Genomic DNA, 229,283 nt, shown 5'->3' with positions numbered 1-229,283 from the left:
GACAGTTTGTTATCTATTGCTAGACAACGTCTGTACTTGGTTTGTTTTCTGTTTTATTCAGTTTTCAAAGGTCTATTTCAGATCTCCCGCTTCTTGCGAGACAACTATTTAATTCTACCAAAACTTCATTGCTTTGTCAACGCTTTTTCGAAAAGTTTTTTTATTTTCTTTTCTATCATTCGTGACCCCGTTTTGAGTACTTTATTATCTTATCAAATCTATACCCCCGTGTCAACTCTTTTTTGAAAATAATTGAGATTTATTTTTAATCTTTTTCAATACGGTTTAAACCAGTAAATTATACAAACTTTCTTGACCTTTCAAATCTATAAATTTACTATCAAATGCTGCAAGACGTTCAATCAACTGTGCTTGATCATGCTTGCTTGCTAACAAAATACCTATCAATACTGGCCCTGTGCCTTTGTTAGCACGCTTGATATATTCAAATCGCGTAATATCATCGTGCGGGCCTAAGATATCATTAACAAATTCACGCAGGGCGCCAGGTCTTTGCGGAAAATTCACAACAAAATAGTGTTTAAGACCTTCGTAAATCAGACTTTTCTCTTCGATTTCTTGCATCCGATTGATGTCATTATTGCCACCCGAAATAATGCAAACAACTGTTTGACCTTTGATGTCATTTTTGATTAACTCCAAGGCTGCAACACTGGTCGCGCCTGCTGGTTCAACGACAATGCCTTGTTTAGAGTAGAGGTCTAAAATCGTGCTCGATATGAGACCTTCATCCGTATGCACAAGTTCATCGACATTTTCTTTGGCGATTTGGTAGGTTAATTGACCGACTTTTTGGACGGCAATGCCGTCTGCAAATTTATCAATCGTCTCAAGTTTAATCGGTGCCTTATTATCAAATGCTGCTTGCATTGACCGTGCGCCTGAGGCTTCAACACCGATGATTTTTGTTTCAGGACTCGCATGTTTAGCGTAAACTGAGACACCTGAAATCAAGCCACCACCGCCAACTGCAGCCATAAGGACATCAATTTTAAGATGTTCTTCTTGCGCTGCTTCGAAAATTTCGACCGCGACTGTCCCTTGACCCGAAATGACGTCTGGATTATCAAATGGATCGATGAATGTTTTGCTCTCACGGCGAGCATAATCACTTGCTGCGGCCGCGGACTCGTCAAATGTGTCCCCGACAAGTGCAATTTCCGCATAATCTCCGCCAAAAAATTTAACTTGTGTGATTTTTTGCTGAGGTGTGGTCGTCGGCATGAAAATCGTTGCAGAGATTTTTAATTCCTGACAGGTATACGCCACACCTTGGGCATGATTTCCCGCACTGGCACACACAACACCATTTTTTAGTTTGTCTTGTGGCAGATTATGGATGGCATAATAAGCCCCTCGTAGCTTGAACGAGCGGACTTTTTGGACATTTTCTTGTTTGAGGTAGATATTTGCGCCATATTTTTCAGACAAATAGCTATCCCGTCTCATCGGTGTTTGGATGACAACATTTTTCAACACGTCATTTGCGGCTAACACATCTTTGTAAGTGACCATATTTTAAATTCCTTCATTTTTTGAACTAATCGAAAAGAAAGCCGAGACTAGGCTCAGCTTTCTTCCAAGTTAAAAACGATAGACAGCCTTGTCTGTATTTTGGCTTAGTTATAGATTTTGAAAGCTGCATCATCATTGGCTTGCGTGAATGGCATTGCCTGACGCAATTCAGCACCCACTTTTTCAATCTCAAGATCTGCGGCTGCGGCACGAAAAGCTTTCATTTTCGGATTACCCGCTTTATAGTCTTCTACGAAATCTTTAGCAAATGCACCCGATTGAATGTCATTGAGGACTTTTTTCATGTTCGCTTTAACTTCAGCTGTGATGATTTGCGACCCTGCGACATAGTCACCGTATTCTGCTGTATTTGAAATAGATTGACGCATTTTCTTGAAACCACCCTCGTATAACAGGTCAACGATGAGTTTCAATTCATGCAGGACTTCAAAATAAGCCAATTCTGGTGCATAGCCCGCTTCTGTCAACGTTTCAAAGCCTGCCTCAATCAAGGCCGTTGTCCCGCCACAAAGTACCGCTTGTTCACCGAACAAGTCTTCTTCAGTTTCTTCTTTAAAAGTTGTTTCGAGCATCCCAACACGCGCACCACCTGCTGCACGACCCCAGTCCATAGCGATATCACGCGCATTTCCTGTCGCATCTTGATAAACTGCGAAAAGTGCTGGCACGCCAAAGCCTTCCGTATAAGTCCGGCGCACTAAATGACCTGGTCCTTTAGGCGCAAGCATGAAGACATCAACTGTTTCTGGTGCTTTGATATAACCAAAATGAATATTGAAGCCATGGCCAAAACCAATCGCTGCACCATCTTTAAGATTAGGCGCAATGTCTTTCGCATAAAGATCCGCTTGGATTTCATCTGGTGCCAAAATCATGACCACATCAGATTTTGCCACAGCTTCTGCCACTGGATAGACATCAAAACCGTCTTCTTTCGCAGCATCAAATGATTTCCCTACACGCACACCGATGATGACATTTTCGCCTGAGTCACGCAAGTTTTGGGCATGCGCATGACCTTGCGAACCATAGCCAATCACTGCGATTTGTTTGCCAGCAAGCGCCGGTGTTTTGACGTCGTTTTCATAATACATTGTTACTGCCATCGTTTTATCTTCTCCTATAAGCTGTTTAGTGTTCTATCTTTCCCCTCACCAATTAATCTTCAGCAAGCTATAAAAGATAGAAAATTCAATCAATTTCTAAATATGATATAATTTTACGATTTTTCAGACAATTTGTCAAGGGTAAATTTATAATTGCCTTTTAATCCCGTGTAAAGCCAGTCACACCTGTTCTGGCAATATTTTTAATGCCATATGGCTTGACAACCCTCAGCAGGGCTTCGATTTTATCGTAGCCACCCGTTAATTGGATAGTTACCGTCTTAGGTGCGACATCGACGACGCTCGCACGGAAAGGTTGAATCATGGCGAACAGTTCTGCTCGGATACTAGCAGGCGCTGATACCTTGACCAGAATGACCTCTCGCTCGATATGCGGGACATCTGTAATATCACGCACCCTTAAAACGTCTACTTGACGATTAAGCTGCTTAATGATTTGTTCAACTTCGTCAATACTCGCCACATCGATAATAATCGTAATCCGTGAAATATGGGGCACATCCGTATGCCCGACAGAGATACTTTCGATATTGACTTGGCGCCGCGACAAAACACCTGTAAAACGGTTGAGAACACCTGTTGAGTTATTGAGTTTGGCTGTTAACATTCTACGCATTGAATTTCACCCCCAACATTTCGTCATTGTGCCAACCTGCAGGCACCATCGGATAAACTTGTTCTTCTCTAGAAATACCAACTTCCAGAACCATTGGTACATCTTCTGTGATGACTTTTAAATCTTCGGCAATCGTTTTAGGATTTAAAAACTTGTCGTGTTTGAGACCGTAAGCCTCAGCTAGTAATTGGAAATCTGGTTCTAGATCAAAGACGGATTGACTGCGACGTTCCTCGTAGAACTTTTCTTGCCATTGACGCACCATGCCCAATGAATGATTGTTAAATAGGACGACTTTAATCGAAATATGATAACCGTTTAAAATCGCGAGTTCTTGATTGGTCATCTGGAAACCACCGTCGCCAACAAAAACGATAACTTCTTTATCTGGATTGGCTAATTTTGCCCCAATGGCTGCAGGAATGCCAAAGCCCATGGTGCCGAGCCCACCACTCGTGATGAGCTGACGATTACTCTTATAAGGGTACCATTGCGCAGCCCACATCTGGTGTTGTCCAACATCAGTAACGATAATCGCATCGCCATTTGTCAAGTCGCCGATTAACTTGATGACTTCTTGTGGCTTGTTAAAATTCGGCTCTGGTTCATAACTATAGGGCGCTTTTTGCGCATTATCCTGAACTTGGTTGAACCACTTCGAAAAATCAGTCGTAGGCGCTTCGACTTTAAGCAAAATTTCCAAGGCGCGCTTAGCATCGCCTACTACTGGCAAATCTGTTTTGACGATTTTACCAATCTCTGCTGGATCAATGTCAATATGTGCCACCGTGGCATCTTTCAAAAATAAAGCTGGATTTGAAGCCAAACGGTCATCAAATCGACTGCCAAAATTGATCAGATAATCCGTCTCAGCCAACGCCATATTGGCAGCGTAGGAGCCGTGCATGCCACCCATTCCTAAAAACAAGGGATTTTCAACAGGCATCGCACCTAAGCCAAGTAAACTAGAGACGACTGGAATTTGATATTTTTCAGCAAATTGGATTAAAGCAAGATTCCCATCTGAATAATTAACACCGCCGCCCGCTAAAATCAAGGGGCGTTTCTTTTTAGCAAGTAGTTCAACAATTTTTTTCAATTGCTTGGCATTTGGCTCGACTGTTGGGTGATAAGAGGGCAAATCAATCGTCGTGTCATTGATATAGTCGACTTCTTGGGCTGCAATATCTTTAGGCAGGTCAATCACAACTGGACCTGGTCGCCCCGTCGTCGCAATATGCACCGCCTCAGTAATCACGCGCGGAATGTCTTGCGTTTCACGAATTTGATAATTATATTTGGTAATGGGCATGGTCACACCAATAATATCCGCCTCTTGAAAAGCATCTTTACCGATACCTGGTGTCGCCACTTGACCCGTGAAAACGAGCATGGGCACCGAATCGGCATTGGCATCCGCAATACCAGTAATGGCATTCGTTGCCCCGGGACCTGACGTGACTAAGGCAACCCCCAATTTTCCTGATGATTTAGCATACCCTTCTGCTTCGTGTGTTGCCCCTTGTTCATGGCGCGCCAGAATATGCTGAATGCCCGCATAATCATAAATGGCATCATAGAGTGGCAAAACGGCACCGCCCGGATAGCCAAAAATCGTGTCAACCCCCAATTCTTTAAGGGTATCAAGGACGAGTTGTGAGCCACTTTTAGGTGTTTCAAGTTTGATTTGTTTCAATATTCGCTCTCCTTTTAAGGATTTTCATATTTCGAAATTTCTGAAAATTATGAATTATGTTTAGATTTTAACACTTTTACAGTCTTTTTTCAAGTAATTTCAAAAGAATATCATCCCTGAATACGCAACCATTTTCTATTCAAGCAACACGAAAGTCTCCTCTTAATCCCTCCAAATTTTAGAAAACATCCGCTAACGCTCTGGCCTAATCAAAACAACTGGCACGTTGACCAGTTGTTTTTTCATTTATCAAGATTAAACTGACTTAAAAGTCTGTAATACAACCGTGTGCGGCATCATCTGTCAACTTCGCAAATTTCGCTAGGACACCGCGCGTTGCTTTAGGCACTGGTTGTTGGTAAGCTGCGCGACGTTTTGCTAATTCCTCATCAGATACTTTCAGATTGATAGTATTGTTAATGGCATCAATTTCGATAATGTCATCATCTTCAACTAGCCCAATGACACCACCTTTGACGGCTTCGGGGACGATATGGCCGACGACAAACCCATGTGTCCCACCTGAGAAACGCCCATCCGTAATCAGCGCAACTGATTTCCCTAAGCCTGCCCCAATCAAAGCGGACGTTGGTTTCAGCATTTCTGGCATTCCAGGCGCTCCGACTGGCCCGATATTCTTAATTACAGCAACATCACCGGCGTGCAAACGCCCGGTCTCAATCCCTTGGATAAAGTGTTGTTCGCCGTTAAAGACCCGTGCAGTCCCCGTGAATTGCTCGCCTTCTTTACCAGAAATTTTAGCGACTGAACCACCTGATGCGAGGTTGCCATAGAGAATTTGTAGATGACCTGTAGCTTTGATTGGTTTATCAAAGGGTCTAATAATATCCTGAACGGTAAAGTCTAAATCTGCTGCATTTTCAAGATTTTCTGCCAAGGTTTTACCTGTGACGGTCATCCGATTGCCATGAATTCGGCCTTCTTTCAGGAGAAATTTAAGAACCGCTGGCAGACCACCGATACGGTGCAAATCTTCTTGCATGTACTTGCCAGAAGGCTTGAAATCGCCAATCACAGGGGTGCGATCAGAAATCGCCTGAAAATCGTCCTGTGTCAAATCAATGCCAACTGTCCGCGCCATAGCAATCAAGTGTAAAACGGCATTGGTTGAGCCACCAAGCACCATCACAACGGTGATGGCATCTTCAAAAGCCTCCCGTGTCATGATATCGCTCGGTTTAATATCCCGAGCTAGGAGCGTCTTCATGTATTCACCAACCGACGCTGCCTCTTCTTGCTTTTCGTCAGACTTGGCTGGGTTGGTTGATGAAAACGGCAGGGTCATGCCAAGTGTTTCGATGGCTGCCGCCATGGTATTTGCCGTATACATGCCACCACAAGCACCTTGGCCAGGAATGGCATTAGAAATCACGCCATGGTAATCTTCTTCAGAAATGTTATCTGTTAATTTTTCACCCAAGGCCTCAAAAGCTGAGACGATATTCAGAGACTGACCATGATACTCACCATGCTCAACCGTCCCACCATAAACCATAATCGACGGACGATCCAAGCGTGCCATGCCAATAATCGTCCCCGGCATATTTTTATCACAGCCGGGAATCCCGACAATTCCGTCATAATATTCGCCACCAGCATTGGTCTCGATAGAATCCGCAATCACTTCACGTGACACGAGCGAATAGCGCATGCCGTCCGTTCCGTTAGCAATCCCGTCAGAAACACCAATCGTGTGGAACTGTAAGCCTAAAAGGTCTCCAGTCGCATCCACTGATGCCTTGACTTTTTGTCCAAGCTGATTCAAGTGCATGTTGCAAGGATTGCCGTCCCAGTCCATTGAGACAATCCCAACTTGCGCCTTATCGAAATCTTCTTCTTTAAAGCCAATGCCATAAAACATGGCTTGTGTTGCGGGTTGTGTTGGATCTTGCGTCAGCGTTTTAGAGTATTTGTTGAGTTCAACTTCTGTTGTCGTACCGTTGTATGTGAATTTCATAAGTGCCTTCCTTGCCTGTCTAAGTTATTCGCAATCATCTTAAAAAACTTGCGTTGATTTGTAGCTTTTAACATGAGAATGGGTTCAATTCTAAAATTAAACTTAAATTTCCCCTTTTTTCAAACAAATCTATTGTTACCATTTTAACATTTTTAAACCTTACGTCAAGTAATTATCAGAAAATTTTGTCAAATAAAAACCGTGTTTGCTCACGGTCATCGGACTAAGGCATACTGTTTCGGAAGTTCCTATCTCATCATAACAGGAGATTAGGAGGTGTTTGAGCATCCAGAATTTCACACTCTCGATAGCTGAGGAGACCTAACATCGCCTTTATCTCACAATTCATATGATTGTGGCCAGCTGATACCTTAAATGTCTTTTCCATCTGCAAAAATCTCCGATATTTCTGATAATGTTTTGCCAGCTTTAAGCAAGCGCAAGGCTTTGGTGGCTGGATTTTCTTTTGTCTCGATACGCTGATAGAGTGGCGCTAGATATTTTCTTTCTCCAAACCCACGTTTATCAAGACCTATGGCTGCCAAGTCTAATAAATCTTGAGCCAATTTGGCAGCGTCTTCTACTTCCTCTGGTGATAAGTTGATTGCTGAAAATCTCCGACGAAGTTCGGGATAATCCCGACCGTAATCTTCGTAAAAAGCATGATTGGTAATTAAAGCTTCAAAGACTGGTAACGCCTGCATCAAGCCCAGGTGAAATGCAGCGACTGAAAAAGAAGCCGACATAGGTTGCGCACAGCTACTTCGACATTCAACCGTGCCACGCGCTGTGAGATTCTGATACTGATAACTTCGGTGTGCATTAAAATCATAAGGACTTGGCGTTAAGACCAGATCATTACCAGCTAAATCAAAAGCGGGAATTTCATCATGATTAAAATAATCCACCGCCTGAATGGGTTCAAAATAATAAGTATCCTGGTCAGAAGTTCGTGTAAATAAAGCCGTTTTCATCAAATAATCAAGAAATGCCGCTTCGTCAGCAAATGCTTCTGGAAAAACGCCAACATTTTCCGGAAACACCCCATGTATTGATCCCTCCCAAAAAACATCGCGTGAAATCAAAGTCTCTAATTGTCCATTCCAGAGATAAGAATTAGCAAAAAGCCATGCCTTTACTGGCTCTATAGCATTAAAAGCATTGAGCGTGGCAATCAAATTATCAGCCGTCACCTCTAACTGGACACGACTCCCTTGAATGAAAGCACAATAGTTGGCTTGGCTAACGCGAACATCTTCTCGAGCAGCTCCTAGCTTCAAATAAGCCAGCAACATCTCATAGCGCGGACTAGCGACAGGTCGATTATCATTTTTATCCCAAAAAGGATTGACACCGAGCCCCGTCAAGAGATGATGTCGTTCTTTCAAAAATGGTTGGATGACGGCGAGATAAGTTAGAAAACGCATTTCGACTTGACCGATTTTGTCTGCCTTATCAAAAGCAAATTCTAGCGTATTATAGCCCACTTCAAATAAAATCCGATCATCAGTGTCATCAGAAATCAGTTGAATAGCTTGACCATTATCATCCGTTTTCTCAATCGACAAGGGAAGTTTTTCAACCATTTCATCAAACAGAGCGACTACAACTGAAAAATCAACGGCATCACCCGTCAAATGGACAATCGGCAGTTCCAACTCAATCCCGACAAATAAATCATCCGATTGTTTCAAATTTGTAAAATAACGCTCACGCAAGAGCTCGCGTGCAATATCCAATCCTTGCTCCTTCATCTCATCACTTCATCATTTGAATTCTTTTAATCTATTCTAACATAGTTGGCGTAAATACAAGTCATTTAAGACAAAATAAAAACCACTTATCCAAAGGACAAGCGGCCTAGTTTTTTAAGACTAGACAGTAAGAGCTAGACTAAGTGCAAGCACCACCATCATAACACTCCACAAAAGATTGATGAAGACTATCGGGTCACACTGGCAAACTCTGTGTCATTTTCAAAAATAGTTTCGAAAACACTACAAAATTAGACTGACAGGTGCCCCTTACTGCTTTATTTAGTTTTTAAACTGATATCAACTATTATACAAGTTCAATAATTGCCATCGGTGCAGCATCGCCACGGCGTGGTTCAGTTTTAAGAATACGTGTATATCCACCATTACGGCCTTCATAACGTGTCGCGATGTCGCCAAACAATTTTTGAAGTGCAGTTGGGAAAGTTTCAGTTTCTTCGTTGAAATCTTTTTCAGCGATTTCATTACGTACGTAAGCAGCAGCTCGACGGCGTGCGTGAAGATCGCCACGTTTTCCGAGTGTAATCATTTTTTCAACAGTTTTACGAACTTCTTTAGCGCGAGCTTCAGTTGTTACGATGTATTCGTTGATGATCAAGTCAGTCGTCAAATCGCGAAGCATTGCTTTACGTTGATCAGATTTACGTCCAAGTTTACGGTAACCCATGATTCCTCCTATTAGATTTTAATTTAGTCTTTTTTAAGTGACAAGCCAAGGCTTTCAAGTTTATCTTTAACTTCCACTAAAGATTTACGACCCAAGTTTTTCACTTTGAGCATTTCTGGTTCACTCATATCCGCAAGATCAGCGACGGTATTAATACCAGCACGTTTCAAACAGTTGTATGAACGAACAGAAAGATCAAGTTCCTCGATGACTTTATCCAAAGCACGCTCTGGTTTGACCTCATTTTTATCAACCAATGTATCCGCAGCTTGCGCCACTTCAGACAGATTGACAAAGAGACTCAAATGGTCAGTCAAGATTTTTGCAGATAATGACAAGGCATCTTCTGCTGAGATTGTACCGTTGGTAAAGATTTCAAGTGACAATTTGTCAAAGTTATCTTTTTCACCCACACGCGCTGGTTCAACTTGGTAATTGACTTTGTTGACAGGTGTGTAAGATGAATCCACAGCGATTGTCCCGATAGGTGCGTCTGATTGTTTATTATCTTCTGCAAGGACATAACCACGGCCTGATTTCACAGTCATACGAGCGTTCACAGAGTGACCTTCCGCAAGTGTGAAGAGGTAATGATCTTTGTTGACAATCTCGATATCGCTATCTGTCAAGATATCTCCAGCTGTAACAACTGCAGGACCTGTGACGTCAAGTTCAATGATTTTTTCCGTTTCAACATATGATTTGATTGCAAGTCCTTTAATCGCAAGAATCACTTGAATCACATCTTCATGTACCCCTGGAATGGTTGTGAACTCATGGAGGACACCCTCAATTTGGATGCTTGTAACAGCAGCCCCAGGAAGTGACGATAGAAGAATACGACGCAAAGAGTTGCCAAGGGTTGTCCCATATCCACGTTCTAACGGCTCTACGACAAATTTGCCATAGGTATTAGCTTCATCAAATTTTGTAATTTTTGGTTTTTCAAACTCAATCATGTGTATATCCTTTCAGTGCAAAATGTTAGAGTAGCAACAAGCACTCTAGAAATTATACACGACGACGTTTTGGAGGACGTGCACCATTGTGGGGTACAGGCGTCACATCGCTGATTGCTGTTACGTTAAGACCTGCAGCTGCAAGTGCGCGGATCGCAGATTCGCGACCTGGTCCAGGACCTTTAACAGTAACGGCTACAGTTTTCAAACCATGTTCTTGAGCAGACTTAGCAGCAGCTTCAGATGCCATTTGAGCAGCGAAAGGAGTCGATTTTTTAGATCCTTTGAAGCCAAGAGCACCAGCAGATGACCAAGCAAGCGCGTTACCATGAACGTCTGTAATCATCACGATTGTGTTATTGAAAGTTGCATGAATGTGGACAACACCAGATTCGATATTTTTCTTGACACGACGTTTACGAGTAGGTTTAGCCAATGTTTATCTCCTTTCTTATTTTTTCTTGCCTGCGATAGATTTAGCAGGGCCTTTGCGTGTACGTGCGTTGTTCTTCGTGTTTTGACCACGAGTCGGCAATCCACGACGATGACGCATGCCACGATAGCTACCGATTTCCATGAGACGTTTGATGTTCAGGTTGACTTCACGACGTAGGTCGCCTTCAACTTTAAGTCCATCAACTTCACGACGGATAGCATCTTCTTGGTCAGTTGTCAAATCTTTCACGCGAATATCTTCTGCAACGCCAGCGGCGGCAAGAACTTTTTGTGACGTTTTGAGACCGATTCCGTAAACGTAAGTCAGTGAAATTACAACTTGCTTATCGTTTGGAATATCAACTCCAGCAATACGAGCCATTCTTTATATTTCCTTTCTATCCCTGACGTTGTTTGTGTTTTGGATTGACAGGGCAAATTACCATAACACGACCGTTACGACGAATCACTTTGCAGTATTCGCACATTGGTTTAACCGATGGTCTTACTTTCATTGTATATACCTCCTATAAAAATGTTTGGACTACTTAAAGCGGTATGTAATACGTCCACGGGTCAAATCATACGGCGACATCTCAACAGTAACACGGTCACCAGTTAAGATGCGGATATAATTCTTTCGCATTTTGCCTGAAATAGTCGCCAAAATTTTGTGTCCATTTTCAAGTTCAACTGTGAACATCGCGTTAGGCATTGTGTCAATCACTTTGCCTTCAATTTCGATTACGTCATCTTTTGCCACGTCAACTTACCTCCTCTTTAAATTTGTCCATTTTTGATAAATATCTAAAAGTCGGACTAGGATATTATACCATACTAGTCCGACTTTTACAAGTTAATGATGCGAATTTATTTTAACTTTTAATGCAACGTTTGTTTAGCCTAAAATAGCTTTAATGGCTGCTGAGACTTTGTCAATATCTTGTTGTCCGTCAACGTCTTTAACTAGACCAAGTTTGCCATAATGCTCAAGAATCGGTGCCCCTTGTTTGATGTTGATGTCTAAACGATTTTTAACCGTTTCAGGCTTGTCATCTTCGCGTTGATAGAAATCATGCCCGCCACATTTATCACACGTGCCTTCAATTTTAGTTGGGTTGAACACTTTATGGTAAGTCGCACCACACGTCCGACAGATAAAACGACCAGACAAACGCTCAACCAAGATAGACGGGTCGACATCAATATTCACAACCGCATCCAGCTTAATCCCTAAATCAGCCAACATGGCATCAAGCGCCTCAGCTTGTTCAATCGTCCGTGGGAAGCCATCCAGCAAGAAACCTGATGCTTGGATGTCATCTTGTGCCAAACGTTCTTTTACAATCCCGTTTGTGACATCATCAGGAACCAATTCTCCCTTATCAATGAAAGATTTGGCTAATTTGCCCATCTCAGTTTCGTTCTTCATTGCAGCACGGAACATATCTCCAGTTGAGATATGTTGTACCCCATACGTTTCAACGATTGTTTCAGCTTGCGTTCCTTTACCAGCACCTGGTAGGCCCATGATTAGTAAGTTCATTTTTTCTCCAATTTGTCTATTTTTCTCTACCTTTCTATTTTAGCGTTTTCGCTGCCTTTTGACAACATTAAGCGGGGTTTCTTTTTGGGTATCAAAAAAGCTAGTCTTTCGACCAGCCTTTTATCATTTAATTGGATCGTCCATGAAGCCTTTATATTGGCGTTTAAACATATAACCTTCCAACTGTTTCGCACCTTGAATCGCAGTAGAAATCAAGATCAGAAGGCTCGTCCCACCAAGGGCTACCATTTTAGGCAAGTCAAACAAATTAGTCGCAACAATCGGAATAATCGAGATTAAGCCGAGGAAGAGCGCACCAACCGTTGACAAACGAATCAATAAACGTGAGATATATTTTTCTGTGCCCTTACCGGGACGAACAGACGGAATATAGGATCCTTGCTTTTGTAAATTCTCCGCCATTTTTTCAGGATTGACCTGAACAAAGGCGTAGAAGAATGTAAAGAGCGCAATCAACAAGGCGTAGAAGACCATCCCTGTCCAAGTATTATAATCCAAGGCATTCTTGACAGTTTCAACCCAAGCAATATTCTTATTTGAATGTTGCAAGAGCTGTAAAACCGTTTGAGGTGCCGTTGAAATCGAACTGGCAAAGATGACCGGAATCACGCCCGCAGGATTGACCCGCAGTGGCAAGTAAGAACTTGTCGGCGCACCTTGTACCAGTTTCGTATATTGAACTGGAATTTTACGCTCAGCTTGTTGGACAAATGTTGTGATGAAGACGATAGCTGCCATGGCAACCAGCAAAATCACAACAAACACGCTAGAGTTGAACAATTCTCCTGGGCGAATATTGACAAATTTATCTTGATAAACTTGACTAATGGCACCAGGAATTGAAGAGATGATCCCCGCAAAGATGATGACAGAAACCCCTTGACCAAACCCACGATCGGTAATTTGCTCACCTAACCAGACAACGATCATCGATCCCGTCGTTAAGATAGCACCGATAAACAGATAGGTCTGCCAAGTTGGATTGGTCACGATATTTTGCGCACTCATAGCTTGAAAGCCTGCTGTAATCCCAACGGATTGGAGCATGGCTAAGACCAGCGAAATGTATCGCGTGGCTTGATTGAGTTTTCGGCGGCCAATCTCACCTTGTTTGCCCCATTCGACAAACTTGGGGAGAATATCCATTTGCAGGAGTTGGACGATGATAGAAGCCGTGATGTACGGCGACACGCCCATGGCAAAAACCGAAAAGCTCTGCATCGCATTCCCTGATACCATGTTCATCATTGACAAAAATGGCAGGTCGCTCAAGGCATTTAAGTTATTAACGTTAATCCCGGGGACGGTAATGTGCGCCCCTAAGCGGAAAACGAAAAGGATGCCAAGCGTGAACAAGATTCGAGCTCGAATCTCTTTAACCTTGAACGCTTGAAACAAGAGTTTAAAAAACATAGAACCCCTTTATTCTGATTTTAAATCAGCTTTATCTCATAGTATTCTGAAAATAAGTTTCATTCCTTTAACTATACTATAATTTAAGCTAAAATTCAAATGACTGACTAAAAGTACCAAAAGTCTGATGGGAATTCCCGTCAGACTAATGATTGTTTTTAGGCTTCAGGAGTTACAACTGAACCACCGTTAGCTTCGATAGCAGCTTTTGCAGAAGCAGAAACTTTAGCTACCTCAACTTTAAGGTTTTTAACTGTGAGTTCGCCGTTACCAAGAACTTTAACACCAGATTTCACATCTTTGATGATTTTAGCTGCAAGCAATGTTTCAGCAGAAACAGTTGCGCCATCTTCAAGACGGTTCAAAGTGTCAAGGTTGACGATAGCGTAATCTTTACGGTTAACGTTCAAGAAACCACGTTTAGGCATACGACGGAACAAAGGTGTTTGACCACCCTCGAAACCAAGACGGACACCGCCGCCTGAACGAGATTTTTGACCTTTTTGACCACGACCAGATGTTTTACCATTACCAGACGACGTCCCACGACCAACACGATTACGGACTTTACGGCTACCTTCAGCAGCTTTGAGTTCATTTAATTTCATTATAAATTTCTCCTATTATGGTCTCTCTTTTCAGAGATAACCTTTACTAAACGCCAAGACACTTTCGCGGGAAATCGCGGAAGTGTCAGGCTCGCTTTATTTTTGATTAATAGTTAGCCTATTAAACTTTTTCAACTGTTACCAAGTGTGCGATCTTAGTGACCATACCGTTGATAGCAGGTGATTCTTCTTTGATGACTGAGCTTGACAATTTGCCAAGGCCAAGCGCTTTAACTGTTGCGCGTTGGGCAGGCAAGCGGCCAATTGGAGACTTAGTCAAAGTAATTTTAATTTGAGCCATGATATCCTCCTTACGCTAAGTCTGCCACAGATACGCCACGCAATGCAGCAACATCTTCAGCACGTTTAAGTTGTTTCAAACCGTCAACAGTTGCGCGAACAACGTTGATTGGTGTGTTTGAACCAAGTGATTTTGATGTGACATCAGCCACACCAGCAAGTTCGAGGACGGCACGTACAGCACCACCAGCTGCGACGCCGGCCCCTTCGACAGCAGGTTTGATCAAGATCTTACCGCCGCCAAATTCGCCAAGGACTTGATGCGGTACAGTTGTACCAACCATGGGTACTGTAATCAAGTTTTTCTTAGCTGATTCGATAGCTTTACGGATAGCTTCTGGTACTTCTTGTGCTTTACCAGTCCCAAATCCAACGCGACCGTTACGGTCACCAACTACAACAAGCGCTGCAAAACGCAGACGACGTCCGCCTTTAACAACTTTAGTAACACGGTTGATACCAACAACGCGTTCTTCGAATTCTTTTACTTCTTCGTTTCTAGCCATTTTAGTGTCTACCCCTTTCCTTAGAATTTAAGTCCATTTTCACGTGCAGCCTCAGCGAGTGCTTGCACACGTCCATGGTAAAGGTATCCACCACGGTCGAAGATTACTTCAGAAACACCAGCAGCGACTGCTGCTTTAGCTACTGCAGTACCAACTGCTGTAGCTTGTTCCGTTTTAGTACCGTTTTCTTTCAACGATGAGGCACTTGCGAGCGTTACACCTGCTATGTCATCAATTACTTGTGCATAGATGTTTGTGTTAGAACGAAAAACATTCAAACGTGGGCGCTCTGCAGTACCAGAGATTTTACCGCGTACGCGACGATGGCGTTTTTGACGCGTTTTATTTTTATCTGGTTTAGAAATCACAATATTTACCTCTTATTTTTTCTAGTCCCTCTTAGTAGCTGTCAAGCCACTTTGCGCAGCCAAACTCTCTCCAAGAGGTTATTGTTGGTTGTTTTAAGCCAAACAGTAAGCCGTTAAGTTGCGTAAGCCAAAGCTACAAAACTTAAAACGAGCTTATTTACCTGTTTTACCTTCTTTACGTCGTACAAATTCGCCAACGTAACGAATCCCTTTGCCTTTATAAGGCTCTGGTGGGCGTAAACCACGGATGTAGGCTGCAACTTCGCCGACCACTTCTTTGTTTGAACCAGACACGTTAATTTGTGTGTTTGATGGCACTTCAAAAGTGATACCGTCAGGTGCAACGACTTCATCTGGGTGAGATTTACCGACTGACAAAGTTAATTTGCTGCCAGCAAGTTGCGCACGGTAACCAACCCCGCGCATTTCAAGTTCTTTTCTGAACCCTTCAGATACACCAACTACCATGTTGTTAAGGTTAGCACGCGTTGTGCCATGGATTGTTTTCATTTCTTTCGAATCGTTTGGACGATGCAAAGTAATTTCAGTACCTTCGATTTTGATTTCGATGTCCTTAGAGAAAGTACGTGTTAACTCGCCTTTAGGACCTTTTACTGTCGCTGTATGGCCGTCAAGTTTCACCTCAACGCCAGCAGGGATAGTAATAATTTTATTACCAATACGTGACATGTTTGTCTCCTGTTAAATTGTCAATCCGCTTGACAGCGAACTGTTTTCACGGGTTTCGATAGCTAAACTATCGAATTTCCAGTTGCAGATAGAATTGAAAAGCAATTCTTACCAAACGTAAGCGAGAACTTCTCCGCCGATGTTTTTAGCGCGAGCTGTTTTATCAGTCACAACACCTTCAGAAGTTGAAATCACAGCTGTACCAAGACCGTTAAGGACTTTAGGCACTTCACCAGATTTCACGTAAACACGCAAACCAGGTTTAGAGATACGTTTCAAGTTAGTGATAACTTTTTCGCCATCTTTACCGTATTTAAGGAAAACACGGATGATCCCTTGTTTGTCATCTTCGATGAATTCTACGTCTTTAACGTAACCTTCAGTTTTGAGGATGTTTGCGATATCGCGTTTGATTTTTGATGCAGGTGCTTCAACGACTTCGAATTTACGCATGTTAGCGTTACGAATACGCGTGAGGAAATCTGCGATTGGATCTGTCATTACCATTTTAATTTTTCTCCTATTATGAATAGTTTGATGCGAACATCACTTGTTCATTAACGACTCTACTAGCAACATTGCCAGCAGATTTATAACTACCAGAATTCAGCAACTTAAGTCAAACCTAAGCCCATCATTCAAAAAGCAAGGTTTTTACGAAGCAAATGCTAAGTAACGTTTTTACGACGCAGTTGCGAGGCAACGCCGACTGAGCTAGCCTTGCGGCTGCGAAGAAGGTGTTAACGAAGCAAATGCTAAGTAAAAGTTTTTGGCGTTGTCTGCGAGGCGGTGGAAGCGAAGCAACCTTGCGGTTGTGAACTGAATACCAACGAAGCAGACAGCGTCAAAAATTACCAAGATGCTTTGCGAACGCCTGGGATTTGCCCTTTATATGCCAATTCACGGAAGCAAATACGGCAAAGTTGGAATTTACGGTATACTGAATGTGGACGACCACATTTTTCGCAACGTGTGTACGCTTGCGTTGTGAACTTAGCTGGACGCTTGTTCTTTGCAATCATTGATTTTTTAGCCAAGATATTTACCTCCTATATTATTTAGCGAAAGGCATGCCAAGTTTAGCAAGCAATTCACGTGATTCTTCGTCAGTGTTAGCAGTTGTGACGATCACAACGTCCAAACCACGAACTTTATCTACGTTATCATACGTAATTTCTGGGAAGATGAGCTGTTCTTTCACACCTAGCGTGTAGTTACCGCGGCCGTCAAACGCTTTGTTTGACACACCATGGAAGTCACGGACACGTGGAAGAGAGACAGATACCAATTTATCAAGAAATTCGTACATACGTTCGCCACGGAGTGTTACTTTCGCTCCGATCGCTACGCCTTCACGCAAGCGGAAACCAGCGATTGATTTCTTAGCTTTTGTAATCAATGGTTTTTGACCAGAGATCAAAGCCAATTCAGCAACTGCTTTATCAAGGTTTTTTGAGTTATTTACAGCATCACCAACACCCATGTTGAGGACGATTTTATCAACTTTTGGCACAGCCATAACAGATGTGTAGTTGAATTTTTCAGTCAACGCTGGGATTACTTCGTTAGTGTATTTTTCTTTCAAACGATTAGTCATTATATTCTCCTTTCCGTGTCTATTAATCTAGGATTTCGCCAGATTTTTTGTTGTAACGCACTTTTTTGTCGCCTTCAACTTTATAACCCACACGGCCAGCTACACCATTTTTGTCAAGGACTTGGACGTTTGACACATGGATAGGCGCTTCAAGTTCAAGAATCGCACCGTTTGGATTTTCGTTGTTTGGTTTTTGGTGTTTTTTGATCAGGTTAGCACCTTCAACAACGACTTTGTTAGCTTTTGGCAAAGCTTTAATGACTTTACCGGTCAAACCGCGGCTTTTGCCTGCGATGACTTTGACAGTATCACCTGTTTTGACAAACATTTGAATTTTCTCCTAATTTTCTTACGTCGCAAGTTGCGACACCCTTATTGTCATAAGGGGACTGTGTTTGTGTTTTGTTGGTTTAAGTTTTAAAACGAAATTTAAAGCTTAAAGTACTTCTGGTGCCAATGATACGATTTTCATGAAGTTACCTTCACGCAATTCGCGAGCAACTGGGCCAAAAATACGTGTTCCACGAGGCGTTTTGTCATCTTTGATGATGACAGCAGCATTTTCGTCGAACTTGATGTATGAACCGTCTGTACGACGCGCGCCTGATTTAGTACGCACGATAACCGCTTTGACAACTTCACCTTTTTTAACAACTCCGCCAGGAGCTGCAGCTTTTACAGATGCAACAATAACATCACCGATACCAGCGAATTTACGACCAGAGCCACCTAGGACTTTGATAGCAAGAATTTCTTTGGCACCGCTGTTATCAGCAACTTTCAAACGAGATTCTGATTGAATCACAGCAAATTCCTCCTTTTAGAATGTTAGATGATGACTGCTTCTTCAACGATTTCAACAAGACGGAAACGTTTGTCTTTAGACAAAGGACGAGTTTCCATCACGCGAACGATGTCACCAGTTTTTGCTGAGTTGTTTTCGTCGTGAGCTTTTAATTTTTTAGAGTAGTTAATACGTTTACCATAGACAGGGTGGTTACGTTTTGTTTCGATGACAACAGTGATGGTTTTATCCATTTTGTCAGAAACCACGCGGCCTTGATAAACTTTACGTTGATTACGTTCCATTTTAAAGGTTTCTCCCTATCTATTATTTCGCTTCGCGTTGAACAGTTTTCACGCGAGCAATTGTTTTCTTAACTTCGTTGAGGCGGACAGTGTTTTCAAGCTGACCAGCAGCTGCTTGGAAACGCAAGTCGAACAATTCTTTTTTCAAATCTTGTTCGCGTGTTGCGAGTTCTTCAGCTGAAAGACCACGAAGTTCTGTCAAAAGTGATTTTACTTCATTAAGCTTCATTTGTTTCCTCCTCAGCACGTTTGACAAACTTAGTTTTTACAGGAAGTTTGTGTGATGCAAGACGTAATGCTTCGCGAGCGATTTCTTCAGAAACACCTGCGATTTCGAACATGACTTTACCGCGTTTAACTGGAGAAACCCAACCTTCAGGTGCCCCTTTACCAGAACCCATACGGACCCCGATAGCTTTTGCAGTATAAGATTTATGAGGGAAGATTTTGATCCAAACTTTACCACCACGTTTCATGTAACGTGTCATGGCAATACGAGCTGCCTCGATTTGACGGTTTGTGATCCAGTGAGAAGTTGTTGCTTGGAGACCAAATTCGCCAAATGCGACTTCTTTGCCGCCTTTAGCTTCCCCACGCATTTTACCACGGAATTCGCGGCGGTGTTTCACACGTTTAGGTACTAACATTATTTGTCTCCTTTCACTGATTTTTTAGTTGGCAAGATTTCGCCACGGTAAATCCAAACTTTAACGCCAAGTTTACCATAAGTTGTATCTGCTTCTTCCCATGCGTAGTCGATATCAGCACGGAGTGTGTGCAATGGCACAGTTCCTTCTGAATAGCCTTCAGCACGGGCGATATCTGCACCATTCAAACGACCAGATACTTGTGTTTTGATACCTTTGGCACCCGCACGCATCGTCCGTTGGATAGCTTGTTTTTGAGCACGACGGAAAGCCACACGTTGTTCAAGTTGACGCGCGATACCTTCACCGACAAGGTGAGCATCAAGGTCAGGTTTTTTGATTTCAACGATGTTGATGTGAACTTGTTTACCAGTCAAAGCGTTTAATTCAGCACGAAGTGCATCAACGCTTGCGCCTGATTTACCGATAACCATACCTGGTTTAGCTGTGTGCAAAGTCACGATGACTTTGTTGACAGCACGTTCAGTTTCGATAGTTGAAACTGAAGCATCCGCAAGTTTAGTTTGAACAAGTTTACGGATTGCAAGGTCCTCATGGAGGTAACTTGCGTATTCTTTTTCAGCATACCATTTTGCGTCCCAGTCACGAATAATGCCGACACGCATACCAATAGGATGTACTTTTTGACCCACGATTTTACCTCCTTATTTTTCTGTCACAACCACAGTGATGTGGCTTGTGCGTTTGTTAATTGGTGAAGCAGAACCTTTCGCCCGTGGACGGAAACGTTTCATTGTTGGGCCTTCATTGATGTAGGCTTCTGAAACGAAAAGGTTTGCTTTTTCAAGACCAAAGTTGTTTTCAGCGTTTGCGATTGCAGAGTTCAAAACATTCTCAATCTCATTTGCTGCTTTAGTCGGTGTGAATTTAAGTGTTGCGATAGCATCTGCAACGTTTTTTCCACGAATCAAGTCGATTACAAGACGTGATTTACGAGGTGAAACGCGGACTGTACGAGCAGTTGCTTTAGCTGAAGTAATTTCTGCCATTTTTTTCCTCCTCTATAAATTAACGACGTGTCTTTTTATCGTCTGCTGCGTGGCCACGGTAAGTACGTGTTGGTGCGAATTCGCCCAATTTGTGTCCGACCATGTCTTCTTGGATATATACTGGCACGTGTTTGCGACCATCATAAACTGCAATCGTGTAACCGATGAAGTTAGGGAAGATCGTAGAACGACGTGACCAAGTTTTAATAACTGTTTTCTTTTCGTTGCCTTCTTGCGCAACAACCTTTTTCATCAAATGTTCATCGACGAAAGGGCCTTTTTTAAGACTGCGTCCCATGTGTTATGGTTTCTCCTTTAATATGAGTTGAGTTTCGGCTCCTTGAGTTTAGGAAAATAGATATTTTGGCCGCACGAACTGCGTTCGCTTACGGCAAAATCCTAATTTTATACAACTCAGAACAGTCGCCTCAACATCCTGATTTACCACTACCGGTGCTAAGCCGGAGCTGGCGGATAGATTATTTTTGGTTTTTACGACGAACGATAAGCTTGTTTGATTTCGCTTTCTTGTTACGTGTTTTAAGACCAAGTGCTGGTTTGCCCCATGGTGTAGATGGCGATTTACGACCAACGGGTTGTTTACCTTCACCACCACCGTGTGGGTGATCGTTCGGGTTCATAACTGAACCGCGGACTGTTGGACGGATACCCTTCCAACGGTTACGACCAGCTTTACCGATATTGACAAGGCTGTGCTCACCATTACCGACAACACCGATTGTTGCACGTGCAGTTGAGAGAATCATGCGAACTTCGCCAGATTGCAAACGCACGAGTGTGTATTTACCTTCTTGACCAAGTACTTGCGCAGAAGCACCCGCTGAACGTACCAATTGACCACCTTTACCAGGTTTCAATTCGATGTTGTGAATCAATGTACCTACTGGAATGTTTGCAAGTGGCAAAGCGTTACCAGTTTTGATGTCGGCTGTTGGGCCAGAAACGATGGTTTGACCAACAACAAGACCTTTAGGTGCAAGGATGTATGTTTTAACACCATCAGCATAAACAACCAAAGCGATGTTTGCTGAACGGTTTGGATCGTATTCGATCGTCGCAACTTTAGCAACGACGTCATCGTGATGACGTTTAAAGTCAATCACACGGTAATGACGTTTGTGTCCGCCACCTTGGTGACGTACAGTGATGCGTCCGTTGTTGTTACGGCCCGCTTTACTTTTAAGTGATACCAACAATGATTTCTCAGGTTTGTTAGTCGTAATTTCAGCAAAGTCAAGGCTTGTCATGTTACGACGACCATTTGTCGTCGGTTTGTATACTTTAATACCCACTGATTACTCCTTTCTTATTCCCCGAAAATTTCAATGTTTTTAGAATCAGCCGTCAGGGTCACGATAGCTTTCTTCACTTTATTTGTATAACCTGTGTATTTACCTACGCGTTTCGCTTTAGGTTTCACATTGACAGTGTTAACAGAAGCAACTTTAACCCCTTCAAACGCAGCTTCAACAGCTTGTTTGATCAAAAGTTTGTGGGCACGCCCATCAACTTCAAAGGTATATTTCTTTTCATCCATTGCAAGCATAGAGCTTTCAGTGATGATTGGTTTTTTGATTACGTCGTACAATGACATTATGCAAGAACCTCCTCAATTTGAGATAGAGCTGCTTGTGTCACCAAAATTTTATCGTTGTTTACGATATCAAGAACAGATGCTGAGTTAGCAGTTGTGACTTGAACATTTGGAATGTTACGTGCAGACAATTCAGCGAATTTATTTCCTTCGTTTTCGAAGATGACAAGAACTTTACGTTCAATGGCAAGTGCTTCAAGAACTTTTACAAATTCTGCAGTTTTTGGTGCGTCGAAGCTCAAAGCATCAACTGCCACGAGTTTGTTTTCTGCAACTTTTTCAGAGTAAACTGATTTAAGTGCCAATTGACGAACTTTTTGTGGCAATTTGTAACCGTAAGAACGTGGTGTTGGTCCGAAGACGACGCCACCGCCACGCCATTGTGGTGAGCGGATTGAACCTTGACGTGCACGACCAGTTCCTTTTTGACGCCATGGTTTTTTACCACCACCGCGTACTGCTGAACGGTTTTTAACTGCGTGAGTACCTTGACGAAGGCTAGCACGTTGGCTTAGGATGACGTCGAAGACTACAGATTCGTTTGGTTCAATACCAAAGACTGCGTCGTTCAATGTGATATCGCCAGCTTGCGATCCGTCTTGTTTAAATAATGATACGTTAGTCATTTTTAACTTATCTCCTTTCCTTATTATTTAGCTTTAATAGCTGATTTAACTGTGATAAGTGATTTCTTAGCACCTGGGACATTCCCTTTAACGAGGATAACATTTTTTTCAGGGACAACTTGGACGATAACGAGGTTTTGAACTGTTACGCGGTTGCCACCCATGCGACCTGCAAGGTGTTTATTTTTGAATACACGGTTAGGTGCAACAGGACCCATTGACCCTGGACGACGGTGGTAACGTGACCCGTGAGCCATTGGCCCGCGTGATTGTCCGTGGCGTTTAATAACCCCTTGGAAACCTTTACCTTTAGTCGTACCAGTGACGTCAACAACATCTCCAGCTTCAAATTGTTCTACTGTCAATTCAGCGCCCACTTCCAAGCCTTCAATATTTTTGAATTCACGAATGAAGCGCTTAGGAGCAGTGTTTGCTTTTGCAACATGGCCTTTGGCAGGTTTGTTACTCAAAACTTCACGTTTGTCATCAAAACCAACTTGAACAGCTTCATAGCCATCAGTTGCGACTGTTTTGACTTGAAGTACAACGTTAGCTGCAGCTTCAATGACAGTGACTGGGATTAATTCGCCAGTTTCGGTGAAAATTTGGGTCATTCCCACTTTTTTCCCTAAGATTCCTTTTGTCATTAGAGTTCCTTTCCTTATAATTTAATTTCGATGTTGACACCACTTGGTAAGTCGAGTTTCATCAAGCCATCAACAGTTTTTTGTGTTGGGTTAATGATGTCGATCAAACGTTTGTGTGTACGCATTTCGAATTGTTCGCGTGAGTCTTTGTATTTGTGAGTCGCACGGATGATTGTGTAAACTGAACGGTCAGTCGGCAGCGGAATTGGACCTGCTACAGATGCGTCAGTACGTTTCGCAGTTTCTACGATTTTTTCAGCCGCTTGATCAAGAATACCATGTTCGTACGCTTTCAAACGAATGCGGATTTTTTTGTTTGCCATTTTTTCTCCTCTCGTCTATTTCTTAGAATAGGCTAGCTCCACGAGAAAACTAATACAGGATGCGTGGCAACGCCTCCGGGTGTATCACAACCTCTCGCTTCACAGCTACATACTACGCTTTACGCAGTACTTATCTATGGTAACAGAAAGTTGATGAGATTGCAAGAGGATAGTCTAAGTTTTTAATTTAAGTTTATGAAACGTTTCTGTTATAATGAAGATAGATTAATTTTTAGGAGGCTTTTGTCGTGTTAAAAGAATTTAAAGCATTTATTTTAAGAGGTAACGTCCTTGATTTGGCCGTTGGTGTCATTATTGGTGGTGCCTTTACTGCTATCGTCAAATCATTAGTTGACAATTTAATCAATCCACTGATTGGCATCTTTGTCCATAACGGGGCGCTGGCTCAACTCAGTTTCAAGCTCGGCAATGCTAGTTTTGCTTATGGCAAATTTTTGAACGACGTTTTGAACTTCATCATCACCGCCTTTGTCATTTTTATCTTGGTTAAAGCGATTAACAAACTTTTCTCTGCCAATCAAACAGAAGAAGCCGAAGAAGTTGCCGCAATCAACGAAGAAGTCGAAACATTGAAAGAAATCCGTGATTTGTTGAAACAGAAATAAATACTATAATATAGTAGAAAGACCCCAGAAAATAAATCTGGGGTCTTTCTTCTATTCTTATTACTTACCTAGTGATAGATAAGCCTCAACTGCTGCTTGCATTTCGGCTGCTGGAATGACCGTATGATGCAAGACTGGCGCACCAAATAGCTCCGAAACAGCTTTTGGCAATGGCGTGCCTGAAATTGCTTCTAGCTTTTTAACCAAATCAAAGTCATCTTCTTGCCCGGTCAATGTCGTCAAACTTTCGACAACGACTCTTGGAAATTTATAAGGACTAGCTGTCGAGACGATGACAGTTGGGGTTGGGTCTTGCGTTTCAGCAAGGTATTTTTGATAAACAACGCTTGCGACCGCTGTGTGTGGATCTTCGACATAGTGGTCAGCTTTAAAAGTCGCTGCGATTTGAGCAGAAATCTCTGCTTCATCTGCAAAATCTGCATAAAAACCAGTCAACTCTGCCAACATGTCAGCCGTAATTTTATAAGTACCTGTGGTATTCAGACTGGTCATCAATTCTGACGTTGCCACATCACTATCACCTGTCAAATGGAAAATCAAGCGTTCAAGATTAGATGAGACCAAAATGTCCATTGATGGCGAACTGGTCACGAAAAAGTCCCGGTTTTTATCATAAGTGCCTGTGCGGAAAAAGTCAGTCAGGACATTATTTTCATTTGAGGCACAGATAAGCTTACTTACTGGCAAACCAATTTGCTTGGCATAGTAACCCGCTAAGATATTTCCAAAGTTACCTGTTGGGACCGTGAAATTAATCTTAGCACCATTTTCAATCGCACCTGTTTTAACAAGCTGCGCATAGGCATAAACATAGTAGGCAATCTGTGGCACAAGTCGCCCGATATTCATCGAATTGGCACTTGAGAACTGCTTACCATTAGCCAGCATTTTATCGCGCAAGGCTTGATTATTAAACATGGCTTTGACATTGGTTTGGGCATTGTCAAAGTTACCATCAATCGCAATGACCTTAACGTTGTCGCCAACTTGAGTCGTCATTTGGCGTTCTTGAATTTTTGAGACACCATCTTTGGGATAGAAAACAACAATTTTCGTTCCCGGAACATCCGCAAAGCCTGCCATGGCAGCTTTCCCAGTATCGCCAGAAGTCGCTGTCAAAATGACAATCTCACGATCCACACCGTGTTTTTTGGCAGCTGTCGTCATCAGATAGGGCAAGATAGACAGTGCCATATCCTTGAAGGCAATGGTATTCCCGTGGAACAATTCAAGATTATATTGACCATGTAGCTTAACGAGTGGGGCGATAGCCGCATCGTCAAATTTACTATCATAGGCATGACGCACACAATAAGCAATTTCTTCAGCAGTGAAATCATCCAGAAAAGCCGATAAAACCAGTGTTGCGACTTCTTGATAGCTGGCATTTTTCAACGTCTCAAAATCTAATGTGACATTGGGCGTTTTAGTCGGCACATAAAGGCCGCCATCTGTCGCAAGACCTTGTAGAATGGCCTGACTAGCGGTTACTCGATTGGTTTTATCGCGCGTTGATTGGTAAATTAAAGTCATGTTCGGCTCCTCATAATTGGCATTTGGTTAGTCATATTGTAGCATAATTATCAGAATATTTCAAAAAAACTTCCGAAATTGGAAGTTTTTAACGCTCTTTTTCAAGTTGACAAATTAATAACCAAGCTCATCGATTTGTTGCAAATCAAGTTCAACTGGCGTTTCACGACCAAACATATCAACGGTCACTTTCACTTTATCGCCATTGACTTCTGTAATCGGGCCTTCGAAGCCTGAGAAAGCCCCGTCAATAATTTTAACCCGTTTGCCAACATAGACATCAAAGGTAATTTCTCGCACCAGTTTGCCCATGCCTTGCAGAATTTCTTGGATTTCTTCTTCAAATAACGGCGTTGGTTTTGAACGGTTACCGTGGGATCCGACGAAACCTGTGACATTCGGCGTATTCCGCACGACAAACCACGCTTCATCGGTCATGTTCATCTCAACCAAAACATAACCTGGGAAAAGATTTTCTTCAACTTCTTTACGTTTGCCGTTGACTTCTTTATCAACCGTTTCCGTCGGAATTTCGATGCGCAAGATATTATCCGTCATGTTGTAAGTTTGCGCGCGTTCAAGCAAGTTTTCTTTCACTTTGTTTTCGTAACCAGAGTAGGTTTGGATGACAAACCACCCTTGATCAAAGTTAACCGTTTGTTCTTGAGCTGCTGTTTTTTCAATGTTTTCTTCAAATGCGTCTGACATGATAGTTCTCCCTTATAATATAAATAGTAAATAGACGATTCTGAGTGCCTTTTTGGTACAAGAAAAAGGCTTTTCGCCCTTTTCCCATATTATACCACAAAATAAAAATATACGCCAACGTCCGCTAATAAACATCAAATCAAGTCAATTTAAAGGTTGCAAACAAATTAATTAACTATGTCTATTAATTAAAAACATTTAAAAGTTGACAAAAAGGCTAACAAAATTAAATATTTAAGCCGGGCAGGGGGCGCTAGAAATAGCGTTTTTTTATGTGCTATTAACCCCCTGTAAATGCTAGGGTTTAAACTATTCTAATGAAAAAGAGCACACGAATAAGCCCTAAAAATGCGGGCTTTTTTCATTAGAATACAGTAAAACACAGTTGAATACAGCAGCTACTATAAACTACTCTAATTTACTCTAAACAACGCTAAAAGCTCTGCGAGCATTACACTTACAGAGCTTTTAGGTATTAAAAATTCAAGGTTTGTCCCGAGTAAATCAGATCAGGGTTACTGAGACCATTTACCGCTGCTAGATGTTGCACGGTTGTGCCAAATTGTGCTGCAATCGATGACAAAGTGTCTCCACTTTCCACGATGCAATAGTTCGTCGCTGTGGCCACTGACGTGCTCCCTGTGACGTTTAAAGTTTGTCCTGGGTAAATTATATCAGGATTGCTTAACGCGTTCACACGTGCTAAATCTTGCCATGTCGTGCCGTATGTTGCCGCAATCCCGCTGAGCGTTTCGCCATATTGTACAATATGCACTTGCGAGCTCGTACTTGATCCACTTGTTGATGCATCCAATGTCTCAACATCTCGAGAGTTAAGCCAACTCATGATACCGTCAAGCAAAACTGTATCGCCTGTTTTTTCAATAACTTTATGCGGCACACCTTTAACCCAATCAGGGATAGCCTCACCCGTCGCATAGTTTTGAGCACTAAAATTCACTTTGACGCTCATACCAAATTCCTTGTTGTTCCCTTTGATTTTATCAGCCTCCTCGCCTGCCTCAATCGATGGTGTTTCGGTGTTAGGTTTGCTTGGATTGCCTCCAACTCTAACTTTTCGCCAAGTCGCTTGCGAGATACCAATTTCTTTCGCTATCTCTCGATTAAGCAACTGCTTGTCCGCTTGTTTACGGCGAATAGCTTTCGCTTGTTCGTCTGTAATAATCAAAATATCCACCTCCTAAACTTACACGTTTTGTAAGTAAATTCATTATAACTTACAAAATTCGTAATGTAAAGCGAAAACTTGAAAAAAATGTAAGTTATTTGTTTTTTATTGCATTTTTGTATTTTTTTTATGGTATAATCGTTGTTGAAAGGTGGTGAGACAGTATAAATCATGAATAAAATAAAATTTTTACGCAAAGAAAAGAATCTGACTATGAAAGATTTAGCAGAACTTATAGGCGTTACAGAAGCGACAATATCACGTTGGGAAAACGATAAACCAGCACCCAGAGTAAATCAAGTTAAAAAATTAGCCGAATACTTCGACGTGCTACCCGAGTATATCCTCGGATTAACAGATATTAAAAACTACGACCAAATAGCCGTGGAGTCTTCAAAAGCGTTTGATGAACACAAAGATTTCACAACCCCCAGCTACCTAACATCTGCCATAGATGATTTGCCTCGTGAGTTCCACCGAATCAATAACATCTACCGGACTTTGAATGATGATAGTAGAATCAAAGTTGTCAATTACGCCAACGACCTGCAACGATTGCAGGAACTAGAAACTAAACTTAAAGAAAATTAATCGTGCAGATCCACGTTAAAAGCTGATAAGGAATTGAATTATGATCCCAAATTATGTTGTTTTAGAAGTCGTTCTAAAAGAAAAATTTATCGGAAAAGGTTCCAAGAACCTGTCCGAGCTTGAAGGTGTTATCAACGCACAATGTGCCAAAGGCTTCCGCCTGCACACGATTACCACCGCTAATGGTGGCAGTAAAGGTTTCGGGGGCGGCGACCGTCTCCAAGCTACACTCGTATTTGAAAGCGTTTAAACAAAAGGAGTTTTTGAATGAAAGCGACTAGCGGGAATGAATCCCAAAAACCAATTTATAAAAAGTGGTGGTTTTGGCTGATAATCGTGATAGTTGTTGCCGGCGGTGTTGGTGGTAGCCAAGAGAAAAATAAAGATACTACCGAAAAATCTAAAACGACTGAATCAAAATCTGTACCAATTGAGTCCAGTACCGAAATGGCCAAGGAATCAACTGTCGCCAAAACAAATCAATACTTTGAAACTGATGAAACAGTGAACAATTTTTTTGAAAAATATAATGCTTTAAATGGGATTAAAATCCCAGAATCTGAAATAAAACAAGGAAATATCAAAACAAAAGCGCTTGTTAATATCGACGACATCACTCTTGAAGTGATAAACTCAGGCGAAAATTTACACGTCTCGATTGGAACTTCAAAAGAGAATGAGGATACAAAATTATTCCCGATTTTCAAAGACTCACTAAAAGCTGTCGATGGCTCTTTGACTGATCAAGACATCCAAAATGGTTGGAATGATATCCATAAAACAGGATATCTGGTTGAGGGCTATGATCTAAAAGGTGTTAAAATTACCTACCTTAACAAACCAAGAATTGACATCATCTTTAAATTAAAATAAAAAAAGCGTTACACATGGCCAAATTAAGGCTATGCGTAACGCTTTACAACTAACTTCATTTTAAAAACTTTGCTCCATGCCTTGCCCGGCGGATGAAAGGTTTGAAAAAATGAATATAAAAGAAATTACCAAAAAAGACGGTTCGACTGTCTATCGCGCGAGTGTTTACCTCGGTGTTGACGTTTTAACCGGCAAAAAAGTGCAGACCAACGTGACTGCGAAAACAAAGAAAGCCATCAAGACCAAAGCCCAGCAAGCTATCACTGACTTTAACCTTAATGGCTGCACTCGACTAGAAAATACCGAGTATAAAACTTTCAACGACTTGTTGACTTCTTGGTGGGATAATCACAAACTAACCGTTAAGAAATCAACTAAAAGTAGTTATCAAAATTTTATTTATAACTACATTGTACCAGAAATAGGAAGTTATAAACTTGAAAAGATTAGCCCCAGAACAATACAAAACGCCGTGAATAAGTGGGCAAAGAATGCAAACAAGACACATGGTCATGAAGATGGTGCCACAAAGTCTTATCCGACCATATACCGCATCATTAAATCAATTTTTAAGTATGGCGTTAGCGTTGGGGCAGTTTCGAAAAATCCGGCTAGTGATGTTATCTTGCCAAAGATAAGGAAAAGCGAAAATAAAAAACTGAAATACTTAACTAATTCAGATTTGAAAGTTTGGCGAAATTACTTAGATGGTTTGGCAGTAACTGACAAAAATATAATTGACCTCACTCTTTATCAATTTTTGCTCGCTACAGGCTTACGGATTGGCGAGGCTTTGGCTTTGAATTGGTCTGATATTGATTTGGAAAAAGAATCGGTTCAGGTTGATAAAACTTTGTATCTGGATTCAGTTCAAAGTACTCCGAAAACTTCATCAAGTGTTAGAAATGTCACTTTCGACAAAAAAACTTCTCTAGCCCTTAGAGTTTATAAACAACGTCAAAATTTAGTGTTTAAAAGCAATGGCGTAAAAAGTGATATTGTCTTTACAGATTCTTTTGGGGATCGTGCTAAATATTCAATGCTTATTTACAGGCTTGAACGTGATTTTTTGAAAGCGGGGTTATCTCCGATAACATTTCACGGTTTTCGCCACACTCACGCCAGTATCCTTTTAAATGCAGGCGTTGGCTATAAAGAAATATCTAATCGCCTTGGTCATTCTCAAATATCTATGACGATTGATATATATAGTCATCTCAGCAAAGAAAAAGCAGATGAAGTGGCTGGGGTTTTTGAACAAGCGATATCTAATTTATAAATTAAGTTGATAAAAAGGTTGACAAATTCAAAAAAAGCCAAAAATAAAAGGCTATAACCCTTTATTTTAAAGCTATTTAGTAAAATCCTTTAAATTATACCACATTATTTGATCATTGGTACCAATAATTTAACAGCATGTGTGACGCCGCTCTTAATTAACCAGTCAAAAATCATGATGAAGACCATGAAAAATACTGAGTACTGAATGACCATACCAAAGTCTTTGACTGCTTCTTTGCGTGTTGGCCATGTGACCAAGCGCATTTCAGTCACAATTGAATTGATAAATTTAAACATTATCTGGTCTCCTTATGCAGGGTATATTTTCCACATGTTTTGCAGAATTTGTTGACTTCAAGACGTTTATCGCGTCCGTTTGAGCTGACAGTTATCGAATAGTTGCGCGATCCACAGACCGTACAAGCTAGACTTGCTTTTTTAATCATCTATTTATCTCCAGTTTATTATTCTACCAAAATATAGAACATTAGTCAAACCACGACTTGACACGATCCCAGATATTGCCGCCAACTTCTTTAGCCTTTTTACCTGCTTTGTCTGTGAAAGATTTGGCTTTTTCCGTCACATCTTTGGCTTTCTTTTTAGCATCTTCGACAACATCAGTCGTAGCTGGATCCTCCGTTGCTGTTGTGACAGGGTCTAGTCCTGCTAAGCTATACGCATTTTCTGCTTTGAACTGGGTGTTATTGGTGTAAGGTAAAATGGTACTTGCCATCGTTCTGAAAATTTCCGATGCCGTGCCAGCGGATGTCCCGTCTAATCTGTGCAAGTTACTTTCAGGGTTTTCATAACCTAACCAGAGCGACATCACAATATCAGGGGTATAACCGATGACCCATTGGTCAATGTCTTCATTCGTTCCCGTTTTTCCTGCTAGTGTATAGCCATAAGGCGCTGCATAAACTCCTGTTCCATTGGTATAGGTGCCTAGCATCATCGACGTCATTTTTTGCGCTGTCTTGCTGTCAATCACGCGCGTTGCTTTCACTTTTGCGGTCGCAATGGTCGTGCCTGACGCACTCACGATTTTCTTGATGAGATGGGCTTCATTCATAATCCCATCATTTGCAAAGGTCGCATAGGCTTGCGCCATCTGCCATGGATTTGTCTCGACACCTGCCCCAAGCGCTGTCGTCAAGCTATCATTTTTATCCGTCAAATTAAGACCGAATGCTTTACCTTTTGCGATACCAGTTTTGATGCCGATGGCTTTAAAGGTATTAATCGCTGGGATATTGTAGGAATTGGCAAGCGCCTGATACATCGGCATACTGCCGTGCCACTGCTGGTCAGCGTTTAACGGTTTCCAACCATCATAGTCCATCGGCTCATCTTGCACGGTTTTATTAATCGACCAGCCCGCTTCAATCGCTGGGGTGTAGACAATCAAAGGTTTAATCGTCGAACCCGGACTTCGACCAGCTTGGGTCGCAAAGTTAAAGCCACGGAAACTGTCATTTTCAGTTGTTGGCACGCGACCAATCAGCGCTTCGACTTCTCCTGTACTGGGGTTAATGGCAACTGATGCCGACTGTGCGCTGACACCATCCGCGGCGACTGGAAATTGATAAGTATTGGCATAAGTCGTCTGCATCCCCGTCTGCATATTTTGATCCAGACCGGTGTAGATTTTATAGCCATTATTTAAGATGTCATGCTCAGTTAGACCGTAAACATTAATCGCCTCCTGAATGACTGCGTCAAAATAGCTCGGATAGTTGTAATCATCATCTTTCCCGACATAGGCATCCGCCAGATTGCTAGTAATGCCGATTTGCATGTTAGCAGTCGCATCTGCCTGCTTGATATAGCCTGCATTGACCATGTTTTGCAGCACCGTATCTCTACGATCCTTGGCAAACTTGCCTTCCTTATAGAGCGGGTTATAGACTTCTGGCCACTTGAGGATGCCCGCAAGTGTTGCGGCTTCCTCTACAGACAAATCCTTTGCCGACTTACCATAATATTTCATGCTGGCATCTTGAATGCCCCAAATCCCATTGCCGAAATAAGAATTATTCAGGTACATGGTTAAAATGTCTTTTTTATCGTACTTTTTATTAATTTCAAGGGCTAGGAACAATTCCTTGGCCTTCCGATCGACGGTTTGTTTCTGCGTTAAGTAAGCATTTTTAGCCAACTGCTGGGTGATGGTCGAGCCACCGCCGAATTTCCCTAGAGTTACAACTGCTAACAGTGTCCGCTTAAAATTAATCCCATTATTATCGTAAAAGGTCCGATCTTCCGTCGCAATCACGGCATTTTTGAGATGATCTGAAATCTCGTCAAACTTGACTGTTGTGCCTTTTTGACCATACATAGCGCCTGCAGACTGCCCATTTTTATCAATGATTTCTGTCCGTGCTTCCATGGATTGTTTGAGGGTTTCAACATCGGCTGTTTTGGCTAGAAAAAGGAGATAGCTCGCAATCGCCAGCACCAAGAAAAGCACCACGGCAATCATGATTTTAGTCAGGTTATATCGTTTCCAAAAACGCTTGATTGGCGCAGGAACCCATTGCCGTTTTTTTGCATTGGCTTTTCTGTCTAATTCTGGATCAACATTTTTTCGCGATCGACTTAAACTCGATTTTTTGAGGTCATTTTCTGTCATAGTCTTATTTTACCATATTTAGTTGCTAATCTTAAACTAAGGCGCTAGTCGTGCCCCATATTGCTCGTTTATATTATTTAAAAAATTTAGGGTAAATTTCAAAATAGAGGTGCACTTTTTGATATAATAGCTACATGAAATTCACGATAAACTTGCCTGCCGACCTAGAGGAGATGTCGGTAGAGGAACTTTTAACGACTGAGTGGCTGGTGCCCAAAAAGCAACGCCATTTTTTAAGAAGCAAACGACACATTTTGCGAAATGGTAATGTCGCCAGATTTTCTGATGTGGTTCATGCTGATGATCAAATCACGGTCTTATTTGACAGTGAAGATTTCGCCGTTAAACCATTGACTTTCGGTGATGAACAACTTGGCAAGTCCTTGATTTTATACGAAGATGAGCATCTCGTGATTGTCAATAAACCTGAAAATATGAAAACACACGGCAATGACAAAACTGAAATCGCCTTGCAAAATCATATTGCAGCAGCGTGCGGTGCGCCAGTTTATGTCGTGCATCGTTTAGATTTCGAGACTTCTGGTGCTGTTTTGTTTGCTAAAAATCCTTTTGTCCTGCCGATTTTAGACCAGATGTTGCGCGATAGAAAAATCCATCGCACCTATCAGGCTTTGTGCGCTGGACAGTTTGCCCAAAATAATTTGACGATTAATCGAGCTATTGGAACGGATCGCCACGATAAAAAACGGCGAGTGGTGGTGTCACGAGGTGGGCAGCGGGCAGTCACGCATATCCAGGTCTTGAAACATTTCGCAACTGAAACTTTGGTGCAATGTCAGCTTGAAACGGGGCGGACGCACCAAATTCGCGTTCATCTCAGCAGTCTAGACCATGCCATTCTTGGCGATCCCGTTTACAGAGGTCGCAAAGCCTCCCGTCTGATGTTACACGCGAAACATCTCGAACTCAGACACCCATTTACCAAAGAAAATATCCGCATCACGGCTGTCTCTAAGTCCTTTGAGCGCCTGATGAGAAAAATCGCAACAGACTAAAGCTGTCGCGATTTTTATTTGAGCAGTATTTTGAGTTTGCCGATGGCTAGCGTTAAGATAAAGACAGCGACGAAGACAAGGGTGATGGTGGCGCTGGCTGGTGCGCCGGTTTCAAAGGAAATGACCAGCCCCGCGAGCATGCCGATAAAACCGATGATGACGGCAAGCACCAGAACACGCTTGAAAGTCAGGCCGACCCGCATGGCAATGGATGCTGGCATGACCATAATCGCTGACACGAGGAGAGCACCAGCGACGGGAATCATCAGGGCAATGGCAATCCCTGTGACGACATTGAACACGGTTGACATGAGCCGAACGGGCAGACCGTCAACAAAAGCCGTGTCTTCATCAAAGGTCATTACATACATGGGACGCATGAAGAGGACAAAGACGACAAGCACAACAACCGCCAAAATCGCAAGCAAGATGACTTGCGTTTGGGAAACGGTCACAATCGAACCAAAGAGATACTGATCGAGGTTGATGCCATTACCACGTCCTGTGTTGGCAAAAATCAGAGCTAAAGATAGCCCTAGACTCATCAAAATAGCCGTGGCGACTTCCAAGAAGTTTCGGTAGAGTGTCCGCAAATATTCGAGGAGAATTGCCGCTAAAATCACGACGATAATCGTTGATAGGTTGGGAGAAATGCCAATAAATAAACCGAAAGCAACACCTGCCAAGGAAACGTGACTGAGCGTGTCACTCATCAAACTTTGACGGCGGAGAACGAGGAAAACACCTAAAAGCGGCGCAAATAAGGACATGGCAACGATGGCGAAAAAGGCACGTTGCATAAATTCATATTGAAAGAGACTAAGCACCACGCACCTCCTGATTTTTCAGGGTTTCGCTATCTTGTTCAGCAGTATTGTCATGCACACTAAAGCAACGCCAGTGGGTATTTTGCTTGCGCGCCAGATGAATATTGCGATCTGAAAACGCCTTGACATCTTCAGCATCATGCGTAATCATGAGCACAGCCTTGCCGTGTTTATGCGCAGCGTGGCTCATCAGTCGATAAAATTCTGAACGGCTGACATCATCCATTCCTGTCGTCGGTTCATCCAAAATAAATAAATCTGGGTCACTGGCAAACATTCTGGCGATGGCAACACGTTGTTTTTGCCCGCCAGACAAGGCGCCCATCCGCTGATCGCTCTGTTCCCACATACCAACAGCGCGGAGTGATTTTTCAACATGTGCCAAATCGTGCTGGGTAATCCGTTTGAACCAACCATTGCGCGGAAAGCGCCCGCTGGTCACGAATTCTTTGACTGTGCTTGGAAAACCGGCATTAAAGCTAGCAATTTGCTGGGGCAGATAGGAAATTCTCAGCTTTTTGCCCTTTATGTTTTGCTTGGCAATCGTCACTTCGCCTGTTTTAGGCTTGATAATGCCTAAAGTCGCTTTGACGAGCGTCGACTTAGCTGCACCATTTTCACCTGTCAGCGTGACAAACTCGCCAGCGCTAATTCGAAAGGCAACATTTTCCAGAACAGGCTCAGCATCATAGACGAAACTCAAATTGTTGACTGTGATGTAATCCATCAAAACTCCTTTTCCAATTTTTCCAGAAATCTTGCGATGATTTGCTGTTCATTTTCTGAAAATGCGTCAGCGATTTGCGCATAGGTTGCAAGCGTGGCTTGATGATGCTGGGCATGTTCTTCTGCAATCGGCCGACCTGTTTTGGACAGACGCCAAAGCACAATCCGCTCATCAGAAGCTGATTTTTCCGAATGCGTTAGATGCAATTGCTGTAATTTTTTCAGCGCCTTGGTCACAGCGGCTGGGGAAATTTTGAGTTTCTCAGCCAGTTTTGCATTGGTTAATTTCTCATGCAAGAGCAACATCAAAATATGCTCTTGCGTGTTGGTCAAGCCCGCATCTGATGCACACTTGCCTAGCAAAACTTCTTGTTTGTTTTCAGCCAGTTGCATGATTTTAGTCAATAACACATCAATTTGTTGGCTGACCTCTTGTGTCTTTTTTTTCATATCTTGTGATTTCCTTTACCAGTTAAGTATATCATCCTAGCTAAAAATGTCAATCAAAAAACAGCCTGTCTTCACTCAACAGCTGTTTCTTTGAAGAAATCTTGATAGATTTTAGTTTGAAGTTGCTGCAACCTCTCATCATCTTTACCGCCGACGGGACACCCATCAATTTCTGAGACTGGCGCACAGAGCGCTCCCGAACTTGACACGATAATTTCGTCTGCTGCTAGCATTTCTGCAATCGTGAAAGCTTGCTCTGAAACACCAAAACCAAGCGCTTGGCTTGCTAATAATAAATACTTTCGAGCAATCCCCGGTAGAATCCAGTGATCTAATGGTGCTGTTTGAAAGACGCCGTTCGTCAAGATACTAATATTGCTGTGGGCACACTCTGTCACGCGCTGGTTGCGATGGAAAACCACTTCATCCAAGCCTTGCAATGTTGCTTTTTGACTGGCTAGAACATTCGGGAGAAGGTTAAGGGTTTTAATATGACACAACTCAAAACGTTGGTCTGGCAGGGTCATTAATCTGAGACGGTTTTGACCAGAAAAATCGCCTTGCCACGGTGTCATATAAATCGCTAAATTAGGTTTGAGCGGTTGAGGGTAACTATGATTTCTGATGGCTGTCCCACGACTCACTTGAAAATAGACAAACAATTCGTCGGCGTCCAATTTTTGACATAGGTTGCCTAACAACGCTCTTAAATCATCTTTTGCAAAATCAGGCTGAATATCAATCAGCGCCATGCTGTTAAAAAAACGTTCAAGATGATCGTCTAGTTTAAAGATTATCCCATTTTTAGCGATACTTGCGTCATAGACACCATCGCCGAAAAAATGAGAGCGATCATTAAAAGGTACCATCATATCTGATAAGCGTGTGATTTTCCCGTTGTAATAAGCTAAATCTTCCATTTTAAACGCTCCTTTTGGTCGCATCACAAGCTTGAGGCGACTGTTCCCGATGAAACGCAGACAATTAATTCCTCAATTCCCTACGATTTGCCATTCTAAAGCATTCTCACCAGATAGACTTCGTCACAAAAACCCTTGATACTGTTGCAAATACGTTGGGCTTTCTTCTCATGTTGACAGAGGGCAAAAACGGTTGGCCCACTGCCACTCATTAAGACACCGTCCGCACCGCTTGCCAATAACCTGTCCTTAATCTTCGAAATCAAAGGATGCTTAGCCAGTGTAACAGCTTCTAGTGAATTGCCCAGATTTTGAAGCAGGGCATCAAAATCTGAAGTAACCACGGCACGTTCCAAGGCATCAATATCGGGATGCGGCATGGTGGCCAAATTAACGTGGCGGAAAATTTCGGGTGTTGACACACCAAATGAAGGTTTGACCAGAACGACCCAGGATTTTTTGGGGTTCTCAATCGGTCGGACATGCTCGCCGCGCCCTGTCACGCGTGCTGTTTGACCGTAAACACAATAGGGCACATCTGAGCCAATTTGTTCCCCTAATTTTGCCAATTCTGGGGTTGTTAAATTGAGCTGCCAAAGTTGATTAAGGGCACGCAAAGTCGCTGCAGCATCCGATGAGCCGCCTGCTAATCCTGCTGCAACTGGCGTTTTTTTATCAATATAAATCTCCACGCCTTTTTTGATGCCGAATGCCTTTTTAAGGACCATAGCTGCTTTATAAGCGTGGTTTTTTTTGTTGAGTGGCACAAAGCTAGAGTTAGACTGTAAACGAATGACGTGCTCTTGCTCGAATTCTCGCACGGTAATCCGATCCGCCAAATCAACACTGGTCATAATCATATCCAGCTCGTGATAGCCATCTTCGCGCTTGCCTAGAACATTCAAGCCAAGATTAATCTTAGCCGGTGCTTTTTCTGTAATTTCCATGTTTCTATTTTACCACATTCGGTAATTCAAAATGGTAAGTTCTTGTATTTTCTAAATGAACGGTTACTTTGAGCGTCGTTTCGGTTTGTTGATACTCGGAAATGCCCGCATTAAATCGAATCTGTCCCGACTTTTGCGTGCCAACCCGCGCCTGCGTCATTCTTGCCATAAGCTGTGCACTCAAAAAAGCTTTCTGACTCAGAAGATTTTTCTGATTGTCAACCACAGCACTCAGATAAAAACTTAAAATCATCCCGAAAATGACCGCCATCAGCATGGCATAAAGCATAATACCAGCCTTCACTTGACATTTGAAAATGCGTAGATGAATGTTCGCTCGCCTCCTTTGCTAAACTTTAGATGGATGGTGACAAGGTTGCCTTCATTTGAAATTTCGGCAACAGATACCCCATAAATCATGGGTTGGTAACCTTGTCCTTGCGCATTGGTTTTACGAAAATCATCCGCGCCTGCCCTTACACCAAACCTTAAGCCTCCCTTGGGTGTGGTGACATAGAGAAAATTATCGGATACTTTGTCGAATTCTGCGCTCTCTAGCTCACGCCTCAACAGATTCGTAAAATTTTGCCAATTTTTCTCATCTGAATGACGAATGACCTCAAACTCTTGAGAGATTAGCACCGTCATCCCTTGCATCACAAGCATTGATAAACTCATCGCCAAAAGCGCCACCAGACATTCCAGTAAGGTAAAGGCTTTAAGGCGTTTCTTGTAAAATCTCAAGACGTAACACCTCCTGTCCCGAACTCTCTAGCACTAATTGTTTGTCCGTCCTGGTCAACGTCACGCTAACCCCGTTTTCTCGCAGATTGGTTTGCTTGCTATCAAACGCCATCAGTCCCACATTTAAAACTTCAATGGCTTGATTTTGTCTCGCCACTTGTGCGCGATGTGCCGAAACTTCTGTTAAGACCAGACTTGATAAGATCGCCAACAAAGCCATCGCCATGATGCTTTCTAGTAAAATGTAGGCCTTAACTTGTTGTTTTTTTATATTGACCACTTCCTAGCTGGAGCTGATAGGTGATTTGCTTTCCCCCTTCATAGGGCAGTGAAATCACGATTTTCGCCTCCTTGATGGACTGAAGATTCCCATTTTCTTTAAAGGTGATGTCAAAATCTGAGAACTGCGTTTCTTTGGGGACAGGTTGATTGGCACCATTGACTTTGACTATCCCATTCAGCGCCGATAGACTTCTAGGCTCAGCGTTTGTAACGGCCTGTGTTTGTTGATTTTTTAAAATCATTTCAAATTGCAACACAAATAACTCCCCTCGAATGACATGAACCGTTTTTTGAAAAGTGACTGAAAATGTCAAAATTAGAAAACATGTGACCGATAGCGTGAGCAAACTTTCAAGTAGCGTGAATGCTCTAATTGGCGATGTCACGTGTTTCCGTCGTATTTTTCGTATAGTACTCATTGTAGGTATCCGCCTGCTTTTGCGTAATATTACCATTGCTGACTAATTTAGCTAGTGTAACATCGTCTGTGTGGTCCAGCTTATAAAGCTCGGCTTGTGAATTAACCACTTTTACGACTGCACTGTTGCCTGTATTCTTAACCGTCTCTTTTTGCTTGGCTAGATTGGGGACGAACAGTAAAATCAGGACACTGATAATCAGCAAAACGACAAGCATTTCTACTAAAGTAAAGGCTTTTACAATTTTTTTCTTCATCTATTTTCTATCTTCCTTTCTGCGCGAGTTACATCTCCATTTGAGCATAAATTGGCAACAACATGGCTGCGTAAATCAAAACAATCATCAAGGCGACAAATAAAAAGACCAACGGCTGAATCAAATTCATGGCTTTTTCAACCTTTTCAAAAAATGTTGACCAAGCTTCATCTGCATAAACGAGCAATTCGTCGCCTAGTTTGGCTTTCATTTCGCCGTACTCAATCATCAAGGCTAATTCTGGTGTGAAAAAACTGTAGTGATGAATTTTATCATGAAATTCTTGTCCGAGCTGCATGGCATTTAACAAATCTTGCCCAATTTCTCGGAAAAGTTGATTATTTTGCGTGGTCATCATCTCTAGAATTTGCCGCATTTCTAACCCTTGCTTGATCAGATTTCCCCATTCTCGGGCATAAAAGGCCGTCAAATAAAGTTTTAAGTAGGTCTGAATCAGGGGCAAATGACCTAATTTTTGAACATTTGCCAATGGTGAGGTTGTTTTGAAATAACGGATTAGCCCTAATATAAGGAGCGCAAACACGACGCTCAGTCCGAGAAAAAACCAAGGCAAAACGGCGATGATAGCCCCCGCAAAATTATTAGTCTCAACTTGCGGTAGCAGATAAGTTTTTAAGCCGAGCACGATGACAATCAGGAAGACCAGTAGGATGACAGGATAAGTCGCTACGGTTACCAATTTTTGCCTGACTTTTTGCAACTTTGTCAGATTTTCTGTTATCAAACGTAACGTTTGCTGTGTGTTACCGTGATAATCTGCTAGGGCGACTTGTGTGACGACTGAGTTTGAAAAGCCTAGCTCATTTAGAATTTGCGAGAGAGTTTGACCATTTGATAAGCCGGCTCGCATGGTTGTCACAAACGCTGTTTCTACCAACTTCGAACGTTCTAAAAAATGAACAATTTCTGCTAAATGAAAGCCACTGGAAAGGAGATTATTCATGAGTTGCATCAACTTCACTTGCTGTTTAATCGCTAATTTTTTCGGGCGCCGCCTGATCAGGTGTAAGATGTCCAGCCGTAACCAATTTTTTAATTTTGTCATGCCACTTGTCGTTGCTGTGCGTTTTAAATTTGCCATTGGCACTGTCTAATACCCCCTTTCCAGCAATCAACCGTTGATAGACAACACCTGACAGCGAATTTTTAATTTCTTCTTTTGTTACCCCAAGCTCTAATAATCGCGCATAAACACCCGAAATTGACTTGGCATGAATCGTTGAAAAAACAGTATAACCTGTCAAACTTGCGCGCATAACGGCTCGCGCCGTTTCCTGATCTCGAATTTCTCCAACTATCACAAGGTCAGGCATATGGCGCAAGGACAGTTTAATCAAACTATCATAGGTATTACCAATCGTTTCATTTAGTTGAAATTGGAGTAGCTCGGGTGCAACAATCTCAACCGGGTCTTCAATCGTAATCACTTGCTGACCTGAGAATTTCTGTTTGGCGATATGGTGCATCAGCGTCGTTTTGCCTGAGCCAACTGGCCCTGAAAATAAGTAAAGCCCACGCCTAGCTACTAAATTTTCAACCTGTGATAAATCAGCATCAAACCAAAAGGCGAGTGGTTTATCCGCACTATGCAAAAGCCGAATCACTAGGCTTTCGCGACTCTCAAAGTCGCCTGCTGAGGATAGTCGCAGTCGAAATTTTTTATCCCCAAAATCATACAGGCAAGACCCGAGCTGAGGTCGTCGCTTTTCGCCAACATTCATCCCAGCCGTAAACTTAAAATGAGAGATGAGACTTTGACCATCAGCCTCTGACAATAATTGAGCAGTCTCACGCTGCGTCGACTTTCGAAAAACAACTGAAAAGCCTTGTTTGACTGGCAAGATGTAAACATCGCTTGCTCCAAAATCGCCAGCTTTTTCTAGTATCGTCTTTGCCGTTTCTTGTATCATCTCATCACCTCCTACTTTTATATACGAAAAAAATCCGTGATTGCTCACGAATTTTTATTTTTTTGGATATTCCTGAATAACTAAAATTAATTCTTTATATTTTCAATAATGTTTGAAATTTTTTCTTTGCAAATTTCAAAGTAATATTGTACGTCTACATTATTCCTGTCTATATATAGATAAACCAAAATCACTAATAATATGATTATTATAGAAATAATAGCGCTTAAAATTCTATTCATTAAAGCTTTATGGTAAGCCACCGCCCATTTTGGTTCGTTTTTTCTTCTCTTTAAGAATTCATATGTATGGTATGCCATAATTGCTCCTTTATTAAATTACATTTATTATAACATAAAAAACCTTGTAAGCTACATACTCGCAAGGTTTTAATTTCAATTATTTAATATCACAAATTTTATTGACTTGTGCAGTCAATGTACTATTTAGATTTTCTAAAATCTAAATAGTAATGTCTAATTAAATACTGAGGAAACATCGTCTTTTAAAGCAATTTATAAACAACTGCCTTTTTATCAAAAATTTTGTCATAATAGACGAAATTAAACTTCGGTTTCTAATCCTAAAACAAATCATCAAACAAACTCAACTGATTATCCTCTGGCATATTGCCGAGAATGCCCATTTCGTCCATTTTTTCGACCAAGGTTTGGGAAACGCCGGCGCGTTTTCTGAGTTCGGTTTTACTGAGGAATTCTCCTTCTTTTCTCGCCTCAACGATTTGCTTGGCGACATTGCCGCCAAGACCGTCCATGGCTGAAAATGGTGGAATCAAGGTGTCGCCTTCAATAATGAAGTCATTGGCTTCACTACGATAAAGGTCGAGTTTGCCAAATTTAAAGCCACGCTCTAACATTTCATTACAGAGTTCCAACGTCCCAAAGAGGGCATTTTCGACATTGCTGGCCTCAAAGCCCTTGGCCTTGATTTCTTGCATTTTAGCCTTGACGGCATCCAAACCATCGCCCATGACCTTGAGGTCAAAAGCATTAGCACGAATCGAGAACCAAGCGCAGTAATAGTAAATCGGCATATGCACCTTGAAGTAGGCCACACGAAGCGCCATCATGATATAGGCTGCCGCATGGGCTTTAGGGAACATATACTTGATTTTACTACATGAATCAATGTACCACTCCGGCACGTTGTTGTCCCGCATGGCAGCGATATAAGTCTCACGCTCCTCGTCGTCAATCTTATTCCACAAGCCCTTACGCACACGCTCCATAATCGTAAAAGCCATGGACTCATTTAACCCAGCATGAATCAGATAAACCATGATGTCATCCCGACAGCCGATCACGTTTGCCAGAGTGGCGATTTTTTGCTTGATTAACTCTTGCGCATTGCCCAGCCAAACGTCCGTCCCATGGGAGAGACCGGAAATTTGGAGTAATTCTGCGAAAGTGCTAGGCTTGGTTTCCTCTAACATCCCGCGAACGAAGTTAGTCCCCATTTCGGGCACACCTAAAGTGCCGGTCTTTGAAAAAATCTGCTCAGGTGTGACACCCAGAACTTCTGTTCCCGCAAAAATTTTCATGACATCTGGGTCATCCATGGGAATGGTGGAGGCATCCATGCCGGATAAATCTTGCAACTTACGAATCATGGTCGGGTCATCATGACCCAGAATATCGAGTTTGAGAATATTATCATGGATGGCATGGAAATCAAAGTGAGTCGTTTTCCACTCAGCATTGATATCCTCGGCTGGATAGGCCACTGGACTGAAATCATAAACATCCATATAGCCCGGAATAACGATAATCCCGCCCGGGTGCTGACCCGTTGTCCGCTTAACACCTGTACTGCCTGCTGCCAGTCGCTCAATTTCAGCACCACGATAGAATTTGCCATAGTCCCGCTCATAACCTTTGACAAACCCAAAGGCTGTTTTCTCGGCAACCGTGCCAATAGTGCCGGCACGAAAGGCATAGTCTTCTCCAAATATATCGCGGACGTCCAAATGGGCGCTCGGTTGGTCAGCTCCAGAGAAGTTCAAATCGATATCGGGGACTTTATCCCCCTTGAAACCTAGGAAGGTTTCAAATGGAATATCGTGGCCGTCTTTTGTGAGCCTATGGCCACATTCTGGACAGCTTTTCTCCGGCATATCAAAGCCTGAGCCGAATTGCCCCTCGGTAAAGAACTCCGAGTACTGACACTCAGGGCAGACATAATGGGGTGGCAGTGGATTAACCTCAGTAATACCAGTCATGGTCGCAACAAATGAGGAGCCGACAGACCCCCGCGAGCCAACGAGATAGCCTCGTTTGTTGGAGCGCTCAACGAGAATCTGAGAAATAAGGTAGATAACGGAGAAACCGTTACCGATAATCGAATTGAGCTCTTTTTCAATCCGCAAATCGACGATATCAGGCAAAGGATTACCATAGATGGCGTGCGCTTTTTCGTAGGTCAGCTTGGCCATTTTTTCCTCAGATTCAGGAATGTAAGGTGTATAGAGGTCGTCACGAACTGGCGTTAGCACATCAAAGGAGGTTGCCATTTTTTGCGTATTTTCAATGACAATCTGGCGCGCCGTTTCTTCTCCAAGGAAGGCAAAATCGTCCAACATTTCATTGGTGGTGCGAAAATGAACTTCTGGCAATGGTGCAGGCATGGCGTGTTCACCACGACCGACAGGTCGGTTGATGATGGCGCCAGCGCCTAGAGAACGGACGATGATTTCACGATAGATGGCATCTTCTGGATTGAGATAGTGGACATTGCCTGTCGCTAGGACTGGCTTGCCTAGTTTATCCGCAATCCGCATCAGGTCTTTCAAAATCCGTTGGAGTTCTACTTCGTCTTTGATGGTTTCTTTGGCAATCAACGGGCGATAAATGGCCGGTGGCATGATTTCGATGAAATCATAGTAGTCAGCGACTTTCAACGCATCATCAAAGGATTTATTAGTCACCGCCTCAAAAACTTCGCCTTCTGAACAAGCTGACCCAACAATCAAGCCTTGGCGATGGGCTTCAAGGACTGATTTTGGAATTCTAGGTACACCTGCAAAATAGTTGACATTTGAATAAGAGATGAGTTTGAAGAGATTCTTCAAACCGTCCTGCGTTTTGGCATAAATCGTGGCATGTTTCACCCGCGCCCGTTTGTAGGAGTCCGCATCGACAACCTTGGTATTCAAGTCGCTTAGCAGTTCAATGCCAAATTTCTCCTTGGCATCATTTAAGAAGATAAAGAGCAGACGACCCGTCGCTTCCGCATCGAAATTGGCCAAGTGATGACTTTCAAGGGAAACTTGAAAACGTTTGGTCAAAGGCCCCAAGCCATGACGCTTAAACTCTGGATAGAGATTCCGCGCAAACTCCAAGGTATCAATCACTGGCTGGGTAATCTCAGGCAACTCATGGCGCTGATAGTTCATATTCATAAAGCCAACGTCAAAAGTTGCATTATGCGCGACGAGAATGCTGCCCTGACAAAAGGCTTGAAATTCTTTTAAGACTTGCTCTAGGGGTTTAGACCCTCTGACCATGTCATCGGTAATGCCCGTCAGCTGTGTCGTAAACTCACTCAGCGGATGCCCTGGGTCGATAAATTCATCGAATTGTTCGATGACATTGCCCTTGTGCATTTTCGATGCCGCGACTTGAATCAGTTTGTTATAAACGGCAGAAAGGCCGGTCGTTTCCACGTCAAACACAACGTAGGTCGAATCTGAAAGGCTACTGTCATCTTCATGATAAGTGATAGGTACCCTGTCCTCGACTAGGTTAGCTTCAATCCCATAAATAATCTTGATCCCATTTTTCTTACCGGCAGAATGGGCATGCGGGAAACTCTGCGCCCCCGCGTGATCGGTGATGGCGATGGCTTGATGCCCCCAGCGCGCAGCCTGCGCGACCAAATCAGACACATCAGGGATGGCGTCCATGGTCGACATGTTGGTATGGGCGTGGAACTCGACCCGCTTTTGCCCCTCAGACATGAGATCCTTGCGGACATTTTTCGCCTTGATTTCGACCATATCACGCGCACTCATGACCAGCTCGTGCTTATACTGATCCATCTGAACGCTGCCTTTAACCTTAATCCACATGCCTTTTTTGACCAGATCAAACATGGCTTGCTCTTCAGGCTTGCGCCCCCATTTTTGGACGATAAAAGAACTGCTGTAGTCGGTCATCTTGACCTCCAGCATATGACTTTCCTTGCCCGTCGTGCGGTTCTTAAAGACCTTATGCTCCGCCGCAAAAACATAACCCTCGAAAACGACATTGGCCTCCTCAGTCACGACATCCTTCATTTGGAAAATGGTGTCAGACGCCTTGATTTCTCTGCCTAGCGCGAGGTGGTTAGGAGATGCGACCGCTTCTTTTGAGGCAGGCGCTGGTACATCAGGCTGAAACGGTGCTTCTGGTTGGTTAGCCAGAATATCCGCTAAGGCTTCCTCAGATTTTTTTTCATACTCAGCGACTAATTTATCGGTCAGCTGATAATCAATCTCTGGCAAAATCTGCAAATCCGTAAAGCCGAAATCTTGGAAATGTTTCGCCATGACAGGAAAATAATGTTTGACAACATATTCCAGATTTGACAACTCACCGACGGATAACTTAGCTGTTGCGCTATCATCCGTCGCAGTAAATTGATACTTCTTGAAAATCGCCGTAAAACTGGGGGTGTCACAGCCGGGTAAGTCGAAAACTAATGGCAGATAGGCATTGAGCAAAACTTCATCAAAATGACCATCCTCGGTTAGAATCGTCACTTGCGTTTTGGCAATATTTGAAAAAGCCCGCTCTAGCCGATAGACCAATTCTCGATAGAGGTCAATCGGTAAAATCGCTGGAAACCTCAAATAAAAATGCCAGACCTTACTGATGGCATGAACTTCAACTTTGTCAATATTGCCACGAAATGCCGGATTCTGACGAATTTCCGCAGGCATCTCGAGCTGATCCATGAGTTTTTCAAATAAATCGTTCATTGCACTTCTTTCTTGAATTCTTGAATTCGTAATAAGTCTATTATAACAGAAAATATGTTGTTGCTTTAATTTTTCTTGGTCGGCTTTTTTACGAGGTGTCCTTGGCGTTTCGGATTGTATTTGTCAAGTAATTCTCGCACAATGCGACTTTTCGACCATAACTCAGCCACGATGACTAGCTTGTCATTATCATGCTTTATTTCCATAAATCGAATTAATTCGAAAGAGATTCCTGAATTCACCTTTTATCAGTCACTTCTGCTATAGTCATTTCTTATAATACACCTACAAAAATTTGTATTTTGCTAGCCACATCAAGTATAGTACAATCATAGTTAAGGAGATTTAACAACTATGACAACTTTAACGTTTAAGAAAACTGTCACAGTTCTAGTGGCAACTGGATTTACTGTGGCTTTAGCAGCCTGTGGCAACAAGGCCGAAACACCAAAGAAGAGCACCGTTGCTCAAGATACAGCAACCATTACGCTTGATTTTGAAAATGATAAAAAAATAGATGCGACGAAAACAATCAAGATTAACAAAAGCCAAACCTTGCTTGATGCGCTTAAAGACAATTTTAAGATCGAGGAAAAGGGTGGGTTTATCACATCGATTGACGGTAAGGCTCAGGATCAGGCAGCCAATCAATATTGGCTGTTTGATATTAATGGTAAAATAGCAGAAAAGGGCGCAGCGGACATTCATCTGAAAAAAGGGGATACGGTTGCTTTTTATCTGGGGAGTTTTTAAGGTAAATAAAAAAAGTTCTATGCCTTAAAACTTTTTATCAGTTTGTTATTTGCTATCCAGATAGTAACTATTGTATAGATGACAGCTGCCAAAATATAGATGCTTTGAACGCCAAAATGCTCTGCAAAAACACTTGCCAATAAAATCGTCAGCATAGAGATTAGTGTCGTTAAAAACTGTCTAATGGCAAATACTCGCCCCATTGAAGCATTGGTAACAGATTCCTGTAAAATTGACTGTTCTACAATGTCACGAATTTGATAAGGAAAGCCTATCAAAAAATTCAATCCTAATGCAAGCACAGCAAGTCCATTAAAAGTATATATCCAAGTAAACAAAGCAACAGATAAAGAAGAAATAAAAATAACTTTCCCACCATATCTGCCAATTAGCTCAGCAAAATGAACCGAAACAATCCCGCCAATAATTGAACCGATGAATATAGATGCTACCTTGGTAGCCCCACCATTTTTCATCCAAATGCAGGACTGTGACTGTAAACGTCAACAAAAAAGTTTGTGTCCAGATAACATTAGCAACCGTTTCACTGAGATCCAACAGCGTGATGTTTTTAACAACTGGATTGTTCCTTAAAGCCTGCCAGCCAGACTTCATATTTTTAAAATAGCTGATTTTTGAGGGCTCTAGCTTAATTTCGTTTAATCGAAGCTTTTCGATTAAAATAAAACACCAAACAAGCAGTAGCATCGCAAGCATCAAAGCCTTGTTATAGTTCAAATATTTAACAACTGGAATCCCTACTACCCAAGCAGCGGTTTGAAAGACTTGTAAAGTCGAGTAAAAAATACCATTCGCTTTCACGCGATTACCATGGTCATCAGATAAAACTCGCGTTAAGATAACGCTTTGAACGGGGGAAATGATGCTATCTGACAAAGCAAGTAAAAATTTCACGACAAATAGCACGCCTACACTGCTAAAGAAAAGGTAGCTAACGACTAACAAAACAACTTTCAAACACAGGGCTAATTTATAAAGTTGTTTCCTGTCGTAGCGATCAATGATGTTTGTTAAGATAGCCGAGCCAAATAACTTAGCCAAACTTGAGGTTACTAAAATAAGACTAGCCTCAAAGATAGAGGCGTTTCTAGCATAAACGGCTAAGATAAACACCATATCCGTGACAATGTTAGATAACGTCAAGCTAATCTGTGAGCATAAAAAATAGCCAAATTGATGTTTATGTCGCAAAATTTTCCTCTTTCACAAGTTTTGTTCTCAATATTATTTTTTAAAAAAAGCTCGCGGGCTTTTTTTCTGACTATCTTTCTTGTCTCAAACCACTGTAAGCGTACTCGACTTTGATACAGCGATCCATGACGATTTGATTGCGACCATTGTCACGCAAAATTTGTTCAGCCTCTTCGTTTTGCAAGCCTTGCTGCGCCCAGAAAACATCGGCATCCGTTTCGATAAAGTCACGCGCCACGTCAGGCAAAAATTCTGACCGACGAAAGACATCTACGATGTCAATGTGTTCAGGAATCTCTTTGAGATTGGCATAAACTGTTTCGCCCAGAATTTCCTGACCAGCAAGCCGTGGATTAACTGGAAAGATGCGATAGCCGTCAGCTTGTAGGGCTTGTGCCACCATAAAACTTGCGGTCTCTTTTCGATTTGACAGACCAACGACAGCTACTGTTTTTGCTTTTCTCAGATAATCAAAAATGACTGCTGGCGAACTGTTTTGAAATGTATAGGTCATCTGAACTCCCTTCAATCTTTAGCCCTTGCACGATGTCCGCCACCATTGCCCCGGAAAAACGCACTTTTACAAAATATCCGTGATGTCGTCAACGGGCAGGCGGTAAGAGGCTGTCCCTTTATCCTCGGAATAGCCCATGGTGATGATTAGTTCTGGCTGGAATCGGTCTTCAATCGCCAAAACTGCTTTAGCTTTAGCCTTGTCGAAACCAAGGATAATGTTGGTTTTCAAGCCCGTATTATTCGCCGCAAGGACGATGTTTTGAGAGACTAAGCCGATGTTGAGGGCGAGATACTCTGCCAGCTGTTCTGCCGTAAATTTCTCGAACATGCCGGGCAATTTTTTCAGCAAGTCTGCTTGATGGTCGACTGGCAGGAAATCGGCGCCGATTTCGACCATGTCGCGGACGCGCTCTGGCAAATCTGTATCTGAAAAGACGACGAGTGTGGCACCCGCTGCTTCATTTTGAACGGCATTTTTGCCGTGCATGGCGGTGGATAATGCCAAGCGCATCTCTGTCGAATCGACAATCACAAAATGCCAAGGCTGAATGTTGTGTGCTGAGGGTGCGAGAATGGCCTCAGCCAAAATCGCCTTGACCTCATCAACGGTGACTTTCCGACCGTCAAACTGGGTGACTTTATGGCGGCTTTGATTTAATTTTGAAAATTCCATTAGGTTGTAACGCTCCTTATCAATCGATAAAATAGGTAGGCGAGCAACCCGCCCAAGGTATTGGTAATTAAGTCATCGACTTCAAATACGCGATTGAAGTTGAACAACAAGTCCAAGATGACTTGTGTTGTTTCGATGGCTAAACTCATTAAAAAGCTCATGAGCAGTACTTTCTTAACCTGTCTGACGTTCGGTTTCAGCAAACATAGCGCGAAAATCAAAGGAAATAGCAGAAAGATATTGGCGACATTTTGGAGGATAATAAAGATAAGATCCACCAAATCTGGGATTTTACCAAAATGCACCAAGGTATTAAAAGGTGTCAAAATCGCTGTGATGCGACCGAAGTGCTGAACACCTGGCGTTTCCATACTTTTTAAGGTCGGGTAGACGCTCTGAGGTAGAAAACACATCAGACAGATAGCAATAGTGTAGCATACCGCAAGCCCTTTTACAATTTTTTGAAACGGTGCTCGCAGGTTAGCTTGTTCGTCAAAGAATTTCATAAATTTATTGTATCATAAAACGCTAGAAAGATGACTCCCTAGCGTTTTGATGTGATGTTTCATCACGCTAACTTATCGTTAGATTTATTTAATCTTCACCTCAAACCCAACCGTTACAGCGTCAAATGCTTTCGTGTCTGGCTGGGCTTTTTTGTCTGCTTTCATCGTCTTACTGCGAAGTTGACCACAGGCTGCATCAATATCCGTCCCATGTTCTTGACGAATGACACAGTTAATGCCACCTTTTTTCAAAATATCATAGAATTTGAGGACATCATCTTTTGATGATCGGCTGTATTGGTCGTGTTCGCTGACTGGGTTATAGGGAATCAAATTGACGTAGACTAATTTTTTCTTGTCTTTCAGGAGCGCGACCAATTCACGCGCGTGTTCAGGGCGATCATTGACACCGCTGAGCATGATGTACTCAAAGGTCACACGACGATTGGTCACTTCGATATAGTAGTCAATGGCATCAAACAATTTTTCAATCGGAAATTGACGGTTGATGCGCATGATGCTTGTTCTGACTTCATTATTTGGCGCATGAAGGGAAATCGCCAGATTGATTTGGAGACCTGTCTCCGCAAATTCACGGATTTTAGGTGCCAAGCCAGAAGTTGATACGGTGATATGACGGGCGCCAATGGCTAGACCATTGTCATCATTAATCGTTTTGATAAAGTTGATAACATTGTCATAATTATCAAAAGGTTCGCCAATCCCCATGACAACCACGTGGCTGACACGTTCTTCCAGACCGCGTTCATCAAAATATTTTTGAACGAGCATGATTTGCGCTGTGATTTCGCCCGCAGTCAAGTCACGTTGCTTTTTAATCAGACCCGAGGCACAGAAAGTACAGCCAATATTACAGCCGACCTGAGTGGTCACACAGACGGACAAGCCATACTTTTGACGCATCAACACTGTCTCAACGAGCATACCGTCAGGCAGTTCAAAGAGATACTTCACCGTGCCATCTTTCGCCTCTTGGACGAGGCGTTGTTGCAAGGGATTGAGGACGAAATTATCTTTAAGGACTTCGATAAAATCCTTGGCAATATTCGTCATCTCATCAAACGATTGCACCCGTTTTTTGTAGAGCCAATCCCAAATTTGTGTCGCGCGGAATTTTTTAGCCCCATTCTCTATCGCCCAAGCAATCAGCTGGTCGCGCGTTAAATTATAGATAGATGGTTTTGTCATGTCAGTTTGGATAGTTTTACTCATGCTACTAGTATATCATGTTTTGAAAACTTTATGGCAACAATTCAAATTGTCACAACGGCTTGAGGGACTGGTAAGTTGCTATAAAAAACTATCAGATTGATACTTTCATTAATAAAATAAGCTCAGCCTTATTTTTTCCGAGTTCTAACCACAAAAGCTGGTCGAGTCGTGCCTGGTGTCTGATGGGATGCCTTATGATTTTCGGTCTTGATAATCGGTTCATGTCTCTTGACTGACTTTTCTTTTTGAACAAAACCAGCCTTGTTTGGCTGCCGTTTTTTAGACACCTTAGACGGCTCGCTACCGACCTCTTTTTTAGTCCCTTTAGCGACACCAGCTGGCGTTTTAACTTCATAAACTTTCTCGCCAATAAATGCCTCTTCACGTTTGATGTCTTTACTTCGCATGCGTTTCAAGACAAAAAAAGCTGCCCCGAAATTCATGTATTCCTTGATGTAATCTTCCAGATGCGAAATCTTCAAGTCATCTGGCATTTTCTTGCGCGAAGTTGAGAAAAAGCCTTTCAGTCGCAACTGTTCATGCCCCCAATCACCGACGAGGTAGTCATACTTGGCGAAAATGTCGGAATAACGTTGTTCGAGTTTCTCTTGATTGAAACCGTCACGATGATTATAAATCAGGTGAAAGACCTTGTCACCAATCGTGACCACATCATCAAGGACGATAACATGCTCTCCTGGGAATTTATTATAATTTTTTTCTTCTTCTGGAATTACTTTTGCCATACGATTTCTTTCTTTTGAGTTTTTGTCTCTGTCAATTACAAGTTATCACGATGTGCTAAGGCATCTGCTACTATTTCTCGCATCAATCTTGGAAATTGAATCTCTGCGCGACCCGAACTTTTTAAAATCGGAAAATATGAAGCGAAGAGATATTGGTCGGGTATCAAGACGACATAACGCTGTTCTGCAACAACTGGACTGCCCTGATAGAGAACTTGCACATCTTGATACGTTAAACCTACTGTCACAATGTTGCCAAACTCTTTGCCACGAAAGCCCATGCCCACGATGCGCTGGGTTTTCAGATAGTTGCCAACACCATAGACTTCCCGCAGGACAGCCTCAAGTTCAGTTCCCGTCACAGTCACTTTAACCATGCGGATACTATGAGGTAGAATGTCATGCAAGTCATCTAACGTTAAGTTTTTCGGGATTTCCTTAACAATCATACCACTATTGAGAATGACCGCAGGCACTTGGTAATAGTCGCCCATCAGTTCTGCGACAAAGCGTGTCGCTGGATATTCTGGCGGATGATTGGTCAGCGGTTGTGCTAACTGTGCCACTTGACAAGCTTGGAGCAACTCATGACCTTGCTCTGCTTGACGCTGAATCCACTCCTTATCACCTGCGACCGTCGTCAAATGACGGACATCCTCAGCCATCATTTCAGACTGGATACACTGATAATCGTCATCAAATCTCAGCGTCACCTCACCGACATACTCACCATAGCGGCCTGCAGCCGCCAGCATTGTGTCATTGATATACTTCCCATATTCATACAAATGATGGGTATGCGCGCCTAAGATGAGATCGAGGTTGTCAAAGGTCACGGCGGCTGTTTCATCGAAACGCCAGCCTAAATGGCTCAGGAGAATGGTAAAATCAGCATCTGTCTCGTGCAACTGCTGGGCTAAGACAGGCTCAGGCGCCAAGATATCCCAGCCCATCGGGGGATAGGCGAGGGGATAAGGTGCCGTCAGACCGAAAATATCAATCGTCATCCCAAAGCTGGTCGTGACCCGCTTTTTCTCGACTGCCCAACTGGGCTGCTTGCCCTGATCTTTCAGGTTTCCTAAGATGATATCAAAATTAGCATGGTCATAAAGCCTGTCTAACTTTTCCTTGGGCAGACCCAAGCCTTCGTTGTTACCAATCGTCGCTGCTGTCAAATCTAGCGCATTCATCAGTTCAACATTTGCCTGACCTAGCGTCGCTTCACTAAGGGCATGTGAACGGTCAACATTATCCCCGATGTCAAAGCGCAGCACATCTGAACACCCCGCCGATTTGTCAGCAAAAAAGCGTTTGATTTTCGGATAATTTTCGAAATGCGAATGCAAATCATTCAAATGTAAGATTTTTAGCACATTTTCTTGAGAGGTCATAGTCTCATTATATCAAAAAAAGAAACTCTGAGCGATTGCTATCTGATAAACTTGCAGCTACTTCTTTTGTCAACCACCCATAATAACCAAAAAAAGCGAACTGATTCGCTTTTTCCGGTGTTTAAAATTAAAAACCAAATTGACTCGTGCGTATTTCTGCTGTCTCAAATGTGTTCGAACGACTTTTTACAGCTTCTTATTGACGATTCAGACGCACTGGCTGGATGACTATTTCTGATGTGATTTTTCAATTTTCTCACGCTAATCAGCCTCAGCCGCCCTCATCGTCTTACTTTACTACTTTACTACTTTACTACTTTACTACTTTACTACTTTACTACTTTACTACTTACGAGTCATAAGGTTTGGTTCTCGCACAACAATCATCATCTGTCATTGGCATCACCTCTTTCAAAATCTCCTAAAGGAGTGGGGCTTAAAGCCAGTCGGCATAACTTACCACCAACTTTTCGCTCAGGTCAGAAACATGTTTATCCAACAACGACCTTTCATCGGGGACAACTAAGCTCCCGAACGGTTGCTCTACCCCTCTGTCTCTACACTCTTATTATAGCATAGTCAGCAGAAAAAAGAAAGCGTTTTCTTTTTGTTTTTTAAATATTTTTTCGTTAGTCTAGCAACAGATTAAATATCCTTCCGACGTTTCTTGAGCGTTCCTCCCAAAACAACTATCAAGAAAGTCATAAGTCCTAATCCTGAATTTACCAGTCTTGAATCTGAAGTTTCTCCTGTCTGAGGTAGTTCTTTCAAATCCTTTGTAGCGGGTTTAGATGGTTGAGTGTCAGTATTCGGCAAGTTTTTTACTGCGACAACATTGCCAGAATTCGAGGCTGATTTTTGAGCTGCATTCCCTTTTTCAAGTGTCTCTTTATCTGGTGTCGTAGGCGTTGCTTTAAGTCTCCAGACGTTGACCGTTGTGGTGGTCGTTGCTGTGTCGCCATATGGATTGATTGTGCTCACGACAGCTGGTTTGACGGTACTTGAAACAAGTTCATAGCCGGTTGTATCGTTTAAGACTTTGCCTTGCTCGTCCACATTTTTTGTTTCGTTAATGTCTGTATTAACTGGATTTTTGGTGTGGTGATAAATTAAGGCGTTATTTTCAGTCAAGGTAACGTCATCACCGGCTTGGACGATGACACCATTAAATGTAATCTTGTCTAGTTGGTAGCCTGTTTGATTATGCCCTGTCACTTGTGAAGCTGCAGGAATTTTCACGGTATCACCGACATTTCCGGCAAGCGAAATAGAGTTATTAGGCGTTAAAGCGTCGCCATTGTTCGCCTTGTGGTCAATGGTGGTTGTGGCTGGTGTGATGGCTGTGATGATCAGTTGTTGGGTGACGGTATCGTAGCCAGGAGCTGTATAGGTGATGGTATAAGTGCCAGGTCTTAATGCTGACAGGTCTGCATTGTCAGAAATCCTAGCCGTTACCGTCACTTGATGGCCACTTTGATCTGTTAATGTCGTCTCTGGTGTGAAAGTTGTCGCTGTTTGCGTCACGTCTTTAGGTGCTGTCAATGTGCCATTGTTGACTGTGATTCTTGCGATAGCTGTGACTTGAAGGCCTGAGTTGGCATCACGATAACTATATTGAATGTGATAAGTCCCTGACTGTGTTGGGGTCCAATTTTCCGGCAATGCTGTGAGCGTCTGATCTGCGTTCACTAGCGCATAAGCAATGGTTTGCGATGTCGGTGCGCCTGTGGTATCGGTCTTGTCTGTGATGAGTGCTGCTAAGTTTATTACCGTACCCACTGTACCTGTGCCATTATTGACCGTCAAATTGGAAACATAAACCATCTGGGTCACTGAAATTTGGAACTCTGTGCCATAAATCGATGAGTTTGTGTGATTTGAGTGCCAACGGTCACTGTAACTGTAAACGTAGGTTGCTGTGTAGGTGCCCGCTTGGAGTTTGTCAAAATTGGCTGGTGAAATCACTTGGCCGGAGGCATCTGTTAGCGTTTTAGAAGTAAAGTTGCCTGCATCTGACATATTGCCATCCGAAGCATTGGTGTCGTACCCGACATAGTTTGGATTTCTAACATATCCCGTGCCATCTGTCTTCCCCCCATTTTCGGCATCCACGACTTGGGGTGTGTCAAATGTAAAGGTGTCTTTGCCTGCTTGTAAGCCGCTGGCATCTGGGGCAATCACTTGGGGCTGAACAAAGATTGAGCCTTGCGCCGAAATGCTCAGCCCAGTCGTCGGATCGGTATAATCATAATTAATTGAATAATAACCGTTGAGACTGGTTGTGAAACTCGTGCCAGTCAAGGTAACACTTGCACCAAAAGGATCCGTTACGGCAATGGTTAAACTGCCATCGGCAAGGGCACTGACTAGGTCAACTGCCTGACCATTGCTGTCTGTCAGGCTAACATAGGCAGCGCCGTCTGAACTAGCCAAATTCAAATCAACGGTTTGCCCACTAGGGACTAGGTCGTATTGATTGGCAGAAATCGTCGGGGCAACTTTTCCAGCTGGTAAAATTTGGATGACCATAACAGCTGTGCCATTTGCTCCAGCATATTGCCATTCGACCGTATAAGTTCCGATAGTCAAGGTGGCGGGGTCAACGTCATTTCCATCAGAATCTAGCACGAGCATCCCACCTACTGGAAATTGGCTCGAATCAGTAACGCCAGTGGCGGGGTCTGTATAGGTGACAGGCATATAAATAACATTAGCTACTGAATTACCATCAACATCATAGCCTTGATTAATACCCGTAATGCTTATGCTTGGGTTAAAATGGTAGCTGCCAGATGCATCTGCATTGACAACTAGCGTATTGGCTCCATCTGCTGACATCGGTAAGCCACTCGCATCAATGGTTGGTGCAGGCAAAACATTGACTGTCTGCGTCGCGGTCTGAACTGTCCCTGACTGATTGGTGTAGCTATAAGTTATCGTGTAGATATCCGCATAGCTTGGTGTAAATGTCGTGCCCAAAACCCAATAGTGACCCTGATAGCTACCGTCTAATGGGATGCTATTGCCTGTACTATCTGTTACAGTGATGGTCGCATTTGTAATTGAGACAGCAGAATTGCTTGGATCAACCAATGTTTCAAGGCTTGCTGCGTCAAGTGTTGTGCCAACTTGTCCAGTTGACGTCCTTGCTGGCGTTAAACTCATGAAATATGCGACATACGTGTAGACCAATGCCCCCTTAGCAGTTAAGGTGATTTTATCCCCAACCTGAACAGATACGCCGTTATAGGTCACACCCACAAATGATTTTCCTTGAATTTGAGGGGCGTCTGGGACTTGAATTTCATCACCAACATAAGCTGCACTCAGATCAATCGGTGTCGTTGGCGCAAGTGCTGTGCCATCGGTGTAAGACACGTCGGTGTTGGCAAGTGTTGGGGTGGCAGGTGTCACCTTACCTGTGATGGTGCCTGTTACACCCGTGCCATCAGTATAAGTAACGACATAAGTGCCAGATGTACCGAATGTATAATGCGTCGCGCTGCTACTGTCAGGCTTGACAGGTTGCCCATCGAGTGTGACAGAGACAATCGTTGGGGTCAAACTACCGTCTGAGCTCGTAACGCCTAGGGCAGTCGCTGACAAATCTGTCGAGATACCCGATACAATATCTTGACCCTTAACAGGTGTGGTAATGTGATTCGTGACAGCTAGTGTTTGTGTCGCTTCCACACCATAGGTTTGCCCTGCTGCGTCGGTATAACTTTGCTCATAGGTGACAGTGTAGACGCCAGCAGATGTGGGCAAAAAAGTTGCCCCTGACATGGTAACAGCTGCACCCTTAGCATCTGTCACACGGTAAGTCAAATTCCCTTGTGTCAAGGCTGTTGTGGCATAAGTTGTGGCATAAACAGGCTGTGCCTGAGCTGACAAATCATAGCGCATTCCTGATACACCGCCTGACAATGCTGGTGGCGCTGTGAGCGTTGGCGCACCTTCCTCTTGAACGCTTGACCCATTGACCGTGACAAAGTGATAAGTCGGAAGAATGCCAGTCACATTCCCTAACCCATCTGCGACTGGCATATTACCACGCTCTCCAGGCCAACTTGTCCCAGTTTGCCCGTCAATGTCACTCAAGGCAAGCGTCAGTGCACTCGGTGCTGCTCCTGAATAGGTATAGGCATAATAATTGTTCCCTACATAACTCATCTGCCCATCAATTGAGCCAGTATTCTGGTTCCAAATATAAATATACTTGGCGCCATTCATGTGAGCTGAGTTGACTAAAATCGTTGTACCAGATTTAGCCACATCTGCCTGGGCAACAATTGAGCCAAAACTAGCGTTTGTAACAAACGTTGGTGCAAGGCCAAACACAAACAAGCTGGCTAAAATACTGGCACCGTAAAGCCAGACCTTACCCGATTTCCAAACTCTGAAACGTGATACTTTTGATTCCTGTGTTACTTTGTTGCTTTTTTTCATACGAGATAAAGACATAAAAACCCCCATTTTTATAAATTACAAGCTAACACCATTTAACTTTTAAAAGGTGTTAGCTCCCTTAAACTGCTAGCTGTGGCCGTCATATGACATGATTTCTTTCAATCCTGTCAAGAGTCGCTAAACTTACTGAAGTTGGATTAAAGCAAGACTGTAATTCCCCAAAGACCATGCCTGACTTAAACTTGTCCCTGACGCGAGATGACTGTCACTTGAAAGTAGGATGCTTTTACCCGCAAGACTGTTGTCATAGTAAGTATCGTTTGCTGTAAAATTCAGACTGCCACCAGAGGCATTGATAATGACTAAATATTTGTTCACACCATTAGCCATAATATAAGATACGATACCTGAATCATAGCGCAAAGGTTGAATCAAAGTCCCATTATAAATCTGGCTATAATCATCCGGCCAGAAACTCGGATTGGCCTTTTTAAAGTGAATTAATTGTCGCAGGAAATCGACTTGTGCCGCATAGGTACTTGCCAAATCCCAGTTGGTATTAGACGACTCATCGCCCACAAAATATTTGGTATTGTTCAAGGTCACCACGCCATTGTAAGGATTCCGAGCTAATTCAATCTGCGCATCTGCTATATCCTTTAGACCAGTATCATGATTGGACTCGATTTTCGCTTGTTGAATCGTTGCTAGGGCAGGATTGCCAGAAACATTGACATAGCGACTCATGTTAAATTCCTGACCATTTTGCATCACCGTCGTTCCCGCAGCCAAGATATTGATGGCTGACGCAAGTTCAGACCGGGCCTCATGCGTTTCTTGAGCGTCATAAGGATTATAGAGCCATTCCAGATCAGATATGGTTTGACCATCGTGACACTCTACATAATTCACCGCTTGGGCAGGTGTGCCATACTGCATCAGACCATCACCAGAGCCACGGATGGCACTCAGAAGAAGGCCAGAACTGTTCTGATCCCCAGCAACAAAATTTTGGATGGTATCCCGTTCGCCATTGTTAAAATAACCAATGCCCGGGGTCTGAACAGCTTTCGACACATCGACTTTCTGATCATCAGGCACATCTGTTCCCATATACCAGCCCTCACCGTAAGTCAAGATATGTGGATCAATGGTGTTGAGCATGGCACGAATGGCATTCATCGTATCTTTATCAAAACTCGCCATAATATCAAAACGGTAGCCATCTATCCCATAATTCAAGGTATAATACTTAATCGAGTTCAAAATAAATTGACGGAACATCAGATGATTGGTCGCTGTATCATTACCGCAGCCTGTTGTGGAAGACCGACGGAAATAATAGCCGGGTTGCGTCTTCTCAAAACTCGAAGTGGCTTGATCATAGACGTGATTGTAGACCACATCCATAACGACACCCATGCCCTGATTATGAATCGCTTGGACCATCGTTTTCATTTCATTCAGTCGCGTATTGGGATTCGTCACGCTTGTCGCATAGGAACCTTCTGGCACGTTATAGTTCAATGGATCGTAGCCCCAATTATAAACGCTTGGGAACGTCGGACTTGCAAGTCCAGTATCAGAAATACTGGCAAAATCATACATCGGTAAAATTTGGAGATAGTTGACCCCTAACGCTTTCTCATAGCTCAAACCCGTGGTCAGACCCGTATTGGGGTTGGTCGTGCCGGTTTGGGCAACACCTAAGAATTTCCCGCTATAAGCTGGTGTAACCCCAGAAGTCGGCGAGTTTGTAAAGTTTTTGATATGAATCTCGTCAATCACCGCTTGCGTTGAGCTTGCTTGTCGCCAAGTCGCCTCTGTTCCTTGTTTCACGGCAAAACCACTTGGTGTGACACTTGCAGGCGATACGACAACTGAGCGAAGTCCGCCTGAAACCGTCGCAATGCTGTAAGGATCTTGGGTCGTCATCGTTGTCGATGTGCCATTTACCGCACCATAATTGCCAGCATAGTCACTTATCGTGCCATTGCCAAAAGTTAATTGATAGGTATAGACCAGACCGTTTTGGTCACCTGGCATTGTCACCGCCCAGACCCCGATTGTATTTTTAGTCAAATCTGATGGATTGGCAACTGTCCCCCGCGTCATGGTATAGGTTGCAACTTGTGGTGCTGTGGCATTGCTCCCTGATTTGCCATAACTGATGACTTTAACACTCGTTGCCGTAGGCGCCCAGACTTTGAGCGTTGTGCCACTCGTTGTATAGTTTGCCCCTAAGTCACCCGCAGTATAGGCCCATTTCGCATCAAATGGTGCAAAATAATTGCTGGTGGTTGCAGTTTTTAAATCGGCATTCGCAGCTGTCGCATAGGTATTGCTGAGCGTTGCAGCATTGGCATGCCCTAGCGAAAATTCTGCAGGAAACGGCGAAGCAATTGGAACATGGGGTTGAACGCCTGAGAATGTCCCCAATAACCCAAGCGAAAGCAACGAAATCGCAGCTATTTTTATTTTTCGATTGATTTTTTTAAATTGATTAACCATCTTTCTCCCTTATTAAGATGTTGAGCGACTGCCTCGGTGTGTCACATGCTTTTCCTAACACCAAGGCGCCGAAACGCCGGCAGTTTGTTAAAAGTAAATAAATTCTGAAAGCGATTGTGTCATTTTACCGCCAAATAGATCACCTCCCCTTTTTAAACGCAAACGTTTGCATAAACGTCCAGCATTTCACAGATGCAAATTTGCAAAAGACATCTTTTCCTTAGGACTTGTTTCACGCAACAAGCCTCATCAATTATTGGTATCACTCCTTTCAAAAACTTCCTAAACCTTATAGATAACAAAGGCATTCAGCCTTGTTTCACTAACTTAAGACTCCGAATCAGAAGAACAACTTAGCCGTACCGATTTGACACAGTCAAGGCTATCCATCCTGATCATCATTTATATCCCCTATTTTCTCTACTCTTATTTATAACATACATCCGCCTAAAAAGAAAGCGGTTGCATAACTATTTTTAAAATAAATCAAAATATGTTATAATAACTTAAATAGTCGTTCACTTTCTTAAATCTAGGTAGACGATGGATTGACCTGAAAAAACACTTTCAACTTATGAAAACTTACTCATTTTCTCTCCCCTAAAATCTCTGAAAAGGAAAAAAATGTCTGACAATTTTTCAAATCAACAGAATTATCTGGATCAAGCAACAATACCAACTACAACCCCACACGCAACTGGTTTGTCTATCGCTGCCCTAGTTTTAGGTATTCTTGCTATCCTTGGTAGCTGGATTCCCTTTATTAATCTCATCTCAATTGTGATGGGGATTTTAGCGATTATTTTTGACGGTTTGCCTTGTCAAGGCTAACCGTCAAAATATCAGTAAATATTTTCCGATTGTCGGCATCGTTCTGGGCGGTCTGACCATTGTCCTCAGTCTTGTCATTACGATTGGCACCTTCTATTTAATCAGTAAGATTGAACCAGAGGCAAAGCCTGCCATGAGTTATGATCTCAAGATAGATAATTTGCCCTATAAACCGATTAAAGAGATGACGCCTGAAGAATTTTTAACTCTCTATGGGATACTTGCCGATGACTATGAAAACTTGGTGGAGGTTTTTGAACAAGATCCTTACGATATCGAAGTTAATGATGAAATTATCACTTTGTCAACATGGCGTTTAGAAATGCTAGCACGGCTTCTTGATATTCATCAAGAGTTATCTAAAGAAGAGTACAAGCAAATTCTTGAATATAATCAACGCATCTCACAAGCAACAGAAATTTTCAATCAAGAGACGCCATAAGATGATGGCCCAGATAAATCTTTCGGGGTCTCAACTACAAAAAAAGAGTTCTGATGAGAACTCTTTTTTGTTTTATTTCAGCAAATTTTCATCATCGCCATTGCTTGCGATAACGTCTTTGTACCAGTAGTAAGAATCTTTCGGAATGCGTTTCAGCGAGCCCGTCATCGTTTCGTCTTGGTCCACGTAAACAAAACCGTAGCGTTTTTGGTAGCCGTTGAGCCAGCTCAGCAGGTCTGTGTAGCTCCAAGTTGTGTAGCCAATGACATCAACGCCATCAGAAATCGCTTCTTTGATGGCTAGGACGTGTTTTTTCAAAAAGTCAATCCGGTAATCATCGTGAATTTGACCGTCTTCAAGTTTGTCGTACTCGCCCAAGCCATTTTCAGTAATCAGGACTGGCAAGCGATAACGTGAGGCAATGCGGCGCAAGGCAATCCGCAGACCAATCGGATCAATCGTCCAATCCCAGTTAGTCGTTTCGACAAATGGATTGGTCACCGTTTTTTGCAAGCCTGGAATACCAGAATCTTGAGAGGTACCTTTTTTACCTGTCGTGTTCATTTGATAGCTGTCTTTGTTTTCAACGCCACCAACGACTGGATTCCAAGCATTGGTCGCTGTTTGATAGAAATTCAAGCCCATGAAGTCTGGTTTAGCAGATTTGAGCAATTCAGCATCACCAGCTTCAAAAGTTGGTGCAATGCCCAGTTCCTTCAGATAATTGAGGGCAACGATTGGATATTCGCCATAGACATAGACATCCATCCAGAAATGCGCCATCATTTCTTCAGCATTTTCAGCCGCCAAAACATTGAGCGGGTTTGAATCAATCGCATACTGTGGTGTGTAGGCAAATGATGGCCCAATTTTACCGGCAATGCCCATCTCATGGAATTTATTGATGACCGCAGCATTGGCGAGATTGGCATGGTGGTTAACTTGATAGAAAAGTTTAGGGTCTTTTTTACCCGGTGGGTGTGTGGCAATTTGCCAGCCCATGTGTGTGAAAATATTTTGTTCATTGAGCGACACCCAGTATTTCACACGATCACCATAGGCTTTAAACAAAGTCTCAGCATAGTTCACAAAATCTGGAATGATTTGACGTGATTCCCAGCCACCATAAGCATCTTGGAGGGCTTGTGGTAAATCCCAGTGATAAATCGTGACCAGTGGTTCAATCCCATTTGCCAGCAAATCGTCGATCAAATCACTGTAGAATTTCAGCCCAGCTTGATTGACTTCACCCGTCCCGTTTGGAAAAATACGTGTCCAGGCGATTGAGAAACGGTAGGCTTTCATGCCCATATCAGCCATGAGTTTGACGTCTTCTTGGTAACGGTGATAATGATCGACTGCAATATCCCCATTTGTGCCTTTAAATGTTTTGCCAGGAATGCGAACAAAATTATCCCAGACTGACAGACCTTTGCCGTCTTCATCGTAAGCGCCCTCAATTTGGTAGGCAGCTGATGCGCTCCCCCAAAGAAAATCACTTGGAAACGCTGTTAATTTTTGATGTTCCATGTTCAATCTCCTTATTCTTTATAGTTAAAGTATATAGTTATTTACAGAAAAAGTCAACTATTGGTTGACTTTTTTCTTATTTTTAAATAATAAACACGCATAAAACTATATATATTATTATTTACCATTATAAGCTGCGAGAATGTTATTCAAGATAGCTTTCATTTGACGTTTTTTAAGCCAGCCCAGACCAATTTGCATCATCATATCATTGAGATTTTGGAAGAATCCGTGTGATTCCAGTGTTTCTGAAATGACAACTTCCGTTGTCGTGTCATCAATCTTGTGCAATTCCCAACGTGTCACAAACGTATTTCTAATCGTCTTTGTTGTAAACGCATAGACTGAAGGCTCTAGCACGTCATCAAAGATGATTCTACCTGCCTGATTTTGTTTGGCACCAAATTTTTTCTTGTATTCAAAGCCAGTCAAACTTGAGATTTTAGGCCGCTTACCCGTATTTTTTTCGATATCATAGAGACCAGATTCGATTATTTTATCAAAAATAAATTGGCGCGGTACCTTTAAGGTTCTGATAATTTCCATTACTTAGGCTCTCCGTTTTGATCTGATTTATCTTTTTTACCACCCACAATGACCATGCCAAGGCCAAGCGCGAACAACAAAATGCTGACAATCAAAAAGACGCCTTTGCCTTGCAGCGTTGAGATAAAAATTAGCAAGGCTAAACTGATGAAAGCCCATCCCCATTTTTGCAACATTATTTAACCACCTCTACGTTGAAGTACAGCGCCATGCCCCACGGTTGCGCTTTAATTAGCGTTTTAGCTTCTGTTGCTTTCGCTGCCAAATCACCAGCTACTTCGAAAAAGAGACGAATGCCTTTTTTCTCTACAAACTTATAGCCATTTGCCTCTAAAATTGCGATAACATCATCTTGTTTCATTGCCATATTTACGACGATCATGTGATACCTCTTTCTTTTTGTAGATATAATACACTATCATACTATTTTATCATTTTTAATAGAAAAAGACGACTTTCGCCGTCTTCTTCGAGCATAAGCTCAACAAAGTGAGACTTATCTTAAGCTTCTTCTTCCATTGCGTTCGCTGCGATTACAAATGGGAACCAGATTGCGAATGATGCGACGAATGTAACTGCTGTTACAACGATTGCGCGCCAGTCGAAACCAGTTGCCATGAAGGCATTGATAAATGGTGGTGTTACCCATGGCACTGGCAAGACAACTGGTGAAACCAAGTGCAATGCAGTTGCGACATAGGCAATGGTTACTGATACCATTGGTGCAAGTAAAAGTGGGATAAAGAAGAGTGAGTTCAATACCAACGGCATACCGAACATAACTGGTTCATTGATGTTGAAGAGACCTGGTGCGATAGAAAGTTTCGCAACTGTTTTGTAGTCTTCACGTTTAGAGAACCAAAGAATGGCAATGATCAGTGTGATTGTACCGGCAGTACCACCAAACCATGCAAAGGCATCCCATGACCCACGTACCCAGAGGGTAACGAATTTACCATCGACAGCGTGTGCTTTGTCTGTTGCACCTTTAGCAATGAGGTCTTTAACCCCTTGCAAACCAACTTTGCTGTAAACTTCATTGTTAGCAAGTTGAAGTGGTTGCCAGATACCATCGAGTACAGCGCCCAATACGTTTGTCCCGTGGATACCGAAGAACCAGAAGAGTGAGACGAAGAACGTCACGATCAATACTGAAACGATAGATTGTGACAAGGCTTGGAATGGCTCAGCGATGTATTTGCTGATCAAGAAGATTAAGTCGTTACCAGTCCATACTTTGATGAAGTAGTAAATGATTGACACAACATAAACCGCAACGATTGTTGGGATGATGGCCAAGAAAGCTTTAGAGACTGCTGGTGGTACTGAATCTGGCATTTTGATAGTGATATCAGCAAGCATCAATTTTGCATAAAGGATAACGGCAAGGGCACCCATGATGATAACAGTGAAGTAAGCACCAGCGTCCAATTGGCCTGCTGAAAGACCCATTTTCCAAGTTGCAATCCCTTGCGCAGCAATGTTGGCATTAACAGTTTCCATTGCTTTTTCAGAAAGGCCAGCTGTTGCGATACCGATAATGTTTGGCAGACCTGAAACGAGAGCTGCAACCCCTACGATACCACCTGCGAGTTCATTGACTTTGTAAGCTTTTGACAGGTTATAACCCCATGAAAAAGCGAAAATAAGACCGATAATTGTCAATGTCCCTTGGCTGACAAGGCCTGAAATACCAGCGATTTGTTCAAAAACTGGTTTGTCCGAAAGTGTCCAAGAGCCATCAGAAGCGCTACGTTGAACAAATTGTTGGACGGCACTTGGTACGGTACCAATCAGTACTGATACCAATGTTGCCATCGCCCCTACCATCGTCGCTGGCAACATCCCAACGAACGAATCACGAAGAGCAACTAAATGTTTTTGCGAGCCAATTTTAGCCGCTACTGGGACGAGATGTTTCTCCATCCACTGTTGCAATGCATTCATAAATAATTCCTTCCTTTTACGATTAAGGGTTAAGCCTTAATCAAATTTCCTAAAATTAAAATAAACGTGACAGCTTGTCAGCATTATTTTTCATTTTTAACAACTTTGTATAATTCGATGATTTCTTTTGCCAAATCAACGAATGCAATACCTGTCATCAAATGGTCTTGGGCATGTACCATGTAAATAGATACCGGTACATCTTCACCATTTGCAGCCTTAGTCAATAATTCCGTTTGACCATGGTGGGCTTCCACGATTGCTTTGCTAGCTGCTTCGATACGTTCATCAGCTTTTTCGAAGTTGCCTTCTTTAGCTGCACGAATCGCTTCAACTGCTGAAGATTTCGCTTCTCCACCATACATAATCAAAGGCATAATGACTGCCATCTGTGCGTCGTCCATGTTTCTCCTTTCTTCGATAAATTTTTCTAACAATAAAATAAATACGTGGATAACTTGTCATGTTTTTTTGAAACCGCATACAAATCACCTACTCAATTATATTAACATGGAACATAATATTTTGCAAGCATTTTTTGAATAAAAATATATAGTTATAAATGCAACAGAAAACGAAGCTAGAAGCCCTATATACCGGTATCCAACGTATACAATCAATCATCATGACCGACACCCAATTAATTTTTCGATACAATATCATATAGTTTTTAACGATTGTTAGGCAACTCAGATAACACTGTATCTCGACCTTTTCAGCAAACGCTTTCAGTGGTCTATACCAATATAATATCATTTAATTTTCATTTTTGCAAGCGTTTTACAAACAAAACTATTAATTATTTTATTCACAAGGTAAATTTTAGGGATGCTTCTCCTCATCTGATTCAAAAAAAGCGACGCAACTCCTGGTTTACGTCGTTTTTGTTAAGTCATCCATTTAAAATCAAGTTAGCCCATAATCGTGAGCACAACCATTAAGACCGCTGATACAAGGTAGATGGCGAAAAATGTTATTTTCTGTGTCTCTGAAATCTTAGACTGTAAGATTTTCGGGGCAAAAGGCGCAGCCAACAGGACACCGCCAAGTGCACCACCGATGTGACCGATCATACTAACGCCTGGCTGAAAGAGATTAATCGCCAAATTGGCAATAATTAAAATCGCAAATTGCTTGCCGACTGCCTGAAAAGAAGGATTTTTAGTCAGATAGCCCAACATTGCCATAGCCGCAAAGATACCGAAAAGGGAGGTGGATGCCCCCGCTGACAAAGTATCTGGATGAATGAAGAAGGTTAAGATGTTACCATAGATGCCAGATAGGAGATAGATGGCAAAAAATCGGCGGCTACTAAACACACCTTCAATCTGCCGACCGATAAAAATCAGCGAAAAAAAGTTGAGCAAAAAATGTTCCCATCCGATATGAACAAAAATCGGCGTTACCAGCCGCCAAATATGGCTAGGATGCTCAATAATATCTGGGCCAAACAAGGCACCGAAATGAAAGAGGTTGATGAAATCTGTCGCCTGTGCACCATTTGCCAAAAACTGGGAGAGCCAGACCCCGAGCGTGATGGCTGCTAAACTATAAGTCGCCGGATAGCGACGGAATTCTTTTTGAAAATTAGTCATGCTTTTATTATACCTTAAAAATGTGTCTGACTGGGATATCGAACTTGTTTCTTTCTATGGTAGGAAGCATCTGAAAATCATAAACAAAACTGACCGTTTGACCTGTAAAATCAGCCAAGTAGCGATCATAATAACCACCACCATAGCCGATACGGTAACCGTCAGCTGTCCACGCCAAACCTGGCACGATAATCAAATCTGGGGTGACTGCAATATCAGACTTGCTCTCTCTAACACCAAAAGGCGTGAGAAAAAGCGCATTTTCATCATAATCCGTGAAAATCATCTGTCGCTGGGGCAAGGTTTTAGGAATGACAAGCCGTTTGGTCGTATCTGCTAAAAGCCCTGTCATGTCAAATTCAAAAGACATGGGCATGAAAGCTGCAATCGTTTCTGCTTGCTGATACAGGTCTGATGCCAGAAATTGGGTCATAATCGCCTGAGTTTGCCTCTGTTTGTCAGAAGAATCAAACGTTTTTAAGGCCAATTTCATCTTTTTGCGAATTTCCGCTTTCTTTTTCATATCTTTTATGATACCATAAAGAAGTAGTTTGTATACGATTTAAAAAGTTTGGTTCATTTTGTTTCATCCTTTCTAAGCAGTTTCAGAATTACACAAAATTAAAATGCCCCCAAGGGGCGAAGGAGATTCAAAATGGCACAAGGTACAGTTAAATGGTTTAACGCTGAAAAAGGTTTCGGTTTCATCACTGGTCAAGACGGAAAAGACGTTTTCGTACATTTCTCAGCGATTCAAACTGACGGTTTCAAAACACTTGAAGAAGGTCAAGCAGTCAACTACGACGTTGAAGATGGCGCTCGCGGTTTACAAGCTGTCAACGTAACTAAATAATTATTAGTTGCTCATAACACGAGACGATTTCTTGCGAAATCGTCTTTTTGTGTTAAACTATAACTGTCACACAGAAAACGGTTTCAAAAGAAAGGACGATGCAAAGTGAGCTGCTGTTTTGATAACAAGCTAGATTTTGCAACTTATCATGATAGATTTAACCAAAGGCAAGCCGATAAAAGTTATCCTGCTCTTCACATTACCATTGCTTCTGGGTAATTTATTCCAACTTTTTTATAACTTTATTGATGCCATTATCGTTGGACATACCCTCGGCAAGGAGGCTTTTGCTGCCGTTGGAGCGACGAGTGCCCTGAATTTCTTGATTATGGGCTTTGCAATTGGGATTACCAGTGGTTTTGCCATTATCATCTCTCAACGCTTCGGCGCAAATGACGCCGACGGTGTCAAACACTCCTTTGCCATCGGCCTTTTTCTCACGCTGATTACGGCACTGATTCTAACCATCATCGCCTATACCATGGCGCGACCTTTGCTCGAGATTATGCAGACGCCTCCTGAGCTCATCACAGATGCTCACGACTTCCTGAAAGCTATCTTTGGCGGGATGGTCTTTACCGTTCTGTTTAACTACCTCTCCAACGTCCTACGGGCGATAGGCGACTCGCGGACACCTTTGATTGCCCTGATCATCTCGACCATTCTCAATATTATTTTAGAGTTCGTCTTTATCCTCGGTCTCCATGCTGATGTCTTTGGGGCTGGGATTGCGACGATTATCGCTCAGGCTTTCTCTGTGGTCTTTTTGGTCATCTATATCAAGCTGAAAGTACCCATGCTCCATCTGCACAAGCAGCACTTTAAGTTTGACAAAAAAGAGATTACCAAACATGCCGCGCTTGGCTATCCCATGGGTTTCCAGTCTAGCATCATCGCCATCGGTAGCCTGACCTTGCAAATCGTACTCAATAAACTGGGAACTGATGTGGTCGCCATGCAAGCCATTGGTCGGCAGATTGATCAGCTGGCCATGTTGCCCATGATTAGTCTTGGCCTTGCCGTGACGACCTTTACCGCGCAAAACTTCGGTGCGCGCCAATACAAGCGCATGCTCATCGGGCTCAAACACGCCGTGATTATCGATGTCCTCTGGGGCATCGTCTTTGCCGCCGGCCTCATCATCTTTAACCGCTTCTTCTCCGGCCTTTTCATCAGCCACAGCGAGACGAAAATCATCCACCTCGCTTTCGAGTATTACTTGGTCAATGGTCTCTTTTATTGGATTTTAGCCATTCTCTTCGTTGTGAGGTCTTTCATTCAAGGCTATGGCAACAGTTTAGTGCCGACCTTAGCAGGCATGGCAGAACTTGTCATGCGGGCTGGGGTTTCCGTGCTGAGCCTCGTTACCGTCGGCTTGATTGGCGTCCTCTTTTCAAGTCCTGCCGCTTGGATTGGGAGTGTCATTATCCTCGTGCCTAGCTACTTTAAGATTACTAAGGACTTGCGGGGGCGTAGTGATGGTGAAATTGATGAAGCTGATGATGCCAAACATCCAATAAAACTAGACTATCATCAAAAATAAAAAAGTTGGCTAATTTTAGCCAACTTTTGTTTTTAAAAAAGCTGAAATTTGCTTTACCCCAAAATCAAGCGCCGCTTCATTGGGCGACATTTTAGGGTGGTGTAGCGCATAAGGCGTGTCAATGCCTAACCAACACATGACGCCAGGAATTTTCGACAGGATATAACCGAAATCTTCCCCTGTCATGGCTGGCGCGATGTCAATCAAATTCACGCCATCTCGCGCATCAAAGAAGGTCATCAAGTCCTGCGCCAACTCAGGATGATTTTCGACTGGCAGATAACCGCCTTGTTTAAGCTCAATGTCAACTGCCAGACCAAAGCTCAGGGCAACACCTTCTGCAATGGCTCTGATTCTTTTTTGGGTCAACTGATTCATTTCCTGAGTTAAGGTCCGAATCGTCCCATGAAGAAAAGCCGTTTCTGCAATCACATTATTTGTTGTCCCCGCATGGAGGCTACCAAAAGTCACGACTGCCCCTTCAATCGGGTCGACATTCCGGCTGACAATGGTCTGAACTTGTGTGATGAAATAACTGGCGGCAACCAGCGCATCATGGGCTTGATGGGGAAAGGCAGCGTGACCACCAGTTCCCTTAAAGTGAATCTTAACCTCACAAGTTCCCGCAAACAAGGTATGGGTATTGGTCGCAATGTCACCAACTTTGAGATCAGGTCTGACATGAAGCGCATAAAATTCATCAGGTCGCCAGTCGCCATCAAAGACGCCAGCTTCATACATGAGCATCCCACCAGCTTCATTTTCCTCAGCTGGCTGGAAAAGAAAAATCAGATTATTTTTCGGTTGGGTTGCAAGCATAGTCTCCAAAACGCCAAGCGCTAGGGTCATGTGCATATCATGACCGCAAGCGTGCATCCGACCTTCATGGCGCGAGGCAAAAGTCAGGCCCGTGTCTTCGACAATCGGCAAGCCGTCAATATCCGTCCGCCAAGCGATTGTCTTGTCAGGCGCAAAACCATTGAGCTTGACGACAATCCCTGTCTGCCAAGTTTTAATGTCAACGAAGGATTTGTCCGCAGTCAACTCACGGATTTGTGCCATGAGATAGGCCTGCGTCTCAAATTCTGCCAAACCAATTTCGGGAATCTGATGGAGCTCCCTGCGAATTTTGATTAAATCTAACATCTTTTCACCACTTATCTGCTAATAAAGGGACTATCTTAAAGTTAAAGTGTTCTCAACGCCTCTTCAAGTGCTGTTTTCTGCTTGGTCTTCTCATCAATTTTCTTAATCACGCGCGCAGGAACGCCTGCCACGACAACATTTTCAGGCACATCTTGTGTGACGATAGCACCCGCCGCAACAACAGCCCCATTGCCAACTTGAACACCCTCAATGACCACGGCGTTAGCACCGACTAGGACGTTATCCCCCACACGAACAGGTTCAGCACTCGCAGGCTCAATCACCCCCGCAAGCACAGCACCCGCACCGATATGTGAGTTCTCGCCGACAATGGCACGGCCGCCTAAAATCGCACCCATGTCAATCATCGTCCCCGCACCAATTTCAGCGCCGATATTAATCACTGCACCCATCATAATCACGGCATTATCGCCAATTTCGACTTGGTCACGAATCACAGCACCCGGCTCAATTCGCGCATTAATTTCACGTTTATCCAGCAAAGGCACCGCAGAATTTCGCCCGTCTTGCTCAACGATATAATCCTTATTTTCAGTCAAATTGACCAGAAGCGGCGCAATTTCCGCCCAGTCACCAAACAAAACATTGCCAAGTTGAACGACCGATTCAGGCTTAGCACCCGCTAAGGCTCCCTCGAAAGTCACTTTCACCGCTGTTTTTTTCTCAGCATTCCCGATAAATTGGATAATTTCTTGTGCTGTCATTTTGTTCGTCATTGTTTTCTCCCTTAGGTGTGTGATACTATCTATTTCAATAGGTTCCATGCGACCAGAATAGCCGCAACGACCACCAAACTGAGTAAGAGCATGGTATCAGAACGCTGCCATTTGAGCACGCGATATTTACTGCGCCCTTCTCCGCCTTGATAGCCACGGCTTTCCATGGCAACGGCTAAATCATCTGCCCGTCTAAAACTTGAGACGAACAGCGGAATCAAAATCGGAATGACCGATTTGACTTTTTGAACCAAGTTACCCTCACCAAAATCCATGCCCCGTGACTTTTGGGCATTCATAATCATCGTCGTATCATCCATCAGCGTTGGAATGAATCGCAAGGAAATGGACAACATCAGTCCGATTTCATGAACGGGCACCTTGATTTTTTTTAAAGGCGCAAGCCCTGTTTCAATCCCATCTGCTAAAGTCAGAGGTGGGGTCGTCAACGTCAATAGCGTTGACATGAAGATAATCAAGACAAACCGCATGAAGATGTAAAAGGCATTTTCCAGCGAGTAAGTCGTAATTTTTAAAATCCAGATTTGAAAGAGGACTTCTCCACCTGTTGTGAAAAGCATTTGGAAAATGACCGTAAACAAGATCAAGCCTAACATGGGGCGCAAGCCTTTAAGGAAATAGGAGAGTTTGATCCGGCTCAGTGCCACACCGAAAAAGGTAAAAACGGTCAGAATGCCGTAGCCCATCGCATCATTTGCCAGAAAGATGATGAAAACAAAGGCAAACATGGCAAGGAGCTTGCTGCGCGGGTCTAGGCGATGAATGATTGAAGACCCCGGAATATAGCGACCAATAATCAGTTTATCCATGATTTGCCGCCTCCCTAATCATCTCAACGAGCGCCGGACGTGTAATCGGCAAGTGCTCAAAATGCTGCCCCCGCTCCTGTAAAAGTAGCGCAAACCGCGTCGCTTTTGGCACACCGAGTTGATGCGCAGTCATAAAAGCGACATCCTGAAACAAATCCTGCGGTTTACCCGATTTGACGATGCGACCTTTTTCCAGAACGTACATGGTATCGGCATAATCTGCCACATCATCCATAAGATGCGTCACCAAAATCGTCGTCACACCAGAAGCATGAATCGTTTCAAACAAGCGCATCATGTCAATCCGCGCTTTGGGGTCAAGACCCGCAGTCGGCTCATCTAGGACAAGAACGCTCGGGTTCATCGCTAGGATACCAGCAATCGCCACACGGCGCATCTGACCCCCTGAAAGCTCAAAAGGTGAGCGTTCAAACAGCTCATCAGAAATCCCAACAAGATGCAATTTTTCACGCGCAATGGCTTGGGCATCTTCTTTCGACACACCAAAGTTTTGTGGGCCAAAAGCGACATCTTTTAAAACCGTCTCGTCAAATAACTGGGTCTCAGGAAATTGAAACACAACCCCGACTTTTTGGCGAACAGGCTTGATGGCTTTTGCCTTACTGTCAGGCTGAATCACGGTTTCACCGACTGTGACTGTGCCCGAAGTCGGAAGCAACAAGGCATTTAAGTGCTGTAATAAGGTTGATTTGCCAGAACCTGTATGCCCCACAAGCGCTGTGAAACTCCCATCTGCCACCTCTAGGTCAATATCAAACAAAGCCCGGCTTTCAAAAGGTGTGTTGGGCTGGTAGGTATAAGTTACTTTGTCAAAAGAGATTGCCATAAGAAGTCAGCCAACTCACTTTCTGTATAATATTTTTCGGGAATCTGCAAGCCATTTTGGCGCAATTCTCTTGCGACATTGGCTGAAAAAGGCACGTCCAGACCAATATCGACCAGATTGTCATTTAAAAACAGGACATCTGGTGTTGCAATCTGCTCAATCTTACCGTCTTTCATGACGATGATTTTATCAGACAAACTCGCCTCGTCTAAATCATGCGTAATCGAAATCACGGTCAAACCATACTGTTCCTTGATTTCACGGACAACTCGAATGATTTCCAGTCTGCCTTTTGGATCGAGCATAGACGTCGCCTCATCAAGGATAATGATGTCAGGACGCAAAGCAACGATCCCTGCAATGGCAACTCGTTGTTTTTGACCACCCGACAGACGAGCGGGTTCCTTCGTTTTGAAGTCTGCCATATTGACACGTTCTAGTGCAGCTTGTACCCGTGTCAACATTTCCTCACGTGGCACACCATGATTCTCCATCCCAAAAGCGACATCGTCCTCAACAGTTGAGCCGACAAATTGATTGTCAGGGTTTTGGAAAACCATGCCAATTTTTTGGCGCAAAGCCCAAACATTTTCTGCCGTTAAAGTCTGCCCATCGATGATAATCTCGCCTGAGGTCGCTGCCATCAGACCATCTATTAAGCGTGCCGTTGTCGATTTCCCAGAACCATTGCGCCCGATAATCGACACCCACTCGCCACGAAGCACCTCAAAAGACACGTCATTTACGGCGTAAATATCGCTTGCTTCTTCGTATTGATACGTTAAATTTTTTATTTCCAGAATTTTCTGCATGACAACATTATACCAAAAAAAGCCGAACTTGTCGGCTTTTGTTCATGATTGATATATGGGCACTTCTAAAAACTCAGATTTGCCACTTTTGGCTACATTTCCCTATCGCATCGTTATTACGCCGCACCTTGCAGTAGCAAGCCTTGTCGCAATGCCTAGCGCTAGAAAAATTAACGCAAAAGTCACAAAGTACTTCAGGCGACGAGTCATCGCAGGAGCAAAAGCAGTTTTTAGAGGTACCCACATCTTATTTCATTTTTTATTTTTGAAAGAAAGGCGACTTAGCTGAATCAATCGCAACACTTTCCAAATCATCGCCGTTTGACAAATGACCGACTGAGCCATTCATGTGTTTCACACGTGATGAAATTTCTTTGTGACGACCTTTGACCATTGGACGTGCTTGTGGATTACCAAGATAACCACAAGTCCGTTTGACCACATCAACTGTTTTCGGGTCGCTGTTGCCACAGTTTGGACATTGGAATCCACGTTCAGTTGGCGTGAAATCGCCCTCAAAGTGACATTCATAACAGTGATCAATCGGTGTGTTGGTACCAAGGTAGCCCACACGATCATAGGCGTAATCCCAAACAGCTTCCAGAGCTTTGGGATTTTGTTGGAGGACTGGATATTCACAGTAGTGGATGAAACCGCCACTCGCATAAACTGGATAGTCTTTTTCAAAGTCTAATTTTTCAAATGGTGTTGGATTTTTACGGACATCATAATGGAATGAGTTAGTATAGTATTCTTTATCTGTGATGTCTTGAATCTCACCAAATTTTTCAGTATCTAGGCGACAGAAACGGTCAGTTAAACTTTCAGATGGTGTTGAGTAGATTGAGAAGTGATAATCATATTCGTCAGACCAGTCGCCTGCCGCTTTTTTCATCTCACGCAAAATATCGAGCGTGAAGGCTTTAGCTTCAGGATTACTTTCCCATTCGCCACCATAAAAGACAGTTGCGACTTCATAGAGACCGATATACCCCGCAGAAATCGTCGCACGACGATGTTTGAAAAGCTCATTAACAGAGTCTGTTCGGCTGAGGCGTTTACCGAAAGCACCGTTTTCATAGAGGATAGGCGCATTGGCAGGCACTGCTTCTTTGACGCGTTCCACACGGTAAACAAGCGCATCTTTCATAACCGCCATCCGCTCAAAGAAAATTTGCCAGAATTTATCTTTATCGCCTTTGGATTCAAGGGCAATTCGTGGCAGGTTAAGTGTGACAACGCCCAAGTTCATCCGACCGTCGACGACATCTTGACCGTTTTCATCTTGCCAACCTTGCAAGAAACTGCGGCAACCCATTGGTGCTTTGAAAGAGCCTGTCAATTCAACGATTTTATCGTAGCTGACAATATCTGGGTACATGCGTTTTGTCGCACATTCGGCTGCCAGTTCTTTGATGTCATAGTTTGGATCTTCAGCGTTCAAGTTCAGACCACGTTTAATGGTAAACACGAGTTTAGGGAAAATGGCTGTCCGCCCTTCTTTACCCAGACCTTTAATGCGGTTTTGAAGAATGGCTTTCTGTATTTCGCGCGCATACCAATCCTCACCTAGACCGAAACCAAAGGTTGTAAATGGCGTTTGACCATTGGACGTGAACAAGGTATTAATCTCGTACTCCAGACTTTGCATGGCGTCGTAGATGTCTTTAGCTGTCTTCGTGCGGGCGTAAGCTTCGCGTTTTTCAGGTGCCACCCACTCCTCAGCGTCTTTCATGTGTTTGGCGAAGTTAAGCGCTGCGTAAGGCGCCAGCACTTCGTCAATGCGGTTGACAGATGTGCCACCGTATTGGCTTGAGGCCACATTGGCGATGATTTGCGAGATTTGTGCCGCAGCCGTTTGGATTGATTTCGGGCTGTCAATGACCGCATTGCCAAGTTTGAAACCGTCACGCAACATACCTTTGACATCGACCAAACAACAGTTGGTCATCGGCGCGTAAGGCTGATAATCCAAATCATGAAAATGAATATCGCCTTTTTGATGGGCATTCGCCACATGCGCCGGCAGCATTTTCAAACCAATCGATTTGCCAACGATACCAGCCGTCAAGTCACGTTGTGTATTGAAGACATCACTGTCTTTGTTGGCATTTTCATTGACAACAGACTGCTCTTTATTGATTAGCTTATCAATGGTAAAGTTAATGTCTGTCGCCTGCGAACGCTCAAAATCACGGCGTGTCCGGTAATTAATATAGACTTCCGCTAATTTGTACTCATTCGCATCCAGCAAAACGTGTTCCACAATATTTTGAATTTCATAAATTTTGATATTATCATCAAAACGATCAAAAATGGTCGCAACGATTTTGTCCGTCAAGTGTTCTAATTTCACTTCTTGAACGGGTGACATCGGAAAAATTTCATCAGAAGCTTTTCTCAAGGCATCATAAATTTTCTCCGGTTCAAAATTTAAATGGCGACCATCGCGCTTGACAACTTCCATCGTGTTGTCGACTACCTCTGTTTTTTCCCATACCATCATAACGTGTCTCTCATTTCTAAAAGTGATTGTAGGTATATTCTACCACTCAAGAGGTGGTTTGTAAATAGAAAAAAGCACAATATATTGTGTTATATGTTCCTAATTTAGACGACGAAACACTATATATAGTTTTTAGAAAATTTCCTTTTTCATGTAAAAACCCGCTGGTTAGCGGGTTTTTGAGTTATTTTACGTCAAATCAAACACCAAAGCACCATCTTTCAAACCAACCAAAACCACAGAATTTGGTAAGACTTCACCAGCCACAAGTGCTTTCGCAAGTGGTGTTTCAAGCGCCTTCGTCACAAACCGTTTAATCGGGCGTGCCCCATACTCGGGTTCATAGGCATTTTTAGCAATCCAATCGAGGGCTTCCGTCGTTAATTCTAAACGAATGTCTTGATGCACCAGGCGTTCAGAGAGTTGCGCGACGATTTTGTCGATAATTTGTTTGACGACAGACAAGGTCAACGGCGTGAAGACAACGGTGTCATCAATCCGGTTGAGGAACTCAGGTTTGAAGTGCAACTTGAGTTCGTCTAAAACGGCTTCCTTGGTCGTATTGTCAAGCGTCCCATCGTCAGCAATGCCATCCAAGAGCGTCCGTGAGCCAATGTTGGATGTCATAATCAAGACGGTGTTCTTGAAATCAACCACAACACCCTTAGCATCAGTCAATCGACCGTCGTCAAGCACTTGGAGCAAGATGTTAAAGACATCAGGGTGGGCTTTTTCAATCTCATCGAGTAAGACAATCGTGTAAGGATTGCGACGCACAGCCTCAGTCAGCTGACCGCCTTCGTCATAACCGACATAGCCCGGAGGTGCCCCGACCAAACGTGAGACACTATGTTTTTCCATGTACTCACTCATGTCAAGCCGCACCATATGGCTCTCGGAGTCAAATAAGTCTTCTGCTAAGCTCTTAGCCAGTTCTGTCTTACCAACACCTGTCGGTCCGAGGAAAAGGAAACTGCCCAGCGGTTTGTTAGGGTCTTGCAGACCTGCACGACTACGGATAATCGCATCCGAAACAGCATTGACCGCTTCGTCTTGACCTACGACACGTTGATGCAAGGTGTCAGCTAGATGCAAGAGCTTTTCTTTTTCACCCTCGACCAGTTTGGTCACCGGAATCCCAGTCAAACGACCAATCACCTCAGCGATTTCATTATCTGTCACGGATTCTTGAACCAAGTGATTGCTGGCATCTGCTTCTTGGGCATTTTCTAAGTCCGTCACTTCTTTTTCCAGTTTTGGAATCGTACCATGCCGCAGAACGGCAGCCTGCTCCAGATTATAGTCATTTTCAGCATTTTCCAAATCAAAACGGGCTTGTTCTAACTCCGCACGTTTGGTGTGAATGGCTTCCACTGCCTCTTTTTCAGTTTCCCAACGCATTTTCAAGGCATTGGCTGTTTCACGCGTATTGGCAAGTTCTTCCTGTAAAATCGCCAACCGTTTCTTAGAGCCGTCATCCGTTTCCTTCTTCAAGGCCTCTTCTTCGATTTCAAGCTGCATGAGTTTACGCGTGATTTGATCCAGCTCGGTTGGTGAAGAATTCATCTCAACCCGAATCGTCGCACTCGCTTCATCGACAAGGTCAATGGCTTTATCTGGCAAGAAACGATCCGTGATATAGCGATTTGACAAGGTTGCCGCCGCAATCAAGGCATTATCGTGAATTTTCACACCATGGTGGACTTCAAAGCGATCTTTCAGACCACGCAGAATAGAAATCGTGTCTTCAACCGTCGGCTCTTGTACCAACACTTTTTGGAAACGACGTTCCAAAGCCTTGTCTTTCTCGAAGTTTTGGCGGTATTCATCCAGCGTCGTCGCCCCAATCAAGTGCAACTCGCCACGTGCCAGCATCGGTTTCAGCAGATTGCCCGCATCCATCGAACCCTCTGTTTTACCCGCACCAACAATCGTGTGAATCTCATCGATAAAGAGGATAATCCGACCGTCGGACTGCTTAATCTCATTCAAAACAGCCTTGAGCCGTTCCTCAAACTCGCCACGGAATTTGGCACCCGCAATCAGCGCACCCATATCCAAGCTGAAAATCGTCTTATCTTGCAGATTTGTCGGCACATCTTTCTTGACAATCCGTTGCGCCAAACCCTCTACAATCGCTGTTTTACCGACACCAGGTTCACCGATTAGCATCGGATTATTTTTCGTCTTGCGCGACAAAATCCGCACGACATCTCGCACTTCCTCATCACGCCCAATCACCGGATCCATCTTACCCGCGCGCACCTTCTCGACCAGATCCTCGCCGTATTTCTTCAGCGCCTCATATTGTTCTTCCTGATTTTGACTCGTCACCGAACGACCTCCCCGCATACTCTCGATTTTTTCCTTGACCATTTTCTCCGTCATGCCATGACTTTTCAGATATTGGGTCAATGGGTTATGGCTTTGAGAAAAGAGTGCTAACAGCACCGTCTCAGTGGATAGAAACTCATCTTTTAGAGCTTGTGCCAGCTTTTCAGCCTGACTGAATAAGTGAAACAGATTTTGGCTCAAATTTTGACCATAAGCGACATTGCTACCCCTCACGACTGAAATTTTATCTAATTCCTGATCAATTTCAGTTTCAAAACCGACTAGATCTAGTCCTAAATCTTGATAAAAGTCATGCGCAAATTGCCCAGGTTGGATTAAAAATTTCCAGAGATGGGCGATTTCTATATGTTGATGTTGGCGAACTTGCGCAATTTTTTGCGCCTCTGCCAAAGCCTGTTGTAACGTTGTTGTCATTTTTTCGATATTCATTGTTTTTCGTTCTCCTTTTTCAGAAGTAGATTAGAGACATATCCTATCTCTAAATCCTATTATACCGCTTTAGTCAATAAAGGTCAAACTTTTTATCTTGGGAATTTGAACATCAAAAAACCTTGCCAATTTAGCAAGGTTCTCAAATCATTTCGTCGGTTGGATATAAGGTAGAATTTCAGTTTGAAGACCGACATTGGTTGCATAAACGAAAGGTAAATCATCCAGTTTCGCCAGATTTTCCGTTCGACCACTGACGATAAGCCCTGCAAACTTGGCGGTTTTTAAAGTTGGATATTTTTCGACCTGTTTTAGGGCATCTTGATAGAGGTCAATACCCGCAACATTATAGCCGCGTTTTTCAGCTGCTGTTTTTACGGCTGCCACAAAAGATGGATAGTTGGCAGATGACCAGCTACTTGAAGAGGGTGTCTCCAATGACTCATCTTCCAATTTACCAGCTTCATCTGCATTAAGCCCAATGACTTTGCCAATGGTATCCGTGACCGATAGTTGGTCACTTGCCATGCCCAACCAATACCAGTTAATCAGTAAATGATCAGGAAGTTTAGCCTGAATTTCAGCATAAGTCATCGGCTCCTTAAATGAAATAGCAACTTCTGCGACATGATTTTTCAGTCCAGATAAAGTTCTTGCCTCGTGTGTCGGCTTTGCCTCCTGTTCAGTTGATTTTTGCTTGTGTTTGGGATTGAAAAACATCGGCAATTTTTCGCCATTTTCTCGGCTAAAGGCACCTATGTCTTTGGTTTTTGTAATCGGAATGGTGAGCGGTGAGTTTTGATCCCTGGCATAGCCCACATCAAACAGACTGAAATTGATTTCGAGTGGTACCGCTGCGACTAGGTACCCATCAATGTTTTTAAAACGCTCACTTTTCAGCTGAGACGTGACCCAGCCAGTTTTGCTCAAATACTGGGACCTCGAAATCAGGTTAGGAGACTCAATCATATCTATGATATTGGCCATTTCTTTTGCTTTTTCGTATTGCAAGGCCATGCCTCTATTGCTCACAGTATAGCCGATGAACAATAAAACAAGCGTTGTCACAAATGAAATGGCGATTGTCTTAACGATTTTTTTCCATTTTTCTTTTTTAATCAACTTGTCGAAGTTTTCATCTAGTTGCATCATTTTGCTCCATTTCTTGTTTGAGTTGCTGCCGTAGGCGATACAAATCCGTCTTAACCTTAGCCTCAGAAATTTGATAAATCTCTGAGATGGCTTTGACAGACTTATCTTCTTCATAATACAAGGTCACAAGACCTAACTGGTAATCAGTTAGCGCCTGCAAAGCCTTTTCTAGCTGCCAACTTCTGTCGTCATCCAAGTCAACGACATTGCCATAAATCAGATAAAACTGCTCAGATAAAAGTGCCCGATACCGCTTTTCACGTCGATAGAGGTCATAAAATCGGCTCAGCGCTACCCGATAAAGCCAGGGTCGTAACTTATCAGAGGCTAGCACAATATCAGCCTGTATCAGCTTGACTAACACATCTTGGACAATGTCCTGTGCATCTGCTGGATTCGCACCGGTTTTGATCAAATAGCGCTGAATTTCTAATGCGTAGGTCATCAAAATCTGCTCATATTTGCTGATAATCACGCTTACCTCCTCTCCTTACTTATATAACGAATGAAAACTAAAATGGTTACATAAAATGTTAATTTTTTATTTACTGACTTTATCTCATACTAGAAATGCGACTAAATTGACAAAAAACCTCTGTCCACTTTCAATCAGACAAAGGCTTTTTAAACTATTTGATTATTTATCCAATCCCATAGCGCGTTGGATAGCTTTGACAATCTCAACGATGACAATCATGGCAAAGGATGCCCCGAGGACAATCGCCCATTGATAGCCATCAAGATGTGTCACGTGGAAGATGTCATTAAAGCCTGGCACAACAATGGTTACACCGAGCAAGATGAATGACACTAAAATTGACCAGTTGAAGGTCTTGCTGCGGAATGGTCCGACGGTCAGGATAGATTGGTAAACAGACTTAGCATTGAAGGCATGGAATAATTGAATTAAACCAAGTGTCGCAAAGGCCATCGTCAAGGCATCCGCGTGCATTTCAGCACCTGTGTGGACCGGCCATGTAATCGCTGCACCGTAAACACCGAGGACAAGCGCTGCCTGCAAGAGACCTTGATAAATCGTCGCAAACAAGACACCACCTGAGAAGAAGCTGGCTTTACGACCACGTGGTTTGTGGGTCATAATCCCCGGTTCAGTTGGCTCAACACCAAGCGCAATCGCTGGGAAAGTATCCGTTACGAGGTTAATCCAGAGCAAATGAACGGGCTGCAAGACATCCCAACCAAATAAAGTCGCTAGGAAAATCGTCAAGACTTCGGCAGTATTGGCAGAAAGCAAGTACTGAATCGTTTTTTGAATATTTGAGAAGACTTTACGACCTTCCTCAACGGCAACGATAATCGTCGCAAAGTTGTCATCGGCAAGCACCATATCAGATGCCCCCTTAGACACCTCTGTGCCGGTAATCCCCATACCAATTCCAATATCCGCCGTTTTAAGCGCGGGCGCATCGTTGACACCGTCGCCGGTCATGGCAACGACTTTACCTTCGTTCTGCCATGCTTTCACGATACGAACCTTATGTTCAGGCGACACGCGCGCATAAACGCTGTACTGTGTCACCACTTTTTGGAAATCTTCGTCGCTCAGTTCATTCAGCTCAGCGCCTGTAAAGACGTGGTCTTCGGTATCGCCTTCGTCGATGATGCCCAGACGTTTGGCGATGGCTTCAGCCGTGTCTTGGTGGTCGCCGGTAATCATAATCGGACGAATGCCCGCCTCTTTGGCAACGCGCACGGCCTCAGCCGCTTCCTTACGCTCTGGATCAATCATGCCAATCAAACCAGCGAAAATCAAGTCATTTTCAAGGCTTTCGCTTTCAAGCTCAGGCACGGCAGGCGCATATTTGTAAGCCATCATCAAGACTCGAAGGGCTTGTTTGGCGAGCGATTTATTGAGCGCTAGAATGTCATCGCGGTCAGCCTGTGTCATGGCCACAACTTGCCCAGCCACGACTTTCTTGCTAATGCGTTTGAGGAGTTGGTCTGGTGCGCCTTTGACAGCAACGAGAAACTCTTCATCCGTGATTTTGTGAACGGTACTCATGAGTTTACGGTCAGAATCAAACGGTAATTCTGCCACGCGTGGCTCAGCCTTCAACATCTCGCGCAGGTCATAGTTATGGTCGATCCCGTATTGAACGAGTGCTGTTTCTGTCGGGTCACCGACTAATTTGCCATCACGTGAAATCTTGGTATCATTGGCAAAATTCATGATACGCAGGGTCATATCATCGAAAGCAATCTCATCTGTCGCATCTTGTAATTGACCGTTGGTGTAAACTTTTTCGACCGTCATCTGATTCATGGTTAATGTCCCAGTTTTATCAGAGGCGATAATTTCAGTTGACCCCAGTGTTTCAACCGCTGGTAATTTACGGACAATGGCATTTTTCTTAGATAAGACTTGTGTACCAAGCGCAAGGACAATCGTCACGATGGCTGGTAAGCCTTCTGGAATGGCGGCAACCGCAAGGGCGACTGATGTCATCAACTCTTCAAGTGGTGGGTGGCCTTGAACAAAGACACCAACAACAAATGTCACTGCTGCAATGACTAAAATCGCATAAGTCAAGATTTTCGACAAGTTGTTGAGGTTTTGTTTGAGTGGTGTATCTGTTTCCTCAGCATTTTGGAGCATTGAGGCGATTTTACCTACTTCGGTTTGCATCCCTGTTGCGACGACAACCCCCAAACCACGACCGTAAGTCACGTTTGAGTTTTGATAGGCCATATTGACACGGTCACCGATGCCGGCATCCGCAGCAACGGCAACAGCTAAGTCTTTTTCGACTGGGACAGATTCGCCAGTCAAAGCAGCTTCTTCGATTTTGAGGGAATTGACTTCGAGCAAACGCATATCTGCTGGGACAACGTCCCCTGCTTCAAGCGATACGACATCACCCGGCACAAGCAAGTCTGATGAAATTTCCTCAACGTGACCATCACGACGGACACGTGCTGATGGTGTTGACATGGATTTCAAGGCATCGATGGCAGCCTCGGCTTTACCTTCTTGGTAGACACCGAAAACGGCATTGATGATGACAACCGCCATGATGATGATGGCATCACTAATATCTTCGCCACCACTTGTCACCACAGATAAAACCGCCGCAATCATCAAGATGATAATCATCAAATCTTTGAATTGCTCTAAAAATTTAGCGAGTAGTGTTTTTTTCTCGCCAGCATCTAGCTCGTTTTTTCCATATTTGGTAAGACGTGCCTGTGCCTCAGTTGACGTCAATCCTTTTTTGGTCGTTGCCAAATCTAACAAGACCTCTTCTGGGGATTGCGTATAATGTTTTTTCTCTGACAATATCGTCTCCTTACTTAATTTAATAACGCCTGAAACTAGGCTGATTTTTGACAATAGCTCCGTTCTCAAGATGACTAGCTGATACGCCAAAAGCAATCACAGCGGATAAAAAAGAGACCTGCAGCTACAGCTACAAGTCTCGCATATTAAGCAACTACCGAGCCGAAACACGGCCGTAATGGCGATAGTTGCGCAGAAAACTGCTTGCTACTCCCTTGAGTTCTATTTCATTATAACAAATTCTGATAGATTTTCAAGTTTTAACTCTCTTCAAACAGAGGGCATAGTTGCGTTTTTTAAACAAGATCCTTAATCTGGCATTGGTGTTTCTTTTGTTGGATCTTTTACAACACCGGGCATTACCTTGATATCGCCAACAAGTCTAGCACCTTTTGGCAGCCTTCTGATTAGGTCGTCGTATTCTTCTTGTGTCAAAGGAGGATTTTCCTCTGCAACACCTTCTGCTCCAGGTGTTGCGGGTGTATCCCAGAATAATTTAAAGTCTTCTCCTTCCTCTACTTTTTCGACATCAGCTACAGGGTCGACTTTCCCCTCACTGGCTGCATCTTCTGCCACCACAGTTGACAATTTTAAGCCGATGCCAACCAAGAAAGCCATCGCAATTACTGATATGGTCACTTTCCTTTTCATGTTTTTACCTCCTTCATTTAAAACATTTGTTCATATATTATAAATCTTACAGCTTCTAAACGTCTCGACTGACCTATTGTTCCAATATAACTACCAAATAATGTAGTCTCAGAACTACTAATCCAGCCTCCCCAACCAATTCCTTGCATATGTCCTTGATAATAGACACCAAATCTTCCTGAAGTCGTTATTTGAAAAGCCTCCATTCTCAATCCTTGACCAGTGGTACCCGTAGTAGCCCCGTTTGAACCCCAAGACTGCCAGCCAATGCTTTGAACGTGCGAACGATATGAAATACTCGTTTTCATATTAGCAAATGTTAATTGGAGTGCTTCAAGTCTTAAACTCTTCCCTACAGTCCCTACATAATACTGTTTAGAATTAAGTGTATCTGACCAACCATAATTTTGAATATGAGATTTGTGAAAAAAGCCTGTAACTGCTCGTTGCCTGCTAAGTGCTTCATACCTTTCGTTTGAAACTATTTCATAGCCCTCTGGAAGTCTATTGACTAAGTCAGCTCAGCATCTGTTAGGCTTGTGCCTTGAACGACAACATCTGCCTTGACAGTTGTCGTAGGTAGCAGTACAATCCCTATCAGCAAACTGGCTATCACTAGAAAAAGTCGCCATTTGTGCTTATTTTCTCCAATAAAATAAGAGGAACGTAAAGAAAAATCTTTGGTTTTCATCATAAAAACCATCCTTTCAATCTTTTTAATTTCCCCTCAATCTATGTTGACCCAATTATACCACGAAAAGAAAGCGCTGTCATTGAATTTTATATTTCAATTGTATAACATTAAAAAATTGATTATTTCATTTTCTAGCGACTACAAAAAAACACCATCTTTTTCAATGGCATTTTTTTCAATCTCATTTTAGAAATTCGTTTGATCGGGATCACTCGTCAGACGTGTGGCACCGTGGAGGGTGTCAATCGTTGCAATATCTTCAGCGGATAGCTCAAAATCAAAGAGTTGTCCGTTTTCAACGATCCGACTTGGAGTCACTGATTTTGGTAGTGGGAGATAACCTTTTTGTAGCGACCATTTCAGCGCGATTTGCGCTGGTGATTTACCGTGTTTGTTAGCGATTTCGACCAAGGCTGGGACGCTCAGGACTTCGCCTGTCCCGAGTGGCGAGTAAGCCTGTGTCAGGATATTGTGTGCCTTGTTATAAGCGACGACTTCTTCTTGTTGGTCGCTCGGGTTGACATAAAGTTGGTTGACGACGGGTAGAATTTTCGCCGTTTTCAGCAGGGCATCGATGTGGTGTGGGCGGAAGTTTGAGATGCCGATAGACTTGATTTTGCCAGCTGCAACGCCTGCTTCCAACGCACGCCAGACGTCAGCGTTGCGTTTTTCATAGCCGATTGTTTCGCGAATCGGCGCAGGATTTGGCCAATGGATAAGGAACAAATCAACGTAGTCTAACCCGAGTTTCGTCAGACTTTCGTCAATCGCAGCGATTGTTTCATCGTAGGTCGTGTTCGTATTCCAAACTTTTGTCGTCACGTAGATGTCTTCACGTGGCACACCAGAATTGGCAAGACCACGGCCGACAGAGGCTTCATTTTTATAGACAGCCGCCGTGTCAAGATGACGGTAGCCCGCTTTAAGCGCTTCGATGACTGATTTCTCAGCGACATCGCCATCAGGTGTTTGCCACGTGCCGAAGCCGACAACCGGAATTTTTTCACCATTGTTGAGAGTGTAAGTATCTGTTAAGGTCATGTGTTTCCTCCTATGATATGAGCCTAAGCTCAAGTTCGTGTGCAATACGATGATTAACTCAGATGAAGGCTGAACAATTCACGCTTTCATTATAATATAGATAGCATTTTTCTGCAATGATTTGAAATGGTATTTTCTACGCCGTTCTTCTTGTCAAAACATTCACATTACAGTATAATTAAGCCTATATCCAAACAACCACACTTAGCTAGAGCGCCAGCGTAAGAAGGAGAATCAATTTATGGCAGAAGTAGAATCTTTCCAACTCGACCATACCAAGGTCCTTGCCCCCTATGTCCGCTTAATCGGGACTGAAACTGGTCCTAAAGGTGATATCATCACGAACTTTGACGTTCGTTTGGTGCAACCCAATGAACAAGAAATCCCAACTGCTGGTCTTCATACCATCGAGCATCTGATGGCGAGTCTCATTCGTGATCGCATTGATGGGATGATTGACTTTTCGCCATTTGGTTGTCGCACCGGCTTTCACATGATTATGTGGGGCGAGCATTCATCAGAAGCCATCGCTAAAGTCATCAAATCTTCATTAGAAGCCATTGTGACTGTCGTTGAATGGGCAGATGTGCCTGGGACAACGATTGAGTCTTGCGGGAATTATCGTGACCATTCTCTTTGGACGGCTAAAGAGTGGTCTGCACTCATTCTTGAACGCGGTATTTCGAGCGATCCATTTATCAGAAAGGTAATTTAACCGATATGAATCAGACACGCAAACGCTTATCAATGCTGACAACTGCTGCGCTTTTGACAGCGCTCGCCATTCTCATTCCGCAAGTCATGCCCAAAATCGTGATTCCGCCTGCCAGCTTCACGCTTGCTAGTCACGTACCGATTATGATTGGGATGCTGATTTCACCAGTTGTTGCGGTCATCGTCGCACTTGGCTCGACGCTTGGTTTCTTGATTTCAGGTTTACCGATTGAGATTACCTTCCGTGCTGCGACCCATGTTATTTTCGCCCTTATTGGCTCACTTTTCCTCTGGAAACACCGCGACTACACGGAAGGTATCAAATTCCAGATTTTCAATGTTGTCATTGCTTTAATCCATACCTTGGCTGAGGTCGCCATTGTCTATATTCTGTTGACAACTGGTTTTAGCCATCTAGATGGTCGAAATCTCGTCTCCCTGCTGTTGATTTTGGGAATCGGTGGCTTTATCCACTCACTGATTGACTTCAATATCGCCATGTTTATCGCCAAAACAATCAATAGAGTTTACAAATTTGATATTTTTAATCACTAAAAAAACGCCTCAGTCCACAAGCGTGTGTCTGAGGCGTTTTTTACTTGTCTCAATCTGGATCATCAACATCAAATTTTCTAGCTAAGACTGGCACACCTGCGAACGCGCCCGCATCTCTTCATAAATTTGTTGCGCTATCTGCTTGGCTTTTTGCACCTTATCTTCTTGTTCGGTGGGCGTTTCTGCTCCCGATTGCTGTGGTGGAGCTGCGTTAGCTATTTCTTCTGCCTGACCAGCTTGCTGCGCACTCAGCTCTTGTAAGGCGAGCACTTTTTGCTGATAGGCTACTTCAAGTTGACTTTTTAGCGCTTCAAACTTCTTCAATGAGACCAGAAGATTGGCATTTTCAGTTTGACAACAGGCAATCTCTTTTTGACTTTCAGGCTGACTATTGCGACACTTGTCTTGAAGGTCAGATTTTTGCTGTGATAAAGTCGCTTGTTGTGCTTTCAACTGCTCATTTTTAATTTTGACTTGTGCAAGACGCCTTGTTTGGACAGCTGATTTTTCCTTTAGCTGCTCTAAAGAAAGACCTATGGCAGATAATATCTTTTGACCCTCTACCAATGTTTCTGAGCTTTCAGTCACTGCACCTGTCTGTTGATTCAAAATGACGGCACTAAGCAGAATGAGCAAGATGATGATAAAATCAGAGACAAAAATCAAATCCCCAATTCGAATCTGGTAAAATAAATTGCCATTTGGCGTACTGAGATTACTAACTGTGGGGATTTTGTCTGGCAAAAAGACAAAATGTTTCTCAACGCGATAGTAAAGTAAGCCAAGAAACAACAAACTACTCCCAAAACAAGCAATACCAATTAAAGTGCTCTGGTAGAACTGCTTATCCCGAATGAAGGAGGCAAAGCCCATCAGCACAGCGATTAATAACACAGGCATGAGAACGGTCAACAGAAAGCCCTGTAAGATATGCTCAAGGTAAAACATCTGTTGCGCCGCAACGTAAATCGTCAGCGCCTTAATCCCTAAGCCAATAATGAGTAGCCAGTAGAGGAAAGCTCTGGAGTTGAGCATGTTGGCCAGCTTTTTGATATGTGTCACGCTACTCCTCCTATTCTAGCTGTTTTTCGTTACGACGACTGTTGCGACTGTGTCCAACGATTTTTTCGGTGCCGATGTTTTCAAATGAATGAATAAATCCGCAATCTCTGCTTGGGCGCTCAGGAGCGAAGCCTGTAACTGCTCTGCCTCATCTTGAACTTGCGGACACGGTTGGGCTTGTTTTAAAGCATTCAGCTCTTGTTCAAGTGCGTCATTCTTAGCTTGTTGTGTGGCGATAGCTGCTTTGATGGTGTTCAAAGTCTGATATAAGCCTTCTTTTTCTACCGCCAACTGTTGCAGACTTGTCGCAATCTCTTGCTGATTTTGTTCAAAAACTTGTGTTCCAGCCGATACGTCATTGGCCAGCACCTTATTGGCTTCCTTGAGTTGCCTATTATCTTGTTCTACTTGCTCTAAATGATCAGTAGCCTGAATCCAATCATCTGCTGACTGGACATACTGGTCTCTGATTTGGCTCAAGTCACGTTCAAGCACCCTGTAGTCATCATTTTTTTGATGTTCCGGATGGCTCCCCAGTAAATGGGTGAGGCTTGCAATCGCTGACAACATTTTATCACGTTCGCTTTTGACAAGGTCCCGATCACGATGACTTGATGAGGTCGCATTTAAATTATCCATAGCCATTAAGTCTCTTGATCAATTTCATCTCTTAGTCGCTTCAAATTGTTCTGAACTTGTTGCAACTGGTCAGAATAATCTGGTGTCTCTTTTGCTACTGGCGTTGGCGTCTCTTCTGTCATCATGGGAATAATCGGCGCAGTCAGGGGGGTGTCACACTTTTCTGATGCTGGCATTTCTCTAGACCCACTCCAACTCAAAACAGCATATTTATAGAAGCCACGCACATTGGCCAACTCAGATGAAGAAATGAAGACGAGACGATCAAAGTAGGCTTGACCGATTTCGTCAAGCAAGGCTGTTTTGTCAATAATATTGGCGCCACCACCCGTCATAACGATGAAGTCCGCATCTTCAATATCAGGAAAATTTTCTGTGATCAGGGGCGCGACCGTAAAGCGTGTATAGTCTTCAATGGCTTTTTTGACCAGACTCGAAATGTCTCTTGAATCCGCTGTATTGCGGCTTGGTTGATAGAGATAGCTGCCACTGGTACTGCCTTCTCGGAGCAATCTTTCAATCGTGAAGAGTTTGGTTGAGTTGATTTTTTCAGCGATGCGTTTAATCAAAGTCTGAACGCCTTCAAAACGCTCAGCCCCCATCGGTGCTGGGTTCAGATGATTTGACGTATTGACTAAAATCGTACCACCACCGATGTCTAAGATGCCCATTCGCCCATTTGCGAAGGCATCAATGGGGTGCATCGCTTCATCATAGGCCAACTCAAAGGCTGTCCCCATGTACTGGGGCACAACAAGGAGGTAGTCTTCAGAAGGAATCTCAACAATCAGCTCCTCCCCATCAACTTGGATATAATGGCGGCCAATCATCAGCTCTTTCAAAGTCTGAATGGTATGACTGTCTTGGTGCATGTCAGTGATCGGCACACCCAAGACTAAGTTGACAACCAAAGGTTTCGTCCGTGATTCTTTATAATCAAGCGCCAAACGCCCCAAGGCAAATTCCAAAATACGCTGAGCTTTTTTCTGCTCAATCCGACCAGAACGACCGTAAGTATCAATCATTTTTTCTGATAAATGATAGGCATCTAGCTCAGTCCCCCAGACAAAACGGTTGTCTTCCTTATCAACTGCGTAGACCTGGTTTCCTTTCAGCTGCCAGCCACCTAGAACACCTCGGGTAACAGTTTCAGCCACCAAATATGAGGCTGGGTAGACATACTCACCTCGATCACTTTTCATCTTAACGCGTTTGTTGCCCAAATCTATGGCAAAAATATTCATCTTTTTCTCCTTGTTTTAAACTTTTAGCTGATTTCAGTAGCCTGTGTTTACGTTAGCCTGTCATCACTTTACAAATGGCTGACGCTGCTGAGTAAGACTTCAATCGTTTGCGCCGCATCATTAATCTGACTTGAATAGTAGTCTATGCGTGTTTTCAGTCGATTGAGTTCTTCCTTAGACTGCGCTTCTTTTTCGGCGATTTCTGCCTGTGCTTGCTGCATCATTTGTGACACCGTTGCTTTGGCAGTCTCAATCATCTCGGCTGCTTCATCTTGTGCCTGCCGTGTGAAAACTTCACAGGCCTCAAGTTTTTGAAGTCTATCCGCATCAGCTTTTACTTTTTCTTGCGCTAGCAACTCACGCTCTGTTTCCAATAAAGCTGTTTTATAATCGAAATGTTCCTGTAACTCTAAGAGGACTTCTGAAACTTGCGATTTGATTTCTAGCTTTTCTTTGGTCAATTGCTTGATTTCGGCATCTTTAGTGCTTGAACTTGTCTCTAATGTCTGTGACAGGCTTGTGACCTTCTCTTTTTCCACTTCTAGCGCTGCTTCAACTGTGCTTAATTGCTCAGTCTTAGTGGCAAGTTCTTTTTCTAAAGCTGATAGCTGTTGCTTAGATTTATCCCGTTGTGCGACTAACATTGTGTCAAACTGCGCCGTTTTTTGTGCCAGTTCGGCTTGGCTTTCTTTTAACTTCCCTTGTTTTAGCGCATCAAACTCTAATTTGATATTTTCTTTTTCTTGTTCAGCTACCTTTAATTTTTGCCTTAAAGTAAGCACCTGTCGACCAATTTCCTCAATTTGTTGGGTCATCAGCGGTGTCCCACTCTCAGAAGTCTTAAATGTTGCTTTTCTTTGAAAAAATCCTTTTTTCTCCACCATATCTCCTTATCTCTGTCTGATAAATTGCATTATAAAGCCAAACTATTACACTGATTTACCGTATGTCAGTTTATGCAAAACAGACACTTTTTATGAGTGAAAAGTACTCTGCTTCCCCCTCTTCGTTAGCCAATCTATTCTTTTAATGAGGATATGCCTAATATTATAAATATTATAACAGAAATAAATATCTATTTTCTTTGTCATTTTGTGTGACACCTTCAAGAAACCTTTAGTTGCAAGCACCCAGACGCACTATCTTTATTTTTTCCATTTTCAGGGAATTAATTAAGAAGTTTTTCCGCTTAATCTTTCAACTGCTCTTTAATCGCTTCAATTTGTGATTGAAGGGTTTCCGTCTCAGTTCCTTCAATCTCATCTTCTTCGTCATCTTTACGGCGTTTCCATAAAAGGAAGAAGAGGAAGAACAAGGCTAATAACACCAAAATTATACCTGCCCAGATTAGCCAGTTTTTATACCACGGTTCTGGTTTTATCGTCACATCCTTGGCATTTAATTTCTTAGCTGTTTGACCAGAAATCGTGAACTCTTTCGTGAATTGCCACTGATAATCAAATTTCTGCTCTTTTCCTTGCGCATCTTTATAAGTGTACTTCCCGTTATCACTTTTTTGACCATAAACCGTCATTTCTAATTGATACTTACCAGCCTCTATCCGCTTGCCTTCCCCGATACTAATCGGATAGTCAAAATTCGTGTTCGGCGCCATTTGCATCATTTCTTTGTCAACGGTATAAGACAATTTCGTATTACTCAAACCTTTTACCGTAGCTTGCACGTACATCTGATTGAGGTAGCCAGCGTTTGGATTTTGAAGATTAGCATTGACGACATTGCGATAGTTGACCTGTCCCGGCACAACGCTCATCAATTTTAAATCTGGCGCAACAGGTGTTGGATCTTGCTGCATCAGCAAAGCGACAACGTAGGCATATTTATTTTGAATACTAATCCCTTTAGATTTTGAGCTGGCTTCATCTGAACCTTTTTCCTTAAAGGTAATACCACCCGCTATCACACCAGAAAAAGGTTCGTTAGGCATCGTTACTTCGACTTTAACCTGCTGTGTTGATTTAGGGGTCAGTGTAATTTCCGCTGGCATTTTGGCATAATCCGAGATGTTATATTTTAAACTCTTATCTGCCTTAATTTTGTTGGGCGAATACTCAATCACACCGTTAATATTCGTCGTTGCGCTAGCAATTGATTCCTCAACTACGACTGTTTTTTCTGTCGAATTGGTCAGGGTTACCGTCAAAACTTGCGACTGACCCGGTGCCATTTGTAAGTTGAAATAACCACTGTCCCCGATTTGATTTTCTGGACGCACTGGTGTTACTGAAAAATTGAACTCGTTAGCAGAAACTGCTTGACTCATACCACCAAAGGTCACGATTAATCCAATTAATACTAAAACTTTTTTTAATTTTTTCATTATCTCTTTTCCTAAATACCTGCTATTTTTTGTTTAAATGTTATCCAATATAGATAACTAATAAGTCCGGTGCCCCAAACGAGAAACCGTTTAGGACACAGTATCCATCAAGTAATTAATAGATACTAAGGTGTTGGAACATTATTGAGCGTCCAAGTTAATTCACCTTGGTAAACGCCTTTAATTTGACTCTGAACAGGAATATTCAATTGAATCCCTTGTCCAGTGCTAGCATTCCAATTTTGATTTAAATTGAAGCTACCTGTTGTTGGTGCTGTATTAGCAAAAATTTGCAATGCTGCACTTGTGATTTGTTGACTGCTTCCACCTTCCTTGAAGAGAAGATACGGACTCAAATTGTTGCCATTTGAGATGCCTTGCAAGTCTATTGACTGTTTGACCGTAACTTGCCAAGGTTTAAGACCACTTCCTGTCCGTGTATCGGTAACCGTCACATCACTTGAAGGGGTTTGTGCCCAAGCAAGCAAAGGTTTCGGGCTAACATCTAAAGTACCAAAATCATAAGCTGTCGGTGTCGCCATATCAATGAAACCAAAACTGATATTGAGCGTAATATCTTTCGATACACCGTTATAAGTATAAGTGACTGGATCAATATTATCATTGACATCAATCAGCGGATCCCCAGCTACAATCGTTTGTAACGTACTAATCAAATTGACTGGCGCAGAAATATTTGGTGCAGCTACTGTGCCGTCTGCCTTAAAGCCTAACGCATAGGTCCAGTTAGCATCAAAATCTGCTTGGTCTACCAAGGCATGGGCATCATCACCTGTCATACCTGCATCATAAGCATTAACAGCTGTCTGATGATCGGCTGAGATAACCGCAGCTTGTGGTACAACGACAAGATTGGTTTTAGCCGTGCTTGTTCCCAAAGTCCAAGTCATTGGAAGCTGAGCATAAGATTTGTCTGCCCCATTGCTTGCTACTGAGATTGGATTTTGAACCGTTGTTCCTGCGTTATTGATAGCTGAAACGATACCATTTGTCACACTGATATCAGACATGACACCTGTACCTTTCAAATCAGCAATTTGTTGCAACTGCGTCAAATCAAGCGATGCCGCATCAGTAGTTGGTAAGATATAATTACCAGCACTTAGTGAAGTAACATTATCAGTGACGACATTTTGGATAATGTAGCTACCAAAGGTTGCTTGGTCATTTGAACCGTTTTGTTGATTGCCAACGAAGTAATCTGCTGTTGCAAAGGTACGTGTCGCACCTGTTTTAGTCGCATCATTGATATCAAAGTTCGGATTGACAGCTGGATAATCGTTCAGGACACGACCGTCAAAGCCTGAAGCTGAACGTGATTTGATATAGGCAGGTACTTGACTTGTAAAGCTAAAAGGATTTACTGTACTATCAGCATACCCCATCACATACATGACCTGCATCGTACTTGCATCTGTATCTGCGCCAACGGAAGCCCAGGCTTGCATGGCTTGACCTGCCACAGGCGTTCCTGTTGTGATATTGGACTTCAGATGGTGTTGCCAGAAGCCAGAATTCGTCGGGCTTGTCGTGTTGTAAACGCGGATTTGACCGGGAACAACGTAACCAATCCATGTTGGATTACTAGGTGATGTCAGTGAATTCATCGTATAGTCACCTAGAAAAGCATAGTTACGCGTGGTATCAACACCTGAGAAATTACCCGGTGTGATATTAGCTGCCCCAGATTTCGTGTTACTATCTCCACCGTTAAAGGTCAGCACTGGGAAACCTTTTTGACTGCCCCAGTAAGCACCACCATAGGTAGTGGTGATATTTGTTGGTGGTGTGCCTGTTGGTTCCCAGAAAAGATTGCCATTATGGGTGGTCATATCTAAATCTGACAGATTGATTAAGCCAGATGTTTGGACATAAGGCGTCGAAAGTGACGCATTTGGATAGACGATGAGTTGGCTACCAGAAATCAGTGATGATGTGGTCGTCACAGCGAGTGTCGCATTTTCATCTAGCTGAATCGTGCCATGTTTCGAATAGGTTGCTGCGTGGTTGCCTCCCGTTGCACCTCCCCCATTTTTAAAGGCACCTGCGACATTGACTGTTGTCCCTGAAGTGATTTCTGCACTATTGAAATTAATCAAAGAGCCTTTAATCGTAATCGGATTGTGAGAGGTGTCATCCCCTAAAGTCACGATGGACTGTTTGGTATTGGCTGCAGCAATCGCATCTGTCAGATTATCACTGCTACCTCCCGCGGTCACCGTACCTGAAATCGTCGTCCCATCTCCAACCTCAATATTGGCATTATAGAGTTGACCTGCCGCTGGCATGGCAGTATAGTTGGTCGCATAGATAGACCCTACTGTATTACCATCCGCATTGATTGTCATATTAATCGTCCCAACATTGGTATAGGTATTATTAGCACCATTGGACTGACCATCTCCATAGATGATAGCCCCATTCAAGACGTTACCAGAGTTCGCATTGGCAGCGATAGTAACGTTAATGTTGTTCGAGTTACCTGAACCGACATGCGTAGCGGTATTATTATAACCTGCGCCGCCTGATAGATAGGTGCCCGAAGGCAGTTGGAAAGTCGAGCCTGTCGGACCCGTTAAATCAAGATTAAGGGTCGTATTCCCTAGGATAGAAGAACTCCCATTATAGAAGGGACCGCCACATAACTGTTTCGTACCCGTCCTTGGCGTTCCTGAGAAATCTCCCCCGTAAACATTGACGGTCGAATCGCCAGCAATCGTTTCATTACCAGCTTGACCATAGTTACCACCGGCAATGGCATTGACGAAACCATTGTAAACATTGACAGTGGCATTACCCGTATTATACAAGTCCCCCCATGAACCGCCTGATAAGAACCAGTTGACTTGACCCATATTGACTTGAGAGGTTGTCGAGCCCCATCTGGTTGTGCCAGTATAACCACCACCCTCTAGGGTATCAACAATCCCCCCATTAAGAATGCTATAAGAATCCCCGACTTGGCTACCATTTGATTGACCACCGTAAGTCCAACGCGCAATGTCGTTATTGTGAATTAAATAACAATCACCGTTTTGTAAGAAGGCTTGCCGATAAGTATAGACCGTCCCACCACCGCCCCAGAGATCCCAAGCAGTGTTATTAGCTGCAGCAGTATCTGTTTTACCATAAGCGACTTTCCCCTTTGCAGCCAGCGTTGCCACTGGTCCTCCCGCTGTACAGTAAACAACGCCCGCACCACCAACAGAATTATCTGAATTAGAGGTGCCCGCTTCAAGAACAGATTGACCTTGGAGATAACCGTTTGAACTCGCACCATAAGCAAAGCCCGTCCAGTCAACATAACCACCACCGGCAGTTGTCGACATGGCGCCAGATTGCATCCAGGTATAGATGTCACCATAAATCGCATTGCTAGTAATCGCTTGGGCATTGGCGATAACTGTACTAGCTGGCATCTGGGCGTAAGCCTTAGCCTGTGTCATCCCAACACCCGCATCCAAACCAGTCTCGCTGCCTAAGCCCCACTGAGCTGGCGAAATTTTTAAGGAGTCATGACCGTTGCCACCAACCACACCATAAACAGCACCTGCTGTCCCAGTCGTAAAGGCTGATTTGATATAATTGGTAATATTCGCATAAGTCACTCCTTGCGCTGCAGTATTGGGAGTTGATGCAGCGCCATAGGTCTGTATCGTGCCGCCATTCCCCCCTGTAAAGAGTGCCTGACCGGTTGTAAAAGCTGAGGTATCATAACTGTTAGAGATAACATTTCCCGCATTCTTTTTCCCGATATTCCCTTGGAATGAGCCACCATTGTAATTTGAAAATGTCCCTTGAGCACCATTAATGTTGCTTGAACTACTCGTCCAACCCCCAAGACCTGTTAAGGTATTATAAATTGAACCCGCAATCTGACCATAGCACGTGCCACCTTGATAAAGCTGATAACGTGCGCTGCCATTTGTTGAACTCACATAAGTTGTCACCGTCCCATTGACTGTAACAGGAGATGCTGATGTCCCGATGCCACCACCATAAATGCTGGTCACTTGGGCTGCAATCGCACCATTAATATCAAGATTGGTATCCCCAGAAATCGTGCCACCTGCAGCGTTACCACCTGTAATCACATCAACCCTAGATGAGACTTGTGTCAAAGTGACATGGGTAGTTCCTGAGATTGTACCGCCTGAGGCATTACCGCCATAGATACTCCAACCCGCTGTATTACCAGTTGCCCCAATATAGAGATTGGTATCGCCAGTAATATCAGTCGTGTTCGTCCCACCATAAATATTGACCGCACCCGTAATCCACGACCCATTGGTCGTCGCAAAAGCATTTCCTTGCGCATAAATACTACTCGAACCAGCTGCAACCGTCACGTTCCGAAAAACAGTTGGCACGCCGAAGTAGGTATTAGTATTGGTGCTGGTGGGTAGAGTAACCGTGTAGTTGGTACCTGACGCTTGCCCTGTGTTAGAACTTGCCAAATTATCTGCGGGATTAGAGACCCAGGTCAGACTTTTGGCATGACCTGCGAGCGTGCTAAAAGTCATGTTGCTAGCAGTTGGTGCTGTAACAGGCGTTTTGGCTGTCGCATTACTTAAAGTTGTGTTGCCGCCAAAGTAAAGGACAAAATCCGATGTTGCAGCACCTGTTGCGCTATACATCGCATATAAGGCCTGTTGCACGCCAGCATCAGTAGCAGGATAGCTCCCCAAAACTGTCCCATCTTGTATTGCCGTTACCTGATTGCTTGGTAAGGCTAAGCTGCTGATGCTCTGCTGCCAGCCAAAAGCTGAAGGTGCTGTCGCATCAACCACTGCTCTTTGGGGCAGTGGTGTACGGCTAGGCTGTGAAGCTGTTTTACCATTAAAGAGACTACCCGTCGGCACAATGCTCTTAATCAATGTCCCTTTACTGGTCGTTGTAGCTCCCACTTCTTGAGGCGAAAATAGTTTACCAAGAGATGCTTGCTTAACATTTCCGCTACTAAAAGCTTGAGAAACTGCCCCAAAGTTCATAGACGGTAACAATGCCAGCAACATTGCAAAAGTCACAAGTTTAAATTTGTTTTTTCTTTGCATAGTATCCCCTTACTTGTTTCTCACCACTAAATAAATGAGTCATCTTAATTAGCTGGTGTATCATCAAGAATCCAAGTAAAGTCTGCTGTATAAGTCGCAGCCCCAGAGACACCTGCAGGAACTGACAATTTGACTGCTGAATCTTTCGTTGCACCAGCTTTGCCACCAAAATCAAGCAGGTTATTCCCTGAACCATGTCCTGATGTTGCACCAAGAATCGTTGCTGATTGTACGCCTGGCGTCAAGGTAGTTGTTGCCGCAAATCTGTCTGCTGGATTTGCTGTGCCATCACCTTGAATTTCGGCATCACCAAGCGTCACTTTAGCTCCTGTCAGTGTGCCATGACCATTGGCAATCAACGCTGCGTTTGTCGTCGTAAAGTCAGTCATGGTCACTTTGACATTCCAACCTGAGAAAGTGCCTCGGTTATCTGCGACTTGGATATAGTTAGTACGTGTCGTACCATCGTCCAATTTTTGAGCTGCCGCATTATAAACTTCGGCTTGGTTACTTACCGCATGACTACCAAAATCAAAACTTGACGCATAAACAATGGTCAAGCCATTATCTGGCATAGTTGGTCCACCAGGTGTTACCCCTGGTGGTGGTGTCGGTGTGACTGGTGTGTCTGGATCCTGTGGGTCTACTGGCCCTGTCGTATCCGTACCTGCGGTAAATGTTGTCGTACCTTTTGAGTTATAGTTTTGTGTCGTGAGCGCACTAGCACCTAGTGGCGCGATAGATGCCGCCAATAAAGCCAGTGTTGCTACTGATAAATATTTGATTGATGATTTTGACATAATATTTCCCTCTCTTATGATACATCTTATTTCAATCTACACGTGACATTAAGCTGGTGTATTTTTTGGTAAATCAGATAGTATCCAATTTAATGTGGTTTGATAAGCTGTCGCATCTTTCGGCGTTGCTCCTGGCACAAATAATGTAACCTCTGGATTCAACCCCTCTTGCGTGATATTCTCTTGACTTCCCCAACGAACAACCCAAGTGCCTGCTCCCTTACCTGAAACCGCTAGTGCAATCTGTGTTTCTACACCTGGAATCAAGCTCTGGATGGCTTGCGCACTCGGCGCATTATCGCCATTCAGGGAGGCTGGTATTGGATTTTTTAAAGAAATTGTCGACCCTTTAAGCTCTCGATACTTCTGAGGTCCTGTCGAAATTTGTGTAAATTGGGTCAGTTCCATCACTTTTAACTCCCAACCCGAAAATGTTCCGCGTCTATCTGTTACTTGCACATAATTGGGCGTTAAATCTCCCGAATTAAAGTAACGTTGCGCTTTTGCGACATAGGTTTGATCTTGATTTGAAATATCATGCGTTCCAAAATCAAAGCTTGAGGCAAAATCAATGGTCAGCGGGCCATCTCCACCCGGATTAGGTGTTGACCCATCCGGATTTTGTGGGGTAACGGGAAGTGTTGGATCTGGTAGATTTGGGTCTACCGGTGACTGCGTGCCACCACCTGTGCTAAAGCCTACAATGCCTTGTGATGTAGAGGATTGCGTGGTTGTCGCGTCAGCTTTAACAGCTAAACCCAATGAAATCAGGATGAGTGGCACACTTAACAAAGTTGTTTTTTTCACAGCACCCTCCTTTCTGCGATTTCATTTGATGAAATCTTGAAACTTGACCTCCGCTTGCGTTACGTCCAAGCGGGGTCAGTCGCGAACTGATGTCCGCAATTGATTAAGCAAGGACTTAATTCCCTGGTGTATTGGTTAATTTCCACTGGAGTTCTGTCGTGTAAGCTGTTGCTTTATTGGTACCAGCAACGACTTTAAGCGTAATTGGCGATGCGGTAGAGACATCATCATTGCCTAAATGGGCACCACCATTTTCAACGTAATCAGCATTCCCTCCGAGACCGTAGACCCAAGTTCCCATCCCTTCATTGACACCTGCACCTAAGAGTTTAACTTCTGCAGTGCCGATGACAAAGTTACCCGTCTTAACAAAGCCTGGTGTTGCGGTTGTTGTGCCGTCTGTGTAGCCGTTGTCAAAGGCGAGTTCTGCGCCTGCCAATTCGTCACCAGCTGCATTTTTAAATTGATCCGCTTCAGCGACTGTCAACGTCCAGCCTCCCCAAGTTCCGCGGGTATCGCTGACTTGGACATAGTTAGGACGCGTGATGTCAACCGAATTGCCATCTTTATCTTTGCTAATCCACTGCGCATGTGCATAGTAGGTCGCATCATTAGATGAAATCTGTTGTTTCCCAAAGCTCAAACTTGACGCAAAGTCAATTGATAACGCACCACCTGTTCCTGGCAATGGCGTTGTCCCATCTGGATTCGTTGGCCCTACGGGAATCGTCGGTGCCAAAGGATCGACTGGTGTAATTTGGGCATTATTGCCTTCTTCAAAATTAACATAGCCATTAGATGTCGTGTCGCCGCCTACACTTAAAGCGTTTGCAGAGCTCGAAAAGATTGGTGCCGCAATGAGACAGGCTGTCAAGACTGAGGCTGATTTTAATAATCGTTTATCCATAGTTTCCTCCCCTTATGAATATCCTTTTTTACCTTACGGTTTAGTGATGGCGCCTGAGTTCCCCGTCCAAGTGTTACCCGGTACAGCTTGGAGACTCCAGTAGAGTTCTGTTGAATAAGACGCTGCTTTTTGGATTAAACCAGATGGTACAGTTAGGCTAATCGGTGATTGGCTGGCAATTTTTGATTTGTCTGTTGGTGTTGCGGTATCTACTGAAGACGCATCATAGTCAGTCACCCCACCAAATTTATAGAGCCAAGTCCCTGCACCTTCGTTGGCACCTGCGGCTACTAATTGAGTTGCCACACCTGGTGTCAGTGTCCCAGAAGCAGCAACACTAGTTGGTGCACCTGTTGTGAGGTTATTCCCACCGACAATTTGCCCACCTGTGAATTTGATTTGCGCACCTGTCAGGGCATAGCCTGGGTCTGTAGAAGTACCCGTTGCCAAATGCAAGTCGTCTTTCTGCGTCAAAGTCAACGTCCAACCTGCTAAATCTCCTGATTGGTCAGTGACCTGAGAATAAAGTGGCACAATTTTCGTAGTTGACGTTAGTTTGTCCACAACTAGGTCTGGATGAGCATAGTAGGTTTCTTCTTGTGTTGAGATGAATTGGGTCCCAAATTGGAAGGTTGACCCATAGTCAACAGTGATGTTACCAGGCGTCCCTAATACCGGATCGTCTATTGGATCAACTTCCTTATCTGGATCATCTGGATCCAATGGCGTATTGGGTCCTGTCCCTGCTTGTAACGTCAGGTTGGCACTGGTTGTGGCATCGCCACCAATCGTTGTCGCACTTGCAGCGGGTGCTAGTACTGAACCTGTGATTAAAAGCGTTGCGAGTAGTGCTGAAGATTTTAGCGTTATTTTTTTCATGGTTTGCCCCTTTCGAATTCGCGCCATCTAAAAAATTTTTCAAATGACGTTTCCAAACATTATCATGATTCCCCCCTTGTCATCACCCCCTTTCTTCTCAACTTGTTATACACAGTGATGAGAAGTAAAATCAAGATGCCAATAGCACTCGTCGCCATTGAAGCCGTCACGCTGTCTCCCGTTCTCGGAAGACTGGTAGGCGTTGCGGCTGCTTGCCAAGTTCCTGGTAGTGGCACTTCTGGATTTTCTGTGGGTTTCGGTGTTTCCCAAGTCCCTGTAAAGCCAACCTCTCCTTGCGTTTGATAAGCCGTATCATCTGCACGCGCAGTCGACACGGGGATGAGCAAAAGCACAAGAAGTAACAGTAAAGTATGCTTTTTCATTCTTTCCCCCTTTTTTTAATTTGCGATGACTATCGACAATTTTTTATGAAACACAAATCACTTGATTTCCTAGAAAATCAGGGTTATGAGTCGTCATAAAAACAGGGCTGTTTATCTGGCTTTTCTGCTAAATAATTGAACATGGCTCCCCCTCCTTGTCAAATTCTACGGCAGTTTTGGTTTTTTAATTTTGTACGCAACTTAATTTAACGTTTTGTTTATAAACTAAGTTAAATATAATATCTACACACAAATAATACCACAATTCTTGTATTTTTTCAATATTAAATAAAAAAAAAGAAACGACTTCCGTAAATATAACTCTGACATGTTTTCTTAATTTTAAATAGAGATGTCACAAACGCTTTATTATTTGATTTTAGTCGTTTTTTACGATTAAAATAACCACTTTTTTATTTCACAAATTGTTCAGCACTTTCTATCAAAATTATCCAAATAATTATTTTTAAATGATTTATTGATGTTGCTAACTATGCAAAAAAAGCAAGACAAGTCGATCTGCCTTACTTTTCTTAGCTTAAAATGAGATTAACCTGCTACTTTTTCTGAGTTTTTGTCAGCTTTTTTGGCTTGTTTTTTAGCACTGTCTTTTTCTTCTTCGTCATCTTTCCGGCGTTTACCTAGGAGGAAAAATAGGAAGAAAAGGGCTAGGAGGACGAGGACTGCGCCTGCCCAGATCATCCAGCTGTGGTACCAAGGTTCGGGGAGGACGGTCACGTCTCGGGCGTTTAATTTCCGAGCGGTTTCGCCTGAAATGGTGAAATCTTGCGTGAATTGCCATTTGTATTCAAATTTTTGGGTGTTGCCTTGGGCATCTTGATAGCTGTATTGACCGTTATCATCTTTTTGACCGTAGACTGTCATGGTAAGCTGATACTTACCCGGCTCAATGCGTTTGCCTTCTCCGATACTAATCGGATAGTCAAAATTCGTGTTCGGTGCCATTTGCATCATTTCTTTATCTGCCGTGTAGACTAAGCTCGTGTTGCTCACGCCTTTAACCGTAGCTTGCACGTACATTTGATTCAGATAGCCTGCCTTAGGATTTTGCAGATTGGCATTGATGACATTGCGATAATTAACCTGACCCGGTGCCGCGCTGGTCAGTTGCAAATTGGGTGCGACCCGTGTCGAGTCTTGCTGCATGAGTAGGGCGATGACGTAGGCGTATTTATTTTGAATACTGATGCCCTTGGCTTTCGCCTTGTCGGCGTCGCTGTCTTTTTCTTTAAAGGTAATGCCACCCGCTATCACGCCACTGAAAGGCACGTTTGGCATGGTCACGTCAACCTTGACTTGCTGTGTTGACTTAGGCGTCAGGGTAATTTCCGCTGGGATTTTAGCCTGATTTGCCAGATTGTAGGTTAAGGTCTTGTCCTGCTTGATTTTGTTGGGTGAATACTCGACTACGCCGTTAATATTGGTCGTAGCACTGGCAATGGCTGCCTCGACCACGACGGTTTTCTCTGTCGTATTGCTCACTGTCACGGTCAAGGTTTGTGACTGCCCGGGCGTCATTTGTAGGTTGAAATAACTACTTTTCCCGATTTGATTGTCGGGGCGAACGGGTGTCACTGAGAAATTAAACTCATTGGCACTGACCGTTTGTCCGATTCCCCCTAGTAGCACCATCGCAAAAATAGCTGCGATGACCATTAAACATTTTCTAATTTTTGTCATATTCCCTTCTCCCTTTACATTACTATTGCATACTTTTTAACACTTCTTCAATAAAATAAGTCCGTTGTCCTCAAAAACCAAGCGCTGAGGACAAAATCACACGTTAAACTTGTTGTGTGCTTAATTGGTTGGGACATCGTTGAGATTCCAAGTGATGTCGCCTTGGTAAACACCTTTGACTTGGTGCTGCACGGGGATGTTTAAGTAGACACCACCCTTTCCAGAACTATCTTGCCAAGTATCGCTGATGTTGAACGTCCCAGCTGTTGCTGGATTATGAACATGGACTTCCAAGGCTGCAGTGGTTATCGCTTGGCTGCTGTCGCCATCCTTAAAGCGCAGATAGTCGCTGAGATTTTTACCATTAGTGACACCTACTAGGTCTGTTGACTGTTTAACGGTCAGAGACCAAGGTTGCACATCGCCGCCTTGGCGCGTATCGGTCACTTGCACATCAGCCGTTGACGCTTGCGGCCAGGCAAGCAAAGGTGTTGGCTGAACCATCAAGGTGCCAAAATCATAGCTTGCTGGTGCTGTCAATCGGAGTGAGCCAAAGGTTAGGCTCAGCGTGATATCTTTAGACAACCCACCATAGCTATAGGTCACTGGTGTAATCCGATGATTGCCATCTAGGATGGCATCGCTAGAGCCGATAGTCTGCAGACTGGCAATCAAATCAGCTGGCGCAGTAAGCGTTGGTGCTGCTACTGTACCATCTGCCTGAAAACCTCGCGCATAGGTATAGCCATTGTCCAAGTCGGTTTGATTGCTCAAGTCATGGGCAGCATCATCAGAAATCCCAGCATCGTAAGCATTGAGTGCCGTTTGATGATTGCTTGCGATGACTGCCGCAGCTGGTACAACGACCAGACTGGTATCCGCTTCGCTTGCCCCCAAGTGCCAAGTCACGGGCATTTGGGCATAGGCTTTTCCAGCAATGTTGGTCGCAGCTGATGTCGGATTTTGCACCCTTGTGCCGAGACCATTGATGGCGGTTGTAACCGCATCTGTCGTCATCATCACGCCACTGGTGGCAGTGAGGTCAGACATGACTCCGATACCTCTCAGACCAGAGATGCTTTGCAGTGTGTCTGATGTGAGCGAGGTCGCTTCTGTCGTAGAGAGGATATAATCTCCTGCGTTAAGGGATGTGGTATCGTCGGTAACGACATTTTGGATAATGTAGCTACCGTAGGTGTCGCTTGCATTCCCACCGCCTATCTGATCGCCAACAAAGTAGTCGCGAGTCACAACTTTTCGGGTCGCCCCCGGTTGATTGCTTGGATCATTGACATCAAAGTTGGGATTGGTTGCCGGATAGGCATTCAGCGTCCGTCCGTCAAAGCTAGAAGCCGTTCGGGACTTGATGTAGGCTGGGGTTTGACTACTAAAGGTAAAGGGATCAACTGACACATCGGTATAGCTCATCACGTACATGAGTTTTATCGTACTGGCATCGGTATTAGCAGCAACAGATGCCCAAGATGAGATGGGGTTACTGGGGACAGAGGTCCCTGTGCTCACCCCTGACAAATGATGCTGCCAGTTACCTGTCGTGCTGTTCAAACCAGTCGTATTAAAGACACGGATTTGTCCAGGGATGACGTAGCCAATCCAAGTTGGATTCGTCGGCAATGTCAGTGAGGCTGTCGTATAATCGCCTAGGAAAGCATAATTATTGCTGGTATCAACACCTGAGAAATTACCCGGAGTGATGCTGGCTGCTCCAGATTTTGTGTTGCTATCTCCTCCATTAAAGGTCAGCACTGGAAAGCCTTTTTGAGTGCCCCAGTAAGCGCCGCTATAGGTATTGTTAATACTAGCAGGCGGTGTCCCTGTCGGCTCCCAGAAAAGGTTGCCCTTGTTGGTCGTCATATCGAGGTCTGACAGATTGATGACACCCGTTGTCTGCATGTAAGGGGTCGAAAGTGTCGCATCTGGATAGACGATAAGTTTGCTGCCTGAGATGAGGGAGGTCGCACTCGTCACCGCAAGTGTCGCATTTTCATCTATCTGAATGGTCCCATGTTTTGAATAGGTTGCTGCATGGTTGCCTACCGTTGTCGCTGTCCCGCCGTTTTTAAAGGAGCCTGCGACCTTGACCGTCGTCCCTGCGGTGATTTCTGCACTGTTGAAATTAATCAGTGAGCCATTAATGGTAATGGGATTGTGCGAACTATTGTCGCCTAGGGTCACGACAGCTTGCTTATCAGGATAAGCGGCAGCGATGGCATCAGTCAGATTATCAGTAAGATTGCCCGCTGAAACGGTACCCGTAATCGTCGTCCCATCGCCAATTTTGATATTGGTATTATAGCGTTTACCGCCTGACGTTGGCATGGCGGTGTAATTGGTGGCAAGGACTGAGCCGATGGTATTGCCATCGCCGTTAATGTCGAGATTGATCGTGCCAACATTAGAACGTTCAGGGGCAGTTGTGCCATCGCCGTAAACAACGGCGCCATTCAGGAGCGTGTCCGCGGACGCATTGGTGTGAATCTTCAGATTGATGCTATTAGCAGCACCTGAACCAGTGTAATTATTACTGTTGCCATAGCCGCCTCCACCTGATAGATTCGTGCCTGTTGGGAGTTTAAAAGTTGCTCCCGTCGGCCCCATCAAATCCAGATTTAGAGTGGTATTCCCTAAAATATAAGCACTTTTATCGGCGAATGTGCCTCCGCAGAGTTGTTTCGTCCCATCTCGTGGTGTGCCTGAGAAGTCGCCACCATAGACATTGACCGTCGAATTGCCGGCAATCGTTTCACTGCCTGCTTGACCATAGTTACCGCCAGCAATGGCATTGATTGTGCCGTTGTAGACATTGACGGTGGCGTTACCCGTATTGTAGAGGTCACCCCATGAACCACCTGATAGGAACCAGTTGACTTGCCCCATATTGACTTGGGCATTGGTTGACCCCCATCTAGTCGTGCCAGTATAACCACCGCCTTCTAAGGTATCGACAATGCCACCATTGAGAATATTATAAGAGTTACCGATCTGACTGCCGTTAGACTGTCCGCCATAAGTCCAACGTGAGACATCATTATTGTGGATAAGATAACTATTACCATTTTGCAAGAAAGCTTGCTTATATGTCCATACCGTCCCGCCACCGCCCCATAGATCCCATCCTGAACCATTACCTGTACTCTTATCTGTTGTACTATAAGGAATAGTCCCCTTGGCAATCAAGGTCGCTTCTTTCGTGCTATCCATTGCCGTGCAATAGACAACGCCCGCACCACCAACAGAATTATCTGCGTTAGAGGTGCCAAGCTCTAGCACCGATTGCCCTTGGAGGTAACCGTTAGAGCTGGCACCATAAGAAAAGCTCGTATAGTCACTATAGCCACCACCTCCTACCGTGGACATGGCGCCTGATTGCATCCAGGTATAGATGTCACCATAAATGGCATTGCTGGTGATTGTCTGAGCATTAGCGACAACAGTACTGGCTGACATCTGGGCGTAAGCCTTAGCCTGTGTCACCCCAACAGTCACATCCAAACCACCGTCGCTGCCTAAGCCCCACTGGGCTGGCGAAATTTTGAGGGAATCATGACCATTGCCACCAACGACACCATAAACTGCGCCTGCGGTTCCGGTTGAGAAGGCTGACTTGATGTAGTTGGTGATATTGGCATAGATAAGACCTTGCGCTGAGGTCGTCGTATTCGTCGCTCCCCCCCAGCTTTGTACCGTACCACCATTCGCACCAACAAAGAGCGCCTGACCTATCGTAAAGGCTGAGGTGTCGTAACTGTTAGAGATGACATTGCTGGCACCTGAGGTACCGATATTGCCACGGTAGGAACCTCCGTTATAGTTTGAAAATGTCCCATTAGTGCCATTCACATTCGTCGAGCTGCCTGTCCAGCCACCCAGACCCGTCAGGGTGTTGTAGATAGAGCCTGTGATATTCCCATAGCAAACACCGCCTTGGTAGAGTTGGTAGCGAGCGTTGGCGTTGGTTGAACTCACGTAGGTCGTCACCGTACCATTGACTGTGACGGGGGAAGCTGATGTACCGACCCCACCTCCGAAAATACTGAGGATTTTATCATTAATGTCACCTTTGATGTCTAGGTTGGTATTGCCTTGAATCGTACCGCCTGCGGCGTTACCGCCAGTGATGGTCGTAAAGGTCGCACTAGATGTCTTTTGTGTGACAGTCACATGGGTATCACCCGAAATCGTGCCACCAGTCGCATTGCCACCATAGATATTCCAACCCGCTGTATCACCAGTTGCGCCGATATAGAGATTGGTATCGCCAGTAATATCCGTACTATCTGTCCCGCCATAAATGCTAACCGCCCCTGTTACCCAAGAGCCATTCGTTGTCGCAAAGGCGTTGCCTTGGGCATAGATTGTTTTACTAGCTGCCGATACAGTGACATTACGAAAGACTGTCGGTACACCAAAGTAGGTATTAGTATTGGTGCTGGTGGGTAGAGTAACCGTGTAGTTGGTACCTGACGCCTGCCCTGTGTTAGAGCTTGCCAAATTATCTGCGGGATTAGAGACCCAGGTCAGACTTTTGGCATGACCTGCGAGTGTGCTAAAAGTCATGTTGCTAGCAGTTGGTGCTGTAACAGGCGCTTTAGCTGTCGCGTTACTTAAAGCTGTGTTACCGCCAAAGTAAAGGACAAAATCCGATGTTGCAGCACCTGTTGCGCTATACATCGCATACAAGGCCTGTTGCACGCCAGCATCAGTAGCAGGATAGCTCCCCAAAACTATCCCATCTTGTATTGCCGTTACCTGATTGCTTGGTAAGGCTAAGCTGCTGATACTCTGCTGCCAGCCAAAAGATGAAGGTGCTGTCGCATCAACCACTGCCCGTTGTGGCAGATTTGGTCGAGTGGGTTGGGTCACGGATTGCCCACTAAAGGCTGTTCTCGTTGGGACTTGACTCCTTTCTATGATAGGTGACTCAGCGCCTACTTTTTGAGGGGATAGCACCTGACTGACAGGCACTGGTTTAACATGGTCTATCCGATAGGCATGATAGATGGCCTCGAAGTTCATCGACGGGAGCAATGCCAACAACATTGCAAGAGTCACAAGTTTAAATTTGTTTTTTCTTTGCATGGTATCTCCCTTTCTGCGATTTTCCTTCGGCAAAGCTTGAAACTTGACAGTCTCTGGCGCACTGCCAAGCGGGGTCATTCGCGAACTACGTCCGCTCAAAGGCTTGCTGCGATTTTCATCGGCAATTTTATATTGATTTAATTCACGGGCGTGTCGTCAAGTTGCCAAGTCAGATCTGCTGTGTAACTCGCTGCCCCAGCAACGCCTGCGGGTACGGATAGGGTTACTGCCGTGTCTTTGCTTGCCCCATCTGTGCCGCCAAAATCTAGCAAATTGGTGCCTGAGCCATGACCTGCGGTTGCCCCGAGTAGCGTTGGGGATTGTACCGTTGGCACCAAGACAGTTAAGGGGGTATAAATATCTGCAGGATTAGCTGTTGCAGCGCCCTGAATGGCTGCATCACCAAGGGTCACAGTTGCACCTGCTAGTGTGCTATGACCATTGGCGCGAAGCGCCGTATCGGCGGTTGTAAAATCCGTGAGGGTGACTTTCAAGTGCCAGCCTGAGAAAGTCCCGCGGTTATCGGATACTTGGACGTAGTTGGTTCGCGTGCTGCCATCGTTCAGAGCTTGTGCCGCAGCCTTGTAGCTTTCGGCGCGGTTGCTGATCGGATGCGCCCCAAAGTCAAAACTTGAGGCATAGACAATGGTAAGACTGGCATTGGCGATAGATGGCCCTTCAGGCGTTGTGCCTGAGGGATTGACCGGGGTGACAGCTTCCGTGGGATTTTGCGGATCCACTGGACCTGTCCTATCAGTCCCTGCGGTAAAGGCGACATAGCCGTCTGAATCGTAGGTTTGTGTTGTCGTGGCACGCGCGGCTTGCGGTAGGATGGTCAATGCTAAGCCTGCGAGTGCCGTAACTGTTCGATAAGTTACTGATTTTTTTGACACGATAACCTCCTTTCTGCGCTTTCGCTTTCTGTGATCTACCAAAACTTGACCTGTGCTGGTGTGCTGGGCAAGCGGGGGCATTCGCGAAATTGGTTCGCTCAGAGTCGATTAATTGGTAGGCAATTCAGCCAATATCCATTTTAGTGTTGTCTGATAAGCTGCCGCATCCTTGGGTGTCGCCCCTGGGACAAATAAGGTAACATCTGGGCTGAGCCCATCCGAAGTCAGATTGATTTGGTCGCCCCAACGGATAACCCATGTGCCTGCACCCGCGCCTGAAGTGGCGAGGGCGATTTGAGATTCCACACCCGGAATTAAGGTTTGGGCAGTGGTTGGCGCTTGTGGTGCGGCTTGCCTCGTGTGCGAGACAGGGGTGTGATTACTCAATGAAATCGCAGCCCCTGTCAATACGGGATATTGCTGTGGTCCTGTCGCTACTTGTGTGAACTGAGACAGCTCAACGACCTTTAAGACCCAGCCAGAAAATGTGCCACGTCTGTCCGTCACTTGGACATAGTTAGGTGTCAGGTTTGTCGCATTGACATAGGCTTGAGCTTTTGCCGTGTAAGTTTGGTCTTGGTTTGAAATCGCATGACTGCCAAAATCCAAACTGGAGGCGAAGTCAATGGTCAGCGCGCTGTTGCCACCGGGACTAGGGACTGAGCCATCTGGGTTTTGAGGGGTGACCGGAAAGGTCGGGTCAGGTCGATTAGGGTCTACCGGCAGTTGCTGACCGCTGCCAGCGTTAAAGCCGACAATGCCTTTCGAATCATAGGTTTGATGCGTTACCGCCTCAGTATGTGTCGTTAAACCCAGAACCATCAGGATGAGTGGCAGGCTTAACAAAGTTTTTGTTTTCACAGCACCCTCCTTTCTGCGATTTTACTTTGTAAAATCTGGAAACTTGACCTCCGCTCAAGTTTCTGGAACATCGCTCAATGTCCAGATAAGTTCTGTTTTATAGACTTTAGCCATCGCAGCACCGCCAGGAACTTTCAGGGTAATCGGTGACTTAGTTGAGATGGCATCTATTGCGAGATGCCCCCCACCATTTTCTTGATAATCGCTGTTATCTCCCCAACGGTAGGCCCATGTCCCCATCCCTTGTGCAATGGCAGCAGCCATGATTTTAGTCGCTGAGGTTGAAATTTCTTGTTCATTGGTCGCCACATATTTTGGCGTGTAACTGTTAGAACCTAGCGCTCTACCTTTATAGAAGAAGAGTTGTGCACCGTCCAATTCGGCAGCATCTGAATCATCCGATGTAAATTGCGCTGCTTCAGCGACAGTCAAAGTCCACCCCGCCTGAGTCCCACGGTTATCTGTGACTTGCACATAGTTAGGTCGCGTTTCATCAACATCAGTCCCATCTTTATCTTTACTGATATACTGGGCATGCGCATAGTAGGTCGCATTAATCCCTGAAACGGCTTGCTTACCAAAGCTCAAGCTTGACGCAAAGTCGATGGATAGCGGTGCAGCTGTCCCAGGATCTGGATCAGTCCCATCAGGATCTGTTGGTGTAATCAAGTCCTGTGGATTTAGCGGGTCAACTGGTGTCACTGTACCACCGGCTTCAAAGCTCACATAACCACCTGAGGTGTAAGCGGCGACATCAGTGGCACTAGCAGTTGTTGCAAAAATCGGTGCGAGAATCAGACCAGCAGTCAAGACTGAGGCTGAGGTTACGAGTCGTTTATTCATGAGTTGCTCCTTTCTGCGATTTCACGTCCTGTGAAATCTGGAAACTTGACCTACGCTATGCGCCGGCCAAGCAGGGACATTTGCGAACTTGCAGAACTTGCATCCGCTCAAAGGTTTTCTAAATTGCTTACTAATTTGACTGCGAAAGTTTGTGATGGCGTCACGACACTTTGACAACACCTGCTCTAATCATCTTGATAGACGGCTTATGGCGCTGGTATTACATCCTTTGCGTCTGTCTCACCTGTCCAGTCACCACCGGGTACAGCTTGCAAACTCCAGTAGAGTTCTGTTGAGTAAGCTGCGGCTTTTTGTACCACGCCTGCTGGAATAGTTAGGGTAATCGGTGATTTTGTGGCTTTGCCTGTGTGGTCTGATGTATCTGCCGTATTGACTGCGCTTGTATCATAATCGCCTATCGCGCCAAAGTGATAGAGCCAAGTGCCGGCACCTTCGCCATTGCCTGCACCTACGAGCTGGACTGCATGACCAGGGATTAATGTTCCAGACTCGACAAAAGTACTTGGCACGCCATCTTCTAAACCATAACCACCAACAATCGTCCCACCACTAAAGTTAATGGTAGCGCCGTTCAGGGCATAGCCTGGATCAGTATCGCTACCTGACCCCAGATGCAACTGCGCAGCTTGGGTCAAGGTCAAAGTCCATCCCGCTAATTCTCCTGACTGGTCTGTGACTTGCGCATAGAGCGGTACCGCTTTCACATGACTGCCTGAATCCCTAACCAAATCTGGGTGAGCATAATAGGTCGCTGCCTGTGAGGAAATGCTCTGCTTCCCAAAGAAAAGGGTAGAGCCATAGTCAACAGTCAGATTGCCACCTTCACCGCCTGTCCCAGGGATTTCTGGTGTGATGGGGTCGTCTGGATTTTCTGGATCAAGGGGCGTTGTGGGTCCCTCGCCAGCTTCTAGGGTTAGGTTGGCACTTGAGGTGTAGTCGCCACCAATCGTCGTTGCGCTGACAATCGCACTTAACGCTGCGCCTGAAATCAAGAGGGTTGCCAGCAATGTTGAGGCTTTCAGTATGGGTTTGTTCATCCTAGTTCTCCTTCTACGATTTGACTCCGTCAAATTTTGAACTTGACAACCGCTTACGCGCCTGCCAAGTGAGGTCATTTGCGAACCTTGTCCGCTCAAAGTCTTGATGTTGTTATTAGACATCGACTGCTAGTTATGGCTGTGTGCCCTCCTTTTTTCCTAAGTCCTGACCGACTTGATGATGTCGGGGACTACTCTGCGTGTTGTGCTGTTTGATTGAACTATTGGCGTGAGCGTTGCGACTGCACACCTCCCATCACAAGTATGACCAACATCACCCCTAGCAGGGTCGTCAACACCGGCGACTGCTCAGCCTCCCCCGTTGCCGGAAGATTGATTGCTGTGGTTCCTGTGCCGTCGACTACTGTCACTGGTAAATGGCTTGCAGGAGGCGGTTCTAGCGCTGCCCTATCACCTGTTGCTGCGGACGGTTCTTGCGATGACGGTGGCGACTCCCACTTTCCAGTAAAGCCAACATTCCCCTGTGTGGTCACATCCGTTTCATCTGCAAAAGCAGCAGCCGCTGGTAATGTCAAAAGCAATAGCATCAAAACTAAAACGTTTTTCTTATTCAAACCTCCCTCCTTTCTGAGCTTTCACTTCGCAAAAGCTTGACAACTTGACCTACCTGACGGTCAATCAAGGATTTTCTCATCTATTTCTTGTGTATCTTATCAAAACGATCCTATGCTTCCTGTGTTTTACTTCATCTGCTGATTGCTATATTTCATTTTTAATATATCTACCGCTTTATTATTATTTTTGTTAATTTATTTATACCAAAATGCTTATTTTTTTGCAAGTAATAAGATAATTCCCACAGCATTTTTCCCCAGCACGCCAAAAAAGCACCTAGCAGTCGTCTGCTAAGTGCTTTTCTTAGTGTGATGATTGCTAGGTCGACCTAGCCCATCAGAAGCTTATTTTTCAGTTAATGACGCCAAACCTGGCAAGACTTTACCCTCAAGAAGTTCCATTGAGGCACCGCCACCAGTTGAGATCCATGAGAATTTCTCAGCGTAACCAAGGTTGATAGCTGCTGCTGCTGAGTCGCCACCACCGATGATTGATTTAACGCCTGGTTGTTTCACGATTGAATCCATGACGCCGATTGTACCCGCTTGGAAGTCAGGGTTTTCAAATACGCCCATTGGTCCGTTCCAGACAACTGTTTTAGCGCCTGTCAATTCAGCGTCAAATTTCGCGATTGATTTCGGACCGATGTCAAGACCAAGGAAGCCAGGGTCGATCGCATCGCCGTCAGTATCTTTGATTTCAGTGTAACCAGCAAAAGCGTTGGCTTCTTTTGAGTCAACTGGCAAGATCAATTTACCGTCAGCTTTGGCAAGTAATTCCTTAGCGATGTCCAATTTGTCAGCTTCGACAAGTGAATCACCGATTTCGATGCCTTGTGCTTTCAGGAAAGTATAAGTCATGCCGCCACCGATAATCACTTTGTCAGCTTTTGACAAGAGGTTTTCGATAACACCGATTTTATCTGATACTTTTGAACCACCAAGGATGGCAACAAACGGACGAACTGGTGCTTCAACTGCTTCTTGGATGTAAGCAATTTCGTTTTCAAGCAAGAAACCAGCCACTGCTTTATCAACGTTAGCAGAAATCCCTACGTTTGAAGCGTGTGCGCGGTGAGCTGTACCGAAAGCGTCGTTGACAAAGATACCATCGCCAAGGCTAGCCCAGTATTTACCAAGCTCAGGGTCGTTTTTAGATTCTTTTTTACCGTCGATATCTTCAAAACGTGTGTTTTCAACCAGCAAGATTTCGCCGTCTTTCAACGCGTCAATCGCAGCTTCAAGTTCAGCACCACGAGTTGTACCCGTAAAGACAACTGCTTTACCTAATTTTTCAGACAAAGCTTTTGCAACGGGTGCAAGAGATTTACCTGCTTTATCAGCTGCTTCTTTAACACGACCAAGGTGAGAGAAAAGAATTGCGCGTCCACCTTGTTCAAGGATGTAATTGATGGTTGGTAACGCTGCAGTAATTCGGTTATCGTTTGTAATCACGCCGTCTTTCAACGGAACATTGAAGTCCACACGTACGAGCACTTTTTTGCCTGTCAACTCAACGTCTTTTACAGTAAGTTTAGCCATTTGGTTGTTGCCTCCATTAAATTGTATTCTATAAATCTACATAGTACATTATATCACAAAAAGTAGACGGGTGGCATATTAAATCACTTTTTCACGCGCCTCATCCGCCCCTAATTTTGATAAATGCTGATATGTTCCCTTTGGTGCGTCCCATTAAGCGCGATGTCACGCACAGCACTTGCAAAATCTGCCATCGAGAGATAACTTTCCCCAGACCTATTGACCGTGAAAATGTCGGTGGCTAAGCTGTAAGCCCCCGTTTCAGAGCCTGCTGGATCAAAGTAAGCTGCGGGCGAGACATAAGTGTAGTTGAGGTCACTCGCCTTGAGTTCAAGGGCCGCGTCACTCATCGCTTTAGCGACTGGATAGAAAGGCGCTGTCACAGAAACAAGGTCAATCTGACGTTTGGTGCGGGTCGCATCGCTATAAAGCGAGCTGGTTCCTCCCACGGCAATCAGGCGCGTCTGACGACCTGTTAGCAAGCTAATCAGATGTCGCATGGCTTGCAGGTGCTGAATTTCATGCCCCTCAGGCGCCCGAAAGGCTTCGATGACGACATCAAAGGGCGCTAGGTCTGCTTGTGTTAAGGCGAAAATATCTTTTTCGATGACAGGGATATCGACTGTTAAGCGACTGGCATTTCTCACGAGTGCGGTGACATTTGCCCCCGCAGCGACTAATTTTTGCGTAATCAAGCTACCCGCCTGACCTGTTGCCCCGATAACTGCGATTTTCATGCTTGTACCTGCTTTCTGAGTTTTGATTTGAGTATAACATGTAAAAGAGGGGGTCGTAAAGGAATTAGTTTTGACCGCCTGAGGGCAAGCAAAAAAGCAACCTCAAGGCTGCTTTTCCATGCTAATGATTAGAATTTTTTACGTTTACGAGCTGCTTCTGATTTACGTTTACGTTTCACAGATGGTTTTTCGTAATGCTCGCGTTTACGAGCTTCTTGAAGGGTTCCAGCTTTTGTTACTGAACGTTTAAAGCGGCGAAGCGCGTCGTCAAGCGATTCGTTTTTACGTACGATTGTTTGTGACATAGGATTTCACCTCTTTTCCGTTTCATAGTTATGCCAAAAGCATACCATATTAGTTTACCATGTTTTGGGTAAAAGTCAAGGGATTTGCTGATGTTTTTATCAATTCCTGCACATCCTATTTCCCAATCACTGGATATGGATTATTACTAGAAAATCCAGTATAATAAACCCAATAAGCTAGGTTAGAATTGGAGCAGACATGAAGAAAATAATCGTAGTATTAACCTTGATAACCCTTGCCGTAGCCATCTCTTTAAGCATGTTATGGATCACGACAAAACCAAGACGATTAGATAAAAAAGCGACTGGCAATTACCAGACGCCTACTTTGTTTGTCCATGGTTATGGGGGGAACTATGGCTCTGAAAAAAATATGATAGCAGACCTAAGTCAACATGCTGGTTTTCGTCAAGTCCTCAGATATAATATTGACAGCAAGGGCAAATTATCAGTCTCCGGTCACTGGCAACCAGATGTCAAACACCCTTTAATTGCTGTGGTCTTTAAAGATGGTAAACCCAACGCTAAAGACTTAAGTACGGTGCTGACCCAACTCAAAAACAACTACAAAATTCAGACCTTTAATGCTGTGGGACATTCGGCTGGTGCCAATGCTTGGGTCAATTGGGCCGTGAGTGCTGACAAGGAAAATAGGCCTGAATTACAACGCCTCATCACTATTGCTGGCCCATTTAATGGTTTTATGGAGATGTCTGAAAAAACTGATGAGACAAGTAGCCAGCTTAATGATGATGGTAAACCTAATATGATGGTTGATTCCTACAAATATCTGGCTGATAACAAAGCGCATTTTCCCAAAACGACACGCGTCTTAAATCTATTTGGCAATACAGGAAAAGAGAGTGATGGCGTAGTTCCCGTCAATTCTGCACGTGCTTTAAGCTATATCGTCCAAACAAACGCTAAAAGTTACACCGAGCATGAGATTACAAACAACAAAGCGCAGCACAGTCAATTACACAAACACAATCAAGTCGTCAATCACTATCTGTATGATTTCTTAACAGCAGATTGACAGTAGGCTAAAGATTAGCCAATCCTAAACAAATGAATCAAAAGGAGTGCTGCAAGCGTTTGAACGATCCCGACAAGTAATCCATAGGTTAAAAAGCTGAGCCCTGCTTTCATGAATTTTCTAAAATCAAGGCGTAAGCCAATGGCAGCGAGTGCAATCGTTTCAAACCACGTGCCAATTTGATGTGCACCCGCATTGAAAAAATGGGGTAGCATCACACTACTATTTAAGATACAAATGATTAAAAAGGCGATGACATACCACGGCACACTGACTTTTTTGAGAGTTTGCACTTGCGCCATCCCTTGCTTTCTCGCCCGCTGTTGAAAAATGAACACAACGACGACCAAAAAGATAATTCGCGTGATTTTAAAAAGCATGGCATAGCTAACCGTTTCGTGATTGATTAAACTAGCGCCTGCAACAACCTGACCGACCGACTGTAGCGTCCCACCTAATAAAGCACTACGCGCTAATAGCTGGTTACCATAAAGTAGCGTGCCTAAAAAAGGCAGCGTCAACATCATGACAGTTCCCATTAGATTAACGAGGGTAATGACCTGCCCTTTCTCTTCATCATTAGCCCCAATACTTGGAGCAATGGCACCAATGGCCGAAGATCCACAAACAGCGTTGCCACCTGCCATCATTGTTACTATACTATCGGAAAATCCCAAGCGTTTTCCGATAAAAATGGTTGAAACGATGACGATTGTCATCATCACCATAATATAGCCTAAACCATTCAGCCCTAAATGACTAATCGTCTGAAAGGTCACTGTAAAGCCTAGTAAAACGACCGAGTACTCTAACAACATACTCTCAGAAAACTTAGTCCCAACGTCTAAAGCTTTCTGTTTGAAAAAAGTATTTCCTAAAACAATCCCGAAAAGAATGGCAAGCGTCGCCCCACCTAAATTGGGTATCAAAATGGCAGCTATCTTGGCAATGACTGCGATTAAACTTGACAAGACCAATCCCGGTAGAATCGGCACATATTTTTTTAGCAAGGCATCCCTCATCTTATTTTATCTCCCTTACTTTCTTCTAAATGCCATGACATTTTAGCAAACCAACTAAAAAAGCGGTCAATCATGAACGCTTTTTATTGTCACTATCAATCAGAAATCTGCCACATTGTGATAAACTTTTTGCACATCTTCATCGTCTTCGAGGGCATCAATCAATTTTTCAAAAGTTTCTAAATCCTCGCCTGATAAGTCGACTTCACTTTGCGGGATCAATTCAAGTTCAGACACGGTGAATTCAGCAACACCATTTTCACGAAGCGCTTCTAAAGCTTTATGCAAGGCTTCTGGCTCTGTATAGACGATCACTTGATCTTCTTGTTGCTCAACGTCACGCACGTCGATTTCTTTTTCTAAGAGATATTCGAAAATCTCGTCTGCGTTATCCCCGATAAAACCGATGACACCTGTGTTATCAAACAGGTAAGACACTGAACCAGATGCCCCGAAGTTACCACCATTTTTGTTATAAGCCGCACGAACATTGGCAGCCGTCCGGTTGACATTGGTCGTCAAGGTGTCCACGATAACCATTGATCCGTTAGGACCAAAGCCTTCGTAACGTCCTTCTGTAAAGGTTTCATCGCTGCTCCCTTTAGCTTTATCAATCGCTTTGTCGATAATATGGCGTGGCACTTGCGCTTGTTTGGCACGTTCAATCGTAAATTTCAGTTTTGAGTTTGACTCAGGATCTGGATCTCCTTGTTTCGCTGCAGCGTAGATTTCCACACCAAATTTTGCATAAACCTTTGAGTTTGCGCCATCTTTAGCCGTTTTCTTTGCGACGATATTCGCCCATTTGCGTCCCATGATAAGTCCTTCTTTCGTATCCTTTTAACTTTATTATTCTATTTTATCACAATTTGACCATTTGTCAGCTATGCGCGTCATTTTTGACACTTTTTTCCTTTTGGGCTGCGCCATGCGTCTGCCTGAGCGGTGGTCGACCATAATTTTGTTCAGGGATGGCTGGATTGCCCAGACGATAGATGGCGTCTGCCTGAAGCGTGAGCCTATCCTGATAGGTTTTTCCGACCTTAGTCACGACATCCAAATTTTTTAGATAGCGCTGACCCGCTGCTGAAAAGCCTAACACATGCGGTTTGGGTTGGTCAAAACCCTGTGATTTAGGCACATTGACCAAAATATAAGTCAGCAACCGCCTAACTCGCGCCTTGGTATAGCGCTTGGTCACGACCGCATCGACTAAGGCTTCAAAATCTGTCGCTGTTTTAATGGCACTTGTCAATCTGACAGCCAGCTCGTCATTGACCTGAAAAATGTCGGTGAGATTTGCCGAGAGTAACTGATAGTTGAGCAAGGGAAAATAATCTGACCACTGAACTTTCGGTGCTGCCTGAAAACTGGCAAAATCTGGCATAAATCTTGATAAGTCTTTCTCTGCGTGCTCTCGAAGTGCTGTCGCTGACGCAAAATCTGACAAGGTGTCATCGTGAAAGCCTGAACCAATCCGCTTGACTGGGTGTAACTGGATTTCTGGCGCGACAGTCGCCACTGCCTTGGTATAGGCTAGAGCTAAGATATGATTAGGCGTGTTGCCATCAAATTGAACCTCGGCAAAAGTCTGCCACATCTGTTGCATCTTTTGCGGATAGGATAGATTTTTAGGTAAATCTGCTATAAATGTCTGAATCTCTGGCTCTTTTTCATGATAAATCTGACGTAACCTGTCATAGTCAATGGCATCAGAATCCGTCCCAAATACCAACTGGTCAATGCCTAAGTCAGCTAGCATTTGCACCGCATATTGGGCGAAATAGTCCGCACCCTGAACACTAGCAAAAAAGGGCAACTCGACGATGATGTCCGCACCATTTTTTAGCGACATTTGGGCACGTGTCCATTTGTCCACGATTGCGGGCTCGCCTCGCTGCATCCAGTTGCCACTCATGATGACGATTTTTAGACCTGATGCCTGTGACAGCAAATACTGATGCCCATGATGAAAGGGATTGAATTCTGCGATGACCCCTGAAACCTTGCCCAAATTTTCGCCTGAAAGGTCGCTCAAGGTCATGCCTTGTCCTGCCATTTCTCATAGACTTGCATGGCGATGTCAATTTCTTGTTTGTGCTGGGCTTTCAATTCTGCGTTGATGGCTTGTTTTTCGACCATTTCTGCCCGTTTCTTCTTGGCAAATTTGGCAAAAATCGCATCCAAAATTTCCCGCATCTGATGGCCAGCATTATCACGGACATCGTCGTCAAACTGATCAGACTGGTCTGTATAAATGACAGACATCTTCGTCCACTCATTCATGAAAAAGGTGTCAATTTCCTGATGAATATAGGCTGCCAGCTCTTTGGGTGTGCTGTCTAATTCTGCCAGAGCTTCCTGACGTTTAGGCGTTGAGACATAGCGTTTGATCGGGTCTATCGGTTGCGCTGACGCGTTTTTAGCACGCATGGCCTCAACTTTTGCTGCTGCCTTAAGCTCTTGCCTTTTTTGGCGACTTGGTCGTCTGACAAACCACCAAACGAGTAAAGCGAGTACCGCAATCCCAGATAATTTTTCAGAAACCATCGCAAGATCATACAAAACGACAAGTATTAAAATCACTTTTAACCACAAGGGCATTTTTCTTTGGCCTTTATCTTGCATGAAGTAGGCAAGCAAGCCAATGATAAGTGCGATACCTAAGTAGAACATAACATATCCTTTCTGCGATTTTATTTCATAAAATCTTGAAACTTGACCTGCGCTGACGGCTCCGTCCAAGCAGGCATTCTTTACTCCGATTTACTTGCCACAAAGAACCAGCGAGCGCTGTCGTCATCTGCATCAAGGGGAGCAAGGTCTTCAAAGTCAGCAAAGACTTGAACTGAGACAAAACCAGCATTATCTAGCATGGTCAGATAGTTATCAATCGTATAAGTTCGCTCATCGTGGACTTCATCACGGCGCTCAAATTTGCCGTCACTGTCTTTGACAAAGAAAGTCAACTCATGCGTGATACTGTGGGCTTTTTCTCCCGGAAATGAGTCCCAGATAAAAGCAAAATCTTCTTCGTTTTCATGATAGGCATAGCCCGGAAAGACATGATCGATTTGATGCACGGAGTGCACATCGAAGATAAAAGTCCCCCCCGCATTCAAGGCGTTGAAAACGCCGTCAAAAACGGCTTGAACCGCCTCGCGATCAGGCATGTAGCAGAGGCTGTCGCTATAACAGGTCACGGCATCATAGGTACCGACATCGCTCAAATCACGCATGTCGCCCTCGATAAAGCCGATACCGACCGACTCGTCCAGCTCGTCAAGCGCACGGTTATAGGCAATCGTCAGCATTTCTTCTGACAAATCAAGCCCCGTCACCGCATAGCCATCTCGCGCAAACTGCACAGAAAGCTTGCCTGTACCACAAGCAAGCTCTAGTATGTCCTTAGTTTCTGCCGGTAAATGGCGACGCGAAAAATCATGCCAAGCATCATAAAGCGTGCCATCCATAATCGTGTCATAAACGCGGGCAAATTCTTGATAATTATCCATAGCTTATGCGCTCAACCATGCGTCAACATCAATATCCGGTGCATCATGCCACAGTTTTTCAAGGCTATAAGTCAAACGCGCATCGTGGGTCATGACATTAATCACGACATCAATCAAGTCAATCAAGACCCAACCATCTGCGCCAACGCCTTCAACACCATGGATGTCGCCGCCATTTTTCTTAATCGCTTCTGTGATGTTATCGACAATGGCATCGATTTGGCGCGCATTCATGGCTTCCATCACGACCAGCGTATCCATCACACCGCTCACGTCGCGCATATCTAGGGCAACGATATTGAGCGCTTTTTTGTCATCTGCAGCTTTCACTACGGTTTGGAGTACAGTTTGAATTGTCATATTTTCTTATCTTTCTATTTTTCCGTTTGAATCAAAGCGCCACGAGGCGATACCGTGGTAAACAAAGGGCGTGCGTGCGAGGAAAAAACGGCGATTGCTAAACACTTCAGCACCCGTGCCGTTACCCGCAAAATTGCCCATGGCATCATAAACATGGCGGTAGTTTTTGAGTTCAAGTTCTTGTTTTAAGGACATGTCGCCTAAGAGTTGGCAAGGGTCAGGCGCATTATAAACGGTGGCGTCGAGGTTCTTGCGACAAGCGACGTACAGGGCTAAAAATCCGCCTAGTGAATGACCGGTCAGCGTGATGGTCAGGTCAGGATAATCAGCTTGGACAGCCTGATAAAACAGCTCTGCCTTTTGATGCTGCTGATTTTCTGAACTCGGCAGATTTTGCTTGGCGACAATCGTCGTCATATCCATCTTCAAGTCTCTCGCATCGAGTGGGTTCGTGCCAGCATAAGCGATGACAATCTGAGTCCGACTGACTTGTACAGCCATAGCCTGCATGCCAGTCTCATCATCAATCGTTCGAATGACCTGAAAGCGCTCATCTAAAGCATCACCCGCAACAATCGGCTCGAAAAAGTCTTGCTTGGCCATTTGATCATCGACATAGTAAGCAAAATCGCTGAGAAAATTATAGTCGAAATCAGTGATGGCATAGCTTTCAGGCAGGGTCCAAATCTGAGCATGCCGGCGAACGATAAAACGTTCATCTGAAAGCTGTCTCACCGCAAAATAAACATTTTGAGAACTTCTGATGTGTTTGTAGCCATAGACTGAGCCACGATGAAAATTGCCAAACCTAACCTCGGGGGCGTTCTTCAAATAAGTCCGAAATTGTCGCTTGCGTCTGTTCATCAACAAAGCTTGATAGATGCCTTGCCCACCATTGATTGCCAGAAAACCTGCCGTAAAACCTAGAAACAGACGTTTTTTAGTCCTATTTGAGTTGGTCAACATAGGCATTATAGGTCAAAATCGTTTGCGGATAGATGGACACATGCTTGCTAGCAAGAAAAGCGACTGTCTGAACGGTTTCATACGCCACCGCAGCATCTAAATCTTGTTCATAGGCAAGGAGCCGTGCAGTCTCAACACCCTCGAAAGTGCGCCCAGCTTCGACATAGTCTGCCACATACAAAAGCTTATCCAACAGCGTCATCTCAGCACTTCCGACCGTATGAATCTCAATCGCCCGCAGAATTTCTGGGTCAGTCAGACCCAAGTCTTCCTGAATTTTATAAATCCCGACAAGACCGTGCCAGACATTATTGTTCCAGTTGAGGAGATCTGAGTCTAGCTGATATTTCTTTATCAACTGAATAAAAGTCGCATCCGTTTCTTCCTTGGCATAATCATGCAGGAGACCTGCTAATTCTGCTTTTCTAGGCTCAGGATACTGCCAGCGCTCAGCTAATTTGACAGCGGCTTGGGCGACGTTTTGGACATGCTGAAAGCGTTTTTCAGACATATTTGCTGAGATTTTGTCCAACAGCTCCACTCGCGTCAGCCCAACTTCAGGATAAAACTCAAAGCCCATATAAGCCCCTCTCCTTAATCATCTCAAGCACCGCATCCGGCATCAAAAACTTTGGCTCAATGCCGTGACGCATCATATCTCGCAGATTTTTGGACGAGATGTCCATCTGTGGCACATCCACCCATAAAATAGGTAGCGATGTGCCCGTCCTGAATTTCGGTCGCTGTACGCCCACGAGTTGCACCAGTTGCGCGAGTTCTGACGCATTGTCCAGCTGTGACAGCCGACCAATCTCGTCACTGCCGGCAATCAAGTAAAAATCCGTCTCAGGATGATTGGCAATCAAGGTTTTGAGCGTCTCAATCAGCGGTTCTCTCGTGTGATGGAGCCGACCAGTCTCAATCCCAAAGCCTGGATGACCTTGCAGCCCCCGCGCCAAGAGGCTGAGAACCGTCCCATTTTCATCATCGTGCTCAGGCATGAACAACACGCGCTCAAGGCTGAGCTCCCGCCACACCTGATCCGCAATCACCAGATGCGCCAGATGAATCGGGGCAAATTTCCCGACAAAAAGCCCAATCTGTCGGCGCTCTCCCGTTTTTTGCGGCTCAAGTTCAACTTTCGTATAGGGGGTGAGAAGTTCAATGCCCATGATAACTCCTTTGACGTTAAAACATGCGTGAGGCTTTTTAGTCTGGTGCTGAGCCTGTCGGCTTATCTTTAAAAATCAGGCTTACAAGTCTCTAACTTTGAGGGAGAGTTTACGATTTTCGCGTTTTTCAGCCACTTTGAAAACGACTAAAATACGACCAATTTTTTGTATCACATCAAATGACATTTCTTCGATTGCTTCTGCCACATCGTTGATGTCCGCATCAGAGTTTTGGAGAATCGCCACTTTGATGAGTTCGCGGGCGTCCAAAGCTTTACGAATACTGGTTTTAATTTCATTGGTTAAACCACCTTTTCCGATTTGAACAATCGGTGTCAAATGGTGCGCCTCAGCGCGCAGATAGCGTTTTTGTTTTCCTGTTAAGTCCATCGTGTTCTTTCTTTATTTAGCGATAACCGCTTGTGTGCTGTCGATTTAAGTTTTAAATCTCTAAGTTTAATTTTACCATAATTTAGAGGAAACAAAAAGCACAAGCCCGCGTGTGAGACGACCTCATACTTTTAACGCATTACTTATTTTCACTACCACGTATTCTGTTCAGGGCAATCGCTGCTGAGTTGATACGCGCTTGCGCTGCCATCAACAACTGATTGTGTTCCTTAGTGACCTTGTCTACCATCTCTTTCTGATTGCCTTTAACCGTCTGAATGTCTGTCAGCATGTTCAGGCTAATCTTAATATTTGCTTTAACCGCCGCCACATAATCACCGTAGGCTTTGGGTAATGTGTCTAATTTTGCTTTCGGTGCTACTTTATCAATCGCTTTTAGATAGCCTTTCCCATTGGCAACTAAGGCGTCAATTTTGGCTTTATGATTATTAATAATTTCTTGTCCTTTTTCAGGCGAAATATCACCAGATGCACCCCACTCATTAATCATCGAGGTTGTCAGCTGGTTAGCCTCTATCCCATAATTTTGATAGTCCCGATTGTCATTCATTTTATTCATGACCGCAATCATCGGATTTGGTTTGGGCATTTCTACGGTCAGCGCCGTATACATGAAAGCGCCTAGACTTGTGAGCACAACAAGCAAAGCAAGCAAGAACACGCTCAAGTCGCGCTTCTTATTTTTTCCTCTGAGGAATTGACCTGAACAAATTAGCATCACCACAGCAGCAACTACTGCAATGCCAAGACCGATATAGGCTAACAGTTTTTCCTGAGCCAACAAACTCATCGTATTCATCATTTTTCCTCAGTATTCTCTTTTGTTCCCATTAAAAAACCATCATACCATAAACTGATGATGGTTTCAAACTGTATTAGGTTGCGGTTTACTGCAGTCTTAGACTTATTAAATTAAACTTTTTCTAACCACCACATCAACACCCTCAGGCACCCAAGCCGCAATAATCGCTGGCTTCGCAACACGAATCCAGCCTAAGCCTGAGAAGACAATGTCTGATTTACCTTTAATGGCAAATTCTTTCCGGACAAGTTTAGGGAAAGTTTCCATATCATCCTCACGTGGTGGCACTAAGAGACTGCCCTTGTGTTTGACATAAAACTCGTCTGCCTTTTCAAGCTTGGTTCTGTGAATCATCAAGTGATTATCAAAAAAACCTGTAAAGCCTTGCTTATCGCCTTTGATGAAATCAAAACGCGCCAAGCCCCCCATAAATAAAGTCTGACCTGCATTGAGCTGGTAAGTTTTGGGCTTAATTTCTTTCTTCGGACTGACTAATTTCAAGTCTTCAGGCCCGATAAAATGTGCCATTTGATGGCGATGAATAATCCCTGGTGTGTCAATTATAAAGCTCCCATCATCCAAAGGAATTTCGATTTTATCAAGGGTCGTGCCCGGAAAACGACTGGTCGTAATGACATCGCTATCCCCAGTCGCATTCTTAATAATCGCGTTTATCAAGGTCGACTTCCCAACATTGGTCACACCGACCACATAGACATCGCGACCCTCGCGGTAATTTTCAATCTCATCTACGAGGTCGAGCGTGTCATCGCGGTTATAGGCGCTGGTCAAGACGACATCAACAGGTCGTAAGCCCTCTTCATGGGCGCGTTCCCGCAACCAATTTCTGACCTTACTTTCCTTGACCGATTTCGGCAAAATGTCACGTTTATTGCCAACAAGCAAGACATCATTTCCCGCCACAAAACGATGCAATCCCGGAATAACTGACCCATTAAAGTCAAAAATATCAATGACATTGACAACCAAGGCATTAGTATTGCCGACTTCCGTCAAAAGACGCAAAAACTCGTCATCACTGATATTGACCGCCGCAATCTCGTTATAATGACGCAGACGGAAACAGCGTTGACAGTACAACTCGCCAGTTTCCAGCCCTTTTTCTAGCGCTGACTTGGGCGTATAGCCCACGCCGTCTTTGTCTGCCGTCTGAATCACCGCCCCACAGCCAATACAATGTAAATCTTCTAATGCCTCTGTTACTAAATCGCGTTCTGCCACTCGGGTTCTCCATATTTTTCTATTAACTTGCGCCACACGCGCCGTTCACGCGCCCGATTAAACTTCGTATTCCAGGCATCCGACTCGACCAAGGGCTGCACCAGTACACTGCGAACGCCCGCCCGCTTCGCCGCGCGAATATCCGTCATCAGCTGATCGCCGACCATGACCACATCCTCAGGCTTTTCACCCAAGACCGCCAAGGCTTTTTTGATGCCCATGTCGAAAGGCTTCATAGCACGACTGACAAATGGCACATCGAATCGCTCGACAGCTCTTTTAACGCGATCGTGATTATTATTGGAAACGACGATGACTTTGATGTTTGTTGCTTTCATCTCTGCCAGCCAAGCCCGCATCTCAGGCGTGCCATCAGGATTGTTCCAAGCCGTCAAGGTATTATCTAAATCGACCAATACAGCACGAATCCCATGCCGTCTCAAACTTGCTGCGTCCAGCTGATAAGCAGCCGTCAACAGAAAATCCGGTTTGTAATTTTCAATGCTCATATTTCCATTATAACACAATAACACAAAAGCTCGCCAAGTTTGGCGAGCCATGTAAAAAGGGGAAGGTTATGAAAAATATTTTAGGAATGACTTTATTATAAACTTGCTAACTTAACTGAGCCTTATCTGTCAAAAATAAAGCGGGTAAACTAATCAAGGCAAGGATAATAACCGATACCAGAAAGCCCATATGAAAACCTGAAAGTATGCCATTTGTGACAGTGACCGAGGCAACGACTGTCGCTAGTAACGCTGTGCCAAAACCAGAACCGAGGTTTTCAATCACATTGGCACCGACACTTGCTTGCGGTAATTCTCGCTCATCAAGACCTGTATAAGCATCGCTTGACAGGGGAATGGTGATGCCTCCAATGCTCATGCCACGAATAAAGAGAAGCACAGATAGCCAAATCAGACTGGTGTGGGACGTGACCAAAATAAGCGGAAGAGAGCCAATGATTGAGAGGACGACACTAACTAAGACAACTTTTTTCGCACCGACTTGATCAATCATCCGACCGATATAAGGCCGGGTGATTAGCATCCCCAGACCTTGTGGCATCAGCGCGAGCGCTGCCTCAATCGTGGTCAACTCTAGCATGTTTTGGAAAAATAAAGGAAGAATTAACATCGGTCCCATAATAGCAATGTTGGCGAGAAATAAGCCAATGCTGGTCGCTTTGAATGTCGTGTGGCGAAAGAGCGTGAGCGGCAGAACGGTTTGATGGGTCGTGCGACGGTCGTAGACGATGTATGCCAGCAGCAGCGCAAGACCGAGACCAAGCCAAATGAGCGTTGTGGGATTGGTAAAACTCGCTTGGTCTGCTGCCTTGGAAACGCCGAAGATGAAAGCCACGCTCATGGCTGCCAAAAGGAGAATACCGACAATATCCAAGCGACTTTCGCGATTGAAAGCGGGGAAATCAGGCAAATTTCTCATCATCAAGGGAACGGTAGCTGCGACCACTGCGATGTTGATGTAGAAAATCCATTGCCAAGAGCTAAATTCGATGATAAAACCGCCAAGCACAGGGCCAAAGATAGGGCCGAAAATCATGGGTGTTGTGACGATGGCGATTACTTTGCCGATATTTTCAGGCCCAGCCGTTTTAACGAGTAAAGTGGCCATTAATGGCGTGATAATGCCTGCGCTGAAACCTTGCAGGAGACGGAAGAAAATGAAAATCTCGACTCGCCAGCTCAGCCCCGCTAAGACTGAGGTGAGACCAAAAGCGAGGACGGCGAGAATTAGAACGCGCTTCCCATTAAAATGGTTCATCAACCAGCCAGAAATCGGGACAGCGACAGCAAGGGCAAGGATATAGCCCGTCATCCCCCACTGGATGACGGAAAGACTGGTTGAAAAATCCTGCGTGAGTGCTTTGACTGCGATATTGACCATGGTTGCGTCTAACATAGGGGCAATCGCTGCCAGTGTCAGTGTCCAAGCCGCTAGCATGGTTGGGCGGGGAATTTTATTTGGAGTACTTGTCATTGTTATTGGGTTACCTTTCAGAGGTCGATGATTTATTGTTTCCTTGTCAACATCATCAGTTTACCTTATTTTTGTTTCCTTGTCAACTATGTTCGCTCAAAAAAAAATAAAACCCGCTAAAGGTTTTATTTTAAATCTTGATCCAGATGCTGATTATAGGCCTCGACAAACCGTAGAATCGTTGTTAAGTCACAATCTGAAAAAGCCGCAAATACCTCTTGATCAGCTGCGATAAAGTCTTGGTGTAACTGACGATGAACAGCATCAATCTTTTGCCCTTCAGCTGTTAAAGCAAAATAGAGTTCTTTCTTATTATCAGGCTTCTGGTAACTGGTAATCATGCCTTTCTGTTCCAATTTTTTCGTGATTTTGCTAATCGCCCCTCGCGTCATATAAAGTGCAGCCGCAAGCCGTGTGACATTGGCATCTGGATGTAAGGCGATATATTCCAGATAAGCAATTTCTGATAAGCTAAAGCCTGACATCGCTTTTTCCATAATCGGCTTGCGCAATAGCAAGAGCTTATTATTCAGATCAGTAATGCCAGCCATGATGTGTTCTGATTTTTCCATAGCTTTATTATACCATATTTGTTTCCTATGCAACATAAAACCTCTCATCAAGTTTGGGCTTGATGAGAGGTTTTAAAAAGATACTGCTTGCTGAAATTGGCGGTCGCACCGCTGTCAGTATCAGGTAATTTGAACTTCCAGCTAACTTCCATAGAAAATAGACGGTTTGTCCGCACAAACTTCGTTTGCTTACGGCAAACCCCTAATTTTCTACAGAAGTTTACGGCTACGCCGTATCGCTATCAGTATCAGCAATCACTTAAACTCTTTCTTCAACTTATCAAAGAAACCTTCTGATTTCTGAGCTGAAACACTTTGACCGCTAGCTTTAGCAAAGGCTGCCAGCGCTTCTTTTTGTGCGTCATTGAGTTTCTTAGGTGTGACAATATTAACGATGACGTGTTGGTCACCATTCCCTGTCCCACGCAGTTTAGGCGCACCTTTACCACGCAAGCGGAAATTTTGACCGGTTTGTGTGCCTGCTGGGATTTTCAACTTGACATTGCCATGAACGGTTGGAATCTCAACTTCATCGCCAAGGGCTGCTTGAACAAATTCAAGGGGCATCTCATAGAAAATCTCAGAGCCATCACGTTCAAATTTGTCAGATGCCGCAACATCGAAAACAACGTAGAGGTCGCCATAAGGGCCTTGATTGACGCCAGCATCTCCGCCGCCCTGCATGCGCATTTGTTGACCTGTTTCAACACCTGCTGGGACTTTGACCTTCACTTTATGCTCTTGTTTTTCATGACCAGCCCCATGACAAGTTGGACATTTTTCTTTGATTTCCTTACCAGTGCCATGACAAACATCACAAGTCGCTGTTGTCATCACACGACCAAGTGGTGTGTCACGCGCGACTTGGACTTGACCTCGACCGCCACACTTGGCACAAGTAACAGGCTGCGTACCCGGTTTCGCACCATTGCCATGACAGGTATGACAGGCTTGCTCGCGATTATATTTGATTTCTTTTTCAACGCCAAAAATCGCTTCTTCAAATTTCAACTTCATGCGATACTGTAAATCTTGACCTTGACGTGGGGCAGTCGGATTGCTTTGCGCACCACCGCCACCACCGAAAAATGACGAAAAGATGTCGTCAAAACCGCCGAAGCCACCGCTTGAGAAACCATCAAAGCCTCCAAAACCGCCGCCGCCGAAGCCACCATTGGCACCGGCTGCGCCATATTGGTCATAGGCTGCACGTTTTTGTTCATCGCCCAGCGTATCATAGGCTTCTTGAATTTCCTTATATTTGTCCTCAGCACCCGCTTCTTTATTAATATCTGGATGGTACTGTTTTGACAATTTACGATAGGCTTTTTTGATTTCGTCTTGGCTGGCAGACTTGCTGACGCCCAGACGATCATAGTATTCTGTATTATCCATTTAGGTAAAACCTCTTTTAGTTTAATTAGTATTTTTAGTGTACATCTATTTTACCATGTTTGACCAATTTTGACAAAAAAATTAGCACTCTTTTTTTAGAGTGCTAAATCTTATTAATTTTTCAAGAAATCTCGAACATCCTTATCAAGGATAAGTTTTGCGAAAACAGTGAAAACGCCAGCAATCATGACCAGATTAATCACCACATCAAGTGGTGCTTCCATCACGCGCCCCATCATAAAGAAAGGCAGAACAAAATCAAGAATTGTCAAGATGACCACGCCGATATAAAACGGCAGACGCAAGGCTTTAAGCTTGATATAAAAGGAATCTTGCTCTAATGACTGTCTTTTCTGTAAGATAAGGATAATCGGAATGGCAATCACAGCAAAAACGAGCAGATAAACAAAAGAAGGGGTTTTTACCAGAATATCCGAGATGGGTCGATAAGTAATCAGCTGACGCAGATTGGCTATCCCCATTGCCAGAGCTGGTACCGCTAAGACTCCCGTCATAATCTTGTAAACAGGCTTGCCAACCAGCGCATTGATCAGGCTAACGCCAATCGCTGCTATTAAAGCAACGGATAAGCTTTCGCCACTCACTTGCAAAATTCTCTCCCCTGATATCGTCACATACTGAATCGGGATAAAAAATTGCCGCGTCAAATGTGTGATCAGAGATAAAATACTTGCCATCACTAAAGGAATACCTGTCCAATAGATAAATTGAACGACATGAACCTTAGAGATACCACCGATCCGTGCGCCAATAAAAGCCGTCACATTTTTAGACTGGTCAAGCACAATCGCTAAGGCAAAGGCGCCTACAAAAATCAGCAGGATATTTAGATCCATCAAAGCAATCAGATTAAACTTGACAAAGACATTCTTATCATCTCTACCAGCACCCGATATATTGCGATAGTCTTGGCTAGTATAAAGATATTTAGGCGCAGGATAATAGCGCAACAAGTCTTTTTTAAAGGTTTGATAGTCAGCGGGCGCCGATTCATAAATCATATGCCCCTTAATCCTATCTACCTTATAAAATTTGGAATTAATTGGTGTTAAATTTAAATACATCCGCTTTGATTCAGGTAACATGTTAGCGTAGACATCCATATCAGGATTTTCTTGATAGTATGTCCTAAATTTTTGATAATCTTTTTCATTGGTATATTGCGTCACAGCAGTTTCCCACTTACGCCATTGGACACCGTCATTGACCATGCTCGCCAACCCCCCCAACAAAAGCAAGGCATAGAGTGTGATAAGCCAGCCTTTACGTAACTTAAAATACGCTTTAAATACTTTTTTCATCCGAACTCCTTAATCTCATTTATAAACCGCAACTCTGGTCAATGCCGAACCGTGTGATTGCCTATTTTCATACGGCGTTAAGCGCGGTTTAACACCTTTTCCCTTTATCCCAGCTCTTTACGGAAAATATCCTCAGTCGTCACTTGAAGAATTTCAACAAATTTATAGGTTAAATAATCACTAAAGATACAGTCCAAAACATCATGTGGCACGAGCGCCAGATAAACACGCCCTCGCTGTTCCAAGATAATCGCCACTTCCAGTAGATTGCTCGGCAGTGTCTCCCCCTCGTAAACAAACTGAATTTTGACAATATCACTATCTTTTTCTTGCTCGACAATTTTGCTGTCTTTAATCAAGAAAACGCGATCCGCAAGGCTATCCAATTCCGCCAAATTATGCGTCGCAATCATCACACTTCTGCCCTGTTCAACAACTTCTAGCAAGAGCGTTTTGAAGTAATCTTTCACAAAAACATCCAAGCCGTCCAATGGTTCATCGAAAAGTAAATAAGTCGCACCACTCGCCACGCCAGCAGCTACTTCAATCAATACCCGTTGACCTTTTGAAAAAGAGGCAATCGTTTTAGTTTCTGATAAATCTTGATTGGTCAAAATATCAAAAAAAACTTGTCTATCAAATTTGTCGTAGAAAATTTCGAAAACCTCTGCTGCCTTGCTCGCATTGTAGCCAGTCATCCAGTTGGTTAAGGTATCCAGATAAAAAATGTCATTTAAATCTGCCGAATCTAGACTGATATCCCCTGTGTCTGACTGCATCTCACTTGCAATCAGGCGCATTAGCGTTGTCTTGCCAGCACCATTTCGACCAACTAGCCCAACAATGCTCCCAGTTTGTATATCCAGATTGACTTGCGACAAAATCTGCTGTCCATTGATTGCTTTACTAACATTTTCAATTTTCAAACTCATGATACACCCCCTCAACGATTTCTAAAATCCTGCTTTTCTCCACACACAGCAGCCGCATTTGCTCTAGCAAGTCTTTAAGTTCTTTTGTAAAATCATTGATCTGAATTGATTTGAGATTTTCAACATCCTGACTGACAAAATTTCCCTTACTGGGAATGGAGGTAATGACCCCTTCATTTTCTAAATTTTTATAAACCTTAGCTGCAGTATTAGGGTTGATTTTCTTCTCCAAAGCAAACTTTCGGACACTCGGTAATTTATCACCCGAACGCAAAATCCCTGACGCAATGTCGCCTTTGATTTCAAGCGATAGCTGTTCGTAAATGGCTAATTTATTCATGCTTATCCTTTCTTTTGCGTTATGTCATGTGTACTATTATAGACAGTACACTTTGTTTTGTCAAGAGAAAAACCATGATTGCTCATGATTTCTTCAGTTTTTTATGAATGGGTGCTGCGATTATTGTAAAAAGCACGGTTAGTAAAGTGATGATAATCGCTGGGATCAGCAATATCAAACGTGGGATATAGCCTAGGAACATCCGGCGATGCGGAACTTTTGTCGCTTCTAATTCAGCATCCAGGCGGTCAAACTCAGTTTCAATCCGACGTGCCACTTCAGCAATCCCCGCGCCGTCCATTTTCTTAATATCTGAAATGTCAATCGCTTTCCCGAAATTCATGTCGACCTGCTCGCGTTTCGCCAGTGCCTTGAAACTCATCGGTCCTTGATAAACAGCAGGTAAAATGCGGACTTTCGCCATTTTGGCAATGACGGCAACACCACCTTTGACGTCTGTCGAATGCCGAGAGCCGGAAGGGAACATAATCAGCGAACGGTTAGAGGTTTTCAGCACCTTTGTCGGATATTTGATGGTGCTAGGACCCGGATGGTCTCGGTCAATGGGGAAAGCACCACATTTTTCAATCCAATAGCCGAAAAAGGCGTTTTTGAAGAGCTCTTTTTTCGCCATAAAGATAAATTGCTTAGGCTTGGTTGCAAAGGCCATGTAAACGGGATCCCACCACGTTCTGTGCGGAGCGACGAGGATGTAGTTTTCAGATGGATCTAAAATTTTATCTTGATTGTGATAGTGAGCGTTACCATTGAGCATCCACAAGAGGAAAGCAACGAAATTTCTGAGGTAAGTGTAAAACATATTTTTTCCTTAATCTAGTTTATAAGCCATAAAAAATAGACTTATTCGTCTATTTTATCATATTTATCTGAAATTGCGCATGATATGCCATTAACTAAATAGCGTTTATCTCACCAGCTTGCTTTCCGTTTCATGAATTTCGTCAACTTCAAATCCTGCTGCGACTAGAGCTTGTTCGATTTCATCTGAACTGAGTGCACCTGTCAACTGGATTTCAACGACCGTCTTTTTATTTTCAGCATTGATTTGAACGATACTTCTGACATCCAAGGCTTTGTCTGCTAAGAGATCCGCTACTTTTGCCAAAGAGCCCATGACATCAGGCATGAGCAGACGCACACGAACGCCCGCTTCGCCATAGCCTGCAATTTTCAAAAAAGCACCAAAGACATCTTTGTCTGTAATCACACCGCTGATGATATCATTGTCAACAACCGGCAAGACACCGACATTGTTTTGACGCATGCGATAGACAGCATCTTCGAGTGAGGCGTATTTCGAAATCGTCAAGACTTCACGGATCATCACTTCACCAACGGTCGTTTTGTTCAGTAAATAGTTCATCTCGTAGACTGATAGTGATGTCGCCACAGATGGGCTCGCTTTCTCAATCGTACCAGCCGTCACCAGACCGACTAATTTATCATTTTCAATCACGGGAAGTCGATGAATACCCTGCTCTTTCATGATATCCGCAGCTTTTGCTACTTTAGTCGTTGGAGAGACGTAGATGACTTTTTTAGTCATAAAATCTTTTACTGCCATAGTTGTTTCCCTACTTTCTTATAGTCCTGTTCCTATCGTTAGCTCCATTTTACCACGATAATTAGCAAAAAAGCACGCCATAACTGCGTACTTTTTAGGCAACAGCCTTATTTTTTCATTAACCACCCAGATAAGCCTTACGAACTTCATCAGACGCCAGCAATTCTTGACCTGTACCAGACAAGATGACCTTACCGGTCTCCAAAACATAGCCACGGTCAGCAATCGAGAGCGCCATATTGGCATTTTGCTCAATCAATAAAACCGTTGTGCCTTGTTTTTGGATATCTTTGATAATCTCAAAAATTTCTTGAATAAAAATCGGTGCCAATCCCATTGATGGCTCATCTAGCAATAAAAGTTTGGGTTGGCTCATCAAGGCGCGACCCATGGCAAGCATTTGTTGTTCGCCACCTGATAGGGTTGCGGCATCTTGCGTTTTACGCTCTTCCAGACGTGGAAAACGTTGGAAAACGTGTTTGAGATTTTGGGCATTTTCTTCCCGATTTTTACGTAAGAAAGCACCCATTTCAAGGTTTTCCAAGACAGAAAGTCCGGGGAAAACGTGACGACCTTCTGGCACTTGAGACAGACCACTGGCCACGATTTTCTGAGCAGGTGTTTTTTGAATCTCTTGACCCTCGAAAGTAATCGTCCCATTTGACGGTCTCACAAGTCCTGAAATCGTTCGAAGAATGGAGGTTTTCCCAGCACCATTGGCACCAATCAAGGAAACAACTTCGCCTTGATTGACCTCAAATGACACATCACGCACACCTTGGATGACACCATAATGGACGTCAAGGTTTTTAACTTCTAACATCGCCATTATGCTTCTCCTCCTAGATACGCCTCAATCACGCGCTTATTATTTTTAATTTCGTCTGGCGTGCCATGGGCAATCAGACGACCATATTCCAACACATAAATCCGTTCGGTCACATTCATAACCAAGCTCATATCATGCTCAATCAAGAGAATAGTGATGTTAAATTGTTGCTGAATTTGCTTGATTAAAGCCGTCAATTCCGCGGTTTCCTGCGGGTTCATCCCAGCTGCTGGCTCATCTAAAAATAGAATTTTAGGCTGTGTTGCAAGGGCACGCACGATTTCCAAACGGCGTTGCTCACCGTAAGGTAAATTTTTCGCCAAACTATCGTGTTTGACATCCAAATCAAAAATTGCCAGCAATTCAAGCGCTTCTTTTGTCATCTCTGCTTCTTGCTTATAATAGCCCGGCAAGCGCAAAAATGATTCAATTAATTTAGATTTTTTTCGTGTCCCCATGGCAATCAGGACATTGTCCAACACGCTCAAATCTTTGAACAAGCGGATATTTTGGAAAGTCCGAGATAGACCTGCGGCTGCGATTTTGTAAGTCGGCATACCGTTTAGAATTTTACCATCTAAACTAACCGTCCCTTCTGATGGCTCATACACACCGGTCAAAAGGTTAAACAATGTCGTTTTACCAGCACCATTTGGCCCGATTAAACCGACAAGCTCTGATTCCCCGAGTTCGATATTCACATCACCGACTGCCGTTAAGCCACCGAAATTTTTCGTGAGATTTTTAACTTCAAGAAGTGCCATTATTTAGCCTCCTTATTTTCTTTTTGATTGAAAAAACGTGAGAGTTTGAATTCCCATGTGCCAAGCAAACCACCCGGACGGAAAATCATCACGAGAATTAAAACAAGTGAGTAGATAATCATTCGGATGGCACCGAAATCTTGGAGGAACATGTTGAGCAAGCCTAGGATAATGGCTGCGATAATCGTTCCTGTGATAGAACCTAAACCACCAAGTACCACGATAATCAAAGCATCAACAGATTTCATCCAAGTGAAATCTTTCGGTGTGACCGTTCCGATAAAGCCTGCGTACAAACTTCCTGCAATGGCTGTGACCATGGCACCGAGCGTGAAAGCGATGACTTTGACACGTGTCACATTGACCCCCATGGATTCAGAGGCGATTTCGTCTTCACGCACCGAAAGTGTGGCACGGCCTGACGGTGAATTGATAAAGTTCAGAATCAAAACGATAATCGCAACGGCAAAGATAAAGGTCATGCCCCAGTCTGTAAAGAGGATAATATTGGACAGACCTGCTGCACCATTGGTCAAATCGCCACCATTCATGATGAGGATACGGATGATTTCAGACACACCCAGGGTCGCAATCGCCAAGTAGTCCCCCTTCAAACGCAGGGTTGGATAGCCAACGATAACTGCAACAACACCAGCAACAAGTGCGCCAATCAGCATTGACAAGAAAATCGTCCCCCAAGTTGGTGCCATGCGTGCAGTGACGATAGCTGACGTGTAGGCGCCAATCGCCATAAACCCAGCAGAACCAAAGGAGAATTGCCCGGTGAAACCGATAACGAGGTTGAGCCCGACGGCAACGATGAGATTAATGCCGATTTGCGTGATGATTTGTGCGACAAAGGCATTGATAATGCCCGCACTAATCAAGCCGAAAAGAATGCCATAAATGACAGCGATAATCGCCAGCCAGATGCCATTTGTTTTGAGATTTTTTTTCATCAGCCTACACCTTCTCTTTCACGTTTTTGCCGAGAATGCCGGCAGGACGGATTAAAAGAATGATAATGAGGACAGCGTAAACCACCGCATCCTTGTAACCTGCGACCCATGAGAGTTTACCAGGTAAGGACTGCGCCACTGTTTCGAGCAACCCAATGACAATCCCACCAAGCGCAGCACCAGGAATAATCCCAATCCCACCAAGAACGGCAGCAACAAAGGCTTTCAGTCCCGGCGCCATACCCATGAGTGGGTCAATCGAGCCATAGTAAAGCCCAATTAAAACACCCGCCGCACCCGCAAGCGCTGAACCTAGCGCAAAGGTAAATGAAATCGTCCGGTCAACATTAATCCCCATCAGACGTGCCGCGTCAGCCTCGACTGAGACCGCACGCATGGCTTTCCCCATTTTCGTTTTTTTGACGATGAGTTGCAAAAGCACCATCAAAATTACAGCGGTCACCAAAATCATCAGCTGAACATTGGTGATGGTGATACCCGCAAAGCCATATTTGGTGACTTTAATCGCACTTGGAAATTGACGAGAGGCAGAACCTACGAAATAAATCATGACATTTTCAAGTAAAAATGACACACCAATTGCTGTAATCAACGCCGCGACTTTAGTCGATTTACGTAGCGGACGATAGGCTAAAAATTCAATCGCCATTCCGAGTAGGGCACAACCCGCCATTGATAAAATCAAGGCGATGAAAAAGTTCAGGTGTAAACTGTTAATCAAATAATAGCCCATAAAAGCGCCCATCATATAGACGTCGCCGTGTGCAAAGTTAATCAGCTTAATAATCCCGTAAACCATGGTGTAACCCAGCGCAATCAGCGCGTAGACACTCCCGAGAATCAAGCCATTGACAATAATTTGCATTGCTTTTCTCCATTTTTATATTTATTTATGTTTATGTCACATCTCCAACGTTGCTACTTGATGATTATAGCATCGTATAGCGTTGTACTAGACAATTATCTTACTTATTTTACCACAATTTTCAGAAAATTCAAGTTGCTAGCCGTGATTTAATTGATTCTTAATCAAAAGTTTATATATGATTTCTCGTTTTGGACAATCTATGATATAATATAAGGTATTATAGTAAGACTATAAACCATTACCTCAAAAGAAGGGACATCATCTATGGGCAAACACGACCAAGCCATGACAGATAATTATAATAAAACCGCAGCGAAACTAGCACTTGGCGCTAGCACTGTAGCGGGAGTTCTAGCATTTTCAAATACAGCTTCAGCAGATACCTATACCGTTGAGGCAGGAGATAATCTTTGGCATATCGCTCAAAAATTTAACACGAGTGTTGAAACACTCACTGCACTGAATGGCATTTCAGATCCAACTCAAATTGCTGTTGGGCAAACCATCGAAACCAGTCAACCTGTGCCAACTGCCGTCAAACCAGCGGCTGCTAAAACATCCGCGGCACCCGCTAAGGCTCAGCCTGCAGTCACTTATACTGTTAAAGCTGGCGATACCTTGTCGGACATCGCCCAAACACATCAGGTGTCTGTTGAAGACATCATCACAAATTCTAAGCTGAATAACACTGATTTCATTTATATCGGTCAAGAACTGGTGATTAAACCTGCTGTTGCTGCTAAGCGCCCTGAACCCATCATCATCCCAGCTGTAACCTATACCGTTAAGGCTGGCGATACCTTATGGGACATCGCCCAAGCGCAAAAGGTATCCGTTGAAGATATTATCAAGCATTCAAAACTCACAAATACGCAACTCATTTTTGCTGGTCAAGAACTAATCATCAAACCTGCCCAGACAATCAATGGGGGTGTCCTCACCATCTCAGCAGAGACCTTAGCCAGCGAAGCTAATCTATCTGTAGAAAATGCGCAAAATGCCATTGATATTGCCAATCATTTGATGGGACAAGAAGGTTTCACACTTGAAGGGGCATCTGGCGCCTTGGCAGTAGCTGAACGTGAATCAGGTTTCAATCCTGAAGCGGTCAATGATTCAGGCGGCGTGGCCGGTATCTTCCAATGGTCTGGTTGGTCTAACATGATCAATGGTAATCGTTGGTCTAAAGCTGAAGATAGAGCCTTGTCACTCGATGTGCAACTCAACTTAGTTTCTACAGAATTAAACGGTGCATTTACTAACGTCAAAGATATCGTCGGCAGTGCAACCGATCCAGCTCAAGCCAGTTTAGACTGGTCACTTTATTACGAAGGTGTCGCTTTAGATGATCCTCAAACAAAAGTGAGCACCATAGAAGCAAATGCTCAAAAATGGTATGACTTGCTCAAAGATTATGTCGATTTTGATGGCGTCATCGCAGTCCCAATTGATGTCAATGACGGTCCTTATACGACCAACAATACCTATGCTGCTGAAAACTGTACTTGGTATGTCAAAGACATCTTTAAAGCACGCATGGGCGACTGGTGGGGCAATGCGAAAGACTGGGCAGCAAACGCAAGCCGTGAAGGTCTCCGTGTTGATGACCAGCCTGTTGCTAACTTGACAATTGCAGTCTTTGCACCAGGTAGTGCCGGCGCTGATGCGACTTATGGACACGTCGCAGTTGTTACCGGTGTTTCTGGTGATACGGTCACAATTAAAGAAATGAACGGTGAAGCTGGTCTAGGAAAAGTAAGTACACGTACCATTCCTAAAAATGCTGCATCATATATCCACATGGATTATTAACTCAAGAAAGCCCATTCAATTTAAGAGTGGACTTTTTGCTTCCCAAAAAAGCATGAGACTCACAGTCTCTCTACCCTTTTCTTACCCAGTAACAAAGTATATAAAATTTAAGCAAATAACACTCTCAATCTGAATACTCGATTGAAAGTGCTATTTTTTCATCTTATTTTAGTAAACCGGCTAAAAGGTTCAGCGTTGCATCAGTTACTGGCTTGGTCCTGCTCCCAATGTCCATGTTAGAACAGTCGAATAATCTCCTGCCTGCAATTTACCATTATCTTTAAGGTAGAAACCAGCACCATCCGCTTTTTTGTTCCAACTACTTGTTGGTTTAACTATTTCTTGAAACCCTAAAGCTGCTTGGGATACATCGTTATAAACAGCTAGATCACTGCCACCTTCTAGAGGCTTTAGTGTGCCACCATCTACTTCACGAAAGAAAATGGCGTTTCTTAACACCGTTTTACCGTCTGTTGATGTGAGAGGTGCTGCTTGCTGAACTGATAAATGCCAGCCATCTTTAACATTTCTACGGTCATCAGTCACGGTTAAGTCATCTGAAAAAGTTGCAGGGTAGAGTTTGCCTCTGTTTTCAGGTGAAATTAATTGGTCACCAAAATCAAGATTCGGTACAGCAGAAAGTGTCAAACTTCCCTTATAACTAGGATTATAGACATAAATAATCGTATTTGATGGTGTTACAGCATCCTTGACTTCTGTCGTTGTTGGCTGTGACATAGTCGGTGGCAACAGACGACTTGGGACGTAAACATAACCTGTTGGGACATTCGTTTCGGTATAAAGTTTATTTGTCCAATCAATCGTATTACCCACATGAGCTGGCACATAATTCCCAACTTTCTCACTACCAACCGTTACTTTATCTGACTTAAATGACAAGCCTGTCCACGGGTCAACATAAGTATAGGTGGTATTGGGATTTGATTCACTATAAACATAAATGTTATAGGTGTAGGTTTCACCTTGCATTGGCACAATGGCGAAATTCGCTTGACCGAAACCATCACCATTATCATCAGCGTCAGTGTTATCCCCACCTGGTTGTCCCTGATCGCCTCTGCCAGCTTTCTCATAAACTTGCTCATCAATCGCCCATTTATAACCTGTGGGCATGTTGTCAATGGCGAATTCTTTGGTCGCAAGGTTAAAACTCTGACCAACAAAATTAACATTGTCAATCAACGGATAATTGGCATCGCCAACTTTATTACCATTTTGGTCAATATAGTTAATCTTAATCTCACCAACACCTGTTGCGACTGTTTGGAATTCACGTGTTGTAGCACCAAATAAATTAGTATCCGTTCTATTAGAACCGTCAACTCTGGCACCATTATCCAAGACCTTTAGCTCTCTAAAAGTACTGCTGAAATTTGGTGAATTTGGTCGCGCATTAGTACCTGTCCAACCTTCGATAACGGAGTTAGTAATATACATCGCACTTCCGCTAGTAGCATAATAAATTTTACCAGCTTTAACTAGACTACCTGGAGTTTCTATCGCAAAGTGTAAAGTCTTTGGTGAAATAAATCTAATCGCTCCTCCCGAATTTTGAATAGGAGAGTAATCGCTGCTTAGTTTCTGGGTAATATCTAAAGTAGTTCCTGCATTAAAGACGACATCTTTACCATAACCAGCCGTCATCATATTCCCGTTGATAGTTTTGGGAATATCAATCGTATTACTTTGACCAAACGTAAAGGCCGGAGAATCGTAACCGCCTATCCTTGTAAAATAGCCAAAATTCAGTAGTTTCCAAGTGACATAATCTCCAGTTTTAACCATCTCTGCATTACCACTTACAGGTTGAGCATTTGGTGCATTACCAGTGCTAGCATACTGAGAGGCATCATTTGTAGAACCATCCCCCATCTTCAAGCCGCTAAACTTACTCACGCTACCCGATGGTAATTTATCAAAATTGAACTCCGCTATAAACAAATCAGAAGGATTACGCTCTAGTTTCACAACTGCATTATTGGCAACTTCAACGCTGCCGGCTTTATGTGTAATTGACCCTGCAATCTTAAAGGTATTCTCACCAGACAAAACAACTCTTGCGCCAATACCATAGATAACATTGATTGGCCCCTTAGTTTTGGAAGCTACTGTACTTTGAGACACATTAAAATCATGTAGATTGACCGTCAGTTTCGTTCCGATCCCATTATTGGCATTAAGGAGGGAAGTTGACACCGTTTGGATAGTTCCTACCGTTAGATCTTCTTTCAATTCAATGTTATTGAAAGTAGTCGTTGTTTCTGATTTAATTTGACCTAATTTTAGTGTATTATTTCCTAAATCGACTGTATGACCATTACCTTGCACGATGACACTCGCACCGTTTGGACGTTCACCGTTAGTGAATGTTGTATTAGGCAAATCTTTTTCAACTTCGATATAGGTAATATCAGCATCTCGCCAAGCACTGATAAAGTCAGACAATGAGGAAACTAACCGATACGTATTATTGGCTATTGCCGTTGCTTTATAAGCCGCATCATTTGTTATTTCGTCCGGTTGCTCAATCTTAATCGAAGTAAACGACCTATCAGCATCTGGATGTGTTGCTGCAGCTTCAAAATCAGCACGCTTGTCATCTGGGTCGATACCAACTTTCTCAAGTCCCACATTGGGTAAAACAAGCGCATTCGCTTTCGTTTCAATTAACACCATACTTAAAACGATGGCAATAGCCATTGATACATAGACGTAGTGCTTTTTATTTTTCAAACACATCATCTGCCACCCTTTCTTTTATTTTTCTCAGAGCAAGAAGGAGAAGCACAAAAGCAAGCAGGAGCAAACCACCAAATATAGCCCAGGTAGCTATTTGTTCTCCTGTCACAGGAAGTTTATTTGCGGCGTCAACACCACTTCCGCCACTCGGTAACGGTGTCTGCGATGGTGCTCCTTTTTCTACTTGAAATTCTCCATAAGTTTCAGCTGAAATATGGAGCGACCCCGTAGATACGACCAATATAAGCGTCAATAACAGACACTTAACAATTTTTTTCACCATACGCTCCTTAGCTCTGTTAGCTCTAAGACCAATCATTTTTCTTCAACTTCTTTCTTTTTACGACGTTTCTTTAAAATGATCAACAATAAAATAAGTAACAGAATTAATAATGTTAATCCACTAATCGCAAAGTAGACCCACATTGGCACTTTCTCAGGTCTTGGATCATTAATCGCCTGAGAATTGCCCTTTTTAGCTTCATCTGGTAAGACAGTGAAATCTTTATTCCATTCCCAAGTCTTACTTGACCATTTTGGATCATCTGTCGTTGCTTTGATGCGATACGTATATTCCCCAACTTTAAACTGATCTGTACCTAAAAATACTGGAAATTTATAGTTAGAATTTGGTGCGAAAGTAAGTCCTTCTAATTTATTTTCATATAGTGTCTCAAATTTCCCCTTAGCTGTTACTTTAGCCTCAATGGTCATCTTTCCTGTGATTGTAGGCATATCATTTTGTAACTCTGCCAGAAAAGCTTTTCTGTAGTTAACCTCGCCAACTGAAATGTTTAAAAGATTCAGATTTGGTTTTTCAATTTCTTTGTCTACTGTAATTTTAATTGCAAGCGCATAGGCATACTTAGAGTTAATGGTAACGCCCTCTTTTTTACCTTCGGTAGCCACTTGATCTTCTTTTTCAAAATGCCACGATCCTAAGATAACGCCTGTTTGCGCATCATGAGGCACCGTAATATCCACACTAACGGTTGTTTCTCCAGTTGGTGGAACTTTAGCGTTAATATCACTTGCTTTGACTTTTGCAATGTCACTCATTTTGATTTTCAAGCTTTTATCGTACTGATCGGCCTGTTTTGTATAATCAATTTGACCATTCGCATTCGTAAAAGCTGAAAAAACTTGATCTTTAACCGTAATTTCTTCAGAGCCTTTATTGAGAATTTTAGCTTCAATTGTTTTGGTTTCACCGGGTGCCATCTTCAAATCATAGTAAGAAGCATTTTCCTTGATTTCCCCAGTTTCTGGGTTTATCTTTTGAATAGAGTAATTACCTTGCGTTGTCGCACGCGATATAATTGCGCCCGTGAAAATTTGACTAGCCGTAAGCATTGTCAGTATTAGAATAATTGATAGATATTTAATTTTTTTGTTTAACATACTTGTTCTGTTTTTTCCTTTCAAGGTTCACAAATTTTACATTATCTTGATACTCTAATACTAAACTACGATTTTTTAAATTTACCATTATTTAAAACAAATTTTCTAAAGGTTTATATGACAGAGTATGACAGGACAAAAACCTTCATTTCTCTTACTATTATGGTGTTGCTGCTGCAACCAAAGTCCATGTAACCGTTGATGAAAAGTTACCAACTTTAATAGTTGCCTTGGGTATAGTCAGGGCAACATCTTCCGAACGAAAGACAATATCAGATTCATATTTTGCATCAGTTGTTCCCATAACTATAACAGGGGTGTCATCTGTTGTAAGTGTAAAATCCGCTCCTGTCAGGTTCTTATTGGTACCTTTTCCAGCATCCACATCATCATTCCAACGCATCGTGTTAGCGACTGAAATTGTTGCACCTGTCAATTTTTTCGAGGCAGCAGCGACATCTGTTAGCTCAGTTGCCGAAGCACTTAATTGCCACCCATCTGAGGCTGTGCGACCATCATAGACCGTCACATATTGCACATATGAACCGTCTCCATATTTGTCTGCAAAATCTGTCCCATCTTTATTTTTAGACAAAGCTTTAACGACCAAATCCTTTCTTTTGCTATCTGGTCTAAGAATTGTTTCGCCAAAGTTAAAAATTGATGGATGTTGCACAATGCCAAGTTCATTTTTGCCAATTGGCGTGTAAATAGTGGGGCCTTTAGCTGGATTTAAAAGATCCGCTGGGGCTTCTGGATCACTTTTCCCACCACCAATTTTACCTGGCAGTTTGGGATTAGTAGGCGATGTATCTTCTTTAAAAGATGCAAAACCGTTACTTGTTTGCGTATCAGCTGAAGCAACCGTTCCAATAAGAAATATTGCAACGATTAGAACTATTGCCGTACACAATAATGTCTTACTTTTCATTTTAATGTTACAACTCCTTAAACTAAATCGTTCATCTTGAAAAGACAAAAATGACGACTTGCGTATCTCCAAGCACATCATTTTAGTCATTATACATCAGGTGTTCCTGACAAAGTCCATGTAACCGTTGAACTATAGTTACCTGTATCAATAACAGCACCAGGAAATTCTAGCGTTACTTTATCAGTAGCCCATTTAAGATCTGATGTGAACCGTGCTTCTGGATCTGCTTTCAAAATGTCTGAGGTCACGGTAGCACCATCTGCTTCAATCTTGAATTTTGCCTTTGCTACTACTTTCCCCTTAGGATCAGATGTATATTCAGTTGCGTTGGCAATATTAATACTAGCACCGGTCAATGATTTTGTACCATTTGTAAAAGGTGTTGCCTCTGCAGAAACTGTCCAATCTTTTGTGTTTAATCGTCCATCTTGAACCCGTAGACTTTGAAAATCCCGTTGATGAAGTTTTGCTGGATCTGTTGTATCAGTGCCATCGGAATTATTATTGATCGTAGCCCATTTCTTTTGGGTCAATACGACTGTGGTTTTCTGTTTGTCAGCCGCAGAGATTTTTGTGATACCAAAGTTAAATTCAGTTGGATAAGCATATAATGCTAAATCACTCGCTTTTACTTTCGGATCTACTGTATCTGGATTAGTTGGACCAGAAGGTAATGTATCAACACCACCCCCACCAGGAAGTTGTGGATCAATGACAGTTGTATTATCTGTGACAAAACCAGCTGAGTTAGCTGTCGTTTCTTTTGCTTTTCCTGTTGCATCAACAACTGCAGCTGAAACAGCACCTGATGTAGCTGTCAACAAAGCTACTGAAAGTGCTAGGGCACTCCATACTTTAGTCTTTTTCATATTTGATTCTTTCTCCTAATTCTTATTTTTAATTGAATTAATCTTTTAAATTTTAAACTTCTGGTGTGTTGGTTAACGTCCACGTCACATCAGCAGTATGGGTACCAACTTTTAGTGAGCCTGCAGGGATAGAGATTTCTAAATCATTAATATCACGCCAGTAAGCAGAGCTATCACCTTTAGATTGTGTCCCTGCGCTCAAGAAGTTTTTTGCCCCAGCACCCTCAGTTAATGTGAAGGTTTTGGCTGTTACATTGTGATCTTTACCTAATCTAATCGCACCACCCGTGTACTCAGTGTTCACTTTAGTGTTCCTAAAAGTGATGGTAGCACCTTTAATATTAGGTAATGCTCCCAAGTCCGCTGCTACATGCCAATCGTCACCAGTAGACACACGTCCATCATGAACTTCAACTGCTTGAACGTGACTAAAAGGCTGCGCTGATTCTTGTTTGTAAGTCACACCTTTTTGTTGGTCTGCCGCATTAACCTTGTGCGCACCAAAGTTAAATTGTTTAGGAATCAATGAGAAATAAAGATCTCCGGCATATCCTGGAACAACTGTATTCGGATAGGTCGTATTCGTTACAATCTCTTTCCCTTTAACAACTGATGGATCAGTAATGTCAGGTTTTTGACCACTTGGATAGATTGTACCTGGCAAATCAGTTCCTAGTTTTTCAGGGTCAGTTGGTAGAATCATTGTTGCACCATTACCAGTATCAGTTAATAATTCAACTGATGAGTTTGTTGTTTCTGCAGAAGCTACTGTTGAAACTGCTGTTGCTGTCGCGAGTGTCAACGCCAAAGCCGAAAGTAATTTAATCGTTTTCATAATTCGGATTCCCCTTTTAGTTATATCTTGATAGTTTTATTTGATACAGGTATATTTAGATTGAAACAATTAGTTAGCACCCGCTACCAAAGTCCAATCAACTGTTGCTTTGTGCACACCCTTAGTGATTTTATCTGCAGGGATATGGATTTTTACATCTGAAGCATCTGTCCATACTGCAGAAGTGTCACCTTTTGCTTTGGGATTAGATTTTAAGAAATTAACCGGACTAGTTTGTGTGATTTCTGTTTTTGCACCTTGAATCAACAATGGTTCTTGATTTGCAAATTGAGAAACTGTTTTGACCTGATCAATTGTAATTGTTGAACCAGTTAATTTACCAGAATCAAATGCTGATAATTGCGCAGTTAGCATCCAATCATGTTTTGAAATCCGACCATCGTGGACGCTTACTGCTTGTGAGTAAGTTTTATCATCAAAACTTGCTTCTTGAGCATAAGTTAAAATACCCCCAGAAAAAATATCTGTAGCACCAATCTTATGGCTACCAAAATTGAAGGTTTTAGGGATAGTCGCTAAGAACAAGCCACCGCTAGGTCCAGGAATAACGTCACCTGGATACGCTGGGTCGGTTGGTGTAACTGGCAATACTGAGCCTGGATTTTCTGGATCCGTTGGCGTAATGATTGTCGTTGTATCATCGTCAAATTCAATGCTTCCTGCTGTCGAACGATCAAGAAGTGGATCTGCCTTAACAACTTCGTTTGCTACAGTTGTTGCAAACACTGCTAAAGCTAATACCGAAAATAATTTTAGGTTTCTCATGTTTAAATCTCTTTCTATTTTTAATAGTTATATATCTGGTGATACTGCTGCTGTCCAAAGCAGTCTAAATGAATATTTCTCATTTAAAAGTCCAGCATCGTCAGGGATATGTAACTCTATCGCGTTAGCATCCCAAACATAAGTTGAAACAGCTTTCCCGCGTGTTTCTAAATCCCCCTTTGTACGCCAAACTTCTAACGGTGTTGTATCAGTGACGTAACCACCAAAATTTTCAAAATTCGATGTGTCAACTGTTGCACTATCTTGATTCAACTCATTTCTTGCGTCACCTTTTGGAAACCAGAGCATTGCGCCATCCACTTTATGGGAACCACTAGCAGAAGAAATCTTGTCTTGCAGTTGCACACTAATGTGCCAATCAGTAGATGATTGATCACGATTATCCACCATTTGTAAAAAAAAGTTGTCATCTTCGTAAAATGCAGCATTCCCATGCGAACGATAAACTGAAACACCTTCTGTATCTCTAATCACACCAAATGATAAATTCGCAGGTACATGAGACAAGCCGAAGTCTGTTGCCTCATTGCAACTTAAAAGTTTCGGATTCGCTTGTGTCGCTAGCGAATGATTCTGTTCATTATCATCTTCGAAAGTGTCGATAAGGCCTTCCTTCCCTATAAATGGTTTTCTCGGATCCTTTGGATTACGCGGAGAACTGACTACTTTTTTTTGTGTAAACACAATGCCAGTTTCAGTTGTTTCTTGATTTATCGCATCGGCGTTAGCAAGTAATGACCCACTTAATAATACAGAAGATAGCACAACCAAAATTGTCTTTTTCATCCTAATCCCCCTTTTTTAATAGTAGTTTTTTTAATAAAACAATCATCTCATGGCTGTTATTAATTGAATACACAACCTAAATATTGTAATTTTGTGTATGTATATTAGAATACCACTTTTTTTTAAAAAGAGTTTCCATTAAAAGACCCCAAAAAATCCCTGAAAAGAGGTAAAAAATAAGGTCTCCATTGAAATAAAGGGCTGATTACTCAAATCCCTTAAAATAAAAAGAAGTACTAATAATAAATATTTCCCCTTTTTATAAAAATTTTATATACTAATTTAATATAACCAGAAATGATGGAGACACTTTATATGGAAACTTTTCTATTAGACAAACAATATAAACATATTTTAGAAATTGTTAGTCAAGTTAGCAAGAAGCCTACAAAAGAGATCTCTTTTAACGACTTAGAGACTGAACTTAATCTCACCAAAAAAACAATCAAAGCTTATCTTGATACCTTATTAACATATTGTGAAAAAAATGATTTAAAAACCTTTATACTGGAAAAAGGCAAACTCAAAATGTTATTGAAAACAAACTTTAACTTTTTTGACTTATATCATTATTTTATTCAAAAATCTGTCAAATATCAGATTATCATGAGTATTTTAACGAATCCAAAAATCACTTTTACAGAGTTATATCTTAATTTAAAACTCAGCAGATCCAACGCTTCTCTCCACATCAAACAATTAAATGACTTTCTTAAACCTTATCACTGCAAAATTAGTTTTCTTCAAGACAATCCACTCCAAGGTGAAGAACACCAAATTAGATTTCTATATTACAACCTACTTCTAGGTTGTAATATAGATCAGATTATCACGACTTCCTCAAGCCTTGATCAAGTTATGCAACTCATATTAGACGTTGTCCCACATATCACGCATACTACCCTATCAAAAATAAGATTAGGTTTTTATATTTTTCAAATGTCTAGTAAATTTGGCTTTTTTATAAACTCAGAAGAGGATTTTATAATACAAGACTCTCCTTTTATTAAATATGATGACTTTTTCAAAAAAATAGATAGCTTTGCATTTTTAAACGACTGTCCTGATTTGCAAACAAAACAAACAGAATGCCGCTACTTATATTTTCTCTTTTGTCGTGCCAATATACTCACGCCAGAGGAGTGTGAGCAATATCTGCTTCAAATCCCATCCAACCATTCTCCTAGCATTCAATATTTCCTGACGCAATTTCAAGAGAAATCTCAGCTATCATTAAAACAACATGAAATCAAATACCTAACCTATAATTTAGCGCTTTTTCATCGTGAAGCTACTATTTTTAGAGGTCGCGCCAAAACACTTGACTTGGTGAGAAGTGTCGAAAAGTTTAATAGAGTTGATGACACTGTCCCTAAACTTATCAAAAAGTTTACTAAAAGTCTCCCTAAGGAAAATGACGAAATTAAATCACTTATCCAAAACTTCCCCAGTTTATGGCATTACTATACAATCTTATTGTGGATTCTTTCAGCGAAGCATCACCAACCCATCAAACTTCTAGTACAAAGTAGTATTTCCTCGCTTCATCGACAAGCACTTATCACTCAAATTATCAATAGCACCTCATCTCCAATCGAGATTTATACTTATGAACAGTTAGATGGTGAAAAGCCTGATGGTATTGTTTCTAATCAGCCACCTGAAAAAACTCTTCAAGATGTTCCCTTTTTTCCAATCTCTTTGTTTTACATGGACTGGCATAATAGAGGTAACTTGGCGCTCTTTATTAAGCAGCTCGAAACGAAAAAACGAGCTGATAAAGGATAGTCAAAGATACAATATGGTGCCTTGATTATTTAATCGGCAAATCAAAGAAAACTAAAAGGACGAGCAAAACAGCTCATCCTTTTAGTTTTCTTTGATCTACTCTATAATAAAGATGAATGAAACGCCACTACTCGTCTGCTTTATGGATTAACAATCTCAGCTGAGACTTCTTTTCCTTTCTCCAGTTTAACCAGATAAGCTGATTTGACTGGATCGTGATTTTGATCGACGGTGATAGTACCAGTCACACCCTCGAAATTCTTGATTTTAGCAAGGCCAGTGGCAACATCTACTGAGGTTTTAGCTTTTTCAGCGGTTGCAGCGCTCTTGACCATCATGACTGCGTCGTAGGCGCAGGCAGCATAAGCTGAGGGCTCTTCGCCGTATTTAGCCTTGTAGTTTTTGATGAAGGCTTCCGTTTTGGCATTAGCTGGCTTCAAGCTTGAAAACCCTGAGACAAAGTAGATGTCGTTCGCCGCATCAGGTCCTGCTAGCTTCGAGAAAGTTGGATCAGCGAGGACGTCCCCACCGATGACCGGTACGTTAATGTCTAGTTCACGCGCCTGTTTGACCAAAATCCCAGCCTCTTGGTAGTAGCCTAGGACAAGCAAAGTGCCAAATTTTTCTTTCGATAGTTTAGATAATTGCGCTTGAAAATCTTTGTCGCCCGCCTGGTAGGTCGCGACATCGACAATCTGACCCTTATAATTATCTTTGAAATTTTGGTAGAGACCTTTGGCATAATCTGACGAATTATCATAGTAAACGGCAACACTGTCCGATTTCAAGGTATCTGTGACAAAATCTGAAATGACCTTGCCTTGGAACGAGTCTGGGAAAATAGCACGAAAAACAAATTTTTCGACCTTATTACCTTGATGGGTCAACTCATCATTGGTTGAAGTTGGCGCAACGATAGGCACTGCGAACTTATTAGCGTTAGGGATCATGGCCTTTGTTTGCGATGAGGCGTTGGTCCCAATGACGGCATTGACCTGATCATTTGACATCAAATTAGCGGCGACTGTCGCAGATTCAGCATTATCAGACTTGTTATCTTTCTTAATCACTTCGACTTTTTTACCGTTAATGCCGCCAGCTGCATTGATTTCCGCGACAGCCATATCAGCCCCACGCTCGCCAGCTTTCCCATAAGCTGCGACGGCACCTGTCATTTCAATGTCATAGCCCAGTTTAAACGTTTTCCCAATTCGATTACCCGTCGTGTTGGTTGAGGCACCAGGCGCTGCACTACAAGAAGTCAGAACGAGAACTGCTGCTACAGCCGTTAAACCGACGAGAACTTTTGACAATTTTTTCATGATTTTCTCCTATATAAATCGGGCAAGACATCCGTAAATATTTTAACTATTATTTTATCAATTTTCAGAAAGTTGTCAAGCAAATTTCTGTATATATCAAAAAAACGTTTAAATTTCACTTTAAACGTTCGTGTTTTACTGCCATTTTATCTCTATTTTTTGACAAAAGATAAGATTCCATAAAATTATTTGACAATCTCAGCGGAAGCTTCCTTACCATCTTCTAATTTCACCATAACTGCTGATTTAACAGGATTATGATTTTGATCGATGTCAATCGTGCCTGTCACACCAACCAATCCCCTGACTTTAGCCAAAGCCTGAGCCAATTCTGCAGAATTTTTGACTTTGCCATCTTCTGCCGCTTGCTTAATCATGTAAACCGCATCGTAGGCACAGGCCGCAAAAGCTGATGGTTCGCTATTATAGGCTTTTTGATAGGCCTTGATAAATGTTGTTGTTTTATCGTTAAACGGTGCTTTTGTCGAGAAGCCTGCAACATAATAGACATTTGTCGCAGTACTACCTGCTAACTCGGTATAAGTCGGGTCAGAGATCCCATCTCCACCAACAATCGGTTGGTCCAAGCCCATTTCACGTGCCTGTTTGGTAATAAGACCACCCTCAGCATAGTAACCGATGAGCACAATCGCATCAAATGATTTATTTTTCACTTTAGTCAAGGCTGCTTGGAAATCCTTATCGCCTGCTTGGAAGCTCAAAGTATCAACAATATCGCCTTGATAATTAGACTTGAAAGTCTCTAAAATCCCACGGGCATAATCTGACGAATTATCATAATAAACAAGGACTTTACTAGCTTTCAAAGTCGTTTCAGTGTAATCTGCAATGACTTTCCCTTGGAAGGCATCTGGGAAAATCGTCCGGAAAATGTAAGGCTGTACTTTACCTTTTTTAACCGTTAAACTATCATTGGTTCCTGTCGGTGTGATTAATGGCACTTGCGCTTTGGTCACGTTTGGTGTCGCAGCAAGTGTCCCACCAGATGACATTGGGCCAATGATGGCAGCGACCTTATCATTGCTGGTCAGGTTGGCAGCAACCGTTGCAACTTCGCCGTTATCAGTCTTGTTGTCTTTCACGACTAATTCAATTTTTTTGCCGTTGATGCCACCTTTAGCATTGATTTCATCTGCTGCTAATTGGACGGCATTTTTTTCGGCATTACCAGGTGCTGCATAGGCGCCTGACAATTCCATGTCTAAACCGATTTTAAAGGTTTTACCAATCGGATTTCCTTTTGCTGCGCCATTTTTTGCCGCACCTGGCGCACTGCTACAGGCAGCTAAAGTCAAAAGTGACGCCGCTGCAAGTCCTAATATTGCAATTTTTTTCATTTCTTCTCCTATTGTAACGCATAAATCACAAAGCCTTTGACTTTGTGAGATAGATATATTTCGTGATTAATCTGGTTTGACAAGTGTTGCTGATGCTTCTTTACCGTTTTCAAGTTTCACGACAACGGCATCTTTGACAGGGTTATGGTTTTTATCGACGGTAATGTCGCCAGTCGCCCCTTTAAAGTCTTTGAGTTTGGCAAGTCCGTCTTTAACATCCACTGACGTTTTAGCTTTTGTATCTTCGGCTGCTTGTTTCACCATGTAAACCGCATCGTAAGCCAGTGCGTCAAACATTGACGGCTCAGATTTATATTTGGCTTGGTAAGCCGCGATAAACTTCGTTGTCGTCTCGTTAGCGAGGGCTTTAGCTGAATAGCCTGATACATAGTAGACATTGGTCGCTGCCGCATCGCCAGCAAGTGTGATGAAAGTTGGATCCGCAAAGCCATCACCACCTAGGATGGCTTGGTCTATCCCAAGTTCACGCGCTTGTTTGGTAATCAAACCTGTTTCATTGTAATAACCCGGCATGACGATGGCGTCGAAATCTTCACCTTTAATCTTCGACAAGGTTGCTTGAAAATCCTTATCCCCAGATTGGAAAGTTACTTTATCAACGATTTTACCATCATAAGTTTTCTCAAATGACTTGGCAATCCCTTTGGCATAGTCAGACGAATTATCATAGTAAAGCACGACTTTTTTAGCCTTGAGTTCATTGGTGGTATAGTTAGCCAGGACTTTCCCTTGGTAGCTATCTTGGAACGTCGACCGGAAAATAAACTCATTCACTTTGCCATTCGTCACGGTCAGCGTGTCGTCTGTTCCTGCCGGTGTGACCAATGGGACTGCACCTTTTGTAATGTTTGGCGTCATTGATTTAACCGCACCTGATGTCATTGAGCCAATCACAGCATTGACCTTATCATTGTTAATGAGGTTAGATACAACCGTTGCGGCTTCGGCATTGTCAGACTTGTTATCTTTTGAGACAACTGTGATTTGTTTGCCGTCAATACCGCCTGCTTTGTTGATTTCATCAACTGCTAGATTCGCACCATTTTTACCGGCATTACCATAAGCTGCAACACCACCTGAAAGCTCAAGGTCATAGCCTAATTTAAAGGTTTTGCCAATTTCTGTGCCTTTTGAAGCTGCTGAATTCGCACCTGGTGCTGCCCCACAAGCTGTCAATGTCAAAGCAGCTAAACCTGCTGCTGCGACGATGCCTAAAGATTTAAATTTCATACTCGTTTCTCCTTAATCTAGTTCATAAACCGCAACGCCGGTCAACGCCGAACCGTGTGATTGCCTATTTTCATACAGCGTAGGTGCGGTTTAACACCTTTTGTCTCGTCTCATTGACTTAAACAAATAACAATCATAATATTCAGAAAATTCTCTCTTACTTACTATACAAAATTATCTGAAAATTGTCAACAATAATATCCCATAAATTTTAAACGATTAATCTGCCAGCATTTCCGATAGATTGTCCGCAGGTTTGCCAAGCACGCCCATTGTCAAAGATAAGAGGGGAATCACGATGAAAAGCCAGTGCCCAAGCTGCGGTTGAAACCAAGCGAAAAGTGTCAGAAAAGCATTTGCCATGAGCGTTGTCATCAAGCGTACTCGCGCCAGTTCCCGCTGGAGTTTCCAAATCGTAGGCGTCTTTTTATACTGGATTTTACCCACTTCATAGCCAATCAAAACCTGCAACAGCCTGACGGCAAGCACGGTCAGACCGAAATTTAACATGGCAAAGGAAGTCACATCATCCATAATCCATTTGGTTAACAAAGGAATCATGGCAAGCATGCCCAGCTGCACAAAATCAATGACGATAATCTTATCTGAAACCTCACGAACGCCATCAAATAACCGATGGTGATCAAACCAGAGGTCTGCGACGATAAAAAAGCTAATCAGAAAGACGATAACAGCCGAGACAAAGTCCTGATAGGTATGCCCTTCCCTAGGCACCGGAATCTCTAAGAGCATAATCGTGATGATAATCGCCACCACCGCATCGGTAAAGACCTCCCAATGCTCTTTCAGCCGCACGCGCCGCTCTGTTTCACGCGCCTTATCGTGCTCGCCTATCAGACGGTGAATTTCCGCATCAGACTTACCCGCAAACTCGGGATTGTTGGTGATAAATTCATTTTTAATCGCCTCTCGCATCGCTGCAAGCTCTTTCCCATGCGCTTTTGCTAGTCTTGGATAAGTTTCTTTTGACATTTCTGACCTCTTTCATCGGCTCACTTTATCTCTTTTTCGTATCTAGGATAATGGTGACTGGCCCATCATTTTCTAATGTGATTTGCATATCCGCCCCAAAGACACCCGCTTTTGTTGGGATTTCGGCAGACAAACTCGCATTGAACTGTTCATACATGGCCTGTGCAAAGTTCGGCTTACCCGCACCAGAAAAACTCGGTCGATTGCCTTTTTTCGTCTCCGCAAATAGCGTAAACTGAGAAATTGACAAAATAGCACCATCAGGAATAGCTTTGACGGACAGGTTCAGCTTATCCTGCTCATCCGAAAAAATGCGCATATTGACAATCTTTCTGACTGCATAGGCCATATCTTCAACCGTATCGGCATCTTCGACACCGACCAAAAGCAACAAGCCTTGTTGGATTTCTGAGATAATGGTTTGATTGACAGAGCAGCTGGCACGTTTCACGCGCTGAATCACGATTTTCATACCTTCTATTTTATCATGTTTTGAGCGCCAATCAGAAAATAAACCTAAAAATCTAGAAACTGGACAGATTAAAACACTCCGATGCGTCCATCAGAGTGTTTTATGGTAAAAAAGGGAATTTGATGAGGTTCAAAGGGGGAAAGAATCCTCACCATTCGTAATGAGCTCACTACTACACTATTAATTATATCTTATTTGCTAAGTAATTGCTAATAATAAGTTAACTTTTTTCGATTTTTTTCAACTTAACCATTCGTGCGTTTGACGCTATAAACATCTGGTACCATTTTGATCTTATCGACAACGGTTGTCAGCTCTGACAAATTTTTAATGCCAAGTTGAACGTGGATATTCGCCATCTTCAAATCCTTGGTCGGCTGCGCATTAATCGAAATCAAATTTTTCGTCGTGTTCGACAGGACTTGCATGACATCATTGGCGATGCCTGTCCGGTTAAAGCCAAAAATATCAATATTCGCCACGTAGTCCTTATTCCCCGTCTGTTCTTCCCACTCAACAGGAATCAGACGATTCTCATAGTCTTCTTGGCTTTTCACGTTTTGACAGTCGCTACGGTGAATCGAGACGCCACGGCCTTTGGTGATATAACCGACAATGGCATCACCTGGGACTGGATTACAGCACTTGCTCATGCGAATCAGCAGGCTATCAATCCCAGCGACATTGACCCCGCCATCATGGCGAATCTTCATGACATCGCCCTTGGTTTTCACCTCGCCGTTCATCAGCTCTTCCGCCTCTTTACGGGCTTTTTCGCGCTCGATTTCGCGGCGCTCATTTTCGGTCAATTTGTTAAAAACGGTCACAACACCCGTTTCACCGAAACCGATAGACGCATAGAGAGACTCCGCATCTCTGAAATTGAGGCGATTACAGAGCGGCTCGAGGTGTTTTCTATCCAGATATTGATTCGCGACAAAGCCATGCTCTTGCAGATATTCCTGCAACATCTCGCGACCTTTGTTAATCGACAACTCCTTATCTTGATTTTTGAAGAATTGCTTGATTTTATTGCGGGCTTTATTGGTTTTAACCAGCTTAATCCAGTCACGACTGGGGCCAAATGACGTTTTATTGGTCACGATTTCGACGACATCACCTGTTTTTAAGACATGGGTGAGTGGCGTCATCCGACCGTTGACTTTAGCACCGACGGCTTTATCTCCGACCTGTGTATGAATGGCATAGGCGAAATCAATCGGCCCTGACCCTGCTGGCAATTCTTGGACAGCACCTGCGGGTGTGAAGACGTAGATTTTTTCAGACAGGATGTCTTCTTGAACGGCTTTGACAAAATCTTGGGCGTCATTTGACTCGTCTTGTAATTCGACTAGCTCATGGATCCAGTTAAGGTTTTGTGTGATTTCATTGGCAGAGACTTTATCCTTACGACCTGCTTTATAAGCCCAATGGGCGGCCACACCATACTCGGCAATCTCATGCATTTCCCGTGTCCGAATTTGGAACTCCATGGGGCCTTTGGGACCGTAGACGGTCGTGTGCACCGATTGGTAGCCATTGGCCTTAGGGTTGGCGATGTAATCCTTGAAACGCCCCGGCATGGGTTTCCAGAGGTCATGAATATAGCCCAAGGTCGTATAGACATCGCTCGTCGTCTCTAAAATACAGCGAACAGCAATCAGGTCATAAAGCTCGTCAAAGCGTTTTTTCTTGTCGTGCATTTTCCGGTAGATGCTGTAAATATGCTTGGGACGACCATAAATTTCGCCGACGACGCCTGCTTTTTCAGTATAATCTTTAAGTTTTGATGTGACTTCTTCAACCAAACGTTCTCGATCCGCACGTTTTTCCTTCATTAAACCTCTGATGCGGTAAAACTCGATTTCATCAAGATAGCGAAAAGAGAGGTCTTCCAGCTCCCATTTGATCCGAGAAATCCCGAGTCTGTGGGCTAAGGGTGCATAAATCGCCATCGTTTCTCGGGAAATGCGTTTTTGTTTGTCGGGGCGCAGATGTTTGAGCGTCCGCATATTGTGCAGGCGGTCAGCTAATTTAACCAAAATCACGCGCATATCTTTGGACATGGCCATGAGCATTTTGCGGTGGTTTTCTGCCAATTGCTCCTCGTGGGATTGATACTCCACTTTACCGAGCTTGGTCACGCCGTCCGTGATAATTCTGACATCATGCCCAAATGCCACCTCCAAGTCATCTAAGGTGCTTTCTGTATCTTCGACGACATCATGCAAAAAGCCACAAGCGACGGTAACCGCATCAAGTTTCAGCTTGGCTAAAATCCCCGCCACTTGAATCGGATGAATGATATAAGGTTCGCCTGACTGGCGATACTGCTCTTTATGCGCATTGGTTGCGTATTTGAGCGCTTTTTTAACCAGAATAATATCGCGCTCATTCATATAGCGTTCAGTTAAAGCGACAACTTCCGCGCCGGTAAGATTTGGTTCACTTGCCATATTTTTAAATTTGAGCCAACTTAGACTTAGTCGAAACTCAATCCTTCCTAAATTGATGATAATTATTACCATTTTAACACTTTTTGGAGATAAGAAAAAGGCTTGCGCCTTGATTATGATTCTTTTGGACTAACAAGTATTTTCCCTTTTTAATACAAAGAGGTCAGCGTTACGTGGATTTCAGTAAATCGTAAAGTGTCTCTTCTTCAGTTGCTTTATGCTTTTTCTGATGATAAATTTTTATAGCATTAAGTAATTTGTCCGGATCTTCAAAGTATTCTTTTACAAATTGATAACTTTTTACACTTTTCATTTTTAATTTTTTTTGGAAAAGTCACTTGGCTTCTCTTTAGATTTCAGAAATTCTTGATACTTATCTTCTGAAATAATGATCAAAATTTCTATTTCAGGTGCCGTAATCACATTGTGAATATTAAGCTTTTCTTCGTATAATTTTGCTTTTCTGCGCGTCTTAAAACTAAATTGTTCTCTCCTTGAATCTAGTATTCTATACACGTCAACTTTTCCATCAAAATCTCTACCCAAATATTTTTCACAAAACTCATCAGCTGATCGAACCCTAATCGGACCATCTTCTAATAAATTTTCATCCGATTCTATTAATAACAGGGAATGATTGAGTAAAATTTCAATAATCGCTTCTTCTGCGGCTCCTTCACAGATGATCGCATTTCTATTCAATATATGCTCCTACTCAGAATATGCTCCTACTCAGAATATGCTCCTACTCAGATTTAGAGATTTTCTTGATCACTCTTTTTAACTTCATTTCGGCATCATATTTAGGAGCAGTATGACTGAGAATGCCTTTGATGAATTGATCACTTCTTCGAATATCGTTTCGTTTAAGTTCATCAGAAAGTTTTTTCAAGAAAATATTGTTATCTTTAGACACAATATAAATAGAATCATTTCTATCTAATGTATCAAGAAGTTCTGAATAATGAGTGGTGTAAACTAATACAGCACCTTCTGTATTTATTTTTCGATCAGTAAACAAATGAATTAAAGTCAATGCAATTTCTCTATTAAAATGATTTTCAAGCTCATCTATCAGCATAATGCCACCATTTTTCAAGGTTAAAATAGCACTCATAAAAACACCCAAGCCTTTTACTGTCCCAGAAGAAAGGATTGTATTTAATTCTGTTGGAGAATCCAGTATTACTATTTTTTCATCCCATTTAAACTTAAGCTCAATTTTAAAATCTTTTTCTCCTCGTTCTTCAACAATATCAAATTTCAAAAATTCTATGCTAGGATCAAGGAATTGAATGACTTCAAGTGGGACAGTGACAAAAGTACTTAGCATATTAAAATCAGTAAATCTTAGCATATTCCTATAATATAATTTTTTGTAGGTTTTAAGATTATAAAAAACGTTTAATAAACTGACATCTGAACTCAAAGCTAAGAAATCTTCCGACTTTCTATCTAGGATTTGGATTTTTTCATTTTCTTTCTTGTTAAAACAATATAAATCTTTCTTTGATCGAATACCTGCTGTGCTCTTTCTATAAAGTATTTCTTCGGATATAAAATATTTGTACTCATCATCAGAACTATCTTTTGTCCTTAATATTGTTACCTCTAATTTGTTTACAGATGCTTGACCATCAATATGACTATAAAAATAAACACTAATTTTCCCTTTTTGCTCAATACCTAAATTTAAAACATTGGAGTTATTAGAAAAAATGGATTGTAGCATTGGACTATTAATAGGTTTAGCTTGCATCAGACTCATAGTAAACGCTATCACATTAAAAATTTGTGTTTTACCAGCCGCATTTAATCCCGTAAAAGTCAAAGTTTTATTAAAATAAAAATTTTTAAATAAATGGATTAACTCATGTTTTTCGCTTTCTTTAACACGACTTTCTGTTAGAAAAGAAATTTCAGTCCCCTTTTTAAACAAAGGCAAATCTTCTATAACTATTTTTAGTAATTTCATGATATCCTCCTTACAGATTATCTCTTACTTCAAGTATATCGTATCATATCTCTCAACACTTTTTAACACTTAAATACAATATTATAGCAAATGTACTTTTACCGTTTTTTGAGATAAGAAAAAGGCTTGTGCCTTGATTCTCGTTTTCTTATGGGAAATGGTTGTGTCAATGATTACGTATGACCTCTGTTTATCGGCTGATAAATTTATCCCAACAATTCCGTATAAAATGAAATAGCAGACAAGACATACAGGGGTGCTGTCTCCGCACGCATAATCCGCGGCCCCAGACCGATTTTAACCGCACCGAGTTGTGTAAATTTCTCTATCTCCTCTGGTGACAGTCCGCCTTCTGGGCCAAAAATGACAAGCAGGTTTTGACCTGACTTTAATTGTGATAAGCGGTCAACAAAGGCTGCCGTTTCGCCTGTTTTAGCTGATTCTTCATAAGCAATCAAAACTTGGTCGTATCGGTCAAACTGGTCAGTTAAAGCTTTGAGATTGCTCAAAATTTCAGTCTCAGGAATCATCAGCCGTTTGGACTGCTCTGCGGCACCTTTGGCTATTTTTTCTAGGCGTTCTTGCTTTTTGGCGGCCTTCTTGGCATCTAGCTTGGTCACTGACCATTGCGCTGGATAGGCTAGAATGGCTTGCGCGCCGAGTTCTGTCGCTTTCTGCGTGATAAACTCTAATTTATCGCTCTTGGGAAGCCCCACAGCAATCGTCACGCCTAGGGGTAGCTCGACTGTTCTGGATAAAATTTTAAGGAGCGTCAAAGTCTCCTGTTCACCATTGACCTCAGCTAACGTAAGGGTTTGATCTGAAAAGACGACTTGAACCTTTTCTGCCGCCTGCGCCCGCATGACGGTGAAAAGGTGGTGGCTATCTGCTTTCTCAAGGCTAAAAGTGGCGCCAAGCTCTGGGCATTTTTGGTTTAAAAAATACTGTTGCATCTGCGTTTATCCTCCGATAACACTCGCGTCGTCATTTGCTTTCTGTAAAATGAGACAGTGCCACTCGCCTTGTTGCATCCGTGTCACAAGGGCAAACCCAGCCGCATGGCTTTTGTCCAAAATCATCTGTGATTTGCTGTCAATAATCCCGCTCATAATCAAGAAACCGCCGTCATACAGGAGGTTGTAGGCATCGTCAATGACGTTCATGAGAATGTCGGCTAGGATATTAGCGACGATGACATCCGCCTTTGTCGTCACGTTTTTGAGCAAGTCGCCGGGTTTAACGATGATGTTGGTCATATCCGGATTGAGCTGGATATTTTCTTCGGCAACTTTCACCGCCACCTCATCCAAATCGAAAGCATGGATGTTTTGAGCCCCTAGGAGATGCGCAGCAATAGACAAAACACCTGAACCCGTGCCGACATCTAGCAAAGTCTCACCACCCCGCAAGGTTTGCTCCAAGGCAAATAAAGAAAGTTTCGTCGTCGGGTGCGTCCCTGTCCCAAAAGCCATACCTGGATCCAAACGAATGATTTTTTCGTCGGCAGATGCTGGCGCATAATCCGTCCAAGACGGCACAATCGTCAAGCTGTGGGAAATCCGTGTCGGTAAGAAATACTGTTTCCAGCTATCTGACCAATCATTTTCAGCCAAACTTTGGGTGGTGACGGTAAACTCCCCAGGATTTAAGTCAAAGGCTAGAAGACCTGAAATCTGTGCCTTGACACTCTCAGCAATTTCAATGATTGACAGATTTTCAGGATAATAAGCCTTGATAATCACAGTCTCTAGCTGCTCAATCTCAGGTAAAATCTCACCAAATTTGTCCAGATTGTCCAGATAATCCTGTGTATCTTCAATGGCAACGCCTTGGGCGCCTGCATCGATTAAAATATTGCTGACGGCGTCCTCGGTTTCACGTGAAACCGTGACTGATAATTCATTCCAGTTAGTCATTGTTTATTTATTCCTTCAAATTATTCATTCTGCTTGGCAACACAAAAAAGCGACAAGTCTCGCTTTATTTTAAGGCTTCAAAACCTTGTGCCACCATATAAGCGCCAAACTCTTGCCCAGCTGCCTGCGCTTCTAAAATGTACTTGTTAATATCAGCATTTGAAAAATTGCCATCGTTGATATTCAACTCTCGCAAAGTCTGACGCGCTTCTGAGACGGTCATCACTTTTGCTGCCTCGCTAGATTGCTGTGACCATTGACTTTCCTCAGCCTCGCCATGTACGTGCTCTGACTCTGAAGCTGATGCCACGACTGAACTGCTTGACGACTCTAGCACCTGACTTGACGTTGATGATTGACTTGATTTTGAAACGGTTTGACTTACCTTACTTTTCGAAGTCGCTGACGATTTTTTAGTGTCTGACTTCTTACCGCCACATGCTGTGATGGTCATAATCGCGACCAATAAAATCGCTAATAGGCCTGTTATTTTTTTCATGTTCATTTTCTCCAAATTAATATCGAGGATAGGCAAAAAATGTTGTCTCCACCAGTTTTTCACGTCCTTTTTCAAAGCTTTCCAAATCAAATGTGCCTGCAAATTCTGCTTCGTCAGAACTCAAAAAGTCTGTCAAGGCATCCAATTCATTATCCGCTGTTTCTTGCAAGAAGGTCACAAAGTAGGCGATAAATTCTTGGGACAAGCCTTTTTTCGGCCCATAAGGAAAACTAGCCAGATAATCTTCAACTGCGATTTGAGATTTTGCCGGGTTATAAAAGACGACAGCATCTTCAAATGAGATGTTCTCGCTCGAAGCTTCAGTATCATCTTCCGTATCCGTCACAGCCACACCCGGATTTTCAACATCGAGCAGATAAAAAATCTCCACCGCATGGTTTTTCTTATCCCAGTTAATCTCGTAATCGTATGTGAACGCTTTTGCTAAAGCTTTATCTAAGGCATCTAAAAAACCATATTTTGACATATTTCTCCTTTATGGGTGTCTATCATCACGACTCTAAATTGCTTTCAACCCTTTAAAAAATGCTATAATGTCATTATAACACATTTACTAGGAGCCTAAGATATGCAAGCAAATTTGGCGCGGCGTTTGAGACCGCGAACGATAGATGAAATCATCGGCCAGCGCCATCTTGTCGGCGAAGGCAAAATCATTCGGCGAATGGTTGAAACCAAGCTACTCAGTTCCATGATTCTCTACGGTCCTCCCGGTATTGGGAAGACCTCGATTGCCTCTGCTATTGCGGGGACGGCAGATATGGCTTTTCGCACCTTTAATGCCACCTCTGACAAAAAAACAAAATTACAAGAAATTGCGGCGGAAGCCCAGTTTTCAGGGCAACTCGTCCTCCTTTTGGATGAAATCCATCGTCTGGATAAGCCTAAACAAGATTTTTTATTACCACTCCTTGAAAATGGTGAGATTATCTTGATTGGGGCGACGACTGAGAATCCTTATTTTAGCGTGGTCCCAGCCATCCGGAGTCGTGTTCAAATTTTCGAGCTGAAACCCCTGACGCCCGAGGATATTGCGGTCGCAGTCGATCGTGCCATCTCTGATGCTGATCGTGGCTTTGACTTTGACGTCACGCTGGACGAAGACGCCAAACAGTTTCTAATCCATTCGACAAATGGTGATGTTCGTTCCGCTTTGAATTCACTAGAGCTTGCCGTTTTATCAAGTTCTGACCACCATGTGACCTTGGATGATATGGCAAACTCCCTGCAAAAATCGGCAGCGACTTTTGATAAGGACGGCGATGCCCATTACGATCTCTTATCTGCCTTGCAAAAGTCGATTCGTGGTTCTGATGTCAATGCCAGCCTGCACTATGCCGCACGTTTAATTGAGGGTGGCGATTTGCAAAGTCTTGCGAGGCGGCTCATGGTCATCGCCTATGAAGATATTGGGCTGGCCAATCCCGACGCTGGCGCTCGGACGGTCACAGCGGTCACAGCGGCTGAACGGCTAGGTTTTCCAGAATCTCGAATTCCATTGGCAAATGTCGTAGTTGACCTAGCCTTGTCCCCTAAATCCAATGCTGCCTATATCGCCATGGATACCGCCATCGCTGATTTGCATAAACATGGCGTCTTGCCCATCCCGCCACATCTGCAAGATGGGCACTATGCGGGGGCTAAAAAACTGGGGCGGGCAGAGGATTACCAGTATCCACACAATTTTCCAGGTCATTGGGTCGACCAACAGTACCTACCTGATAAGTTAAAAAATGCTGACTATTTTCATTCTGACGGCTTAGGTAAATACGAACGCGCCCTACAACTCAGGCAAGAAGAAATTAATCGGCACAAAAATAAATAATAGATAACAGCTAAAGGAGGCAAATGACTGATCTACTTTTACAAGCCAAAACGCGACTTCTAGAAGCTGAACTGGCCTTTAATCAAGCTTCAGACAAACTCAATATCGTCATGCTTCGTTTAGAAGAAGCTAAAAAAGAGAGTGCTGAAGCTCAAAAAAATTTCGAAACTAAAACTTTAAATTACTCTCTCGCCATTCAACATGCCAATACTTTAGAGCTGCAACCCCACTTATCAGAAAAAGCGCTCATCACGGCTAATCATGACCTTGACGTTGCCAAAAAAGCATATGATGCTGCGCAAATGAGCAATCAGACTCAAAAATCTAATAGTCAAACTGCTTTTTATGCAGTCGTTCAAGCGCAAGCCACCTACGATGAGACTAAGCTTGAACTTGATGGTGCAACCTATGATTATGAGCGTATCTTGCGTGAGCGAAAATTACCTTTGATTGGGGAAGATGAGTTTGCTGAACAGGATGAGACCCCTCCTGAAAACATTGATTTTTTGGTCAATTTTCTCAACCAATATCCCTTGCCCGATTATACGCAAAATAATGGCATTACCACAGATGATGCCACTGGGATTATCTACGATTCAAGTATCCCTTTTGAAAAACGCCCAGCCCTAGATGGGCCGCTACCTTTTGAAAATCAACCACCTATCGACAAAGCAGCGTCTGAAACACTTCGGACAGGCCATATCACTTGGGATTTCGATTCCCCTAATCAACCAGATAATGAAATGGAGCATTAAGCATGACTAGAGACGAATTAGAACAACGCATCCGAACAGAATTGAATTTACCACATTTTAAAGCCCAAATTGACGACAATCGTGAGTATAGTGAAGACGACTACCAGGAATTTAAAAACAGCTTGGTCAATTATTACAAAGCCTACGTGCAAGATATTGACACTGATTTTCAAGGTGGTCTTGACTGATTTAAATCAAAAATACGCCCTAAAAGTTTGGGTTTCCCAACTTTTGAGGCGTATTTTTTTACTCTAAACTTTAAGCTGCAAAGACAATCCGTCTGGTCGTTTCATCAATACAGGTTTGCAGGACGATACGTTCACCACCACCGATTGAGGTAATTTCACCATACATAGACTCACCTGTCTGAACGTTATTACCATTTGTATCAACGACTGCAATTTTGTAGATCGTGTAATTAAAGGCTTGACCATTTGCATCATAAGCAGTCACCACACCACCATTACTTAAATTGATGACAGGATCGAAAGCACCCCAGTGATGCCCGATAAAGTGCGTATTGAGACCATCTGTTCCAGAATATGGTGTCGCACCTCCCCAAGTTGACGCAATACCTCCCGGATTTGCATCAATAACGGCCTGACCACCACTCATGCCACCGTTTTGAAACGGAATATTTATGCCGAGCATTGACAATACATCTGCCGTCACTTGTGCTGGTACAGGCGCTGGCGCTGGTGGTGGTGCTGGAGTAGCCGGCGCTGGAGCTGCTGGCTGCGCATCAGTATCAGCTGGAGGTGCTGGATCTGAAACAGGAGTAGGCTGTACTGCAGGTTCAACTAATTTAGGCTCATTGTTAGTATTTTGCGTCACTTTTTCAGCTTCTTGCTGCTCTGTATAGCGTTGATTGAAGCGTAAATCAATATTAATTTGTCTTGATTCTTTATCTTTTTTAGTATCACCTTTTTCTCTTGCTAATACTTGTGTTGAAACAACAAAATTAGCCAAAAGTGCCAATGTGACCGTCATTATTTTTAAACTTTTCTGAATTTTCATTTCATCACCATGACCTTTCAATGATTATTCAATTATTTTTTTGCGACACCTTTCACTACTGTGAAACTTTTATCTAGAAGTTCAAATTCTCCTGGAATATTTTTTGAGATGTATACTTCTTTATTTTTGGTAATAAAGATAGCGTCTAATTCATCGTGAGCATTGACGTATTTCATCCCTTTTTCAAGCCCCATGTTCATCAGGGCATTACTATAAGCATCATCATGATAGGGCGTATCACCAACCATGGTCACGCTCAATAAATCTGTTTCTACTGGATAGCCCGTCTTAGTATCAAATAAGTGAGAATAAACTTTGTCTCCAACCTTTAGATAGCGCCCATAATAGTTCGTGGTATTAAAACTCGTATGGTGGCTGGCTACCACGCCTACTAAAGGACTGTCTTGACTTTCACCTAATGTTGGATTGGCAACCCCAACCTCCCAAGCACCGTCTTCACGATCTGGGTTTTTACCTATCGTATAAGCATGACCACCTAGGTTGACAACTGCAGTCGTCACCCCTCTAGCTTTAAGGGTTTCCAATAATTGCGCTCCAATAAAGCCTTTACCAATACCGTCAGCCTCAATCATCATCCCTTTTTTCTTGAGAAAGACCGTCTGATTTTTAGCATCTAACACGATATCATCAACGTTTACTTTGTCTAATGTTGCTTTGATTAATTCCTCTGAGGGAACTTGAGCATCCGAAAAACCAATATGCCAAAGATGTGTCATCACACCAACAGCTGGATTATAGTAGCCATCAGAAGTCTGAGCATATTTATCTAGCGCCTTAACTAATTCAAAGGTGATTTTTGATACCTTAACTGGTGCGATGCCTGCTTGGGCATTGACTTTATCTAGCTCGCTTTCACCTTGCTCATAAATTTCGAACTTCGCCGCTAACTCCTTGAGTTGTTTTCTAGCAACTTCAAAATCCGCCTCACCATGTCCTTTGTCATAAATCAAAATTTCAACGTACGTACCCGTTGCAAACTCTTCATTTTTATAAGGCTCTTTCATCAGCTCGACTTTTTTTTCTGGTGCTTTTTTAGAGCTATCCTCCTTTTTTTGGCAACCAGAACTTGCAAGTAAAACTGGTACAATCAGCAACATCGCACCTAGTCGCCACTGCAATCTTTTTTTCATTCAACCTCTCCTTTCGGTATCTCTATCCCCTCATCATGAAAACGTTTTCGTTTGTCTCTTTATATTTTAACCTATTTTTCATATTATGACAACTAATATCCTATTCTGTACCTGTTAGCCTAAATTTGACATCACCTATCTCCTAGGTTAAACTTAACATAAACCAAAAAAGGAGAGACCATGCCAACATTTGTCAGCAAAGCAGCAGAAAAAGTCTATTATGAACAGCAAGCAAGTGAGGAAGCATTTCTCGCTTGGTATCTCAAACAAGATCATCCAACCTACGAAACACCCAGTGTCACCGTTGATAATGTCATCTTCGCCTACAATCCTGAGACCAATCGGGTCAATCTCCTCTTAATCCAGCGTAAAGCACATCCTGATTTACATCATTGGGCGCTGCCGGGTGGGTTTTTGGACAAAAATGAAGATACCACACAAGCTGCCATTCGTGAAGTTTTTGAGGAGACCCACCTCAAAATCGCGCCTAAACTCGTGGCGCAGCTCAAAACAATTGCAACACCTGGACGTGATCCTAGGGGGTGGGTGGTCACGGTTGCGCACCTAATCTATCTCCCTAACTTTCCTGAAACTCAGGCAGGAGATGATGCTGCGCGCGCCCAATGGTTTGATTTCTCGGTCAATCCTGAAACACACCAACTGCAAATTGACGGCATTCCTGACCATCTGTTGGCTTTTGATCACTCAGAGATTCTCAATACAGCCAGTCAAGTCATTCAAGATAGCTTTGAGACCAAACCGAAATGGCTCAATCTCCTGCCGGCTATTTTTAGCTGGCAACAGGTCGAAACGCTTACCAAACAATTTACTGGAAGCAATCTAGCAGACCAGCTCTTGCCTTATCGTGAGGCGTATTTTATCCCTACCGATACGCTCAACAAAGACGGTGATGATAACACACACACATTTTTCAGATTGAAATCAGAGATGTAACAGACAAAAAAAGCACAGGACTTGGCAATTAGCCAAAACCTGTGCTTTTTGAATTAATTAATTTTATGAGACACATAATCAACAACTTGACCTATCGTCAAGATATGTTCTGCATCTTCGTCAGAAATTTCGATACCGAATTCATCTTCTAAAGCCAAGGTGAATTCCATCAAGCTAATCGAGTCCGCGCCTAAATCAGCAACGATATTGGTTTCTAGCGTGATATTTTCAGCATCCAACTCCAAAGTCGTCACTAAATTTTCTTTTATTTTAGCAAAAAGCTCTGCTTTACTCATCGCCATTTATTTGTCCTCCTGATAATGTTGCACTAATTTCCCAACCACGTCAGTTTCTAGCATTTTATGCGTTTGTTTAAGTGTCGCAAAAATCGCGTCAGCATTTGAAGAGCCATGACTCTTGATGACAGGGGCTTTCAAACCGAATAAAACGGCACCACCTGCTTTCTCGTAATCTAGCGCATCTTTTAGACTGTAGAGAGATTTTTTCATCAGAACAGCACCGATTTTCGATAAAATCCCGCCATTAGTGATAGAAGATTTCAGCTGTTTCATCAAGCTAGATGCCGTGCCTTCGATTGATTTGAGAATCGCATTACCAGTGAAACCGTCCACAACGACGACATCAGCGACACCACTCATCAAATCACGCGCTTCGACATTACCAATGAAGTTCAAACTCTCATCAGCAGAAAGCAGCTCGTAAGCCTCTTTTTGCAATGGTGCCCCCTTACTGGCTTCAGACCCATTGTTCAAAAGTCCGATACGTGGAGATGACACGCCTCTGACATTTGAAGCGTAGAAAGAACCAAGAATCGCATAGTTATGAAGATGGTGTGCCGTATTCTCAGCATTGGCACCGAGATCCAACATATCAAAGCCTTTACCATCCAATGTTGGTAAAGTTGACATCAAACCGGGACGATCGACTTGCTTGATCCGCCCCACGGTAAAGATACCGCTCGCAAGGAGCGCACCGGTATTGCCCGCAGAAACAAGGGCATCTGCCTCGCCGTTTTTAACCGCTGTCGCAGCTAGTACCATGCTAGCTGTTTTTTTACGGCGAATCGCCTTAACGGGATCAGCCTCGCCAGAGTCAATCTTTTCAGTCGTGTGGACAATGGTGATATTGGTCTCATCGCTCAATAATGGGCGAATTTTCGCTTCGTCACCAAACAAAATAAACTCAGTGTCTGGAAATTCAGCTCGCGCCAGCAAACACCCCTCGACAACAGATTGGGGGGCAAAATCGCCACCCATTGCGTCAATCGCTAATTTCTTTTTCATTCTAACAATATACCATATTTTAGTTTTTTTTTCAATTTTATAACAATTGTGGGGTCTTTCACAAATTAACCAATCGTAGGCTGCCTATTTGAATGGCAAGTTTGTAATAAAATTTACAAGCGTAAACAAAGCAATTCTGTCTGATTTTGTATAAAATAAAGCATGTAACAAAAATTTTTAGAAATGATGAGGTTTTCCCATTGTCACATACACTAGTTATTAAAGGGCACCCCCTTACAGCTGAAACATCTTTCTCACTTAAAGCACTGGATCAATTCCTGTCGACTTATGAAGCAGCACATCCAAGTGACACAGTGACCATTCTCGATGTCTTCGCTGACAACGTCCCAGAAATCGACGCCGACCTTGCAGCAGCTTTCAATGCTCTAGCTTCAGGTACTGAATTTGCTAGCCTTAGCGCTGAGCAACAAGCAAAAGTTGCGCGTTTCGGTGAATTAACCGACCAATTCCTCGCTGCTGATAAAGTAGTCATTACCAATCCGCTTTGGAACTTAGGTGTGCCAACACGCCTGAAAGCATGGGTCGACACGATTAATGTCGCGGGTAGAACTTTCAAATACACTGCCGAAGGGCCTATCGGTCTTGCTGGCGGTAAAAAAGTGCTTCACATCCAAGCCAATGGTGGTGTCTACAATGGCAATGATGCCTCTTCTCAATACCTTAACAGTATTTTAAACTTTATCGGTATTGATGACATTACTTCTGTTTACATCGAAGGGCATGCCTATGACCCTGAACGTGCTGATGACATTTTAGCTGATGCCTTGGCTAAAGTTGACAGTATTGCCAAAGAGTTTTAATCAAAAATGCCTAACTCAATCGTCTGAGTTAGGCGTTTTTTGATTTGAGCAACTCTTCCAAATAAGTCAAAACTGCCTGATCTTTGTGATTGCCAATCACTCTGTCAGCTACAGCTTTAATCTCATCACGCGCATTGCTGGTGGCAATCGCCGTACCGGCATAAGTTAGCATTTCTAAGTCATTTAGATTATCCCCAAACGCTAGCATTCCTGCTGGCGAAATGGCAAATTTTTCAGCAATATGCGAGAGACCTGTTGCCTTACTGATGCCCGTTGGGATGATATCAATGGATTCAAATCCTGTCGTGACTGCCCGAACCCCTGTCACTTGTTGATTGACCCACGCCTCTCCCTCGAGTACTCGAGCCGCCGTAAAATTAACCGTTAATTTCAGAATATCATCTACAACACCTGAAAAATCTGGCAGCGCTTGCACATTTTTATAGTAAAAATTCGCTTTTTTCTTATAGTAATCGCTAGCCGTCTCTAAGATGTAGGAGCCATTGGCACCGCTGAGCAAGACGGAATCGTCCTGAATATAGTCAGATTTTCTGACGATATCTGCAATCTCTAACACTTTATCAAATGGCATTTTTTCTTCAAATAAAATGTGATCCTGATATTTGACAATGCCGCCATTTTCTGCGACGAATAGTATCCGGTCAGAAAAATCAGCAAACATCGCTTCCAAAGCCAAAAGCTGGCGACCAGATGCTGCTGCAAAAAGGATATTTTTTTCTTCCAATGCTGTTAAAATCTTATCAAATCGTGCTTTATCATAAGCACCATTGCCGTCTAAGAAAGTCCCGTCCATATCTGTTGCGATGAGTTTAATTGTCATGCTTTTATTATAACAAAAAAAGACGTATGACTACGACTTTTAAAATAGTTAGTTTAGTCAGCCCAGAGCGCTTTAACTTTTGCTTGCACTTCCTCATTTTCGAGGAATTCATCATAAGTTTCATCAATTCGGTCAATCACACCATTTTTCGATAAAACAATGATGTGATTGGCGATGGTTTGAATGAACTCATGGTCATGACTGGCGAAAAGTAAGCTACCTTTGTAGTTGGTCAGGCCTTCATTGAGCGATGAAATTGACTCCAAATCCAAGTGGTTAGTTGGATCATCTAAAACAAGAACGTTTGATTTCAAGAGCATGAGCTTGCTGAGCATGACACGGACTTTTTCACCACCAGACAAGACGTTGACAGACTTATTAACTTCCTCACCAGAGAATAGCATCCGACCAAGGAAACCACGCAAGAAAGTATTATCGTCTTCTTCTTTGCTGGCAAATTGACGGAGCCAATCAAGGATTGTTTCGCCGCCTGCAAAGTCACGCGAATTATCTTTTGGCAAGTAGGCTTGTGATGTCGTCACCCCCCATTTCACCTCGCCAGTATAGGCGATGTCGCCCATAATGGCACGGATGAGTGCAGTGGTTTGAATATCATTTTGCCCGATAAAAGCTGTTTTATCGCCTGGATTAAGGATAAAACTGATCTTATCCAAAATCACTTCGCCGTCAATTTTGACTGACAGATTGTCCACTTTCAGCAAGTCATTTCCGATTTCGCGGTCAGGCTTAAAGTTGATAAAGGGATATTTTCGAGAAGATGGGACAATCTCGTCCAACTCGATTTTATCCAACATTTTCTTACGAGATGTGGCTTGTTTGGATTTAGAAGCATTGGCAGAGAAACGCGCGATGAAATCTTGCAATTCTTTGATTTTTTCCTCGGCTTTGCGGTTGGCATCGCCTTGGAGTTTGAGGGCAAGTTCTGATGACTCTTTCCAGAAATCATAGTTACCAACAAAAAGTTTGATTTTACCAAAGTCCAAGTCTGCCATATGCGTACACACTTTGTTCAAGAAGTGACGGTCATGGGAGACGACGATAACGGTGTTTTCGAAGTTAATCAAAAACTCTTCTAACCAGTTGATAGACTGAATGTCCAGACCATTGGTCGGCTCGTCGAGGAGCAAAACGTCTGGCTTACCAAACAAGGCTTGTGCCAAGAGTACCTTGACTTTTTCGCCATTGGTCAATTCAGACATATTTTGCAGGTGAAGGTCATCAGGAATGCCTAAGTTTTGCAGTAATTGTGCGGCATCAGACTCAGCTTCCCAACCGCCAAGCTCAGCGAATTCGCCCTCAAGCTCAGCTGAACGCATGCCATCTTCATCAGTGAAATCTGCTTTCATGTAGATGGCATCTTTTTCAACTTTCACGTCATACAGGCGTTGATGCCCCATCAAAACAACGTCCAAAACAGGCACTTCTTCATAGTCAAAATGGTTCTGACGCAGAATACTCATCCGCTCGTCTGGGCCCATTGACGTGTGACCAGTGCTTGGCTCAATATCCCCTGCTAAAATTTTCAGGAAAGTTGATTTTCCTGCACCATTGGCTCCGATTAAGCCGTAGCAATTTCCCGGTAAAAATTTAATATTGACTTCATCAAACAGTTTACGGTCTGAAAACTGCAAACTAATATCGCTTACTTGTAGCATTTTTGTCCTCTTATCTTCAATTTACGTGCTGTTTCCATTTTAGCATTTTTGCAGGGAAATAAAAAGCCCGTGAACGCTCTAAATTCATGCGACTTAAATATTTTATTTTCTTAGTTTATCGTGCTTTAATAGAAAATATAAAACGAAGGATAGAGGATAAAATATCATGTACACAAATTTACCGATTGGGCCTAAAGATGCCATACTGGCTATTTGTCTTTTTACCATATTAGGACTGACTGTATTTTGCAAATGGACTTGGTGGGAATGCTGTATTTCTTTATTTGTTGTGTGCTTAGCCTATTTTGCAGGCGGTATGAAACAAGTTAAAAGGTTAGCATAATATTTTCTTGATACGACTGATAAAAAATCTCCACACTCTTTTGACACCTTGACATTCCCTCAGAATAATCGTAAAATAAGACCATTAGCAGAGGAAGTAGCTTGAGTCATACGCACCAGCGTATCCGAATTTTCAGGGACTTGTCGGTCATTGCGAGACAAGAATTCAACCAAGTGAATGGCCTGCGAAACGAACTGATGTTCAATCTGATGCAAAACAATAAGCATCACGGCTGTGCCCGATACCGCGCAATCCCTTGCTTGAGGGAGCTAAGAGACGGGAAGTGTTTTCCGTAATTTAAGGTGGCACCGCGTGTAAACGTCCTTGACAAATGATTTTGTCGAGGACTTTTTTTGTTTATCAGCTTTTCATCGCCTCAACTATAGACGAACCCATAAGGAGAATTTATTCATATGAAACCTATTATTTTAACCGGAGACCGCCCAACAGGTAAACTCCACATTGGCCACTACGTTGGCTCATTGAAAAATCGTGTGCTCTTGCAAAATGAAGATAAATACAAGTTATTTGTCTTTTTAGCAGACCAACAAGCCCTGACTGACCATGCCAAAGAGCCTGAAAAAATCATTCAGTCTGTTGGTGAAGTTGCCTTAGATTATCTAGCCGTTGGTCTTGACCCAGCCAAATCAACCATTTTCATCCAGTCACAAATTCCTGAACTCGCTGAGCTGTCGATGTACTATATGAACCTCGTGTCCTTGGCACGTCTTGAACGCAACCCGACTGTTAAAACAGAGATTGCTCAAAAAGGTTTTGGCGAGTCTATTCCAGCTGGTTTCCTCGTCTATCCAGTCGCCCAAGCAGCTGATATCACTGCCTTTAAAGCTAATCTTGTACCTGTTGGCAACGACCAAAAACCAATGATTGAGCAAACGCGCGAGATTGTCCGCAGCTTCAATCATGCTTACCAAACCGATGTCCTCGTTGAACCAGAAGGCCTCTATCCTGAAAATGAAAATGCCGGTCGCTTGCCTGGTCTCGATGGCAATGCCAAGATGTCTAAATCACTTAACAATGGCATTTTCATTTCTGACGATGCCGATACCGTTCAGAAAAAAGTCATGAGCATGTATACCGACCCTGACCATGTCCGTGTCGAAGATCCAGGTAAAATCGAAGGGAACATGGTCTTCCACTATCTCGATGTTTTTGGCACACCCGAAGATGCTGCAACCATTGCTGAGATGAAAGCCCAGTATCAAGCTGGCGGCCTCGGTGACGTCAAAACCAAACGCTACTTGCTCGAGGTCTTAGACCGTGAATTTGCGCCCATTCGTGCTCGTCGCTTAGAATACGCGCAGGACATGGGGCAGGTTTATGACATGCTGAAAAAAGGCTCTGAGCAAGCGCAGGCTGTCGCAGCTCAGACTTTGGATGAAGTCAAATCCGCTATGGGGATTAACTATTTTAAATAAAAACCATCAGGAGTGGTCGAATGTTGATAGGGCTTAAAAAATGGTTGCGCAGAAGTCGCGATCAATTTAAAACACGGCGTGGCAAGTTTCAAGCAAACATCTATCAGTTTCTTCATGATGAGCTGGTCGAAACGCAGATTTTCGCCCACCGAGGCAGTAAGTCCAATCGACCCGAAAACACCTTGGCAGCTTTTTCTGAGGCAATCAAAGTAGGGGCTGACGGCATTGAGCTTGATGTCCATTTGACCAAGGATAACCAGCTCGTCGTCATTCACGATGAATCCATCGACCGCACTACAAATGGCACAGGACTTGTCCGAAATCTGACCTTTTCAGAACTTCAGCAATTTTCAGCTGGTAGCTGGTTCAGCGCTGACTATACAGCTGAAAAAGTGCCTTTATTGTCTGAAGTGCTGGATTTGTTGACCCAGCTAAAGTTCACAGGCGTGCTCAATGTCGAAATCAAGACAGATAAATTTCAGTATGTCGGCATTGAAAAAATGACCAGTGACTTGCTCACCTCTCAGCAGTTTTCATTTTCTCATAGCTACAGCTCCTTTAATCTCCAGTCGATTCAACGCCTGTCAGAGCTTGAACCAGACGCAGATTTTTGCTTGCTTATGTCAACCTCTGAAGAAAAAATGCAGCTAGGCTTGGCGACTGATTACATCAGCCATTTACATCCTCGGCTCGATTGGCTGAAAAAAAATGCTGGTAGACTTGATAAACTTGGCAAACCCTTGCGACCTTGGACTTTAAACAATGACGTTGACATCTATTTTGCCTTTAACCATCAGTTGTCTGGCTTTATGACCGATTATCCCGCCCTAGCAGTTGAAATTAAGAAACGCTACAATCAAAAAAAATAAGCTGAATCTAGCTTATTTTTTTGACATTATTTACCACTCCTCATGAAAGCAATTACTTTTTGCATATCAGCATCAGAGAGTTTGTAACCCTTATCTTGTTTGTCAACTTTTACAGTCATCTCTTTTTCAGGTCCATAAGTTGGGTTTTGGACTGCTTTTTTCATGATGTCAACCGTGATAGTCATCGCCCATTCGCTTACTGCTGACTGATTTGTCATATCAACACCTGACTTCTCAATCGTCTCTGGTGTGATTTGTTTTTCAAGCTCTGATTGAAGAGTATCAAAACCAATAAAAGGTTTGACGGCAACTTTAACCTCAAAACCATCTTTTGTTTTTTCAGCAGATTTAACATCATATTTTGAAATTTTTAATAGGTCAACCGTCATCGTCTTCAACTCTGCTTTGGTTGTCTCAGTGACACCTGGACCATCAAAACTTTTGGCTAAATCATCAATATCAGCCGCAAATTGTGATTTGACTTCTTTTTCAGTCTGCTTAGTCACTTCAGCATATTTTTTCGTATCACCTTTTGTGAACGCATCTAAAGATGATTTAACAAACTCCTCAGCGTTTGATGCTTTCCACTCCGATGCACATGCTGCCAGACTGACCACTGCTAGTAAGCCCGCAAAGACTAACCCTACTTTTTTAAAGTGCTTCATTCCCTAATCTCCTTATATTTTCCATTGTTTCTACTCATTATAACATATTTTTGTTAAATATTTCATCAATTATTGTTTTTTTTGCTAATTTAGTTTTAAAATTAGAAATCGAAACACGCTATCCTTTCATAATATCAGCCCAACCGTCCAAACCGTCAATAAACTTCTTAGCCTTAATCTGTATACCGATATAATGATCGTAAAGCGCATCGATAAAAACGCGAATCTTCTTTTTCATGTCATCAGACAGATTGATACTCGGTAGTTTTTCTAAATCCATGGCCATAAAAGAGTGACACAGAAAAATCACATTGGGATCCAAGTGCGACCGCTTCATATCCGCATCAAAATGATGCCGACAAAGACACCCATTAAATTGATAAGAAAAATCCATGGGTAAATCTTGCCGGTGGCAAAACACACATTGCCCAAAATCCAACTGCGCACCAAAACGCGACATGATCTGCAACTCAAAAATAAAAGTCACCACGACCATATCAATCTGCTCCTCAATCAAATCCAGCGACTTCATCAGAAAGCCATAAAGCGGCGCATCGTAATGATTATCTGGTAGCGCGACATCCGCCAACCCAACCAGATAACTCGCATAAGCCTGAGCAAAAATATCCGCATTGATCAACTGATAAGGTCTCGCCTCACTAATATCAGAAATGAAACTCAAGCCATCGTCATTAATCGTCCCCAGCAACTCAAGCTGCGTAAAATTCTGAAGACTACTTGCAAACCGTGAATTTCCTGCATTTTTCACAAAGAACATCCGCTTGCCAAAACGCTCCGTAAAAATCTTGACTAATTTATCTTGCTCGCGATAATGCCGACTAAACAGCACCAACCCACGCGTCTCAACATTTTTCATATCCTCAACACCTTCTCATCACTTCATTATAACAAAAATAAAAAATTCCCCAAAATCAGGGAATTTCAATGCTTGCTGGAGATTAAGCAACATCATTTCACTTGATAAAAAATGAGGAGATTATAAGGCACGCTTTTCAGTCACGTATGCCGTCAAGCGTGCCATGGCTTTTATAATCACGGTCATGCTCGCCGCGTAACTCAAACGGATGTAGCCTTCACCATATTTGCCAAAAGCTGCCCCAGGGATAAATGCCACTTGCTTTTCGTTAGCAAAATCAAGCAAGAAATCAAAGGAATTTTGTTCTAAATCCACAGGAATTTTAGCGAAAATATAAAAAGCCCCGTCAGGTTTCGCAATCTCAAAGCCAAGCGGTGTCATCTGTGAGATGATATAATCTCGCCTGACGACATATTCTTTTTTCATCGTTGCCGCATCATCTTTACCATTGGTCAAAGCCTCAATCGCCGCAAATTGCGAAACGGTCGTCGCTGCCGTCACAAAATACTGATGCGTTTTAATAATCTGACGTGTCAAAACCGCGTCCGCAAAGATAAACCCAATCCGATAACCCGTCATGGCATGAGATTTAGATAGACCATTTAAAACAATCGTCTGCTCACGCGCAAATTCAGCAATCGACACGTGCTTTTCGCCCGTATAATTCAGCTCCGAGTAGATTTCATCCGAAATAACAAAGACAGGATATTTCTGAATAACTTCAGCCAGAGCTTTGATTTCTGCACGGTTATACGTCACACCCGTCGGATTGGACGGATAATTCAAAATCACAGCCTTGGTTTCGGGATTGGCAATCAAGGCTGCCTCTAACATTTCTGGCGTCAAAACAAAGCCATTGGTCGTCGTGTCGATTTCGACCATTTCCGCACCCGCAAGCTGAATCAAAGGTTCATAGCCCGGGTACAGGGGTGCAGGCGTCAACACCTTGTCACCCGTCACTAAGATAGACATGAGACTAGCAGAAATCGCCTCCGTCGCGCCGACCGTCACCAAAATCTCAGTTTCTGGGTCGAACTGCAAGTCATATTTTTCAGCCACAAACTGACTCGCCGCCTCACGCAAAGCCAGCAAGCCTGACATCCCAGTATAATGGCTCTCGTGCGCCTGAACAGCAGCCACAGCAGCAGCCTCGACATGCTCAGGCGTATTAAAATCTGGCTCTCCAAGCGTCAGTTTCAACATCCCCGGAATTTTCGACACCTCCTGATCAAAACGCCGAATCGCCGAAATTTTGATTTGATCCAAGTTCGAATTAAAAAGATTAGACACGTCCATTAGCTTACCCCAATTTCGTATGAAAAAAGGCACAAGATTGCGATATGCCCTTCATATTTTATTCAATTATACCCCTTTTTTATCATCTTCGCAATATTCTGTCAATGAAAGCTTAAAATATCTTATACCTTAAACAATAAATTAATTGAGCTATTTTATGATAATTCACTATGCGACATCTTTCTATTCAATGATACATCCTACAGTGGCTGAAAAAAATTATAAGAAAAGACCCTGTATCAATGATACAGAGCCTATATTTAATGCCCCCTGCAGATAAAAAGCATCGTATTCAACACTTTTATACAGAAAACTTACGCATTAGAAAGGCATTTGGGTTCTTTTATTTGAACTAATTCTACTACATTTTTTTATTTTTGGCAAAAAAATTGGCAAAAATAATTCTTCTATAATTGACAAAACTTTATTTATCAATCATGTTCTTTTCTATTCCAAGCAAAAGCAAATTGAGTTAAAATAAATAACCCTACAATCCATAATAGCATACTTATAATACTAATATCTGTTATTTTGAAATGTTCCAATTTAATAAAGTACTCGGTATTAGCACTAATAAATGACCAATCTATTATGTATTTTACTGGTTTAATATTCGAAAAATCTGTTAACATGGGTAGAAATGTTGCAACCATAACAATTCCAAAAGTAAATAAAGAGGCATGCATTTGGCTTTTAGCTAATAAACCAATTGATAAATTTGCTAGGATAAATATTAAAGATGTTGAGATTGCAATGATAAGATAAATAGGCCAACTTGGTATGCTTACTCCAAAAAATATTGGGAAAAATATACAAGTAAAAATAGAGAATAGAAAAGGATAGAAAATAATAGAAAAAATGTATTCCTGCATCTTGACACCACTTAGAATCAATGTTCTTAAATTTTTCTTTTCCTTTTCTTCTCCAATCATCATCGATACAAAAGAACCTGATGTCATACTATATACAAAATTTAAAGCAAAACTTAAAAGAAGTATACTGCCGTGAAATTTAGGTATAAGAGATAGAAGAGCAAAATCACCAATAGGCGTCCCAACACATATATACAACAAAGCTTTATTGCTTTTCAAGTATTGTGTTCTAAGCCAAATCAAACTTTTTAATCTATCTTTTTTATTCATTTGTAAACGCCTTTCCTGTTAATTGTATAAAAATAGATTCCAGAGATGATTCCATGGTATGAATACTGACTACATATTGTCCAAGATAGTTAGCAACTTCCTCTTTAGGAACAGTTATTTCTTTCCCATTTTGGAATCTAATCACGACCTTATTTTCATCACTATATTTGTCAATGATAGCTTGTGGTGCACCATACTCAATAATATTGCCTTGATATAATAAGGCAATATTATCGCAAATTTTAGTCGCTTCATTCATATCATGCGTTGTTAAAAATATCGTCACCCCTTTTTCTTTTAAATCAAACAAAATATCATGCACTTTTTGCGATAAAGTTGGATCTAATCCAGAAGTTGGCTCATCTAAAAATAAGATTTTCGGCGTATGGAGAATGGCACGGATCAAGAATAATCTTTGTTTCATACCTGTTGATAAATTCTCAGCCTTTTTATCCTTATCTTGATATAAATCTAAAGCTTTTAACAAATCATCAAGTACTTCAGTCGAAACATGATGAAATCTAGCAAAAAATTCTAGATTTTTATAGAGTGACATTTTTTCATAAAAACCAACCGTATCACTCATGAAGCCAATATTTAAAAGGTCATTAGCGGAAATATCCTTTGCATTTTTACCTAAAATAAAAGCCTGTCCATTATCCTGAACTAATTGCCCAGTTAAAATATTAATCGTCGTCGTCTTACCAGCACCAGACGGTCCAAGAAAACCAAATATTTCTCCCTCAGATACTGAAAAACTAATATCTGATAATGCTTTTTTATCGTTAAATTTTTTTGTTACATGTTGTAATTCAATCATTTTGCTCATTTCAAAACCTCGATTCTCTTTGTAAATTATTTAAAGCTATTCGTATTCGTAAAATAATCCATCATCTTTTCTTTTCATTCTATGTTCCTTTATAGATTTATATTTTAACCTTAAAAATCATCAATCTTAAAAAGTTGCATATCTGCTTACATAAAAATAGTACGCATATATGCAACCTTTTCTAAATAGATTTTTTTAGTGATAAAATATGTTCGTAAAGTAGTTCGAACAATTTACAATATCATTAAAAGAAGGAGGATAACATTATGGGATTGGCTTTAGGAATCTTTGCTACAAAAGTTATTATTGGCGGTGTAATCTATTGGGTTGCAAAACATTAATTAAAAAATAGTGATTTCATTTCACTGCCCCCTTTACATAACGGGGATTGAATAGGAAGAGCATGACAAAAATTATGCTCTTTTTACATATTCGAAAACCTTATAATCAAAGGATTATCTACCAATTTTAAATAAACTTTAGTGCGCATATATGCAACTTTTTAAAATTTAGTATTTTTGAAGTTAAAATTAATTTATAAACTTATGGAGGTTACAAAATGAAAATCAAAACATTCAATCGTATATTTGGTAATCTATTCCTATTATGGATTTTACTACTTCTCATCTAAAGCAACTAGACGACTACGATAATAATCTGCCATATATTTAACACCAACTATTTCTGTCGCATTGAGGTAATCTTCTATCTTTTTGCGATTTTTTGATGTCTTTTCAAGCAAATAATCATGAAAATAAGTCACAATAGTAAATACCATCAAAATAGTCGGTTCTTTATTTACAATAAAATTTTGAAGACTCGTTCTGAAAATATTAGCATTACTCATATTTTGACGATCCAAAACCGTTAACTCATAAATATTAAGTAATGTTGCTAAAAACAGTTTCTGATTATTCCCTTTATTAAAATGACAAGCTCTATCCGTTACCAATTGCCAAAACCAACAAATATCTCCCTCATCCAAAATCAAACAAGTATAATACAATAACTTTAACTCAAATTCTGACCAATAGTCAATTGCACTAAGATAATCTCCAACTAACAAATATTCTTCTTTTGTGATATAACGCTTACCTGTTATGTCTTGTAAAACACTTTTTATCATAATGTTTGATAATTTTTCAAATTTACTATCTGGATATTTAGTAATCAACTCTTCTGATTTTTCAATACCTTCTTTTAATGATAACTGGATATTATCAAGCGTATAGTAAAGTTTTTGCATCCTATCAAGTTTATAGTCGTTAAAAGCATTGAAAAATTCATTTGGTGTCATAGATATTTGTGTAATGGCATAATAAAGTTTTTCAGCCGTCAAGATTGTATCCCCATTTTCAAATCGAGATAACTGAGATTTAGAGATGTAGTTACCACCAGCATCTTTTTGTGTATAACCCCGAGTATGCCTTATCTCTTTAAAAAACATACCTACATCGAATTTAGTTTCATCGTTAAAAGATTTTTTCGTCACATTTTACTCCCAGCCATAAATTTGTATAATATCATATTTATTGTAACATGTTATTCTAAAAAACTTGAGACATATATTTTTTAGGAATAATAAAAAAACTTACGATTATTTTAAATTTTCACTAACTCTCAACCTAAACTCTGTCGCAAACTTAACAAAGTCATTTAAACCAGCTTGCTCATCTGGCATATGGTCATCCCAGTTATCAACCATATAATAATAAACCAAACTCGCATCAAATCGAGATTTTCTAAAATTTGAACAAATCTTCGAATACATATCAATCTTTTTAATTAAAAAAACCACTTATCTCTAATCACTTCTAAATTCTTTTATGTTTATAAAACAGATGTGTTGTAGCCCTCGTACTGTGCAACACTATAAATTAATTGAGCTATTTTTTGATTATTCATCATATAAAAGTTATAAGAAAAATACCTGTATCAACGATACAAAGCCTATATTAAACGCCCCTGCAAGTATTAATGTATTTTTATATTACTTGATTATAGTACAGTCAGTTATTTTTTAGCTCTTCATTTATTTCATCAAGTGATGTAAATATAAAATCAAACGCTGCTTCATAGTACTCTCTTTTTTCTACTTTTTTTGCTGCTTGCATCAAAGTACCAAAGATATTATTTAACTTTCTAATGACTATATCTTCATCCTTTGATGTTTTTATAGCTTGAATTTCTTCAAAAAATTCTCTCTTTACTACTTCATTATCAGAATCAATTCTACTATTTTCAGTTTTAAAATTAGTCTGCCCCATTAAGTAACTTGGTGTAACATCTAGATTTTTGGATAGTTTTAATATAGCAAAAAAACCCGGAAATTTTTCGCCAGTCTCCCACTGTTTATAGAGTTCTGGTTTAATCTTAGTACTTTTAGTCAGTTCGTCTATACTCAATCCCTTTTCTTTACGAAGTTCTATCAATCGCAATGAATAAATCGGTAATCTTTTTTCATCAGTAAATCCAAGGAGGTAATCAGAAGTTGTTTTTAGTTCACTTGCTAATTCCCCTACTTTATCATATTTAGGTTCTCTTTTACCGTTTTCCCAGTTGGTATAAACGCCTTGTTGCGTGCCCACCCTTTCGGCTAATTCTTTTTGAGTTAGCCCTTTTTCTTTTCTCAATTCTTTTAAACGCTCAGCAAAAGTTGCCATGTTGTCTCCTTTAAAAATCGAACAAAAAACAAAATACATCAAAAAGAAGTTTTTAGTTGACAAACTTCAAAAAGACGTTTATAATGAAATTACTTCAAAAAGTAGTTTACTTATATTTGAAGTAATTTCATTATAACACAAAATATCCGATAACGTTTCGGATGACTTACTCAATCTCGCCGAGCCATAAACTCACGCTAACTGTGCTATTGATATAGAGTTCTCGGGAAAACGCAAAGACTGTGAAAACAGTTTCAAAGCGTATAATAACCGTTTGAAAGTAAGGAAAGTCTCGACATGAGCCAGAAATTAAGTTTCTGATAAAAATAAACCAAAATAAAGGTCATGCTATCGACTACAAACAAGTTTCAGAAAAAGTTGATAAAAGCGTCTCAACTATCAAAAAGTGGCGCTCGAAAATTACAGAGCTTGCGGGTTATGAATTTTCGTTCAGTAAAATTCCTATCGGCTACGGTCGAGGACGGGGCTATAATTGGGCGCCAGATTTTACGAAAGAGGAACTTGAAAAGTTTGTTCAGACATCAAGATTGGTTGCTGATAAAGGACTTGACAAGGCGATTAAAGCGGTCTGGGGCGACCTTAACGCTCAGTTGGAAGAAGAAAGAGAAGATTCTATACTTGCTCTAAGAGCTGTGATAGGTCGCTCAAATCGTTCTCTGATTGCTTTAAAGAAAGAGCTTGATAGTTTATCTGCTGATAATGTCAAACTCCGTCAACGGGTTTATACACTTGAAAGCAAGTTATCTGGTTTGATTGATAAGTTATCAGAGAACAAGAAAATCAAAAAACTTATCGAGTAAGTGAGCAATTTTTGAGTACGGCTGAGATAGATTTTTGCGGTCGGCGCACAAAGCGCTTAGACCCCAAAAATCGTCATCGACGGACGGACGAAGTGAAAAGTGTTCACTTACTCAAATAAGAAATGATGACTGGATTTCATTTGGCACATGCCTGTAACACCATGTGCTATTAGGAATTAAAACAACCACTAAACCCTTGCTACTTATGGGCTGGTTGCTATTTCTAAAAAGGTTTTTTGAAACGACACTTAGACAATGAAAGGAGGTGAGAAATGGTTATAAAGGATATTGATAAACAAAACAAATTGACAGCGGGTCTGGATTGGGTTCAATTTCAAATTGATATGAAAATCGAAAACATTATCAATGATGTTTTAGGACTTGAACCTGAATTATTCATCGAAAAATCAGGTAACCTGAGATACTATGATTATGAAAAATATTGGGTTTATGGAGAAATTAAACTCTACTTTACCGAAAAATCGGATACACCCTGTATGGTTCAATTTTCTGGTTCAGGTTGGTCGTTCTACAAGGATAATTATTTAGACCTTTGGGAAATCACTGAATTTAGCTATATCAAATTTTTAGATTCTAGTTTTGGACAACTCATTGACCCTAAACGGCTTGATATGAGACTTGATGATTTTAATGATAAACCCTATTACACCCCTAAAACCTTGTTAAGCTATTGTCAAAAAAGACGACTACTCTATGGTAGAAGTACTTTCTACAAGCCCTTTGGGGATGACTACACGGGAAGAACGTTATACCTTGGCGCTGATGACAGCACTAAAAAAACTCGAATTTATGACAAGTTAGTTGAACAAGCTAAAAAATTGGGTATCCGTCCAAAAGATTTAGCCGAAGATATGGCAGTCAAGTCTTGGATACGAACAGAAACAGAGTTTCGGCAAGATGATGTTAAAGCCGTTTGGCTAGAGATTATCAAGACCGAACAAAATGAACTTGATTTTTATAAAGGGTACTTAAAGGGTAAAATCAAGTTTTTGGATAAACAAGGAAAGTTTTACAGCCCAGAATTTTGGAGACATCTCATGTCAAAAACAAAGGCTTGGTCTTACAAGATTTCTAAAAAACAAACCCCTATCTTAGATAAAATCAACTGGTTCATCCAAAAAGGAGCATTACCAATCTTGAAAATGTATCAATTCCTTTATGACAATGAGATCACGACTGCCCCTCTCGACCAATATCCAATAGATTGGTTGATTGAGGAATCAAGATATTCAAAGAGCCTAGCTACTGAGATTATCAAGTATCTAGCAGAGCTGAACGATTTATCAAAGGATAAAAAAATGGACTTGATTAAACAAGTCCAACACCAAACAAAAGACACAAACAGTCAGTTTGATTAGTCTTTCGGACAAGTAAGAACGGCAATTCCTACTTGAATAATCGCTAAATTAGCGATTCACTAGATATATTATACCACGGAAAGTGGTTAGAAAGCATTACATTATGGGAAAAAGAGATTTAACTATTAACGCAAAAGATTTTAACTTAGATAATATCGGTACAACCTTTGAACTACTTGATTTGTACCCTGTATTTAATCAAGTTGACAACCTAGATGAAAATGGCAACCAACAATTTTATAAAAATGGGAATGTCATGACAAAAGAAACGGATGAAATCACTGGTTATATGTACGCTGTAAAAGTCTTAGACGGCAAATTCAAGCGTAAAACACAAACAGTCAAAATCAATGGCATTAACCCACTCATGACAATTGAAAAATTCTATGATTCAGATGATGTCAAAATCAAATTTGATAATCTGAGAAACTCATATATTGGTCAAAATGGGGCTTTGTCTTATCTGGCAGATTCAGTCTCACTGGTAGTAGATAACAAGGTCAAAAAATCTGATGAGAAAGCAGGTAAATAAGTATGAATACAATCACACGACAAGACCTAGTCTCACTAGGCTATCAAAGCGAAACCGCAAGAAAAATCATTGCACAAGCAAAATCAATCTTAATCAGTCGTGGTTATCTATTCTATGATAATAAGCGATTGGGGCGAGTACCTGTCAATGTAGTTGAAGAAATTCTAGGTGTTCAATTAGAAGTAGGTGCTTAATATGGTATCAATCAATTACACCAAATACAAAGGAAAGCAAGGCTTAACCTATGGCTTTCAAATAAAAGATAATCAAGGTGTCCGTCTTTTGTCAAAATCAGGTTTTAAAACCAAAAAAATCGCCAAAGCAACAGGCGAAAAAATAAGATTAGAACTTGACAGTGGTAGTAAACTCAATCTTTCAAGTACAGTTCATGATATTTGGCAAGTGTGGTATGACCTTGAAATCAAGCCCTCTAACTTATCCGAACGGACAAAATACAAGTATAGAAGTCATGGCAGAGTAATTGCCAAACTATTTGACGGACAAAAAGTATCAAAAATAAAACCTAGTGAATATCAAAAGATAATGAATGACTACGGGAAAGATGTCGGAAAAGATAGTTTAAAAAGGCTTGATAATGAGATTAAAAAAGTCGTTGCTTTTGCTATTCGTGACAAATTATATATAGATGATTTTACTGCGGGTTATAAACGTAATGCAGGTAAACAACCTAAAAAAGCAGAAGATAAATATATCGAAAGCATTGAAGATTATAAAAAAATACTTGATTATTTAGCTAATCATCTTGACTATAAAATCAGTGTGATACCCTACTTTTACTACCTTATGTTTAAGACTGGACTGCGACTTTCAGAAACGCTTGCGGTTAATTGGGAAGATATAAATTTTGACAAAATGGTACTTTACACTTATCGTAGATACTCTCTAGCGGATAAAAAGTATGTGCCACCTAAAACACCTGAATCTATCCGATATGTGCAGTTAGATGACGAAACAATAAAAGCCTTTAGAACCCTTAAAAAGAGCCGTATAGCTCTTAATGGAGATGTAGAGGACAAAGAAATGGTATTTTTAGAACCCGACAACCAGATTTTATCACATTATAAAATCAATCGGGCAATTCAAAAATATCTATCTGACTTAAACATTACACCAATTATCACACCTTATGGGACACGTCATACCTATATCAGTGTTTTACTCGCCCAAGGCGTAGACATTGAAGTTATTGTTAAACAAGTAGGACATAAAAACAGTACTCAAATCAGAGAAACTTATGGTCATATACTTAGGGAGACATTGGACGCTGGCAATGATAAAATCAAGAAAATTATGGGTAGTTTTGGCAAAAATTTGGCAAAAATATAAAAGAAAAGGCTCTACACCAACGTGCAGAGCCTTTTTTTAATGCCCCCTGCAGGGCTTGAACCTGCGACCCATGGATTAAGAGTCCACTGCTCTACCAACTGAGCTAAGAAGGCAATTTATTAAGAGAAAAAACATTTCTCACCAGTTCATTATACCCCAAATAGACCTGAAAATGCAAGAATAAACTCATACAAGTCAAACACAGTTTTTGAAGAATTTTTACCAAAAATTCAAAGCAGATTTCACGCCTAATAATAGAAAAGGTTTTGCGATTTTTTGGGCGTGAGGTCGAGGCAGCTAAAGCGAAGCACCCTTGAGGTTGTGAGCTGAGAGCTAACGAAGACATCGCGCCCAAAAAACGCAAAAAAACACTGATTGAATGCCGTTACTCACTCAAGTATTGAACCCGCTGTTAATGTTAAACAGGTGGGCGTCTCGCTCCTACTGAAGCAGCTTCCATCTAAAATGGCTTGCACGCTGTAAGATGTCTCAAAGACTCCCGAGGTAATACGATTTAGTCGGTCAAAAATGTGAGCAAGTTCGCACATTCCAGTGCTTTTCTTTATAGTTATATCATAGCATGCTTCTATTTTTTTTGCAAATCATATCTCAGAAATCGCTTTCTTTTTTTGTAAATCATTTTTTCACAGCAAAAAAACCAGAAAGCCGATCTTCAGATTTCTGGTTTCATAGCCTTTATTGATTTAAAATCGCAAGCGTTTCTGCCAAGTCAGCGACATTGACCTCAAGTGTATCGCCTGTTGCCCGAATCTTAACTTCAACGATGCGGTCAGCGGCTTTTTTCCCAACTGTCACGCGCACTGGCAGACCAATCAAGTCGCTATCCGCAAACTTAACGCCAACACGCTCTGCGCGGTCATCTTCAAGGACTTGCAAACCTGATTTTGTTAAAGTCTCAACGATTTCAGCTGACAAAGCGACAGCTGTTTCATCTTTAACATTGACCGGAATCACATGCACATCATATGGCGCCAAGCCTTTAGGGAAGTTCATTGACCAAGAGAATTTGTAGTCACCTTTAAATGTTTTCTCAACACTAATCCGCGCAAATTGCTCCAAAATCGCTGATAACATCCGGCTCACACCGATACCATAACTACCCATGATAATCGGCTTCGCTTTACCATTTTCATCCAGAACGTTAGCGCCCATACTCTCAGAATAGCGCGTACCAAGCTTAAAGATATGACCGATTTCAATTCCACGCGCAAATTTCAGATGACCGCCACCGTCTGGCGCAGGTTCGCCTTCTTTGGCAGTCCGCAAATCAACAAATTCCACCACCTTAAAATCACGGTCTAGGTTAGCATTTTGATAATGGTAACCGTCTTCATTGGCACCGACAGTAGCGTTGACAATGGTCTCAACCACACGGTCAGCGATGATTTTAACGTTTTCTGGTAAGCCAACAGGGCCTAATGACCCAAATGTTGCGCCAAATACTTTCATTGTTTCTTCTTCTGTCGCAGGTTCGACAAAATCAGCACCTAAGTGGTTGGTTAATTTAACTTCATTTAACTCATCATCCCCACGGAGCAAGACAACCACGATTTCGCCATCTGCGTTGTAGACAAGCGTTTTAATCGTTTGTTCAGTTGGCACATCAAGAAAGGCTGAGACTTCTTCGATTGTTTTCACATCTGGTGTGGCAACTTTTGTCAATTCAAGCTGCTCGGTATAAGCCGTTGGTTTGACAAATTCAGTCGATGCCATTTCCAAGTTTGCCGCATAATCTGAGCCGTCAGAATAAGCAATCGTATCTTCCCCTGCAATCAACCAGTTAGAAAGTTCTTGCTTGATGTCTTTGATCACAAAGTCTGGGATTTCTGAAATATCAGCAATGGATTGATCTAAAATCAACCATTGCGCCAAATCCGTACGGTCAGGTGTAATCGCCATAAACTCTTGCGAATCTTTACCGCCCATGGCGCCACCGTCACCGATGATGCCTTTAAAATCAAGACCGGCGCGTGTGAAGATTTTTTCATAGGCTTGTTTATAGTCTTGATACGTCTCATCTAGCGAGTCGTAGTTGGCATGGAAGCTGTAACCATCTTTCATGATGAACTCACGACCCCGAAGCAGACCGTAACGCGGCCGTTTTTCATCGCGATATTTCGGCTGAATTTGGTAGATGTTCAATGGGAGTTTTTTATAAGACGTGATGTCGTTTCTGATAAGTGCTGTCATCGTTTCCTCATGCGTTGGGCCGAGGATAAAGTCTGAAGCATCGCGATTTTTAAGCTTGTAGAGGTCAGCACCGTAAGTCTCGTAACGACCACTTTCTTGCCACAAGTCTGCGGTTAAAAGGGCGGGTGCTAATAATTCCACCGCACCAATAGCCTCAAACTCTTCGCGCATGATGTTCTTGAATTTTTCAAGCACGCGGTTAGCCAATGGCAGATAAGCGTAGATACCTGCTGAGACTTGTCGGACGTAACCTGCACGGACGAGAAGGGCGTGGCTGATGACTTGCGCATCAGACGGCATTTCGCGTAAAGTCGGAATAAGCATTTTAGATTGTTTCATGTATGTGATAGTTGGACGACCCTATCAAGCCCTGCGCTTGGAAATCGTCCTTTCCTTTCATGTAATGGTTTCATTATATCAAAAAAAGCGCTGAAAATCAGCACTTTTAAGTTAAGTTAGAGTTGATAAGCGTAGCAAACGTAAGAATCACCGAAACATTCGCCAAATATCATTCCAAGTCACCGCAATCATCAAGACAACCATAATCCCCACACCGACAAGGGTGATGATACTTTCATGCTCTTGCTTCATCGGTTTACGACGAATGGCTTCAATGATATTCATGACAATCTTACCGCCATCCAAGGCAGGAATTGGAATTAAATTGAAAATTCCTAAGTTAATCGATAGAAGCGCCATGAAACTGATCACCGTCGTGATCCCTTCACGCGCCGCTTCACCTGATTTCTCATACATAGCCACTGGTCCGCCCAATTTATTAATATCAGGATGTAAAATCAAGTCTTTTAAAGCATTGACAATGGCAAAAGCAGATGTTCCCGCATTTTTCAGACCTCCTGTTATTTTGTCCACAAAACCTGTTTTAATCATCGGACCAATCCCGATAACATATCTTTCTTCCTCTTTTTTAGGTGTAATCGTCAATGTTTTGCGATCTGTCTTAACTTGAATCGCCTTACCATCTGAGTTACCGATTTGCTGCGACAACGCCGACCAATCAGAAATTGGTACACCATTAATCGAAAGAACCTTATCACCCGTCCGTAACCCCGCCTGATAAGCTGGATAAGTGTGATCAGACACCGTGATTTGATTGGTCTTTAAATCTTGCACCCCCCCTTGCATAAAGGCAACCAAAACAAAGGCCACCGCGCCCAAAATAAAGTTATTCAGCGGTCCCGCGAAGTTCGTCATCATCCGACCCGGCAAACTCGCGCTCTGATACTGGACATCCAAAGGCGCAATGCGCAGCTCCGTGCCGTCTTCCTCGACAACCGTCGCATCATGATCCACCGCATAGGTCACGACTTCACCATTGACCTCACCGGTAATGGTCAAAGCTTTTTCGAAATCGTAAGCTGTGACGAGCATCGGTAGCGCTTGACCAAACTGCACTTTGTCGCTGAGATTGATACGTGTCACCGTCTGGCTTTGGGCATCCAGTGTCAAAGTCACAGGGGCGCCGGTCTTGATTTCAGTTTCATCTTCACCCCAGCCAGCCATGCGAACATAGCCCCCCAGAGGTAAAATTCGAATCGTATAGAGCGTGCCATCTTTCGCTTGGTGGGCATAAATTTTCGGACCCATCCCAATCGAAAATTCCCGCACTAAAATCCCTGATTTTTTAGCAAAAAACAGGTGACCATACTCATGGACACAAACGATGATACCGAAAATGATGATAAATGTGACTAAACTTTGCACCATATGTTGTTATTTCCCCTTTTCGTGAAATGAAATCTTGAAATCAGATTAGATTATTTGCGAACTTCAGTCAGCGCAATCTTTTTTTCTTGAGTCAAATCTTCTACCCACTGTGACACTTTTTGACGTGTTCTTTCATCAGACGCTAAAATTTGATGTAGCGTTTGACCGTCAAATTCCATATGTTCAAAAACAGCGCGCGTGATTAATTGTTCAATCTCTAAGAAAGTAATTTTGCCATCTTGAAAGGCTTGATTGGCAATTTCATTTGCTGCATTGTAGACCGCTGGATAGCCGCCGCCTAATTTCCCTACCCGATATGCCAAATCTAACATCGGAAAACGAACCAGATCCATCTTTTCAAAATGAAGGGCACCAATTTCAGTCAAATCAAACGGCGTTTCATGGTGCATGGTCAAATGTCTCGGATAAGATAAAGCATACTGGATAGGTTCACGCATATCCGTTGCCCCGAGTTGTGCCAAAACAGCACCATCTTTTAGCGTCACCATCGAATGCACGACAGATTCCCGATGCAACACGACATGAATATCATCATAAGGAATGCCAAATAAATGATGTGCCTCAATCACTTCCAGACCTTTATTGACCATGGTCGCAGAATCTAGCGTAATCTTCGCTCCCATCGTCCAATTGGGGTGAGCTAAAGCGTCTTCAAGGGTCACATCGACCAATTCTTCATGCGTTTTATCACGGAATGACCCGCCTGATGCCGTAATCGTCAAACTGCGAACATCACTTTTGGCGACGCCTTGGAGGACTTGAAAAATCGCCGCATGCTCGCTGTCAACCGGCAAAATTTTGCTGCCTGTTCTTGCCGCTTCTGCCATAATCGTATAACCTGCCACGACTAAAGTTTCCTTGTTGGCTAAGGCGATGTCTCGACCAAGCTGCACCGCTTCAATCGTTGGTGGTAAGCCGACAGAACCGACGATTGCGTTTAGCAAAATGTCATAGCCTTCTGTTCTAGCTAATGTGATTAAGCCTTCATTGCCGACATGAAGCTCAACATCTGGAAACGCTTTGGCAAGTGTCACTTGTGATGATTCTTGCGCTGCAACGACGATTTTAGGAGAAAAAGCTTGAATAATCTCACGCGCTTTCTCGATATTTTTGCCGAAAGCAAAACCGACCAATTCAAACTGCTCCGGGTGCGCTGCAATCACATCTAAAGCCTGAACGCCGACACTTCCCGTCGCCCCTAGTAAAATAATTTTTTTCTTTGTCATATCCTGAACTACCTCCTTCGTTTAATTTATTAAAATTTCTCCTTTGCTTGCGCCAATGGCATCAGCACACGAGCAAGGAGTTTTATCATCAGTTAAATCAGGTTAAAATAACCCAAGTAAATGCATCACCGGAAAAACGAAAATCAGACTATCAAAACGATCTAGGATACCACCATGGCCTGGTAAAATTTTACCCGAATCTTTCACGCCAAAATGACGTTTCAGACTAGACTCTACCAAATCACCAAGTTGCCCCACGACAGAGAAAACAGCCACTAAAATAATTAAATGTATCATACCAATATTTGGCGCTTGTTTGGGATAAAGGAAGACCATTAGAACGGCAACAACAATAGCTGAAATAACACCGCCCAATGCCCCCTCGACGGTTTTATTCGGCGACACACTCGGAATTAACTTTGTCTTACCCAATTTTCGACCGACAAAATAAGCACCTGAATCCGTTGCCCAAACAATAAAGAGGGCTAAAAACAGGATAAATAAACTATTTTCACGCGCCGCTAATAAATTTTGAAACCCAATCCCGATATAAAAAGCTGACAAGAAAGGAAAGCCTAAATCTTCAAAAGAATACTTGCCCTTGGTAAAGACCATGACCCCCATCATGATCAATAAAAATAAAGTAAACAGGGTAAAATTGCTATCTGTGCCAAGTTTTGGAAAATATTGCGTTGTGGGTAAAGACAAAGAAAGGGCAGCAAGTGTTGCTAAAATCCCTTCGAAAGATAAGATTTCTAACTTGCGCATTTTGAACAGTTCAGCCATGGCAATCATAACGAGTAAGGCTACCAAAATATGAAAAGGTGTCCCGCCAAGAATCGCTAGACCTAAAAAGACTGCCCCTGCGACAACACCTGTGATAATTCTTTGCGTCATTTTTTGATACCTCCATATCTGCGATCCCGTTGTGAAAAGACGTCAAATGCTAAATCTAACGCAGCCTCATCAAAATCTGGCCATAATGTCTCTGTAAAATATAATTCGCTGTAAGCTGTTTGCCAGGGTAAAAAATTACTCAAACGATTTTCGCCTGATGTCCGAATGACAAAATCCGGATTGCGATAAGCTTCTGGTAAAATCGCTGTAGTGAGTTGTTGCTCAAAGCTTTTTTGTGTGATGTCATCTATTGACAAGGTCCCTGCTTTCACTTCTGTCGCTAAAGCTCTAACGGCATCTAAAATTTCAGCTTGACCACCATAATTCAAAGCGATGGTTAAAATCATCCCTGTATTTTGCGCCGTATCAACCATGGCACGATCAATTGATTTCAGCGTGGCTTTCGGGACACCTGCTCGTGTGCCAATCATGGCAATCCGAATGTTTTCACGATTCAGCGTTGGGACGAATTTTTCATAAAAATCAATCGGCAGGCTCATGATAAATTTAACCTCAGCAGCTGGTCTCGTCCAGTTTTCTGTTGAGAATGCGTAGACAGTCATCACTTTGACGCCGCGATTTTGCGCGTGAATGGCAATCGTCTGTAAAGCATCCATACCTGCCTTATGACCAAAAATACGTGCTTTGCCTTGACGTTGCGCCCAACGCCCATTCCCATCCATGATTACTGCCAGATGATTTGGAATTTTTTGCGTAACTGCTCTATCAGATGTTGCTGTCATCTTATCTATCTACCTCTAATTCATCGGTTCTAATGATTCACTCGCATAGGGCAAGAAGTTGAAGTCGTCTCATTTGGATGTAACTTGTAACACTTAAAATTCTTAAAATAATGGACTAATCCTTGTATTTCATCTTGCTTTCCATTAGGAGCTTCCTTTAATTTTACCATATTTTCAGTAAAAATTCTTAAAAAAAATAAGCCATGTGGCTTATTTGTTCTGTCTTATTCGAAAGGTGAATCTTGTTGATCAGCTGTTTCGTTCGCATCAACTGCCTCTGTTTTGGCATCAGCAATCACAGCATCAATCGCATCCGTAGCTTCATCAGTCGTTGCAATCGGTTTGATCGTTTTAACAGCTGCACGATCAAAAGTCAAAATAACCCCTTCAGCATCCAGTTCAATCGTTCCTTTTGTTTTATCAACGCTTGCCAAAATACCGTGCAAACCGCCAATTGTTACGATTTCAGAACCAGGTTGCATATTATCAAGTTGTTCTTGACGTTGCGAAGCTGCTTTCTTTTGGTTACGTTGCATAAACCACATCATTCCGCCAAACAGAATAATCAAAATTACAAAACTCATGTCTTTACCTCATTTATTTTTGATAGTTTCTATTATAGCAGATTATGAGCAATAAAAAAAGCAGGACACTTAGTATCAATTTTTAGACTTTATAGCAGATGTAGGCTTATCTTTGCTTATTATAAGTGAGACATGCTATAATAATCTAAACATCTTATGAATTATAGCAGTCAAAAAAGGAGAAATTAATGACCAGTTCAGAACTTAAACAAGCCGCAAAATTGGCGCTTAAAGACAATTTTATAACCAAAATGCTCTTATTTATTGTGCCACTCGCACTCTCTATTCTTACAAGCCGTTTCGATAATTCTTACACAGTCGTCTTACAACATCGTTTGAATGACTCAAATGTTGATTTTTCCAATGCCTTTTCAAATGTTGATTGGGGAATAGTCCTTGCCATCGCCATTCCAATTATTCTTGTTGGACTCATTATCAGCTTTTTAATCACTGTCATTGTGACTGCTTTTACAACAGCCAGCATGTTCAATTATATTGAAATTTTCCGTGGTGAGAAAGAAGACATTAATTTATCAAAAGACATTCTTCGCACTTTTAACGATAATTCTTTCTGGAAAATTGCTATCTTAACGCTTATCCAACAGCTCATTTTGTTCCTACTGATGTTCATCCCTATTATTGGTTGGGCAATTGCCATCAACCTTGGATTTGCTTGGTCACAAGCAACTTATGTCTTGTACGATAAACTTAAAAATAACCAATACCAAGGCATTTGGGATGTGCTTAATACCTCAAAAGAGATGATGAAAGGGTATAAGTTTAAATATTTTCTCTTTAATTTAACCTTTATCGGCTGGTATATTCTAGGCGCCTTCTTTTGGAGACTACCTCAAATCTGGACCATGCCTTACACGGAAATGTCGATGGTTGCTTTCTACGAAGCACGCATTCAAAATCGTTTATAAGCAAAAAAAAGCAGCCGAGGTTGCTTTTTTCTTAGGTTTTTACCGATAATCACAGGAAACAATATGGTCATTAACCAGACCAACAGACTGCATATAGGCATAACAAATGGTCGGCCCGACAAATGAAAAGCCTCTTTTCTTCATGTCTTGGCTCATCTTTTCAGAAATATCTGTTATCGCAGGAACTTCTGATAAATGGTGATAGACATGTTGTATCGGCTGACCCGAAACGTATTGCCAGAGATAGGTCGAAAAGCAGCCAAATTCTGTCTGAACCTGAATAAAAGCCTGAGCATTTTTGACGATGGCTTGCATTTTACGCTTGTTACGGATTAACCCTGTATCCTGTAACAAGTCATCTAACTTTTCTTGGTCATAAGCTTTTATTTTTTGCGGGTCAAAATTATCCAGTGCCTTGCGATAATTCTCACGCTTTGCCAAAATTGTAGACCAACTCAGCCCAGCTTGCAATCCCTCAAGCAGCAACATCTCAAAAAGCACCGCATCATCATACTTAGGTTTTCCCCATTCCTGATCATGATACGCAATTTCTAGCGGTAACTTCGCCCAACCACATCTCGTCATCTGATTTTCTCCATTTTCTCGTCTCTTTCCTTAAATTGTAGCATAATTTTTGTGTAAAAAAACACAAGCAAAATGGTTGCTTTCCCCCTTTAAAGATGTCTAAATGGTATTGATAGCTTTTTAGATCAAACACAAAGGGGAAGAAAATGACACAAGATTATCGTGTACTTTTATATTATCAATACGTACCAATCGAAAACGGTGAACAATTCGCCCAAGCACATCTAGCAGCCTGTAAAGCTTTAGGTATCAAGGGCAGAATTTTAGTCGCTGATGAAGGTATCAACGGCACTGTTTCGGGTACATTTGAACAAACTGAAGCCTATATCAAGATGATGCACGCAGATCCTCGATTTGCTGAAACCATTTTTAAAATTGATTTGTCTGAAGACCATGCCTTTAAAAAAATGCACGTCCGTTACCGCAAAGAATTGGTCAGTCTTAACTTAGAAGATGACATTGATCCGTTAGCTTTAACAGGCGCTTACCTCTCTCCAAAAGAATTTAAAGATGCCATGCTAGATGATAACACCGTTGTCATTGACGCGCGCAATGATTATGAATTCGATTTAGGTCATTTTAGAGGGGCGGTTCGCCCTGACATCCGTAGTTTTAGAGAATTACCCCAATGGATACGTGATCACAAAGAAGAGTTTATGGAAAAACGTGTCCTCACCTATTGTACCGGTGGCATTCGCTGTGAAAAATTCTCAGGCTGGTTAGTTCGAGAAGGCTTTAAAGATGTTGGTCAACTTCACGGCGGGATTGCAACTTATGGGAAAGATCCTGAAGTAAGAGGCGATTTGTGGGATGGTCAAATGTATGTTTTTGACAGCAGAATTGCTGTTCCGATTAACCATGTCGAACATGTCATCGTTGGTAAAGACTGGTTTGACGGCACGCCTTGTGAACGCTATATCAACTGTGGCAATCCTGAATGTAATCGTCAAATTCTCGCATCTGAAGCCAATGAAGCGACTTATCTCGGTGGTTGTCGTCATGAGTGTCGTATCCATCCACGCAATCGCTATATCGTTAGTCATCATTTATCTGAATCAGAAGTCGCAGAACGACTACACGCCATTCACGAAGTGGTTGCTTAAAGTCAAATAAAAAAACAGTCTCGGCTGTTTTTTATTATTGGTGCGATTTAAAGACACGCATAACATTTTGCGCTGTCATCGCCATATTTTTCAACGTCGTTTCGGCATTGATGGCATCAGCCAAAGCAATCGGACCTGTCTGAATACTAAAAGCCGCTGTCAAGTCGGTTTCAAGCTCTCCTAAATCATCCGAACGACTGCCAACCAAAGCGACACAAGGTTTTCCATATTTTTTCGCCAATTTGGCAACGCCTGAAACGACCTTACCTTGACTGCTTTGATGATCCAGATGCCCCTCACCTGTTAAAATAAGGTCTGAGTCTGAGATAGCTTGTTCTAACTGAATCAAGTCAGCAATGAAGTCAAATCCTGAGGTTAATTGACCGCCAAGTAAGGCGATTGCCCCACCTAGACCTCCCGCTGCACCTGCTCCAGATATTTTTTGTAAATCAATCCCACGATGCATCAACATTTCTTGTGCAAATCGTGTATCACGCGCATTCAACTGAGTGATCTGTGCAGCTGTTGCCCCTTTTTGAGCTGCGAAAATAGTCGCTGCACCATTTTCCCCATAATAAGGATTGGTCACATCACTTGCCCCAATCAGGGTCACACCTGATAAATCCGTCGTCTCCAGACTTTTTAAAAAGCCTTGACCGCCGTCAGACGTGCCTGTCCCGCCCAAACTCACAATAATCGTTTGTGCGCCTGTTTGGATAGCATCTTTGACAACGGTGCCTAGACCAAAGGTCGTCGCGCGTGAGATGGTTTCAGAACTGACTTCGACTAAATCAAGCCCGATGACTTTCGCCGACTCAATCACTGCCCTATGCCCCAATAATAAGTAAGGCACCTCAAGTGGACGACCCAATAAATCTGTCGTTTGGCTGGTTTTTCTAATGGCATTTTTCTGGTAGGCAAGCACCTCTAAAACGCCCTCACCACCATCGGCAATCGGCATGCTTTGCACCTGTATATCAGGAAATTGAGCTAAAATGCCTGATAAAGCCGCAGTATTCAGCTGCTCAGAAGTAGCACTCCCTTTAAAAGAATCAATCGCTGCTAGAATTTTCATAGTTTCAGTATAGCAAAAATCACGCAAAATGAGTGTAAGACATGGTAAAATAGCACTATGGAAACTATTCAACTGCTCTCAATGTCAGATCTTGTCAAAAACCCCTATCAACCACGGATTGTCTTTGACGATAAAAAATTACAAGAACTTAGCGATTCTATCAAAGAAAATGGGGTGTTACAACCCATTATCGTCAGAAAATCGCCGATTATCGGCTACGAAATTTTGGCTGGGGAACGCCGTTTTAGAGCTTCCCAGTTAGCAGGACTAACAGAAATTCCTGCCATCATCCGTCAATTAACAGATGACGAGATGATGACATTAGCCATTTTGGAAAATTTACAACGGGATGATTTGACGCTTCTAGATGAAGCGCGAAGTCTCCAAAATCTCGTGACCAAACAAGGCCTGACCCACAGCCAAATCGCTGAAAAATTGGGGAAATCTCGTCCTTATGTGACCAATGCCATCCGCATTTTAAATCTCCCGCAACCCATTTTAGAACTGATTGAAGCGCAAAAAATTTCCCAAGGTCACGCGCGACTGTTACTCGGTCTAAAAACACCAGAAGAACAGCTATTCTGGGCGAAGCGCATTGAGCAAGAACAGCTTTCTGTTCGCGCACTTGAAAAACAATTGACCAAACAATCTGATGAACGGACTATCAAATCAAAAGATGTTTTTATCAAATCAGCTGAAACCGACATCGCTAAAACCTTAGGTCAGCCAGTGACGATTAAACCCCAAAAAATTGAAATCGCCTATGACACACTCGAAGAGCTTAACAGACTTCTCCTCATTTTGACCCACAAGTAATCCACAGCCTATTTGTGGATTTTTCTTTTCCAACAAAGTTATACACAAGACAATTTAAATCACACCTTGTGCATAAGTTTTGCACATCTGTGATTAACTTTTAAAAAACAGGTTTATTTCGCGATTTTTAAGGCAATTTACCTGTGATTAAATTCAAAATTGGCGATTTTTTCCACATTTTCCACACCCCTGTGTATAATTTTTAATGCACGTGTTGATTTTTCCTTTTATTTTTGATTAATTGTGGAAAACTTTCAGCCAACATGATATAATTCTTTTAGCTACCAATTTTTTATCGAAAGGAGTCAAATGTCTTTAACACAAAAAGAACAAGCATTCTGGGCACGTGTCAAAGCACTTGCCCAAAATAATTTAGGCCAAGCCTCCTATGACTTTTTCATTGAACCAGCCAAACTACTTGAAATCACCGATCATAATGCTAAGATTTATCTTGATAATAACATGCACAGAGATTTTTGGAAAAAACAGGAAGATCTGATTAAAACCGCTGGTTTTGAAATATTTGGCGCCGAAATTAGCTTTTCCCTCTATTCAGCAGACGACATCAATCTTGCCGATTATGAAAATGCAGATAAACTTGCAGAAACGTCTGAAGTTCGGGAAACGAGCCAATTTATCACCTCAGAACTCAAAAATGGTCTGAATCATAAATACACCTTTCAAAATTTTGTCCAAGGTGAGGGTAACCGCATGACTTTAGGCGCTGCCATTGCTGTCGCCAATGATCCAGGTGGCATGTATAATCCCCTCTTTATCTATGGTGGTCCCGGACTTGGTAAAACCCATTTGATGAATGCTATTGGCAATGAAATTCTAAACGATAAACCCGATGCCCGTATCAAATATGTCTCATCAGAAAATTTCGTCAATGATTATGTGCAGAGTTCCCGCAAAAATCAAATGCAGGAGTTTACTGACCAGTATCGGACATTGGATCTACTTCTGCTAGACGATATTCAATTTTTTGCTAAAAAAGAAGGCACGATTAACGAGTTTTTCCAAACCTTCAATACCTTGCATGATAAAGGCGCACAAATTGTCATTTCTAGTGACCGACCACCGAATGAGCTCAATGAATTTGAAGAACGACTCAAATCTCGTTTCAGTTGGGGATTGACCACTGATATTACAGCGCCAAACTACGAAGACCGAATGGCAATTCTCCTTAACAAAGTTGACGAAATAGCTTTAAAAGTCCCTTCCGAAACACTCTCTTATATAGCAGGTCGCATTGATTCCAATGTCAGAGATTTAGAAGGCGCTCTAAAAAATCTCAAGTTTTATGCTAATACCTATCATATCGACACCATTGATATTGATACAGCAGCCAAAGCCTTGAGTAATTTAGAATCCACTAAAATCACCCAGGATAAAGATATTTCTTCTCAAAAAATCCAAGAAGAAGTCGCCAATTTCTATAAGATTTCAGTTGCTGACATGGTCAGTAAAAAACGCCCGAAAGAAATCGCCTATCCGCGACAAATCGCCATGTACTTAATTCGTGAGATTACAGGCAAAAGTCTGCCTGCGATTGGTAAGGAATTTGGTGGTCGTGATCATACAACGGTCATTTATGCCCACAAGCAGATTTCTGACAAGATGAAAACCGATACCAACCTCCAAAAAGAGATGGATACGATTAAATCTCATTTGAAATAGGTGCTAATGGATGTGGAAAATCTTCACACTTATACACAGCTTATTCTTTTTTATCCACAGTGCTTTAAAGTTGATGTTTAAAGTATTTCCAGACTTATCCACACGATTCACAGCCCCTATTACTATTACTAACTATATTTATTAACTAATAAAAGAAAGAGTTGCCTCGATGATTAATTTTTCTATCAACAAAACTGCTTTTCTCAATAATTTGAGAATTACCAAACAAGCCATTTCAACTAAAGTTGCTATTCCAACCTTATCTAAGATCAAAATTGATGTCTCGACTGAAGGCATTACTTTAACTGGTTCAAATGGTCAAATTTCAATCGAAAATTTTCTGTCTAAAGAGGATGAAAATGCAGGGATGTTGATTACTGAACCTGGTAGCATTTTACTAGAAGCTAGCTTTTTTGAAAGTGTTGTGAATAACTTGCCTGAGGTGACCTTTGATTTTAAAGAAATTGAACAAAATCAAGTCGTTTTGACATCAGGTCAATCTGAAATCACACTCAAAGGTTTGGATGTTGAAATGTATCCGCGCATTCAAGAGATGGCAGCTGAAAATCCACTGAAAATTAAAGCTGGCGTTTTAAAAGACATCTTTACAGAAACGGCTTTCGCTGTTTCGACACAAGAATCTCGTCCGATTTTGACAGGACTTCATTTGACTTTAACGGATAACAAAGTCCTCAAATCAGTCGCAACTGACTCACACCGCATGAGCCAACGGGTGATTACCCTTGACAAATTAAGTGAAGATTTCGATTTGGTGTTACCCAATAAATCCGTAAATAGCTTTAAATCTGTCTTTTCTGACGATGATACGGAACTCGACATCTTCTTCTCAAGCAACCAAATTTTGATTCGCAATGAGACGATTTCATTCTATACCCGACTCGTTGAAGGTAACTATCCGGATACCAACCGTCTGATCCCTTCTGATGCTGACTATACGCTTGATTTGACCTTTGACGTTGCCAACCTTCGTCATACCATGGACCGTGCTAAATTGCTCTCTAACGCGACGACAAATGGTACTGTTAAATTAAGCATTACAGGTGATCAAATTATCGCAACTGTTAATTCACCAGAAGTTGGATCGGTTCATGAAGAAATTACACCATTAGCAAAATCTGGTGATGATTTGACGATTTCTTTCAATCCACAATATCTGATTGATGCGTTGAAAGTCATCAAAGAACCAGAAGTTCGTATCCGATTTATCTCACCAGTTCGACCATTTACCTTAGTGCCTAAGAGCGATACTCTTGATTTTGTTCAATTGGTCACACCAGTCCGGACTAACTAAGCAATAGTTCTATCTGATGAGAGCTTTGCCAAACATGATATAATAGACCGAGAGGTTTATTTTTTTATGAAAGTTATCCACACAGATATTTATGGGCATTTAACTGAGTTTTTGGTTGATGAAGCGCGTGAACACATCGCTAGCGGCAAAAAAATATTTTATATCGTGCCATCATCTCTTTCTTTTGAAAAAGAAAAGGAGATTTTGACGCGTTTTAATGCTGGACAAGATGGGGCTTTATTTGATTTAACCGTGACCAGATTAAAACAATTGCCTTGGTATTTCGATAAAAATCAAGACAATGGCCGAAAAAACTTATCTCCCATTGGTCTAGCCATGCTCATGCGTCAAACCTTGAAGCAACTTTCTGATGATCAGATCCCCATCTATCGCTTTATGCGTGATAAACAAGGCTTTATCACGCAGTTAGTTGCACTCTATCAGGAGTTAACAACCGCTAATTTGCAGCCTGAAGACTTACTATTAGCTGCTGATAGTCAAAAAAATCAAGAATTGATGTTGATATTTGAGGCATTTGAGTACCAATTAGGGCATTTTTCTAATGATAACAAACTCCAAGGTTTCATTGACAACCTTGTCAATGATGAATTGACACATGAGTTACAAGACTATGTTTTAATCATTGAGGGCTACTCACGTTTTTCAGCAGAAGAAATGACCTTGATTGATGTGTTATCTAGTCGCGTATCAGAGATTGTATTTGGAATATATGCCTCTAAAAAAGCAATGTCAGCTACTTTTATTGAAGGGAATGTTTATCAACAATCAGTTGCATTAGTACAGACACTAGCTCAGAAATATGAGTTAATAGTTATTTACAAAGATGTCAATCATATTGACGATACATTTACAAATCTATCAAAATTAATGGAAAAGGCATCGGATTTTACGCTATCAGATTCTGAGTTATTAGAAAAACATGACGGTTTAGAAATTTGGCAAGTCGTCAACCATAAAGAAGAGATAGAACATGTTGCCAAACAAATCCGTCAGCTACTCTTTGAAGGTGTGAAATATCAAGATATTTTGGTTCTACTAGGAGATGTCGCATCAGACCGTATTTTGTTACCAGAAATCTTCAAGACTTATGATATTCCATTTTTCTATGCACAAGAAAAGTCAATGAAAGATCATCCTTTAATTGTCTTGGTTGAAGCTTTATTAAAAATAAAAACGAACCATTATCAACTTAATGACGTCTTGAATTTATTGAAAACAGAGCTTTACACTGATAGTCAAATAAGTTTACAAGATGTTTACAGGTTTGAAAATTATAGTTTACAGCGAAATATAAGAGGACGAACTAAATTTGCTCAAGAATTTGAGGATATTAAGGCAGAAAAAGTGAGGTCGACTTTAATCAGCTCTTCTTCTCCTCTGCAGGTTTTATTAGGAAGTCAACCACAAAAAGGTCAGACTTGGGTTAAAAAATTTCAAACTTTTTTGGAAACGGGGCAAGTTAAAGCGCAACTTGAACAGCTCTATTTTGATGCTGAAACAGCTGGCAACTTTGAAAAAGCTTCCGAACATTTAGAAGTTTGGAAATTATTGATGGCTGTTTTGGAAGAATTTACAGCTGTATTTGGTCTGGAAAAATTATCTATTCAGGAATTTTTAGAGATTATTGAAGCAGGAATAAAAAATGCTGCGTATCGACTTGTACCAGCTAATGTTGATGTTGTTCAAGTTAAATCTTATGAACTCGTTGAACCACATACGGCTGACTATGTGTTTGCAATTGGTTTAACCCAATCCAATTTTCCAAAAAGTCATCAAAATACAAGTCTTATCTCTGATGAAGAACGGGCAAAACTCAATCAAACATTGCATGATGCTGATCTAGACTATCTAAAATATATAGACGAACCAAATTTTATCAACTATAAAAAAAATAGCTTTACAGCTTTACAATTATTTAATGCAGCTAATAAGAAATTAGTCTTGTCAACGCCAGAAATCTATAGTAATGAACAAAGTGAGTTGTCACAGTTTTTACAATTTATCATTGACAGAGGCGTTACACCTCTCAATAAGCAAGGTGTCAATCTAGTTGACACGATGTCACAAATTGGTAACTATGATGGTTTATTAGCTAACCTAGGTCAAATTGAACGGTTACTGATGTCAAGGGAAGAGTCAAAAGAAATGATTAATAATACGTCATTTTGGCTGAGTCTATTTAGAATCATGTCTAAAAATCCTGACTATCAACATATTTTATCAGCAGTGATGACAGATCAGTTAGAAGAAAGACAGCTTAAGCCATCAGTGATAACGGCACTCTATCCATCAGATCTAAATGCTTCTGTATCAAGTTTTGAAAATTTTTATAATTGTGAGTATCAGTACTTTATCAATAACACCCTACATATTAAAGCATTTGAAAAGATTGATTTAGATTCTCGTATTTCAGGTTCTTATTTCCATGAAGTTTTTGAAAATGTGATGCAATCAAGTCAGGTAGAGGCAGCAGCTTTTGATGATATATTGACACAATCTTTACAAGAAGTTGACAGTAAATATCTTGAATTTTTTACACGTGATGCCACAAGTCGTTATACTTGGTCTAGACTGCAAGACATTATCAGGCAAACATCAACCATGCTCAAACAGACGTTAGAGAATACTGGTATTCAATCACTAGCCTTTGAACAAGCTTTTGGCTTTGATCAAGCTGGACTTCAAACCTATCAAGTTGATTTACAAGATAACAAAAAGTTAAACTTACGTGGTATGATTGACCGCGTCGATCGTATTTTCGAAACTTTAGGTGCTGTTGATTATAAGTCCGGCGATAAAAAGTTTGAGTTACAGTCAGCCTATGATGGCACAAGTTTACAGTTTTTAACTTATTTGGATATTTTACGTCAGAATGCGAAACAATTTGGCACCTCCCAAACGATTTGGGGTGCACTCTATTTACACCTACAAAATCCGACGATTGCCCTCAAGTCGGTCAATCAAATCTCTGACATCTCTGATACGCTCAAAAACAAAATGCGCTATACAGGCTTCTTTAATGTGGACTTAGCGAGTCATTTGAAGGAAAATTTTGATCATCTTTTTAATCTAGGCCAGTTTACCAAAGAAGGCTTGCCTTATAAAAATAATGCCAACTTTTATAGTGAACCAGAAATATCTGCTCTGATGAGGCATAATGAAACGCTGTATCAGGAAGCAGGTCAGAAGATATTATCAGGAAAGATTGAGATTAATCCTGTTGTCGTGAAACATCATGCCAAAGGGTGTCAATTTTGTCAGTTTAAATCAATTTGTGGCTTTGAGGCAGATCTTCATTTACCATCAGGTCGGAAAGTCAATCTGAAATCCAAAGAAGACATTAGAGCATCTTTGCTGACAGGAGGAAAAGAACATGCGACAACTCACTGATCAAGAAATTGCCTTATTGCAAAAGTCTGAAATTGGCAAAGAAATGCCCAAAACATCTGAACAAATAGAAGCGATTTATCGAACAGGTACTAATATTTTAGTCTCTGCTTCTGCTGGTTCGGGCAAAACATTTGTCATGACCGAACGAATTATCAATTTGATTTTGAATGGTGTCTCAGTCAAAAACTTGTTCATTTCAACTTTTACCAATAAAGCAGCGGCAGAATTAAAGCAACGATTAGATAAAAAAATTAGAGCAACACGTGCTAATGAAACATCTTTTGATAAAATTCAACTCTTGACAACTGCTTTACAGGACTTGTCAACTGCTGATATTGGGACAATGGATAGCTTTACGCTCAAGTTTCTGAAAGAAAATTTTTATTTCAAAAATCTAGATCCAACTTTTAGGTTATTAGTAGATAGCACGGAACAGGAAGTTATCAAGCGAGAGATTTTTGAACAGCTAGTTGAAGAGCATTTATCTGATCAAGGTCTTATTAGTCAAGACCGCTTTACTCAAGTTATGAATAATTTTTCCACAGATCGTAAAATTGATGCTTTTTATCTGGTATTGAATCAAATCAATACCTTTGCAGATAGTTTGGAAAATCCAATTGATTGGCTCGAAAATGATTTTTTGAATGGTTTTTCAATCTATCAAAAGTTTACAGATCTACCAGATACATTTACAAACGGTTTACAAAAAAGTTTGCACGATATATATAGAGTGCTTGAGGAGAATTTAGCTTCTGGTGTGATTACAGGCAAAGCAAAGATTGACAATACGGCAGAATTTTTAGCAAACTATGAGTATTTACATGACTGTTTAAATCAGAAAGAATTTCAAAAATTTGCTGACTTTTATCGTCAGATGAAATTTCAGTTTGTACCCAATGCCAATAATAAAGATAATCGTGATGAAGCACTTGAAGCACAAAAGCTGAGTTTAAAAACGCTGATTGCTGCAAATAAAGCACGCCTAGATCAGTTTATAGAAGCGATTAAGCATCAAGAAACAATAGAGAAATATCATGATTTAGCAAGTGAGTTGACACATGATTTACAGCGTGTTGCTTTGGCTTTTTATCAGCGTTATCATGCTTATAAACTCAAAAACGCCTGTCTTGAATATGCTGATGTCACGCATCTAACGATTGAGATTTTACAGGAAAACGAGGTACTGCGGAAAGTCTATCAGACCCAATATTTTGAGGTCATGGTTGATGAGTACCAAGATACCAATCATCTGCAAGAAGCCATGTTGCGACTGCTCTCTAACGGCCACAACTGTTTCATGGTAGGAGATGTCAAACAATCCATTTATGGTTTTCGATTAGCAGATCCTTCTCTTTTCATGAGTAAATATGAAGCCTATCAGCAACCTAATGCTGACGGTAAACTCATCCGACTGAAGGAAAATTTTCGATCATATCCAGAAGTGATTAACTTTACCAATCAGATTTTTGAACATTTGATGGATAAAAATATTGGGGAAATGATCTATGGTCCTGAAGAAAAGTTGGTTGTTGGCAATCCTAAGTTAGCTCAAGAGACTTCTCCTGAGCTGACAGCGGAACTTCTGATTTATAAGGATGAAAAAAATACGATACCAGAAACAGAGGATGCGGTGTCAACAGATGAATTAGTCTTGACAGCACAGGCTATTCGTCAACTCATGCGTCAAGGAGTGCAACCAAAAGATATCGTGATTTTGGTTAGAAGCAAAACAAATAATGCTGAAATTGAACGTGTGTTGCAGTCTTTTGATATACCCGTAGTTCTGGATGAAGGAAAAATGAATTACTTGCAGTCAATGGAAGTCTTAGTCATGTTAGATGTACTAAGAGCTATTGATAATCCTCTGTTTGATGTCTCATTTGTCGCTCTTCTCAAATCACCTTTATTCAATTTTAGTGAAAATGATTTGGCGATTATCAGTTTGCAGGCGTCAAATGATGTCAATTTCTATGATAAATATCAAAAAGCCTACCAGAGAAATGGCCTGAAACCAGACTTGATTGACAGTCCGCTGTCTGCAAAACTACAACATTTTGAAAACCTTTTTAGCAAATGGTGTCAACTTGCCCATCAGGAAAGTTTACACAGCTTGATTTGGGAAATCTATCGGGATACCCATTATTATGACTATGTCGGTGGCATGAAAAATGGCCAACAACGCCAGGCTAATTTAGCAGCATTAGCGGATCGTGCCGCTGCCTATGAATCATCTGGTTATAAAGGACTTTTCCAGTTTATTAAAATGATTGACAGCTTTATGGCCAGTCAAAATGATTTAGCTGCTGTCAACATTGCTTTACCGAGCAATGCGGTTCGTGTCATGACCATTCATAAATCAAAAGGCTTAGAGTTTCCTTATGTTTTTATTTTGCATGTCAATAAAAAATTCAATACCAAAGATTTAACGAGCGATTTAATTTTATCCAGAAAAAATGGTGCAGGGATTAGTTTTGTAGCTGATTTTAAACAAGAAATCGAGACTGAGTTTCCTTATGCCATGGTCAAGATGACAACTTTACCGCAGATAGCAAATGCCTTAGAAAAGGAGTATCAAGCCTTAGCTGAGGAGATGCGGATGCTTTATGTTGCCTTGACACGAGCTGTCAAAAAGGTTTACATGGTGGGTAAACTAGATGTGGCAAAATTAGATGAAGATAATCAGTTTATCGCTTATCAATCTGCGACTTTTGACAACAAGGGCATTTTAGATGATACGATTAGACAATCTAGTCAAGGCTATCTGAATTGGCTATTGGGAATTTATCAGGCGATGACTGTGAAAAAAGCATTGAATCTTAATGTCCGTGTGATTGAGGATGCTGATTTACAAGACATGATGCCTAGTGATCCAAAAAGACATCGCTCTTTTGAAACCTTATTAGCCGAATCAAAACATTATGATGGCGCAATGGAGACAATTGAAGAGGTTAGATTAGCCAAACAGATTTTGGATTCTGCTGATAGTTTAAATGACAAATATGCAGCTGGTATCCAGTTACCGACCATTCAAACGCCTAGCCAAATCAAGAAACGCTATGAACACTTGATTTCAGAACAGGACGTGGTGGTTAGTCAACACCAAAAATACTCTCAGTTTGACTTTATAAAAACAGACAAGAAAGTATCACCGACAGAATTAGGCTCTGCTGTGCATGACTTAATGCAGTCACTTGATTTTTCAAATGTTACACGTGAAACATTAAGCCAAACCATTCAAACACTAGCAGTTCGGGATGAAGTCAAGCAAAAAATCAAGATAGACCAGATTTTAAGTTTATTTGAAACTGATTTTGGCCAAATGATGGTTGCAAACTATCAGTCAATGACCCGAGAAGCACCTTTTTCAATGTTAAAAACAGACAAAACTTCCGGTGAACAGTATGTGATTCGGGGGATTATTGATGGTTTTATCAAGTTAGCTGATAAAATCATCCTGTTTGATTATAAAACAGACCATTTCAAAAATTTAGAGGAAATTCCTCAAATTAAAGCGCGTTATCAGATGCAGATGGAGCTGTATGCAGAAAGTCTGACAACTGCCTTTCAGCCAGTAAAGATTGAGCAATACTTGATTTTACTGGGGGGGCCAGACAAAGTTTATATCGAACAACTCTAAAAAACACAAGCTCACTTCAACATTAATGTTGAGGTAAGCCTGTGCTTTTTAATTTAAGAAATCTTTTGGTTTCATCCGAAAGACTTTGAAAAAAGTTGTTGCACCTAAGCCACTTAAAATCATCAGTTTCAAAAGCTTGAGGCTCCGTCCATTTACGATAAAGAAGTGATTTCCTATCATGACGACAGCAACCATCAACAAAATTGCTAACCAAAACCTAAGATGATAGAGTTGTCTCGGAAATTTTTTGCTGTAAAGGCTGTAAAAAATGAGAACGAGGATTAAGCTGATGAGACTAGAGAGTGCAGCACCGTTCAAGCCATGCAACACCGTTAGCGGATAAACACTCAGTACTTTAAATCCTAACCCACTTAATAAAATCAAACCCGATACTTTATTTTTACCCGCCAGAAATAGGTCATGATGATAAAGTTGGATCATTGAAATGATAGGGATCTGACACACGAAAATCTGTAAACTTAGGACATGCTCATGACTTTTAAAGAGAACATCGTTCATTTCTGGGAGTAAGATGACAAGACCAACGGTTAAAGCGATGGCTAAATAAGTCACATTGTTCCAAATTTTCTTGGAAATTCGTCCAGCTTTCGTCAGCTTCGGTAGACTATCAGTCAAAATAGAGGTTGTGAACACCAAACCCAATTGTAAAAAAGGTTGTCCCCGATCATAAATGCCCTTTAAAATTTCTGCCTGATTAGAGGTTTTGATTTGAGGTAAATACATCAAAGCATTTTTCACAAAGAAGACATCAATCATTTGTAAAATCAGCATGTAAACCATGAAGAAAGTAAAGACAAGGGAAGATAGGCCAAATTTTTGAATAATTTGACCTTTAGGTTTTAAAGCTGTCAAGTTTGTAAACAAACCTTGAAACTTAAAAGGACTAGAAATCATCAAGTAGATAAGTGCAACAAGTCCGCCAATAAAGGAGCCAAGCATGGCTAAGAAAGAAATGGTATAAACATTGGTTGATAAACGTGTAAACATCAGTGCCGCACAGATAATTAGGACAACACGTACTAATTGTTCAATGACTTGGGAGGTGGCAGTTGTTACCATATCTTGTTTCGCTTGCGCTCGACCACGATATAAAGATAGGAAAGGGACTAATAAAAGTGGCAAACAAGCCATTAGTAAGGGACCTGCTAATTTTTCTTGTCCCATTAATCTCGCAATAGGTTGACACAAGAGTGACAGAAGGATAAAACTCAAGATAGACAGAATAAGAGAAAGTTGAAAAAATTGATGTGTTTCTTCTTTGGGTTGTTCAGAAGCATGAATGAGACTTGACAAAAAATTAGGCAAGGCAATTAATGAGAGTGTCGTGATGATAGAATAAAACGGGTAGACTTGTTGGAAAGCATAGAAGCCTTGATCGCCAACTAAGTTTTGATAGGGGAAGCGGTAAAGTGCCGCGAGAATTTTAGATAGAAATCCTGCAAGTGCTAGGATACTCGCTCCTTTGAAACTTTTAATCGCCAGTTTTTTCATTGGTTTTCTCATCTCTAATCGCACTCAAACGTTCAGTAAAGACCATCATTTCTGACAAGTAGGTGGCTGCTGGTAATTTTCTAATATCAAATCGAATGACCATTTGACCAGCTGTTTCGCCAATTTTTGCCTTAAGCTGTGTTTTGGATAAGGCGTCAAAATAATCTTGTGGCATAAATAGATGAGCTGCAGCTTTACTCATCGTGTAAACAATCGTTGACAATTGCTTGTCAATCTTATCAACGAATGCATGATCAGCAAAATATTTTAATAAGCCGATTTCAAGCAGATAAGCCACAGTGTCCGGATATTCTCCAAATCTATCAATCAACTCATCCTGTAAATCTTGGTAGTAAGTCCGACTTTCAATTTCACGAATCCGTTTATAGATTTCAATTTTTTGACGTTGATCCGAAATGTAATCTGACGGTAAAAAAGCATCAATTTCAAGATTAATTTCAGTATTGGCTTTTCGTGGGCCTTTCGATTTACCTAAACGTTTATTGACAGCTTCTTCTAGCAACTGTGAGTATAAGTCGAAGCCAATAGAATCAATAAAACCAGATTGTTCAGCACCTAAAAGATTACCAGCACCTCGAATTGATAAATCTCGCATTGCAATCTTAAAACCTGATCCTAATTCTGTAAAGCCTTTGATCGCATCAAGGCGTTTTTCAGAGACATCTGATAACGATTTTTCTGGTTGATAAGTGAAATAGGCATAGGCAACACGATTGGAGCGCCCAACTCGACCACGAAGTTGATAGAGCTGAGATAAGCCCATATGATCCGCATTTTCAACAAATAGGGTATTGGCATTGGGAATATCCACACCCGTTTCTATGATGGTCGTTGCGACTAGCACATCGTAGTCGCCATTGATGAAGTCAAGGAGGGTATTTTCAAGTTGCACTTCACTAAGTTGGCCATGAATATAGCCGACCCGTGCTTCAGGAATGAGTTCTGAAATTTGAGAAACTTTTTGTTCAATGGTGTCAACGCGATTGTAAACGTAGAAGACTTGTCCGCCACGAGATATTTCGCGTAAAACAGCATCCCGAAGCACACTATAGTTCGTTTCCATAACATAAGTCTGCACGGGATAGCGATTGGTTGGTGGTGTTTCAATGACAGACAAATCACGTATCCCCATCATAGACATATGGAGTGTTCGAGGGATGGGTGTCGCAGTTAAAGTTAAAACATCTACTTGTGTTTTCAACTCTTTTAAACGTTCCTTATGCTTGACCCCGAAACGTTGCTCTTCATCTATAATCATCAAGCCGAGATCAAAGAACATGACATCTTTTGATAGCAAGCGATGCGTGCCAATGACTAAGTCAATCCGATCTTTTTTAAGTTTTTCTAAAATATCAGCTTGTTCTTTTTTAGTTTGAAACCTTGACATGACCGCAATATTGACCCCGAAGTCATTAAAGCGTTCTCGAAAATTATTATAATGCTGTTCAGCTAGCACCGTTGTCGGCACTAAAATAGCGACTTGTTTATGGTCATTGATGGCCTTAAAGGCAGCGCGCATGGCCACTTCCGTTTTACCGAAGCCAACATCCCCAACTAACAAGCGGTCCATCGGGCGTTCACGTTCCATATCTTTTTTGATTTCAACTACTGAGCGAAGCTGATCATCAGTTTCAGTGTAGGCGAATGCCTCATCAAATTCATGTTGATTGTCATCGTCAGGTGAAAAAGCAAAGCCACGTTGACTTTCACGAGCCGCATAGAGTTTAATCAAATCTTCTGAAATATCTTCGATTTGTTTGCTGACAGACTTGACAGTTCGTTTCCAACGGCCATCATTGAGCTTATTGATTTTGGGTGGTTTACCCTCTCCTGCGGTATATTTGGTCAGCAGTTCAACTTGATCTACAGGAATAGAAATGGTGTCATTATTTTGATATTGAATGGTCAGATAATCACGATGAATACCAGAGATTTCAATCGTTTCTAAGCCAAGATATTTCCCAATCCCATGGGTTTGGTGAACAACATAATCGCCGACTTCTAATTCGTTGTAGTCTTGTAAACGTTCAGCATTGGTAATATTAAGCCGCTTCGTTCGACGTTTTTTTGTTTTCCCAAAAATCTCAGTTTCAGTAATGACTGCGATTTTTTCATCCAGTAAGTTGAAACCATTTGTCAAGTTTAGATTGACAATATTGACAACGTTTGATTGCAGCTGATCAGCCAGTGTCAATGTAAAATTGACATCAACATCTTGTAAACTACTTGTCAACTTCGCTTCTTTTTCTTTTGAAATCGCAAGAATGACAGTATAATCCCTTTTGATGAAATGGGTTAATTCAACTTCAAGTAAAGGCATTTGACCAAAAAATGCCGGCATACTATGTTGATTAAAATTATGTAAGAGATCAAATTTGAGATTACCTAAGCCTTTTTGGAAATTAGAGAAATAAGTTGCCGGTTTATAGGTTCTCAGTTGATGACTATTATCTGCTAGATAATGCATGCCATCAATAGAACGGTTGAGTAATTTTTCAGATAGGATAAATTCCGCGGTTTCTTGCGTGATTTTATGGTCCATTTCATTGATTTTCTGAAAATCATCAATGAAAATCGGTGTATGTTTCGGTAAGTAATCTAGTAATGTCCATTGTTGGGCATAGAAAAATTCACTAAATTTTCTGAGATCAGCATGGTAATTGTGATGTTTAGCTGCGCCAATAATTTCAGCTAAGTAAGAAGTTAAGTTGTCATCCAAATCAGTCAAACTTGACAAGTAGTTGACACCACGTTCAAAGTCTGCAGCACTTAAAATGAAATCTGAGGATGGCTTGATTGTAACGGTATCAAGTTCTTGTAAAGAACGTTGACTCTCAACATCAAAATATCTGATACCATCAATTTCGTCACCAAAAAACTCAATTCGAAGCGGATTTTCAGCATCTAATGGGTAAATATCTAGAATATCGCCTCGTTTAGAGAACTCTCCTGGGCTCATGACACGTTGCGTTTTTTCAAAACCAATGCTTGACAACTGATTGACAAGTCCCTCACTAGCCATTTCTTGACCAACTGTAAAAAGCAGATTAAAGGTTTTAAAAACGGCTGGATCAGGTAGTAAATTGCGTAAAGCAAAAATCGGAATGATTAGAAAACCATCTGCGTCTTTGTCTTGTAAAAAAGAAAGCGCATCTAAGCGATAAGCCAAACGTTCTTTACTGGCAATGGCATATTCAGCAAAAATATTATCATCAGAAAAATATTGAAAAACGTTAGCTTCACCAACAAATTCTGATAAATCACTATAAAGTTCACTGGCATGATATTGACTATCTGTGATGATGATATATTTATCAGGCTGATTGTCAAAAGCTGTTGCCATTAAAAGCGTTTTGATCGTGCCTTGAATACCTGTGAATAAGGTACGTGTATGTTGGTTTAGGCCACGTTGCCATTGTGTTAATGCATGATTATTGGCAAGTAAATCTGTTAGTTTCATCCGTTAAATTGGTTTCCTGTCTGGTTAAAATCATGATTTTCAATGAAAGTTTCAACAGCATCTGCTGCGCGCACAATACCAAGTTCAGCATCAGCCGCATCTTCTTGATCAAATCGACCTAATACATGATTGACGACAGACATCCCATGTTTCGGTCTGCCAATGCCAACTTTGACGCGCTTAAATTCTTGACTACCGAGATGCGCAATGATTGATTTGATGCCATTATGTCCACCGGCGGAACCTTTTTGACGAAGTCGCAATTTTCCTACCGCCATATCAAGATCATCATAAATGACAACTAAATCATCTGATATGAGACCATTATAAGCTAAAAGTGGTTTAACAGCCTTGCCTGATTCATTCATAAAGGTTACAGGTTTAACGAGGATGATCTTTTCGCCGTTGACAAAATCAGCTGCAGTATCTGCTATGAATGTTTTGTCACGTTTGAAAGTGAGGTTTAAGCGTTCAGCGATAACATCTAAAACATCAAAACCAATATTATGTTTGGTGTGGGCGTATTTATCACCAGGGTTTCCCAATCCCACTATCATTTTTACCATGTTGACACTCCTTTTACAGTATATTGATAAAATCTTTACTTTAAGTTGACAATTCTGTAAACGTCAAAAAAGACTGAAATTAACATTTCAGCTTCCTGACATTTGCTATTAAACATTAAAACGAAATTCTAAGATATCACCGTCTTGTACGATATATTCTTTACCTTCTTCACGTAGGCGTCCTGCTTCTTTTACGGCTTTTTCTGATCCGTATTTGATGAGATCATCATAGGACATGGTCACAGCACGGATGAAACCTTTTTCAAAATCTGAATGGATAATGCCTGCAGCTCCGGGTGCTTTAATGCCACGTTTGAAAGTCCAAGCTCGAACTTCTTTTTCACCTGCTGTAAAGTAAGTGCCAAGTCCGAGTAAATGATAAGCGGCTTGTGTCAACTTGTCAACACCAGACTCAGTTAAGCCAATCGCTTCCAAAAATTCAGCTTTTTCATCATCTTCGAGTTCAGCAATTTCTTCCTCAACACGTGCAGAAATCACAACTGTATCAGCGTTTTCTGTTGTTGCAAAGTCACGGATTTGTTTGACATAGTCGATTGTATCAGGATCGCCAACTTCATCTTCTGACACATTTGCCACATATAAAACAGGTTTAGTCGTTAGTAAAAAGAGTGATTTGACAACTTTTTGTTCGTCATCTTCAAAGTCAACTGTTCGTGCTGACTTACCAGCTTCAAGGACAGGTTTGATTTTTTCTAAAACCTTAAACTCGAGGACAGCATCCTTATCTTTTTGCGTCCGAGCGATTTTTTCAACACGCGCATAGCGTTTATTGACAGACTCTAAATCCGCTAGAATCAATTCTAAGTTAATGGTGTCAATATCAGCAATCGGATCAACAAAGTCATTTTCACGACCTTGTTCCCGCATGACATTTTCATCATCAAAGGCACGAACGACATGCACAATCGCGTCCACTTCACGAATGTTGGCCAAAAACTTGTTACCAAGTCCTTCACCTTTAGAGGCGCCTTTAACAATCCCTGCAATATCCGTAAATTCAAAGGTTGTTGGCACTGTTTTTTTAGGCTTGATGAGTTCTGTAATTTTATTGAGCCGTTCGTCAGGTACTTCGACAGTCCCGACGTTAGGATCAATGGTCGCAAAAGGATAATTGGCCGCTTCTGCGCCTGCCTGTGTGATTGCATTAAAAAGAGTTGATTTCCCAACGTTTGGTAAACCAACGATGCCTGCTGTTAAAGCCATAATTTAGATGTTGAGCTATTAGCAATGAAACTAACGGCTCAATCTCCTTTCCTAGTTCAGTACTTGTTTTAATTTTCGATTAAAATCATTGCGTGACATCAAGACGATATGGTCACAATTGGTGCATCGAATTTTGATATCTGCACCCAATCGGACAATTTCCCAGTGATTGGCCTTTTTCCCAGTTGATTTGATCACACAAGCGTGCGGTTTTTTCATTTCAACAAAATCACCTAAAGCGTACATTGCTACCTCCATCACGATGAAACATTTTCACTACATTCTAACAAAAATAACCATAAAAAACAACCATCTGGTGCCAATGGTTGTTATATTCGATTGTGTTTTTGAATAAAATTAAATTGGAGGATAATCGTCAGAACCAATAGGAAGAATAAAATACTAACAAAGTAAAAAATTTTAGAGTGTTCACCCTTATGAATAGGCGCTTCTATCCCATTGAGTTCGTCAATTTTTTCGGTTGACAGTTTAAATTGACTTTCTAAATTCCAAGTTCGACTTGCCGTTTGGACGGTATTCAGAGTGAGATAGGTACCAGCTTTGAATTTTTCAGACATAGGAATTAGAATTTCAATCTTACTATTAGGCGCAATGTGACTAAACTGGTGCGTATCCGATTGTTCAGTCGCTTGGTCCATGATGTGACTGTCAATCAACACGTTATTTAGCCAAGCATTGCTATCATTTTTGATTAAAATTCTAATGAAATATTTGTTATTGAGGATTACCGCTTCGGATTTTTCAATGACGATATTTTCAGTGTCTTTATTATCATTTTTTCGGACATTCACAAGGTAAGTGATATTTTTCTCACCTTGACAAAAGAGAATTGCATTGGTGACTTCACCATCAAAATCTTTTTTGAAAGTTTCAGCTTTATAGTTAATCGTGATCTCTTGACTACCATTTGGAGGCAAGGTGATGGTTGAAGGCGAATCTAAAAAAGTATGGCCGTCAGTAAAAATTGGGTTGCCGTCGTTGTCAAGATCAGGAATTGCCGTTTTGATGTTAATGTCGATGGTGTTATCAGAATTATTTTGTAAATTAAAACGTAAGGTTTGCTGTGCCTGATATTTGGCAGAAATTGTTTGATCCGTCACCGATTGTTCCTCTTCTAGAATGGGGGTGACAGTGAAATCAAGCTTATCAGCATAGGCTTTAGTGGCAAAAAAGCTAACCATTAGGATTAGGAGTGTTAGTATTTTTTTCATATTTCCCTTTTATTTGAGAAGTAATATTGAGATGATGTGTTATTTTGATATTATTAAATTATACCCTATCTTTAATTATATCATATTTGTAAATATTTAAGAAATATGATGCAAAAAAAAACGAGACATTATTATTTTGAAAGGGACACTACTGAAATTCTAAAAGGTATACAAGCCATCAGGGTTTGTGATATAATAAGACTTATGAGATTAGACAAATATTTAAAAGTTTCGCGACTTATTAAGCGTCGAACAGTTGCTAAGGAAGTTGCAGATAAAGGTCGAATTAAACTAAATGGTATTCTTGCGAAAAGTTCATCTGATGTTAAATATCAGGATGTTTTAACGATTACTTTTGGTAATAAGATCTTAGAAGTTCGCGTTCTGGATATAAAGGATTCTACTAAAAAGGAAGATGCTGACAAGATGTATGAAATCTTGTCAGAAACGCGTGTGAATCCTTGAGTTATTCTGGATTAAGGTAGAATGTCAGACAATCGACTTAATTTAGAGCGTGAAAATTATCTGCAGGATAGAAGGGACATCATGACAAATCAAAAGAAAATTGTTCGGTTAAATAATGAGTTTACAACGCAACAGTTAAACCAAATGCAAACAAGTAGTCAGAAATCGGTACCCAAACGCCGTTATTTAGGTTTGATTTTGGTCGCTGTCATTTTGGTTATGATTTTACCGACAATTAATCTTGTCAAATCATATCAAACATTGCAAAGTCGTCAAGATTTGAAGACAGAATATGAAAAGAAATCAGTTGCTTTGGATAAACAATTAGCCATTGAAAAAGCTGATATTGTCAAACTTAAAGATCCGATTTTCATTGAAAAGTATGCCCGTTTGAGATACTATTCAAAAGATGGCGAAAAAGTATTTTTAATTCCGGAGTTGTCAAATGGCGGACTTACAAAAATAAAATGATGGGTCGCGTTAAATCTATCTCTCGTTTCGGACTATTTGTGACATTTTTAGCATCTGACTTATCACAAGAAAATCAGGCACGTTTTGATAATATATCAGATGATTTTCTTTTAACGGGTTTGTTACGGTGGTCAGACGTCCCTCGAGGAGAGAAGTTTCAGAGAAATGATGCCCTGACAGTCACAGTAAAAGAAATTCATGATGACGGTAAAATTGATTTGCGTGTAACACCAGAAAATTTCCGTGAAAAATATGATAACATACTGGCTAGAACTGGGAAAATCTTGCAAGGATTACGCGATCAAAACCGAAAAGGAAGCAAGTCATGACAACAAAAAATGGGCAACTTAATGACGGACGTGAGGTCTATCTCAATGGTCAACGTGTGACTGATATGGCCAGTGAGCCAGTATTCTCTAAAACTTTGGCAGTCATTCAGCGCTATTATGAATTGCAACATGAGAATAAGAACCATACCTTTTTTGACAATGGGATTGAAAGCGAAGCTTCCGTGATGTTTTTTGCACCCAAGACAGCAAATGATTTGGCTAAAAAACGTCAAATTTATGAAGAGGTTGCACGTGAATCCTTTGGCATGTTAGGCCGGACACCCGATTTTATCAATGCCGGTGTCGCTATTTTAGGCAACTATGCAGATAATTTAGGGAAGCAAGGCGAGATTGATTTTGCAAGCAATGCGATAAATTGGGCCAATCACGTCAAATCTGATGATGTCTTTGTTAGCCATGCCATTCAAAACCCGCAATTAGACCGCCAAAAAACCTTGTCTCAATTATTGGCTGAAGGGCAGGAGTTTGCTGGTGTTTGGATTAAAGAAACGCGAGAAGATGGCGTAATTGTTAGGGGCGCTAAACAAGTCAATACTCTAGCACCGCTTGCGGATGAGTTATTAATTTTTAATCTGCCAGATTTAAAATCTGAAGATGACAAATTCGCCTTGGCTTTTGCATTGCCGATTGCGACACCAGGTGTTAAAGTCATCTGTCGCAAACCAACGATGAAATCAGACTATTCCCTTGCAGACTATCCCTTGTCTCAAGCCTTTGATGAGATGGATGCCTTTTTGCTTTTTGATGATGTCTTTGTTCCCAATGACGCATTATTCGTTTGTGGAGACGTTGAAAAATCTAACGCTTTCTTTGAAGCAAGTGGTTTATTTCATCATACAGCACACCAAGATGAGATCCGTGGCTTTGTTAAGTTGGAGTTTGTGACAGGAATTGCTGTCCGACTTGCTGAACAATTAGGGCTGTCTGGTTTTCAGCGTGTCCAAGAAAAGTTAGGTGAGCTATCTGTTAATCTGGAACTCATTCGGTCTTGTATCGTTGCGAGTGAAGTCACGGGCAAGTTACAAAAAGATGTTTTTACACCCAATATGCAAACTTTACTTGCAGTTCGTGCTAAATTAACAACTTACTATGATGAAGCTTTATGCGTGATTGCTGAGTTTTCAGCAGGTTCTGCTGTTGGCGTGCCAGATTTTCGAGCGTTTAGCAATCCAGAGATTTCAGAGATGTTAGACTCTGCTTTGACCAGTGATTTGATGCCTGCAGAAGAGCGGGTGCTTTTATTAAATCTCGCTTGGGACATTACAAGCGAAAGTTTCGGACAGCGCCAACGTGTGTATGAGTTTTTACATGGTGGTAATCCCATGTTTATTCATCTACAACATCTCAGACACACAGATTTAACACAGGCGAATCAGATGATTGATAAGGTTTTAAACAATGCAAGAAATGGTAAAAAATAAGAAAATTTATTTTGTGTTACAATGGCTGGTTTTTGTGGCAATGCTTCTACCAGCCTTTTTCACATTCCCTGAAAAATCAGATATCGTGAGTTCACAGACTTATACACCCAAGCTATTGTCAGATAATGCAAAGTTACCTAGATGGTCAGAAATCCCCAAACGAGCAGTTACTTTAAAAGAAACCCAGAGCTATACGGATACCGATTTGCAGATAAAGGCTAAGAAGATATCTGCTAAAACACAGCTAACTATAGAGAGTTTAAGTGTGCAAACATTTAAGCTGTCAGATGGTACTTTCATTTCAAATAATAAAAATGAGATTGGTTCTGATGTTGTCTTAAAGTCTGAGGAGATAAACCAACCACTCTATGTTCTAAAAGACGTCAATGTTCTTTACATGCCGTTGACAACTTTTGACAATCAAATTTACAGTAAGTTGACAAAAGGTGCTGGGGGAGTGTATGTGACGAAGAGCGCAACAACGCATTGGGGGACCTACTATCAAGTTACTTTTGATGGTGGTAAAACAGGCTGGATAGATAGCCAATCTGCAACTTTAAGAAATCCAAAATTAGATCAAGTTCAAACTTTATTAAATCAGAAATATCAGCAAACAGGCTATTCAATCTATGTCAAGCAACTTGATAGTGACTTTACGGCTGGTGTCAATCAAACGAAAAAAATGTATTCAGCGAGTTTAAGTAAGTTACCAATTCTCTACTGGACACAAAAGCAAATTAACGCAGGTAATGCTAGTTTGGGAGATAGTTTAGCCTACAATGACTTAGTGAATGGTTGTCAAGGCGCTTTTAGGACAGAAGGGACAGGCTTTTTGCCTAAAATAGCAGACAATCAGTCTTATACTTTATTAGATTTGATTAACCGGACAGCCAAGGACTCTGATAATGTAGCAAGTAATATGCTGGCCTACTATGAGACCAATCAATTTTCTGAAAACTATCAGTCTGAGATTGCAAAAATCGCAGGACAACCGTGGAATCCAATCGAACGCGAAGCATCATCTGAAATGGTAGGACGTGTCCTCGAAGCGCTCTACCATGAGGGTGGAGCAGGTTATAATGCCTTGATTGGGACGGATTATGATACAGAACGCATTCCTGCTAAACTCCCTAAATCGGTCCAAGTGGCGCACAAAATCGGGACAGCAGATGAATTTAATCACGATGCTGCTCTGATTTTTACGCCAGAACCCTATATTTTAGTGATTGAGACAGATAATGGTGCTGATAATGACGCATTGGCTGATATTTCCAAAGCCATCTATGAGGTAATGAAATGACCCCTTACGAGAAATTTGTCAAAATAGTTGATGAACAGCAGTATTTTGAACGACACCGAGACGTTTTAGTTGCTTTATCGGGTGGGCTAGACTCGATGACGCTGTTTAACTGGCTTTATCAAGCTAGAGAATCACTCAATATCTCTTTATCGGTTGCCCATGTTAATCATCAACAACGGGCAGTGTCTGCTGATGAAGCAAAAGCCTTACAAGAAAAAATGGCTGACTTGGGGGTTCCTTTTTATACGGCAAAGTTTGTCGGTTCTTTTTCTGAAGAAAAAGCACGCCATTTCCGCTATGATTTTTTTGAAAAAATTATGGTCGAGCACCAGTTAACAGCCTTAGTAACAGCACATCACAAGGATGATTTGACGGAAAATTTTCTGATTCGGCAAATCCGAGGGTCACGGCTACGCCACTTAACAGACATGGCGACGGTTCAAGCATTTGGAGAGGAGCGACAAGGTTTATCCCTCATTCGGCCACTTTTAGCTTTTGAAAAGTCCGAATTTGATGCGCCTGATTATTTTGAAGATGCGTCTAACGCAGAGAACGATTACTTGAGAAATCGTGTCCGCAATCTCTATCTACCAGCGCTTGAAAAAGAAAATCCGAGATTTTCTGAAAATCTAGCTAGTTTGACAGATGAAATTCAAAAGGCCATGTCGATTGTCACTTACAGCGCTAGGGCTTATGCAACTGCTGAAAAAATAGATTTAATTGAGTTTTCTCGAGAGATTGATGATTTACAGTATTTTATTTTACAGGGCTATATCGCTAAATTCCCAGCTTTAGAAGTTTCAAAAGCTCAGTTTGATGAATTATTCCATATTATCAGGCGTGAGGGGCAATATTTTCATGCGATTTCAAATGATTACAACTTTATCAAAGATCGCTACCATTTTTATATTGAAGAAAGATCTAAGGCAACTGAATTCGAAACGGCGATGACACCCTATATTACGGGTGATTTTCAAGAAATTGATTTGCCAGCTACAGGACAGATTGTGATTAGAAAACGGCAGCCGGGTGATCGGATTCAGGTGAATGGGATTGATAAGAAACTGCGTCGGTATTTCATTGACACGAAAGTTGCGCTTAAAAAACGCGGCAATCCTTTAATCGTCGTTGATGATATCGTCTATGGTGTGCTAGACGTTGTGACGGCTGATTTGAGTAAATCATTGAAACATGATAAAATGAAAAGAACACTTTATTATAGGGAAAAGAGATAAGTAACCAACATGTTAGAACAAACAATCGAGAAAGTTTTAGTCACCGAAGCAGAAATTTGTGCGAAATCAGAAGAATTAGGACAAATTTTAACAACGGCATATGCAGATAAAAATCCATTGATGATCGCAATTTTAAAAGGGTCAATCCCCTTTTTTGCAGAATTGACAAAACGGATTGATGCCCACATTGAGATGGATTTCATGGTTGTCTCAAGCTATCATGGTGGGACATCATCATCTGGTGAAGTGAAGATGATTAAGGATTTGGATACATCTGTTGAGGGTCGTGACATCGTGATTGTGGAAGATATTATCGATACTGGACGAACACTTCTGTACTTGAAAGAGTTACTCATCCATCGTAAGGCAAAATCAGTCAAAATTGTAACATTGGTTGACAAACCAGAGGGTCGTGTGGTTGATATTGAAGCGGATTATGTTGGCTTTACTTTACCCAATGAATTTTTAGTTGGTTTTGGTCTGGACTATGATGAACACTATCGTAATTTACCCTATATCGGTGTGCTTAAAGCAGAAATTTATCAAACTGAAGTTTAATCAGTCTAAAGGCTGATATTGACTAAACCTGACGTTTATAGATAGACATTTTTGGAAAAATTTGTCATAATATCTGGTATAACACAAAATTTAGACAAGGATTCTATGAATAATAAAAATAAAAACAGTGGTTTCATAAAAAATTCCTTCTTCTGGGTCATTATGGTAATCGTTGCAGTTGTCGGTTTCCAATATTTCTTCAAGGGCGTTGGCAATGAAACTGTAGATAAAATCAGCTACACAACCCTCGTTAAAAAACTAAAAGCTGGCGATATCAAAGAATTCACATACCAGCCATCATCTTCACTCATTTCAGTGAGTGGGGAGTACAAAAAGGCTGAAAAAATTAAAGCAAAAACAAACTTTTCTTTGATTGACAATAAACCAGTTGAAGTTAAGAAGTTTACAAGTTTAATTTTACCAACAGATACGACGATTAGTGATCTACAAAAAATTGCTGATAAAGAAAAAGTCAAAGTTTCTGTAAAACCAGAGCCATCAAACGGTGTTTGGTTGACACTCCTAGGTTCTTGGCTACCACTTCTCCTCATGATTGGTTTCCTTTACATGATGATGGGCGGCATGCGTGGTGGCGGTGCTAATGGCGGTGGTAATCCGATGAGTTTCGGAAAATCACGTGCCAAAGAGCAAGATAAGAAAACGGTCAAAGTTCGTTTTGCTGACGTTGCGGGTGCTGATGAAGAAAAACAAGAGCTGGTCGAAGTTGTTGATTTCTTGAAAAATCCTAAAAAATATCATGATTTAGGCGCGCGTATTCCAGCAGGTGTCTTACTTGAAGGCCCTCCAGGAACGGGTAAAACGCTCCTTGCGAAAGCCGTTGCTGGCGAAGCTGCGGTACCATTTTTCTCAATTTCTGGTTCAGATTTTGTGGAAATGTTTGTCGGCGTTGGGGCATCACGTGTCCGTGACCTTTTTGAGAATGCCAAGAAAAATGCCCCTGCCATCGTCTTTATTGATGAGATTGATGCGGTCGGTCGCCAACGTGGTGCCGGCATGGGTGGAGGGAATGATGAACGTGAACAAACCCTCAACCAACTTTTGGTTGAGATGGATGGGTTCAATGAAAGCAACGATGCTGTGATCGTCATTGCAGCAACCAACCGTTCTGATGTGCTCGATCCAGCCTTGCTACGTCCAGGTCGTTTTGACCGTAAAGTACTCGTTGGTGCGCCAGACGTTAAAGGTCGTGAAGCGGTATTGAAAGTTCACGCTAAGAATAAACCATTGGCAGACGATGTTGACTTGAAAGTTGTTGCCCAACAAACACCAGGTTTCGTAGGTGCGGACTTGGAAAATGTCTTAAATGAAGCAGCGCTCGTTGCTGCACGACGTAACAAGTCTGTGATTGATGCCTCTGATATTGATGAAGCAGAAGATCGCGTGATTGCAGGTCCAGCTAAGAAAGACAAACGGATTTCTGAGCGCGAACGTGAAATGGTGGCTTACCATGAAGCGGGTCATACAATCGTTGGCTTGGTGCTGTCAAATGCAAGCTTTGTTCACAAAGTAACGATTGTGCCACGTGGTCGTGCAGGTGGTTACATGATTTCCTTGCCAAAAGAAGATCAATTCTTGCTCTCTAAAGAAGACATGCAGGAACGTTTGGCGGGTCTTATGGGTGGTCGTACTGCAGAAGAAATCATTTTCAATGCCATTACAACGGGTGCTTCAAATGACTTTGAGCAAGCAACACAGCTCGCGCGTGGTATGGTGACACAGTACGGTATGTCTGAAAGACTGGGTACGGTTACGCTTGAAGGCAATTCACAAGCTGTCTTTATCGGTCGTGATTACGGTCAGACCAAAGGTTACAGTGAATATACGGCGCAAGCGATTGACGAAGAAGTGCGTAGCATTATCAACGAAGCGCATGAAACTGCGCGTCAAATCATTGAAAGTCATCGTGAACAGCATAAAGCGATTGCACTTGCCTTGCTTGAACACGAAACTTTGGATGCACGTCAAATCAAGTCTTTGTTTGAAACAGGTCAAATGCCTGCTGATAATGTAACAGAATCTGAAAGTGTTGAACCAGCAGATTTTGAACAAACTTTAAAAGCAGTAAACGAACCTAAAATTGATCATTTAGATGATGATTTAAACAAAATTGAAAATCAAGATCATGAATAAAAATCAGGCCTGAACGCCTGATTTTTTTGTGTTTTGTGATATAATATTAGATAATAAAACTGAGGGAAGTAGCGTAAATTGGCTCAAACATTCAAGGAAAAATTGGCAGAATTGGAGACCAAACGTCGTTTTGAGCAAGAAAATGTGGTAGAGCAGGATTTGGAAACCTCGGAGACCCCTGAAATTTGGGAAACTGCAGAAGTTTCAGAGGCGGTCGTGCCTCAAAATGACGTCGAACCTGCCATGCCAGCTCAAACAAAATCAAAATTAAAACTAAAAAAATTAACGTTGGCAATTTTTGTCAGCCTTTTCGTCATTCTCATCGCACAATTTTATGCTTTAGGCGACTTTAGCTTGACACGGCAAGTCACTCAAAAATCCTTGGATGGCAAATTTACTTATCAAGGTGGTCTGAAGAATGGCCGTTTTTCTGGCGATGCGACGATTAAAAATAGTTCAGGCAATACGCTGAAAGCTAAATTTAAGGCTGGTAAAATGCTTGATCCTGTGACTTATACCAAAAATAATGCCTATGTCGTCACAGAAAATGGTCAAAAAGTAACGATTACCCTAGCCGATAAGTCAGTTATTCATCAAACCGCAAACCAATATTCATTTAAGGGGAGTGTTTTTTCCTATGAGGGGGCTTGGCGTTTTGCCGGGACTTGGCAGGGCAAGATGCATTTCGCCAATGGTGCGAGCTACGACGGATCGTGGAAAAATGGTTTGCCGAATGGTCAAGGGACTTATACACCAATCGTGGGCGACCCAATCACGGGTAACTTTAACATGGGGGAGCTTGAAGAATGAAAATTAAATGGTTCTCTCTGATTCGAATTTTGGGTCTTGTGACTGTCTTAGGTTATCACTTTTTTGTCAAAGCTTTTCCTGGCGGTTTTATCGGCGTTGATATTTTCTTTGTCTTTTCAGGCTATCTGATTACATCGCTTTTTTTTATCGAACTTGAAAAATCAGGTGGCTTTACATTATGGACCTATTATAAACGTCGTTTTATGAGGATTTTTCCACCACTGGTCATCATGATCAGCACGACGTTGCCTTTCACGCTGTTATTACCGTCTGATTTTCGGGCTAATCTGGCCAAGCAAGTCGCTGCCGCTATTGGGTTTGTGACCAATCGGTTTGAAATTCAGTCTGGTTTGTCCTATGAAGCACAGCAAACACCGCAGTTGTATATCCATACTTGGACCCTATCTTTGGAGTTTCTTTTCTACCTGATTTGGGGTGCGCTCTTGTTTGTTTTGGTTCTTTGGCTGAAAAAACAAGGGCTTACAGGTAAAAAATTGCTGAGCCAAACGCGTTTTATCGTGTTTGTATTTGCCATTTTAGCGAGTGTTGCTTCGATTATTTATTTAGAAGTCACTTTTGACCCCAAATATTTAAGTTATAGTTATTTTGCTTTTGCGAGCCATGCCTATCCCTTCTTTATTGGTGCAATGGTAGCGACTGTTGTTGGGGTCCGCATTAGTGAGAAACAGCAAGCGCATTTTGCAAGCTATCCGATTAAAAAAATGCTGCTTTGGTCAGGTATTCCTATTTTGATTTTGTTGCTATTGAGTTTATTTGGCAAATTTGAGAGCAGTTGGACGATTCGGACTAATTTAATCCTGACGAGTGTTTTAACTGCGATTTTAATTGTTCAATTTCGAATTTTGCATGAACGCACGACTCGTCCTGAACCTAAAATTCTGACAATCCTTGCGGATACCTCATATAGTATTTATCTGTTTCATTGGCCAGTTTGGCTGATTATTTCTCATTTTGTACCGCAAGTTTTATTGGCGGGGATTTTGAGTTTCCTCATCTCATTTGTAGCTTCAGCTTTTGTCTACTATGGGATTGAACCCTATTTTCATGGCAAAAAACCAGCGAAATGGTTACTGAGTAAGCCGTTTTACGCTGGCTTGGGTGTGGTCGTTTTGGTTGGATTTGGTGTGATGTTGACTGCGCCTGCGCTTTCAAAAACGGAGCGAAGTCTGCATGAGGCAGCGATTGGGGAAGCGATGGTGTCGCTTGATCATAAAGGTCAATTAAGCCAAAATCTCTATGATATCGGCAATAACATTAATGCCAATACGAGTTGGGGGAATCCAGCTGCTGGCTTTGATACGAGTACAGATATGCGCTTGAAACAAAGCACCTCTCTGTCAGAAAATATTCTGGATAGTTCTCAGACTGTTTTGGGCGATTCAGTGATGGTCGGTGTCGTGCCTTATCTATCAATGATTTTACCCGATGCTGATGTTGAGGCACAAGTTGGTTTAAACTTGGATAGCATCCTTGATTTGTTTGAAAAACAGGTGAAAGCTGGTACACTTGGTAAGTATGTTGTGATTTCAGCTGGTGCGAACGTGACGAATGATATGACAGCTGATGTTCAAAAGATCATCGATAGCGCGCCTAAAGGCACGAGGTTAGTGTTTGTCACCCCTTATGATGGTAAAAATAAAGCTGTTCTAAATGAATTTAGCACCTATCTGAAATCACTGCCAGCTAAGTATCCTTGGGTAGCGATAGCGGACTGGGCGACCTATATTGAACCGCAAGATAATCGGCTTTGGGCAGATAAAATTCACTTTGCTGGGAAACAAGATGTCGCGGTAGATTACCTTAATCTCTTGGCGCAAAGTTTAAATCAGGTCGCTAAATCAAGACCAAAATCTTAAAGTTACGAAAATGTAACAAATACGTGAAAAGTCTGTGACAAGGCTTTTTTTTGTTGAAAAATCATGTTAGAATAAAGTAATATGCGAAAAAATAAACAGAATGATTTCAAAACAGCTCATAAAATATTTTTCACACTTCTAAGTCTTATCGGCATGATAGGTCTGATATTTGGTATTTCAGTTTTTCTTATTTTAGGAAATGAGAGCAGCACACAAGCTGATATGACAAATTCTGAGACAGAAAAAACAACACAACCTAAAATTTCGGACGTGACTTCAAAAGTTAGTCCTAAACCAGCCGCAGCAAAAGTAAGCCATGCTGTAAAAGCTGAGCCAGCTAAATCAAGCGAAACAAGTGATCAGGTTAGCTATACTGTTCAGGCTGGAGATGCATTGAGTGCCATCGCTGACCAATTCCAGGTCAGTATGGCGTCAATCATGCAACAAAACAATCTGACCTCTTCTGAAGCAATCTACGTTGGTCAGGTGCTAGCTTTTTCTAAGTCATATGTTGTTAAGGAAGAAACAGAGACTTCTTTAGAAGCTGATAAAGCCATTGATAATCAAAATGCACAAGGTATTTCAATCAATAATGGGAATAAAGTTGCTGCGGGTGGCTTATCAGATGATGAACGCTTGTATGTTTTGACACAACTTCAAACTCGTACCGGTGTAGATGCGAGTCAATGGGATTACATCATTTCACGGGAAAGTGGTTGGATTGCAAATATCAAAAATTCAATTGGTTATTATGGTCTGTTCCAATTAGCGCCAGGCTATACAGGATACGATGGTGATTTACAGGCACAAATCGAAGGTGCGGTTTATCTCTTTAATCATGGTGGGATGACACACTGGACACTATAACAAAGGAGTTTGACGTCAAGTTTCAGAAACAATTACAAAGTTTTTCAGTTTATTTTGAAAAAATGCTTGACGGAATAGAATTAATACGATATAATTATTTTTGTTGCTGATTGAGACATCTCAAACAGTTCAAACCCTGGTCCGTTGGTCAAGGGGTTAAGACACCGCCTTTTCACGGCGGTATCACGGGTTCGAATCCCGTACGGACTATTTTTATGGAGGATTACCCAAGTCTGGCTGAAGGGAACGGTCTTGAAAACCGTCAGGCGTGTAAAAGCGTGCTAGGGTTCGAATCCCTAATCCTCCTTTAGGAAACGACGAGTTCCTAATATAACATTATCGCGGGATGGAGCAGCTCGGTAGCTCGTCGGGCTCATAACCCGAAGGTCGTAGGTTCAAATCCTGCTCCCGCAATCATCAAATCAGTAGGTCCCGTAGTGTAGCGGTTATCACGTCGCCCTGTCACGGCGAAGATCGCGGGTTCAATTCCCGTCGGGACCGTTAAAATACTTTTCAGTATTTTAGTTATAAAACCAGTAACATTTGGCTCGGTAGCTCAGTTGGTAGAGCAATGGATTGAAGCTCCATGTGTCGGCGGTTCGATTCCGTCTCGCGCCATATTATGGTTAACCATAATGAATCTTAAGCGGGTGTAGTTTAATGGTAGAACCTTAGCCTTCCAAGCTAACTACGCGAGTTCGATTCTCGTCACCCGCTTTACCATTTTTTTATTGAAAAAAACTGGTTCCTAATGTACATTGGGGCGCATAGCTCAGCTGGTTAGAGCGCACGCCTGATAAGCGTGAGGTCGGTGGTTCGAGTCCACTTGTGCCCATTTGAAAATTTATTTTCAAAATTAGTTTGGTGCTAATTGCATGAGAGATACACCTGTTCCCATGTCGAACACAGCAGTTAAGTCTCATTACGCCGGAAGTAGTTGGGGGTTGCCCCCTGTGAGATATGGTCGGTGCCAAGCATATTCGCTTTGCTCAGTTGGCTTGAAGCACTGCTTCAAGGTTGCGGATAGGGAAAACGAAGTTTTCTTCTACTCTACCAGCTGAGATTATTCCGCTTTAGCTCAGTTGGTAGTAGCGCATGACTGTTAATCATGATGTCGCAAGTTCGAGTCTTGCAAGCGGAGCTAAGCAAACGTTGTCTGAGGACAACGTTTTTTTGTTTGAAAAATAAAGATAACTATAGAAAAATAGAGCTGTGAAGTCCGTGAATAATTACCCGCACCTCTTAATATAGTCCATAATCTTCTTCTTGATGCGATATTTCTGATTACGGTCAATCTTTTCGCCTCTCCTGAGCGCATCGAATAGGGTAATCTCCTCAGGCGTTAAAAGCAGATGAATCTCCTGACA

227 protein-coding genes, 9 tRNA genes, 1 rRNA gene and 1 pseudogene are annotated in these 229,283 nt (G+C 42.1%); 55 read left to right on the top strand and 183 right to left on the bottom strand.

Features of this window, described 5'->3' with window-relative positions:
* Positions 1-285: 285 nt before the first annotated feature.
* The 35 genes from ilvA to rpsJ form a co-directional block, all read right to left on the bottom strand.
* Positions 286-1,536 carry a threonine ammonia-lyase IlvA gene (gene ilvA, locus RsY01_RS08775; RefSeq protein WP_094785160.1) on the bottom strand — a complete coding sequence of 417 codons (1,251 nt, stop codon included), beginning with the start codon at positions 1,534-1,536 and terminating at the stop codon, positions 286-288.
* Between the two features lie 104 nt (positions 1,537-1,640).
* Positions 1,641-2,663 carry a ketol-acid reductoisomerase gene (gene ilvC, locus RsY01_RS08770; RefSeq protein WP_094785159.1) on the bottom strand — a complete coding sequence of 341 codons (1,023 nt, stop codon included), beginning with the start codon at positions 2,661-2,663 and terminating at the stop codon, positions 1,641-1,643.
* Positions 2,664-2,823: 160 nt separating this feature from the next.
* The gene (gene ilvN / locus RsY01_RS08765; protein ID WP_094785158.1) at positions 2,824-3,300 is read right to left on the bottom strand and encodes an acetolactate synthase small subunit; all 477 of its coding nucleotides are present in this window, start codon (positions 3,298-3,300) and stop codon (positions 2,824-2,826) included.
* Positions 3,293-4,996: an acetolactate synthase large subunit gene (locus RsY01_RS08760; protein ID WP_094785157.1), complete on the bottom strand. Its 1,704-nt coding sequence runs from the start codon at positions 4,994-4,996 to the stop codon at positions 3,293-3,295. Before RsY01_RS08760 ends, ilvN begins: the two co-directional genes overlap by 8 nt.
* A 265-nt stretch (positions 4,997-5,261) precedes the next feature.
* Complete coding sequence (gene ilvD, locus RsY01_RS08755; protein ID WP_094785156.1) at positions 5,262-6,974, bottom strand: dihydroxy-acid dehydratase; 1,713 nt, start codon at positions 6,972-6,974, stop codon at positions 5,262-5,264.
* Between the two features lie 371 nt (positions 6,975-7,345).
* Positions 7,346-8,728 (bottom strand): glutamate-cysteine ligase family protein, encoded by a 1,383-nt coding sequence (locus RsY01_RS08750; protein WP_238594970.1) that lies wholly within the window; start codon positions 8,726-8,728, stop codon positions 7,346-7,348.
* A 307-nt stretch (positions 8,729-9,035) separates the two neighbouring features.
* Complete coding sequence (gene rplQ, locus RsY01_RS08745; RefSeq protein WP_094785155.1) at positions 9,036-9,416, bottom strand: 50S ribosomal protein L17; 381 nt, start codon at positions 9,414-9,416, stop codon at positions 9,036-9,038.
* Positions 9,417-9,439: 23 nt separating this feature from the next.
* On the bottom strand, positions 9,440-10,375 hold the full coding sequence (locus RsY01_RS08740) for a DNA-directed RNA polymerase subunit alpha (RefSeq protein WP_094785154.1): 936 nt from the start codon (positions 10,373-10,375) through the stop codon (positions 9,440-9,442).
* 52 nt (positions 10,376-10,427) lie between these two features.
* Entirely contained in the window at positions 10,428-10,811 is a 384-nt protein-coding gene (gene rpsK / locus RsY01_RS08735; RefSeq protein ID WP_003138068.1) for a 30S ribosomal protein S11, read from the bottom strand.
* A 15-nt stretch (positions 10,812-10,826) separates the two neighbouring features.
* A complete protein-coding gene (gene rpsM / locus RsY01_RS08730) occupies positions 10,827-11,192 on the bottom strand; it encodes a 30S ribosomal protein S13 (RefSeq protein WP_031367004.1) in 366 nt (121 codons plus the stop codon).
* Positions 11,193-11,208: 16 nt separating this feature from the next.
* Positions 11,209-11,325: a 50S ribosomal protein L36 gene (gene rpmJ / locus RsY01_RS08725; protein WP_072353646.1), complete on the bottom strand. Its 117-nt coding sequence runs from the start codon at positions 11,323-11,325 to the stop codon at positions 11,209-11,211.
* A 29-nt stretch (positions 11,326-11,354) separates the two neighbouring features.
* Positions 11,355-11,573, bottom strand: a complete 219-nt coding sequence (gene infA / locus RsY01_RS08720; RefSeq protein ID WP_003138071.1) for a translation initiation factor IF-1 — start codon at positions 11,571-11,573, stop codon at positions 11,355-11,357.
* 135 nt (positions 11,574-11,708) lie between these two features.
* Positions 11,709-12,356 carry an adenylate kinase gene (locus tag RsY01_RS08715; RefSeq protein ID WP_094785153.1) on the bottom strand — a complete coding sequence of 216 codons (648 nt, stop codon included), beginning with the start codon at positions 12,354-12,356 and terminating at the stop codon, positions 11,709-11,711.
* Between the two features lie 123 nt (positions 12,357-12,479).
* Positions 12,480-13,790 carry a preprotein translocase subunit SecY gene (secY, locus tag RsY01_RS08710; protein ID WP_094785152.1) on the bottom strand — a complete coding sequence of 437 codons (1,311 nt, stop codon included), beginning with the start codon at positions 13,788-13,790 and terminating at the stop codon, positions 12,480-12,482.
* 158 nt (positions 13,791-13,948) lie between these two features.
* Positions 13,949-14,398 (bottom strand): 50S ribosomal protein L15, encoded by a 450-nt coding sequence (gene rplO, locus RsY01_RS08705; RefSeq protein ID WP_094785151.1) that lies wholly within the window; start codon positions 14,396-14,398, stop codon positions 13,949-13,951.
* A gap of 121 nt (positions 14,399-14,519) precedes the next feature.
* Positions 14,520-14,699: a 50S ribosomal protein L30 gene (gene rpmD, locus RsY01_RS08700; protein ID WP_003138079.1), complete on the bottom strand. Its 180-nt coding sequence runs from the start codon at positions 14,697-14,699 to the stop codon at positions 14,520-14,522.
* A gap of 10 nt (positions 14,700-14,709) precedes the next feature.
* Positions 14,710-15,204: a 30S ribosomal protein S5 gene (gene rpsE, locus RsY01_RS08695; protein ID WP_031366999.1), complete on the bottom strand. Its 495-nt coding sequence runs from the start codon at positions 15,202-15,204 to the stop codon at positions 14,710-14,712.
* A gap of 20 nt (positions 15,205-15,224) precedes the next feature.
* A complete protein-coding gene (gene rplR / locus RsY01_RS08690; protein ID WP_094785150.1) occupies positions 15,225-15,572 on the bottom strand; it encodes a 50S ribosomal protein L18 in 348 nt (115 codons plus the stop codon).
* 153 nt (positions 15,573-15,725) lie between these two features.
* The gene (gene rplF, locus RsY01_RS08685; protein WP_094785149.1) at positions 15,726-16,262 is read right to left on the bottom strand and encodes a 50S ribosomal protein L6; all 537 of its coding nucleotides are present in this window, start codon (positions 16,260-16,262) and stop codon (positions 15,726-15,728) included.
* Between the two features lie 108 nt (positions 16,263-16,370).
* On the bottom strand, positions 16,371-16,769 hold the full coding sequence (gene rpsH / locus RsY01_RS08680) for a 30S ribosomal protein S8 (protein ID WP_061774333.1): 399 nt from the start codon (positions 16,767-16,769) through the stop codon (positions 16,371-16,373).
* A 344-nt stretch (positions 16,770-17,113) separates the two neighbouring features.
* Complete coding sequence (locus RsY01_RS08675) at positions 17,114-17,299, bottom strand: type Z 30S ribosomal protein S14 (RefSeq protein ID WP_094785148.1); 186 nt, start codon at positions 17,297-17,299, stop codon at positions 17,114-17,116.
* 17 nt (positions 17,300-17,316) lie between these two features.
* Positions 17,317-17,859: a 50S ribosomal protein L5 gene (gene rplE / locus RsY01_RS08670; RefSeq protein ID WP_061774332.1), complete on the bottom strand. Its 543-nt coding sequence runs from the start codon at positions 17,857-17,859 to the stop codon at positions 17,317-17,319.
* A gap of 22 nt (positions 17,860-17,881) precedes the next feature.
* On the bottom strand, positions 17,882-18,187 hold the full coding sequence (gene rplX, locus RsY01_RS08665) for a 50S ribosomal protein L24 (RefSeq protein ID WP_094785147.1): 306 nt from the start codon (positions 18,185-18,187) through the stop codon (positions 17,882-17,884).
* Positions 18,188-18,295: 108 nt separating this feature from the next.
* Positions 18,296-18,664 (bottom strand): 50S ribosomal protein L14, encoded by a 369-nt coding sequence (rplN, locus tag RsY01_RS08660; RefSeq protein ID WP_094785146.1) that lies wholly within the window; start codon positions 18,662-18,664, stop codon positions 18,296-18,298.
* Between the two features lie 23 nt (positions 18,665-18,687).
* Entirely contained in the window at positions 18,688-18,948 is a 261-nt protein-coding gene (rpsQ, locus tag RsY01_RS08655) for a 30S ribosomal protein S17 (protein ID WP_003138090.1), read from the bottom strand.
* A 22-nt stretch (positions 18,949-18,970) separates the two neighbouring features.
* Positions 18,971-19,177 carry a 50S ribosomal protein L29 gene (gene rpmC / locus RsY01_RS08650; RefSeq protein WP_003138091.1) on the bottom strand — a complete coding sequence of 69 codons (207 nt, stop codon included), beginning with the start codon at positions 19,175-19,177 and terminating at the stop codon, positions 18,971-18,973.
* Complete coding sequence (gene rplP / locus RsY01_RS08645) at positions 19,167-19,595, bottom strand: 50S ribosomal protein L16 (RefSeq protein WP_094785145.1); 429 nt, start codon at positions 19,593-19,595, stop codon at positions 19,167-19,169. The genes rpmC and rplP overlap by 11 nt, the downstream gene beginning before the upstream one ends.
* Entirely contained in the window at positions 19,595-20,248 is a 654-nt protein-coding gene (rpsC, locus tag RsY01_RS08640; protein ID WP_003138093.1) for a 30S ribosomal protein S3, read from the bottom strand. Before rpsC ends, rplP begins: the two co-directional genes overlap by 1 nt.
* A 12-nt stretch (positions 20,249-20,260) precedes the next feature.
* A complete protein-coding gene (gene rplV / locus RsY01_RS08635) occupies positions 20,261-20,605 on the bottom strand; it encodes a 50S ribosomal protein L22 (protein WP_003138094.1) in 345 nt (114 codons plus the stop codon).
* Positions 20,606-20,624: 19 nt separating this feature from the next.
* Complete coding sequence (gene rpsS / locus RsY01_RS08630) at positions 20,625-20,903, bottom strand: 30S ribosomal protein S19 (protein ID WP_094785144.1); 279 nt, start codon at positions 20,901-20,903, stop codon at positions 20,625-20,627.
* Positions 20,904-21,084: 181 nt separating this feature from the next.
* Positions 21,085-21,918: a 50S ribosomal protein L2 gene (gene rplB / locus RsY01_RS08625; RefSeq protein ID WP_094785143.1), complete on the bottom strand. Its 834-nt coding sequence runs from the start codon at positions 21,916-21,918 to the stop codon at positions 21,085-21,087.
* A 14-nt stretch (positions 21,919-21,932) separates the two neighbouring features.
* On the bottom strand, positions 21,933-22,220 hold the full coding sequence (locus RsY01_RS08620) for a 50S ribosomal protein L23 (protein WP_003138097.1): 288 nt from the start codon (positions 22,218-22,220) through the stop codon (positions 21,933-21,935).
* Positions 22,220-22,846 carry a 50S ribosomal protein L4 gene (gene rplD, locus RsY01_RS08615; RefSeq protein ID WP_094785142.1) on the bottom strand — a complete coding sequence of 209 codons (627 nt, stop codon included), beginning with the start codon at positions 22,844-22,846 and terminating at the stop codon, positions 22,220-22,222. The genes RsY01_RS08620 and rplD overlap by 1 nt, the downstream gene beginning before the upstream one ends.
* Positions 22,847-22,869: 23 nt before the next feature.
* The gene (rplC, locus tag RsY01_RS08610) at positions 22,870-23,493 is read right to left on the bottom strand and encodes a 50S ribosomal protein L3 (RefSeq protein ID WP_003138100.1); all 624 of its coding nucleotides are present in this window, start codon (positions 23,491-23,493) and stop codon (positions 22,870-22,872) included.
* Positions 23,494-23,507: 14 nt separating this feature from the next.
* Positions 23,508-23,816, bottom strand: a complete 309-nt coding sequence (gene rpsJ / locus RsY01_RS08605; RefSeq protein ID WP_003138102.1) for a 30S ribosomal protein S10 — start codon at positions 23,814-23,816, stop codon at positions 23,508-23,510.
* Between the two features lie 248 nt (positions 23,817-24,064).
* Here rpsJ and mscL point away from each other — a divergent pair, with 248 nt between their 5' ends.
* Positions 24,065-24,442 (top strand): large-conductance mechanosensitive channel protein MscL, encoded by a 378-nt coding sequence (gene mscL / locus RsY01_RS08600; RefSeq protein ID WP_094785141.1) that lies wholly within the window; start codon positions 24,065-24,067, stop codon positions 24,440-24,442.
* Positions 24,443-24,502: 60 nt separating this feature from the next.
* Here the strand turns inward: mscL and thrC are convergent, their stop codons facing one another.
* The 3 genes and pseudogenes from thrC to RsY01_RS08585 all read right to left on the bottom strand — a co-directional run.
* Positions 24,503-25,996: a threonine synthase gene (thrC, locus tag RsY01_RS08595; RefSeq protein WP_094785140.1), complete on the bottom strand. Its 1,494-nt coding sequence runs from the start codon at positions 25,994-25,996 to the stop codon at positions 24,503-24,505.
* A gap of 114 nt (positions 25,997-26,110) precedes the next feature.
* Positions 26,111-26,704: a transcription termination/antitermination protein NusG gene (gene nusG / locus RsY01_RS08590; RefSeq protein ID WP_094785139.1), complete on the bottom strand. Its 594-nt coding sequence runs from the start codon at positions 26,702-26,704 to the stop codon at positions 26,111-26,113.
* A gap of 475 nt (positions 26,705-27,179) precedes the next feature.
* Positions 27,180-27,767, bottom strand: a pseudogene (locus RsY01_RS08585) (LysM peptidoglycan-binding domain-containing protein); the annotation flags it as partial.
* A gap of 297 nt (positions 27,768-28,064) precedes the next feature.
* Between RsY01_RS08585 and RsY01_RS08580 the strand changes: the two are divergent.
* From RsY01_RS08580 to RsY01_RS08565, 4 genes are all read left to right on the top strand, one after another.
* Positions 28,065-28,484 carry a helix-turn-helix transcriptional regulator gene (locus RsY01_RS08580; RefSeq protein ID WP_094785138.1) on the top strand — a complete coding sequence of 140 codons (420 nt, stop codon included), beginning with the start codon at positions 28,065-28,067 and terminating at the stop codon, positions 28,482-28,484.
* 43 nt (positions 28,485-28,527) lie between these two features.
* Positions 28,528-28,734 carry a DUF4177 domain-containing protein gene (locus RsY01_RS08575; RefSeq protein WP_094785171.1) on the top strand — a complete coding sequence of 69 codons (207 nt, stop codon included), beginning with the start codon at positions 28,528-28,530 and terminating at the stop codon, positions 28,732-28,734.
* Positions 28,735-28,751: 17 nt separating this feature from the next.
* Positions 28,752-29,357, top strand: a complete 606-nt coding sequence (locus RsY01_RS08570; RefSeq protein WP_094785137.1) for a hypothetical protein — start codon at positions 28,752-28,754, stop codon at positions 29,355-29,357.
* A 109-nt stretch (positions 29,358-29,466) separates the two neighbouring features.
* Complete coding sequence (locus RsY01_RS08565) at positions 29,467-30,636, top strand: tyrosine-type recombinase/integrase (RefSeq protein ID WP_167373252.1); 1,170 nt, start codon at positions 29,467-29,469, stop codon at positions 30,634-30,636.
* Positions 30,637-30,740: 104 nt separating this feature from the next.
* Here RsY01_RS08565 and secE read toward each other — a convergent pair whose 3' ends face one another.
* Genes secE through RsY01_RS08550 form a run of 3 tightly spaced genes read right to left on the bottom strand, consistent with a single transcriptional unit; the run spans position 30,741 to position 33,273 of the window.
* Positions 30,741-30,935: a preprotein translocase subunit SecE gene (secE, locus tag RsY01_RS08560; protein ID WP_094785135.1), complete on the bottom strand. Its 195-nt coding sequence runs from the start codon at positions 30,933-30,935 to the stop codon at positions 30,741-30,743.
* A complete protein-coding gene (gene rpmG / locus RsY01_RS08555) occupies positions 30,935-31,084 on the bottom strand; it encodes a 50S ribosomal protein L33 (RefSeq protein WP_072353644.1) in 150 nt (49 codons plus the stop codon). Before rpmG ends, secE begins: the two co-directional genes overlap by 1 nt.
* 41 nt (positions 31,085-31,125) lie before the next feature.
* Entirely contained in the window at positions 31,126-33,273 is a 2,148-nt protein-coding gene (locus RsY01_RS08550; protein ID WP_094785134.1) for a transglycosylase domain-containing protein, read from the bottom strand.
* Between the two features lie 134 nt (positions 33,274-33,407).
* On the opposite strand from RsY01_RS08550, the gene RsY01_RS08545 reads away from it, so the two are divergent.
* A complete protein-coding gene (locus RsY01_RS08545) occupies positions 33,408-34,289 on the top strand; it encodes an RluA family pseudouridine synthase (protein WP_094785133.1) in 882 nt (293 codons plus the stop codon).
* Between the two features lie 14 nt (positions 34,290-34,303).
* Here RsY01_RS08545 and RsY01_RS08540 read toward each other — a convergent pair whose 3' ends face one another.
* The 15 genes from RsY01_RS08540 to RsY01_RS10935 all read right to left on the bottom strand — a co-directional run bounded on the left by RsY01_RS08540 (position 34,304) and on the right by RsY01_RS10935 (position 47,011).
* Positions 34,304-35,116, bottom strand: coding sequence for a metal ABC transporter permease (locus RsY01_RS08540; protein ID WP_094785132.1), 813 nt, complete (start codon positions 35,114-35,116; stop codon positions 34,304-34,306).
* Positions 35,109-35,843 (bottom strand): metal ABC transporter ATP-binding protein, encoded by a 735-nt coding sequence (locus RsY01_RS08535; protein ID WP_094785131.1) that lies wholly within the window; start codon positions 35,841-35,843, stop codon positions 35,109-35,111. The genes RsY01_RS08540 and RsY01_RS08535 overlap by 8 nt, the downstream gene beginning before the upstream one ends.
* Entirely contained in the window at positions 35,843-36,292 is a 450-nt protein-coding gene (locus RsY01_RS08530) for a zinc-dependent MarR family transcriptional regulator (RefSeq protein WP_094785130.1), read from the bottom strand. Before RsY01_RS08530 ends, RsY01_RS08535 begins: the two co-directional genes overlap by 1 nt.
* Positions 36,293-36,363: 71 nt before the next feature.
* Positions 36,364-37,212 carry an aminotransferase class IV gene (locus tag RsY01_RS08525; RefSeq protein ID WP_094785129.1) on the bottom strand — a complete coding sequence of 283 codons (849 nt, stop codon included), beginning with the start codon at positions 37,210-37,212 and terminating at the stop codon, positions 36,364-36,366.
* A gap of 95 nt (positions 37,213-37,307) precedes the next feature.
* Entirely contained in the window at positions 37,308-38,159 is an 852-nt protein-coding gene (ispE, locus tag RsY01_RS08520; protein WP_094785128.1) for a 4-(cytidine 5'-diphospho)-2-C-methyl-D-erythritol kinase, read from the bottom strand.
* A 4-nt stretch (positions 38,160-38,163) separates the two neighbouring features.
* Positions 38,164-38,448 (bottom strand): competence type IV pilus minor pilin ComGG, encoded by a 285-nt coding sequence (comGG, locus tag RsY01_RS08515; RefSeq protein ID WP_094785127.1) that lies wholly within the window; start codon positions 38,446-38,448, stop codon positions 38,164-38,166.
* 11 nt (positions 38,449-38,459) lie between these two features.
* Entirely contained in the window at positions 38,460-38,903 is a 444-nt protein-coding gene (comGF, locus tag RsY01_RS08510) for a competence type IV pilus minor pilin ComGF (RefSeq protein ID WP_274519422.1), read from the bottom strand.
* Positions 38,878-39,183 carry a competence type IV pilus minor pilin ComGE gene (gene comGE / locus RsY01_RS08505; protein WP_133063206.1) on the bottom strand — a complete coding sequence of 102 codons (306 nt, stop codon included), beginning with the start codon at positions 39,181-39,183 and terminating at the stop codon, positions 38,878-38,880. The genes comGF and comGE overlap by 26 nt, the downstream gene beginning before the upstream one ends.
* Entirely contained in the window at positions 39,155-39,604 is a 450-nt protein-coding gene (gene comGD, locus RsY01_RS11095; protein ID WP_274519421.1) for a competence type IV pilus minor pilin ComGD, read from the bottom strand. Before comGD ends, comGE begins: the two co-directional genes overlap by 29 nt.
* A complete protein-coding gene (gene comGC / locus RsY01_RS08495) occupies positions 39,555-39,860 on the bottom strand; it encodes a competence type IV pilus major pilin ComGC (protein ID WP_094785124.1) in 306 nt (101 codons plus the stop codon). The genes comGD and comGC overlap by 50 nt, the downstream gene beginning before the upstream one ends.
* 28 nt (positions 39,861-39,888) lie before the next feature.
* Positions 39,889-40,962, bottom strand: a complete 1,074-nt coding sequence (gene comGB / locus RsY01_RS08490; protein ID WP_238594967.1) for a competence type IV pilus assembly protein ComGB — start codon at positions 40,960-40,962, stop codon at positions 39,889-39,891.
* Positions 40,850-41,791 carry a competence type IV pilus ATPase ComGA gene (gene comGA, locus RsY01_RS08485; RefSeq protein WP_094785122.1) on the bottom strand — a complete coding sequence of 314 codons (942 nt, stop codon included), beginning with the start codon at positions 41,789-41,791 and terminating at the stop codon, positions 40,850-40,852. Before comGA ends, comGB begins: the two co-directional genes overlap by 113 nt.
* An 86-nt stretch (positions 41,792-41,877) precedes the next feature.
* Positions 41,878-42,111 (bottom strand): hypothetical protein, encoded by a 234-nt coding sequence (locus RsY01_RS08480; protein WP_094785121.1) that lies wholly within the window; start codon positions 42,109-42,111, stop codon positions 41,878-41,880.
* A 263-nt stretch (positions 42,112-42,374) separates the two neighbouring features.
* Positions 42,375-46,769, bottom strand: a complete 4,395-nt coding sequence (locus tag RsY01_RS08475) for a PolC-type DNA polymerase III (RefSeq protein WP_094785120.1) — start codon at positions 46,767-46,769, stop codon at positions 42,375-42,377.
* Positions 46,770-46,834: 65 nt separating this feature from the next.
* The gene (locus RsY01_RS10935; protein WP_167373251.1) at positions 46,835-47,011 is read right to left on the bottom strand and encodes a hypothetical protein; all 177 of its coding nucleotides are present in this window, start codon (positions 47,009-47,011) and stop codon (positions 46,835-46,837) included.
* Positions 47,012-47,123: 112 nt separating this feature from the next.
* Here RsY01_RS10935 and RsY01_RS08470 point away from each other — a divergent pair, with 112 nt between their 5' ends.
* Entirely contained in the window at positions 47,124-47,522 is a 399-nt protein-coding gene (locus RsY01_RS08470) for a DUF4430 domain-containing protein (protein ID WP_094785119.1), read from the top strand.
* Between the two features lie 17 nt (positions 47,523-47,539).
* Here RsY01_RS08470 and RsY01_RS08465 read toward each other — a convergent pair whose 3' ends face one another.
* From RsY01_RS08465 to RsY01_RS08420, 10 genes are all read right to left on the bottom strand, one after another.
* On the bottom strand, positions 47,540-47,998 hold the full coding sequence (locus tag RsY01_RS08465; protein ID WP_107490453.1) for an MFS transporter: 459 nt from the start codon (positions 47,996-47,998) through the stop codon (positions 47,540-47,542).
* On the bottom strand, positions 47,916-48,734 hold the full coding sequence (locus RsY01_RS08460; protein ID WP_094785117.1) for an MFS transporter: 819 nt from the start codon (positions 48,732-48,734) through the stop codon (positions 47,916-47,918). The genes RsY01_RS08465 and RsY01_RS08460 overlap by 83 nt, the downstream gene beginning before the upstream one ends.
* A 70-nt stretch (positions 48,735-48,804) precedes the next feature.
* The gene (locus RsY01_RS08455) at positions 48,805-49,248 is read right to left on the bottom strand and encodes a CoA-binding protein (RefSeq protein ID WP_094785116.1); all 444 of its coding nucleotides are present in this window, start codon (positions 49,246-49,248) and stop codon (positions 48,805-48,807) included.
* 66 nt (positions 49,249-49,314) lie between these two features.
* Complete coding sequence (locus tag RsY01_RS08450) at positions 49,315-49,923, bottom strand: nitroreductase family protein (protein ID WP_094785115.1); 609 nt, start codon at positions 49,921-49,923, stop codon at positions 49,315-49,317.
* Complete coding sequence (locus RsY01_RS08445; RefSeq protein WP_094785114.1) at positions 49,923-50,429, bottom strand: VanZ family protein; 507 nt, start codon at positions 50,427-50,429, stop codon at positions 49,923-49,925. The genes RsY01_RS08450 and RsY01_RS08445 overlap by 1 nt, the downstream gene beginning before the upstream one ends.
* 84 nt (positions 50,430-50,513) lie before the next feature.
* Positions 50,514-51,662, bottom strand: coding sequence for a dual-specificity RNA methyltransferase RlmN (gene rlmN, locus RsY01_RS08440; RefSeq protein ID WP_094785113.1), 1,149 nt, complete (start codon positions 51,660-51,662; stop codon positions 50,514-50,516).
* 128 nt (positions 51,663-51,790) lie between these two features.
* Positions 51,791-52,408 carry a YutD family protein gene (locus RsY01_RS08435; protein WP_094785112.1) on the bottom strand — a complete coding sequence of 206 codons (618 nt, stop codon included), beginning with the start codon at positions 52,406-52,408 and terminating at the stop codon, positions 51,791-51,793.
* Between the two features lie 35 nt (positions 52,409-52,443).
* Positions 52,444-53,799 (bottom strand): bifunctional metallophosphatase/5'-nucleotidase, encoded by a 1,356-nt coding sequence (locus tag RsY01_RS08430; RefSeq protein ID WP_094785111.1) that lies wholly within the window; start codon positions 53,797-53,799, stop codon positions 52,444-52,446.
* A gap of 645 nt (positions 53,800-54,444) precedes the next feature.
* The gene (locus RsY01_RS08425) at positions 54,445-58,263 is read right to left on the bottom strand and encodes a phage tail tube protein (RefSeq protein WP_094785110.1); all 3,819 of its coding nucleotides are present in this window, start codon (positions 58,261-58,263) and stop codon (positions 54,445-54,447) included.
* A 129-nt stretch (positions 58,264-58,392) separates the two neighbouring features.
* Complete coding sequence (locus RsY01_RS08420) at positions 58,393-60,720, bottom strand: alpha-amylase family glycosyl hydrolase (RefSeq protein ID WP_094785109.1); 2,328 nt, start codon at positions 60,718-60,720, stop codon at positions 58,393-58,395.
* A gap of 624 nt (positions 60,721-61,344) precedes the next feature.
* Between RsY01_RS08420 and RsY01_RS08415 the strand changes: the two genes are divergently transcribed.
* Positions 61,345-61,551 carry a hypothetical protein gene (locus RsY01_RS08415; RefSeq protein WP_094785108.1) on the top strand — a complete coding sequence of 69 codons (207 nt, stop codon included), beginning with the start codon at positions 61,345-61,347 and terminating at the stop codon, positions 61,549-61,551.
* Positions 61,526-61,993 carry a hypothetical protein gene (locus RsY01_RS08410; RefSeq protein ID WP_094785107.1) on the top strand — a complete coding sequence of 156 codons (468 nt, stop codon included), beginning with the start codon at positions 61,526-61,528 and terminating at the stop codon, positions 61,991-61,993. The genes RsY01_RS08415 and RsY01_RS08410 overlap by 26 nt, the downstream gene beginning before the upstream one ends.
* A 72-nt stretch (positions 61,994-62,065) precedes the next feature.
* Here the strand turns inward: RsY01_RS08410 and RsY01_RS08405 are convergent, their stop codons facing one another.
* The 8 genes from RsY01_RS08405 to RsY01_RS08375 form a co-directional block, all read right to left on the bottom strand.
* Positions 62,066-63,523 carry a glycoside hydrolase family 1 protein gene (locus RsY01_RS08405; protein ID WP_094785106.1) on the bottom strand — a complete coding sequence of 486 codons (1,458 nt, stop codon included), beginning with the start codon at positions 63,521-63,523 and terminating at the stop codon, positions 62,066-62,068.
* Positions 63,524-63,640: 117 nt separating this feature from the next.
* A complete protein-coding gene (locus RsY01_RS08400) occupies positions 63,641-64,069 on the bottom strand; it encodes a DUF3284 domain-containing protein (RefSeq protein ID WP_094785105.1) in 429 nt (142 codons plus the stop codon).
* Entirely contained in the window at positions 64,069-64,245 is a 177-nt protein-coding gene (locus RsY01_RS10930) for a hypothetical protein (RefSeq protein ID WP_157905808.1), read from the bottom strand. Before RsY01_RS10930 ends, RsY01_RS08400 begins: the two co-directional genes overlap by 1 nt.
* Positions 64,245-64,451 carry a hypothetical protein gene (locus tag RsY01_RS08395; RefSeq protein WP_094785104.1) on the bottom strand — a complete coding sequence of 69 codons (207 nt, stop codon included), beginning with the start codon at positions 64,449-64,451 and terminating at the stop codon, positions 64,245-64,247. Before RsY01_RS08395 ends, RsY01_RS10930 begins: the two co-directional genes overlap by 1 nt.
* Before the next feature lie 119 nt (positions 64,452-64,570).
* Positions 64,571-66,016, bottom strand: coding sequence for a PTS sugar transporter subunit IIC (locus tag RsY01_RS08390; RefSeq protein ID WP_094785103.1), 1,446 nt, complete (start codon positions 66,014-66,016; stop codon positions 64,571-64,573).
* 83 nt (positions 66,017-66,099) lie between these two features.
* Positions 66,100-66,420, bottom strand: coding sequence for a PTS sugar transporter subunit IIA (locus RsY01_RS08385; protein ID WP_094785102.1), 321 nt, complete (start codon positions 66,418-66,420; stop codon positions 66,100-66,102).
* A 507-nt stretch (positions 66,421-66,927) separates the two neighbouring features.
* Positions 66,928-67,611: a rhomboid family intramembrane serine protease gene (locus RsY01_RS08380; protein ID WP_094785101.1), complete on the bottom strand. Its 684-nt coding sequence runs from the start codon at positions 67,609-67,611 to the stop codon at positions 66,928-66,930.
* Positions 67,612-67,618: 7 nt separating this feature from the next.
* Positions 67,619-68,134 carry a 5-formyltetrahydrofolate cyclo-ligase gene (locus tag RsY01_RS08375; protein ID WP_094785100.1) on the bottom strand — a complete coding sequence of 172 codons (516 nt, stop codon included), beginning with the start codon at positions 68,132-68,134 and terminating at the stop codon, positions 67,619-67,621.
* Between the two features lie 132 nt (positions 68,135-68,266).
* Here RsY01_RS08375 and RsY01_RS08370 point away from each other — a divergent pair, with 132 nt between their 5' ends.
* On the top strand, positions 68,267-68,464 hold the full coding sequence (locus RsY01_RS08370) for a cold-shock protein (RefSeq protein ID WP_003138831.1): 198 nt from the start codon (positions 68,267-68,269) through the stop codon (positions 68,462-68,464).
* Positions 68,465-68,612: 148 nt separating this feature from the next.
* Positions 68,613-70,007, top strand: a complete 1,395-nt coding sequence (locus RsY01_RS08365; protein WP_094785169.1) for an MATE family efflux transporter — start codon at positions 68,613-68,615, stop codon at positions 70,005-70,007.
* A gap of 15 nt (positions 70,008-70,022) precedes the next feature.
* On the opposite strand, the gene RsY01_RS08360 is transcribed toward RsY01_RS08365, so the two are convergent.
* The 14 genes from RsY01_RS08360 to RsY01_RS08290 form a co-directional block, all read right to left on the bottom strand.
* On the bottom strand, positions 70,023-71,153 hold the full coding sequence (locus tag RsY01_RS08360; protein ID WP_094785099.1) for an N-acetyldiaminopimelate deacetylase: 1,131 nt from the start codon (positions 71,151-71,153) through the stop codon (positions 70,023-70,025).
* A gap of 41 nt (positions 71,154-71,194) precedes the next feature.
* Positions 71,195-71,890, bottom strand: a complete 696-nt coding sequence (gene dapD / locus RsY01_RS08355) for a 2,3,4,5-tetrahydropyridine-2,6-dicarboxylate N-acetyltransferase (protein ID WP_094785098.1) — start codon at positions 71,888-71,890, stop codon at positions 71,195-71,197.
* Positions 71,891-71,919: 29 nt separating this feature from the next.
* Complete coding sequence (locus RsY01_RS08350; RefSeq protein WP_094785097.1) at positions 71,920-72,720, bottom strand: energy-coupling factor transporter transmembrane component T family protein; 801 nt, start codon at positions 72,718-72,720, stop codon at positions 71,920-71,922.
* Entirely contained in the window at positions 72,713-73,567 is an 855-nt protein-coding gene (locus RsY01_RS08345) for an energy-coupling factor transporter ATPase (RefSeq protein WP_094785096.1), read from the bottom strand. Before RsY01_RS08345 ends, RsY01_RS08350 begins: the two co-directional genes overlap by 8 nt.
* Positions 73,543-74,379: an energy-coupling factor ABC transporter ATP-binding protein gene (locus RsY01_RS08340; RefSeq protein ID WP_094785168.1), complete on the bottom strand. Its 837-nt coding sequence runs from the start codon at positions 74,377-74,379 to the stop codon at positions 73,543-73,545. Before RsY01_RS08340 ends, RsY01_RS08345 begins: the two co-directional genes overlap by 25 nt.
* A gap of 259 nt (positions 74,380-74,638) precedes the next feature.
* Entirely contained in the window at positions 74,639-76,885 is a 2,247-nt protein-coding gene (gene nrdD, locus RsY01_RS08335) for an anaerobic ribonucleoside-triphosphate reductase (protein ID WP_094785095.1), read from the bottom strand.
* A 189-nt stretch (positions 76,886-77,074) separates the two neighbouring features.
* A complete protein-coding gene (gene clpB, locus RsY01_RS08330; RefSeq protein WP_094785094.1) occupies positions 77,075-79,669 on the bottom strand; it encodes an ATP-dependent chaperone ClpB in 2,595 nt (864 codons plus the stop codon).
* Between the two features lie 147 nt (positions 79,670-79,816).
* Entirely contained in the window at positions 79,817-80,821 is a 1,005-nt protein-coding gene (locus tag RsY01_RS08325; protein ID WP_094785093.1) for an anti sigma factor C-terminal domain-containing protein, read from the bottom strand.
* Positions 80,805-81,296 carry an RNA polymerase sigma factor gene (locus tag RsY01_RS08320; RefSeq protein WP_094785092.1) on the bottom strand — a complete coding sequence of 164 codons (492 nt, stop codon included), beginning with the start codon at positions 81,294-81,296 and terminating at the stop codon, positions 80,805-80,807. The genes RsY01_RS08325 and RsY01_RS08320 overlap by 17 nt, the downstream gene beginning before the upstream one ends.
* A gap of 162 nt (positions 81,297-81,458) precedes the next feature.
* Positions 81,459-84,119: a cation-translocating P-type ATPase gene (locus RsY01_RS08315; protein WP_432205771.1), complete on the bottom strand. Its 2,661-nt coding sequence runs from the start codon at positions 84,117-84,119 to the stop codon at positions 81,459-81,461.
* A 309-nt stretch (positions 84,120-84,428) separates the two neighbouring features.
* Complete coding sequence (locus RsY01_RS08310) at positions 84,429-84,770, bottom strand: hypothetical protein (RefSeq protein WP_094785091.1); 342 nt, start codon at positions 84,768-84,770, stop codon at positions 84,429-84,431.
* Between the two features lie 17 nt (positions 84,771-84,787).
* Complete coding sequence (locus tag RsY01_RS11120) at positions 84,788-85,183, bottom strand: hypothetical protein (RefSeq protein ID WP_369688802.1); 396 nt, start codon at positions 85,181-85,183, stop codon at positions 84,788-84,790.
* Positions 85,184-85,281: 98 nt separating this feature from the next.
* A complete protein-coding gene (locus RsY01_RS08295; RefSeq protein ID WP_133063204.1) occupies positions 85,282-85,464 on the bottom strand; it encodes a hypothetical protein in 183 nt (60 codons plus the stop codon).
* Positions 85,465-85,650: 186 nt separating this feature from the next.
* Positions 85,651-86,505: an aldo/keto reductase gene (locus RsY01_RS08290; RefSeq protein ID WP_094785088.1), complete on the bottom strand. Its 855-nt coding sequence runs from the start codon at positions 86,503-86,505 to the stop codon at positions 85,651-85,653.
* A 241-nt stretch (positions 86,506-86,746) separates the two neighbouring features.
* Between RsY01_RS08290 and RsY01_RS08285 the strand changes: the two genes are divergently transcribed.
* Together RsY01_RS08285 and RsY01_RS08280 are read left to right on the top strand one after the other, a co-directional pair.
* On the top strand, positions 86,747-87,220 hold the full coding sequence (locus tag RsY01_RS08285) for an S-ribosylhomocysteine lyase (RefSeq protein ID WP_094785087.1): 474 nt from the start codon (positions 86,747-86,749) through the stop codon (positions 87,218-87,220).
* 5 nt (positions 87,221-87,225) lie between these two features.
* The gene (locus RsY01_RS08280; protein ID WP_094785086.1) at positions 87,226-87,774 is read left to right on the top strand and encodes a hypothetical protein; all 549 of its coding nucleotides are present in this window, start codon (positions 87,226-87,228) and stop codon (positions 87,772-87,774) included.
* 81 nt (positions 87,775-87,855) lie between these two features.
* Here RsY01_RS08280 and RsY01_RS08275 read toward each other — a convergent pair whose 3' ends face one another.
* From RsY01_RS08275 to rpsU, 21 genes are all read right to left on the bottom strand, one after another.
* On the bottom strand, positions 87,856-88,836 hold the full coding sequence (locus RsY01_RS08275) for a hypothetical protein (RefSeq protein WP_094785085.1): 981 nt from the start codon (positions 88,834-88,836) through the stop codon (positions 87,856-87,858).
* Positions 88,837-88,851: 15 nt separating this feature from the next.
* Complete coding sequence (locus tag RsY01_RS08270) at positions 88,852-89,475, bottom strand: hypothetical protein (RefSeq protein WP_133063203.1); 624 nt, start codon at positions 89,473-89,475, stop codon at positions 88,852-88,854.
* Positions 89,476-89,480: 5 nt separating this feature from the next.
* Complete coding sequence (locus tag RsY01_RS08265) at positions 89,481-90,719, bottom strand: ParM/StbA family protein (protein WP_094785083.1); 1,239 nt, start codon at positions 90,717-90,719, stop codon at positions 89,481-89,483.
* Between the two features lie 68 nt (positions 90,720-90,787).
* Positions 90,788-91,603 (bottom strand): coiled-coil domain-containing protein, encoded by an 816-nt coding sequence (locus RsY01_RS08260; protein WP_094785082.1) that lies wholly within the window; start codon positions 91,601-91,603, stop codon positions 90,788-90,790.
* 305 nt (positions 91,604-91,908) lie between these two features.
* A complete protein-coding gene (locus RsY01_RS08255; protein ID WP_094785081.1) occupies positions 91,909-93,060 on the bottom strand; it encodes a WxLIP family cell surface protein in 1,152 nt (383 codons plus the stop codon).
* A 125-nt stretch (positions 93,061-93,185) separates the two neighbouring features.
* Positions 93,186-98,135, bottom strand: coding sequence for a beta strand repeat-containing protein (locus tag RsY01_RS08250; RefSeq protein WP_094785080.1), 4,950 nt, complete (start codon positions 98,133-98,135; stop codon positions 93,186-93,188).
* Between the two features lie 44 nt (positions 98,136-98,179).
* Positions 98,180-98,935, bottom strand: a complete 756-nt coding sequence (locus RsY01_RS08245; RefSeq protein ID WP_094785079.1) for a WxL domain-containing protein — start codon at positions 98,933-98,935, stop codon at positions 98,180-98,182.
* A gap of 48 nt (positions 98,936-98,983) precedes the next feature.
* Complete coding sequence (locus RsY01_RS08240; protein WP_094785078.1) at positions 98,984-99,742, bottom strand: WxL domain-containing protein; 759 nt, start codon at positions 99,740-99,742, stop codon at positions 98,984-98,986.
* Positions 99,743-99,857: 115 nt separating this feature from the next.
* Entirely contained in the window at positions 99,858-100,649 is a 792-nt protein-coding gene (locus RsY01_RS08235; protein ID WP_094785077.1) for a WxL domain-containing protein, read from the bottom strand.
* A gap of 33 nt (positions 100,650-100,682) precedes the next feature.
* Positions 100,683-101,528, bottom strand: a complete 846-nt coding sequence (locus RsY01_RS08230) for a WxL domain-containing protein (RefSeq protein ID WP_094785166.1) — start codon at positions 101,526-101,528, stop codon at positions 100,683-100,685.
* A gap of 62 nt (positions 101,529-101,590) precedes the next feature.
* Complete coding sequence (locus RsY01_RS08225; RefSeq protein WP_094785076.1) at positions 101,591-101,911, bottom strand: EF2685/EF0750 family sortase-dependent surface protein; 321 nt, start codon at positions 101,909-101,911, stop codon at positions 101,591-101,593.
* Between the two features lie 549 nt (positions 101,912-102,460).
* Positions 102,461-103,612: a WxLIP family cell surface protein gene (locus RsY01_RS08220; RefSeq protein WP_094785075.1), complete on the bottom strand. Its 1,152-nt coding sequence runs from the start codon at positions 103,610-103,612 to the stop codon at positions 102,461-102,463.
* 120 nt (positions 103,613-103,732) lie between these two features.
* Complete coding sequence (locus RsY01_RS08215) at positions 103,733-108,790, bottom strand: beta strand repeat-containing protein (protein WP_238594966.1); 5,058 nt, start codon at positions 108,788-108,790, stop codon at positions 103,733-103,735.
* A 59-nt stretch (positions 108,791-108,849) separates the two neighbouring features.
* Complete coding sequence (locus RsY01_RS08210) at positions 108,850-109,605, bottom strand: WxL domain-containing protein (protein ID WP_238594965.1); 756 nt, start codon at positions 109,603-109,605, stop codon at positions 108,850-108,852.
* Between the two features lie 108 nt (positions 109,606-109,713).
* Positions 109,714-110,466: a WxL domain-containing protein gene (locus RsY01_RS08205; protein WP_238594964.1), complete on the bottom strand. Its 753-nt coding sequence runs from the start codon at positions 110,464-110,466 to the stop codon at positions 109,714-109,716.
* A gap of 54 nt (positions 110,467-110,520) precedes the next feature.
* Complete coding sequence (locus tag RsY01_RS08200; protein WP_094785073.1) at positions 110,521-111,309, bottom strand: WxL domain-containing protein; 789 nt, start codon at positions 111,307-111,309, stop codon at positions 110,521-110,523.
* Positions 111,310-111,515: 206 nt separating this feature from the next.
* Positions 111,516-112,367 (bottom strand): WxL domain-containing protein, encoded by an 852-nt coding sequence (locus tag RsY01_RS08195; protein WP_094785072.1) that lies wholly within the window; start codon positions 112,365-112,367, stop codon positions 111,516-111,518.
* A 221-nt stretch (positions 112,368-112,588) separates the two neighbouring features.
* Entirely contained in the window at positions 112,589-112,942 is a 354-nt protein-coding gene (locus RsY01_RS08190) for an EF2685/EF0750 family sortase-dependent surface protein (protein WP_094785071.1), read from the bottom strand.
* A 345-nt stretch (positions 112,943-113,287) separates the two neighbouring features.
* Positions 113,288-114,484, bottom strand: coding sequence for a phosphoglycerate kinase (locus RsY01_RS08185; RefSeq protein WP_094785070.1), 1,197 nt, complete (start codon positions 114,482-114,484; stop codon positions 113,288-113,290).
* A gap of 110 nt (positions 114,485-114,594) precedes the next feature.
* Complete coding sequence (locus RsY01_RS08180; protein WP_094785069.1) at positions 114,595-115,221, bottom strand: NAD(P)-dependent oxidoreductase; 627 nt, start codon at positions 115,219-115,221, stop codon at positions 114,595-114,597.
* 128 nt (positions 115,222-115,349) lie between these two features.
* Positions 115,350-115,526 (bottom strand): 30S ribosomal protein S21, encoded by a 177-nt coding sequence (gene rpsU / locus RsY01_RS08175; RefSeq protein ID WP_003137442.1) that lies wholly within the window; start codon positions 115,524-115,526, stop codon positions 115,350-115,352.
* Positions 115,527-115,725: 199 nt separating this feature from the next.
* On the opposite strand from rpsU, the gene RsY01_RS08170 reads away from it, so the two are divergent.
* Entirely contained in the window at positions 115,726-116,562 is an 837-nt protein-coding gene (locus RsY01_RS08170) for an alpha/beta hydrolase (RefSeq protein ID WP_094785068.1), read from the top strand.
* Between the two features lie 14 nt (positions 116,563-116,576).
* Here the strand turns inward: RsY01_RS08170 and RsY01_RS08165 are convergent, their stop codons facing one another.
* From RsY01_RS08165 to RsY01_RS08045, 25 genes are all read right to left on the bottom strand, one after another.
* Complete coding sequence (locus RsY01_RS08165) at positions 116,577-117,584, bottom strand: YeiH family protein (protein ID WP_094785067.1); 1,008 nt, start codon at positions 117,582-117,584, stop codon at positions 116,577-116,579.
* 99 nt (positions 117,585-117,683) lie between these two features.
* Positions 117,684-118,400 (bottom strand): YebC/PmpR family DNA-binding transcriptional regulator, encoded by a 717-nt coding sequence (locus RsY01_RS08160; protein WP_094785066.1) that lies wholly within the window; start codon positions 118,398-118,400, stop codon positions 117,684-117,686.
* Between the two features lie 64 nt (positions 118,401-118,464).
* Entirely contained in the window at positions 118,465-119,643 is a 1,179-nt protein-coding gene (locus tag RsY01_RS08155; RefSeq protein WP_238594963.1) for a nucleotidyltransferase, read from the bottom strand.
* Positions 119,625-120,260, bottom strand: coding sequence for a hypothetical protein (locus RsY01_RS08150; protein WP_094785065.1), 636 nt, complete (start codon positions 120,258-120,260; stop codon positions 119,625-119,627). The genes RsY01_RS08155 and RsY01_RS08150 overlap by 19 nt, the downstream gene beginning before the upstream one ends.
* An 80-nt stretch (positions 120,261-120,340) precedes the next feature.
* Positions 120,341-121,099 (bottom strand): class I SAM-dependent DNA methyltransferase, encoded by a 759-nt coding sequence (locus RsY01_RS08145; RefSeq protein WP_094785064.1) that lies wholly within the window; start codon positions 121,097-121,099, stop codon positions 120,341-120,343.
* 3 nt (positions 121,100-121,102) lie between these two features.
* Positions 121,103-121,459 carry a ribosome silencing factor gene (gene rsfS, locus RsY01_RS08140; protein ID WP_094785063.1) on the bottom strand — a complete coding sequence of 119 codons (357 nt, stop codon included), beginning with the start codon at positions 121,457-121,459 and terminating at the stop codon, positions 121,103-121,105.
* Positions 121,460-121,465: 6 nt separating this feature from the next.
* A complete protein-coding gene (locus RsY01_RS08135; protein WP_157905806.1) occupies positions 121,466-122,425 on the bottom strand; it encodes a Tle-like phospholipase domain-containing protein in 960 nt (319 codons plus the stop codon).
* Positions 122,406-123,005: a bis(5'-nucleosyl)-tetraphosphatase (symmetrical) YqeK gene (gene yqeK, locus RsY01_RS08130; protein ID WP_094785061.1), complete on the bottom strand. Its 600-nt coding sequence runs from the start codon at positions 123,003-123,005 to the stop codon at positions 122,406-122,408. The genes RsY01_RS08135 and yqeK overlap by 20 nt, the downstream gene beginning before the upstream one ends.
* Entirely contained in the window at positions 122,995-123,597 is a 603-nt protein-coding gene (locus RsY01_RS08125; RefSeq protein ID WP_094785060.1) for a nicotinate-nicotinamide nucleotide adenylyltransferase, read from the bottom strand. Before RsY01_RS08125 ends, yqeK begins: the two co-directional genes overlap by 11 nt.
* An 81-nt stretch (positions 123,598-123,678) precedes the next feature.
* Positions 123,679-123,987 (bottom strand): ribosome assembly RNA-binding protein YhbY, encoded by a 309-nt coding sequence (yhbY, locus tag RsY01_RS08120; RefSeq protein ID WP_094785059.1) that lies wholly within the window; start codon positions 123,985-123,987, stop codon positions 123,679-123,681.
* 139 nt (positions 123,988-124,126) lie between these two features.
* Positions 124,127-124,807 (bottom strand): DUF3290 family protein, encoded by a 681-nt coding sequence (locus tag RsY01_RS08115; RefSeq protein ID WP_094785058.1) that lies wholly within the window; start codon positions 124,805-124,807, stop codon positions 124,127-124,129.
* Positions 124,808-124,915: 108 nt separating this feature from the next.
* Entirely contained in the window at positions 124,916-126,052 is a 1,137-nt protein-coding gene (gene yqeH / locus RsY01_RS08110) for a ribosome biogenesis GTPase YqeH (RefSeq protein ID WP_094785057.1), read from the bottom strand.
* A complete protein-coding gene (locus RsY01_RS08105) occupies positions 126,034-126,561 on the bottom strand; it encodes a YqeG family HAD IIIA-type phosphatase (protein WP_094785056.1) in 528 nt (175 codons plus the stop codon). Before RsY01_RS08105 ends, yqeH begins: the two co-directional genes overlap by 19 nt.
* A gap of 106 nt (positions 126,562-126,667) precedes the next feature.
* Positions 126,668-128,056: a DHA2 family efflux MFS transporter permease subunit gene (locus tag RsY01_RS08100; protein ID WP_094785055.1), complete on the bottom strand. Its 1,389-nt coding sequence runs from the start codon at positions 128,054-128,056 to the stop codon at positions 126,668-126,670.
* Positions 128,057-128,181: 125 nt separating this feature from the next.
* Positions 128,182-128,628: a MarR family transcriptional regulator gene (locus RsY01_RS08095; protein WP_094785054.1), complete on the bottom strand. Its 447-nt coding sequence runs from the start codon at positions 128,626-128,628 to the stop codon at positions 128,182-128,184.
* Positions 128,629-128,883: 255 nt separating this feature from the next.
* Positions 128,884-130,023, bottom strand: a complete 1,140-nt coding sequence (gene dnaJ, locus RsY01_RS08090; protein WP_094785053.1) for a molecular chaperone DnaJ — start codon at positions 130,021-130,023, stop codon at positions 128,884-128,886.
* 113 nt (positions 130,024-130,136) lie between these two features.
* A complete protein-coding gene (locus tag RsY01_RS08085; RefSeq protein WP_094785052.1) occupies positions 130,137-131,345 on the bottom strand; it encodes a hypothetical protein in 1,209 nt (402 codons plus the stop codon).
* A 104-nt stretch (positions 131,346-131,449) separates the two neighbouring features.
* Positions 131,450-132,277: an ATP-binding cassette domain-containing protein gene (locus RsY01_RS08080; protein WP_094785051.1), complete on the bottom strand. Its 828-nt coding sequence runs from the start codon at positions 132,275-132,277 to the stop codon at positions 131,450-131,452.
* Positions 132,261-132,617, bottom strand: coding sequence for a GntR family transcriptional regulator (locus RsY01_RS08075; protein WP_094785050.1), 357 nt, complete (start codon positions 132,615-132,617; stop codon positions 132,261-132,263). The genes RsY01_RS08080 and RsY01_RS08075 overlap by 17 nt, the downstream gene beginning before the upstream one ends.
* An 82-nt stretch (positions 132,618-132,699) precedes the next feature.
* Positions 132,700-133,437, bottom strand: a complete 738-nt coding sequence (locus RsY01_RS08070; RefSeq protein ID WP_094785049.1) for a lysophospholipid acyltransferase family protein — start codon at positions 133,435-133,437, stop codon at positions 132,700-132,702.
* A gap of 105 nt (positions 133,438-133,542) precedes the next feature.
* The gene (locus tag RsY01_RS08065) at positions 133,543-134,202 is read right to left on the bottom strand and encodes a CBS and ACT domain-containing protein (protein WP_094785048.1); all 660 of its coding nucleotides are present in this window, start codon (positions 134,200-134,202) and stop codon (positions 133,543-133,545) included.
* Between the two features lie 118 nt (positions 134,203-134,320).
* A complete protein-coding gene (locus RsY01_RS08060) occupies positions 134,321-135,031 on the bottom strand; it encodes an ABC transporter ATP-binding protein (RefSeq protein ID WP_094785047.1) in 711 nt (236 codons plus the stop codon).
* Positions 135,031-135,795, bottom strand: coding sequence for an ABC transporter ATP-binding protein (locus RsY01_RS08055; RefSeq protein WP_094785046.1), 765 nt, complete (start codon positions 135,793-135,795; stop codon positions 135,031-135,033). Before RsY01_RS08055 ends, RsY01_RS08060 begins: the two co-directional genes overlap by 1 nt.
* Positions 135,795-136,754: a branched-chain amino acid ABC transporter permease gene (locus tag RsY01_RS08050; RefSeq protein WP_094785045.1), complete on the bottom strand. Its 960-nt coding sequence runs from the start codon at positions 136,752-136,754 to the stop codon at positions 135,795-135,797. The genes RsY01_RS08055 and RsY01_RS08050 overlap by 1 nt, the downstream gene beginning before the upstream one ends.
* A gap of 4 nt (positions 136,755-136,758) precedes the next feature.
* On the bottom strand, positions 136,759-137,640 hold the full coding sequence (locus tag RsY01_RS08045) for a branched-chain amino acid ABC transporter permease (protein WP_094785044.1): 882 nt from the start codon (positions 137,638-137,640) through the stop codon (positions 136,759-136,761).
* Between the two features lie 267 nt (positions 137,641-137,907).
* Between RsY01_RS08045 and RsY01_RS08040 the strand changes: the two genes are divergently transcribed.
* Positions 137,908-139,455, top strand: coding sequence for a phage tail tip lysozyme (locus tag RsY01_RS08040; RefSeq protein WP_094785043.1), 1,548 nt, complete (start codon positions 137,908-137,910; stop codon positions 139,453-139,455).
* A 204-nt stretch (positions 139,456-139,659) separates the two neighbouring features.
* Here RsY01_RS08040 and RsY01_RS08035 read toward each other — a convergent pair whose 3' ends face one another.
* The 8 genes from RsY01_RS08035 to RsY01_RS08000 form a co-directional block, all read right to left on the bottom strand.
* Positions 139,660-142,209, bottom strand: coding sequence for a pectate lyase-like adhesive domain-containing protein (locus RsY01_RS08035; protein WP_157905805.1), 2,550 nt, complete (start codon positions 142,207-142,209; stop codon positions 139,660-139,662).
* Positions 142,199-142,495, bottom strand: a complete 297-nt coding sequence (locus RsY01_RS08030; RefSeq protein ID WP_157905804.1) for an LPXTG cell wall anchor domain-containing protein — start codon at positions 142,493-142,495, stop codon at positions 142,199-142,201. The genes RsY01_RS08035 and RsY01_RS08030 overlap by 11 nt, the downstream gene beginning before the upstream one ends.
* A 35-nt stretch (positions 142,496-142,530) precedes the next feature.
* Positions 142,531-143,616, bottom strand: a complete 1,086-nt coding sequence (locus tag RsY01_RS08025; protein ID WP_094785040.1) for a WxLIP family cell surface protein — start codon at positions 143,614-143,616, stop codon at positions 142,531-142,533.
* Positions 143,617-143,776: 160 nt separating this feature from the next.
* Positions 143,777-144,547 carry a WxL domain-containing protein gene (locus tag RsY01_RS08020; protein WP_157905803.1) on the bottom strand — a complete coding sequence of 257 codons (771 nt, stop codon included), beginning with the start codon at positions 144,545-144,547 and terminating at the stop codon, positions 143,777-143,779.
* 89 nt (positions 144,548-144,636) lie between these two features.
* Positions 144,637-145,419 carry a WxL domain-containing protein gene (locus tag RsY01_RS08015; RefSeq protein ID WP_094785038.1) on the bottom strand — a complete coding sequence of 261 codons (783 nt, stop codon included), beginning with the start codon at positions 145,417-145,419 and terminating at the stop codon, positions 144,637-144,639.
* A 52-nt stretch (positions 145,420-145,471) separates the two neighbouring features.
* Entirely contained in the window at positions 145,472-146,254 is a 783-nt protein-coding gene (locus tag RsY01_RS08010) for a WxL domain-containing protein (RefSeq protein ID WP_094785037.1), read from the bottom strand.
* A 69-nt stretch (positions 146,255-146,323) separates the two neighbouring features.
* Positions 146,324-147,040, bottom strand: coding sequence for a WxL domain-containing protein (locus RsY01_RS08005; RefSeq protein WP_094785036.1), 717 nt, complete (start codon positions 147,038-147,040; stop codon positions 146,324-146,326).
* Between the two features lie 27 nt (positions 147,041-147,067).
* Positions 147,068-147,847 (bottom strand): WxL domain-containing protein, encoded by a 780-nt coding sequence (locus RsY01_RS08000; RefSeq protein WP_094785035.1) that lies wholly within the window; start codon positions 147,845-147,847, stop codon positions 147,068-147,070.
* 315 nt (positions 147,848-148,162) lie between these two features.
* Here RsY01_RS08000 and RsY01_RS07995 point away from each other — a divergent pair, with 315 nt between their 5' ends.
* Positions 148,163-149,635, top strand: a complete 1,473-nt coding sequence (locus RsY01_RS07995; RefSeq protein WP_157905802.1) for a helix-turn-helix domain-containing protein — start codon at positions 148,163-148,165, stop codon at positions 149,633-149,635.
* Positions 149,636-149,775: 140 nt separating this feature from the next.
* On the opposite strand, the gene RsY01_RS07990 is transcribed toward RsY01_RS07995, so the two are convergent.
* The 12 genes from RsY01_RS07990 to RsY01_RS07935 form a co-directional block, all read right to left on the bottom strand.
* Positions 149,776-150,957, bottom strand: a complete 1,182-nt coding sequence (locus RsY01_RS07990) for an ABC transporter substrate-binding protein (protein ID WP_094785033.1) — start codon at positions 150,955-150,957, stop codon at positions 149,776-149,778.
* A 185-nt stretch (positions 150,958-151,142) separates the two neighbouring features.
* Positions 151,143-152,315, bottom strand: a complete 1,173-nt coding sequence (locus tag RsY01_RS07985; protein ID WP_094785032.1) for an ABC transporter substrate-binding protein — start codon at positions 152,313-152,315, stop codon at positions 151,143-151,145.
* Between the two features lie 66 nt (positions 152,316-152,381).
* Entirely contained in the window at positions 152,382-153,566 is a 1,185-nt protein-coding gene (locus RsY01_RS07980; protein ID WP_094785031.1) for an ABC transporter substrate-binding protein, read from the bottom strand.
* A gap of 219 nt (positions 153,567-153,785) precedes the next feature.
* Positions 153,786-154,559 (bottom strand): TMEM175 family protein, encoded by a 774-nt coding sequence (locus RsY01_RS07975; protein ID WP_094785030.1) that lies wholly within the window; start codon positions 154,557-154,559, stop codon positions 153,786-153,788.
* Between the two features lie 25 nt (positions 154,560-154,584).
* Positions 154,585-155,031 carry a D-aminoacyl-tRNA deacylase gene (gene dtd, locus RsY01_RS07970; protein ID WP_094785029.1) on the bottom strand — a complete coding sequence of 149 codons (447 nt, stop codon included), beginning with the start codon at positions 155,029-155,031 and terminating at the stop codon, positions 154,585-154,587.
* A gap of 245 nt (positions 155,032-155,276) precedes the next feature.
* Positions 155,277-157,487, bottom strand: coding sequence for a RelA/SpoT family protein (locus tag RsY01_RS07965; protein ID WP_094785028.1), 2,211 nt, complete (start codon positions 157,485-157,487; stop codon positions 155,277-155,279).
* A 315-nt stretch (positions 157,488-157,802) separates the two neighbouring features.
* Positions 157,803-158,189: a hypothetical protein gene (locus RsY01_RS07960; protein ID WP_202971658.1), complete on the bottom strand. Its 387-nt coding sequence runs from the start codon at positions 158,187-158,189 to the stop codon at positions 157,803-157,805.
* Positions 158,190-158,232: 43 nt separating this feature from the next.
* Positions 158,233-159,462 carry an AAA family ATPase gene (locus RsY01_RS07955; RefSeq protein ID WP_094785027.1) on the bottom strand — a complete coding sequence of 410 codons (1,230 nt, stop codon included), beginning with the start codon at positions 159,460-159,462 and terminating at the stop codon, positions 158,233-158,235.
* A gap of 206 nt (positions 159,463-159,668) precedes the next feature.
* Positions 159,669-160,415 carry a 16S rRNA (uracil(1498)-N(3))-methyltransferase gene (locus RsY01_RS07950; protein ID WP_094785026.1) on the bottom strand — a complete coding sequence of 249 codons (747 nt, stop codon included), beginning with the start codon at positions 160,413-160,415 and terminating at the stop codon, positions 159,669-159,671.
* Positions 160,416-160,421: 6 nt separating this feature from the next.
* Positions 160,422-161,378: a 50S ribosomal protein L11 methyltransferase gene (gene prmA, locus RsY01_RS07945; protein ID WP_094785025.1), complete on the bottom strand. Its 957-nt coding sequence runs from the start codon at positions 161,376-161,378 to the stop codon at positions 160,422-160,424.
* A gap of 64 nt (positions 161,379-161,442) precedes the next feature.
* Positions 161,443-161,877: a hypothetical protein gene (locus RsY01_RS07940; protein ID WP_094785024.1), complete on the bottom strand. Its 435-nt coding sequence runs from the start codon at positions 161,875-161,877 to the stop codon at positions 161,443-161,445.
* Between the two features lie 16 nt (positions 161,878-161,893).
* A complete protein-coding gene (locus RsY01_RS07935; protein ID WP_094785023.1) occupies positions 161,894-162,364 on the bottom strand; it encodes a DUF3013 family protein in 471 nt (156 codons plus the stop codon).
* Positions 162,365-162,466: 102 nt separating this feature from the next.
* On the opposite strand from RsY01_RS07935, the gene RsY01_RS07930 reads away from it, so the two are divergent.
* Genes RsY01_RS07930 through RsY01_RS07920 form a run of 3 tightly spaced genes read left to right on the top strand, consistent with a single transcriptional unit; the run spans position 162,467 to position 164,666 of the window.
* Positions 162,467-163,723, top strand: a complete 1,257-nt coding sequence (locus RsY01_RS07930; protein WP_094785022.1) for a replication-associated recombination protein A — start codon at positions 162,467-162,469, stop codon at positions 163,721-163,723.
* A 23-nt stretch (positions 163,724-163,746) separates the two neighbouring features.
* The gene (locus RsY01_RS07925; protein ID WP_094785021.1) at positions 163,747-164,478 is read left to right on the top strand and encodes a hypothetical protein; all 732 of its coding nucleotides are present in this window, start codon (positions 163,747-163,749) and stop codon (positions 164,476-164,478) included.
* A gap of 2 nt (positions 164,479-164,480) precedes the next feature.
* Positions 164,481-164,666: a hypothetical protein gene (locus tag RsY01_RS07920; protein ID WP_094785020.1), complete on the top strand. Its 186-nt coding sequence runs from the start codon at positions 164,481-164,483 to the stop codon at positions 164,664-164,666.
* 70 nt (positions 164,667-164,736) lie between these two features.
* On the opposite strand, the gene RsY01_RS07915 is transcribed toward RsY01_RS07920, so the two are convergent.
* Both RsY01_RS07915 and RsY01_RS07910 read right to left on the bottom strand, forming a co-directional pair.
* Complete coding sequence (locus RsY01_RS07915) at positions 164,737-165,495, bottom strand: sortase domain-containing protein (RefSeq protein ID WP_133063202.1); 759 nt, start codon at positions 165,493-165,495, stop codon at positions 164,737-164,739.
* Between the two features lie 32 nt (positions 165,496-165,527).
* Positions 165,528-166,646: an FAD:protein FMN transferase gene (locus tag RsY01_RS07910; protein ID WP_094785018.1), complete on the bottom strand. Its 1,119-nt coding sequence runs from the start codon at positions 166,644-166,646 to the stop codon at positions 165,528-165,530.
* A 180-nt stretch (positions 166,647-166,826) separates the two neighbouring features.
* On the opposite strand from RsY01_RS07910, the gene RsY01_RS07905 reads away from it, so the two are divergent.
* Positions 166,827-167,600, top strand: coding sequence for an NUDIX domain-containing protein (locus tag RsY01_RS07905; protein ID WP_094785017.1), 774 nt, complete (start codon positions 166,827-166,829; stop codon positions 167,598-167,600).
* 53 nt (positions 167,601-167,653) lie between these two features.
* On the opposite strand, the gene acpP is transcribed toward RsY01_RS07905, so the two are convergent.
* Positions 167,654-167,896 carry an acyl carrier protein gene (gene acpP / locus RsY01_RS07900; RefSeq protein WP_094785162.1) on the bottom strand — a complete coding sequence of 81 codons (243 nt, stop codon included), beginning with the start codon at positions 167,894-167,896 and terminating at the stop codon, positions 167,654-167,656.
* A 6-nt stretch (positions 167,897-167,902) separates the two neighbouring features.
* Positions 167,903-168,904, bottom strand: coding sequence for a phosphate acyltransferase PlsX (plsX, locus tag RsY01_RS07895; protein ID WP_094785016.1), 1,002 nt, complete (start codon positions 168,902-168,904; stop codon positions 167,903-167,905).
* Between the two features lie 200 nt (positions 168,905-169,104).
* On the opposite strand from plsX, the gene RsY01_RS07890 reads away from it, so the two are divergent.
* Entirely contained in the window at positions 169,105-169,725 is a 621-nt protein-coding gene (locus tag RsY01_RS07890) for an FMN-dependent NADH-azoreductase (protein WP_094785015.1), read from the top strand.
* Between the two features lie 28 nt (positions 169,726-169,753).
* Here RsY01_RS07890 and RsY01_RS07885 read toward each other — a convergent pair whose 3' ends face one another.
* On the bottom strand, positions 169,754-170,566 hold the full coding sequence (locus tag RsY01_RS07885; protein ID WP_094785014.1) for a Cof-type HAD-IIB family hydrolase: 813 nt from the start codon (positions 170,564-170,566) through the stop codon (positions 169,754-169,756).
* A 53-nt stretch (positions 170,567-170,619) separates the two neighbouring features.
* The gene (locus RsY01_RS07880; protein WP_094785013.1) at positions 170,620-172,242 is read right to left on the bottom strand and encodes an ABC-F family ATP-binding cassette domain-containing protein; all 1,623 of its coding nucleotides are present in this window, start codon (positions 172,240-172,242) and stop codon (positions 170,620-170,622) included.
* Positions 172,243-172,998: 756 nt separating this feature from the next.
* On the opposite strand from RsY01_RS07880, the gene trpS reads away from it, so the two are divergent.
* Together trpS and RsY01_RS07870 are read left to right on the top strand one after the other, a co-directional pair.
* Positions 172,999-174,021, top strand: a complete 1,023-nt coding sequence (gene trpS / locus RsY01_RS07875; protein ID WP_094785012.1) for a tryptophan--tRNA ligase — start codon at positions 172,999-173,001, stop codon at positions 174,019-174,021.
* A 20-nt stretch (positions 174,022-174,041) separates the two neighbouring features.
* Positions 174,042-174,890: a glycerophosphodiester phosphodiesterase family protein gene (locus RsY01_RS07870; protein WP_094785011.1), complete on the top strand. Its 849-nt coding sequence runs from the start codon at positions 174,042-174,044 to the stop codon at positions 174,888-174,890.
* A gap of 26 nt (positions 174,891-174,916) precedes the next feature.
* On the opposite strand, the gene RsY01_RS07865 is transcribed toward RsY01_RS07870, so the two are convergent.
* From RsY01_RS07865 to RsY01_RS07830, 8 genes are all read right to left on the bottom strand, one after another.
* Positions 174,917-175,555, bottom strand: a complete 639-nt coding sequence (locus RsY01_RS07865) for a hypothetical protein (RefSeq protein ID WP_094785010.1) — start codon at positions 175,553-175,555, stop codon at positions 174,917-174,919.
* A gap of 118 nt (positions 175,556-175,673) precedes the next feature.
* Entirely contained in the window at positions 175,674-176,432 is a 759-nt protein-coding gene (gene recO / locus RsY01_RS07860) for a DNA repair protein RecO (protein WP_094785009.1), read from the bottom strand.
* A gap of 120 nt (positions 176,433-176,552) precedes the next feature.
* Positions 176,553-177,728: a pyridoxal phosphate-dependent aminotransferase gene (locus tag RsY01_RS07855; protein WP_094785008.1), complete on the bottom strand. Its 1,176-nt coding sequence runs from the start codon at positions 177,726-177,728 to the stop codon at positions 176,553-176,555.
* 431 nt (positions 177,729-178,159) lie between these two features.
* The gene (locus tag RsY01_RS07850) at positions 178,160-178,870 is read right to left on the bottom strand and encodes an ABC transporter permease (RefSeq protein ID WP_094785007.1); all 711 of its coding nucleotides are present in this window, start codon (positions 178,868-178,870) and stop codon (positions 178,160-178,162) included.
* Positions 178,863-179,690: an ABC transporter ATP-binding protein gene (locus RsY01_RS07845; RefSeq protein WP_174655197.1), complete on the bottom strand. Its 828-nt coding sequence runs from the start codon at positions 179,688-179,690 to the stop codon at positions 178,863-178,865. Before RsY01_RS07845 ends, RsY01_RS07850 begins: the two co-directional genes overlap by 8 nt.
* Positions 179,691-180,315: 625 nt before the next feature.
* Positions 180,316-181,191 carry a helix-turn-helix domain-containing protein gene (locus tag RsY01_RS07840; protein WP_094785005.1) on the bottom strand — a complete coding sequence of 292 codons (876 nt, stop codon included), beginning with the start codon at positions 181,189-181,191 and terminating at the stop codon, positions 180,316-180,318.
* 105 nt (positions 181,192-181,296) lie between these two features.
* The gene (locus tag RsY01_RS10925; RefSeq protein WP_157905801.1) at positions 181,297-181,470 is read right to left on the bottom strand and encodes a hypothetical protein; all 174 of its coding nucleotides are present in this window, start codon (positions 181,468-181,470) and stop codon (positions 181,297-181,299) included.
* Positions 181,471-181,708: 238 nt separating this feature from the next.
* Positions 181,709-182,362, bottom strand: coding sequence for a helix-turn-helix domain-containing protein (locus RsY01_RS07830; protein WP_094785003.1), 654 nt, complete (start codon positions 182,360-182,362; stop codon positions 181,709-181,711).
* A 548-nt stretch (positions 182,363-182,910) separates the two neighbouring features.
* Here RsY01_RS07830 and RsY01_RS07825 point away from each other — a divergent pair.
* From RsY01_RS07825 to RsY01_RS07805, 5 genes are all read left to right on the top strand, one after another.
* Positions 182,911-183,183 (top strand): hypothetical protein, encoded by a 273-nt coding sequence (locus RsY01_RS07825; RefSeq protein WP_094785002.1) that lies wholly within the window; start codon positions 182,911-182,913, stop codon positions 183,181-183,183.
* 272 nt (positions 183,184-183,455) lie between these two features.
* Positions 183,456-184,562: a replication initiation factor domain-containing protein gene (locus tag RsY01_RS07820; RefSeq protein ID WP_094785001.1), complete on the top strand. Its 1,107-nt coding sequence runs from the start codon at positions 183,456-183,458 to the stop codon at positions 184,560-184,562.
* A gap of 103 nt (positions 184,563-184,665) precedes the next feature.
* Positions 184,666-185,094 (top strand): hypothetical protein, encoded by a 429-nt coding sequence (locus RsY01_RS07815; protein ID WP_094785000.1) that lies wholly within the window; start codon positions 184,666-184,668, stop codon positions 185,092-185,094.
* Between the two features lie 2 nt (positions 185,095-185,096).
* Positions 185,097-185,288 carry a DUF3173 domain-containing protein gene (locus RsY01_RS07810; protein ID WP_094784999.1) on the top strand — a complete coding sequence of 64 codons (192 nt, stop codon included), beginning with the start codon at positions 185,097-185,099 and terminating at the stop codon, positions 185,286-185,288.
* A 1-nt stretch (position 185,289) separates the two neighbouring features.
* Positions 185,290-186,441, top strand: coding sequence for a tyrosine-type recombinase/integrase (locus tag RsY01_RS07805; protein WP_094784998.1), 1,152 nt, complete (start codon positions 185,290-185,292; stop codon positions 186,439-186,441).
* A gap of 40 nt (positions 186,442-186,481) precedes the next feature.
* Here RsY01_RS07805 and RsY01_RS07800 read toward each other — a convergent pair.
* The 7 genes from RsY01_RS07800 to yajC all read right to left on the bottom strand — a co-directional run bounded on the left by RsY01_RS07800 (position 186,482) and on the right by yajC (position 193,851).
* A tRNA-Lys gene (locus RsY01_RS07800) sits at positions 186,482-186,554 on the bottom strand.
* A gap of 583 nt (positions 186,555-187,137) precedes the next feature.
* Positions 187,138-188,991: a proline--tRNA ligase gene (locus RsY01_RS07795; RefSeq protein WP_094784997.1), complete on the bottom strand. Its 1,854-nt coding sequence runs from the start codon at positions 188,989-188,991 to the stop codon at positions 187,138-187,140.
* Positions 188,992-189,138: 147 nt separating this feature from the next.
* Entirely contained in the window at positions 189,139-190,380 is a 1,242-nt protein-coding gene (gene rseP, locus RsY01_RS07790) for an RIP metalloprotease RseP (protein ID WP_094784996.1), read from the bottom strand.
* A 50-nt stretch (positions 190,381-190,430) separates the two neighbouring features.
* On the bottom strand, positions 190,431-191,627 hold the full coding sequence (locus tag RsY01_RS07785; protein ID WP_094784995.1) for a 1-deoxy-D-xylulose-5-phosphate reductoisomerase: 1,197 nt from the start codon (positions 191,625-191,627) through the stop codon (positions 190,431-190,433).
* Between the two features lie 102 nt (positions 191,628-191,729).
* A complete protein-coding gene (locus RsY01_RS07780) occupies positions 191,730-192,524 on the bottom strand; it encodes a phosphatidate cytidylyltransferase (protein ID WP_094784994.1) in 795 nt (264 codons plus the stop codon).
* Positions 192,521-193,267, bottom strand: a complete 747-nt coding sequence (gene uppS, locus RsY01_RS07775; protein ID WP_094784993.1) for an undecaprenyl pyrophosphate synthase — start codon at positions 193,265-193,267, stop codon at positions 192,521-192,523. Before uppS ends, RsY01_RS07780 begins: the two co-directional genes overlap by 4 nt.
* Positions 193,268-193,491: 224 nt before the next feature.
* Positions 193,492-193,851: a preprotein translocase subunit YajC gene (gene yajC, locus RsY01_RS07770; protein ID WP_094784992.1), complete on the bottom strand. Its 360-nt coding sequence runs from the start codon at positions 193,849-193,851 to the stop codon at positions 193,492-193,494.
* Positions 193,852-194,039: 188 nt separating this feature from the next.
* Here yajC and RsY01_RS07765 point away from each other — a divergent pair, with 188 nt between their 5' ends.
* A complete protein-coding gene (locus tag RsY01_RS07765; RefSeq protein WP_094784991.1) occupies positions 194,040-194,777 on the top strand; it encodes a DUF975 family protein in 738 nt (245 codons plus the stop codon).
* Between the two features lie 39 nt (positions 194,778-194,816).
* Here RsY01_RS07765 and RsY01_RS07760 read toward each other — a convergent pair whose 3' ends face one another.
* On the bottom strand, positions 194,817-195,362 hold the full coding sequence (locus RsY01_RS07760) for a DNA-3-methyladenine glycosylase I (protein ID WP_094784990.1): 546 nt from the start codon (positions 195,360-195,362) through the stop codon (positions 194,817-194,819).
* Between the two features lie 146 nt (positions 195,363-195,508).
* On the opposite strand from RsY01_RS07760, the gene trhO reads away from it, so the two are divergent.
* Positions 195,509-196,465, top strand: coding sequence for an oxygen-dependent tRNA uridine(34) hydroxylase TrhO (gene trhO, locus RsY01_RS07755; RefSeq protein ID WP_094784989.1), 957 nt, complete (start codon positions 195,509-195,511; stop codon positions 196,463-196,465).
* A 34-nt stretch (positions 196,466-196,499) separates the two neighbouring features.
* On the opposite strand, the gene RsY01_RS07750 is transcribed toward trhO, so the two are convergent.
* Entirely contained in the window at positions 196,500-197,540 is a 1,041-nt protein-coding gene (locus RsY01_RS07750; protein ID WP_133063201.1) for a glycerate kinase family protein, read from the bottom strand.
* Between the two features lie 57 nt (positions 197,541-197,597).
* Between RsY01_RS07750 and RsY01_RS07745 the strand changes: the two genes are divergently transcribed.
* The 5 genes from RsY01_RS07745 to addA all read left to right on the top strand — a co-directional run bounded on the left by RsY01_RS07745 (position 197,598) and on the right by addA (position 208,396).
* Complete coding sequence (locus tag RsY01_RS07745) at positions 197,598-198,356, top strand: ParB/RepB/Spo0J family partition protein (RefSeq protein WP_094784987.1); 759 nt, start codon at positions 197,598-197,600, stop codon at positions 198,354-198,356.
* A gap of 309 nt (positions 198,357-198,665) precedes the next feature.
* Positions 198,666-200,036, top strand: coding sequence for a chromosomal replication initiator protein DnaA (gene dnaA, locus RsY01_RS07740; protein WP_094784986.1), 1,371 nt, complete (start codon positions 198,666-198,668; stop codon positions 200,034-200,036).
* A 169-nt stretch (positions 200,037-200,205) separates the two neighbouring features.
* Positions 200,206-201,348, top strand: coding sequence for a DNA polymerase III subunit beta (gene dnaN, locus RsY01_RS07735; protein WP_094784985.1), 1,143 nt, complete (start codon positions 200,206-200,208; stop codon positions 201,346-201,348).
* 66 nt (positions 201,349-201,414) lie between these two features.
* Positions 201,415-204,759 (top strand): ATP-dependent nuclease subunit B, encoded by a 3,345-nt coding sequence (gene rexB / locus RsY01_RS07730; protein ID WP_094784984.1) that lies wholly within the window; start codon positions 201,415-201,417, stop codon positions 204,757-204,759.
* A complete protein-coding gene (addA, locus tag RsY01_RS07725) occupies positions 204,743-208,396 on the top strand; it encodes a helicase-exonuclease AddAB subunit AddA (RefSeq protein ID WP_094784983.1) in 3,654 nt (1,217 codons plus the stop codon). The genes rexB and addA overlap by 17 nt, the downstream gene beginning before the upstream one ends.
* A gap of 48 nt (positions 208,397-208,444) precedes the next feature.
* On the opposite strand, the gene RsY01_RS07720 is transcribed toward addA, so the two are convergent.
* The 6 genes from RsY01_RS07720 to RsY01_RS07695 form a co-directional block, all read right to left on the bottom strand.
* On the bottom strand, positions 208,445-209,920 hold the full coding sequence (locus RsY01_RS07720) for an oligosaccharide flippase family protein (RefSeq protein ID WP_094784982.1): 1,476 nt from the start codon (positions 209,918-209,920) through the stop codon (positions 208,445-208,447).
* The gene (gene mfd / locus RsY01_RS07715; RefSeq protein WP_094784981.1) at positions 209,889-213,389 is read right to left on the bottom strand and encodes a transcription-repair coupling factor; all 3,501 of its coding nucleotides are present in this window, start codon (positions 213,387-213,389) and stop codon (positions 209,889-209,891) included. Before mfd ends, RsY01_RS07720 begins: the two co-directional genes overlap by 32 nt.
* Positions 213,386-213,955 (bottom strand): aminoacyl-tRNA hydrolase, encoded by a 570-nt coding sequence (pth, locus tag RsY01_RS07710; protein WP_094784980.1) that lies wholly within the window; start codon positions 213,953-213,955, stop codon positions 213,386-213,388. Before pth ends, mfd begins: the two co-directional genes overlap by 4 nt.
* A gap of 108 nt (positions 213,956-214,063) precedes the next feature.
* Complete coding sequence (ychF, locus tag RsY01_RS07705; RefSeq protein ID WP_094784979.1) at positions 214,064-215,179, bottom strand: redox-regulated ATPase YchF; 1,116 nt, start codon at positions 215,177-215,179, stop codon at positions 214,064-214,066.
* Positions 215,180-215,230: 51 nt separating this feature from the next.
* Entirely contained in the window at positions 215,231-215,425 is a 195-nt protein-coding gene (locus RsY01_RS07700; protein WP_094784978.1) for a DUF951 domain-containing protein, read from the bottom strand.
* An 83-nt stretch (positions 215,426-215,508) separates the two neighbouring features.
* Positions 215,509-216,411 carry a WxL protein host-binding domain-containing protein gene (locus tag RsY01_RS07695; RefSeq protein ID WP_094784977.1) on the bottom strand — a complete coding sequence of 301 codons (903 nt, stop codon included), beginning with the start codon at positions 216,409-216,411 and terminating at the stop codon, positions 215,509-215,511.
* 204 nt (positions 216,412-216,615) lie between these two features.
* Between RsY01_RS07695 and RsY01_RS07690 the strand changes: the two genes are divergently transcribed.
* The 20 genes from RsY01_RS07690 (at position 216,616) to RsY01_RS07595 (ending at position 229,057) form a co-directional block, all read left to right on the top strand.
* Positions 216,616-216,876 carry an RNA-binding S4 domain-containing protein gene (locus RsY01_RS07690; protein ID WP_094785161.1) on the top strand — a complete coding sequence of 87 codons (261 nt, stop codon included), beginning with the start codon at positions 216,616-216,618 and terminating at the stop codon, positions 216,874-216,876.
* 81 nt (positions 216,877-216,957) lie between these two features.
* A complete protein-coding gene (locus RsY01_RS07685; protein WP_157905800.1) occupies positions 216,958-217,347 on the top strand; it encodes an FtsB family cell division protein in 390 nt (129 codons plus the stop codon).
* A gap of 38 nt (positions 217,348-217,385) precedes the next feature.
* Positions 217,386-217,676 carry a S1 domain-containing protein gene (locus RsY01_RS07680; RefSeq protein WP_133063200.1) on the top strand — a complete coding sequence of 97 codons (291 nt, stop codon included), beginning with the start codon at positions 217,386-217,388 and terminating at the stop codon, positions 217,674-217,676.
* The gene (locus tag RsY01_RS07675) at positions 217,673-219,118 is read left to right on the top strand and encodes a 4-hydroxyphenylacetate 3-hydroxylase N-terminal domain-containing protein (protein WP_094784974.1); all 1,446 of its coding nucleotides are present in this window, start codon (positions 217,673-217,675) and stop codon (positions 219,116-219,118) included. Before RsY01_RS07680 ends, RsY01_RS07675 begins: the two co-directional genes overlap by 4 nt.
* Complete coding sequence (locus RsY01_RS07670) at positions 219,105-220,418, top strand: serine hydrolase (protein ID WP_432205772.1); 1,314 nt, start codon at positions 219,105-219,107, stop codon at positions 220,416-220,418. Before RsY01_RS07675 ends, RsY01_RS07670 begins: the two co-directional genes overlap by 14 nt.
* Positions 220,415-221,653 carry a tRNA lysidine(34) synthetase TilS gene (tilS, locus tag RsY01_RS07665; protein ID WP_094784972.1) on the top strand — a complete coding sequence of 413 codons (1,239 nt, stop codon included), beginning with the start codon at positions 220,415-220,417 and terminating at the stop codon, positions 221,651-221,653. Before RsY01_RS07670 ends, tilS begins: the two co-directional genes overlap by 4 nt.
* 9 nt (positions 221,654-221,662) lie before the next feature.
* Positions 221,663-222,211: a hypoxanthine phosphoribosyltransferase gene (gene hpt / locus RsY01_RS07660; RefSeq protein ID WP_094784971.1), complete on the top strand. Its 549-nt coding sequence runs from the start codon at positions 221,663-221,665 to the stop codon at positions 222,209-222,211.
* A gap of 105 nt (positions 222,212-222,316) precedes the next feature.
* Complete coding sequence (gene ftsH / locus RsY01_RS07655; RefSeq protein ID WP_094784970.1) at positions 222,317-224,362, top strand: ATP-dependent zinc metalloprotease FtsH; 2,046 nt, start codon at positions 222,317-222,319, stop codon at positions 224,360-224,362.
* A 78-nt stretch (positions 224,363-224,440) separates the two neighbouring features.
* Positions 224,441-225,172 (top strand): MORN repeat-containing protein, encoded by a 732-nt coding sequence (locus RsY01_RS07650; protein WP_094784969.1) that lies wholly within the window; start codon positions 224,441-224,443, stop codon positions 225,170-225,172.
* Complete coding sequence (locus tag RsY01_RS07645; RefSeq protein WP_094784968.1) at positions 225,169-227,049, top strand: acyltransferase family protein; 1,881 nt, start codon at positions 225,169-225,171, stop codon at positions 227,047-227,049. The genes RsY01_RS07650 and RsY01_RS07645 overlap by 4 nt, the downstream gene beginning before the upstream one ends.
* A gap of 222 nt (positions 227,050-227,271) precedes the next feature.
* The gene (locus RsY01_RS07640; protein ID WP_167373250.1) at positions 227,272-227,916 is read left to right on the top strand and encodes a LysM peptidoglycan-binding domain-containing protein; all 645 of its coding nucleotides are present in this window, start codon (positions 227,272-227,274) and stop codon (positions 227,914-227,916) included.
* A gap of 138 nt (positions 227,917-228,054) precedes the next feature.
* Positions 228,055-228,126 (top strand) — tRNA-Glu (locus tag RsY01_RS07635).
* A gap of 7 nt (positions 228,127-228,133) precedes the next feature.
* Positions 228,134-228,223: transfer RNA gene (locus tag RsY01_RS07630), tRNA-Ser, on the top strand.
* Positions 228,224-228,256: 33 nt separating this feature from the next.
* Positions 228,257-228,330 (top strand) — tRNA-Met (locus RsY01_RS07625).
* 14 nt (positions 228,331-228,344) lie between these two features.
* Positions 228,345-228,417 (top strand) — tRNA-Asp (locus RsY01_RS07620).
* A gap of 44 nt (positions 228,418-228,461) precedes the next feature.
* Positions 228,462-228,534 (top strand) — tRNA-Phe (locus tag RsY01_RS07615).
* 28 nt (positions 228,535-228,562) lie between these two features.
* Positions 228,563-228,633, top strand: a tRNA-Gly gene (locus tag RsY01_RS07610).
* Positions 228,634-228,677: 44 nt separating this feature from the next.
* Positions 228,678-228,751 (top strand) — tRNA-Ile (locus tag RsY01_RS07605).
* Positions 228,752-228,776: 25 nt separating this feature from the next.
* Positions 228,777-228,892: ribosomal RNA gene (rrf, locus tag RsY01_RS07600) — 5S ribosomal RNA — on the top strand.
* Between the two features lie 91 nt (positions 228,893-228,983).
* Positions 228,984-229,057, top strand: a tRNA-Asn gene (locus RsY01_RS07595).
* The last annotated feature ends 226 nt before the right edge of the window (positions 229,058-229,283 follow it).

It is taken from the genome of Pseudolactococcus reticulitermitis, assembly GCF_002260845.1.
GTDB lineage: Bacteria > Bacillota > Bacilli > Lactobacillales > Streptococcaceae > Pseudolactococcus > Pseudolactococcus reticulitermitis.
The sequence above is the reverse complement of the archived record's forward strand: the minus strand, read 5'-3'. Positions and strand labels throughout refer to the sequence as shown.

Excerpts from the sequence above, each read along its gene's own strand:
- ilvA (WP_094785160.1), bottom strand. The coding sequence starts at position 1,536 with ATGGTCACTTACAAAGATGTGTTAGCCGCAAATGACGTGTTGAAAAAT.
- ilvC (WP_094785159.1), bottom strand. The coding sequence starts at position 2,663 with ATGGCAGTAACAATGTATTATGAAAACGACGTCAAAACACCGGCGCTT.
- ilvN (WP_094785158.1), bottom strand. The coding sequence starts at position 3,300 with ATGCGTAGAATGTTAACAGCCAAACTCAATAACTCAACAGGTGTTCTC.
- ilvD (WP_094785156.1), bottom strand. The coding sequence starts at position 6,974 with ATGAAATTCACATACAACGGTACGACAACAGAAGTTGAACTCAACAAA.
- RsY01_RS08750 (WP_238594970.1), bottom strand. The coding sequence starts at position 8,728 with ATGAAGGAGCAAGGATTGGATATTGCACGCGAGCTCTTGCGTGAGCGT.
- rplQ (WP_094785155.1), bottom strand. The coding sequence starts at position 9,416 with ATGGGTTACCGTAAACTTGGACGTAAATCTGATCAACGTAAAGCAATG.
- RsY01_RS08740 (WP_094785154.1), bottom strand. The coding sequence starts at position 10,375 with ATGATTGAGTTTGAAAAACCAAAAATTACAAAATTTGATGAAGCTAAT.
- rpsM (WP_031367004.1), bottom strand. The coding sequence starts at position 11,192 with ATGGCTCGTATTGCTGGAGTTGATATTCCAAACGATAAGCAAGTTGTA.
- rpmJ (WP_072353646.1), bottom strand. The coding sequence starts at position 11,325 with ATGAAAGTAAGACCATCGGTTAAACCAATGTGCGAATACTGCAAAGTG.
- RsY01_RS08715 (WP_094785153.1), bottom strand. The coding sequence starts at position 12,356 with ATGAACTTACTAATCATGGGCCTACCAGGTGCTGGTAAAGGAACGCAA.
- secY (WP_094785152.1), bottom strand. The coding sequence starts at position 13,790 with ATGTTTTTTAAACTCTTGTTTCAAGCGTTCAAGGTTAAAGAGATTCGA.
- rplO (WP_094785151.1), bottom strand. The coding sequence starts at position 14,398 with ATGAAATTAAATGAACTCAAAGCTGCTGAAGGTAGCCGTAAAGTCCGT.
- rpmD (WP_003138079.1), bottom strand. The coding sequence starts at position 14,699 with ATGGCTCAAATTAAAATTACTTTGACTAAGTCTCCAATTGGCCGCTTG.
- rpsE (WP_031366999.1), bottom strand. The coding sequence starts at position 15,204 with ATGGCTAGAAACGAAGAAGTAAAAGAATTCGAAGAACGCGTTGTTGGT.
- rplF (WP_094785149.1), bottom strand. The coding sequence starts at position 16,262 with ATGTCACGTATTGGTAATAAAATTATTACTATCCCTGCTGGCGTTGAG.
- rpsH (WP_061774333.1), bottom strand. The coding sequence starts at position 16,769 with ATGGTAATGACAGATCCAATCGCAGATTTCCTCACGCGTATTCGTAAC.
- rplE (WP_061774332.1), bottom strand. The coding sequence starts at position 17,859 with ATGACTAATCGTTTGAAAGAAAAATACACTAACGAAGTAATCCCAGCG.
- rplX (WP_094785147.1), bottom strand. The coding sequence starts at position 18,187 with ATGTTTGTCAAAACAGGTGATACTGTCAAAGTCATCGCAGGCAAAAGC.
- rpsQ (WP_003138090.1), bottom strand. The coding sequence starts at position 18,948 with ATGGAACGTAATCAACGTAAAGTTTATCAAGGCCGCGTGGTTTCTGAC.
- rpmC (WP_003138091.1), bottom strand. The coding sequence starts at position 19,177 with ATGAAGCTTAATGAAGTAAAATCACTTTTGACAGAACTTCGTGGTCTT.
- rplP (WP_094785145.1), bottom strand. The coding sequence starts at position 19,595 with ATGTTAGTACCTAAACGTGTGAAACACCGCCGCGAATTCCGTGGTAAA.
- rplV (WP_003138094.1), bottom strand. The coding sequence starts at position 20,605 with ATGGCAGAAATTACTTCAGCTAAAGCAACTGCTCGTACAGTCCGCGTT.
- rpsS (WP_094785144.1), bottom strand. The coding sequence starts at position 20,903 with ATGGGACGCAGTCTTAAAAAAGGCCCTTTCGTCGATGAACATTTGATG.
- RsY01_RS08620 (WP_003138097.1), bottom strand. The coding sequence starts at position 22,220 with ATGTCATTGTACGACGTAATCAAAAAACCAATCATCACTGAAAGCTCT.
- rplD (WP_094785142.1), bottom strand. The coding sequence starts at position 22,846 with ATGACTAACGTATCATTATTTAAACAAGACGGATCGCAAGCTGGCGAT.
- rplC (WP_003138100.1), bottom strand. The coding sequence starts at position 23,493 with ATGACAAAAGGAATCTTAGGGAAAAAAGTGGGAATGACCCAAATTTTC.
- rpsJ (WP_003138102.1), bottom strand. The coding sequence starts at position 23,816 with ATGGCAAACAAAAAAATCCGCATTCGTTTGAAAGCGTACGAACATGGT.
- thrC (WP_094785140.1), bottom strand. The coding sequence starts at position 25,996 with ATGACTTTAATTTACCAATCAACGCGCGATAAAACCAATCGAGTAACC.
- nusG (WP_094785139.1), bottom strand. The coding sequence starts at position 26,704 with ATGTCAGACGCATTTGAAGAAAACATTGAAAAAACAGCAGCTCAAGAA.
- RsY01_RS08580 (WP_094785138.1), top strand. The coding sequence starts at position 28,065 with ATGAATAAAATAAAATTTTTACGCAAAGAAAAGAATCTGACTATGAAA.
- RsY01_RS08570 (WP_094785137.1), top strand. The coding sequence starts at position 28,752 with ATGAAAGCGACTAGCGGGAATGAATCCCAAAAACCAATTTATAAAAAG.
- RsY01_RS08565 (WP_167373252.1), top strand. The coding sequence starts at position 29,467 with ATGAATATAAAAGAAATTACCAAAAAAGACGGTTCGACTGTCTATCGC.
- secE (WP_094785135.1), bottom strand. The coding sequence starts at position 30,935 with ATGTTTAAATTTATCAATTCAATTGTGACTGAAATGCGCTTGGTCACA.
- rpmG (WP_072353644.1), bottom strand. The coding sequence starts at position 31,084 with ATGATTAAAAAAGCAAGTCTAGCTTGTACGGTCTGTGGATCGCGCAAC.
- RsY01_RS08550 (WP_094785134.1), bottom strand. The coding sequence starts at position 33,273 with ATGACAGAAAATGACCTCAAAAAATCGAGTTTAAGTCGATCGCGAAAA.
- RsY01_RS08545 (WP_094785133.1), top strand. The coding sequence starts at position 33,408 with ATGAAATTCACGATAAACTTGCCTGCCGACCTAGAGGAGATGTCGGTA.
- RsY01_RS08535 (WP_094785131.1), bottom strand. The coding sequence starts at position 35,843 with ATGGATTACATCACAGTCAACAATTTGAGTTTCGTCTATGATGCTGAG.
- RsY01_RS08530 (WP_094785130.1), bottom strand. The coding sequence starts at position 36,292 with ATGAAAAAAAAGACACAAGAGGTCAGCCAACAAATTGATGTGTTATTG.
- RsY01_RS08525 (WP_094785129.1), bottom strand. The coding sequence starts at position 37,212 with ATGGAAGATTTAGCTTATTACAACGGGAAAATCACACGCTTATCAGAT.
- ispE (WP_094785128.1), bottom strand. The coding sequence starts at position 38,159 with ATGGAAATTACAGAAAAAGCACCGGCTAAGATTAATCTTGGCTTGAAT.
- comGG (WP_094785127.1), bottom strand. The coding sequence starts at position 38,448 with ATGCTTTATGCCATGCTGATGGCGGTCATTTTCGGGATGATTTTAAGT.
- comGD (WP_274519421.1), bottom strand. The coding sequence starts at position 39,604 with ATGAGTACTATACGAAAAATACGACGGAAACACGTGACATCGCCAATT.
- comGC (WP_094785124.1), bottom strand. The coding sequence starts at position 39,860 with ATGAAGAAAAAAATTGTAAAAGCCTTTACTTTAGTAGAAATGCTTGTC.
- comGB (WP_238594967.1), bottom strand. The coding sequence starts at position 40,962 with ATGGCAAATTTAAAACGCACAGCAACGACAAGTGGCATGACAAAATTA.
- comGA (WP_094785122.1), bottom strand. The coding sequence starts at position 41,791 with ATGATACAAGAAACGGCAAAGACGATACTAGAAAAAGCTGGCGATTTT.
- RsY01_RS08480 (WP_094785121.1), bottom strand. The coding sequence starts at position 42,111 with ATGGCATACCATACATATGAATTCTTAAAGAGAAGAAAAAACGAACCA.
- RsY01_RS08475 (WP_094785120.1), bottom strand. The coding sequence starts at position 46,769 with ATGAACGATTTATTTGAAAAACTCATGGATCAGCTCGAGATGCCTGCG.
- RsY01_RS08470 (WP_094785119.1), top strand. The coding sequence starts at position 47,124 with ATGACAACTTTAACGTTTAAGAAAACTGTCACAGTTCTAGTGGCAACT.
- RsY01_RS08465 (WP_107490453.1), bottom strand. The coding sequence starts at position 47,998 with ATGAAAAATGGTGGGGCTACCAAGGTAGCATCTATATTCATCGGTTCA.
- RsY01_RS08455 (WP_094785116.1), bottom strand. The coding sequence starts at position 49,248 with ATGACCTATACATTTCAAAACAGTTCGCCAGCAGTCATTTTTGATTAT.
- RsY01_RS08450 (WP_094785115.1), bottom strand. The coding sequence starts at position 49,923 with ATGGAATTTTCAAAATTAAATCAAAGCCGCCATAAAGTCACCCAGTTT.
- RsY01_RS08445 (WP_094785114.1), bottom strand. The coding sequence starts at position 50,429 with ATGAAATTCTTTGACGAACAAGCTAACCTGCGAGCACCGTTTCAAAAA.
- rlmN (WP_094785113.1), bottom strand. The coding sequence starts at position 51,662 with ATGAGTAAAACTATCCAAACTGACATGACAAAACCATCTATCTATAAT.
- RsY01_RS08435 (WP_094785112.1), bottom strand. The coding sequence starts at position 52,408 with ATGGCAAAAGTAATTCCAGAAGAAGAAAAAAATTATAATAAATTCCCA.
- RsY01_RS08430 (WP_094785111.1), bottom strand. The coding sequence starts at position 53,799 with ATGACCTCTCAAGAAAATGTGCTAAAAATCTTACATTTGAATGATTTG.
- RsY01_RS08425 (WP_094785110.1), bottom strand. The coding sequence starts at position 58,263 with ATGTCTTTATCTCGTATGAAAAAAAGCAACAAAGTAACACAGGAATCA.
- RsY01_RS08420 (WP_094785109.1), bottom strand. The coding sequence starts at position 60,720 with ATGGTTAATCAATTTAAAAAAATCAATCGAAAAATAAAAATAGCTGCG.
- RsY01_RS08415 (WP_094785108.1), top strand. The coding sequence starts at position 61,345 with ATGTCTGACAATTTTTCAAATCAACAGAATTATCTGGATCAAGCAACA.
- RsY01_RS08405 (WP_094785106.1), bottom strand. The coding sequence starts at position 63,523 with ATGGAACATCAAAAATTAACAGCGTTTCCAAGTGATTTTCTTTGGGGG.
- RsY01_RS08400 (WP_094785105.1), bottom strand. The coding sequence starts at position 64,069 with ATGGAAATTATCAGAACCTTAAAGGTACCGCGCCAATTTATTTTTGAT.
- RsY01_RS10930 (WP_157905808.1), bottom strand. The coding sequence starts at position 64,245 with ATGTTGCAAAAATGGGGATGGGCTTTCATCAGTTTAGCCTTGCTAATT.
- RsY01_RS08395 (WP_094785104.1), bottom strand. The coding sequence starts at position 64,451 with ATGATCGTCGTAAATATGGCAATGAAACAAGATGATGTTATCGCAATT.
- RsY01_RS08390 (WP_094785103.1), bottom strand. The coding sequence starts at position 66,016 with ATGAATGCATTGCAACAGTGGATGGAGAAACATCTCGTCCCAGTAGCG.
- RsY01_RS08385 (WP_094785102.1), bottom strand. The coding sequence starts at position 66,420 with ATGGACGACGCACAGATGGCAGTCATTATGCCTTTGATTATGTATGGT.
- RsY01_RS08380 (WP_094785101.1), bottom strand. The coding sequence starts at position 67,611 with ATGACTAATTTTCAAAAAGAATTCCGTCGCTATCCGGCGACTTATAGT.
- RsY01_RS08375 (WP_094785100.1), bottom strand. The coding sequence starts at position 68,134 with ATGAAAAAGAAAGCGGAAATTCGCAAAAAGATGAAATTGGCCTTAAAA.
- RsY01_RS08370 (WP_003138831.1), top strand. The coding sequence starts at position 68,267 with ATGGCACAAGGTACAGTTAAATGGTTTAACGCTGAAAAAGGTTTCGGT.
- RsY01_RS08365 (WP_094785169.1), top strand. The coding sequence starts at position 68,613 with ATGATAGATTTAACCAAAGGCAAGCCGATAAAAGTTATCCTGCTCTTC.
- RsY01_RS08360 (WP_094785099.1), bottom strand. The coding sequence starts at position 71,153 with ATGTTAGATTTAATCAAAATTCGCAGGGAGCTCCATCAGATTCCCGAA.
- dapD (WP_094785098.1), bottom strand. The coding sequence starts at position 71,890 with ATGACGAACAAAATGACAGCACAAGAAATTATCCAATTTATCGGGAAT.
- RsY01_RS08350 (WP_094785097.1), bottom strand. The coding sequence starts at position 72,720 with ATGGATAAACTGATTATTGGTCGCTATATTCCGGGGTCTTCAATCATT.
- RsY01_RS08345 (WP_094785096.1), bottom strand. The coding sequence starts at position 73,567 with ATGGCAATCTCTTTTGACAAAGTAACTTATACCTACCAGCCCAACACA.
- RsY01_RS08340 (WP_094785168.1), bottom strand. The coding sequence starts at position 74,379 with ATGCAGAAAATTCTGGAAATAAAAAATTTAACGTATCAATACGAAGAA.
- nrdD (WP_094785095.1), bottom strand. The coding sequence starts at position 76,885 with ATGATGGTATGGGAAAAAACAGAGGTAGTCGACAACACGATGGAAGTT.
- clpB (WP_094785094.1), bottom strand. The coding sequence starts at position 79,669 with ATGAATATCGAAAAAATGACAACAACGTTACAACAGGCTTTGGCAGAG.
- RsY01_RS08325 (WP_094785093.1), bottom strand. The coding sequence starts at position 80,821 with ATGATGCAACTAGATGAAAACTTCGACAAGTTGATTAAAAAAGAAAAA.
- RsY01_RS08310 (WP_094785091.1), bottom strand. The coding sequence starts at position 84,770 with ATGAAAAGGAAAGTGACCATATCAGTAATTGCGATGGCTTTCTTGGTT.
- RsY01_RS08295 (WP_133063204.1), bottom strand. The coding sequence starts at position 85,464 with ATGATGAAAACCAAAGATTTTTCTTTACGTTCCTCTTATTTTATTGGA.
- RsY01_RS08290 (WP_094785088.1), bottom strand. The coding sequence starts at position 86,505 with ATGACCTTAACAGATACTTACACTCTCAACAATGGTGAAAAAATTCCG.
- RsY01_RS08285 (WP_094785087.1), top strand. The coding sequence starts at position 86,747 with ATGGCAGAAGTAGAATCTTTCCAACTCGACCATACCAAGGTCCTTGCC.
- RsY01_RS08280 (WP_094785086.1), top strand. The coding sequence starts at position 87,226 with ATGAATCAGACACGCAAACGCTTATCAATGCTGACAACTGCTGCGCTT.
- RsY01_RS08270 (WP_133063203.1), bottom strand. The coding sequence starts at position 89,475 with ATGGATAATTTAAATGCGACCTCATCAAGTCATCGTGATCGGGACCTT.
- RsY01_RS08265 (WP_094785083.1), bottom strand. The coding sequence starts at position 90,719 with ATGAATATTTTTGCCATAGATTTGGGCAACAAACGCGTTAAGATGAAA.
- RsY01_RS08260 (WP_094785082.1), bottom strand. The coding sequence starts at position 91,603 with ATGGTGGAGAAAAAAGGATTTTTTCAAAGAAAAGCAACATTTAAGACT.
- RsY01_RS08255 (WP_094785081.1), bottom strand. The coding sequence starts at position 93,060 with ATGAAAAAATTAAAAAAAGTTTTAGTATTAATTGGATTAATCGTGACC.
- RsY01_RS08250 (WP_094785080.1), bottom strand. The coding sequence starts at position 98,135 with ATGCAAAGAAAAAACAAATTTAAACTTGTGACTTTTGCAATGTTGCTG.
- RsY01_RS08245 (WP_094785079.1), bottom strand. The coding sequence starts at position 98,935 with ATGTCAAAATCATCAATCAAATATTTATCAGTAGCAACACTGGCTTTA.
- RsY01_RS08235 (WP_094785077.1), bottom strand. The coding sequence starts at position 100,649 with ATGGATAAACGATTATTAAAATCAGCCTCAGTCTTGACAGCCTGTCTC.
- RsY01_RS08230 (WP_094785166.1), bottom strand. The coding sequence starts at position 101,528 with ATGAAAAAAATAACGCTAAAATCTTCAGCACTACTCGCAACGCTTTTA.
- RsY01_RS08225 (WP_094785076.1), bottom strand. The coding sequence starts at position 101,911 with ATGAAAAAGCATACTTTACTGTTACTTCTTGTGCTTTTGCTCATCCCC.
- RsY01_RS08220 (WP_094785075.1), bottom strand. The coding sequence starts at position 103,612 with ATGACAAAAATTAGAAAATGTTTAATGGTCATCGCAGCTATTTTTGCG.
- RsY01_RS08215 (WP_238594966.1), bottom strand. The coding sequence starts at position 108,790 with ATGACCCCGCTTGGCAGTGCGCCAGAGACTGTCAAGTTTCAAGCTTTG.
- RsY01_RS08200 (WP_094785073.1), bottom strand. The coding sequence starts at position 111,309 with ATGAATAAACGACTCGTAACCTCAGCCTCAGTCTTGACTGCTGGTCTG.
- RsY01_RS08195 (WP_094785072.1), bottom strand. The coding sequence starts at position 112,367 with ATGAACAAACCCATACTGAAAGCCTCAACATTGCTGGCAACCCTCTTG.
- RsY01_RS08185 (WP_094785070.1), bottom strand. The coding sequence starts at position 114,484 with ATGGCTAAACTTACTGTAAAAGACGTTGAGTTGACAGGCAAAAAAGTG.
- RsY01_RS08180 (WP_094785069.1), bottom strand. The coding sequence starts at position 115,221 with ATGAAAATCGCAGTTATCGGGGCAACAGGTCAGGCGGGTAGCTTGATT.
- rpsU (WP_003137442.1), bottom strand. The coding sequence starts at position 115,526 with ATGTCACAAACAATCGTACGTAAAAACGAATCGCTTGACGACGCGCTT.
- RsY01_RS08170 (WP_094785068.1), top strand. The coding sequence starts at position 115,726 with ATGAAGAAAATAATCGTAGTATTAACCTTGATAACCCTTGCCGTAGCC.
- RsY01_RS08165 (WP_094785067.1), bottom strand. The coding sequence starts at position 117,584 with ATGAGGGATGCCTTGCTAAAAAAATATGTGCCGATTCTACCGGGATTG.
- RsY01_RS08160 (WP_094785066.1), bottom strand. The coding sequence starts at position 118,400 with ATGGGACGCAAATGGGCGAATATCGTCGCAAAGAAAACGGCTAAAGAT.
- RsY01_RS08155 (WP_238594963.1), bottom strand. The coding sequence starts at position 119,643 with ATGGCAGGACAAGGCATGACCTTGAGCGACCTTTCAGGCGAAAATTTG.
- RsY01_RS08150 (WP_094785065.1), bottom strand. The coding sequence starts at position 120,260 with ATGTTCTACTTAGGTATCGCACTTATCATTGGCTTGCTTGCCTACTTC.
- RsY01_RS08145 (WP_094785064.1), bottom strand. The coding sequence starts at position 121,099 with ATGGATAATTATCAAGAATTTGCCCGCGTTTATGACACGATTATGGAT.
- rsfS (WP_094785063.1), bottom strand. The coding sequence starts at position 121,459 with ATGACAATTCAAACTGTACTCCAAACCGTAGTGAAAGCTGCAGATGAC.
- RsY01_RS08135 (WP_157905806.1), bottom strand. The coding sequence starts at position 122,425 with ATGTTGACCAACTCAAATAGGACTAAAAAACGTCTGTTTCTAGGTTTT.
- yqeK (WP_094785061.1), bottom strand. The coding sequence starts at position 123,005 with ATGGGCTTTGAGTTTTATCCTGAAGTTGGGCTGACGCGAGTGGAGCTG.
- RsY01_RS08125 (WP_094785060.1), bottom strand. The coding sequence starts at position 123,597 with ATGGGCATTGAACTTCTCACCCCCTATACGAAAGTTGAACTTGAGCCG.
- yhbY (WP_094785059.1), bottom strand. The coding sequence starts at position 123,987 with ATGGACTTAACAGGAAAACAAAAACGCTATCTGCGCGCTGAGGCGCAC.
- RsY01_RS08115 (WP_094785058.1), bottom strand. The coding sequence starts at position 124,807 with ATGAATACGATGAGTTTGTTGGCTCAGGAAAAACTGTTAGCCTATATC.
- RsY01_RS08105 (WP_094785056.1), bottom strand. The coding sequence starts at position 126,561 with ATGAGCATTGAAAATTACAAACCGGATTTTCTGTTGACGGCTGCTTAT.
- RsY01_RS08100 (WP_094785055.1), bottom strand. The coding sequence starts at position 128,056 with ATGACAAGTACTCCAAATAAAATTCCCCGCCCAACCATGCTAGCGGCT.
- RsY01_RS08095 (WP_094785054.1), bottom strand. The coding sequence starts at position 128,628 with ATGGAAAAATCAGAACACATCATGGCTGGCATTACTGATCTGAATAAT.
- dnaJ (WP_094785053.1), bottom strand. The coding sequence starts at position 130,023 with ATGGATAATACAGAATACTATGATCGTCTGGGCGTCAGCAAGTCTGCC.
- RsY01_RS08085 (WP_094785052.1), bottom strand. The coding sequence starts at position 131,345 with ATGAAAAAAGTATTTAAAGCGTATTTTAAGTTACGTAAAGGCTGGCTT.
- RsY01_RS08080 (WP_094785051.1), bottom strand. The coding sequence starts at position 132,277 with ATGAGTTTGAAAATTGAAAATGTTAGTAAAGCAATCAATGGACAGCAG.
- RsY01_RS08075 (WP_094785050.1), bottom strand. The coding sequence starts at position 132,617 with ATGAATAAATTAGCCATTTACGAACAGCTATCGCTTGAAATCAAAGGC.
- RsY01_RS08070 (WP_094785049.1), bottom strand. The coding sequence starts at position 133,437 with ATGTTTTACACTTACCTCAGAAATTTCGTTGCTTTCCTCTTGTGGATG.
- RsY01_RS08065 (WP_094785048.1), bottom strand. The coding sequence starts at position 134,202 with ATGGCAGTAAAAGATTTTATGACTAAAAAAGTCATCTACGTCTCTCCA.
- RsY01_RS08060 (WP_094785047.1), bottom strand. The coding sequence starts at position 135,031 with ATGGCGATGTTAGAAGTTAAAAACCTTGACGTCCATTATGGTGTCATC.
- RsY01_RS08055 (WP_094785046.1), bottom strand. The coding sequence starts at position 135,795 with ATGGCACTTCTTGAAGTTAAAAATCTCACGAAAAATTTCGGTGGCTTA.
- RsY01_RS08050 (WP_094785045.1), bottom strand. The coding sequence starts at position 136,754 with ATGAAAAAAAATCTCAAAACAAATGGCATCTGGCTGGCGATTATCGCT.
- RsY01_RS08045 (WP_094785044.1), bottom strand. The coding sequence starts at position 137,640 with ATGCAAATTATTGTCAATGGCTTGATTCTCGGGAGTGTCTACGCGCTG.
- RsY01_RS08040 (WP_094785043.1), top strand. The coding sequence starts at position 137,908 with ATGGGCAAACACGACCAAGCCATGACAGATAATTATAATAAAACCGCA.
- RsY01_RS08025 (WP_094785040.1), bottom strand. The coding sequence starts at position 143,616 with ATGTTAAACAAAAAAATTAAATATCTATCAATTATTCTAATACTGACA.
- RsY01_RS08020 (WP_157905803.1), bottom strand. The coding sequence starts at position 144,547 with ATGAAAAGTAAGACATTATTGTGTACGGCAATAGTTCTAATCGTTGCA.
- RsY01_RS08015 (WP_094785038.1), bottom strand. The coding sequence starts at position 145,419 with ATGAAAAAGACTAAAGTATGGAGTGCCCTAGCACTTTCAGTAGCTTTG.
- RsY01_RS08010 (WP_094785037.1), bottom strand. The coding sequence starts at position 146,254 with ATGAAAACGATTAAATTACTTTCGGCTTTGGCGTTGACACTCGCGACA.
- RsY01_RS08005 (WP_094785036.1), bottom strand. The coding sequence starts at position 147,040 with ATGAGAAACCTAAAATTATTTTCGGTATTAGCTTTAGCAGTGTTTGCA.
- RsY01_RS08000 (WP_094785035.1), bottom strand. The coding sequence starts at position 147,847 with ATGAAAAAGACAATTTTGGTTGTGCTATCTTCTGTATTATTAAGTGGG.
- RsY01_RS07995 (WP_157905802.1), top strand. The coding sequence starts at position 148,163 with ATGGAAACTTTTCTATTAGACAAACAATATAAACATATTTTAGAAATT.
- RsY01_RS07990 (WP_094785033.1), bottom strand. The coding sequence starts at position 150,957 with ATGAAAAAATTGTCAAAAGTTCTCGTCGGTTTAACGGCTGTAGCAGCA.
- RsY01_RS07985 (WP_094785032.1), bottom strand. The coding sequence starts at position 152,315 with ATGAAAAAAATTGCAATATTAGGACTTGCAGCGGCGTCACTTTTGACT.
- RsY01_RS07980 (WP_094785031.1), bottom strand. The coding sequence starts at position 153,566 with ATGAAATTTAAATCTTTAGGCATCGTCGCAGCAGCAGGTTTAGCTGCT.
- RsY01_RS07975 (WP_094785030.1), bottom strand. The coding sequence starts at position 154,559 with ATGTCAAAAGAAACTTATCCAAGACTAGCAAAAGCGCATGGGAAAGAG.
- dtd (WP_094785029.1), bottom strand. The coding sequence starts at position 155,031 with ATGAAAATCGTGATTCAGCGCGTGAAACGTGCCAGCTGCTCTGTCAAT.
- RsY01_RS07965 (WP_094785028.1), bottom strand. The coding sequence starts at position 157,487 with ATGGCAAGTGAACCAAATCTTACCGGCGCGGAAGTTGTCGCTTTAACT.
- RsY01_RS07955 (WP_094785027.1), bottom strand. The coding sequence starts at position 159,462 with ATGAAATTACTAAAAATAGTTATAGAAGATTTGCCTTTGTTTAAAAAG.
- RsY01_RS07950 (WP_094785026.1), bottom strand. The coding sequence starts at position 160,415 with ATGCAACAGTATTTTTTAAACCAAAAATGCCCAGAGCTTGGCGCCACT.
- prmA (WP_094785025.1), bottom strand. The coding sequence starts at position 161,378 with ATGACTAACTGGAATGAATTATCAGTCACGGTTTCACGTGAAACCGAG.
- RsY01_RS07940 (WP_094785024.1), bottom strand. The coding sequence starts at position 161,877 with ATGAAAAAAATAACAGGCCTATTAGCGATTTTATTGGTCGCGATTATG.
- RsY01_RS07935 (WP_094785023.1), bottom strand. The coding sequence starts at position 162,364 with ATGTCAAAATATGGTTTTTTAGATGCCTTAGATAAAGCTTTAGCAAAA.
- RsY01_RS07930 (WP_094785022.1), top strand. The coding sequence starts at position 162,467 with ATGCAAGCAAATTTGGCGCGGCGTTTGAGACCGCGAACGATAGATGAA.
- RsY01_RS07925 (WP_094785021.1), top strand. The coding sequence starts at position 163,747 with ATGACTGATCTACTTTTACAAGCCAAAACGCGACTTCTAGAAGCTGAA.
- RsY01_RS07920 (WP_094785020.1), top strand. The coding sequence starts at position 164,481 with ATGACTAGAGACGAATTAGAACAACGCATCCGAACAGAATTGAATTTA.
- RsY01_RS07915 (WP_133063202.1), bottom strand. The coding sequence starts at position 165,495 with ATGAAAATTCAGAAAAGTTTAAAAATAATGACGGTCACATTGGCACTT.
- RsY01_RS07910 (WP_094785018.1), bottom strand. The coding sequence starts at position 166,646 with ATGAAAAAAAGATTGCAGTGGCGACTAGGTGCGATGTTGCTGATTGTA.
- RsY01_RS07905 (WP_094785017.1), top strand. The coding sequence starts at position 166,827 with ATGCCAACATTTGTCAGCAAAGCAGCAGAAAAAGTCTATTATGAACAG.
- acpP (WP_094785162.1), bottom strand. The coding sequence starts at position 167,896 with ATGAGTAAAGCAGAGCTTTTTGCTAAAATAAAAGAAAATTTAGTGACG.
- plsX (WP_094785016.1), bottom strand. The coding sequence starts at position 168,904 with ATGAAAAAGAAATTAGCGATTGACGCAATGGGTGGCGATTTTGCCCCC.
- RsY01_RS07885 (WP_094785014.1), bottom strand. The coding sequence starts at position 170,566 with ATGACAATTAAACTCATCGCAACAGATATGGACGGGACTTTCTTAGAC.
- RsY01_RS07880 (WP_094785013.1), bottom strand. The coding sequence starts at position 172,242 with ATGCTACAAGTAAGCGATATTAGTTTGCAGTTTTCAGACCGTAAACTG.
- trpS (WP_094785012.1), top strand. The coding sequence starts at position 172,999 with ATGAAACCTATTATTTTAACCGGAGACCGCCCAACAGGTAAACTCCAC.
- RsY01_RS07870 (WP_094785011.1), top strand. The coding sequence starts at position 174,042 with ATGTTGATAGGGCTTAAAAAATGGTTGCGCAGAAGTCGCGATCAATTT.
- RsY01_RS07865 (WP_094785010.1), bottom strand. The coding sequence starts at position 175,555 with ATGAAGCACTTTAAAAAAGTAGGGTTAGTCTTTGCGGGCTTACTAGCA.
- recO (WP_094785009.1), bottom strand. The coding sequence starts at position 176,432 with ATGAAAAATGTTGAGACGCGTGGGTTGGTGCTGTTTAGTCGGCATTAT.
- RsY01_RS07855 (WP_094785008.1), bottom strand. The coding sequence starts at position 177,728 with ATGGACGTGTCTAATCTTTTTAATTCGAACTTGGATCAAATCAAAATT.
- RsY01_RS07850 (WP_094785007.1), bottom strand. The coding sequence starts at position 178,870 with ATGAATAAAAAAGATAGATTAAAAAGTTTGATTTGGCTTAGAACACAA.
- RsY01_RS07845 (WP_174655197.1), bottom strand. The coding sequence starts at position 179,690 with ATGATTGAATTACAACATGTAACAAAAAAATTTAACGATAAAAAAGCA.
- RsY01_RS10925 (WP_157905801.1), bottom strand. The coding sequence starts at position 181,470 with ATGTATTCGAAGATTTGTTCAAATTTTAGAAAATCTCGATTTGATGCG.
- RsY01_RS07830 (WP_094785003.1), bottom strand. The coding sequence starts at position 182,362 with ATGGCAACTTTTGCTGAGCGTTTAAAAGAATTGAGAAAAGAAAAAGGG.
- RsY01_RS07820 (WP_094785001.1), top strand. The coding sequence starts at position 183,456 with ATGGTTATAAAGGATATTGATAAACAAAACAAATTGACAGCGGGTCTG.
- RsY01_RS07815 (WP_094785000.1), top strand. The coding sequence starts at position 184,666 with ATGGGAAAAAGAGATTTAACTATTAACGCAAAAGATTTTAACTTAGAT.
- RsY01_RS07810 (WP_094784999.1), top strand. The coding sequence starts at position 185,097 with ATGAATACAATCACACGACAAGACCTAGTCTCACTAGGCTATCAAAGC.
- RsY01_RS07805 (WP_094784998.1), top strand. The coding sequence starts at position 185,290 with ATGGTATCAATCAATTACACCAAATACAAAGGAAAGCAAGGCTTAACC.
- RsY01_RS07795 (WP_094784997.1), bottom strand. The coding sequence starts at position 188,991 with ATGAAACAATCTAAAATGCTTATTCCGACTTTACGCGAAATGCCGTCT.
- rseP (WP_094784996.1), bottom strand. The coding sequence starts at position 190,380 with ATGGTGCAAAGTTTAGTCACATTTATCATCATTTTCGGTATCATCGTT.
- RsY01_RS07785 (WP_094784995.1), bottom strand. The coding sequence starts at position 191,627 with ATGACAAAGAAAAAAATTATTTTACTAGGGGCGACGGGAAGTGTCGGC.
- RsY01_RS07780 (WP_094784994.1), bottom strand. The coding sequence starts at position 192,524 with ATGACGCAAAGAATTATCACAGGTGTTGTCGCAGGGGCAGTCTTTTTA.
- uppS (WP_094784993.1), bottom strand. The coding sequence starts at position 193,267 with ATGACAGCAACATCTGATAGAGCAGTTACGCAAAAAATTCCAAATCAT.
- yajC (WP_094784992.1), bottom strand. The coding sequence starts at position 193,851 with ATGAGTTTTGTAATTTTGATTATTCTGTTTGGCGGAATGATGTGGTTT.
- RsY01_RS07765 (WP_094784991.1), top strand. The coding sequence starts at position 194,040 with ATGACCAGTTCAGAACTTAAACAAGCCGCAAAATTGGCGCTTAAAGAC.
- RsY01_RS07760 (WP_094784990.1), bottom strand. The coding sequence starts at position 195,362 with ATGACGAGATGTGGTTGGGCGAAGTTACCGCTAGAAATTGCGTATCAT.
- trhO (WP_094784989.1), top strand. The coding sequence starts at position 195,509 with ATGACACAAGATTATCGTGTACTTTTATATTATCAATACGTACCAATC.
- RsY01_RS07750 (WP_133063201.1), bottom strand. The coding sequence starts at position 197,540 with ATGAAAATTCTAGCAGCGATTGATTCTTTTAAAGGGAGTGCTACTTCT.
- RsY01_RS07745 (WP_094784987.1), top strand. The coding sequence starts at position 197,598 with ATGGAAACTATTCAACTGCTCTCAATGTCAGATCTTGTCAAAAACCCC.
- dnaA (WP_094784986.1), top strand. The coding sequence starts at position 198,666 with ATGTCTTTAACACAAAAAGAACAAGCATTCTGGGCACGTGTCAAAGCA.
- dnaN (WP_094784985.1), top strand. The coding sequence starts at position 200,206 with ATGATTAATTTTTCTATCAACAAAACTGCTTTTCTCAATAATTTGAGA.
- rexB (WP_094784984.1), top strand. The coding sequence starts at position 201,415 with ATGAAAGTTATCCACACAGATATTTATGGGCATTTAACTGAGTTTTTG.
- addA (WP_094784983.1), top strand. The coding sequence starts at position 204,743 with ATGCGACAACTCACTGATCAAGAAATTGCCTTATTGCAAAAGTCTGAA.
- RsY01_RS07720 (WP_094784982.1), bottom strand. The coding sequence starts at position 209,920 with ATGAGAAAACCAATGAAAAAACTGGCGATTAAAAGTTTCAAAGGAGCG.
- mfd (WP_094784981.1), bottom strand. The coding sequence starts at position 213,389 with ATGAAACTAACAGATTTACTTGCCAATAATCATGCATTAACACAATGG.
- pth (WP_094784980.1), bottom strand. The coding sequence starts at position 213,955 with ATGGTAAAAATGATAGTGGGATTGGGAAACCCTGGTGATAAATACGCC.
- ychF (WP_094784979.1), bottom strand. The coding sequence starts at position 215,179 with ATGGCTTTAACAGCAGGCATCGTTGGTTTACCAAACGTTGGGAAATCA.
- RsY01_RS07700 (WP_094784978.1), bottom strand. The coding sequence starts at position 215,425 with ATGTACGCTTTAGGTGATTTTGTTGAAATGAAAAAACCGCACGCTTGT.
- RsY01_RS07695 (WP_094784977.1), bottom strand. The coding sequence starts at position 216,411 with ATGAAAAAAATACTAACACTCCTAATCCTAATGGTTAGCTTTTTTGCC.
- RsY01_RS07690 (WP_094785161.1), top strand. The coding sequence starts at position 216,616 with ATGAGATTAGACAAATATTTAAAAGTTTCGCGACTTATTAAGCGTCGA.
- RsY01_RS07685 (WP_157905800.1), top strand. The coding sequence starts at position 216,958 with ATGACAAATCAAAAGAAAATTGTTCGGTTAAATAATGAGTTTACAACG.
- RsY01_RS07675 (WP_094784974.1), top strand. The coding sequence starts at position 217,673 with ATGACAACAAAAAATGGGCAACTTAATGACGGACGTGAGGTCTATCTC.
- RsY01_RS07670 (WP_432205772.1), top strand. The coding sequence starts at position 219,105 with ATGGTAAAAAATAAGAAAATTTATTTTGTGTTACAATGGCTGGTTTTT.
- tilS (WP_094784972.1), top strand. The coding sequence starts at position 220,415 with ATGACCCCTTACGAGAAATTTGTCAAAATAGTTGATGAACAGCAGTAT.
- hpt (WP_094784971.1), top strand. The coding sequence starts at position 221,663 with ATGTTAGAACAAACAATCGAGAAAGTTTTAGTCACCGAAGCAGAAATT.
- ftsH (WP_094784970.1), top strand. The coding sequence starts at position 222,317 with ATGAATAATAAAAATAAAAACAGTGGTTTCATAAAAAATTCCTTCTTC.
- RsY01_RS07645 (WP_094784968.1), top strand. The coding sequence starts at position 225,169 with ATGAAAATTAAATGGTTCTCTCTGATTCGAATTTTGGGTCTTGTGACT.
- RsY01_RS07640 (WP_167373250.1), top strand. The coding sequence starts at position 227,272 with ATGACAAATTCTGAGACAGAAAAAACAACACAACCTAAAATTTCGGAC.